Annotated in this window: 205 protein-coding genes and 9 pseudogenes (2 of these 214 running past the window's edge); 119 read left to right on the forward strand and 95 right to left on the reverse strand. The window is 71.0% G+C overall.

The window, feature by feature from the left end; translation table 11 throughout:
- Positions 1-29 carry the 5' end (the start) of a response regulator gene (locus LN251_RS37710; RefSeq protein WP_458248659.1) on the reverse strand. It extends 667 nt beyond the left edge of the window, so only the first 29 of its 696 coding nucleotides appear in the window; its start codon is at positions 27-29; the stop codon falls past the left edge of the window.
- The gene (locus LN251_RS37715; protein ID WP_458248660.1) at positions 26-1,348 is read right to left on the reverse strand and encodes a sensor histidine kinase; all 1,323 of its coding nucleotides are present in this window, start codon (positions 1,346-1,348) and stop codon (positions 26-28) included. Before LN251_RS37715 ends, LN251_RS37710 begins: the two co-directional genes overlap by 4 nt.
- A 203-nt stretch (positions 1,349-1,551) precedes the next feature.
- Here LN251_RS37715 and LN251_RS37720 point away from each other — a divergent pair, with 203 nt between their 5' ends.
- The 9 genes from LN251_RS37720 to ctaD all read left to right on the forward strand — a co-directional run bounded on the left by LN251_RS37720 (position 1,552) and on the right by ctaD (position 14,749).
- Positions 1,552-2,256, forward strand: a complete 705-nt coding sequence (locus tag LN251_RS37720; RefSeq protein ID WP_458248661.1) for an ABC transporter ATP-binding protein — start codon at positions 1,552-1,554, stop codon at positions 2,254-2,256.
- Complete coding sequence (locus LN251_RS37725) at positions 2,253-4,631, forward strand: ABC transporter permease (protein ID WP_458248662.1); 2,379 nt, start codon at positions 2,253-2,255, stop codon at positions 4,629-4,631. The genes LN251_RS37720 and LN251_RS37725 overlap by 4 nt, the downstream gene beginning before the upstream one ends.
- Before the next feature lie 397 nt (positions 4,632-5,028).
- Positions 5,029-6,258, forward strand: coding sequence for an ABC transporter substrate-binding protein (locus LN251_RS37730; protein ID WP_458248663.1), 1,230 nt, complete (start codon positions 5,029-5,031; stop codon positions 6,256-6,258).
- Between the two features lie 58 nt (positions 6,259-6,316).
- On the forward strand, positions 6,317-7,270 hold the full coding sequence (locus tag LN251_RS37735) for a carbohydrate ABC transporter permease (RefSeq protein WP_458248664.1): 954 nt from the start codon (positions 6,317-6,319) through the stop codon (positions 7,268-7,270).
- Positions 7,270-8,103, forward strand: a complete 834-nt coding sequence (locus LN251_RS37740) for a carbohydrate ABC transporter permease (RefSeq protein WP_458248665.1) — start codon at positions 7,270-7,272, stop codon at positions 8,101-8,103. Before LN251_RS37735 ends, LN251_RS37740 begins: the two co-directional genes overlap by 1 nt.
- A gap of 89 nt (positions 8,104-8,192) precedes the next feature.
- A complete protein-coding gene (locus LN251_RS37745; RefSeq protein WP_458248666.1) occupies positions 8,193-9,380 on the forward strand; it encodes an ABC transporter ATP-binding protein in 1,188 nt (395 codons plus the stop codon).
- Positions 9,381-10,224: 844 nt separating this feature from the next.
- Complete coding sequence (locus LN251_RS37750; RefSeq protein WP_458249510.1) at positions 10,225-11,619, forward strand: glycoside hydrolase family 76 protein; 1,395 nt, start codon at positions 10,225-10,227, stop codon at positions 11,617-11,619.
- 130 nt (positions 11,620-11,749) lie between these two features.
- A complete protein-coding gene (locus LN251_RS37755; protein ID WP_458248667.1) occupies positions 11,750-12,703 on the forward strand; it encodes a Rieske 2Fe-2S domain-containing protein in 954 nt (317 codons plus the stop codon).
- A gap of 327 nt (positions 12,704-13,030) precedes the next feature.
- Entirely contained in the window at positions 13,031-14,749 is a 1,719-nt protein-coding gene (gene ctaD, locus LN251_RS37760; RefSeq protein ID WP_458248668.1) for an aa3-type cytochrome oxidase subunit I, read from the forward strand.
- A 111-nt stretch (positions 14,750-14,860) separates the two neighbouring features.
- Here the strand turns inward: ctaD and LN251_RS37765 are convergent, their stop codons facing one another.
- Positions 14,861-15,445 carry a TerD family protein gene (locus LN251_RS37765; protein WP_458248669.1) on the reverse strand — a complete coding sequence of 195 codons (585 nt, stop codon included), beginning with the start codon at positions 15,443-15,445 and terminating at the stop codon, positions 14,861-14,863.
- A 201-nt stretch (positions 15,446-15,646) separates the two neighbouring features.
- Here LN251_RS37765 and LN251_RS37770 point away from each other — a divergent pair, with 201 nt between their 5' ends.
- On the forward strand, positions 15,647-16,096 hold the full coding sequence (locus LN251_RS37770; protein WP_249837214.1) for a spore-associated protein: 450 nt from the start codon (positions 15,647-15,649) through the stop codon (positions 16,094-16,096).
- Positions 16,097-16,216: 120 nt separating this feature from the next.
- On the opposite strand, the gene LN251_RS37775 is transcribed toward LN251_RS37770, so the two are convergent.
- Positions 16,217-16,924 (reverse strand): hypothetical protein, encoded by a 708-nt coding sequence (locus LN251_RS37775; RefSeq protein WP_458248670.1) that lies wholly within the window; start codon positions 16,922-16,924, stop codon positions 16,217-16,219.
- Between the two features lie 553 nt (positions 16,925-17,477).
- Here LN251_RS37775 and LN251_RS37780 point away from each other — a divergent pair.
- The 4 genes from LN251_RS37780 to ligA all read left to right on the forward strand — a co-directional run bounded on the left by LN251_RS37780 (position 17,478) and on the right by ligA (position 21,215).
- Entirely contained in the window at positions 17,478-18,410 is a 933-nt protein-coding gene (locus tag LN251_RS37780; RefSeq protein WP_458248671.1) for a YihY/virulence factor BrkB family protein, read from the forward strand.
- Positions 18,411-18,473: 63 nt separating this feature from the next.
- Positions 18,474-18,734, forward strand: coding sequence for a hypothetical protein (locus tag LN251_RS37785; protein WP_458248672.1), 261 nt, complete (start codon positions 18,474-18,476; stop codon positions 18,732-18,734).
- 93 nt (positions 18,735-18,827) lie between these two features.
- On the forward strand, positions 18,828-19,043 hold the full coding sequence (locus tag LN251_RS37790) for a hypothetical protein (RefSeq protein WP_058921009.1): 216 nt from the start codon (positions 18,828-18,830) through the stop codon (positions 19,041-19,043).
- Between the two features lie 78 nt (positions 19,044-19,121).
- Positions 19,122-21,215: an NAD-dependent DNA ligase LigA gene (gene ligA / locus LN251_RS37795; RefSeq protein WP_458248673.1), complete on the forward strand. Its 2,094-nt coding sequence runs from the start codon at positions 19,122-19,124 to the stop codon at positions 21,213-21,215.
- A gap of 336 nt (positions 21,216-21,551) precedes the next feature.
- Here the strand turns inward: ligA and LN251_RS37800 are convergent, their stop codons facing one another.
- On the reverse strand, positions 21,552-22,679 hold the full coding sequence (locus LN251_RS37800; RefSeq protein ID WP_458248674.1) for a CU044_5270 family protein: 1,128 nt from the start codon (positions 22,677-22,679) through the stop codon (positions 21,552-21,554).
- Complete coding sequence (locus LN251_RS37805) at positions 22,676-23,308, reverse strand: RNA polymerase sigma factor (RefSeq protein ID WP_458248675.1); 633 nt, start codon at positions 23,306-23,308, stop codon at positions 22,676-22,678. The genes LN251_RS37800 and LN251_RS37805 overlap by 4 nt, the downstream gene beginning before the upstream one ends.
- A 210-nt stretch (positions 23,309-23,518) precedes the next feature.
- Here LN251_RS37805 and LN251_RS37810 point away from each other — a divergent pair, with 210 nt between their 5' ends.
- On the forward strand, positions 23,519-25,867 hold the full coding sequence (locus LN251_RS37810) for an alpha-L-fucosidase (RefSeq protein WP_458248676.1): 2,349 nt from the start codon (positions 23,519-23,521) through the stop codon (positions 25,865-25,867).
- A gap of 165 nt (positions 25,868-26,032) precedes the next feature.
- Entirely contained in the window at positions 26,033-26,425 is a 393-nt protein-coding gene (locus LN251_RS37815) for a DUF6281 family protein (protein ID WP_458248677.1), read from the forward strand.
- Between the two features lie 151 nt (positions 26,426-26,576).
- Here the strand turns inward: LN251_RS37815 and LN251_RS37820 are convergent, their stop codons facing one another.
- Complete coding sequence (locus tag LN251_RS37820; RefSeq protein ID WP_162494007.1) at positions 26,577-26,732, reverse strand: DUF6131 family protein; 156 nt, start codon at positions 26,730-26,732, stop codon at positions 26,577-26,579.
- Between the two features lie 114 nt (positions 26,733-26,846).
- Entirely contained in the window at positions 26,847-27,323 is a 477-nt protein-coding gene (locus LN251_RS37825; protein WP_458248678.1) for an ATP-binding protein, read from the reverse strand.
- A 158-nt stretch (positions 27,324-27,481) separates the two neighbouring features.
- Between LN251_RS37825 and LN251_RS37830 the strand changes: the two genes are divergently transcribed.
- Positions 27,482-27,844, forward strand: coding sequence for an STAS domain-containing protein (locus LN251_RS37830; RefSeq protein WP_458248679.1), 363 nt, complete (start codon positions 27,482-27,484; stop codon positions 27,842-27,844).
- Between the two features lie 62 nt (positions 27,845-27,906).
- Here LN251_RS37830 and glgX read toward each other — a convergent pair whose 3' ends face one another.
- Together glgX and LN251_RS37840 are read right to left on the reverse strand one after the other, a co-directional pair.
- Positions 27,907-30,048 (reverse strand): glycogen debranching protein GlgX, encoded by a 2,142-nt coding sequence (gene glgX / locus LN251_RS37835; protein ID WP_458248680.1) that lies wholly within the window; start codon positions 30,046-30,048, stop codon positions 27,907-27,909.
- Between the two features lie 206 nt (positions 30,049-30,254).
- Positions 30,255-30,650 (reverse strand): hypothetical protein, encoded by a 396-nt coding sequence (locus tag LN251_RS37840; RefSeq protein WP_458248681.1) that lies wholly within the window; start codon positions 30,648-30,650, stop codon positions 30,255-30,257.
- A gap of 202 nt (positions 30,651-30,852) precedes the next feature.
- Between LN251_RS37840 and LN251_RS37845 the strand changes: the two genes are divergently transcribed.
- On the forward strand, positions 30,853-31,149 hold the full coding sequence (locus LN251_RS37845) for a hypothetical protein (protein ID WP_458248682.1): 297 nt from the start codon (positions 30,853-30,855) through the stop codon (positions 31,147-31,149).
- Positions 31,150-31,250: 101 nt separating this feature from the next.
- On the opposite strand, the gene LN251_RS37850 is transcribed toward LN251_RS37845, so the two are convergent.
- Entirely contained in the window at positions 31,251-31,904 is a 654-nt protein-coding gene (locus LN251_RS37850; RefSeq protein ID WP_458248683.1) for a TetR/AcrR family transcriptional regulator, read from the reverse strand.
- Positions 31,905-32,079: 175 nt separating this feature from the next.
- Here LN251_RS37850 and LN251_RS37855 point away from each other — a divergent pair, with 175 nt between their 5' ends.
- The 5 genes and pseudogenes from LN251_RS37855 to LN251_RS37875 all read left to right on the forward strand — a co-directional run bounded on the left by LN251_RS37855 (position 32,080) and on the right by LN251_RS37875 (position 38,999).
- Positions 32,080-33,111, forward strand: coding sequence for a medium chain dehydrogenase/reductase family protein (locus LN251_RS37855; protein WP_458248684.1), 1,032 nt, complete (start codon positions 32,080-32,082; stop codon positions 33,109-33,111).
- Positions 33,112-33,286: 175 nt separating this feature from the next.
- On the forward strand, positions 33,287-34,144 hold the full coding sequence (locus tag LN251_RS37860) for a universal stress protein (protein WP_458248685.1): 858 nt from the start codon (positions 33,287-33,289) through the stop codon (positions 34,142-34,144).
- Between the two features lie 137 nt (positions 34,145-34,281).
- A complete protein-coding gene (locus tag LN251_RS37865; protein WP_458248686.1) occupies positions 34,282-37,143 on the forward strand; it encodes an AfsR/SARP family transcriptional regulator in 2,862 nt (953 codons plus the stop codon).
- Positions 37,144-37,351: 208 nt separating this feature from the next.
- Positions 37,352-37,891: a hypothetical protein gene (locus LN251_RS37870; protein ID WP_458248687.1), complete on the forward strand. Its 540-nt coding sequence runs from the start codon at positions 37,352-37,354 to the stop codon at positions 37,889-37,891.
- Between the two features lie 275 nt (positions 37,892-38,166).
- Positions 38,167-38,999: pseudogene (locus tag LN251_RS37875) on the forward strand (IS5 family transposase).
- A gap of 16 nt (positions 39,000-39,015) precedes the next feature.
- Here the strand turns inward: LN251_RS37875 and LN251_RS37880 are convergent.
- Entirely contained in the window at positions 39,016-39,507 is a 492-nt protein-coding gene (locus LN251_RS37880) for a MarR family winged helix-turn-helix transcriptional regulator (RefSeq protein ID WP_458248688.1), read from the reverse strand.
- 88 nt (positions 39,508-39,595) lie between these two features.
- On the opposite strand from LN251_RS37880, the gene LN251_RS37885 reads away from it, so the two are divergent.
- A complete protein-coding gene (locus LN251_RS37885) occupies positions 39,596-40,183 on the forward strand; it encodes an NADPH-dependent FMN reductase (protein ID WP_458248689.1) in 588 nt (195 codons plus the stop codon).
- A 157-nt stretch (positions 40,184-40,340) separates the two neighbouring features.
- Here the strand turns inward: LN251_RS37885 and LN251_RS37890 are convergent, their stop codons facing one another.
- Complete coding sequence (locus LN251_RS37890) at positions 40,341-41,057, reverse strand: SDR family oxidoreductase (protein WP_458248690.1); 717 nt, start codon at positions 41,055-41,057, stop codon at positions 40,341-40,343.
- Between the two features lie 72 nt (positions 41,058-41,129).
- Here LN251_RS37890 and LN251_RS37895 point away from each other — a divergent pair, with 72 nt between their 5' ends.
- Positions 41,130-41,945, forward strand: coding sequence for a helix-turn-helix transcriptional regulator (locus LN251_RS37895; RefSeq protein ID WP_458248691.1), 816 nt, complete (start codon positions 41,130-41,132; stop codon positions 41,943-41,945).
- 67 nt (positions 41,946-42,012) lie between these two features.
- Here the strand turns inward: LN251_RS37895 and LN251_RS37900 are convergent, their stop codons facing one another.
- Positions 42,013-42,594: a CGNR zinc finger domain-containing protein gene (locus tag LN251_RS37900; RefSeq protein ID WP_458248692.1), complete on the reverse strand. Its 582-nt coding sequence runs from the start codon at positions 42,592-42,594 to the stop codon at positions 42,013-42,015.
- A gap of 85 nt (positions 42,595-42,679) precedes the next feature.
- On the opposite strand from LN251_RS37900, the gene LN251_RS37905 reads away from it, so the two are divergent.
- Together LN251_RS37905 and LN251_RS37910 are read left to right on the forward strand one after the other, a co-directional pair.
- Positions 42,680-43,552: an alpha/beta fold hydrolase gene (locus LN251_RS37905; protein ID WP_458248693.1), complete on the forward strand. Its 873-nt coding sequence runs from the start codon at positions 42,680-42,682 to the stop codon at positions 43,550-43,552.
- A 51-nt stretch (positions 43,553-43,603) separates the two neighbouring features.
- Positions 43,604-44,494 carry an endonuclease/exonuclease/phosphatase family protein gene (locus LN251_RS37910; protein ID WP_458248694.1) on the forward strand — a complete coding sequence of 297 codons (891 nt, stop codon included), beginning with the start codon at positions 43,604-43,606 and terminating at the stop codon, positions 44,492-44,494.
- A gap of 39 nt (positions 44,495-44,533) precedes the next feature.
- On the opposite strand, the gene LN251_RS37915 is transcribed toward LN251_RS37910, so the two are convergent.
- A complete protein-coding gene (locus LN251_RS37915) occupies positions 44,534-45,619 on the reverse strand; it encodes a DUF5937 family protein (RefSeq protein ID WP_458248695.1) in 1,086 nt (361 codons plus the stop codon).
- Positions 45,620-45,720: 101 nt separating this feature from the next.
- On the opposite strand from LN251_RS37915, the pseudogene LN251_RS37920 reads away from it, so the two are divergent.
- Positions 45,721-47,014 (forward strand): annotated as a pseudogene (locus LN251_RS37920) (MFS transporter).
- A gap of 135 nt (positions 47,015-47,149) precedes the next feature.
- On the opposite strand, the gene LN251_RS37925 reads toward LN251_RS37920, so the two are convergent.
- The 8 genes and pseudogenes from LN251_RS37925 to LN251_RS37960 all read right to left on the reverse strand — a co-directional run bounded on the left by LN251_RS37925 (position 47,150) and on the right by LN251_RS37960 (position 54,345).
- Positions 47,150-47,485, reverse strand: a complete 336-nt coding sequence (locus LN251_RS37925; protein ID WP_458248696.1) for a hypothetical protein — start codon at positions 47,483-47,485, stop codon at positions 47,150-47,152.
- A 332-nt stretch (positions 47,486-47,817) separates the two neighbouring features.
- Positions 47,818-47,994, reverse strand: coding sequence for a hypothetical protein (locus LN251_RS37930; protein WP_458248697.1), 177 nt, complete (start codon positions 47,992-47,994; stop codon positions 47,818-47,820).
- Positions 47,995-48,078: 84 nt separating this feature from the next.
- Positions 48,079-48,282 (reverse strand): annotated as a pseudogene (locus LN251_RS37935) (3-oxoacyl-ACP reductase); the annotation flags it as partial.
- A 115-nt stretch (positions 48,283-48,397) separates the two neighbouring features.
- Positions 48,398-48,619: a hypothetical protein gene (locus LN251_RS37940; protein WP_458248698.1), complete on the reverse strand. Its 222-nt coding sequence runs from the start codon at positions 48,617-48,619 to the stop codon at positions 48,398-48,400.
- Between the two features lie 69 nt (positions 48,620-48,688).
- A complete protein-coding gene (locus LN251_RS37945) occupies positions 48,689-50,650 on the reverse strand; it encodes an acetoacetate--CoA ligase (protein ID WP_458248699.1) in 1,962 nt (653 codons plus the stop codon).
- Positions 50,647-52,224 (reverse strand): bifunctional 3-(3-hydroxy-phenyl)propionate/3-hydroxycinnamic acid hydroxylase MhpA, encoded by a 1,578-nt coding sequence (gene mhpA, locus LN251_RS37950; RefSeq protein ID WP_458248700.1) that lies wholly within the window; start codon positions 52,222-52,224, stop codon positions 50,647-50,649. The genes LN251_RS37945 and mhpA overlap by 4 nt, the downstream gene beginning before the upstream one ends.
- 9 nt (positions 52,225-52,233) lie before the next feature.
- Complete coding sequence (locus tag LN251_RS37955) at positions 52,234-53,172, reverse strand: fumarylacetoacetate hydrolase family protein (protein WP_458248701.1); 939 nt, start codon at positions 53,170-53,172, stop codon at positions 52,234-52,236.
- 27 nt (positions 53,173-53,199) lie between these two features.
- Positions 53,200-54,345 (reverse strand): VOC family protein, encoded by a 1,146-nt coding sequence (locus LN251_RS37960; protein WP_458248702.1) that lies wholly within the window; start codon positions 54,343-54,345, stop codon positions 53,200-53,202.
- A gap of 135 nt (positions 54,346-54,480) precedes the next feature.
- Between LN251_RS37960 and LN251_RS37965 the strand changes: the two genes are divergently transcribed.
- The 8 genes from LN251_RS37965 to LN251_RS38000 all read left to right on the forward strand — a co-directional run bounded on the left by LN251_RS37965 (position 54,481) and on the right by LN251_RS38000 (position 61,023).
- Positions 54,481-55,119 (forward strand): TetR/AcrR family transcriptional regulator, encoded by a 639-nt coding sequence (locus LN251_RS37965; protein WP_458248703.1) that lies wholly within the window; start codon positions 54,481-54,483, stop codon positions 55,117-55,119.
- 125 nt (positions 55,120-55,244) lie between these two features.
- Positions 55,245-55,403 (forward strand): hypothetical protein, encoded by a 159-nt coding sequence (locus LN251_RS37970; RefSeq protein ID WP_458248704.1) that lies wholly within the window; start codon positions 55,245-55,247, stop codon positions 55,401-55,403.
- 144 nt (positions 55,404-55,547) lie between these two features.
- Positions 55,548-56,678: a tryptophan dimethylallyltransferase family protein gene (locus LN251_RS37975; RefSeq protein ID WP_458248705.1), complete on the forward strand. Its 1,131-nt coding sequence runs from the start codon at positions 55,548-55,550 to the stop codon at positions 56,676-56,678.
- A complete protein-coding gene (locus LN251_RS37980; RefSeq protein ID WP_458248706.1) occupies positions 56,675-57,313 on the forward strand; it encodes a hypothetical protein in 639 nt (212 codons plus the stop codon). The genes LN251_RS37975 and LN251_RS37980 overlap by 4 nt, the downstream gene beginning before the upstream one ends.
- Positions 57,310-58,137 (forward strand): hypothetical protein, encoded by an 828-nt coding sequence (locus tag LN251_RS37985; protein ID WP_458248707.1) that lies wholly within the window; start codon positions 57,310-57,312, stop codon positions 58,135-58,137. Before LN251_RS37980 ends, LN251_RS37985 begins: the two co-directional genes overlap by 4 nt.
- Positions 58,138-58,306: 169 nt before the next feature.
- Positions 58,307-58,570: a hypothetical protein gene (locus tag LN251_RS37990; RefSeq protein WP_458248708.1), complete on the forward strand. Its 264-nt coding sequence runs from the start codon at positions 58,307-58,309 to the stop codon at positions 58,568-58,570.
- Between the two features lie 131 nt (positions 58,571-58,701).
- The gene (locus LN251_RS37995) at positions 58,702-60,498 is read left to right on the forward strand and encodes a phosphatidylglycerol lysyltransferase domain-containing protein (RefSeq protein WP_458248709.1); all 1,797 of its coding nucleotides are present in this window, start codon (positions 58,702-58,704) and stop codon (positions 60,496-60,498) included.
- Between the two features lie 264 nt (positions 60,499-60,762).
- Positions 60,763-61,023 (forward strand): WhiB family transcriptional regulator, encoded by a 261-nt coding sequence (locus LN251_RS38000; protein WP_458248710.1) that lies wholly within the window; start codon positions 60,763-60,765, stop codon positions 61,021-61,023.
- Positions 61,024-61,173: 150 nt separating this feature from the next.
- Here LN251_RS38000 and LN251_RS38005 read toward each other — a convergent pair whose 3' ends face one another.
- Entirely contained in the window at positions 61,174-62,391 is a 1,218-nt protein-coding gene (locus tag LN251_RS38005) for a phospholipase D-like domain-containing protein (protein WP_458248711.1), read from the reverse strand.
- A gap of 379 nt (positions 62,392-62,770) precedes the next feature.
- Between LN251_RS38005 and LN251_RS38010 the strand changes: the two genes are divergently transcribed.
- From LN251_RS38010 to LN251_RS38020, 3 genes and pseudogenes are all read left to right on the forward strand, one after another.
- Positions 62,771-64,525: a diacylglycerol kinase family protein gene (locus tag LN251_RS38010; protein WP_458248712.1), complete on the forward strand. Its 1,755-nt coding sequence runs from the start codon at positions 62,771-62,773 to the stop codon at positions 64,523-64,525.
- Positions 64,525-65,479 (forward strand): annotated as a pseudogene (locus LN251_RS38015) (YihY/virulence factor BrkB family protein). The gene LN251_RS38010 and the pseudogene LN251_RS38015 overlap by 1 nt, the downstream one beginning before the upstream one ends.
- A gap of 1 nt (position 65,480) precedes the next feature.
- Positions 65,481-66,251: a phosphatase PAP2 family protein gene (locus LN251_RS38020; RefSeq protein WP_458248713.1), complete on the forward strand. Its 771-nt coding sequence runs from the start codon at positions 65,481-65,483 to the stop codon at positions 66,249-66,251.
- 20 nt (positions 66,252-66,271) lie between these two features.
- Here LN251_RS38020 and LN251_RS38025 read toward each other — a convergent pair whose 3' ends face one another.
- Both LN251_RS38025 and LN251_RS38030 read right to left on the reverse strand, forming a co-directional pair.
- Positions 66,272-67,510: an MFS transporter gene (locus tag LN251_RS38025; RefSeq protein WP_458248714.1), complete on the reverse strand. Its 1,239-nt coding sequence runs from the start codon at positions 67,508-67,510 to the stop codon at positions 66,272-66,274.
- Positions 67,511-67,741: 231 nt separating this feature from the next.
- Complete coding sequence (locus LN251_RS38030) at positions 67,742-68,653, reverse strand: LysR family transcriptional regulator (protein WP_058921062.1); 912 nt, start codon at positions 68,651-68,653, stop codon at positions 67,742-67,744.
- Positions 68,654-68,779: 126 nt separating this feature from the next.
- Between LN251_RS38030 and LN251_RS38035 the strand changes: the two genes are divergently transcribed.
- The 10 genes from LN251_RS38035 to LN251_RS38080 all read left to right on the forward strand — a co-directional run bounded on the left by LN251_RS38035 (position 68,780) and on the right by LN251_RS38080 (position 77,879).
- On the forward strand, positions 68,780-69,778 hold the full coding sequence (locus tag LN251_RS38035) for a fumarylacetoacetate hydrolase family protein (protein WP_458248715.1): 999 nt from the start codon (positions 68,780-68,782) through the stop codon (positions 69,776-69,778).
- Positions 69,775-70,731: a cyclase family protein gene (locus LN251_RS38040; RefSeq protein ID WP_458248716.1), complete on the forward strand. Its 957-nt coding sequence runs from the start codon at positions 69,775-69,777 to the stop codon at positions 70,729-70,731. Before LN251_RS38035 ends, LN251_RS38040 begins: the two co-directional genes overlap by 4 nt.
- Positions 70,732-70,755: 24 nt before the next feature.
- The gene (locus LN251_RS38045) at positions 70,756-71,898 is read left to right on the forward strand and encodes an FAD-dependent oxidoreductase (RefSeq protein WP_458248717.1); all 1,143 of its coding nucleotides are present in this window, start codon (positions 70,756-70,758) and stop codon (positions 71,896-71,898) included.
- Positions 71,895-72,920, forward strand: a complete 1,026-nt coding sequence (locus LN251_RS38050; RefSeq protein WP_458248718.1) for an amidohydrolase family protein — start codon at positions 71,895-71,897, stop codon at positions 72,918-72,920. Before LN251_RS38045 ends, LN251_RS38050 begins: the two co-directional genes overlap by 4 nt.
- Positions 72,917-73,855, forward strand: coding sequence for a VOC family protein (locus tag LN251_RS38055; protein WP_458248719.1), 939 nt, complete (start codon positions 72,917-72,919; stop codon positions 73,853-73,855). Before LN251_RS38050 ends, LN251_RS38055 begins: the two co-directional genes overlap by 4 nt.
- A 98-nt stretch (positions 73,856-73,953) precedes the next feature.
- Positions 73,954-74,925, forward strand: coding sequence for a fumarylacetoacetate hydrolase family protein (locus tag LN251_RS38060; RefSeq protein ID WP_458248720.1), 972 nt, complete (start codon positions 73,954-73,956; stop codon positions 74,923-74,925).
- Positions 74,922-75,677 (forward strand): SDR family NAD(P)-dependent oxidoreductase, encoded by a 756-nt coding sequence (locus tag LN251_RS38065; RefSeq protein ID WP_458248721.1) that lies wholly within the window; start codon positions 74,922-74,924, stop codon positions 75,675-75,677. The genes LN251_RS38060 and LN251_RS38065 overlap by 4 nt, the downstream gene beginning before the upstream one ends.
- Complete coding sequence (locus LN251_RS38070; RefSeq protein WP_458248722.1) at positions 75,674-76,453, forward strand: SDR family NAD(P)-dependent oxidoreductase; 780 nt, start codon at positions 75,674-75,676, stop codon at positions 76,451-76,453. Before LN251_RS38065 ends, LN251_RS38070 begins: the two co-directional genes overlap by 4 nt.
- Before the next feature lie 14 nt (positions 76,454-76,467).
- Complete coding sequence (locus LN251_RS38075; RefSeq protein WP_458248723.1) at positions 76,468-77,223, forward strand: CoA transferase subunit A; 756 nt, start codon at positions 76,468-76,470, stop codon at positions 77,221-77,223.
- A complete protein-coding gene (locus LN251_RS38080; protein ID WP_458248724.1) occupies positions 77,223-77,879 on the forward strand; it encodes a CoA transferase subunit B in 657 nt (218 codons plus the stop codon). Before LN251_RS38075 ends, LN251_RS38080 begins: the two co-directional genes overlap by 1 nt.
- Before the next feature lie 21 nt (positions 77,880-77,900).
- Here the strand turns inward: LN251_RS38080 and LN251_RS38085 are convergent, their stop codons facing one another.
- The 5 genes from LN251_RS38085 to LN251_RS38105 form a co-directional block, all read right to left on the reverse strand.
- A complete protein-coding gene (locus LN251_RS38085) occupies positions 77,901-78,320 on the reverse strand; it encodes a hypothetical protein (protein WP_458248725.1) in 420 nt (139 codons plus the stop codon).
- A gap of 129 nt (positions 78,321-78,449) precedes the next feature.
- Positions 78,450-79,307 (reverse strand): NlpC/P60 family protein, encoded by an 858-nt coding sequence (locus LN251_RS38090; protein ID WP_458248726.1) that lies wholly within the window; start codon positions 79,305-79,307, stop codon positions 78,450-78,452.
- Between the two features lie 156 nt (positions 79,308-79,463).
- Positions 79,464-83,327, reverse strand: coding sequence for an nSTAND1 domain-containing NTPase (locus LN251_RS38095; protein WP_458248727.1), 3,864 nt, complete (start codon positions 83,325-83,327; stop codon positions 79,464-79,466).
- A 174-nt stretch (positions 83,328-83,501) separates the two neighbouring features.
- Positions 83,502-83,879 (reverse strand): hypothetical protein, encoded by a 378-nt coding sequence (locus LN251_RS38100; RefSeq protein WP_458248728.1) that lies wholly within the window; start codon positions 83,877-83,879, stop codon positions 83,502-83,504.
- A 210-nt stretch (positions 83,880-84,089) separates the two neighbouring features.
- On the reverse strand, positions 84,090-85,088 hold the full coding sequence (locus LN251_RS38105) for a DNA polymerase Y family protein (protein ID WP_458248729.1): 999 nt from the start codon (positions 85,086-85,088) through the stop codon (positions 84,090-84,092).
- 89 nt (positions 85,089-85,177) lie between these two features.
- Here LN251_RS38105 and LN251_RS38110 point away from each other — a divergent pair, with 89 nt between their 5' ends.
- Complete coding sequence (locus LN251_RS38110; RefSeq protein ID WP_458248730.1) at positions 85,178-85,573, forward strand: DUF6233 domain-containing protein; 396 nt, start codon at positions 85,178-85,180, stop codon at positions 85,571-85,573.
- A 46-nt stretch (positions 85,574-85,619) separates the two neighbouring features.
- Positions 85,620-85,820, forward strand: coding sequence for a hypothetical protein (locus LN251_RS38115; protein WP_458248731.1), 201 nt, complete (start codon positions 85,620-85,622; stop codon positions 85,818-85,820).
- Between the two features lie 34 nt (positions 85,821-85,854).
- On the opposite strand, the gene LN251_RS38120 is transcribed toward LN251_RS38115, so the two are convergent.
- The 5 genes from LN251_RS38120 to LN251_RS38140 all read right to left on the reverse strand — a co-directional run bounded on the left by LN251_RS38120 (position 85,855) and on the right by LN251_RS38140 (position 92,212).
- Complete coding sequence (locus LN251_RS38120) at positions 85,855-86,991, reverse strand: AI-2E family transporter (RefSeq protein ID WP_458248732.1); 1,137 nt, start codon at positions 86,989-86,991, stop codon at positions 85,855-85,857.
- Positions 86,992-87,197: 206 nt separating this feature from the next.
- The gene (locus LN251_RS38125) at positions 87,198-88,961 is read right to left on the reverse strand and encodes a thiamine pyrophosphate-dependent enzyme (RefSeq protein WP_458248733.1); all 1,764 of its coding nucleotides are present in this window, start codon (positions 88,959-88,961) and stop codon (positions 87,198-87,200) included.
- A gap of 15 nt (positions 88,962-88,976) precedes the next feature.
- Positions 88,977-90,560, reverse strand: a complete 1,584-nt coding sequence (locus tag LN251_RS38130) for an FMN-binding glutamate synthase family protein (protein ID WP_458248734.1) — start codon at positions 90,558-90,560, stop codon at positions 88,977-88,979.
- A gap of 102 nt (positions 90,561-90,662) precedes the next feature.
- The gene (locus tag LN251_RS38135; RefSeq protein ID WP_458248735.1) at positions 90,663-91,685 is read right to left on the reverse strand and encodes an NAD-dependent epimerase/dehydratase family protein; all 1,023 of its coding nucleotides are present in this window, start codon (positions 91,683-91,685) and stop codon (positions 90,663-90,665) included.
- Positions 91,686-91,759: 74 nt separating this feature from the next.
- Positions 91,760-92,212 carry a MerR family transcriptional regulator gene (locus tag LN251_RS38140; RefSeq protein ID WP_458248736.1) on the reverse strand — a complete coding sequence of 151 codons (453 nt, stop codon included), beginning with the start codon at positions 92,210-92,212 and terminating at the stop codon, positions 91,760-91,762.
- Between the two features lie 152 nt (positions 92,213-92,364).
- Here LN251_RS38140 and LN251_RS38145 point away from each other — a divergent pair, with 152 nt between their 5' ends.
- The 3 genes from LN251_RS38145 to LN251_RS38155 all read left to right on the forward strand — a co-directional run bounded on the left by LN251_RS38145 (position 92,365) and on the right by LN251_RS38155 (position 94,590).
- Positions 92,365-93,144, forward strand: a complete 780-nt coding sequence (locus LN251_RS38145) for an MEDS domain-containing protein (RefSeq protein WP_458248737.1) — start codon at positions 92,365-92,367, stop codon at positions 93,142-93,144.
- Positions 93,141-94,100, forward strand: coding sequence for an anti-sigma factor RsbA family regulatory protein (locus tag LN251_RS38150; protein ID WP_458248738.1), 960 nt, complete (start codon positions 93,141-93,143; stop codon positions 94,098-94,100). Before LN251_RS38145 ends, LN251_RS38150 begins: the two co-directional genes overlap by 4 nt.
- 127 nt (positions 94,101-94,227) lie before the next feature.
- Positions 94,228-94,590, forward strand: a complete 363-nt coding sequence (locus LN251_RS38155; RefSeq protein WP_458249511.1) for an STAS domain-containing protein — start codon at positions 94,228-94,230, stop codon at positions 94,588-94,590.
- 3 nt (positions 94,591-94,593) lie between these two features.
- Here the strand turns inward: LN251_RS38155 and LN251_RS38160 are convergent, their stop codons facing one another.
- Positions 94,594-95,514 (reverse strand): NADP-dependent oxidoreductase, encoded by a 921-nt coding sequence (locus tag LN251_RS38160; protein ID WP_458248739.1) that lies wholly within the window; start codon positions 95,512-95,514, stop codon positions 94,594-94,596.
- A gap of 72 nt (positions 95,515-95,586) precedes the next feature.
- A complete protein-coding gene (locus LN251_RS38165; RefSeq protein ID WP_458248740.1) occupies positions 95,587-96,225 on the reverse strand; it encodes an HD domain-containing protein in 639 nt (212 codons plus the stop codon).
- Between the two features lie 134 nt (positions 96,226-96,359).
- Here LN251_RS38165 and LN251_RS38170 point away from each other — a divergent pair, with 134 nt between their 5' ends.
- The 6 genes from LN251_RS38170 to LN251_RS38195 all read left to right on the forward strand — a co-directional run bounded on the left by LN251_RS38170 (position 96,360) and on the right by LN251_RS38195 (position 102,819).
- Positions 96,360-97,328 carry a GlxA family transcriptional regulator gene (locus LN251_RS38170; RefSeq protein ID WP_458248741.1) on the forward strand — a complete coding sequence of 323 codons (969 nt, stop codon included), beginning with the start codon at positions 96,360-96,362 and terminating at the stop codon, positions 97,326-97,328.
- Between the two features lie 495 nt (positions 97,329-97,823).
- Positions 97,824-98,168 carry a MerR family transcriptional regulator gene (locus LN251_RS38175; protein ID WP_458248742.1) on the forward strand — a complete coding sequence of 115 codons (345 nt, stop codon included), beginning with the start codon at positions 97,824-97,826 and terminating at the stop codon, positions 98,166-98,168.
- A gap of 248 nt (positions 98,169-98,416) precedes the next feature.
- Positions 98,417-98,968 (forward strand): hypothetical protein, encoded by a 552-nt coding sequence (locus LN251_RS38180; RefSeq protein ID WP_458248743.1) that lies wholly within the window; start codon positions 98,417-98,419, stop codon positions 98,966-98,968.
- Positions 98,965-100,161 (forward strand): MAB_1171c family putative transporter, encoded by a 1,197-nt coding sequence (locus LN251_RS38185; RefSeq protein WP_458248744.1) that lies wholly within the window; start codon positions 98,965-98,967, stop codon positions 100,159-100,161. Before LN251_RS38180 ends, LN251_RS38185 begins: the two co-directional genes overlap by 4 nt.
- Before the next feature lie 49 nt (positions 100,162-100,210).
- Entirely contained in the window at positions 100,211-101,359 is a 1,149-nt protein-coding gene (locus tag LN251_RS38190) for a DUF6545 domain-containing protein (protein ID WP_458248745.1), read from the forward strand.
- 29 nt (positions 101,360-101,388) lie between these two features.
- Positions 101,389-102,819, forward strand: coding sequence for an FAD-dependent monooxygenase (locus tag LN251_RS38195; RefSeq protein ID WP_458248746.1), 1,431 nt, complete (start codon positions 101,389-101,391; stop codon positions 102,817-102,819).
- 45 nt (positions 102,820-102,864) lie between these two features.
- Here the strand turns inward: LN251_RS38195 and LN251_RS38200 are convergent, their stop codons facing one another.
- Complete coding sequence (locus LN251_RS38200) at positions 102,865-103,404, reverse strand: GNAT family N-acetyltransferase (RefSeq protein WP_458248747.1); 540 nt, start codon at positions 103,402-103,404, stop codon at positions 102,865-102,867.
- A 119-nt stretch (positions 103,405-103,523) separates the two neighbouring features.
- Between LN251_RS38200 and LN251_RS38205 the strand changes: the two genes are divergently transcribed.
- A complete protein-coding gene (locus tag LN251_RS38205; RefSeq protein WP_458248748.1) occupies positions 103,524-103,940 on the forward strand; it encodes a VOC family protein in 417 nt (138 codons plus the stop codon).
- 204 nt (positions 103,941-104,144) lie between these two features.
- Here the strand turns inward: LN251_RS38205 and LN251_RS38210 are convergent, their stop codons facing one another.
- The 4 genes from LN251_RS38210 to LN251_RS38225 form a co-directional block, all read right to left on the reverse strand.
- Positions 104,145-105,500: a beta-1,3-glucanase family protein gene (locus LN251_RS38210; RefSeq protein WP_458248749.1), complete on the reverse strand. Its 1,356-nt coding sequence runs from the start codon at positions 105,498-105,500 to the stop codon at positions 104,145-104,147.
- Between the two features lie 179 nt (positions 105,501-105,679).
- Positions 105,680-106,720 carry a LacI family DNA-binding transcriptional regulator gene (locus LN251_RS38215; RefSeq protein WP_458248750.1) on the reverse strand — a complete coding sequence of 347 codons (1,041 nt, stop codon included), beginning with the start codon at positions 106,718-106,720 and terminating at the stop codon, positions 105,680-105,682.
- Between the two features lie 72 nt (positions 106,721-106,792).
- Positions 106,793-108,553 carry a discoidin domain-containing protein gene (locus tag LN251_RS38220; protein WP_458248751.1) on the reverse strand — a complete coding sequence of 587 codons (1,761 nt, stop codon included), beginning with the start codon at positions 108,551-108,553 and terminating at the stop codon, positions 106,793-106,795.
- Between the two features lie 12 nt (positions 108,554-108,565).
- Complete coding sequence (locus LN251_RS38225) at positions 108,566-109,660, reverse strand: DUF1996 domain-containing protein (RefSeq protein WP_458248752.1); 1,095 nt, start codon at positions 109,658-109,660, stop codon at positions 108,566-108,568.
- A gap of 279 nt (positions 109,661-109,939) precedes the next feature.
- Here LN251_RS38225 and LN251_RS38230 point away from each other — a divergent pair, with 279 nt between their 5' ends.
- On the forward strand, positions 109,940-112,480 hold the full coding sequence (locus tag LN251_RS38230; RefSeq protein ID WP_458248753.1) for a discoidin domain-containing protein: 2,541 nt from the start codon (positions 109,940-109,942) through the stop codon (positions 112,478-112,480).
- 108 nt (positions 112,481-112,588) lie between these two features.
- On the forward strand, positions 112,589-112,978 hold the full coding sequence (locus tag LN251_RS38235; protein WP_458248754.1) for a hypothetical protein: 390 nt from the start codon (positions 112,589-112,591) through the stop codon (positions 112,976-112,978).
- 63 nt (positions 112,979-113,041) lie between these two features.
- Here LN251_RS38235 and LN251_RS38240 read toward each other — a convergent pair whose 3' ends face one another.
- Complete coding sequence (locus LN251_RS38240) at positions 113,042-114,172, reverse strand: RNA-guided endonuclease InsQ/TnpB family protein (protein WP_458249489.1); 1,131 nt, start codon at positions 114,170-114,172, stop codon at positions 113,042-113,044.
- A gap of 50 nt (positions 114,173-114,222) precedes the next feature.
- Here LN251_RS38240 and tnpA point away from each other — a divergent pair, with 50 nt between their 5' ends.
- On the forward strand, positions 114,223-114,651 hold the full coding sequence (gene tnpA / locus LN251_RS38245; RefSeq protein ID WP_458248388.1) for an IS200/IS605 family transposase: 429 nt from the start codon (positions 114,223-114,225) through the stop codon (positions 114,649-114,651).
- A gap of 366 nt (positions 114,652-115,017) precedes the next feature.
- On the opposite strand, the gene LN251_RS38250 is transcribed toward tnpA, so the two are convergent.
- Positions 115,018-115,422 (reverse strand): hypothetical protein, encoded by a 405-nt coding sequence (locus LN251_RS38250; RefSeq protein WP_458248755.1) that lies wholly within the window; start codon positions 115,420-115,422, stop codon positions 115,018-115,020.
- 206 nt (positions 115,423-115,628) lie between these two features.
- On the opposite strand from LN251_RS38250, the gene LN251_RS38255 reads away from it, so the two are divergent.
- Positions 115,629-118,052, forward strand: coding sequence for a SpoIIE family protein phosphatase (locus tag LN251_RS38255; RefSeq protein ID WP_458248756.1), 2,424 nt, complete (start codon positions 115,629-115,631; stop codon positions 118,050-118,052).
- 20 nt (positions 118,053-118,072) lie between these two features.
- Here the strand turns inward: LN251_RS38255 and LN251_RS38260 are convergent, their stop codons facing one another.
- Positions 118,073-119,095: an SDR family oxidoreductase gene (locus LN251_RS38260; RefSeq protein WP_458248757.1), complete on the reverse strand. Its 1,023-nt coding sequence runs from the start codon at positions 119,093-119,095 to the stop codon at positions 118,073-118,075.
- 142 nt (positions 119,096-119,237) lie between these two features.
- Positions 119,238-120,287, reverse strand: coding sequence for an aldo/keto reductase (locus LN251_RS38265; RefSeq protein WP_458248758.1), 1,050 nt, complete (start codon positions 120,285-120,287; stop codon positions 119,238-119,240).
- Positions 120,288-120,377: 90 nt separating this feature from the next.
- On the opposite strand from LN251_RS38265, the gene LN251_RS38270 reads away from it, so the two are divergent.
- Complete coding sequence (locus LN251_RS38270) at positions 120,378-120,911, forward strand: TetR/AcrR family transcriptional regulator (protein WP_458248759.1); 534 nt, start codon at positions 120,378-120,380, stop codon at positions 120,909-120,911.
- Between the two features lie 30 nt (positions 120,912-120,941).
- On the opposite strand, the gene LN251_RS38275 is transcribed toward LN251_RS38270, so the two are convergent.
- Positions 120,942-121,439, reverse strand: coding sequence for a pyridoxamine 5'-phosphate oxidase family protein (locus LN251_RS38275; RefSeq protein WP_458249512.1), 498 nt, complete (start codon positions 121,437-121,439; stop codon positions 120,942-120,944).
- 169 nt (positions 121,440-121,608) lie between these two features.
- Here LN251_RS38275 and LN251_RS38280 point away from each other — a divergent pair, with 169 nt between their 5' ends.
- The 4 genes from LN251_RS38280 (at position 121,609) to LN251_RS38295 (ending at position 126,844) form a co-directional block, all read left to right on the forward strand.
- Positions 121,609-122,412, forward strand: a complete 804-nt coding sequence (locus LN251_RS38280) for an alpha/beta fold hydrolase (protein ID WP_249839152.1) — start codon at positions 121,609-121,611, stop codon at positions 122,410-122,412.
- Entirely contained in the window at positions 122,412-123,728 is a 1,317-nt protein-coding gene (locus tag LN251_RS38285; RefSeq protein WP_458249513.1) for a PP2C family protein-serine/threonine phosphatase, read from the forward strand. The genes LN251_RS38280 and LN251_RS38285 overlap by 1 nt, the downstream gene beginning before the upstream one ends.
- Positions 123,725-124,063 carry an STAS domain-containing protein gene (locus LN251_RS38290; RefSeq protein ID WP_458248760.1) on the forward strand — a complete coding sequence of 113 codons (339 nt, stop codon included), beginning with the start codon at positions 123,725-123,727 and terminating at the stop codon, positions 124,061-124,063. The genes LN251_RS38285 and LN251_RS38290 overlap by 4 nt, the downstream gene beginning before the upstream one ends.
- Before the next feature lie 504 nt (positions 124,064-124,567).
- On the forward strand, positions 124,568-126,844 hold the full coding sequence (locus LN251_RS38295) for a catalase (RefSeq protein WP_458248761.1): 2,277 nt from the start codon (positions 124,568-124,570) through the stop codon (positions 126,842-126,844).
- Positions 126,845-126,922: 78 nt separating this feature from the next.
- Here LN251_RS38295 and LN251_RS38300 read toward each other — a convergent pair whose 3' ends face one another.
- The gene (locus tag LN251_RS38300; protein WP_458248762.1) at positions 126,923-127,996 is read right to left on the reverse strand and encodes an alkene reductase; all 1,074 of its coding nucleotides are present in this window, start codon (positions 127,994-127,996) and stop codon (positions 126,923-126,925) included.
- Between the two features lie 119 nt (positions 127,997-128,115).
- On the opposite strand from LN251_RS38300, the gene LN251_RS38305 reads away from it, so the two are divergent.
- A complete protein-coding gene (locus LN251_RS38305) occupies positions 128,116-128,493 on the forward strand; it encodes a MerR family transcriptional regulator (RefSeq protein WP_458248763.1) in 378 nt (125 codons plus the stop codon).
- 18 nt (positions 128,494-128,511) lie between these two features.
- Here the strand turns inward: LN251_RS38305 and LN251_RS38310 are convergent, their stop codons facing one another.
- Positions 128,512-129,711 carry a hypothetical protein gene (locus LN251_RS38310; protein WP_458248764.1) on the reverse strand — a complete coding sequence of 400 codons (1,200 nt, stop codon included), beginning with the start codon at positions 129,709-129,711 and terminating at the stop codon, positions 128,512-128,514.
- A 670-nt stretch (positions 129,712-130,381) separates the two neighbouring features.
- Positions 130,382-130,867: a MarR family transcriptional regulator gene (locus tag LN251_RS38315; protein WP_458248765.1), complete on the reverse strand. Its 486-nt coding sequence runs from the start codon at positions 130,865-130,867 to the stop codon at positions 130,382-130,384.
- Positions 130,868-130,959: 92 nt separating this feature from the next.
- On the opposite strand from LN251_RS38315, the gene LN251_RS38320 reads away from it, so the two are divergent.
- The 8 genes from LN251_RS38320 to LN251_RS38355 all read left to right on the forward strand — a co-directional run bounded on the left by LN251_RS38320 (position 130,960) and on the right by LN251_RS38355 (position 139,163).
- Positions 130,960-131,891, forward strand: a protein-coding gene (locus LN251_RS38320) for an IS5 family transposase (protein ID WP_458248283.1) whose coding sequence is annotated in 2 segments (ribosomal slippage) — positions 130,960-131,292 and positions 131,295-131,891 — 930 coding nt in all. Because the reading frame shifts where the segments join, the coding sequence is not laid out codon by codon here.
- A 116-nt stretch (positions 131,892-132,007) separates the two neighbouring features.
- A complete protein-coding gene (locus LN251_RS38325; RefSeq protein ID WP_458248766.1) occupies positions 132,008-133,180 on the forward strand; it encodes a PP2C family protein-serine/threonine phosphatase in 1,173 nt (390 codons plus the stop codon).
- Positions 133,181-133,313: 133 nt separating this feature from the next.
- On the forward strand, positions 133,314-134,213 hold the full coding sequence (locus LN251_RS38330; RefSeq protein ID WP_458248767.1) for an STAS domain-containing protein: 900 nt from the start codon (positions 133,314-133,316) through the stop codon (positions 134,211-134,213).
- The gene (locus LN251_RS38335; protein ID WP_458248768.1) at positions 134,210-134,629 is read left to right on the forward strand and encodes an STAS domain-containing protein; all 420 of its coding nucleotides are present in this window, start codon (positions 134,210-134,212) and stop codon (positions 134,627-134,629) included. Before LN251_RS38330 ends, LN251_RS38335 begins: the two co-directional genes overlap by 4 nt.
- Positions 134,629-135,072, forward strand: coding sequence for an anti-sigma regulatory factor (locus tag LN251_RS38340; RefSeq protein WP_458248769.1), 444 nt, complete (start codon positions 134,629-134,631; stop codon positions 135,070-135,072). The genes LN251_RS38335 and LN251_RS38340 overlap by 1 nt, the downstream gene beginning before the upstream one ends.
- A complete protein-coding gene (locus tag LN251_RS38345) occupies positions 135,069-136,142 on the forward strand; it encodes a SpoIIE family protein phosphatase (protein ID WP_458248770.1) in 1,074 nt (357 codons plus the stop codon). Before LN251_RS38340 ends, LN251_RS38345 begins: the two co-directional genes overlap by 4 nt.
- Positions 136,139-138,001: a PP2C family protein-serine/threonine phosphatase gene (locus LN251_RS38350; RefSeq protein WP_458248771.1), complete on the forward strand. Its 1,863-nt coding sequence runs from the start codon at positions 136,139-136,141 to the stop codon at positions 137,999-138,001. The genes LN251_RS38345 and LN251_RS38350 overlap by 4 nt, the downstream gene beginning before the upstream one ends.
- A complete protein-coding gene (locus tag LN251_RS38355) occupies positions 137,979-139,163 on the forward strand; it encodes a PP2C family protein-serine/threonine phosphatase (protein ID WP_458248772.1) in 1,185 nt (394 codons plus the stop codon). Before LN251_RS38350 ends, LN251_RS38355 begins: the two co-directional genes overlap by 23 nt.
- A gap of 10 nt (positions 139,164-139,173) precedes the next feature.
- Here LN251_RS38355 and LN251_RS38360 read toward each other — a convergent pair whose 3' ends face one another.
- Positions 139,174-139,677, reverse strand: coding sequence for a MarR family winged helix-turn-helix transcriptional regulator (locus LN251_RS38360; RefSeq protein ID WP_458248773.1), 504 nt, complete (start codon positions 139,675-139,677; stop codon positions 139,174-139,176).
- A gap of 292 nt (positions 139,678-139,969) precedes the next feature.
- On the opposite strand from LN251_RS38360, the pseudogene LN251_RS38365 reads away from it, so the two are divergent.
- Positions 139,970-140,524: pseudogene (locus tag LN251_RS38365) on the forward strand (asparagine synthase-related protein); the annotation flags it as partial.
- Positions 140,525-140,796: 272 nt separating this feature from the next.
- Here LN251_RS38365 and pntB read toward each other — a convergent pair.
- A complete protein-coding gene (gene pntB, locus LN251_RS38370) occupies positions 140,797-142,263 on the reverse strand; it encodes a Re/Si-specific NAD(P)(+) transhydrogenase subunit beta (RefSeq protein WP_458248774.1) in 1,467 nt (488 codons plus the stop codon).
- A gap of 6 nt (positions 142,264-142,269) precedes the next feature.
- Positions 142,270-143,826, reverse strand: a complete 1,557-nt coding sequence (locus LN251_RS38375) for a Re/Si-specific NAD(P)(+) transhydrogenase subunit alpha (protein WP_458248775.1) — start codon at positions 143,824-143,826, stop codon at positions 142,270-142,272.
- Positions 143,827-144,093: 267 nt separating this feature from the next.
- On the opposite strand from LN251_RS38375, the gene LN251_RS38380 reads away from it, so the two are divergent.
- Complete coding sequence (locus LN251_RS38380) at positions 144,094-145,101, forward strand: NADP-dependent oxidoreductase (protein ID WP_458248776.1); 1,008 nt, start codon at positions 144,094-144,096, stop codon at positions 145,099-145,101.
- Here the strand turns inward: LN251_RS38380 and LN251_RS38385 are convergent, their stop codons facing one another.
- The gene (locus LN251_RS38385) at positions 145,102-145,344 is read right to left on the reverse strand and encodes a family 1 glycosylhydrolase (RefSeq protein WP_458248777.1); all 243 of its coding nucleotides are present in this window, start codon (positions 145,342-145,344) and stop codon (positions 145,102-145,104) included.
- Positions 145,345-145,462: 118 nt separating this feature from the next.
- On the opposite strand from LN251_RS38385, the gene LN251_RS38390 reads away from it, so the two are divergent.
- Positions 145,463-146,644 carry a spore photoproduct lyase family protein gene (locus LN251_RS38390; RefSeq protein ID WP_458248778.1) on the forward strand — a complete coding sequence of 394 codons (1,182 nt, stop codon included), beginning with the start codon at positions 145,463-145,465 and terminating at the stop codon, positions 146,642-146,644.
- Between the two features lie 6 nt (positions 146,645-146,650).
- Here the strand turns inward: LN251_RS38390 and LN251_RS38395 are convergent, their stop codons facing one another.
- The 4 genes from LN251_RS38395 to LN251_RS38410 all read right to left on the reverse strand — a co-directional run bounded on the left by LN251_RS38395 (position 146,651) and on the right by LN251_RS38410 (position 150,132).
- A complete protein-coding gene (locus LN251_RS38395) occupies positions 146,651-147,541 on the reverse strand; it encodes a hypothetical protein (protein WP_458248779.1) in 891 nt (296 codons plus the stop codon).
- 76 nt (positions 147,542-147,617) lie between these two features.
- On the reverse strand, positions 147,618-148,031 hold the full coding sequence (locus tag LN251_RS38400) for a hypothetical protein (protein WP_058921121.1): 414 nt from the start codon (positions 148,029-148,031) through the stop codon (positions 147,618-147,620).
- Positions 148,032-148,197: 166 nt separating this feature from the next.
- On the reverse strand, positions 148,198-149,247 hold the full coding sequence (locus tag LN251_RS38405; protein WP_458248780.1) for a helix-turn-helix domain-containing protein: 1,050 nt from the start codon (positions 149,245-149,247) through the stop codon (positions 148,198-148,200).
- Positions 149,248-149,409: 162 nt separating this feature from the next.
- Positions 149,410-150,132: a FadR/GntR family transcriptional regulator gene (locus tag LN251_RS38410; RefSeq protein WP_458248781.1), complete on the reverse strand. Its 723-nt coding sequence runs from the start codon at positions 150,130-150,132 to the stop codon at positions 149,410-149,412.
- Between the two features lie 320 nt (positions 150,133-150,452).
- On the opposite strand from LN251_RS38410, the gene LN251_RS38415 reads away from it, so the two are divergent.
- The 3 genes and pseudogenes from LN251_RS38415 to LN251_RS38425 all read left to right on the forward strand — a co-directional run bounded on the left by LN251_RS38415 (position 150,453) and on the right by LN251_RS38425 (position 153,917).
- On the forward strand, positions 150,453-152,060 hold the full coding sequence (locus LN251_RS38415; RefSeq protein ID WP_458248782.1) for a glycoside hydrolase family 43 protein: 1,608 nt from the start codon (positions 150,453-150,455) through the stop codon (positions 152,058-152,060).
- Positions 152,061-152,115: 55 nt separating this feature from the next.
- Positions 152,116-153,165 (forward strand): annotated as a pseudogene (locus tag LN251_RS38420) (endo-1,4-beta-xylanase); the annotation flags it as partial.
- Between the two features lie 194 nt (positions 153,166-153,359).
- Positions 153,360-153,917 carry a hypothetical protein gene (locus LN251_RS38425; protein WP_458248783.1) on the forward strand — a complete coding sequence of 186 codons (558 nt, stop codon included), beginning with the start codon at positions 153,360-153,362 and terminating at the stop codon, positions 153,915-153,917.
- Positions 153,918-153,938: 21 nt separating this feature from the next.
- Here LN251_RS38425 and LN251_RS38430 read toward each other — a convergent pair whose 3' ends face one another.
- From LN251_RS38430 to LN251_RS38490, 13 genes and pseudogenes are all read right to left on the reverse strand, one after another.
- Positions 153,939-154,223 carry a hypothetical protein gene (locus LN251_RS38430; protein WP_458248784.1) on the reverse strand — a complete coding sequence of 95 codons (285 nt, stop codon included), beginning with the start codon at positions 154,221-154,223 and terminating at the stop codon, positions 153,939-153,941.
- 139 nt (positions 154,224-154,362) lie between these two features.
- Positions 154,363-155,700, reverse strand: a complete 1,338-nt coding sequence (locus tag LN251_RS38435) for a ricin-type beta-trefoil lectin domain protein (protein WP_458248785.1) — start codon at positions 155,698-155,700, stop codon at positions 154,363-154,365.
- 55 nt (positions 155,701-155,755) lie between these two features.
- The gene (locus LN251_RS38440; protein WP_458248786.1) at positions 155,756-157,738 is read right to left on the reverse strand and encodes an alpha-L-fucosidase; all 1,983 of its coding nucleotides are present in this window, start codon (positions 157,736-157,738) and stop codon (positions 155,756-155,758) included.
- A gap of 33 nt (positions 157,739-157,771) precedes the next feature.
- Complete coding sequence (locus LN251_RS38445; protein WP_458248787.1) at positions 157,772-160,180, reverse strand: ricin-type beta-trefoil lectin domain protein; 2,409 nt, start codon at positions 160,178-160,180, stop codon at positions 157,772-157,774.
- Positions 160,181-160,225: 45 nt separating this feature from the next.
- Positions 160,226-162,091 carry an RICIN domain-containing protein gene (locus LN251_RS38450; RefSeq protein WP_458248788.1) on the reverse strand — a complete coding sequence of 622 codons (1,866 nt, stop codon included), beginning with the start codon at positions 162,089-162,091 and terminating at the stop codon, positions 160,226-160,228.
- Positions 162,092-162,185: 94 nt separating this feature from the next.
- A complete protein-coding gene (locus tag LN251_RS38455; RefSeq protein WP_458248789.1) occupies positions 162,186-163,715 on the reverse strand; it encodes an arabinofuranosidase catalytic domain-containing protein in 1,530 nt (509 codons plus the stop codon).
- A gap of 40 nt (positions 163,716-163,755) precedes the next feature.
- Positions 163,756-165,402 (reverse strand): glycoside hydrolase family 27 protein, encoded by a 1,647-nt coding sequence (locus LN251_RS38460; protein WP_458248790.1) that lies wholly within the window; start codon positions 165,400-165,402, stop codon positions 163,756-163,758.
- A 39-nt stretch (positions 165,403-165,441) separates the two neighbouring features.
- Positions 165,442-166,869 (reverse strand): arabinofuranosidase catalytic domain-containing protein, encoded by a 1,428-nt coding sequence (locus LN251_RS38465; protein WP_458249514.1) that lies wholly within the window; start codon positions 166,867-166,869, stop codon positions 165,442-165,444.
- Between the two features lie 376 nt (positions 166,870-167,245).
- Complete coding sequence (locus tag LN251_RS38470) at positions 167,246-167,476, reverse strand: hypothetical protein (protein WP_458248791.1); 231 nt, start codon at positions 167,474-167,476, stop codon at positions 167,246-167,248.
- A gap of 71 nt (positions 167,477-167,547) precedes the next feature.
- Complete coding sequence (locus LN251_RS38475; protein WP_458248792.1) at positions 167,548-168,696, reverse strand: ricin-type beta-trefoil lectin domain protein; 1,149 nt, start codon at positions 168,694-168,696, stop codon at positions 167,548-167,550.
- Between the two features lie 108 nt (positions 168,697-168,804).
- Positions 168,805-170,391 (reverse strand): arabinofuranosidase catalytic domain-containing protein, encoded by a 1,587-nt coding sequence (locus tag LN251_RS38480; RefSeq protein ID WP_458248793.1) that lies wholly within the window; start codon positions 170,389-170,391, stop codon positions 168,805-168,807.
- A gap of 563 nt (positions 170,392-170,954) precedes the next feature.
- Positions 170,955-171,977, reverse strand: a complete 1,023-nt coding sequence (locus tag LN251_RS38485; RefSeq protein WP_458248794.1) for a LacI family DNA-binding transcriptional regulator — start codon at positions 171,975-171,977, stop codon at positions 170,955-170,957.
- A 187-nt stretch (positions 171,978-172,164) separates the two neighbouring features.
- Positions 172,165-173,290: pseudogene (locus LN251_RS38490) on the reverse strand (GH12 family glycosyl hydrolase domain-containing protein).
- A gap of 943 nt (positions 173,291-174,233) precedes the next feature.
- Between LN251_RS38490 and LN251_RS38495 the strand changes: the two are divergent.
- Positions 174,234-175,976 carry a glycoside hydrolase family 6 protein gene (locus tag LN251_RS38495; RefSeq protein WP_458248795.1) on the forward strand — a complete coding sequence of 581 codons (1,743 nt, stop codon included), beginning with the start codon at positions 174,234-174,236 and terminating at the stop codon, positions 175,974-175,976.
- 78 nt (positions 175,977-176,054) lie between these two features.
- Here the strand turns inward: LN251_RS38495 and LN251_RS38500 are convergent, their stop codons facing one another.
- Together LN251_RS38500 and LN251_RS38505 are read right to left on the reverse strand one after the other, a co-directional pair.
- Positions 176,055-176,855 (reverse strand): calcium-binding protein, encoded by an 801-nt coding sequence (locus tag LN251_RS38500; RefSeq protein WP_458248796.1) that lies wholly within the window; start codon positions 176,853-176,855, stop codon positions 176,055-176,057.
- A gap of 164 nt (positions 176,856-177,019) precedes the next feature.
- Positions 177,020-177,319: an SDR family NAD(P)-dependent oxidoreductase gene (locus tag LN251_RS38505; RefSeq protein WP_458248797.1), complete on the reverse strand. Its 300-nt coding sequence runs from the start codon at positions 177,317-177,319 to the stop codon at positions 177,020-177,022.
- 70 nt (positions 177,320-177,389) lie between these two features.
- Here LN251_RS38505 and LN251_RS38510 point away from each other — a divergent pair.
- Positions 177,390-177,503 (forward strand): annotated as a pseudogene (locus LN251_RS38510) (alpha/beta hydrolase); the annotation flags it as partial.
- A gap of 184 nt (positions 177,504-177,687) precedes the next feature.
- Positions 177,688-178,008, forward strand: coding sequence for a hypothetical protein (locus tag LN251_RS38515; protein ID WP_458248798.1), 321 nt, complete (start codon positions 177,688-177,690; stop codon positions 178,006-178,008).
- Between the two features lie 33 nt (positions 178,009-178,041).
- Here the strand turns inward: LN251_RS38515 and LN251_RS38520 are convergent, their stop codons facing one another.
- Positions 178,042-179,361 (reverse strand): PP2C family protein-serine/threonine phosphatase, encoded by a 1,320-nt coding sequence (locus tag LN251_RS38520; protein WP_458248799.1) that lies wholly within the window; start codon positions 179,359-179,361, stop codon positions 178,042-178,044.
- 58 nt (positions 179,362-179,419) lie between these two features.
- A complete protein-coding gene (locus tag LN251_RS38525) occupies positions 179,420-179,686 on the reverse strand; it encodes a hypothetical protein (protein ID WP_404147253.1) in 267 nt (88 codons plus the stop codon).
- 307 nt (positions 179,687-179,993) lie between these two features.
- On the opposite strand from LN251_RS38525, the gene LN251_RS38530 reads away from it, so the two are divergent.
- The 3 genes from LN251_RS38530 (at position 179,994) to LN251_RS38540 (ending at position 181,673) form a co-directional block, all read left to right on the forward strand.
- A complete protein-coding gene (locus LN251_RS38530; protein ID WP_458248800.1) occupies positions 179,994-180,353 on the forward strand; it encodes a DUF6204 family protein in 360 nt (119 codons plus the stop codon).
- A 107-nt stretch (positions 180,354-180,460) separates the two neighbouring features.
- The gene (locus LN251_RS38535; protein WP_458248801.1) at positions 180,461-181,279 is read left to right on the forward strand and encodes an SAM-dependent methyltransferase; all 819 of its coding nucleotides are present in this window, start codon (positions 180,461-180,463) and stop codon (positions 181,277-181,279) included.
- A gap of 73 nt (positions 181,280-181,352) precedes the next feature.
- On the forward strand, positions 181,353-181,673 hold the full coding sequence (locus LN251_RS38540; RefSeq protein ID WP_458249515.1) for a hypothetical protein: 321 nt from the start codon (positions 181,353-181,355) through the stop codon (positions 181,671-181,673).
- 18 nt (positions 181,674-181,691) lie between these two features.
- Here the strand turns inward: LN251_RS38540 and LN251_RS38545 are convergent, their stop codons facing one another.
- The gene (locus LN251_RS38545; protein ID WP_458248802.1) at positions 181,692-182,693 is read right to left on the reverse strand and encodes an ArsR/SmtB family transcription factor; all 1,002 of its coding nucleotides are present in this window, start codon (positions 182,691-182,693) and stop codon (positions 181,692-181,694) included.
- Between the two features lie 261 nt (positions 182,694-182,954).
- On the opposite strand from LN251_RS38545, the gene LN251_RS38550 reads away from it, so the two are divergent.
- The 3 genes from LN251_RS38550 (at position 182,955) to LN251_RS38560 (ending at position 189,709) form a co-directional block, all read left to right on the forward strand.
- On the forward strand, positions 182,955-184,073 hold the full coding sequence (locus tag LN251_RS38550) for a GNAT family N-acetyltransferase (protein ID WP_458248803.1): 1,119 nt from the start codon (positions 182,955-182,957) through the stop codon (positions 184,071-184,073).
- Between the two features lie 86 nt (positions 184,074-184,159).
- Positions 184,160-185,404: a DegT/DnrJ/EryC1/StrS family aminotransferase gene (locus tag LN251_RS38555; RefSeq protein ID WP_458248804.1), complete on the forward strand. Its 1,245-nt coding sequence runs from the start codon at positions 184,160-184,162 to the stop codon at positions 185,402-185,404.
- Between the two features lie 240 nt (positions 185,405-185,644).
- Positions 185,645-189,709, forward strand: coding sequence for a beta-galactosidase (locus LN251_RS38560; protein WP_458249516.1), 4,065 nt, complete (start codon positions 185,645-185,647; stop codon positions 189,707-189,709).
- Positions 189,710-189,801: 92 nt separating this feature from the next.
- Here the strand turns inward: LN251_RS38560 and LN251_RS38565 are convergent, their stop codons facing one another.
- Both LN251_RS38565 and LN251_RS38570 read right to left on the reverse strand, forming a co-directional pair.
- Complete coding sequence (locus tag LN251_RS38565) at positions 189,802-190,227, reverse strand: DUF6003 family protein (RefSeq protein WP_458248805.1); 426 nt, start codon at positions 190,225-190,227, stop codon at positions 189,802-189,804.
- A gap of 164 nt (positions 190,228-190,391) precedes the next feature.
- Positions 190,392-190,670: a GlsB/YeaQ/YmgE family stress response membrane protein gene (locus LN251_RS38570; RefSeq protein WP_058921150.1), complete on the reverse strand. Its 279-nt coding sequence runs from the start codon at positions 190,668-190,670 to the stop codon at positions 190,392-190,394.
- Positions 190,671-191,108: 438 nt separating this feature from the next.
- Here LN251_RS38570 and LN251_RS38575 point away from each other — a divergent pair, with 438 nt between their 5' ends.
- The 4 genes from LN251_RS38575 (at position 191,109) to LN251_RS38590 (ending at position 196,843) form a co-directional block, all read left to right on the forward strand.
- Positions 191,109-195,080: a SpoIIE family protein phosphatase gene (locus tag LN251_RS38575; protein ID WP_458249517.1), complete on the forward strand. Its 3,972-nt coding sequence runs from the start codon at positions 191,109-191,111 to the stop codon at positions 195,078-195,080.
- Positions 195,077-195,379 carry an STAS domain-containing protein gene (locus tag LN251_RS38580; RefSeq protein WP_362988540.1) on the forward strand — a complete coding sequence of 101 codons (303 nt, stop codon included), beginning with the start codon at positions 195,077-195,079 and terminating at the stop codon, positions 195,377-195,379. The genes LN251_RS38575 and LN251_RS38580 overlap by 4 nt, the downstream gene beginning before the upstream one ends.
- Positions 195,380-195,617: 238 nt before the next feature.
- Positions 195,618-196,433, forward strand: coding sequence for an MEDS domain-containing protein (locus tag LN251_RS38585; RefSeq protein WP_458248806.1), 816 nt, complete (start codon positions 195,618-195,620; stop codon positions 196,431-196,433).
- A complete protein-coding gene (locus LN251_RS38590) occupies positions 196,427-196,843 on the forward strand; it encodes an ATP-binding protein (protein ID WP_458248807.1) in 417 nt (138 codons plus the stop codon). Before LN251_RS38585 ends, LN251_RS38590 begins: the two co-directional genes overlap by 7 nt.
- A gap of 18 nt (positions 196,844-196,861) precedes the next feature.
- Here LN251_RS38590 and LN251_RS38595 read toward each other — a convergent pair whose 3' ends face one another.
- The 4 genes from LN251_RS38595 to LN251_RS38610 form a co-directional block, all read right to left on the reverse strand.
- On the reverse strand, positions 196,862-198,880 hold the full coding sequence (locus tag LN251_RS38595; protein ID WP_458248808.1) for a S9 family peptidase: 2,019 nt from the start codon (positions 198,878-198,880) through the stop codon (positions 196,862-196,864).
- Positions 198,853-200,637 (reverse strand): N-acetylglutaminylglutamine amidotransferase, encoded by a 1,785-nt coding sequence (locus tag LN251_RS38600; RefSeq protein ID WP_458248809.1) that lies wholly within the window; start codon positions 200,635-200,637, stop codon positions 198,853-198,855. The genes LN251_RS38595 and LN251_RS38600 overlap by 28 nt, the downstream gene beginning before the upstream one ends.
- A 158-nt stretch (positions 200,638-200,795) precedes the next feature.
- Positions 200,796-201,980: a carboxylate-amine ligase gene (locus LN251_RS38605; protein WP_458248810.1), complete on the reverse strand. Its 1,185-nt coding sequence runs from the start codon at positions 201,978-201,980 to the stop codon at positions 200,796-200,798.
- 210 nt (positions 201,981-202,190) lie between these two features.
- Positions 202,191-202,439, reverse strand: a complete 249-nt coding sequence (locus tag LN251_RS38610; protein WP_058921157.1) for a DUF5133 domain-containing protein — start codon at positions 202,437-202,439, stop codon at positions 202,191-202,193.
- Positions 202,440-202,862: 423 nt separating this feature from the next.
- Between LN251_RS38610 and LN251_RS38615 the strand changes: the two genes are divergently transcribed.
- Complete coding sequence (locus LN251_RS38615) at positions 202,863-203,714, forward strand: SigB/SigF/SigG family RNA polymerase sigma factor (protein WP_458248811.1); 852 nt, start codon at positions 202,863-202,865, stop codon at positions 203,712-203,714.
- A 21-nt stretch (positions 203,715-203,735) separates the two neighbouring features.
- Here the strand turns inward: LN251_RS38615 and LN251_RS38620 are convergent, their stop codons facing one another.
- The gene (locus LN251_RS38620) at positions 203,736-204,449 is read right to left on the reverse strand and encodes a VOC family protein (RefSeq protein WP_458248812.1); all 714 of its coding nucleotides are present in this window, start codon (positions 204,447-204,449) and stop codon (positions 203,736-203,738) included.
- 446 nt (positions 204,450-204,895) lie between these two features.
- Here LN251_RS38620 and LN251_RS38625 point away from each other — a divergent pair, with 446 nt between their 5' ends.
- Both LN251_RS38625 and LN251_RS38630 read left to right on the forward strand, forming a co-directional pair.
- A complete protein-coding gene (locus tag LN251_RS38625; protein ID WP_458248813.1) occupies positions 204,896-205,831 on the forward strand; it encodes a hypothetical protein in 936 nt (311 codons plus the stop codon).
- 116 nt (positions 205,832-205,947) lie between these two features.
- Complete coding sequence (locus LN251_RS38630; RefSeq protein WP_458248814.1) at positions 205,948-206,529, forward strand: DUF4383 domain-containing protein; 582 nt, start codon at positions 205,948-205,950, stop codon at positions 206,527-206,529.
- 74 nt (positions 206,530-206,603) lie between these two features.
- Here LN251_RS38630 and LN251_RS38635 read toward each other — a convergent pair whose 3' ends face one another.
- Together LN251_RS38635 and LN251_RS38640 are read right to left on the reverse strand one after the other, a co-directional pair.
- Positions 206,604-207,611 carry a MerR family transcriptional regulator gene (locus tag LN251_RS38635; protein WP_458248815.1) on the reverse strand — a complete coding sequence of 336 codons (1,008 nt, stop codon included), beginning with the start codon at positions 207,609-207,611 and terminating at the stop codon, positions 206,604-206,606.
- A gap of 46 nt (positions 207,612-207,657) precedes the next feature.
- On the reverse strand, positions 207,658-208,125 hold the full coding sequence (locus LN251_RS38640; RefSeq protein WP_458248816.1) for an SRPBCC family protein: 468 nt from the start codon (positions 208,123-208,125) through the stop codon (positions 207,658-207,660).
- A 230-nt stretch (positions 208,126-208,355) separates the two neighbouring features.
- Here LN251_RS38640 and LN251_RS38645 point away from each other — a divergent pair, with 230 nt between their 5' ends.
- Positions 208,356-208,949 carry a lytic transglycosylase domain-containing protein gene (locus LN251_RS38645; RefSeq protein WP_458248817.1) on the forward strand — a complete coding sequence of 198 codons (594 nt, stop codon included), beginning with the start codon at positions 208,356-208,358 and terminating at the stop codon, positions 208,947-208,949.
- Positions 208,950-208,998: 49 nt separating this feature from the next.
- Here LN251_RS38645 and LN251_RS38650 read toward each other — a convergent pair whose 3' ends face one another.
- The 7 genes from LN251_RS38650 to LN251_RS38680 all read right to left on the reverse strand — a co-directional run bounded on the left by LN251_RS38650 (position 208,999) and on the right by LN251_RS38680 (position 213,724).
- On the reverse strand, positions 208,999-209,535 hold the full coding sequence (locus LN251_RS38650; RefSeq protein ID WP_458248818.1) for an isochorismatase family cysteine hydrolase: 537 nt from the start codon (positions 209,533-209,535) through the stop codon (positions 208,999-209,001).
- Between the two features lie 76 nt (positions 209,536-209,611).
- Positions 209,612-210,232, reverse strand: a complete 621-nt coding sequence (locus tag LN251_RS38655; RefSeq protein WP_458248819.1) for a TetR/AcrR family transcriptional regulator — start codon at positions 210,230-210,232, stop codon at positions 209,612-209,614.
- Positions 210,233-210,261: 29 nt separating this feature from the next.
- The gene (locus tag LN251_RS38660) at positions 210,262-210,954 is read right to left on the reverse strand and encodes an ABC transporter ATP-binding protein (protein ID WP_458248820.1); all 693 of its coding nucleotides are present in this window, start codon (positions 210,952-210,954) and stop codon (positions 210,262-210,264) included.
- A complete protein-coding gene (locus tag LN251_RS38665) occupies positions 210,951-212,069 on the reverse strand; it encodes an ABC transporter permease (protein ID WP_458248821.1) in 1,119 nt (372 codons plus the stop codon). Before LN251_RS38665 ends, LN251_RS38660 begins: the two co-directional genes overlap by 4 nt.
- 15 nt (positions 212,070-212,084) lie before the next feature.
- Positions 212,085-212,381 carry an antibiotic biosynthesis monooxygenase family protein gene (locus tag LN251_RS38670; RefSeq protein ID WP_458248822.1) on the reverse strand — a complete coding sequence of 99 codons (297 nt, stop codon included), beginning with the start codon at positions 212,379-212,381 and terminating at the stop codon, positions 212,085-212,087.
- A 134-nt stretch (positions 212,382-212,515) separates the two neighbouring features.
- Positions 212,516-212,905 (reverse strand): VOC family protein, encoded by a 390-nt coding sequence (locus LN251_RS38675; RefSeq protein WP_458248823.1) that lies wholly within the window; start codon positions 212,903-212,905, stop codon positions 212,516-212,518.
- 69 nt (positions 212,906-212,974) lie between these two features.
- A complete protein-coding gene (locus LN251_RS38680) occupies positions 212,975-213,724 on the reverse strand; it encodes a helix-turn-helix domain-containing protein (protein WP_458249518.1) in 750 nt (249 codons plus the stop codon).
- A gap of 223 nt (positions 213,725-213,947) precedes the next feature.
- Between LN251_RS38680 and LN251_RS38685 the strand changes: the two genes are divergently transcribed.
- The 9 genes from LN251_RS38685 to LN251_RS38725 all read left to right on the forward strand — a co-directional run bounded on the left by LN251_RS38685 (position 213,948) and on the right by LN251_RS38725 (position 220,980).
- Positions 213,948-214,613, forward strand: a complete 666-nt coding sequence (locus LN251_RS38685; protein WP_458248824.1) for a DUF4097 family beta strand repeat-containing protein — start codon at positions 213,948-213,950, stop codon at positions 214,611-214,613.
- A 29-nt stretch (positions 214,614-214,642) separates the two neighbouring features.
- Positions 214,643-215,608 (forward strand): ATP-binding cassette domain-containing protein, encoded by a 966-nt coding sequence (locus LN251_RS38690; RefSeq protein WP_458248825.1) that lies wholly within the window; start codon positions 214,643-214,645, stop codon positions 215,606-215,608.
- A complete protein-coding gene (locus tag LN251_RS38695; protein WP_458248826.1) occupies positions 215,605-216,381 on the forward strand; it encodes an ABC transporter permease in 777 nt (258 codons plus the stop codon). The genes LN251_RS38690 and LN251_RS38695 overlap by 4 nt, the downstream gene beginning before the upstream one ends.
- An 82-nt stretch (positions 216,382-216,463) precedes the next feature.
- Positions 216,464-216,877 (forward strand): signal peptidase I, encoded by a 414-nt coding sequence (locus tag LN251_RS38700; protein WP_458248827.1) that lies wholly within the window; start codon positions 216,464-216,466, stop codon positions 216,875-216,877.
- A gap of 404 nt (positions 216,878-217,281) precedes the next feature.
- On the forward strand, positions 217,282-217,752 hold the full coding sequence (locus tag LN251_RS38705) for a hypothetical protein (RefSeq protein ID WP_458248828.1): 471 nt from the start codon (positions 217,282-217,284) through the stop codon (positions 217,750-217,752).
- A 229-nt stretch (positions 217,753-217,981) separates the two neighbouring features.
- Positions 217,982-219,328, forward strand: coding sequence for a GH25 family lysozyme (locus LN251_RS38710; RefSeq protein WP_458248829.1), 1,347 nt, complete (start codon positions 217,982-217,984; stop codon positions 219,326-219,328).
- 26 nt (positions 219,329-219,354) lie between these two features.
- Positions 219,355-219,750, forward strand: coding sequence for a hypothetical protein (locus tag LN251_RS38715; RefSeq protein WP_458248830.1), 396 nt, complete (start codon positions 219,355-219,357; stop codon positions 219,748-219,750).
- Positions 219,751-219,775: 25 nt separating this feature from the next.
- A complete protein-coding gene (locus LN251_RS38720) occupies positions 219,776-220,195 on the forward strand; it encodes a hypothetical protein (RefSeq protein ID WP_458248831.1) in 420 nt (139 codons plus the stop codon).
- A gap of 35 nt (positions 220,196-220,230) precedes the next feature.
- Complete coding sequence (locus LN251_RS38725) at positions 220,231-220,980, forward strand: D-Ala-D-Ala carboxypeptidase family metallohydrolase (RefSeq protein ID WP_458248832.1); 750 nt, start codon at positions 220,231-220,233, stop codon at positions 220,978-220,980.
- Positions 220,981-221,043: 63 nt separating this feature from the next.
- On the opposite strand, the gene LN251_RS38730 is transcribed toward LN251_RS38725, so the two are convergent.
- Both LN251_RS38730 and LN251_RS38735 read right to left on the reverse strand, forming a co-directional pair.
- On the reverse strand, positions 221,044-222,084 hold the full coding sequence (locus LN251_RS38730; RefSeq protein ID WP_458248833.1) for a helix-turn-helix domain-containing protein: 1,041 nt from the start codon (positions 222,082-222,084) through the stop codon (positions 221,044-221,046).
- Positions 222,085-222,901: 817 nt separating this feature from the next.
- A pseudogene (locus LN251_RS38735) lies at positions 222,902-223,087 on the reverse strand (transposase family protein); the annotation flags it as partial.
- Between the two features lie 572 nt (positions 223,088-223,659).
- Here LN251_RS38735 and LN251_RS38740 point away from each other — a divergent pair.
- The 8 genes from LN251_RS38740 to LN251_RS38775 form a co-directional block, all read left to right on the forward strand.
- Entirely contained in the window at positions 223,660-224,091 is a 432-nt protein-coding gene (locus LN251_RS38740; RefSeq protein WP_458248834.1) for a hypothetical protein, read from the forward strand.
- A gap of 158 nt (positions 224,092-224,249) precedes the next feature.
- Positions 224,250-224,999 (forward strand): transposase family protein, encoded by a 750-nt coding sequence (locus tag LN251_RS38745; protein WP_458248835.1) that lies wholly within the window; start codon positions 224,250-224,252, stop codon positions 224,997-224,999.
- A gap of 80 nt (positions 225,000-225,079) precedes the next feature.
- Complete coding sequence (locus LN251_RS38750) at positions 225,080-225,325, forward strand: hypothetical protein (RefSeq protein WP_458248836.1); 246 nt, start codon at positions 225,080-225,082, stop codon at positions 225,323-225,325.
- The gene (locus tag LN251_RS38755) at positions 225,283-226,167 is read left to right on the forward strand and encodes an ATP/GTP-binding protein (RefSeq protein ID WP_458248837.1); all 885 of its coding nucleotides are present in this window, start codon (positions 225,283-225,285) and stop codon (positions 226,165-226,167) included. The genes LN251_RS38750 and LN251_RS38755 overlap by 43 nt, the downstream gene beginning before the upstream one ends.
- 136 nt (positions 226,168-226,303) lie before the next feature.
- Entirely contained in the window at positions 226,304-226,894 is a 591-nt protein-coding gene (locus tag LN251_RS38760; protein WP_458248838.1) for an SAF domain-containing protein, read from the forward strand.
- Positions 226,894-227,724, forward strand: coding sequence for a hypothetical protein (locus LN251_RS38765; protein WP_458248839.1), 831 nt, complete (start codon positions 226,894-226,896; stop codon positions 227,722-227,724). The genes LN251_RS38760 and LN251_RS38765 overlap by 1 nt, the downstream gene beginning before the upstream one ends.
- Positions 227,714-229,198 carry a CpaF family protein gene (locus LN251_RS38770; protein WP_458248840.1) on the forward strand — a complete coding sequence of 495 codons (1,485 nt, stop codon included), beginning with the start codon at positions 227,714-227,716 and terminating at the stop codon, positions 229,196-229,198. Before LN251_RS38765 ends, LN251_RS38770 begins: the two co-directional genes overlap by 11 nt.
- A protein-coding gene (locus tag LN251_RS38775; protein WP_458248841.1) for a type II secretion system F family protein crosses the window boundary here: on the forward strand, positions 229,195-229,728 show its 5' portion. 420 nt of this gene lie beyond the right edge of the window; 534 of the gene's 954 nt are visible here — the first part of the coding sequence; its start codon is at positions 229,195-229,197; its stop codon lies beyond the right edge, outside the window. The genes LN251_RS38770 and LN251_RS38775 overlap by 4 nt, the downstream gene beginning before the upstream one ends.

A 229,728-nucleotide genomic window follows, 5' to 3' on the forward strand; every position in this document is an offset into this window, starting at 1 on the left:
ACGATGACCACGCGCGGCGCCCCGCTCACAAGGACTCCTCGACCGGGATGACGGCACTGACCTCGAAGCCGCCGGTGACACGCTCGGCGGCCCGCAGGGTGCCGCCGTGGACGGCCAGACGTTCACGCAGGCCGATCAGTCCGTGCCCGCCGCCGGGGCCGGCGGGCGCCGCCGAGGTGCCGCCGGTGTCGGACACCACGATGTGCACGGCGCCGGGAACGTGGTCGACGGCCACGCGCACCCGCGACCCGGTCGCGTGCTTGACGATGTTCGTGAGCGCCTCCTGCACGACGCGGTAGGCGGCCAGGTCCGCGCCCGGGGGCAGCGGGGTGGGGGCGCCGGTGACGGTCAGCTCGACCGGTACGCCGGTCTCACGCAAACGGTCGGTGAGGGAACGGAGTTGGCCCAGGCCCGGCTGCGGGGCCAGATCGCAGTCGGCGGCCGGGTCGGTGTCGTCACCGGACATCGCGAGCAGGCCCATGACGTGGCGCAGTTCGGTCATCGCGGTACGGCCGCCCGCCTCGACGGCCAGCAGCGCCTCGCGGGCCCGGTCGGGCGCGCTGGCCATCACCTTGCGGGCCGCACCGGCCTGGATCACCATGACACTCACGTTGTGGGTGACGACGTCGTGCAACTCGCGCGCGATACGGGCGCGTTCGCGGTCCACCGCCAGCCGGGTGGCGGCGTCGTGCTCCTCCTGCAGGGCGTACAGCCGTTGCTTCCAGGCGTGCACGGCGTTGGCCGCGAGGCCCACCCCGAGCAGCGCGAGGAAGGGCACCAGACCGGAGGTGAAGGCCGGCAGGTTCTCGTCGTGCCGCACGGCCAGCACGATGGCGCCGGCCGGCAGAGCGAGGAGAGTGCGCAGTCGGTAGGGGCTGTGGACGGCGGCGCTGTAGGCGGCTATCACACACGACAGGAACGTGTACACGGTGGCGTTGCCGCCGCCCGCGCGGTGGTTGAACAGCAGGCCGACGACGACCACGGCCCAGAACGCGGTCAGCGGATACCGTCGGCGCACCACGAGGGGCAGCGCGGTGAGGGCCGCCAGGACCAACAGCCCGGGCCCGACCTCGCCGAGGCCCCGCACCAGGCCCACCGGCGGGTAGGGAGCGGTCGGTGGCTGCGGTACCTGCAGTACGACCGGCGGCACCAGCACCGCCTGCCCCGGCGTCGGACCGTCGCTCTGCCGCTGCACCGCGACCACCGTGCAGGCCGCCAGGACGACGGCGATGATCGCGTCGGCCGTCCACATCCACCGGGACGGACGCGGCAGCGGCCCCGGGCGCAGCATCACCGCGACCGCAGTGCGCCACCGCTCCACGAACTCCGCCCCCACAACCCCTCGCATGCGCCCAGTGTGACAAGCGCCCGGTCGGGCCACATCCGTCGGGAAGACGAGCCGCCGTGCGTCTCGCGCATACATCGCAGGGATGACACGTCCCCGGGGTCATCCCGGTACGGCAGCCGGTCTCGCCCCCGCAGCCGACGCCTCCGGCGGCCTCCTGCCCCTAGCTTCGGGCCGACCGTCAACCAGCAGGCCAGGGAGACACCATGACAGCGCACCCACCCGTCATCGTCATCCGCGAGGTGACCAGGCGATACGGCGAAGGACCGCCCGCGCTCACCGATGTGAGCCTCACCGTGCACGCCGGGGAGGCCGTCGCCGTGCTCGGGCCCTCCGGCAGCGGCAAGTCGACGCTGCTGAACCTGATCGCCGGACTCGACCGGCCGAGCACCGGCAGCGTCACGGTCGACGGGCTGCGGGTCGACGAGCTCGGCGAGACGCGGTCGGCCCAGTACCGGCGGACCAGGATCGGCATGGTCTTCCAGTTCTTCAACCTGCTCGACGACCTGACCGTCCTCGACAACGTGCTGCTGCCCGCCCAGCTGGTCGGCCTGCCCCGCGCGGAGGCCCGTCGGCGCGCGGCGGGGCTGCTGGAGCACCTCGGCATCGACCGTCATGCCGCCACGCACCCGGGCAGGCTCTCCGGCGGCGAGCGCCAACGCGTCGCCGTGGCACGGGCCTTGATGAACCGGCCGGCGCTGCTGCTGGCCGACGAGCCCACCGGCGCCCTGGACAGCGCCTCCGGCGAGGACGTACGGGAGCTGCTGACCGAACTCAACGCCGCAGGACAGACGGTCGTGCTGGTCACTCACGATCTGAACCTGGCCCGTGCCTGCGCGACCCGGACGGTCGAACTGGTCGACGGCCGGATCGTCCGGGACACCCACCACGCCACGGCGGTGACCCGATGAGCGCCCTGAGCCGGGTGGTGCGCGCCGGCGTCACACGGCGCCGCGTGCAGACCCTGGTCATGGCCCTGACCTCGTTCATGGCCGTCACCGCGTCGGTCGTGGCGGCCGGACTGCTGGTCGCCTCCCGGGCGCCCTTCGACCACGCGATGGCCGCACATCGCGGCGCGCAGCTGACCGCGCAGTTCGACGGCACGAAGGCGAACGCCGCCCGACTCGCCGCCACCGCGCGAACCTCTGGCGTGACCGCCGTGGCCGGCCCCTTTCGCGCACTCACGCTGAACGTGCGTACCGCGTCGGCCTCCGGCGCCCTCCCGGCCGGCGTCACCCTGCCCCCGCTCACCGTCGTCGGACGCCCGGACGAAGGCGGCCCCGTCGACCGGCTCGGCCTCGTGACCGGCCGCTGGGCCACCCGGCCGGGCGAGATCGTGCTGGCGTACGGCGGGGTGCCCATGGAGCCGGGCGCCCGGCTGGAGGCCTCCGGTCTGCCGGGCCGCCCGACGCTGACCGTGGTCGGGCTGGCCAGGTCGGTGACCGGCTCGGCCGACGCCTGGACCACTCCGGCGCAGGCCAGGGCGCTGGGCGCGCGGGGCGTCGGCCCCACGTACCAGATGCTGTACCGCTTCCGTGACGCGTCCACGGAGGCGCAGATCTCCGCCCACCGCACCGCCATCGGCGCGGCCGTGCCGAAGGGCGCGCTGACCGGCACACTGTCCTTTCTCACCGTCCGCCAGCAGGCGACCGCGAACGCGATGGCGTTCGTTCCGTTCGTGGCGGCGTTCGGGGTTCTGGGGCTCGCCATGTCGGTCCTGGTCATCGGCATCGTCGTCAGCGGTGCGGTCGGTGCGGCCACCTGGCGGATCGGCGTGCTGAAGTCGCTCGGCTTCACCCCGGGACACATCGTCCGGGCGTACGTGGCACAGGCCTTGGTCCCGGCGGCGGCCGGCTGCGTACTGGGAGTCGCCCTGGGCAATCTGCTGGCGCATCCCGCGCTCGCCGAGACCGACAGCGTCTACGGCGGTGCCTCCTCGTCGATTCCCTGGTGGATCGACGTCGTGGTGCCCGCCACGGCGCTCGTCCTGGTCGCGGGCGCCGCTCTCGGGCCCGCTCTGCGCGCCGGGCGGCTGCGTACCGTGGAGGTGATCATGCCTGGGCGCACACCGGGCGCCGGGCGAGGGCAGCGGGTACGGCGGCTCGCGGGAGGACTGCCGCTGCCGCGCGCCGTCAGCCTCGGCCTGGCGCATCCCTTCGCCCGCCCGGCGCGGTCCCTGACCACGGCGGCGGCGGTCGGCCTCGCTGCCGTCACCGTGACGTTCGGAACCGGACTGGCGCTGACGCTGAGCTCCGTCCAGTCGAGCCGTGAACTGAACGGGGCCGCACCGGTGGTGGTCTCCGCGGCCGGCGGACACGCTCCGCCGGGAGCCCAGGTGGTGCACGTGGGCGCCGACGCGAAACGGGCCGACCCGGCCAAGGTCGCCGCGGTCCTCCGCGCACAGCAGGACACGCGGCGGTTCTACGGCACCGCGGCGGCCCAGGTCCATGCGTCGGGGATCACCGGACGCACGGAGGTGACGGCCTACCAGGGTGACGCCTCCTGGGCCGCGCCCCGGATGGTGTCGGGGACCTGGCTCACCGGTCCGGGGCAGGCCGTGGTCACCACCCGGTTCCTGCACGCCGCCCATCTGCGTGTCGGGGACACCCTGGCCCTGTCCACGGTCGGCCGGAGCACCTTCGTGCGCATCGTCGGCGAGGCGTTCTTCACCGAGAACCAGGGGATGGAGGTCCTCACCCCGGCTGCCACACTCACCGCACTGGGACTGGACGCCCACCCGAGCCAGTACTTCCCGCAGCCGACACCGGGCATCTCGCTGGGCACCTACCTGACGGCGCTGAACTCGGCGCTGGAGCCCACCGGTGCCGTCGCGAGCACCGCCGGCACCGGCAAGTCCGGCGTGATCGTGGCCATGGACGGGCTGATCGCCATCCTCACGGGCATGCTCCTCGCGGTCGCGGGCCTGGGTGTGCTCAACACCGTGGTTCTCGACACGCGTGAGCGCGTCCGCGACCTGGGGGTCCTGAAGGCAGTAGGGATGACACCGCGTCAGGTGCTCGTCATGGTGATCACCTCGGTGGCCGGCGTCGGCCTGCTCGCCGGAGTCGTCGGGGTGCCGCTCGGTGTGGCCCTGCACCACTTCGTCACCCCGCTGATGGGCCACGCCATCGGCATGAACCTGCCCGGATCGGTCATCGCCGTCTACCACTGGCCCGTTCTCTTCCCGCTCGCCCTCGGCGGCATCGTCGTCGCGACGGCGGGCGCCCTGCTTCCGGCGGGCTGGGCGGCCCGGGCGGGAACGGCGACGGCACTGCGGACCGAATGACGCACGGGGGCTTGGCCTGCGGCCGCACCCGACCGCCGGCCCGGTTCAGTCGGCTGGGGCGGCAACATCGACAGCGTGCGCGTGCGGGTGGATCACCTCGATTGCGGCTCTGGAATTCCTTGCCGGGCAGGGCGTGGACGGCGGCGAGGGCCACGACGAGCCGACTGCGCGGTGCCGCACTGACACCCGTTCATTGCGCCATTTGCCGCTATACGAACTTGTTGCTGCTCTATGTTGTCTTTAGCGTTCTTTGGGTAGGAACGGCCGCGGGATCCGACTCCCGTGACCACCGGCCCGGAAGCGAGGTGTGGAGCGCGTGGACGCGAGGTCCGGCTTTGGGCCCCTTCCGGTCAGGAGGCGCCCCAAGGGGAGTGCGCGACGGCTACGGGCGCTTGCCGTGCTGCCCCTGCTGGCGTCGCCGCTCGCCGCGTGCGGCAGCGGGGAAGGGTCCGGCCCACCCACCTTGAACTGGTACAACTTCCCCGACGACTCCGGCGCGCTCCAGAAGGCGGCCGACCGATGCAGCCAGGCGTCCCACGGCCGCTACAGGATCAGCTACAACAAGCTCCCGCGTGCTGCCGACGGCCAGCGCCAGCAGCTTGTTCGCAGGCTTGCGGCCCACGACAACTCGCTCGACATCGTGGGTCTGGACGTCACCTGGGGGGCGGAGTTCGCCGAGGCGGGCTGGATCCGCGAGTGGACCGGCGCGGCGAAGCGGCAGGCCACCGCGGGCACCCTGCGCGTACCGCTGCAGACCGCGACCTGGAAGCACAAGCTGTACGCCGTCCCGTACAACACCAACACCCAACTCCTGTGGTATCGCAAGGACCTGGTCCCCACTCCGCCCAAGACCTGGGCCGAGATGCTGGACATGGCCCGTAAGCTCTCCCGCCAGGGCAAGCCGCACTACGTGGAGATCCAGGGTGCTCAGTACGAGGGCCTGACCGTCTGGTTCAACACACTGATCAACAGCGCGGGCGGCTCCATCCTCAACCCGACGGCGACGAAGCCCTCCCTCGGTGCGCCCGCTGTGCGGGCCGCCGGGATCATGCGCGACCTGGCGCGCTCTGTGGCCGCGGACCCCTCCCTGTCCAACCAGATGGAGGACGAGAACCGTCTGGCCATGGAGGCCGGGGGTGCCGCGTTCGAACTCAACTATCCGTTCGTCTATCCGTCGATGAAGGCCAACAACCCGGCGCTGTTCAAGAACTTCCGCTGGGCGCCGTATCCCAGGGTCGACGCACAGCGTCCGGCACGGCCGACCATCGGCGGCATCGACTTGGCCGTGAGCGCCTACTCGCGCCACCCCCAACAGGCCTTCGAGGCTGCCCTGTGCCTGCGCAACCGGGAGAACCAGCTGACCGCCGCGCTCGTGGGCGGCCTGCCGCCCACCCTGCGTGAACTGTACGACGAGCGGCCGTTCATCAAGGCGTATCCGTTCGCCAAGGACGTGCTGACCTCCCTGGAGTCGGCGAGCGTGCGCCCGCTCACCCCCGCCTACCAGAACGTGTCGATCGCCGTGTCCCACACCCTGTCCCCGCCCTCCGGAATCAAGCCCGCAAGCTCGGTCAACACCATCAGCGGCCAGATCGACGATGCTCTGCAATCCAAGGGAGTGATCCCGTGAACCACCACCTCCTCGGCCGGTGCCCCCGGGTACTGGTCTCATCCTGCGGCGGTCCCCGATGAGTACGCAGGCAGAACCGGCCGGAGCCCCGCCACCTCCTGAGGCGAAACAGGCGAAGCAGGACCAGGCGGCGCTCTCGGCCGGCGCCAGGCAGGAGCGGCGGCTGGGCTGGCTGCTCTGCTCTCCGGCTGTAGCCGTCATGGTCGCCGTGACCGCGTACCCGATCGGATACGCCGTCTACCTGTCCCTGCAGCGCTACGACCTGCGCTTCCCAGGACAGGCGAAGTTCGTGGGCCTGAGCAACTACGGTGCTGTCCTGTCCTCCCCGTTCTGGTGGCAGGCCTTCTGGGTGACCCTGTTCATCACCGGCGTGTCCGTGGCCATCGAACTGGTCCTCGGCATGGGGCTCGCTCTGGTGATGCACCGCACCATCTTCGGCCGCGGCTCCGTACGCACCGCGGCCCTCATCCCCTACGGCATCGTCACCGTCGTAGCCGCCTTCTCCTGGCAGTACGCCTGGACACCGCAGCTCGGCTACCTCGCGGAGCTGCTGCCCAGCGGCTCGGCTCCGCTGACCCACCAGTGGTCCGCCCTGTGGCTGATCGTGCTCGCCGAGGTGTGGAAGACGACCCCGTTCATGGCCCTGCTCCTGCTCGCGGGCCTCGCGCTGGTCCCCGAGGAAACCCTCAAGGCGGCCATGGTGGACGGCGCCACCGCCCGGCAGCGGTTCTTCAAGGTCGTGCTGCCGCTGATGAAACCGGCCATCCTGGTGGCGCTGCTCTTCCGCACGCTGGACGCGTTCCGGATCTTCGACAACATCTACATCCTGACCTCGGGCGCCCACGAGACAGGCTCCGTGTCCATCCTCGGTTACGACAACCTTTTCACCGCGCTCAACCTGGGCATCGGTTCGACGATCTCGGTCCTGATCTTCATCTCCGTCGGGATCATCGCCTTCGCCTTCGTCAAGCTCTTCGGCGCGGCCGCACCAGGGGCGGAGGTGAAGCGCTGATGGCCACCGTGGGAAAGACGCACGCCGCCCGCTGGGGTGTCATCAACGTGGTGGTGGTGTTGTACGCCCTGTTCCCGGTGTGGTGGATCGCCGCGCTGTCGTTCAAGGCCCCCAGCACCCTCACCGACGGCAACTACATTCCCACTCAATGGACCTGGGAGAACTACCGGGGCATCTTCAAGACCTCCGAATTCACCCGAGCCCTGATCAACTCGATCGGAATCGCTCTGATCTCCACGGTGATCGCTGTGGTGTTGGGCACCATGGCGGCTTACGCCGTGGCCAGACTGCGGTTCCCCGGCAAGCGGGTCCTCATCGGCATGTCGCTGCTGATCGCCATGTTCCCCCCGATCTCCCTGGTGTCCCCGCTGTTCAACATCGAACGCATCCTGGGAATCTTCGACACATGGGTGGGACTGATCATCCCGTACATGACCTTCTCCCTACCGCTGGCGATCTACACCCTGTCGGCGTTCTTCCGGGAGATTCCGTGGGACCTGGAAAAGGCCGCCAAGGTGGACGGGGCCACACCCGCGCAGGCCTTCCGGCTGGTCATCGCGCCGCTGGCAGCCCCGGGCGTGTTCACCACGGCCATCCTCGTCTTCATCTTCTGCTGGAACGACTTCCTGTTCGCCATCTCGCTGACCTCCACCCGTGCCGCGCGCACGGTGCCCGCCGCGATCGCGTTCTTCACCGGAAGTTCGCAGTTCCAGCAGCCCACCGGGTCGATCGCCGCCGCAGCCGTGGTGATCACCATTCCGATCATCATCTTCGTTCTGCTCTTCCAGCGGCGGATCGTCGCCGGACTCACCTCCGGGGCGGTCAAGGGGTAACCGGGCCGGCCGCGGCAGGCAGGCCGCCGGTACGAGACCCCGAACGCGTCTCGCGGACTCGGAAGGCACGAAGGCAAGGAGGCACCAGCATGGCCGAGATCACCCTCGAGGGAGTCACCAAGCGTTTTCCGGACGGATCCCTTGCCGTGAAGGACGTGGACCTCGACATCGCCGATGGCGAGTTCGTGATCCTGGTCGGTCCTTCCGGTTGCGGCAAGTCCACCACCCTGAACATGATCGCCGGGCTCGAGGACATCACCGAGGGCACCCTGCGCATCGATGACCAGGTCGTCAACCAACTCGCTCCCAAGGAGCGCGACGTGGCCATGGTGTTCCAGAGCTACGCCCTGTACCCGCACATGAGCGTGCGCGAGAACATGGGCTTCCCGCTCCGGCTGGCGAAGGTGGACAAGACCACCATCAACTCCAAGGTCGAGGAGGCCGCCCGAATCCTCGACCTCACCGAGCACCTGGACCGCAAACCCGCGAACCTCTCCGGTGGCCAGCGCCAGCGGGTAGCCATGGGCCGGGCGATCGTCCGCGATCCCAAGGCCTTCCTGATGGACGAGCCACTGTCCAACCTGGACGCGAAACTCCGGGTGCAGATGCGCACCCAGATCTCCCGCCTTCAACGGCGGCTCGGCACCACCACCGTGTACGTCACCCACGACCAGACCGAGGCGATGACCCTCGGCGACCGCGTTGTCGTGATGCGGCAGGGCCTGGTCCAGCAGATCGGCACGCCCGCACAGCTCTACGACCTGCCGCGCAACCTCTTCGTCGCGGGCTTCATCGGCTCGCCGGCCATGAACTTCATCAACGCCACCCTGGAGGGCGGCATGCTGCGCTCGCCCCTGGGCGATCTGCCCCTCGAGGACCGTACGAGGCAGGCACTGGAACGGCAGAACGCGCCGCGCGATGTCATCGTCGGCCTGCGGCCCGAGGCCTTCGAGGACGCGGCCCTGTCAACTCAACAAGCCCGGCGCGGCCCGGCCTTCACCGCCACCGTGGACGTACTGGAGTCGCTGGGCTCTGATGCGTACGTCTACTTCACCGCGGAGGGCGGCTCCGCGACGACCCCCGAACTGGAGGAACTGGCTGCCGACTCGGGTATGCGTGACACCGGAGCGGAGGTGCAGCAGATCGTGGCCCGCCTGGACGCCGCCACGCGCGCCCGTGAGGGCGCACCGGTGGAACTGCTGGTCGACATGGCCAAAGCGCACGTATTCGACCCGGCGACCGGAGCGAACCTGACCCACCCGGACAGCGAAGCCTGACACCGCACGGCCTTCGCCTTCTACGACGGTGTGTGGCGGGACCTTGTCGGCCGCCACGCGGACGACAGCCTGCGCTTCGCCCAAGTGGCCCGGGCCCACGACGCCTTCATGCTGGGCGACTGGGATGGTGGCCTGCGGACGGGGCGACGAAGAGGTACTGCGCAGGCACTAGTGGTGATCACCGCCTGGGCCCAACCCCGCCGTATGAACGCGCTGTTGAGCACGGTGAACGAGACTCGCGCACGCGCGGCGGTCGGACGCGGGGACTTCGAGGAGGCCTTCGCGCTGAGCGAGCAGCAGGTGTATTCACGGCGGCGGCGCAGCCATTCGCCGTACAGCAGGCGGGTGCGGGCGTAGTCGTACGTCCACAGACCGGCGTCCGGCAGGGCGGGTGCGGCTTCGTAGAGCTCCTCCGCCTGCTCGGCGGGTGCGGTGATCGCCCTGCCGGCGGCGAGGATGAGAGCGTGGTGCGGCAAGACGGCGTCGATGCGCGCCTGCCGGCCGGCCCGCCGCGGGGGAAGTGCGGAAAGTGCGGGGTCAGCTCTCCCGGTGGCGTCAACGCGGCTTGTTGGACAGCCCGCACCTCTACCGGGTGTTCCCAAGCTGGGCATCACGTCGCGTGCCGCGCTGCGAGACGCGTTGAAGGCCTTCGACGAGTGACCGTGGCGACCTGAGTGGGGGGTCGTTCGCTCATTGACATGTCCTCTACCAAGCGGCACGCTGAGAGCGCTCCCGCACAGGTCCGTACCAGGCTTCCGCACCCCACCGGAGGTGGCCAGTGCCCCACTCACTCGGATCCCGTCGCGCTGCGGCGACCGCATCGGCGGCCGCCGTCCTCGGCGCGCTGCTGACGCTCGGCACGCCGTCGCCCGCGGACGCGGCCGCGACGGCCGGCATCTGCAACAAGTACTGCGACGCCCGCGACCCCGCCTCGGCCACCTCCGACCGCACTCCCGTCAGCAGCACCCTGTACGGCCGCACCGTGCGACTGCACCTCTCGGACAACGATGTCATGGGGTGGGCCTCCATCGACGACGGCAACCCCGGTGACGAGGTCTGGCTGGACCGGAGCTTCGACGGCGGCCGCACCTGGTCCGGCGGCAGCAAACTCGGCGACACCACGACACCTGCGGGCTCCCGCGGCTGGCGCACATTCATGTACAACGTCGACGACTGGAACACCAGCGGCGTCGGAGCGCTGCGCGCCTGCGGCAAGGCCGGGGACCGCCCGGAGATCACCTGCACGGCTTGGGCCCGGGTCGACTGGAACGCCTGGAGCCGGGGCACCGCCGCAGCGACCGCACTGATGATGTCGTACGACCGCACCACGGGTCTGTTCGGCGGCAACGGCTGGTGGACGGCCGCCAACGCCCTGACCGCCGTCCTCGACAACGCCCGCGTCAGCGGCATGCCCAGCTACCGGTACGCCATCGCCTCCACCTACGACAAGAACATCGGCGCCCAGGGCGGCAACTTCACCAACGACTATCTGGACGACACCGGTTGGTGGGGCCTGGCCTGGGTCGCCGCCTACGACGCCACCGGGGACAGCCGCTATCTGAACACCGCGCGCGCCGACGCCGACCACATGAACGCCTACTGGACCGCGACCTGCGGCGGCGGAGTGCTCTGGAACGAGACGAAGACCTACAAGAACGCCATCACCAACGAACTGTTCCTCCAGCTCAACGCCGCGCTGCACAACCGGATCAGCGGTGACTCCGTCTATCTGGCCCGGGCGAGGAACGAGTGGGCCTGGTTCCGGCAGAGCGGCATGATCAACGCCGATCACCTGATCAACGACGGTCTCACCGACGCCTGCGCCAACAACGGCCAGACCACCTGGACCTACAACCAGGGCGTCGTCCTCGGCGGGCTCACCGAGCTGTACCGGGCAACGGGAGACAGCTCTCTGCTCAGCACCGCCCGGCAGCTGGCCGACGCCTCCACGGTCCGCCTCCAGACCGACGGGGTCCTGCGCGAACCGGGCGAGTCCGACGCCTGCACAGGCGACGGGCCGTCCTTCAAGGGCGCCTACGTCCGGGGCCTGGGCAGGCTCGACGCCCAGTTGTCCGACCATCCCTACGCGGCCACCCTGGACCGCTGGGCGAACGCGGCCTACGCCCACGACCGCAACGCCCTCGACCAGTACGGCCCGCACTGGAACGGCGGAACGGGCAGCAGCGACTACGGCTGTCAGCAAAGCGCGCTGGACCTGCTCAACGCGGCAGGCCAGTGACCGGCGGCGTGACCGCCGTACGCCGTCGAGACCGTTTCATATCCCCAGACAGGCCGCCTCGGCCGGGTCACGCGCCCGCCCCGGCCGGGCGGGTCGTTTGTGCCCTGCGCTGAGGGGGACCCTGCGACCCATGAGGGACACACGACATCGCCGGACGGGGCAGAACAGGCTTCTGCGGCTGCTGGACGGCCTGGAGCGGCAGACTCGTACCGATACGGTGATTGACCTGGTCAGCCGTGGCGTGCGGGCCCTGCCGCTGAGTGGTGGTGGCCGAGACCTGCTGCACGGCAGGTGGCTGGGCCATCCGGTGCACCCGCTGATGGTGCAGGTCCCCATCGGCAGCTGGCTGTCCGCCGCCGTGCTGGATCTGCGGCCCGGGCGTTCACGCGAGGCGGGATTGCTGATCGGCGTCGGCCTGGCCGCCGCCGCCCCGGCCACGTTGGCGGGGGCTGTCGACTGGGCCGAGCTGCATCGCCCCCAGCAGCGCGTCGGCCTGGTGCACGCGCTGGCGAACACGGCGGCCGTCGGGCTGTACGCCGCCTCGCTCGCCTGCCGTGCCACGAACCGCACCGCAGCCGGCCGGGGGTTCGCCTTCCTGGGGCTGACGGCGGCCGGCGCCGGGGGGATGCTGGGCGGTCATCTCGCCTACCGGCAGGCGTCGGGCGCCAACCACGCCGAAGAGGTCCCGCACGTCGTCTCGCCGGGCTGGCACCGGATCGGTGCCGTGGCCGAGTTCCCGGCCGGCCAGGCGGTGCGGCGCACCGTGGACGACGTGCCCGTGCTGGTGGTCCGGGAGAGCGGCGGGGCCGTGCACGCGCTGGCCGACCGATGCAGCCATCTGGCGGGACCGCTGTCCGAGGGCACCCTCGCCGACGGATGCGTGCGCTGCCCGTGGCACGGGAGTGTCTTCCGGCTCTCGGACGGCTGGAACGTACGCGGCCCGGCCACCGCTCCGCAGCCGGCCTTCGACACCCGGATCGTCGACGGCCACGTCGAGGTGTGCCTGCACGAGCCGGAACACGTGGATGACGGCCGGCCGACGCGGCGAGCGGTGCACGGCGGGCGCGACCGAAGCGGCGGCTGACGGCGCCCGGACCTGACAGGCGGATGCCGGGGCGGCCCTCGCGCTCCGCACGCCCGACGCGTCGACGACATCGAGGACGGAACCCGGTGACCGGTTCGCCGTCCCGCCGGCCCCGCTGGGTCCGGCACGCTCCCGCCACCGCAGGCGCACCGTCCCCGGGGCGTGGCTCCCCGAAGGAATGGTCGAACCGGCCATGTGGCGCAAGGGCCGGTCCACGGCCGGGCTACCGCGGCCGACTGTGACTACGTTGCCCATGACTGGTCACCCAGCCGCCGCGGTGACCGCCTGCGGGCCATTGCCGGCCCTGGCCTCGAACGAGGGACTGTGATGGCGACCCATACGACCGAACCGATCTCTCCCCCTCCGGCGGCCGTGCAGCGCCGGAGCCGGGGCACAGTGATCGTCTCCTGGCTGACCACGACCGACCACAAGAGGATCGGGCACCTGTACCTGATCACGTCGTTCTGCTTCTTCCTGGTCGGCGGTGTGCTGGCGATGGCCATCAGGGCGGAACTGGCCCGGCCGGGTCTGCAGTTCCTGTCCACCGAGCAGTACAACCAGGCGTTCACCATGCACGGCACGATCATGCTGCTGCTGTTCGCCACCCCGACCTTCGCCGGCTTCGCCAACGCGATCATGCCGCTGCAGATCGGCTCGCCGGACGTGGCGTTCCCCCGGCTGAACATGTTCTCGTACTGGCTGTTCCTGCTGGGCGGACTGATCGTCCTGAGCAGCTTCCTCACCCCGCAGGGCGCCGCCGACTACGGCTGGACCGCCTACACCCCGCTCAGCGGCCCCATTCGCAGCGCCTACATCGGCGCAGACCTGTGGATCATGGGACTGGCGCTGGCGGGCTTCGGCACGATCCTCGGCGCGGTCAACTTCATCACCACGATCATCTGCCTGCGCGCGCCGGGCATGACCATGTTCCGGATGCCGATCTTCACCTGGAACGTGCTGCTGACCTCCGTCCTGGTGCTGTTCGCCTTCCCCGTCCTGGCAGCGGCGCTGTTCGCGCTGGAGGCGGACCGCAAGTTCGGCTCGCACGTCTTCGACGCCCAGTACGGCGGGGCGCTGCTGTGGCAGCACCTGTTCTGGTTCTTCGGCCACCCCGAGGTGTACATCCTCGCCCTGCCGTTCTTCGGCGTGATCACCGAGATCATCCCGGTCTTCGCCCGCAAGCCGATCTTCGGTTACGTGGGCCTGGTCGGCGCGACGATCGCCATCTCGGGTCTGTCCGTCACCGTATGGGCGCACCACATGTTCGCCACCGGCGCCGTCCTGCTGCCGTTCTTCTCCTTCATGACCTACCTGATCGCGGTGCCCACGGGGGTGAAGTTCTTCAACTGGATCGGCACCATGTTCAAGGGTTCGCTGTCCTTCGAACCACCCATGCTGTGGGCGGCCGGCTTCCTGGTCACATTCCTCTTCGGCGGCCTGACCGGCGTCATCCTCGGCTCCCCGCCGCTGGACTGGCACGTCACCGACACCTACTTCGTGGTGGCGCACTTCCACTACGTGCTCTTCGGCACCATCGTCTTCGCGATGTTCGGCGGATTCAGCTTCTGGTGGCCGAAGATGACCGGGAAGATGCTCGACCACCGCCTGGAGAAGATCCACTTCTGGACGCTGTTCGTCGGCTTCCACACCACCTTCCTCGTGCAGCACTGGCTGGGAGCGGAGGGCATGCCCCGCCGCTACGCCGACTACCTGGCCGCCGACGGCTTCACCACCCTCAACACCATCTCCTCCATCGGTGCCTTCCTGCTGGGCCTGTCCACCCTGCCCTTCCTCTACAACGTCTGGAAGACCGCCAAGTACGGCAGGCGGATCGAGGTCGACGACCCCTGGGGCTACGGCCGCTCGCTGGAGTGGGCGACCTCCTGCCCGGCGCCGCGCCACAACTTCGCCGCCCTGCCGCGCATCCGTTCCGAGTCCCCCGCCTTCGATCTGCACCATCCCGAGGTCGCGAAGCTCGACCAGCGCGAGCACGCCGGCAGGCGCGACGCCATCGACGCAGCGGGGCACGAGACCGACCGTTCGTGAGGCGCGGTGAGGCCGTGCGGGCCTCACGCCAGGCGGCACACCCCGTGCACCGCCGGCGCGAACCATCCTCAGAATGCGGGGAGTCGGCCGCTGCGATCACTCACCGTCGTCCTACTTGCTGGCGGCAAAACGCATCAGCGCATGCTCGTCGCCCTGCTTGATCTTCCCCGTCGTGTTGATCACTTCGAGCTTCCAACCGCCCCCGACGCGCACCGCCTTCGCCACGGCGCAGCCGTTGTCCTGGGTGAGCAGGCTCGGCCAGATGTCGGCGACCTGCTGAGCGCTGCCCCCTGTCGCGTCGTAGACCTTGAAACTCACGTTGCGCGCCTTCTGGAAGGAACTGCCCTTCTTGTAGGCGGCGGCCACGAACACGATCGACGTGATGTGGGGCGGGATCCGGGCGAACTCGACGGTCACCTTCTCGTCGTCGCCGTCGCCGTGCCCGGTCTGGTTGTCGCCGCTGTGCACCAACGAGCCGTTGCCCATCGGGTCGAGCGAGTCCAGCCCCGCGAGGCGCACCGGATCTGCGCCCTGCAGGGCGATGGCGATCAGGTCCAGATCGGTGCCGCTCTTGCGGCGCAGCTTGCCCAGCACTCCGCCGCTGCTGCCGGCCGTGGGATCCCAGGAGACGCCGATGGACAGGTGGGTCACTCCGTCCAGGTCGGCCGGACCGTCTTCCTTGGTGAGCGTGATCATGTGTGCGCATCCTCCGTCGATGGAACTACAACACGCAGAGTGTGCCTGGTGCCTGTTTGGTTCCCTGTGACGGGTAGGCCCCCAGTTCGAGCCTCGTCGAAAGCTTTGTGACGCCTTGTCCTCTCGGCGGAGACTGGCTGCCGCGCCGCACCCGACCGAGGTGAGCGCGAGCATCGCACGTGACCGTCACAAGGGGGAAACATGAGATTCCATCGGTCCGCCCTGATCTCCACGGCCATGGCCGCCGTCGCCCTGGGAGCCGCGACGGCCCTGGCGGCGCCGGCCTCCGCCGCGCCCAACACCACGCCGCAGAAGGTCTGCGGCAGCGCCTACAAGACCGTGAACTCCGCCGCCGTCGGCTCGCTGGGCACCGTCTACCTGACGTACAACGCCACGAACGGCAAGAACTGCGTCGCGACCATCCGCAGCAACCCGGGCACCGCCGTGGACATGTCCACCTGGATCTACGTGCCCGACACCGACCAGGGCGCCAATGACTTCGGGCAGTACACGTCGTACGCGGGACCGGCATACGTGTACGGCAAGGGCCACTGCATCGACTGGGGTGGCAGCATCTCCAACGTGACCGTCCAGGTGACGGGCTCCAACTGCGCCGCCCTGAAGGAGCACCGGGTCACCTCGACCCGCTGAGCCGCCCACCCATGTCCGGCGAGGGGCCGGGTGCGGGCACGTCGGCCCCGATACCGACGCGCCGAGACCGCACCCGGCCCCGACCGTGCCGACGTCCTGAGGCAGCCGCCGCTGCGCCCGTCAGCGGAGCACCAGCAGGCGGCGGGGAGCGAAACGGGAGGTCCCCCAGGTCCCGGCCGGCGAGGGGCGCCAGCCCCAGGCCAGCAGCGCCCGGTACGACTCCGTGTCGCCGCCGTCCACCAGGGTGACGGCGGGGGCGCCGGTGTGACCGCCGAGCAGCCGTTTCTGCAGGCGCCGGGCGAGGTTCCAGTCGCGGGTCTGGTCCTGGGTGCGCACGCGGCGCTCGACGAGGATGCCCGCGACCGCGAAGAGCCCGTCGACGGCGGCGAGGTCGAGCAGGTCCTTCGGAAGATATCCGTCGAGGTCCCGCCACCAGGACCCGGCGCGGTGCACGGGGAAACCGTAGGCACACGCCGTGAGCGCCTTCGCACCCGACGAACCGATGGCCTCCGCGACGAGCAGTTCGAACCCCGGCCGCCGCGCATGCTCCGCGAGCCGCCGCTGAAAGGCCGTGCCACGGTCCTGGCCCGAAGGCCCCCCGTACGCCGGCTCCCGCGGAGCGCACGTCGCGGTGCGTGCGTACAACGCGTCGAGTTCCTCCATCCGGTCGTCGACCTGGCGCCTGGTCAGCGCCCTGACGAATTCGCCCTCCTCGGGCGGCGCTCCCCGCCGCCGCGCATGCGGCATCGGCTCCTCGGGTGAGTTCCGGTGTGACCCCACCGGCCTGGGACGGCTGGTCGCCGGGTGGGCCGGCTTGTGCGCGGTCATGGGACGAACCTTGCTCCGCGACCGGACGGAGTCCGGCCCGGCGTCGTCGTTCACCGAGAACGGTGCAGCGTCTTGGCCCGCACACGAGGAACCCTCGGTCCGCTCGAGCCTACGCCCCCGCCTCCGGCACGTGTCCGGGAGCACGAGAACGCGCCGGTGGAAGACGGCCGGTAGGCGGCGCCGCTCGCGGGCGGATGAAATCGACCGGTACGGGGATGCTCTGGGCACCAACGCCGACGAGGGCGACCGCGGTGGCCTGGCGAGGTCTTTTCGGGGCATCCGCGTCACAGCAGCGGCCGGAGCGGGTCGAAGCAGGGAATGACGCCCTTACGACCGAGCGCGGCAGGAAAGGACACCACCACCGTGACCATGGATGTCTGCGGGCCTCCGGCCCCGGAGGCGGGCACGGCCCGGAAACCGCCCGCACCCGCCTGCGGCGGCACCGCTCCGCTCCCCGTCCTGAACGCGGTGACCTGGGGGGCCGGGCGCTCGGGGGTGCCGTCCTTCCCGCACCTCCACCTGCGCCTCGGCGCCGTATCGCATCGTGAGCCTCATGTCCGTTGACCCGTACCCCAGTGACACCCGCCCGGCCGTGCGCACCGCCCGCGCGACCCGGCCGCCGGCCACTTGGTGGACGGCGCTGCGGCGTACGCCGGTGTCCTTGTGGAACGACGACATCTCGGACTTCGCGGCGGCCCTGACCTACTACGCGATCCTCGCCGTGCTGCCCGCTCTGCTGGTGGCGGTCCTCGCGTTCGGGCTGATCAGTCCCGGCACGGCCCGCGAGTTCGTCACGCAGGTCACCGCCTACGCGCCCGCCGAGTCGGCGGTGGCCCTGCACGCCGCCCTGTCCCGGATGCTGGGCGTGGACGGGGGCGCGTGGCCACTGCTGGTGGTCGGCACCGTGAGCGCACTGTGGTCGGCCTCCAGTTATCTCGCCGTCTTCCGCCGGGCGCTGCACCGAATGCACCGGGTCGAGGACAGCCGTTCGCCGCTGCGCCGGGCCCACCGCATCGTGCTCACCGCGTTCGGACTGCTCGTCCTGCTGCTGACCGGTTCCCTGGCCCTGCTGCTCACGGGCCCCGTCGCCGAGAACGTGGGCCGGGTGTTCGGCCTGGGCGCCACGGCTGCCTGGGGCTGGAGCGTGCTGCGCTGGCCGCTGCTGCTGTGCCTGGTGGCGCTGCTGGTCATCGTGGTCTTCCACACCGGTCCGGTCACCGCACGCCGACGCGCGCACAGTCTGCCCGGCGGGGTCCTGGCCACCCTGCTGTGGCTGACCGTCTCCACCGGGTTCGCGCTGTACGCCTCCACGCTGAGCACGTACAGCAGGCTCTACGGCTCCCTGGCCGGCGCCGTCGTCTTCCTGATCTGGCTGTGGCTTTCCAACCTCGCACTGCTCAGCGGCGCGCAGTTCACGGCCGAACTGAGCAAGGACGCCGTCGGCCGCGGCGTCGAGACCGGCGCGCACGGCCGCCCGTCCGCCTGAGCGGTTCCACGGCATGGTGGCGGACGCACGGCCGCACGTCCGCCTGAGCGGTTCCACGGCATCGTGGCGGCCGCAGGCGGCCAGACCCTCTACGTCACCGACGGCACCGGACTGGTCGGCACCCGCGACGGCGATGTCGTGCATGTCAGCTCCGGCCACATCGTCAAGTGCCCCGCGGGCGAGGAGCACTCGCACGGCGCCACCGACACCACCCTCATGGCGCACATCGCCATGGTCGTCGGCAACGCCGACGGCGACGGCACCACATGGCTGGAACCCGTCACCGACGAGCAGTACGCCGACGCCGTGCGGACGGCCCGCTGACCCGTGCAGCCACGGCGGGACACCTCGATGCGGACCCTCCCGCGGGCCGGCGTCCCGCGTGCGAGCCGGCGCCTGAGACCGCACGCTGGTGCCATGACCAGCACGCAGCCCATCGTGATCTACCCGCCCGCCGAAGACGGCGGGCGGCGGGTGCGGGTGGCGGAGCGGTTCGTCGGGATGGCGTACGGGCTGCTGGACATCATCGAGTTCCTGCGCCTCGCGGGCTTGGAGAGCACCGACGAGGCCTGGGTGCGGCAGTCGGGGTCGATCGAGTGGCGGGGCGGCGGACCGGACATGTGGGAGCACTGAGCCCCGGCCGCCCGCGGCCGGGGCCTTCGCGGCCCGCGTCTCGGGGCATTGTCAGTGGTGGCAGGCAGGATGACGGACATGACGACACCTGCAGCAGTGATCACGGATGCCGCCGCCTACGCCCAGGCGGTCGAAGAGGCGGTGACGGCGGCCGCCGCCTACTACGCGGGCGGGACATCGGCACTCGACGACGACGCCTACGACCGTCTGGTACGCGGCATCGCCTCGTGGGAGGCGGACCATCCCGAGCAGGTGCTGCCCGACACGCCGACGGGAAAGGTCGCCGGCGGCGCGGTGGAGGGCGACGTCCCGCACACCGTGGCGATGCTGAGCCTGGACAACGTGTTCTCGCCGGACGAGTTCACCGCCTGGACGGCCTCGCTCGCCCGCCGCATCGGCCATGAGCCCGAGCGGTTCAGTGTCGAGCCGAAGCTGGACGGTCTCGCGGTCGCCGCCCGCTACACCAACGGCCGTCTGAGACAGCTGATCACCCGCGGGGACGGGACGGCCGGTGAGGACGTCTCGCACGCGATCGGCACCATCGAGGGCCTGCCGGACGAACTCGCCGAACCGGTCACCGTCGAGGTGCGCGGCGAAGTCCTCATGACGACGGCCCAGTTCGAGCACGCCAACGAGGTCCGCACGGCGCACGGCGGGCAGCCGTTCGCCAACCCGCGCGGCGCGTCCGCCGGCACCCTGCGCGCCAAGGAGCGCGCCTACACCGTACCGATGACGTTCTTCGGCTACGGCCTGCTGCCCCTGCCCGACACCGATGCGGCGCTCGCCGCACGGCTGGGCGAACTCGCGCACAGCGAGCTCATGACGCAGGCCGCCGCGTACGGCGTCAACACCACCGTCACGACCGCGGTACCCGGCATCACCGCCGACACCACCGAGCGGGTGCTGGCCCGGGTGCAGGAGATCGCCGCGCTGCGGGCCGACCTGCCGTTCGGGATCGACGGGATCGTCGTCAAGGCCGATCTGGCCGCCGACCAGCAGGCGGCGGGGTCGGGTTCGCGCGCCCCGCGCTGGGCCATCGCCTACAAGCTGCCGGCGGTCGAGAAGATCACCCGGCTGCTGGAGGTGGAGTGGAACGTCGGCCGCACCGGCATCATCGCCCCGCGTGCCGTCCTGGAACCGGTCGAGATCGACGGCGCCACCATCACCTACGCCACCCTGCACAACCCGGCCGACATCACCCGCCGCGACCTGCGGCTGGGCGACCAGGTCATGGTGCACCGGGCCGGCGACGTCATCCCCCGTGTCGAAGCCCCCGTCGCCCACCTGCGCACCGGCGACGAACAGCCCATCGCCTTCCCCGAGGTGTGCCCGCGCTGCGGATCCGGGATCGACACCAGCGAGCAGCGCTGGCGCTGCGAGAACGGACGCAACTGCCACCTGGTGGCCGCCCTGTCCTACGCCGCCGGCCGCGATCAGCTCGACATCGAGGGCCTCGGGCACACCCGGGTGGTCCAGCTCGTGGATGCCGGTCTGGTGGCCGATCTGGCCGACCTGTTCGCCCTCACCCGCGAGCAGCTGATGGGGCTGGAGCGGATGGGCGAGACCAGCACCGACAACCTCCTCACCGCGATCGGCGCGGCCAAGGAGCAGCCGCTGTCCCGGGTGCTGTGCGCGCTCGGCATCCGCGGCACCGGCCGCTCCATGTCCCGCCGTATCGCGAGGCACTTCGCGACCATGGACGAGATCCGCGCCGCGGACGCGGAGGCGATGCAGCAGGTCGAGGGCATCGGCACCGAGAAGGCCCCGTCGATCGTCGCCGAGCTCGCCGAACTCGCCACGCTCATCGACAAACTGGCCGCCGCCGGGGTGAACCTGACGGAACCCGGCGTCACTCCCCCGTCGGCCGCCGCCCCGAAGGGCGACGCGGATGCCGACGGTGAGGCCGCGGGCGGAGAGGGCGGACCGCTGGCCGGGATGACGGTCGTGGTCACCGGCGCGATGACCGGTGCACTGGAGAAGCTCAGCCGCAATGAGATGAACGAGCTGATCGAACGGGCCGGCGGCCGTTCCTCGTCCAGCGTCTCCAAGAAGACCAGCCTGGTCGTCGCCGGGGACGGCGCCGGCTCCAAGCGGGCCAAGGCCGAGACGCTCGGCATCCGCCTGGCCACCCCGGACGAATTCGCCGCTCTTGTAGCCGACTTCATCGGGTGATCCCTCCCCAGCGGGTGTGCCTCAGATCACCCCGGCAGCAGGGAGGGGCCGGGAACAGTCCGGGGTGGTTGACCGTTCATTCAGATGTGGCTGCGGAGGGGACAGTGTCCCCGGGCCTCACCTTCCGCCCATGGGGACGATCGTTCGGCTGAAGCCCCATGGAGCATCCCGCCGAGAGGCGACCGCCCTCCGCACGCCACCGCTAGCGGCCCCGGCTGGTCTCCCCCGTCCAGCCGGGGCCTTTTCTCACCACCAGGAGCGGATCGCGCGGGCCCGGTCAGCACCCCCAACCCCCGTGACTGCCGGCGCGGCACCGGCAGCCCTGCGCTCACGCGTTCAGCTCGCCTGCCCAGGCACCCGCTTGCTGGCGTCCACGATCGCGCGCTGGGTGATCGCGCTGGTGAACGTGACGGTGCCGACCTTGAACGGACTGTCCGCCACCGCCTTGACCACCACGGTGCGCTCGCCGAGGAATCGCAAGGTCTTCCTGTCGAAGATCCATTCGGTGCGCTCTCCGGCGGTGTCGTTCTGCCGGGCGATCGCGATCCCGTGCCGGCCCGTGGCGTCGACCGCGTCGTCCACCGCGACGACCCCGGGAATCCTGGCCGCGGCCTTGTAGAGGGCGGCGCTGACCCGCGCGGGCGGGTAGCTCTCGGTCAGCAGATCCCCGATGGCGACGAAGGCGGCCTGGTCGCGCGGGACTTCGGGGTCACGGTCGGCGTCCGACTCACGGTAGATCCGCCGCAGCAGCGCATCGGGCTCGGTGGGCAGCTTGGCCAGGGCGTCGTAGGCCCCGCTCAGCGGGACATCGCTCCGGAGGGTGATGCCCTCGTCGTCGGTCTGACCGGCCTCGATCAGCCAGCCGTCCTTGCCGTCGAGGGAGTTCCAGACCTGCCGGGAGTGCAGCCGCTGGCTGACCACCGTGGTCTTGTCGCCGACCGTACGGGGGTAGGTGCTGGAGACCTCGGAGGCAATGTAGACGTACTGGCCCTCGCGCGGCGCGGGCGTCGTGGTGTCGGCGGCGGCCAGGGAGATGCGATCGAGGAGCCGGGGGGCGCCCTTGGCGTCGGCGACACCGATCTGCGTGGTCAGTGCCGGGCCGGTGGCCAGGGCGGCCCTGCCGCCGTCCGACCCACTGCCGGTGAGGGCGAGACCCCCGACGACCGCGCCGGCCAGGGCGAGGGCCGCGGCGGGCAGGAGGATCGTACGGCGCAGGAACGGGTTGGAGTGCTTCACGGGCGCGACCGGAGAGGTGGCGGACGTACGGGAGGAGGTGGCGGACGTACGGGAGGAGGTGGCGGACGTACGGGAGGAGGTGCGGAGGTCTTCGTGGATCCGGGCCATCATCTGCTCCTTGTGGAACTGGTGGCGGCCCGCCGGCAGATCCCGCTCGGCGGAGGGCAGCAGACTCTGCGTCTCCGTCCACTCAGCCGGGTGAGGCTGGTGGGAGGGGCTGGCGTTCATCGGTTTCCTTCCTGTGCGGACCGGACCGCGTATCCGCGATCACCTGTTGTCTGCCGGTTCGTAGGGGTGGGTTCCGTTCTTTCTCCCACCAGTTGTGCGTCGGCGAGTCTGCGCAGCTTGGAGCGGGCGCGGGAGAGGCGGGAGCGGACGGTGCCGACCGCGATGCCCAGGGCGCGGGCCGCCTCGGCGTACTCCATCCCCTCCCACAGGCACAGCGTCAGGACTTCGCGCTCGGGGCGCTTGAGCAGGCTGAGGGCGGCGAGCGTGGCGTTGATACGGCGCCGGTCGTCCAGGCGTCCGGCGGTCTCCTCGGCGTGGTCCTCGACCCGTTCCTCGGCGGCGTTCGCGGCGGCTGCGGCACTCGCCGCGTTGCGGTAGCGGCGATTGCTGCGGTACTGGGAGCGAGCGACATTGGTGGCGATGCCCAGCAGCCACGGCCGCAGCGAACCGCCTTCGGCCTCGACCGAGTCCCGGCGCCGCCACGCCTCCATGAACGTGGCCGACATGACGTCCTCGGCCGCGGACCAGTCGGCGGTCAGGCGGAAGGCGTGGTTGTACACCGTGCGGGCGCACTCGTCGAAGAGTTCCGCGAAGGCATCCGGATCTCCGTTCCGTACCCGCGTTCGCATATCTGTGATCACGTTCTCAACTGACGCTCGGTGCGGGCGAGTTCCCGTGAGCTGCGTCACAGCCGCCACCCAGAGGGGGAGTCAGGCGCTGGAGCGATCGAGAAACCGACAACCCATCCGACCAATTCTTCAACTGACCGCCGTTCCGGACCCATTGACAGGCATCGACACCTCCTCAATCATCAGACATCCGATGAATTGGGAGCCGCCATGAGTACTCCTCCAAGACGTCAGGTTCTGGGTGCGGCCGCAGGCATCACCACCGCCGCAGCCCTCCCCCTCAGCCTCGCCACCCCCGCGCACGCGGCCCAGCCGACCGAACGGGACCCCGGGCCGTGGGCTTCCGTCCCGGACCCCGTACCCGTTCCGCTCGACGCCTTGTACGACAACGACGGCATCGACACCGCCGCCGCGCGCGGCGGCGACTTCGACGGTTCGGGCTACACCTTCCCCGGGGAGGAACTCGCCGCGGGAGCCGTGGAGGTGGACGGCATCACCTTCCGTTTCCCTTCCTCCGCGGCGGGCGCGAAGAACAACGTCGTCGCCCTCGGCCAGCGGATCGAGTTGCCCGAGGGCCGCTACCTGTCGGCACACTTCCTCACCGCTGGCAGCTACGGCAACGCCTCCGGCACGGCCACCGTGCACTACGCCGACGGATCGACCACGACGGCCGGTCTCGGCGGTGCCGACTGGTATGCGGCGGGCGGCTCACTGTCGGCGCCGTACCGCTACACCCCGGACGGCACCAAGGACGCGCACAGGGTCGGCATCGGCACGTCGGAGGTGTGGATCGACCCGCAGCGGGAGGCGATCGCCCTCACCCTGCCGGTCACCAACCCCGCGCAGCCGAACAAGGCGTCCCTGCACGTCTTCGCCCTCTCGCTCCAACCCGTCGCCCAGGGACGGGCGTTGACGCTGCGCAACGCCCGCTCCACGAACTCGCTGATGGAATTTACCGGTGCGCAGAGCGTCGAGGCGACCGTCGTGAACGCGGGCACCGTCCCGGTCCTGGCCGGGGACGGGGTGTCCGTGGCCGTCGAGGTGCCCGGGGCCCGCACCGTGGAGCCGGCCCGGATCCGGCGCCTCTCCCCCGGCGAGCAGGTCCGTGTCCGCGTAGGCGTCCGCAATCGCCGGGGAGTTGCTCCCGGAACCGTTCAGGACGGGTCGGTGGCCGTCAGCGGCCGGGGTGCCCGCGCCGCTTACCAGCGGAGCCGGCTGTCGCTCGGCGTGGCCGACTACCTGCCCACCGAGGCGTCCCTCTCCGGCCACCAGGCGCCGTACTGGTTCCAGGACGCCAAGTTCGGCATCTTCATCCACTGGGGCGTGTACTCGGTGCCCGCCTGGTCACCGGTGGGCAAGCAGTACGCCGAGTGGTACTGGAACCACATGCAGGACCCGGGCAACGCGGTCCATGCCTACCACCGGCAGACCTACGGGGAGGACTTCGCCTACGACGACTTCATCCCGCGGTTCACCGCGGCGAAGTTCGACCCCCGCGCCTGGGTGGAGTTGTTCCGAGACGCGGGGGCGCAGTACCACGTGCTGACCTCCAAGCACCACGAGGGCTTCGCGCTGTGGGACACCAAGGTCTCGGACCGCAACGCGGTGAGGATGGGCCCGCGACGGGACCTGGTCAAGGAACTGTTCGACGCCTCCCGCCGCTACGCGCCCGAGCTGCACCGGGGGCTCTACTTCTCGATGCCGGAGTGGTTCAACCCGGACAGTCCCTGGATGGGGCACGCCCCGCGCAACCCGTACACACTGCAGCCGGTGCCGTACACCGGATACACCGCCGGCAAGGACTTCGTCCGGGACTACCAGGCGCCGCAGATGCTGGAGCTGATCCACGGCTACGATCCCGAGCTCATCTGGTGCGACATCGGCGGCGCGAACGACAGCCTCCACGTGCTCGCCGAGTACTTCAACCACGCCAAGAACCGGGCCCGTCCGATCGACGTCACGGTCGACGACCGGTCGGGCATCGCCTTCCACGACTTCACCACGCCCGAGTACACGACGTACGAGAACACGGTCGTCGCCAAGTGGGAGTCGAGCCGCGGCCTGGATCCCTTCAGCTACGGCTACAACCAGGCGACCCCGGACGACGCCTACATGACGGCCGAGGAGGTCGTCCGCAGTCTCGTCGACATCGTCTCCAAGAACGGCAACTTCCTGCTCGACATCGGCCCGCGCGCCGACGGCACCATCCCGGAGATCATGCAGATCCGGCTGCGGGAGACGGGCCGTTGGCTGCACACCAACGGCGAAGCGATCTACGACACCACGTACTGGTCCCGCATGGCCCAGCTCGGCGACGATCTGCGGTTCACCGTCCGCCCGGACGAGGCCTTCTACATCCACTCCCTCACCGAGCCGGGTGCCAAGCTCCGCGTCGAGGCGCCGGTCCCCGTGCGCGCCGGCGACAAGATCACCCTGCTCGGCCACGACCGGCCACTGTCCTGGACCACGAGCAAGGGCGCGCTGGTGATCGACGTACCCGAAGCCGCACGCAGGGCGGGCCGGTACGTGTGGGTGTTCAAGGTGTCCTGGCGCCCCTGACGGTACGCCTTCGTCTCGCTCCGGGGCGAGTGATCGTCTTCTCACCCGGCACCCGCCGGAACCCTGCCGACCCCGCCCGCACGGCGAGCCGGCCTGCTCGACGAACGTGCTGCGCCTACGGAGCGTCAACGGAACGGAGTGCACGCTCGAAGAGGAGGAGAGCCGATGACATCGGTACCGTGGCCCGGCAGGACCGTATGGCGCAGGACGTTTCTGGCAGCGGCGCTGGCCACGCTGTCCACCGCCTGCACATCGGGGGGCGACGGCGAGTCGGCGTCGTCCTGCGCCTCCCGAGTCGAGTACCGCGAGCACACGTACATGGGGTCGGGTGCGAAGAACTTCACGATCGGGGACCGGCTCGGTGCCGCGATCCTTCCGCCCTGTGATGACACGCCGCGCGACGACTCCCCTGACGCCCCGACGGCACCGGCCTCGGTGACCGCCTTTGCGATCAAGGGAGTTGACCCCCGCATCGCCATCGCCCTGGTGACTCGCCCGACGACGTCATCTTCGTCGACGTCGACTCCGGCAAGAAGCTGCCGGAGATCAAGGAAATGATCCGCGGCTCCTGATGCCGAGCGAGTGGGACCGCTTCGGAAGCGGCGGGCCGCTCCGTTCCGCGGGTACGCGCGAGAGCCCCGGGAGGTTGTTTCGCCTCCCGGGGCTCTCGCGCTATGACGGGCTGTGGGCCCGGACTTCTCGGCTCTCGTCACCAATAGTGGCGTCGGCCGGCGACCGCGTGCCCCGTGGAACCCATGATCCAGAGGACGGCGCCGATCACGGTCAGGATGAGACCGAGGGTCCACAGGATCGAGACGCCGGTGAGGAAACCGATGACAAGCAGAATGATGCCGATGGCGAGCATTCCGTACCTCCCGAAGTTGCCTGACGTGTCTTCTCCCGGATGCCCCGAAGTGGCAACATCACCCCCGCCGGGGCGCCTTGGAGCTGTTGACGCGTTCTGCGGGCCGCGGTGCCGTCATCGGCCGGGGCGTGGAGGTTCGGCCTTTTCGGGATCGTCCGTCAGAGCGATCCGGACGGCGATGCACTTGCCGGCCGTCACCCGCCGCACCTCGAAGCCCGTCGCGAGGGCTTTCACGATCTCCAGGCCGTGCTGGCCGACCCGGTCGGGATCAGCGGGCCGGGCCTCCGGCAGCCCGGGATCGGAGTCCCACACCTCCGCCTCCACCGCCTCGCCGGTGATCCTCAGCACCATCATCACCGGGCCGGGTGCGTACTTGTAGGCGTTGGTGACCAGCTCGCTCACCACGAGCTGAACCACCTCGGCCACGCGCGCGGAGACCGCCGCGACGTGCCCGGCCCGGCGGGTGAGGAAGTCCGCGGCCAGGTGCCGGGCCTGGGCGATGCACGTGCCGTCACCGTCCAGCGCGATGCTGGTCTCCAGCCCCTGCTCCGACGCCGTGGTCTCCCCCTTCCTCACGGTCGAGAGGTCCATGACCGCTGTCTTCAGCGCCCGTTGCTCCCGCGCACGATCGCGAGTCGTCGCTCTGCTGCCGATGGCTGCGCCACACACATGAAGCACACGTATCCTTCACGCAGCAGCTCGGTCCCACGCTTCAGTGTGCCAGTTCCACCGTCTTGTTCGAGGGAGAAATGACCGACGTCGACCCCACTGGGCGCCCCGGCCGGCTGTCGGCCACCTCCACCGTCGTCGACGGCATCCACGTGATCAGCCTCGCCGGAGAGATCGACCGCGACTCCGCCGAGGTGCTGCGCGACGCCCTGCCGCGACCCGACGCCCCTCGCCTCCGGGTGGTGGTCGACCTCGAACAGGTCACGTTCCTGGACTCCACCGGGATCAACCTCTTCATCTCCACGCACAACACCCTCGCCCAGAGCGGCGGTTGGCTGCGGCTGGCCGCACCCACCGCCTCCGTACTGCGCGTGCTGCAGATCGTCGGCATCGACACCGTCATCGCCTGCTGCCCGACCCTGCGCCAGGCCCTCTCGACCTGAGCGCGGGCGCACCCCTGCGCGAATGTGCCGTGCCGTGGAGTTCGCTCGGAGGCCCAGGCGGTCTATGCGTCTTCATGGCCACGCAGGACGAGCAGTGACCGGGCTTCGACTTCCACCTCACTGCCCGCCTTGATCAGCGGCCGGAACTCGGTGTAGGGGATGGCGGTGTCCACCTCGACCGCCCACCACGGGCCGAGTTCGTCGGGCACCGTGAAGGCGAGGGCCTGGCTGTGGGCGTTGACGAGCAGCAGGAAGGAGTCGTCCTGCTGGGGCAGGCCCCGTAGGTCCGGTTCGGTGATGGCCTTGCCGTTGAGGTGGACCATGAGGGACCGGGCGAAGCCGGTGTCCCAGTCGTTGTCCGTCATCCCCTGCCCGCCGGGGGTGAACCACCCGATGTCCTTGTTCTCCGTCTCGCTTCCCCGGGGGACGCGCCCCTTGAAGAAGCGCCGGCGGCGGAAGACGGGGTGGTCGCGGCGCAGGGCGATCAATTTGCGGGTGAAGTCGAGCAGTTCGCTCCCCTCCGCGGCCTTCTCCCAGTCGATCCACGTCAACTCGTTGTCCTGGCAGTAGGCGTTGTTGTTGCCCTGCTGGGTACGGCCGAGTTCGTCGCCGTGCGAGATCATGGGGACGCCCTGGCTGAGCAGCAGAGTCGCCAACAGGTTGCGCTGCTGACGAGCGCGCAGCGCGAGGACGCTGCGGTCCTGGGTGGGACCCTCCACGCCGCAGTTCCACGAGCGGTTGTGGTCCTCGCCGTCGCGGTTGTCCTCGCCGTTGGCCTCGTTGTGCTTGCCGTCGTACGACACCAGGTCCCGCAGGGTGAAACCATCGTGCGCGGTGACGAAGTTGACCGAGGCGAAGGGCCGGCGGCCGTCGCTCTGGTACAGGTCGGCCGAGCCGGTCAGACGGGAGGCGAACTCACCGAGCGTGCCGCCCTCGCCCCGCCACAGGTCCCGTACGGTGTCGCGGTACTTGCCGTTCCACTCGGTCCACAGCGGCGGGAAGTTGCCGACCTGGTAGCCGCCGTCGCCGACGTCCCACGGTTCGGCGATGAGCTTCACCTGGGAGATGACCGGGTCCTGGTGGACGAGGTCGAAGAACGACGACAGCCGGTCCACCTCGTGGAACTGGCGGGCCAGCGTGGCGGCCAGGTCGAAACGGAAGCCGTCGACGTGCATCTCGGTGACCCAGTACCGCAGTGAGTCCATGATCAGCTGGAGGGTGTGGGGGTGGTTCATCCGCAGGCTGTTGCCCGTGCCGGTGGTGTCCCAGTAGTAGCGCGGGTCGTCCGGGGACAGACGGTAGTAGGCCGCGTTGTCCAGCCCGCGCAGCGACAGCATCGGTCCGAGGTGGTTGCCCTCGGCGGTGTGGTTGTAGACGACGTCCAGGATCACCTCGATGCCGGCCTCGTGCAGCGCCTTGACCATGGACCGGAACTCCTGCACCTGCTCGCCCCGCTGCCCCGAGGAGCCGTAGGCGTTGTGCGGGGCGAAGAAGCCGATGGTGTTGTATCCCCAGTAGTTCGACAGGCCCTTCTCCACCAGGGCGTGGTCCTGCACGAACTGGTGGACCGGCATCAGTTCCACCGCGGTGACGCCGAGCTTGACGAAGTAGTCGATCATCGCCGGGTGGGCCAGCGCGGCGTAGCTGCCGCGCATCGCCTCGGGTATCGCCGGGTGGGTGTTCGTCATGCCCTTCACATGGGCTTCGTAGATCACCGTCTCGTGGTACGGAGTCCGCAGCGGGTGGTCGCTGCCCCAGTCGAAGTACGGATTCACCACCACCGACTTCGGCATGTACGGGGCGGAGTCGAGGTCGTTGTAACGGTCGGCGTCCTCGAAGTGGTACGGGAACAGCGCCTCGTTCCACTCGATCTCGCCCTCGATCGCCTTGGCGTAGGGATCGAGCAGCAGTTTGCCGGGGTTGCAGCGCTCACCGGACTCGGGCCGGTACGGTCCGTGCACCCGGAACCCGTACCGTCGGCCCGGGCCCACGTCCGGCAGGTAGATGTGGTGGATGAAGCCGTCCACTTCCCTCAGGGGGACGCGTTCCTCGGAGCCGTCCTCGTCGAACAGGCACAGCTCCACGCGCTCGGCCACCTCGGAGAACACCGCGAAGTTCGTCCCCGCACCGTCGAAGGTGGCGCCGAGAGGGGCCGTCTGCCCCGGCCTCGCGCCGATTTCCGTGTTCTCCTGCCAGATGCGCATGCCTCACCCTCCCCCGCGCGGCCGAGGGACAGCCACGCTCGTCCGTTCCCGTGTGCCCCTCCCTTCACCGGGCATGCGGCGCAGGTCAGCAAAGGTTCGCGCGGTCCGCCGTCGGCGTACCTGCTCGCGCGGCCGACGGCGCCCCGGCACCGTAGATCCAGGCGACTGGCTCGAAAATGGCGCGAAGTCGCCACGGAGCGTGTACGTCAGGGTTCCGACGGGACGGCGCGGGCCAGCGGCTCCAGGTCGCCGTAAAGGGCCGCATGGAGTGCGGCGGCGAGTTCACGGGCCCGTCCTTCGTTGTGCACCCCGTGCATCATGAAGTAAACCGGCCCGGTGTAGGCGCCGAAATCGGCCTCGCGATTGCCGACCAGGCGGAGGATCGCGGCTCGAATGGCCTCGTTCACGGCGTCGGCCACCGCATGGTCCGAGCCGGCGGTGAGCGTGTCCGCCTTCACCGTCCACAGCCGGGGCGCCTCGGATTCGATGGCCACGAATACGGCACTGTGCGCCATGGCCTCGCGATACGCATCCCGGAAAGCCTCGGCGCCCGTGGCATCCGGGATGAGGGGAGCGGGGCAGGGAACGGGCAGCGGCTGCACCCGTGCATTCTTTCAACAGCTGACGTCCGTCGGCATCCGAGAGCCGGAAGCCGGTCACGTCGAGCAGGCATCTTCACTCCTTCGAACCAAAACGATCCCCAGCCCCCCGCCCCGGGAGCAGAAAAGGCGCGCACACCCAGCAGCGCAATAATCGTCAACAATTTCGTTGACGAACCTTGCCTGTGCCGGCCACGGGACTACGGTGTGCCCGGCACAGGCAGGCCCAACGGCTCATCGCACACGCCGTTCCACGTTCCTGCCGACCAAGACGGTCGACAGCAACGGCACGACCCTGTCCTCCCGCCCGGTCTACCCCTTCCCCTACGTCGCCGAGAACACCACCGGAGGTTCGGCCGACAGCCCCTCCGGCTACACGCCGGTCAGATCCACGGCCGAGGCCGGCCTGACGCTGAACTGGCTCGGCTCCTTCCGCCCCGGCTACGAGAAGGTCGGCCACCGGGTGCACGGCAAGTGGGTCGTCACCCCGGGCAAGGCATGACCTGACCGACGCCTGAAGACCGGACCCCGCGCACGCCGTCCATGGCCGCGCGGGGTCCGACTCGCACCGCGAGTGACCGCACCCGTCAGGGTCGGAGGCGGTCACCGGCTCAGGTGCCGCAGCTCACTCTCGTACAGCTCGTCCGGGTCGAACCCCATGCCGGTGAAGTGGCCCGCCAGCTCCAGCGAGAGGACGCCCTGCAGGCGGGTCCAGAAGAGCAGGGCGCGGCGCAGGGCGGGTGGGGATGCGGGGTGGCCGGCCGCCCACCGCCGGTGTTCGGCGAGGTGGGCTTCGAGCGGGGCGTCGGCCGGGATGTCCGCCGCGGCGCCGTCCGCCTGGGCGGCGTCCAGGAGGCATTCCATGATCTCGGAGGCGATCTCGGTGATGTCGTCGGGTGCGTGGTAGCCGGGGACCGGTGTGCCATAGATGAGGAAGTACCGCTGGGGGTCCTCCAGGGCCCAGGCCCGCAGTGCGCGTCCGAGTTGTGCGAGATCCGCGCCCGGTACGGCCGCGGCGCGGACGCTGTCGGCGAGACTGCGGTAGGCGTCCCGGATCAGTTCGGTGATCAGTTCGTCCCTGCCGGCGAAGTACCGGTAGAGCGCCGGGCCGCTCATCCCCATCTGCTTGGCGATGGCGTTGAGGGACAGTCCCGGAGCCCCGGCCGCGGCGATCTGCTCCCAGGCGCGTTCCTTCACCTCGGCCCGTAGCTGGGCGCGGTAGCGCTCGCGTGGTGTCTCCTTGCCCGCGACGGTCACGTGCGCATCCCTTCTGTCGTCCGGCTCTCCGGCCCCGGAGAGCAGTGCAAGGCCTTCGCCGCACCCTTCGAGTTAGACCCTATTACGAACGCTCTTGACTGTCACGCGAACGACCGGTTATAACTTCTAACGAACGCGCCAACCACTAACTGGCGCCAAGTCGACGGAGGTCGTCATGAACGCGGGCACACGGGTCGAGGTCGTACTGCCGGGCAAGGTGGAACCGGAGGGGCTCCAGGTCCACCGGGGCGTCGTTCCGGTCGCCGGACCGGGCCAGGTCGTCATCCGGATGGAGGCGACCGGCGTCTCCTTCGCCGAGCAGCAGATGCGCCGGGGCCGCTACTACGACCAGCCGCCCTTCCCCTTCGTCCCCGGCTACGACCTGGTCGGCACCGTCGCGCAGACCGGCGACGGCGTCCCCTCCGGCCTGGCCGGCACCCGGGTGGCCGCACTGCTGAAGGTCGGCGGCTGGGCCAGCCACGTCGTCGTCGACGCCGCGGACGTGGTGCCGGTGCCGGACGGCATCAGCGCGGCTCAGGCCGAGACCGTGGTGATCAACGGCATCACCGCCTGGCAGATGCTGCACCGCAAGGCCCGCGTCCGCGCCGGGCAGACCGTCCTCGTGCACGGCGCCAACGGCGGCGTCGGCTCCGTCCTGGTCCAACTCGCCCACGCCGCCGGAGCGAAGGTGATCGGCACCGCCTCCGCACGCCATCACGCCGCCCTCAAGGAACAAGGGGTGACGCCGATCGACTACCGCACCGAAAACATCCCCGACAGCGTCCGCCGACTCGCTCCGGCCGGTGTGGACGCCGTCTTCGACCACGTCGGCGGCCGCGGCATCATCGACTCCTGGCGCCTGCTCGCACCCGGCGGAACGCTCGTCGCCTACGGCAGCGCCTCCACCCGCGACGACCAGGGCTCCAAGCAGTGGCCCGTCCTCAAGCTGCTCGGCCGCGTATGGCTGTGGAACGCCCTGCCCAACCGCCGCCACGCCTGCTTCTTCAACGTCTGGGCCGGCCGCGCCCTCAGCACCGGCCGCTTCCGCGCCCGCCTGCGCGCCGACCTCACCGAGGTGTTCAACGCCCTGCAGCGCGGCGAGATCACCGCACAGATCGCCGCCGAACTCCCCCTCACCCAGGTCGCCGAAGCGATGCGGCTGGCCGAGTCCGGCACCGTCGCGGGAAAGGTCGTCCTGCACCCCTGACCTGCGGAGGCCGTTGTTGTCCGCTGCCCAGCCTTCGCGCGCTCCCTCCTCCAGGGCCATACGGCCTCAGAACAAGTCCCAAGAGTCCTCGTGTGCCGTCCGAACCGGAAGACAGAGTGGAGTTCCGGGCCCTGCCCGGGACTCGGACCGCTCCCACGACAAGAGGTGCGTGATCATGCCCCGCCCCGTCACCGCCGGAATCGATGGCAGCGTCGCCAGTCTCGCCGCCGCTTCCTGGGCCGCCTGGGAAGCCGAACTCCATGGCACCGCACTGCACTTGGTCGCCGCCTGGCCCCCGGCGAACGGCAGCCGCGTCAGCGCCTCGCAGTCGGCCGCGCGCCGCCGCCGGGCCCTGCGCTGCCTCGACCTGGCCGCCGAGCGCCTGCGCACCCGTCACCCCTGGCTGACCATACGTACGCACGTGCTCAACGCCCCACCGACGCAGGCGCTGCTCAGCACAGGCGAGGACGCGGAACTCCTCGTCCTCGGCGCGCGCGGCCTGGGCACCACCTCCTCGTCCCCGCTCGGTTCCACCAGCGCCGGCATCGCCGCGCGGGCCGGCTTTCCCGTCACCCTCGTACGGTCCCCGTCCCGTCGGAGCGAGCGGCGCGTGCACGGCGCCCCGGTCGTCCTCGCACTGGATGCCGAACACAGCCACGACGACCTGAGCACGGCCATCGCCTTCGAGGAAGCGGCGCTGCGCCACACACCGCTGCGGGCTCTGTACGTGTGGATTCCCCCTTCCCCCGTCCACTCCCATCCGGTCATGCCCCGGCCGTACGGCCCCTCGGCCCGCACTCGCCACGCCGAACGTCTGCTCACGGAGGCCCTGGTGCCCTGGCGACGGAAATTCCCGGACGTACGGGTGGAGGAGGTCTGCCTGGAGGACGTCCCCGCCTGCGCCGTGACCGCAGCCACCCGGCACGCTGCTCTCACCGTCCTCGGTCACCGCGTCACCTCCTCGCTCGGCGCGGTGGCCCACGCCGCCGTGTGCCAGGCGGAGAGCCCCGTGCTGCTCGTCCCTCACCCCTGACACAGCGCGTCGCACTCCCTGCCCGGCGTGCCGGCGGCCGCTTCGCGCCAAGCAGCTGATGTGGCCCGATCAAGCTGTCGCGGCACCGCGGTTGTGAGCAGAATCTGCGGGAACGGTGTGCGTTCTGAGGGGATGCGATGGTGCGTCTGCGATTACTCGGCCCGGTCGAACTGACCGTGGGGGACGTGGCGGTGGACGTCGGCCCGCCCCAACGGCGCACCGTCCTGGCCGCGTTGGCCGTGGACACCGGCCGACCGGTCGGAGTGGACGTCCTGGTCGGCCGGGTCTGGGGCACCGACCCTCCCGAAGGCGCCCGGCGTTCGCTCTACGCCCACATCACCCGGATCCGGCACACCTGCGACCGCGTGGCCGACGTCTCCCGTGAAGCGGTGCGGCTGACCCGCCGGTCGGACGGATACGTGCTGCAGGCCGACCGGCGACAGGTCGACGTGCACCGCTTCCGGCACCTGGTCGACCGGGCCCGCGAGGCCCGGGTGCCGGACAGCGAGCGGGCGGCGCTGCTCGGCGAGGCGCTGGGACTGTGGCGGGGGCAACCGCTCAGCGGTCTGGACGGCCCGTGGGCCGGGCAGATGCGGCAGGCATGGCGGCGTGAGCAGGTGGACGCGACCATCGAATGGGCCCGCGCCCAGGCACGGCTCGGCGCCCCCGCGGCGACGATCGGACCGCTGTCCACCCTCCTCGACGACTTCCCCCTCGTCGAACCCTTGGCGGACGCGCTGATGCGGGCCCTGCACGACAGCGGGCGGGACGCCGAAGCCCTGCAGTGCTACGCCTCCATGCAGCGCCGGCTGGCGGACGAACTGGGCACGGATCCCGGGGCGACACTGCGCGAGACCCACCAGGCCATCCTGCGAGGGAACCTCCCCCCTTCCGCCCCGCCGCAGCACGCCGTGCCGGTGCCTCCACCGGCGCGCGGACCGCAGCGGGGCACCGTACCGGCTCAACTTCCCGTCGCCGTACGCGGCTTCACCGGCCGCCACGCGGAACTCTCCCAACTCGACGCGCTCCTGGACACCGCCCGGCACCCGGCCCCGGTGGTCATCTCGGCCGTGTCGGGCACGGCCGGAGTGGGCAAGACCGCGCTGGCCGTGCACTGGGCGCACCGGGTGCGGGAGTCGTTCCCCGACGGACAGCTCTACGTCAACCTCCGGGGCTTCGACGCCGGCGGGACCGTCGTGGACCCGTGGGAGGCGGTGCGCGGGTTCCTGGACGCCTTCGCCGTGCCCGCCGCCCGTATCCCTCCGAGCCCGGAGGCGCAGGCGGCCCTCTACCGAAGTCTGCTGGCAGACCGGCGGGTGCTGATCGTGCTCGACAACGCGCGGGACGCCGAGCAGGTCAGGCCGCTGCTGCCCGGCACACCCGGCTGTCTGGCGCTGGTCACCAGCCGCAACCGGCTCACCAGTCTGGCCGCCGTCGAAGGCGCGCGCCTGCTCTCCGTGGACGTCCTGACGCCGGAGGAATCCCGGTCCCTGCTGGCCGACCGACTCGACGCCCCACGGATCGCCGCCGAGCCCGACGCCGTCGCGGAGATCGTCGCGCGCTGCGCCGGTCTGCCGCTGGCTCTCGCCGTCCTCGCCGCCCGTGCCGCCGCCGAGCCCCGCATCCCGCTCGCCGTCCTCGCCGACGAACTGCGCGAGAGCGGAAGCCGCCTGGACGCCCTCGACGGCGGCGATTCCGCGACGCGGGTGCGGGCCGTGTTCTCCTGGTCCTACGCAGCCCTCAGCCCCGCCGCCCAACGGCTGTTCCGGCTGCTCGGCCTGCATCCCGGACCGGACATCTCGGCCGCGGCCGCCGCGAGCCTGGCCGGTGTGCCGCCCCCGCAGATCCGAGCCCCACTGGCCGAACTCACCCGAACCCATCTGCTCACCGAACACCTGTCACGTCGCTACGCCTCGCACGATCTGCTCCGCGCCTACGCCGCCGAACTCGCCCGCGCCGAGGAGGGCGACGCCGACCGCCGCCGGGCGGCACACCGCGTCCTCGACCACTACCTGTTCACCGCACTGCACGCCCAGCGCCTCCTCGGTCCGCCCGCGGATCTCGTCCACCCCTCCCCCGCCCAGCCCGGGGTGACCTCCGAGGAGCCGGCCGACCGGGAGGGTGCCATGGCCTGGTTCACTGCCGAGCATTCGGTGCTCCTCGCCGCCGTCGACCGGGCGGCCCGGGACGGATTCGAGCGTCACGTCTGGCAGCTGGCGGCGGCGCTGACGCCGTATCACCAGCGGAAGGTGCTGTGGTCCGACTGGGCGGGCACCCATATGGCCGGCCTGGCCGCAGCCCGAAGGGCGAGCGACGAGGCGGGCGAGGCATGCGCCCACCGCAACATAGGCAACGCCGAAGCGGCCCTCGGACGTCCCGACGAAGCCCGCACCCACCTCGAGCGCGCCGCGAACCTCTACCAGCGCATCGGCGACCGGTTGGGCGCGGCCCACACCCACCTCGCCCTGGGCAGGGTCTTCACCCAGCAGGGCCGGGCCGCCGAGGGGATGGCGTGCTCGCAGCAGGCCGTACGGGGTTTCCGCGCCGCCGGGGACCGCGCCTGGCAGGCCCTGGCACTCAACAACGTCGGCTGGGACCACGTGCAGATGGGCGAGTACCGGCAGGCGATCGACCACTGCGAACAGGCGCTGACCCTCATCGGCGACACCGGCCACGTCTCCGGTGAGGCCCACACCTGGGACACCCTCGGCTTCGCCCACCACCACCTGGGCGAGCACGGCGAGGCCGCCGCCTGCTACGAGAAGGCCGCGGCCCTTTTCCACCAGGTCGGCGACCTCTACTACGAGGCGGACATCCTCGCCCACCTCGGCGACACCCACTACGCCGCACGCAACCCCCGCGAGGCCCGCGACGCCTGGACCCGGTCTCTGGCCCTCTTCGAGCAACTCGACCACCAAGACACCGAGGCACTGCGGACAAGGCTCGAACACCACCTGCATCTGGACCCGTCGGACACGGTGCTGCCACCTCGCGACTGACCCGACAGGGCACCTGCGCTGTCCCCCGTGACCTGGTGAGCCGAGGCCGGGCCCGGCCGCCCCGGGGCACCGTGTCCACGAGTGATCGTCTACGCTGCCGTTGCCGCAGCGCAGACCATGTTCACGCCGTGCCTCTGGTGCGGGGCCGAGCGATCCGCAGCGCTCGCCCGGCACGCCGCGGCGGTGTCCGGCGACCTCCCAAGGAGACATGGTGAACAAGCGACGCATGATGGCCGTCGGGGCAACGGCGATGCTCGTCCTCGGACTCGCCGCATGCGGCAGCGGACGGTCCGACGCCGAGCCGCCGAGTCGCTCCGTCACCCACAGCAGTGACGTTTCCCCTGAGCAGAACACCCCCCGGAGCGACACGGTCTCCGGTCTCCGGGACATCGTCCGCCACCTCCCGGTGAAGACGTCGAGGGCGACCAGGCCCCACATGGTCAAGAAGTGCGCGTCCACCACCACACGGGTCAGGCACACGTCCACGTCGGGCACGGGCAGCAGGCGGAAGACGCGCACCTGGTACACCACCGAGCGGACGCGGACCTGCAAGAACGTCCGCAGCGGCACGGAGACGTACCGGCGGGTCGTCCGGCCGGAACGCTGGTGCGTGCGCCTCGACGACGTCGGTGGCGACAAGGCCAGGGACGACGTCTGGTTCCGGGTCGACAGTGCGACCTACCACCAGGCCCAGGCGGCAACGGACCACACCCGCGTGACGTTCGTCCCGAGGGGCACGGCCTGCTGACAACGCGACCCCTCCGGCCTGCGCCGCCACCTCGTCCGCGGGTTCGGTTCCCTGGACGCCGTCCACACCCTCGACACCAGCCTCGTGCTGCAGAACCCGAAGGCGGCGAGCCCCCTCATCGATGATGCGGCCCGCGCCGGAAGGCTCCCCGCTCCCCCTCGCATTCGCAGGTGAGGGACGGCGGCCCACCCAGCCCGTGATGCGCCGAGGCGACAGCCCGAAGGCCGCCGCTAGGTCGTGTCTTCAATTGATCTTGCTTGGTGGATCATGGTCGGGTGATTCGTCGCCATGAACTGTCCGATGCGGAGTGGGAGTTCGTCCGACCGCTGTTGCCCGCGTCCCTACGTGGCCGGAAGCGGTTGGACGACCGAAGGGTCCTCAACGGGATCGTGTGGAAGTTCCGCACCGGTACGGCCTGGCGGGATGTGCCCGAGCGGTACGGGCCGTGGCAGACACTGCACACCCGCTTCCGTCGGTGGGCTCTGGATGGAACCTTTGAGCGGATGCTGCGGACCGCGCAGGCCAGGGCGGACGCCGCTGGGGACATCGATTGGCTGGTGTCGGTCGACTCCACCGTCGTGCGAGCCCACCAGCATGCGGCGGGGGCCCGAAAAGGGGGCCGCGCAGCCCGGGGCTCGGACGCTCCCGGGGCGGCCTGACCAGCAAAATACACCTGGCCTGCGATGCCTTCGGGCGCCCGCTGGCCTTCGTGGTCACGGGCGGGAACACCAACGACTGCACGCAGTTCACCGCCGTGATGGAGGCGATCCGCGTGCCCCGCATGGGGGTGGGGCGGCCCCGGGTGCGGCCCGCGCACGTTCTGGGCGACAAGGGCTACAGCTCCCGCGCCATACGGTTTTGGCTGCGGCACCGGGGCATCCCACACACCATTCCCGAGCGGGCCGACCAGGTCCGCAACCGGCTCCGCCGCGGCAGCCGCGGCGGGCGTCCGCCGGCCTTCGACAAGCAGCTCTACAAGCGGCGCAACGTCGTGGAACGGTGCTTCAACCGCCTCAAGCAGTGGCGCGGCATCGCGACCCGCTACGAGAAGACCGCCGAGTCCTACCAGGCAGCCGTCACCCTCGCCTCGCTCCTGATGTGGGCGTGACAATTGAAGACAACTCCTAGGCCGCGTCGTCACTGGGAGCCTCGCCGCGGTGCCGCTCGAGGCGATCGACTGCTCGCTCGCTCCATGCCCGGATGACCGATGTCTGCTCGGGGGTCAGTGGGTCGAGGAAGTGGCGGCGGATGTTGCCGCCGTGCACGAGGAGGGCACCCTCGGCGGCGCGGCGCCCCTCGGCGGTCAGCCCCACCCCCGCGCGGCGGCCATCGGCCCCGTACTGGGTGCGTTTGACGAAGCCGCGTTTTTCCATACGCGTCAGCTGATGCGAGACGCGGCTCTTGTCCCAGTCGAGCGACTCGGAGAGCTCACCGACACGCATCTCGCGGCCGCCGCCGGCCCGCCACAGCGTCACCAGCACGCTGAACTCGGCTTTCGAGACATCGCAGTCACGCTGCAGACCGCGCTCCAGCTCCCTGATGAGCAGACGTTGCGCGCGCATCCAGGTGTCCCAGAACTCCCAATCCTCGGGTTCCAGCGATCGAGTCTCCGTCATGTCGCCGAGGATACCGCGACCAGCGGAGTTGTCACTTCAACTCACGTCGACCTAGAGTTGACGCATCAACTCTCCGGGAAGGGACACCATGACACTCCGCATCGCACTCATCCTCGGAAGCACCCGCCCCGGACGCCGCGGCGACCAGATCGCCGCCTGGGCACTGGAAGCCGCCCGCGCCCACGGTCGAGCCGACTACGAACTCGTCGACCTCGCCGGCCACGACCTCGGCAACCTCGACGAGCCCGGCAACCCGAACCTTCAGCAGTACCGGCACGACCACACCCGCGCCTGGGGCGCACTCATCGACAGCTTCGACGGCTACGTCTTCCTCGTCCCCGAGTACAACCACTCCTACCCCGGAGCCCTGAAGAACGCCCTGGACTACGTCTACCGGGAGTGGAACGACAAGGCCGCCGGGATCATCAGCTACGGCGGCTGGGTCGCCGGGGCCCGGGCCGCCGAAGCGCTGCGGCTCGTCCTCGCGGAACTCCAGGTGGCCACGGTCCGCGCCCAGCCCACCATCTCGACACACCCCTCCTTCCACACCGGCACGTTCGTTCCCCAAGAGGGCCTCGACACCGCCGTGGACACCATGCTCGATCAGGTGATCGCCTGGTCCGACGCACTGCGCGGGGTACGCCAGGCCAAGACGCGGGCGGCCACAGCCGCGTGAGGCCCCGTCAGAGGTCGCGCGGACAGGCGCGGTGCCGGGGCCAACCGGGGTGGCACGTGGAATGCACCCACACCTGGCAGAACGCCGTCCACCGCCTCGCCCGCTGATACGAGCGCTGGGGCACCTGTACCCGACGCCGCCCATGACTGGTCACCCCTCACCAGGGCACGGGAGTTCCGTCCCAGGAGAAGAAGCCACCGGTGGGGCCGTCGTCCGGCAGCAGGGCCAGGCGGAGGGCACCGTGGGCGGCCTCGGCCGGGTCGCCGCCGGCAGCGGCGGCCCGGGGGTTGAGATCGGTGGCCCGCAGGCCGGGGGCGAGCGCGTTGACCTTGAAGCCGTCCTCGGCCAGCGTCTGGGCGTAGAAGACGGTGAGGGCGTTGAGGGCGGCCTTCGACGACCGGTAGGCGGCACCGTTGCCGCTTCCCGGGGTGAATTGGGGGTTGGGGTTCGTGCTCCAGGTGAGCGACGCGGTGCCACTGGAGACGTTGACGATGCGGGGGTGCGGGGACCGGCGCAGGGCGGGCAGGAAGGCATTGGTCACCGCCACCACCCCGAACACGTTGGTTTCGTAGGTGCGCCGGTATTCCTCGATGCGGGTGTCGGCCGGCGAGGCGAGCGACGGTGAGATGCCGGCGTTGTTGACCAGCACGTCCAGGCGTTCCACCTGAGCCGCGGCTTGTGCGATGCCGTCGGGATCCGTCACGTCGAGGACCAGCAGCCGGGCGCCGGCACCGATCTCCTCAACGGCCCGCTGTCCGTGCCCGGGGTCGCGGGAGCCCACGTACACGGTGAGGCCCTCGGCCGCGAGCAGCCGGGCGATGTGCCGGCCGATGCCCTTGTTGGCACCGGTGACCAGAGCTGTGCGATCGTTCATGGGAACAACGGTCCCCTGGTCGTGGGCGCCCTGCCAGGGACAACCTGTACCAGGCAAGCGGCCGGAGGTGGCATGGCGCGACAGGAACTGGCCCGCTTTCTGCGGGACCGCCGAGCGGGCCTGCGCCCGCACGAGATCGGCCTGACGACGACGGGCACCGCCCGCCGTACGCCGGGCCTGCGCCGCGAGGAGGTCGCGGAGCTCGCCCACATGTCGGTCGACTACTACACGCGGCTGGAGCAGGCCCGGGGACCGCGGCCATCGCCCCGGATCCTGGACGCGCTGGCCCAGGCCCTGCGGCTCACGCCGGCCGAGCGCAGCCACCTGTTCCGCCTGGCGGGATCGAACGCGCCGCCCGCCAGCAACGCCGTGCGGCGGGTACGCCCGCACGTGGCCCGGATGCTGGAGCGGCTGCCGGAGACCGCTGCCATCGTCACCGACGCGGCGTACGGCGTCGTCGCCTGGAACCCGCTGGCCCAGGCACTGCTCGGCGGCGACCTCGCAGGCGGGACGACAAACCTGGCCCTGCGCCGCTTCCTGGGCCAGGGACGGATGTACGAGAGCTCCAGCGCCGAGGAGTTCGGGCACATCGTGGTGGCGCGGCTTCGCCGGGCCGCCGACCGCTACCCGCACGACCCGCAGGTGACCGCCCTGCTGGCCGAACTGCACGCCGGCAGCGAGGAGTTCCGGCAGATCTGGCAGACACGTCCGGTCCATGCACCCGGGCACCGCACCAAGACCCTGGACCACCCCGAAGCCGGCACCCTGCGGTTGAACTGCGACGTCCTGCTCGTGCCCGAGGATGACCAGGAAGTCGTCCTGATCACGGCCGACCCCGGATCACCTGCCGTGCGGGCCCTGCACAGGCTGGCCACGCAGGCGACCTGAAACGAAAGACGCGGACAGGTCTCTCCAGCGGTCACAGACCCGTCGCAAGGAAGGTGACAGAGCCCTGTTACCGGGTGCCGGGACGGCGCGGCTCCGCGGCCTTGTGGCGCTGATAGTGACGGGCGACCCGCACGCGGTTGCCGCAGCGGGCGGCCGAACACCAGCGGCGGCGTGGGTGGGTGGGCAGGAACAGCATCACGCAGTCGTCGGCCTCGCACTCGCGAATCGTCGCCACCGCCGGGTCGACGAACAGGGCGGCGGCGGCTTCCGCGAGGCAGGCCGCGAGCCGCAGGCCCGGTGCGCCCTCGCGTCGGCGGACCACACCCACGGCCGATCCGGTCCAGCCGAGCTCACTGATCGCCGGTGCGGCACGCTGGGCGTCGTTGAGTGCCCGCAGGTCCGCGGCCGGGGGCTCGTCGCCTCGGCGGATGTGGTCCAGGACGCGGGCGGTGTGCTCGCGTACGGCGCGTACGGCGGCCAGGTCTTCGGCACGGATCTCCTGCGGCACCTCGTCCGGGAGGCGGGCGGCCTGCAAGGTCCACCATTCCCGCAGGTCGTCCGGAGAGGCGAGCAGATCGCCCGTGGACGGGCGCGTGTTGACCAGGTCCAGGGCCAGCGGCTCTCCGGTCAGCGGCACGAGATCACTCATGCCGCTAATGCTACATCCAACTCTTGACACATTAGATCGCCCTCCACTAAACCTAATGCATAACAGGGCGAACAAAGGATTAGCCATGCTTGGTGCCATCGCTCGCACGGTCCACCGCCACGTGGAGATCGACGACGTCCGCGTCTTCTACCGGGAGTCCGTCCCCGACCGGGCCGACGCACCCGTACTCCTTCTCCTGCACGGATTCCCGTCCGGCTCCCACCAGTTCCGGCGCCTCATCGACGCGCTCGGCTCGCGCTACCGGCTCATCGCCCCCGACTACCCCGGCTTCGGCCACACCCAGGCGCCGAACGGCTTCGCGTACACCTTCGACCGGCTCGCCGACATCACCGAAGGGTTCGTACGAAGCCTCGGCCTCGACCGGTTCGTCATGTACGTCTTCGACTTCGGCGCCCCCGTCGGCTTCCGGATCGCAGAACGGCACCCGGAGTGGATCGCGGGCCTGGTCGTGCAGAACGGCAACGCCTACGAGGAAGGTCTCTCGGACACGGCGCGCGGCCTGGTCGGGCTGACTCCCCACACGCCCGGCGCCCAGGACACGATTCGCGACGTCCTCAGCCTCGCCGGCACCCGCGGCCAGTACGAGACCGGCGTCCCCGACACCGATCTCATCGCCCCGGACGGCTGGACCCTCGACCAGCAATTCCTCGATCTGCCGGGCCGCAAGGACGCCCAGCAGTCATTGATCTTCGACTACCGCACCAACGTCGAGCGCTACGACGACTGGCAGGCCTGGCTGCGCCGGCACACCCCGCCCGCGCTCGTCCTCTGGGGCACCGGCGATCCCTTCTTCACCGAACCCGGCGCCCACGCTTACCTCCGCGACCTCCCCGACGCCGAACTCCACCTCTTCGACACCGGCCACTTCGCCCTCGAGACACACCTGCCGGACATCGCACCGCTGATCGCCGACTTCCTCGACCGCGCGTGGAAGTGAGCGACCTATTTGGTGTGCAGGCGTGCGGTGCGCCACGTACCGTGCTCCTCGATGCGGTTCGCGACCTTCAATGTGCTGCACGGCCGGACACTCGAGGACGGCCGTCCCGTTTCCGTCCCGCCCGCGCAGGCCGGGCGTCCCCTGGCCGACGCCGTCACGGGCCTCGGCGCGGACGTCCTGGCACTGCAGGAGGTCGACCGCTTCCAGGAGCGGTCGGGGGACGTGGATCAGGCCCGCGTCGCCGCCGAAGCGGCCGGCGCACCGGAGTGGCGGTACGCGTCGGCGGTCCATGGGCGGGCCGTTCCGGGCAAAGGGTGGGTGATCGATCCGTCCCAGCCGGCACTGCGGGTCCACGGTCCGCACGATGCGCCGGCGCGAGGCGATGTGCCGTCGCACGGCATCGCGCTGCTGTCCAGGCTGCCCGTGCGGGAATGGCGGGCCATGCGGTTCGCGCCGGCCCCCTTGGCCATGCCGCTGCGGGTGCCCGGCAGGCCCGGCCTCACGGTCGCCCGCGACCAGCCACGTGCCGCCCTGGCCGCCGTCATCGAGGCGGAGCGCGGGGAGTTGACGGTGGTGGCGGTGCACCTCTCGTTCGTCCCCGGGTGGAACATCCGGCAACTGCTCGCCGTACGGGACCGGATCGCCGATCTGCCCCGGCCGCACGTCCTGCTGGGGGACTTCAACCTGATCGGACCGATTCCCCGACTCGTGCTCAACACCGCCGAGTTGGTCGCCCCCGTGGCCGGTCGCGATCGTCGGGCGTCGGGGCCGGACGGCTGGCGGGACCTGGCCCGCGTACGGACGTATCCCTCGCACCGTCCCATGATCCAGTTCGACCATGTGCTCGTCTCCGGGACCCCTCGGTGCGCCCCGGTCGCTGCGGGTGCCCCGCGCGTACCGGTGTCGGACCACCGGCCCGTCGTGGTCGACGTGCCCTGGTGATGCCGCCGCGCCCCGCCGGACCGTGCGCGGCCGGTCTGTTCAGCGCAGGACGGCCGCCAGCAGGTCGGCACCCAGCGACGTGACGTCGGACAGGTTCAGGGTGTAGCGGACGTACCGGCCCTGCCGCCGCGACGTCAGAAGACCCGCGCGGCGCAGGACGGCGAGATGGCGGGACACCTCCGGGGGCGTGAGTTCCCAGAAGTGGGCCAGTTCGGCGGTGGTGTGCGGGCCGCGGGCCAAGGTGCGCAGCAGCCGCATCCGTACCGGATGCGCGAGCGCCTCCAGCCGTGCGGTGACCGTCTCCAAGGCGACGGGCTCCGCCGGACGCGGCTCGGCCACGGGATACTGCACCACCGGATGCCATCCAGGCGCGTGCACGGCCACCAGGTGCGGGCGGCCGAAGACGCTGGGGATGAACGTGACCCCGCCGCCACGCGCCGCGGTCGACTTGTCCTGCACCTTGTCCACGATGATGCAGTCACCGTCCGGTGCCAGGGTGACCGCGCCGGAGACCGAGGCGAGAGCCACCCCCAGGCCCCGCCTCCTGAGGAGTTCGTTCTTCAGGCGCAGATCGTTGGCGAGTTGTACCGCCACGTCCGCCCAGGCGGCGTCGAAGAACGCCTCGGCGCACTCTTCGAGGGTGCGGCGCACCCGCACCCGTACCGCGGGCGGATCGGCGAGCAGCCGTTCCGCGAAGGCCTCCTGTTGCGCGCCGCGTGCCTGGGCCACGTCCAGGGCCCGTTCGCGCGCGGTCGCGTCGCTGAGCGGCGACCTGCCGCGGAAGTGGACGCGGTTGCTGCCGCACGTGGTGACGAGCGCGGCGGTCACATAGCTCTCGTCGTCGATGCGGTCGACGTCGTCCAGTTCCTCGGCCAGCGTGGACCGCGGCCGCCCGGGGATCAGGAAGTCGGCCTGAGAGGAGCGCCAGAGGAACTCCGCCTCCCGCAGCCGCTCGGCGAGCTCGGGCCGCAGCCCGGCCCAGACGTCCGCGGCCCAGCCGGCGCACTGCGGATGGTGACCCGGCTCGGCCAGCACGTGCAGCATCGCCGTCAGCTCGGCCAGCGGGGAGGCAGCGAACCGTACGCGCTCGGACGGCAGACCGCCGATGTCGATCCTCAGCGTCATCCCCACATCATCACCGTCCGGACGGCCGACGACGACGCCGATTGACGATGTACGTCAACCCGCGTGCCGCACCCCCGCGGCCGCCCGCACCGTCTGACGCCATGGCACCCCTCACACGAGTCCGGCCCAGCGCCCTCGTCCACGCCTCCGGCGGCCCCCGCTACGTCGTCGCCCTGGCCGTGGACGCGCTCGGCACCGGTCTGCTGCGGCCCTTCCTGCTGCTCTACGGCGTCACGGTGCTCGAACTGCCCGCGCCGGTCACCGGCACCGCCATGACGGCCGGCATCGTCGCGGGCCTGGTCGCCACGCCCGCGGTGGGCCGATGGCTGGACCGCGGCGCACGCAGCACCGTCGTGGCCGCCTCGATGCTGGTACGCGTGCTGGGGGTGACTCTGTTGCTGGCCGCCCCGGCCGGGCGGGTCTGGCCGTTCGCGACGGCGGCCCTCTTCCTCGGCATCGGCAACCAGGCCCTGGCCCGCCGCTCACGCGGCCCTCGTGGCGACGGTGGCCGACGGCCGGGAACGCGACACCGCCCTCGCGGGAAGCCGGGCGGTGCGCAACGCCGGCCTGGGTCTCGGAGCGCTCCTCACCACCGTCTGCCTGGCGGGCGGGAGCGGCGCGCTGCGAGCCCTGGCGACCGTCACCGGGCTCGCCTACCTCGCCGCGGCCGCCTTGGCGTGGTCGGTCCATGTCCACGCCCGTCCGGCGCGGTCCACCCCTGGCGGGGAACAGGGCGAGGAGTCCGCGCCTCGGATGCTCACACTCCTCGCCGCCAACGTGGTCTACGTCTTCTGCCTCAACGTCCCCGAGATCGCGCTGCCTCTGGTCCTGGTGACGCAGTTGCACGCCTCCCCGGTCTGGCCGGCGGCCGTCTTCGTCGCCAACACGGTGCTGGTCGTCACCCTGCAAGTGCCCGTCACCGTCGCCATGTCCCGCTTCTCCCGGCGCACGGTCCTGGCCCTGTCCGGCGTGCTGCTGGCAGCCTCCTACCTGGGCTTCCTCGCCGCCACCCCGCTCGGTCACGGCTGGGCCGTCCCGGCCGTCGCCGCCGTTTCCGTGGTCTGCACGATCGGCGAGATCCTCTACGCGGGCAGCGCCACGGCGCTCGTCACCGCACTGGCCCCGACCCATGTCCTGGGGCGCGCACTGGCGCGCTTCCAGCTCTCCACCGGCCTGGGCCTCGCCGTCTCCCCGGCGATCATCACCGCACTGGCCCCGCTCGGCCCGGCCGCCCTCTGGGGCAGCCTCACGACCGCCACCCTGCTGTCCGCCCTGGCCGTCGGCACCGAGGGATCGCCGTCGGACGAGCAGACCCGTAGGGCGCGCAGCACGTCATGTTCGGCGAAGCCGGCACGAAGGGCCGGGAAAGGGCCGTACAACCTCCCCAGGCCATGAGCCCTTTCCCGGCCGACCGCACGCCCGTACCCCGCCCGGCCGGGTTCATGCCGGGTGGCCGGTCCCAGGGGCGTGACGTCCCCGGGACCGGCCACCGGGTACCGGTCCGGCCGGGCCGACTCCCGCGGGGCGGGGTCAGAACTCGATCGGGTCCATGTGGTCCCTGTTGTCCTCGCTCATCGACACGCGGTTCACGATCGTCTGGGACACGTCCCCGTCGTCGAAGGTCAGGTCGAGCCGGTAGCCGAACTTCCAGGTGTCGTCGCCGTTCGGCTGGATGTGCAGCCGGACGGTGCCGCCCTGGAGCGCGTCCCAGGTGATGTTCTTCCGCACGAGCAGACCGACGGGTACGACGGAGCCGTCGCCGAACCTGCCGAAGGTGTCGAACGCAGAGGCCGCGGTCTTGCCGGCAGCGGTCACCACCTTGATGCTCACGGTGGTGTCGCCGTCCTTGTCCTCACCCGAGGTCAAGAACGTGATCTTGGCACTCGTCAGGGTCGCGCCGACATCAGCCGGGCGGACGCTGTGCGACGGAGCGTCCCGATGGCCGGGCGCGGCGCCGGCGATGCCCGCGCATCCCAACAGCAGGGCGATGCTCGCAAAAACCGCGGCCAATGTGCGTCCGAGTCGTTTTCCTCGCATGGGATTCCTTTGTCCAGGCCCCAGAGGACTGGGCCGTGAGTGGGACGAGTGGGGGAGAAGGCCGGCGCCCTTCTCCGTCGATGGTGTGCCGAAGGAGGTCGGCGGTCACACGAAGTGCCGTTCAGCGGAACAGCCGTGACGGCGTGCCGGTGCGTGCGGAATCACTCGTCGATCACGGACCCGAAGTGGGCGCCGTGCTCGTTGCCGCCGAGGGCGGCGGCGCCGTAGGAACGGGAGCCGTCGGCGAGCAGGCCGTTGCCGCCCGCGGGCAGCAGCCCGGGTTCGCATCGGGATTCCTCGGGGGCTCGTTCCGGTTCTCGGCAGGTTCGCCGGTGCACGTGTCCGTCGCGGTCGCGGCTGCGCGCACCAAGCACCGCCTATGACTGCGGATGCCGGAAGAACTCATCGGCGGCGCGGAGGATTCACCAGGGAACGGTCTTGCCGAAGCGGTCCAAGTAGGCGAGGCCGGGCGTGCCCAGCCGGGAGAGCAGGACGTCCACCAGCACCGGGACGCTCTCCTCAATGGTGAACGGCGCGTCCGGACCGCCCAGGGCGGTGCGGATCCAGCCCGGCGCCAGGAGGAGGAAGGCGCGCCGTGTCCCGCCCTGTCGGGCGGCGAAGCTCCGGCAGGCCGGAACCCGGCTCTCCGGCGATCGCCTCGTCGAGCCGCCCACCGCCCGCGCACGACGCTGAGGGAAGGGCCGGGTCAGGCGGGGACGAGTGGGTGGTCGACCACGTCCTTCATCGTGCGCAGCGCCCTGGGAGTGAGGCCGCGCGCGAGGAGGGAACGGCGTCCGGCAGCACCTGCCTGCATTCGGCGCAACGGGGCAGGGCGTGGACCTTGTGCTTGCGCAGCCGGACCACGGGGCCGAGTGCGCGCAGCGCGGCGTAAGGCCGATAGGGGTCGCGGATCGCCGACGCCGAGTACGGGTCGGGCCGGTAGACGGGAGTCTCGGTACGCACAGGCTTGAGACGCCTTTCTCAGGGCGCGGTGACACGCGGAACGGGACTGTGGCTCGGTCCTCGTGGTCGTCAGGCCGGCCGCTTCCGGCGTTCGGCGCCCAGCCGGGCGTAGTGGTCGATGAGGTCCGGCGCGTCCACGGCGCCGCGGTTGACGACCTGTTCGACGGGGGCGCCCTGAAGGAGGCGTTTGACGGGGACTTCGAGCTTCTTGCCGGTGCGCGTGTGCGGGATGCCGGGCACTTCGAGGATCTCGTCGGGGACGTGGCGGGGTGAGGCTCCCTCGCGGACGGCGTCGCGGATCTTCCCGCGGAGGGCGTCGTCCAGGACCACCCCGGCGGCCAGGACGACGAACAGGGGCATCCAGTAGCCGCCGTCGGGTTCCTCCGCGCCGATGACCAGCGCTTCCGTGATCTCCGGAAGGCGTTCGACGACGTCGTGGATGTCGGCGCTGCCCAGCCGTACGCCGTTGCGGTTCAGCGTGGAGTCGGAACGGCCGTGGACGATCACCGAGCCGCGCGAGGTGAGCGTGATCCAGTCGCCGTGGCGCCACACACCGGGGTAGGAGGAGAAGTAGGCGTCACGGTAGCGGCTGCCGTCGGGGTCGTTCCAGAAGTACAGCGGCATCGACGGCATGGGACGGGTGACGACGAGCTCGCCGACCTGGTCCACCACGCCTCCCCCTTCGGCGTCGTACGCGGCCAGCGCCACGCCGAGGTGGGGTGCGGACAACTCCCCCGCCCACACCGGGGTGTTGGGGGCGCTGCCGGCGAAGCCGGAGACGACGTCCGTGCCGCCGCTGATGGACGCCAGCAGCACGTGCTCGCCGACGTGGTCGCGGACCCAGGGGTAGGCGGAGGCCGGCAGGGCGGAGCCGGTGCAGCCGATCACGCGGATCGACGACAGGTCGTGGACCGAGGGGTCGATGCCGAACTTGGCCATGCCCAGCAGGTATTGGGGGCTGGTGCCGAAGACGGTCACCTGGTGGCGTGCGGCCAGCTTCCACAGGACGTCGGGCTCGGCGAGGGGCGCCGGGCTGCCGTCGTACGTGCACGTCGTGGCGCCCGTCAGAAGGGTGGAGGCGACGAGGTTCCACATCATCCAGTGGGTGGTGGTGTACCACAGGAGACGGTCGGCGGGGCCGAGATCGGAGTGCAGTCCCAGGGTCTTGAGGTGCTCCAGCAGGACGCCGCCGTGGCCGTGGACGATGCCTTTGGGCAGGCCGGTGGTGCCGGAGGAGAACACGACCCACAGAGGGTGGTCGAACTCCACGGGCGTGCAGGCGAGTTGTTCCGTGCGGGTGGCCGCGTCCTCCCACGGCACCACCAGGGACGGATACGGCTGCGCGGTCCACGGCAGGCCGACGTGGTCCACCAGCAGCGTCGCCTTCAACGTCGGCAGCGTCAGGGCGAGTTCGGCCGTGGCGTCGCGACGGTCGTGAGCGGTGCCGTTGAAGAGGTAGCCGTCGGAGGCGATCAGGACCGTGGGTTCGAGCTGGGCGAACCGGTCGGCGGCGGCTCTGGGGGCGTAGTCCTGCCCACACACCGACCACACGGCACCCAGGCTCGCGGTGGCGAGGAAGGCGACGATCGCGTGCGGGGTGTTGGGCAGGTAGCCCACCACCCGGTCCCCCTTGCCGACGCCGAGGTCGCGCAGGGTCGCGGCGACGGAGGCGACCTGGGCGCGCAGTTGGCCGGCGGTCACCTCGTAGCCGGAGCCGGTCTCGTCGAGGGCGACGACCGCCACGGCGTCGTCGGCGTGGCTGCGCAGGGCGTGGTGGGCGTAGTTGAGGGTGGCGCCGGTGAACCAGCGGGCGCCGGGCATGGTCTCCTCGGCGAGCACCTGCTCGTACGGGGTGTCCGCGTCGATGTCGAAGTACTTCCACACCGCGCCCCAGAAGCCTTCCAGGTCGGTGACCGACCACTGGTGCAGGGCGGTGTAGTCGGCGCCGTCCATCCCGGCGTGGCGGGCGAAGTCCCGGATGTTGCTGTCGGCGACGACCTGCGGATCCGGCGTCGTGAAAGGCACGGTCATCGTGCGGTGCTCCTCAGCGGGCTTGGGTGGAGGGTCTGTTCGGGAGGGAGAGGGCTGCGCGTGGTGTGCACGAGGGACGCCCACGCTCCGATGCCGGTGAAGTCCCGGGCTCCGGCCGGCACGACGTCCATGACGACGCGGTCGGGGCGCAGCAGGACGGCGTCCGCCCGGCCGGCGCGCAGCCAGGCGGCGAGTGTGCCGTCGTCGCCGAGGTCGCCGACGGGGATCGCGCGGCCGCCGAGTCCGTGGGCGAGGGCGTTCAGCGAGGGCCATGGCGAGGCGGCGGTGAGCACGGCGAACGAGTCACCGAGCACGTCGTCGAGGCGCGTACGTCGTCCGTCGGCGGTGACCCACGGTTGCGGGCAGTGGGTGCCCGCCAGACCTCCGCGCAGGCCGCGGCGCACAAGCGGACCAGAGGTCAGGGGCGGAGTGAGGTCACGGCCTGCCTTGGCGGCCAGGCCGGGTATGCGGCAGACCGTTCCGAGCAGTCCCCGGCGCAGGGCCGCGGCGCCGTCCTGTCCGCCGGTCATGGCCCAGCCCATGGCGACGGCGAGGCGGATCATGTGCCGTGCGTGTGGCCTGCGTTCGCTTTCGTAGGTGTCCAACAGCTTTTCGTCGGCGCCTTGTTGAAGGACGTGGGCGAGTTTCCAGGTGAGGTTGTAGGCGTCGCGCAGGCCCGCGCACAGGCCCTGTCCGATGAACGGCGGGGTGAGGTGGGCGGCGTCGCCGAGGAGGAAGACGCGGCCGCTTCGCCATCGGTCGGCTATGCGGGCCCGGAAGGTGTACTGCGTCTGGCGAACGACTTCGACGTCCCCGTCGTAGGAGGGCGGCAGCCAGGGGGAGACCAGTTCGCGGAGCGGTTCGTCGGTGTCGCCGAGCCGGAACTCCCAGCGGTAGCGGTCCTCGCCGACGCGCATGAACGTCGCCGGGCGGCGCGGGTCGCAGACCTGGTCGACGCCCTCCCAGCAGCGGACGTCGGCCTTGGTCCGGACGTCGATGACGTTCCAGCGTTCCTCGAAGCGCAGGTCCTCCCAGGCTGCGCCGATGGCGTCGCGGGTGAGGCTGTTCGCCCCGTCGCAGCCGAGAACCGCCTCGGCCCACATCTGGTGCTCGCCGTCGTCGTCGCGGTAGGTCACGCGCACCCGGCCCGCGGGGTCCGGTCCGACGCCTGTGACCTCCACGCCACCGCGCAGTTCGCATTCGGGGTGCCGCAGGAGAGTCTCGCGCAGCAGTCGTTCCAGTTCCGGCTGGTCGAACATGCTGGTCTGCGGGTAGCCGTGCGGGCCGTGCCCGGTGCGGCGGAACTCCGCCATCACCCGGTGGCGGGCGTCCAGCAGACGCAGTCCGTTCGCGGGGCGGGCGATCGCGGCGAACTCCTCCCCCACGCCGGCGGCCTGGAGGATCCTGCGGACCTCGTCGTCGGTGGCGACGGCACGGGGCAGGGGGTAGAGGTCCTGGTGGCGTTCCAGGACCACGGTGCGGACTCCGCGCCGGGCGAGGAGGAGGGCTGCGGTCACGCCCACCGGTCCGGCGCCGACGATGACGACGGGTACGTGCTGTGCGGTGCGGCTCACTTCGGACCCCTACTCCGCGTCCGTGACGGGCGAGCGCTGCTCGCCGAGGTCGATCCGGCCGTCGGGGGTCGTGATCGTCGCCGTGATCATGTCGCCGGTGCGCAGGTAATGCGGATTCCTGGCCTGCGACTTGAAGAACGCCTTCCATTTCACGGCGGCCGGCAGCAGGGCGCCGATCTTCTCGACCGGCTTGGGCGGGGCCTTGAGCGCGGTGCCGCCGGGGGTGCCGGTGAGCAGCAGGTCGCCGGGGTCGAGGGTCTGGAAGCGGGCCAGCAGGGTCAGGGCCCGCGCCGGGCGGACGATCATGTCGGCGAGGGTGCGGTCCTGGCGCAGCTCGCCGTTGACGGACAACCGCAGCCGCAGATCGAGGAGACGGGCGAAGTCCTCGGGCTCCAGAAGGGCCAGGTAGGGGCCGGCCGGTGTGAAGGTGGGGTAGGACTTGCTCTCGTAGAACTGGGTCTTGGTCAGCTGGACGTCGCGGGCGCTGACGTCGTTGGTGATCACCAGTCCGGCGACGTACGACGGCAGGTCCCGCTCCTCGACCACGGTGCCGACGGGCAGGGGTGCGCCCATGACGAGGCCCAGTTCGATCTCGTAGTCGAGGAACTGCACGTGGGAGGGCCGGACGACGGCGTCGTGGGGTCCGCTGACCGAGCCGGAGGCCTTGCGGAAGAAGGCGGGCGGAATGTCGCCGGTGAAGCCCGAATCGCGGGCGTGACTGCGGTAGTTGACCATTTGGGCGACCACCCGGCAGGGGGTGGTGACCGGCGAGAGGGCGGCAAGGTCGGCGACGGGCGTGCCCGTCTCGTCCGAGGTGGCCGCCTCCCGTACGGCGTCACGTTCGGCGATCAGCTCGGCGGTGGTGACGGCCTTGGTGGGGACTGGGACGGCCCGGTCGCCGCGGACCACCCACCAGCCGTCGGCGGTGCGCAGGACATTCGTGCTCATGTCAGTACTTTCGTCAGGGGGCGGGTGTCAGGACTTGATGGCCTTGAGCAGACCGAGCAGGCGGGCGGGGTCCATCTCGTTGTCACCGCGCAGGGCTTCGATGACGTCGCGGATGCGCTGCGGGGAGGGGCTCGCGCCGAGGAAGTCACGGGTGGCGGGCGGTCCCCACTGGGCCAGGCCGCTCGTCGACATGGGCGCCCAGCCGGGCTCGACGTCGCAGGAGAACAGGTCGCCGTCGGCGAAGTGCTCCAGCATGAAACGGTCCGGGTCGCGCCAGTAGTCGAAGAGCTGGCTGCCCTGGATGTGCCGACCGATGCCCCAACTGCGCTGGTAGCCGCGCTCCTTGAGGTATTCGCCTCCGGCGGCGATCGAGTCGAGGTCGGTGACCTGGTAGGCGGAGTGGACGTACCCGGTGCCGGGTCCCAGGTGCATGGCGAGGGTGTGGTGGTCGGCCGGGACGCTGCCGCGGTCGCAGCGGATGAACGCCATGGTCGGGCCGCGGTCGCGCTGCCCGTCGAGGAACAGGAAGTCGGAGACGATCATCCCCAGGGTGTCCAGGTACCAGTCGAGCGCCTTGCCGAACACCCGTGTCTCCAGGACCACATGCCCCAGGCGCTGGATGCGCGACGGTTCGCGGGGCGGACGTTGCGTGGCGTTCGTACGAGGGTGAGCGGTACCGAAGTTGAGCAGCAGCGGCTGCTGTTCGGGGAGCGCCGGCAGCTGCTCGCCGCAGTGCACCACACGCACCGGGACGCCCGAGGGGTCGAGCAGGTCGACGGCCCGGCCGCCGCCGGGCACGTCCGCCTCGCGCACGTGGGACCCGGTGGCGCGGGCCAGCCGGTCCAGGTCCGCACGGTCCGCGGCGCGGAACACGGGGCCGATGAAGCGGGAGGTCCGCCCGCGCCGGATCACCATGCAGGGGGAGCCGGCGAAGGTGCCCCGCAGCCACAGTCCCCGCTCCGTGCGGGCCGCCACACCGAAACCGAAGTCGCGGGCGAAGACCTCGGCCCGGTCCAGGTCGGGCTTCTCGAACTCCAGCCAGGCCAGATCGGCGACCTTGATCACCGGGTTCCGGGAGCGACCGGGGTGTTCGCCCCGCAGGGCTCCTTCCTCGCTGTGCAGGTCTTGGTGGGCCGTCCTGGCATCGGGCCCGTGGACGCGGGTTTCAGACATGGTGCCCTCCGAGCAACATCGCCGTAATGAGGAAATCATCAAGTTTGACAGTCCCCTCGTCAAGACGTCGGGCGAGACAAATGATGAATTCATCAGAGTTGCTGCCACCATCGTTCGCGCGGCTAGACTCGGCGCATGCCTACGTCAGCCCCGCCCGGCAACCGCTTCGAGCGGCGCCGCGCCGAGACCCGTCGCGCGCTCATCCGCGCGGCCCGGCAGATCCTCGCCGAGACCGGGGACACCGGCGTCAGCATCCAGGCGATCGCCGAGCGCGCCGACGTCGGCTTCGGCTCCTTCTACAACCACTTCGAGTCGAAGACCGAACTGTTCGAAGCAGCGGTGATCGATGCCCTGGAGGAGTTCGGCCAGAGCTTCGACGAACGCCTGACGGGGCTCGACGACCCGGCCGAACTCGTCGCGGCCGGCTTCCGGCTCAGCGCCCGCATGGCCGACACCCGACCGGAGCTGATGCAGGTCCTGCGCCGCCGCGGCCTCGGCTACATCCACTCCGACAACGGTCTGGCCCGCCGGGCGGTGCGTGACCTGGCAGTCGGCATGGCCTCCGGCCGCTTCACCGCCGTCGACCCGGCGGTCGCCCTGTCCGCACTGGGCGGCACCCTGCTGTCCCTGGTGGAGCTCAGATTCGCCCGCCCCGACCTGGACGGCGACGAAGCCGCGGTGAACCTGGCCGAGATGGTCCTGCTCATGCTCGGCGTACCGGCGGACGACGCCCACGAGGTCGCCCGGCGCCCCCTGCCCGGCGACCCTGCCTGACCGGCGTCCTCGCGCGTCGACGCGCCCGCCCCACGGCAGGCGGGCCATCGCGGCGATCCGCTCGGCCCGATAGCCCCTCGGTGACGGCGGGCCGAGCGTGCCCGGCATCTCGCCGTCATGCCCGGATGGTGACCGCAGTCGCTCCGGCGAGGGCCCTCGACGCCCTGCGCTGCCACGCCGAGGCCCACCTTTCGAAGCTCGTCGAAAGGATGGCCGACGCGCTGGGCCGCCTGGACAGTGGTGATCGCCTCGGACGCGGCGAGGTCTGCCGACACCGGCGGTGAAACGGTTCGCGTGCGCTCGTTCCACCGGAACGTCGGCGGCGGCCGCTGGGGGCCTCGCGCAGCCCTCCTCCGCGGCGTCACCCCAGCCACGCTCGGAGAAGGGACGGGTGAATGGACAGCATCTTCTCGGGTGAAGGGCGATCCATGGGCGCGTTCCTTCGCGAACGGTGGACCGAGATGTGCGACGGGCTCGACCTGCCGCGGTCCCTCAGCGGGCCCGTGACGAACCAGGTCCAGGGGCTTCTGCGGCCGTGGGCCGACCTGCCCGTCGGGCAGACGCCCCCGTTCCCCTCCTACGTCGCCGGCGACGGCTTCCCCGCCGAGATGTCGGTCAAGTGGTCCCGGGGGCGACCGGAACTGCGCGTGCTGTTCGAGGCCCTCGGCACCTCGCGGCCCGTCACCGCGGCCTCCAACCGGGCCGCCGCGGCGGCGCTGACGGACCGGTTGGCCGGGGAGCCGCTGGTCTGCCTGGACCGCTACGGGAAGGTGGCCGACATGTTCGCGCCGGGCGCGAGCCAGGAGACAGCCCCCGTCCCCGTCTGGCACTCCTTGGCCTGGAAACCGGGACACCCGCCCGCCTTCAAGATCTACTTCGGTCTGTACGGCAGGGAGGTGACGGATCGTCATGCGTTGGTGAGCGAGGCGATGGCCCGTCTCGCGATGGACGCCGCGTGGGCCGACACCTCGGCCCGGGTGACCCGAGCGGCACAGGAGGACGGGGTCGAGCGCGAACTGGAGTTCTTCGCCCTGGACTTGGACGTCAGCACACGGGCCCGGGCCAAGGTCTACTACCGCAACCACACCGGCAGCGTCGCCGTCCTGGAGCAGATGGCCTCCCTCGCCCGCGCCCATGACCCGGGCAGGGCCCGCTCGGCCTTCCGCGCCCTGCTCGGCACAGCTCCAAAGGCCGCCGGCGAGGCCCCGCTGACCTGCTTGGCGTACCGGCCGGACGCCGACCGCGCCGACGAGTCGACCACCTACTTCCGGGTGTCCAGCTTCACCACGTCCGACGAGGAAGCCGCGGACAGGATCGCCGCGCTGATGGCACACGAGGGCCTCGACCCACGACGTCACCACGCCTTGCTCCGCACCCTGGCACCGCGGCCCCTGGACCGGACCCGGGGCCTGCAGGAGCTGGTCAGCTACCGGTCGCTGGGTCACCACGGCGACGTATCCGTCTACTTCAGGTTTCCGGTCTACCCCTCACCCACCGTCGAGCCCGGCCCACCGACTCAGCCGGCCCGGCAGACCCTCCAGGAGGACGCCGCCCTATGACCACCATGCCCGCGCCCCTACGGGAAGTCGCCGACAGGAACGAGGAGCACGTCCGCGCCTACCGGTCCAGCGACCTGATCGTCCTGCTGGAGGACCCCACGACACCGACGGCCACCAGGGATGCCGTACTGACCCACGTGGCACCCTGGTCGGACGCGTTCCAGCGGATGATCAGTGTGCGGTCCGCGTTCGAGACCGACCCCCGGCTCAAGGAACTCGCCCTCCAGCACCGGCAGGAGGAGCTCGGCCACAACGACATCCTGGCGGACAGCCACCGCACCGGCCGGGCACCCGGCTGGGACCCCGTCGTCGAAGCCGGAGCCGCCTGGTTCGTCGACCAGTTCCGCACCCTGCCCGGACTGCACCGTGTCGTCCTGGCCCACCTCGTGCTGGAGGCTGGCAGTCTCACCTTCAGCACCGCCGGCTCCCTGGCATTCCCCGGCAACGCCTACTTCGCCCTGCACGACGAAGCGGACGAGGAACACATCGAGATGGGCTACCGGCTGCTCGCCGAGCGCCCGGAGTGGCAGCTCGGCGACGTCACCGAACTCCTCGACCGCGCCTGGCAGATCATCACCATGGTCTCCGACCGGATCGCCGAACTCGCCCGCCGCGACGGTGCCGTACCGGCATGAGCACCCTGCCCCGACAGAGCCTCGACGCCGACTCCGCCACCCGGATCGCCGAGGACTGCGCGCGGCTGTTCCAACAGGCCCTCACCGACCGGCTGATCGCGGCCTACGCCCTGGGGAGCCTCGCGCACGGAGGGTTCGCGCCCGCCGTCAGTGACATCGACCTCGCGCTGACCCTCACGGACCGCCGGCACGACGACGACCTGACCATCGAGCGTGCGACCCGCGAACTCCAGGAGCGGGACGGCTCCTACGGACGCCTGTCGGTGTTCTGGAGCTCCTTGCCCGCTCTGCGTACGAACCGCGACGACGGCAGGTTCCCGGCCGTGGACCGGCTCGACCTCAAGAACAGCGGCAAGCTGCTCCTGGGCGAGGAGATACGCCAGGACGTCGAACAGCCGGGCGCCGACACGCTGGTGACCGACAGCGTCCGGTTCGCGCTGCGGATGCTCGCCTCGGACGCCGTCCTGGCCGAGTTCCACCGTCCCGCCCGCCTGGCGCGCGACCTCAGACGGTTCACCAAGGCGGTCCTGCTCCCCCTCAGGTTCCTCTACACCGCCGCGACCGTGGACTGCGGATCCACCGACGACGCCATCCGCCACCACCTCGCCCACCCCTCGCCGGTGGCCGGGGAACTCGTCCGGGCCGCGACGCACGCCCGCCAGGGACATCCGGCCCCGGCCGAGCGGCTCACCGAACTCCTCCACGCCCAACTCGTACCGCTGTACCTGTACTACATCGACAGCACCCTGCTCAGGCTTACTCCCGGCGACGCCGAGCTGTCCCACGGCCTCGCCCACTGGCGGACACGCCTCCTGGACCGGTGAACCGCCCGGTACGCAGGGCACGGCACCTCGGAATACGGTGCCGCTCGGCCGCGGCGGCGGGGTGCTTCCGGCGCCCTTCATGGACCCCGTGGCAACCTGACCGGCCGAGCCCTACGTATTGTAGGGCCCCCATCGGCCGCGTCGGCCCGTCAACTCTTCGGGGGTACTCATGCAGGGCACGGACACTCAGGAGGCCCGCCGCAGTGTCGCGCCCACGGTGGCGGTGCTGGTCGTGAGCCTGCTGATCACGATGGAGGGCGTCTACGAGCTGTCCGGCTTCGGCCTGCACAGCCTCGACCGGCGTCCGCACCTGTTCAGCGACGGACTGGCAACGGGCGGGGTGATAATCGCGGCGGTGGTGGCGGGAGCCGCGATCGGCAACCTGGCGTGGATCCTGGCGGCACGGTGGCGAGTGGAACGGGCGCAGCGGTGACGTCACGCTCCCCGTATTCACACCGTTTCCCGCACTCGGGCCGGACTTCCTCCTTACCTGCGCCGATATCCTACGGAGTGTAGGGTCTGCTCCGCCGTCCCCCCCAGCCGCCTTCAAGGTAGTCGCTCACCATGGCCTCACAACAGTCCGCTCTGATATCCCCCCGCCAGGCCGCCGCACAGCGTCCCCACGGCACCGAGCCGAGCCGCCTGCGCCGGCGGGCCGCGGACGCCACCGTCTGGTACCTGCGGCTGATCGCCGTACTGAACATCGTGGCGGTGATGTCGCTCCCGTTCCGGCAAGAGGTCTACGAGCACAACAACGGCCGGATCACGCTCCACCTGCACCGGCAACACGCCCACCACTCCGGCCAGTTCTTCACGCCGTACCTGGCCACCGCGGGTCTGATCTCGGCGGCCCTGGCGATCTTCTTCGTGCTGGTGATGCGCCGCCGCAAGCGGGCGGCCTGGGTGGTCAACCTCGCCCTGTCCGCTCCCCTGTTCGTCCTGTACGTCCTCGCGCTCACCCAGCACGAGTACCGCGCCCACGCCTTCAACTGGCTCTCCGCCGCCCTCACCGGTCTGTTCGTCGCCGCGCTGCTGATCAGCCGCCGTGAGTTCAACGCCGTGGGCGACCCGTCCAACCCGAAGCTGGCGCTGGGCGTCGGCGCGGGCGGCCTGGTGGTGACCGGCGTCCTGGGCACCCTCCTCGTACACGCGACGAACACGATCCCCGGCGCCACCCTCGCCGACGAGATCGGCTACACCCTGCTGCGCGGCGTCAGCGTCGGCCCGCTCGCCGACCGCGTCTCCACCGTCCACGCCCCCCGCTGGACGGACATCATCATCAACATCCTCCTCGCGGCGGCCTTCTGCCTGGTCCTGTACGCGCTCTTCCGTTCCCCGCGTGGCCGCCGCCTGCTCGGCCACGAGGACGAGGAACGGCTGCGCGCGCTGCTGGACAAGCACGGCGCCCGCGACTCGCTGGGCTACTTCGCCCTGCGCCGCGACAAGGCGGCGATCTTCTCCCCGACCGGCAAGGCGGCGGTCACCTACCGCGTCGTGGGCGGCGTCAGCCTGGCCTCCGGCGATCCGATCGGTGACCCGGAGGCCTGGCCCGGAGCGATCGACGCCTGGCTGACGGAGGCGCGCCGGCATGCCTGGACGCCCGCGGTGATGGGCGCGAGCGAGGAGGCGGGCACCATCTACGGCCGCCACGGTCTGGACGCCCTGGAACTCGGCGACGAGGCCATCGTCGACATCGCCGACTTCACCCTGGAAGGGCGCGCGATGCGGGTCGTGCGCCAGGCCCACAACCGGGTCCGCCGGGCCGGTTACACGGTCCGCATCCGCCGCCACGAGGACATTCCGCCCGAGGAGATGGCGCTGCTCATCGACCGCGCCGACCACTGGCGCGACGGCTCCACCGAACGCGGATTCTCCATGGCCCTCGGCCGCCTCGGCGACCCCTCCGACGGCCGGTGCGTGATGCTGGAGTGCCGCGACGCCGACGACGTCCCCCGGGCCCTGCTGAGCTTCGTCCCCTGGGGCGAGCACGGCCTGTCCCTGGACCTGATGCGCCGCGACCGCGACTGCGAGAACGGGCTGATGGAGTTCATGGTCGTCGAACTCCTGCTGCGCGCGGCCGAACTGGACATCCGCCGCGTCTCCCTGAACTTCGCGATGTTCCGCTCGGTCTTCGAACGCGGCTCCCGACTCGGCGCGGGTCCGGTCCTGCGTCTGTGGCACGCCACCCTGACGTTCTTCTCCCGCTGGTGGCAGATCGAGTCCCTGTACCGCGCGAACGCCAAGTACCGCCCGATATGGGAACCCCGTTACCTGCTCTTCGCCAGGAGCAGTGACATCCCCCGCATCGGACTGGCGAGCGCCCGCGCGGAGGGGTTCCTGACCCTTCCCGGCAAGAACTGACCCGAGGGCCGGACTGACGGAGAGCGCGGGGGTTCCGCCCAGCGGACCCCCCGCGGTCACCCGGGAGGCCGGGAGGCCGGGACGAGATCGTGCCGGGAACGAGCGACGCGTCCCTCCGGCTCGGATCACCTGTGCCGCAATGTCCCGAAAGTCGGCTATGGCCTTTGGGCGACGTGTGACATAGGATTCCGAACACCTCTGCCGGGATCGCGACTTTCAGGCCGCGATCTTACGTATGCCCTGGTGAGACCGCGGAGGTGCGGTATGAGGCGTTCACCCTTGCTGGACAACTTCAACTCCGCCTGGCGCCTGCGGGCGCTGTGCGTCGGTGAGGACCCGGAGCTGTTCTTCCCGCTGGCGGAGACGGAGCGCGCGACAGCGCGTGCTCGCGCGGTGTGCCGACGATGCCCGGTCCTGCTCGACTGCCGTGACTGGGCCATCAGCCACGGCGAGACGGACGGCGTCTGGGGCGACACCACCGCGAGCCAGCGCAGAGCGATCCGCAGCGCCGCCCTCGGCAGGTGACCACCGGCGATCGTCACGCTCGGCCCTGGCGCGCCCGCTTCGTGGCGACAGGCGCAGGCGCGCCCGGCCCACTGGGCGAGCGGCGTGGCATATGAGTGAGCCCGAGCAAGCGCGGCCCGGCCGACTACCCGCCCTCGCGGCGCTCGCCGATCACAGGAAGCGTCGGATCGGAGTGACCGCCGCCTCCTTGGCGCGCTGCAGCACGGCCCGTCGTCTCCAGCGACGGAGGTCGATGTCCACGCTGTTCTTCAGGTCCGCCTCGTAGTCGCGGTCGAGGCTCGCGGTGAAGTCCTCGTCGAGGACGGCGAGCATGACCTCCTCGTCGTGGTCCATGGAGCGGCGATTGAAGTTGGTGGAACCGATCAGGGCCGCCACCGAGTCCACGGTGATGATCTTGGCGTGCATCATGGTCGGCTGATACTGCCGGATGCGGACGCCGGCCTCCAGCAGGCGCTCGTAGTGGTGCTGGCCCGCGAGCTGGCAGGCACGCTGATCGGTGTGCGGCCCGGGGAGGAGGATCTCCACCTCCACACCGCGCCGGGCGGTCTGGCACAGCAGGTCGATGAAGTACGTGTCGGGGGCGAAGTAGGCGGTCGTCAGCCGGAAGCGTTCCTCGGCGGAGGTCAGCATGACGCGGATGAGGGTCTGCATGTCCTGCCAGCCGATGCTGGCCGATCCGCGCACGACCTGGACCACGGACGAGCCGGGCTGCTGGTGTTCGGTGAAGCGGTCGCGGTCGTCGAAGAGTTCGTCGTGGCACTCGGCCCAGTTCTGCGCGAACGCGGCCGCCACGCCGTCGACCGCCGGACCGCGCACCTGCACATGGGTGTCCCGCCATTCGCCAGGACCCCGTGCATCGCCGCACCACTCCTCCGCGATACCGACGCCGCCGGTGAACGCGGTGGTCTCGTCCACGATGAGAGCCTTGCGGTGGCAGCGATGGTTCTGTTTAAAGGGTGACAGCCACACGGGTCTGCGGAACCAGGCCACCTGCACGCCCGCGTCGTCCATCTCCTCCAGCAACCGCTGCTCGATCTTCTGGGCCCCGAAGCCGTCCAGCAGCAACCGGACCCGCACTCCCGCGCGTGCCCGGTCGGCGAGGGCGCGCGCGAAGTCATGGGCGATCTGCCCGCGCCAGTACACGAACGTCATCATGTCGATCGTGTGGCGGGCCGAACGGATCGCCCCGAGCATGGCGGGGAAGATCTGGTCGCCGTTGCGCAGCGGGACGAGTTCGTTGCCTTCGGTCGCGGCCACGCCGATGAGCCGCTCCAGGCGACGGCGCAGGCGGCGCTTGCGCGCATCGAGTACACCGCCAGTAGTGGGGGCAGGGGCAGAAGAAGCTGCCGGTATGCCGTCGAGAATCACGTCTGTCTCCCGTTGACCTTCAGGGGCGGTTCGGTGCGGGCTGACGAGCCAGCCCGAAAAGCCACGTGCCCGGCGAATACGGCGGCACTCCCGAAGCCCGCCGCATTCGTGTCCGCCCCGCCCGGCCTCCCGGGCACTCCCATGAGGAATCGCCTTCTCCTGCCATACCGCCTTTGTCCGGGGCCGGCGCCGTCAACTCACGTCTCACCGGGACGACTTGCCTGCGCCGTCCGTGCACTCCCCCGCCGCCTGCACCGACCCCCCGCCGACCGACTCCATCGCGGCGCGTCTGTACCGAGGTTCTGCGGGCATACGGCGGTGAGCCGGAGGACACGCCTCGGGCCGGCCATGGCCGCGACACGTCGATCAGGGAGTACGGATGCCGACCGCCGTATCGGGAAGACCAGCCGAGTTGCCCGGTGAGAGACCCGCGGGAGGTCGCACCGCCGCCGGCGACGGCCGCACCGCACCGCGCGGAGTCGGCTGGTCCGTTCGCTGGATCGCGGCGCTGACCATCTGCCAGGCGGCGTTGATGGTGGGCATCGGTCTGCTGATCACCGGCCCAGCCCGGCACCTGTGGCCCCTGACGGTCGAGGACAGGGTCAACACCGGCTTCGAGGGGATACGGACGCACTCCCTGACCACCCTGTCGTGGTTCGCCTCCGAAGCCGGCAACACCGGGACGGTGATCGCCGTCACGCTGGTCGGTTGCCTGGGTCTGCTCTGGATACCGAGGCTGCCGATGTGGCGGCAGGCCGCCTTCCTCGCGCTCGCGGTGTCGTTGCAGTCACTGGTCTTCCTGGTCATCACCGTGGCCGTGGACCGGCACCGGCCCGAGGTGCACCGACTCGACGGCTCGCTGCCCACCTCCAGCTACACCTCCGGCCACACCGGCGCGGCCACGGCCGTCTACGGCGGCCTCGCGGTGCTCGCGCTGTCCCGGATGCGCAGCCCGTGGCGGCGCGTCGTGGCCGGCGTACTGTTCCTCATCCCCGTCGTGGTGGGCCTCGCCCGGCTCTACCGGGGCATGCACCACCCCACCGACGTCATGGGCGGGCTCGTCAACGGCGGTCTGGCGCTGTGGATCGTGGGGCGCGCCGTGCTCACGGACGGTTTCGTGACCGCTCCGCCGGCTTCCCGGTCCACAAGGACGGCCGGGGTCGCGACGGAAGGCGGTGTCCAACAGCGCACCGGACACGCCGCGGTGGTCCTCAACCCCACGGTCACCGATCAGGCCGACCGCGACGCTCTTCGGCAGGTCCTCGAGGAACACGGTTACAGCGCAACGAGGTTCATCGAGACGACCGCCGACGACCCGGGCGGCGGCCAGAGCACCGCGGCGGTGCGCGACGGCGCGAGCCTCGTGGTGGTCTGCGGCGGGGACGGCACCCTGCGGGCCGCGGCCAGCGCCCTCGCGGGCAGCACGGTCCCGCTCGCCCTCGTGCCCTGCGGGACCGGCAACCTCCTGGCCCGCAATCTGGGCCTGCCGCTGTCGCCCGTGGACGCCCTCGACGCCGCCCTGCGCGGCAGCGTGCACCGCGTCGACCTCGGCCGCGTCGAGGGCGACGGCCTGCCCACCACCCACTTCGCCGCCATGTGCGGCGCCGGACTGGACGCGGCGATGCTGCAACGCGCCAACGCCGACGACCGGACGAAGGCCAGCCTGGGCTGGCTCGCCTACGTCCTGGCACTCCCCCGGGTCTGGTCGCGCACCCCGCGGATGAGCGTGAACGTGAGCCTCGACGGAGCCCCGGCTCATCGACGCACCGCCCGCATGGTGCTGATCGGCAACGTCGGCGCGGTGCAGGGCGGCATGAGGCTGCTGCCGGACGCCCGTCCCGACGACGGGCGGCTTGATCTGCTCATCCTCGATCCGCGCGGTCTCGGAGGGTGGATCAGCGCCCTGTGGACGCTGCTGCGCGGCACGGCCACGCCCGGGTCGGCCGCCGACGCACCCGCTGTCCAGGCCGACGGCGCCCCGGTGGCGTTCTTCACCTTCCGGCACGCCGAGTTCACCTTCGAGCGCGACCAGCCCCGCGAACTGGACGGCGATCCCACCGCCCCCGGCCGCCGCCTGACGGTGGAGGCGAGCCCCGGTGCGTTGAAGATGCTGCTGCCCGCACGGGGGAAGTGATGGGTACTGCCACACGGGTCCCCGAGACACGGGACATGAGCGGAGAGGAGCTGTCCGCCGACGAGGCCCTGGGCCACGCTGCGTCGCTACGGCGGCTGGTCGCTGCTGCGCGACGCCTTCGTCCGCTTCCGCTACGCCGACGGCTTCAGCCACGCCCGGGCCCTCGCCCTGCAGACGGTCCTGGCGGTCATCCCGCTGGCCATCGCCTTCGTCGGCCTGTCCGCCAGCCTGCACACCGAGAACGTCGGCAGGCTGGCGGAACTGACGATCCACCGGATCGCCCAGGGCCCCAGCGCGCAGGTCGTCGACGACGCACTCGACCGCAGCCGCCACAAGTCCGGTTCCGGCGCCGAGGTCGCCCTCTGGTTCGGCGCCGTGTTCTCCCTGATGAACGTCACCACGGCCATGTGCCAGATCGAGCGGGGCGCGAACCGCATCTACGGCAACGAACGCGACCGCCCCTTCCACCTCAAGTACCTGCGCGGCCTGGTGATGTCCCTCAGCGCCGGGCTGCCCCTGGGCCTCGGGTTCATCGCCATGATCGCCGGCGGCGACATCGCCTCGGCGGCCGTGACCGTCTACCACCTGGAGGACAGCACGCTGCGCGCCTGGACCATCCTGCGCTGGCCCTTCGGACTGCTGCTCGCCCTCATCTCGGCGAGCGCCGTCTTCCGCCGTTCGCCGCGGCGCAAGCAACCCGGGTACACCTGGCTGGCCTTCGGAGCCGCCGTGTACCTCGTCCTGTGGATGACCCTGACCTGGCTGCTGAGCCTCTACCTGAACATCAGCGGCTCCTTCGACACCATCTACGGTCCCCTCAGCGCCTTCATGTCGCTGCTGCTGTGGGCCTACCTCACGTCCATCGCGCTGCTGCTCGGCCTGTCCTTCGCAGCACAACTGGAAGCGGTACGCGGCCTCCGTCCCGGGCCGATCCAGGAAGATCCGGGAGTCTGACATGGGCACCAACTCCACCCTGCGTCCATCAACTCGACAGCCTCGCCAGGCCGACCGCAGGTTCGGTGCGCGACTGCTCGTCTCCGCGGGCATCGCCGCCGTCAGCGCGGTCCTGTTCGGACTGCTGCTGATCCTGGTCGAGGACCGGTGGCTGCCGCTGCAACGGCTGGACACCGGCGCAGCGCGACGGCTGCACGCGCAGGTGATCGGCCATCCGGCATGGAGGAGCGTGCTGCACCTGCTGTCCGACTGGGTCTGGGACCCGGTGACGCTGCGCCTGGCCGTCGCCGTACTGACCGTGTGGCTGCTGTACCGCCGGGCCTGGCGCCTGGCGGCCTGGGCGGCGGTGACCGCCGTCGCGGGCGGCCTGATCGGCCTGCTGGTCAAGACGGTGGTGGAGCGGGCGCGGCCCGCACTGCAGGACCCGGTGGCCCATGCGCCCGGGTACTCCTTTCCCTCCGGCCACGCCATGACCGCCACCACGTCCTTCGGCATCTTCCTGCTGGTGCTGCTGCCGCTGATACCGCGGGCCTGGCGGGTCGTGTGCTGGTGCGTCGCGGTGTTCTCGGTGGTCGGCGTCGGTTTCACCAGGGTCGCCCTCGGTGTGCACTGGTGCAGCGACGTTCTGGGCGGCTGGCTCCTCGGCCTCGCCGTGGTCGCGGTGACCGCCTGGGCGTTCGAGGCTTGGCGTTCGGACGTGGGCCGGGACCGCACAGCGGTCACCGAGGGCCTGGAACCGGAGATCACCCGGGAAGAACCCGAGCCCCGGTAGGCGCCCGCCGACCGGGACCGTCAGACGCTCTCGGGAGCGGCCTGCGGCAGCGCCTCGGGCGCCCGGCGGGTCAGGGGCAGCAATGCCGCCGAGACCAGCAGGGTCAGGATGCCGAGGAGCAGGACGGCCGAGGCCAGGGTGCCCAGGGTGCTCCTGGCGGCGAGCAGGGCCAGCGGGCAGGCGAACTCGCCGAGGAAGAAGGCCGACGTCCACAGGCCGGTGCCCCGCCCGCGGTCGGCGTACGCGAGCCGGGACAGCGCCACGGTCAGCAGGGACGGCAGCAGCATCCCGGTGCCGACGCAGTTGACGACGGCCCCGGCGATGAGCAGGGGAAGACGGTCGGTGGCGCCCATCAGGACGAAGCCCGCGGCGCACACGGCGAGCACGGCGGGAAGGCGGCGGCGCGCCCGGTCGGCGAGCCGGGTGAACAGCACCGAGCCGAGGACGGTGGCCGCGCTGGCGAGCGCCGTGGCGGCGCCCACCACGCCGGTGGAGTGCACGCCGAGGTCGTCCATGAGGTAGGACATCTCCACGGGCACGGTGTAGAAGACGGCCGCGCCGAAGACGGTCAGCAGGCAGATGCCGGCCATGCGCCGCAGCGGGAAGGGACGCCGGTCCGCCGCCGTCGGCTCACCGGCCGGGAGCGCGGCCGGCTCCGGGGTGGGCAGCGCGCGGGCCATGGCCGGGGCGAGCAGCAGTCCTACGAGGTAGAGCCAGAAGGGTGCCCGCCAGCCCGCCGAGCCCAGCGCGCCGCCGAGCACGAAGAAGAGGGTCGCGGACGCCGACGCGCACATGGTCTGCAGCGCGAGGTACCGGTCACGGGTGCGTCCCGTGTAGTAGTCGCCGATCAGCGTGGTGCAGCAGGTCATGATGGCCGCTTCGGCGATGCCGACGAGGACGCGGCTGGCGACGATGCCGTACAGCGACGACAGCCACAGCGGCGCGGTGCCGAACAGGGTGTACAGGACGGTGGCGGTGACCAGCAGGCGCTTGCGTCCGAGCCGGTCGACGAGGGCGCCGGCGAACGGCGCGAGGACGGCCAGCGAGAGGGCCGGGACGGTGAGGACGAGCGGGACGAGGGCGGCGTTGCCGGGGACGTCCCCGAAGTGGTCCTGCATGCGCGGAAGCACCGGGGCGATCAGGACGGCACCCAGGATCGGCAGGCAGCTGCCGGCCATCAGCAGCACGGCCGGCAGCTTGCCCCCGACGGCCGGGGCCTCCGTGTGTTCGTGAGCGGGCAGGGCGGCGGAAGCGGGCATGGCGGCACTCCGGAACGTGGGCGGGGAGGTTCACCGCGCGGCGGACGAGCGGACGTGTGGACGGCGCCCGGTGCCGGCCTGCGGGCGGCACGGCGGTGTGCCACGACTATGCGTTCCGGGCCCCGGCCTGCCCAGTCCCCCGGTCATCCAAGTTCGCGATGCGGCTGATCCGTCCCGTGGATGGCGACGTCACGCCATCACCCGACCACGCCCGCGAGCGACCCTTCCGGCTCAGCTCTCGGACTGCACCCGCGCCCCCACCCGCGCGGCCGTCTCGCGCAGCCAGATGTGGGCGGCGTCGTGCGTGTGCACCGGATGCCACCACAGCGCCTCCCGCAGCGGTACGGCCTCGTACGGCGGCTCCACCACGCGCACGTCGGCGATGGGTTCCAGCAGCCGGGCCAGGCGCGACTGCACGAGGGCGACCCGCCGGGTGCCGGCCACCAGCAGCGGCAGCAGCTGGAAGCTGTCGACGGAGACCTCGACGCGTGGTTCGACGCCCAGCATGCCGAGCTGGCGCACCGCGGGGGCGTCGTAGGTCCTCTGGTACGTCACCCAGGGCAGCCGTTCCAGGTCCTTGCGGGTGAGGCGGTCGTCGACGCTCGGGTGGTCGCGCGCCACCAGGAAGACCCAGCGGTCGTCGAAGAGATCGGTGGCGGGGAAGTCGCTGATGACGCCGTGCGGCATGAGCAGCCCGTCGCTCGCGCTCAGCAGGGTGGCGGTGTCGTCCACGACGGTCGTCGGCGTGTGGGTGAAGCGCAGCCGGATGCCGGGAGCCTCCTCGTGCACCACGCGGGCCAGTTCGGTGCCGAACACGGCCACGGCGTAGTCCGACGCCAGCAGCTTGAACTCGCGGTTCTCCTTTGCGGGATCGAAGTCGGCCTGGCTGGCGAAGAGCCGTTCCAGCACGTCGTAGGCAGTGGCGGTGCGGTCCAGGAGCATCTGGCCCAGTGCGGTGAGCTCGTAGTGGCCGCCGACGCGGGCGAGCAGGTCGTCGTCGAAGTGCCTGCGCAGCCGGGCGAGGGCGGCGCTCATCGCGGGCTGGCTGAGGCCGACGCGCTGTCCCGCACGGGTGACGTTGCGCTCCTCCAGCAGGGCCCGCAGGGCGACGACGAGGTTGAGATCGAGTCGGGCCAGGTTCATGCGCTTCCCTCGGCAGTGCGGCGCCGATCGGGGACTATCCACGTGACGGATCGGGGTGATCCACACAATCTATTTCCCTGATCGCGGGTGCGGGGTCCAGATTAGTCGCACCGCAATCAGGAGGACATGTCCGTGAAACCCGAATCCGCGTCCGCGCTCTTCGCCGGACCCTTCGCTCTCGCGACGCTCTCGGCCCCGGACGGGCCTCGCTTCCCCGCCCTCGTCACCCCGGACGGCCTGGTTCTCGACCTGCGGTCCGCGTTCGGCGACGAACGGCTGACCGTCCTGCACCTGCTGGAGGACTGGCCGACGACGCTGCCGAGGCTGCATGCCCTGGCCGCCGAGACCGGCCTCGCCCGGACTCCGCTCGCGGACCTCCACGTGCACGCGCCGGTCGAACCGCGGCAGGTATTCCAGTCGGGCGCGAACTACCGGCAGCACGTGATCGACCTGCATGTGGCGCACCGCGCGCCCGGTGACGACCGGCCCGAGGCCGAGCGGCGCGCCGAAGCGGCGGAGATCATGGACCGGCGGGCGGCCGAGGACCTGCCGTACGTCTTCATCGGCCTGCCCAGCGCGATCACCGGCCCCTACGACGACGTCGTCCTGCCCGCCTGGGCCGAACAGCCCGACTGGGAGCTGGAGTTGGCGGTCGTGATCGGCCGGCCGGCACACCGGGTGTCCGTCGAGGAGGCATCGGCGTGCATCGCGGGCTACACGATCGCCAACGACCTCACCGATCGTGCGACCGTCTTCCGCCGCGACATGCCGCAGATCGGCACCGACTGGCTGCGCAGCAAGAACGCACCCGGCTTCACCCCGCTCGGGCCGTGGATCGTGCCCGCCGAGTCGATCGCCCACCCGGACGATCTGCGCGTCACGCTGAAGCTCAACGGCGAGACCATGCAGGACGAGTCGACCAAGGACATGATCTTCAAGGTCGCGCGGATGGTGTCGTACGCCTCGCAGACCGCCCGCCTGCTGCCCGGTGACCTGGTGCTGACCGGCAGCCCGGCCGGCAACGGCATGCACTGGGGGCGGCTGCTGCGCGACGGCGACGTGATGGACGGGTCCATCACCGGTCTCGGCGCTCAGCGCACCCGCTGTGCCGCGGAGGCGTCGTGAACCGGCTCGATCCCGAGGGCGCGATCGCCGAGGCCGCCAAGGCGTACTCCAACTGGGGACGCTGGGGCGAGGACGACCGGCTCGGCACCCTGAACTTCCTCGACGAGGCCAAGCGCCGCGAGGGCGCCGCGCTCGTCCGGCGCGGCGCCAGCTTCTCTCTGTCGCAGTCCTTCGACATGAACGGCCCGCAGAAGGGCTGGCGGCGGCGCACCAACCCCGTCCACACCATGCTCGACACGGGCACCGACGCCGCCCTGGGCAACCAGGGCTTCCCGCACGGTATCGGCGGCGCCGACGACGTGATCGCCATGCCGCTGCAGTGCTCCACGCAGTGGGACGGCCTCGGCCACATCTTCGACCACGGCAAGGCATGGAACGGACGCCCGGCCGAGAAGGTCGTCACCTCCGACGGCGACCTCGTCACCGGCATCGAGCACATGGCCCCGCACGTCGCCGGGCGCGGCGTGCTGCTGGACGTCGGACGCGTGGTCGGCGCGGCGGGAGAACTGCCCGACGGCTTCGCGATCACCCCCGAGCACCTGACGGCGACCGCCGAGGCGCACGGGGTGAGCGTGGGACGCGGTGACATCGTGCTGGTACGCACCGGCCAGCTCGCACGGGTGCGCCGCGAGGGCTGGGGCGACTACGCGGGCGGTCCGGCGCCCGGCCTGTCATTCACCACCGCCGGCTGGCTGCACGGCGGCGAGATCGCCGCGATCGCCACCGACACCTGGGGCTTCGAGGTTCGCCCGAACGAGTTCGAGCACGCCTTCCAGCCCCTGCACCAGGTCGCGATCCCCAACATCGGCCTGCTGATCGGCGAGATGTGGGACCTGGAGGCCCTGGCCGAGGACTGCGCGGCCGACGGCGTGCACGAGTTCTGGCTGACCGCCGCTCCCCTGCCCATCACCGGTGCCGTCGGCTCGCCCGTCAGTCCCGTCGCCGTCAAGTAACCAGCGGAACGAAGGAGTTCCCCTATGAGCACACCCCGCAGCGCACCCCGTTCGGTCCTCGTCATCGGCGGCGGCGCGGCCGGCAACGCCGCGACGATCCTGCTGCGGCGCGCGGGTCTGGCCGTGGACCTGATCGAGGCCAAGGACGACTGGAACGCCACCGCCGGCTCCGGCATCACCCTCCAGGGCAACGCGCTGCGCGTGCTGCGCGAACTGGGGGTGTGGGAGCAGGTCAAGGCCTCCGGTTTCGGGTTCGGGTCCGTCGGCATCACCACCCCCGACGGCACGGTCCTGCACGTCGCCCGGGACATCCGTACCGGCGGCGACGACCTGCCCGCCACGGTCGGCATGCAGCGCCCCCGGCTGCAGCGCGTCCTGATCGATGCCGTCCGAGCGAGCGGCGCCTCGGTGCGCCTGGGCACCCGCGCCGAGTCCCTGGAACAGGACGGCGACGGCGTGACCGTCGCCTTCACCGACGGCACCCAGGGCCGCTACGACCTGGTGATCGCCGCCGACGGCCTCGGTTCCAGCACCCGCGCCGCCCTCGGCATCACCGCCAAGCCCGAACCCACCGGCATGGCCATCTGGCGCGTCGCCACCCCCCGCCCGGCCGGCGTCACCCGCACCGACCTCGCCTACGGAGGCCCCGCCTACATCGCCGGCTACTGCCCGACGAGCGACACGACGATCTACGCCTACCTCGTCGAGGCCAACCGCGACCGCGCCTCCATCCCCCTGGAGACGTACGCCGACGAGATGCGGCGCCTCGCGTCCGCGTACGGCGGCTTCTGGCCGGAGATCACCCAGCACATCACCGACCCCGCGAAGGTCAACTACACATGGTTCGACCGGCTGTTGGTGGAGGGGTCCTGGCATCGCGGCCGGGTCGTGCTGGTCGGCGACGCCGCGCACTGCTGCCCGCCCACCCTCGCCCAGGGTGCGGCCATGTCCCTGGAGGACGCGTGGGTGCTCGCGCAGCTGCTGACCGCGTCCGACGACTGGGACGACGCGCTGTTCCAGGCGTACTACGAGCGGCGCATCGCGCGCGTCCGCCCGGTCGTCGAGGCGTCCGTACAGATCGGGCAGTGGCAACTGGACGGCGTACGCGACGCGGACCTGCCCGGTCTGATGGGCCGCACCATGACCCTGCTCAGGGAGCTGCCGTGACCACTCGCCCCGCACCCGCCTCCCCCACCGTCGACGTGCACGCCCACCTGCTGCTGCCCGACGTCGAGGCCCTGGTGGAGGGCCTGCCCGGACTGGCCGGGGCCAAGGCGCTGGACGCCCGGCGCAACGGCCCCGCCGCCCTCGCCGTCAACGGCCCCATGGTGCGCGCACGCATCCCGCTGCTGCTCGACGTCACCGCACGGCTCGCCTCGATGGACGCCCAGGGCGTGGACGTCCAGCTCGTCAGCCCCTCCCCCTCGCACTACCACTACTGGACGGACGAGGAGACCGCCGAGAAACTGTGCCGCCTCGCCAACGAGGCGACCGCCGCCCACTGTTCGGCCGCTCCCGGCCGGCTGCGCGGCCTCGGACTGGTGCCGCTGCAGCACCCGGACCTGATGGTGGGCGCCCTGGACCACGCCCTGGAACAGGGGCTGGCCGGGGTGGAGATCTCCAGCCACGCGCCGGGCCGGGAACTGTCCGACCCGGCGTACGAACCCTTCTGGACGCGGGCCGAGGAGACAGGCGCGCTCGTCTTCCTGCACCCCTTCGGCTGCACCCTCGACGAGCGCCTGGACCGGTGGTACCTGTCCAACACCGTGGGCCAGCCCACCGAGAACGCCGTCGCTCTGTCGCACCTGATCTTCTCCGGCGTAATGGACCGCCATCCCGGGCTGAAGGTGATCGCCGCCCACGGCGGCGGCTACCTGCCCACCCACATCGGCCGCTCCGACCACGCCTGGACCACCCGCTCCGACGCCGGCGCCGGCTGCGCGCACCTGCCCAGCAGCTACCTGAAGCGCCTGTACTTCGACTCACTCGTCCACGACCCGTCGGTGCTGCGGGAGTTGATCCGCGTCGCCGGTCCCGACCGGGTCCTGCTCGGCTCCGACTTCCCCTTCGACATGGGCACCGAAGACCCCGTCGGCGCCCTGCGCGCGGCACGCCTGCCCGAGGCCGACTTCGACGCCGTACGCGGGGGCAACGCCGCCGCCCTCCTCTCCCTGGGAGCGACATCATGAGCGCACGCCTTCTCACCCACCTCAGGCACGTCGACCTCGCCGTGCCCGACTACGACAAGCAACTCGACTTCTACGCCGGCGTCTGGGGCCTGACCAAGGTCGAAGAGGACTCCGGCATCTCCTTCCTCGCCGCCGAGGGCTCCCCCGAGCAGTACGTCGTCCGGCTGCGCAAGGCCGACGGGAAACGCCTCGACCTCGTCTCCTACGGCGCCGCGAGCGCGGCCGACGTCGACACGCTCGCCGAGCAACTCCTGGCCGGTGGCGTCCAGTTGATCACGCAGCCGGGCAAGGTGGACACCCCCGGCGGCGGTTACGGCTTCCGCTTCTTCGACGTCGACGGCCGCACCCTCGAGGTCTCCACCGACGTCGAGGTCCGCCGGCATCGCAAGATCGAGGAGAAGGAGTCGATCCCGGTCAAGCTGTCCCACGTCGTGCTCAACTCCCCCGACCTGGACCGCACGAGGAGCTGGTACGAGCGGCACCTCGGCTTCCGGCTCTCCGACACCCTGAGCTCGCCGCACATGGGCGAGGTCATGCACTTCATGCGGATCTCCAACCAGCACCACTCGATGGCCCTGGCCAAGGGCCCGCACACCTCCCTGCACCACGTCTCCTTCGAGATGCGCGGCCTCGACGAGTACATGCGCGGCTCCGGCCGCGTCATCCGCGCCGGGTTCCAGAAGATCTGGGGCCCCGGCCGGCACATGGCGGGCGACAACACCTTCACCTACTTCCTCGACCCGCACGGCAACACCGTCGAGTACACGACGGAGTTGGAGCTGCTGGACGAGGACACCTGGCATCCGCACGTCTACGACTTCTCCCGGCCCGAGGTCACCGACCAGTGGGGCACCGCGAACCCCATGAACGAACTCATCGCCAAGGAGTCCTTCAACGACCCCGACCGCGGCTGCTTCGTCGCACCGCCGGTCTGACCCCGACCCCGACTCCCGGGAGCACGGCAGCCCTGTCAACTGCCCTGACGCACCGCCCGCCGTGCCCCCGGGCCCAGCCCACAGCCAGGAGCCCGCTCATGCGCTTCGCCGCCTACGCACACCACGACCAGCGCCGCCTCGCGGTCGTCGACGACGACGGAGTGCTGTACCCGGTGCCCGGCGTCCGCTCCCTCACCGAGGCCCTCGCCGCCGGAGACGGCCTGCCCGCACTGCTCGACCTCGGCGCCGCCACCCTCGACGTACCACCCGGCCCGCACATCTCCCGGGTACGCCTGCTGCCACCGCTCCAGCCCACCTCTGTAAGGGACTTCGTCACCTTCGAGGAACACGTCGAAGGCGTACGGCGGTCCGTCGACCGGGCCGCCGGAGTGCCCGAGCAGTGGTACGCGGCCCCCACCTTCTACTTCACCAACCCGCACGCCGTCCACGCGACCGGCGACGCCATCCCGATGCCGCCCGGCTGCACCGTCCTGGACTTCGAGCTCGAAGTCGCCGCCGTCATCGGCCGCGAGGGCCGCGACCTCACCCCTGAGGAGGCTCGCGACCACATCGTCGGCTACACCGTCTTCAACGACTGGTCCGCCCGCGACCTGCAGTCCGCCGAGATGCAGGTGGGCCTCGGCCCCTGCAAGGGCAAGGACACCGCCACCACCCTCGGCCCCTGGCTCGTCACCGCCGACGAACTGGACGAGCACCGCGACGAAGACGGCTTCCTGCGGCTCGCGCTCACCGCCGAGGTCAACGGCGAGATCGTCGGCCGTGACCTGCTGTCCAACATGAGCTGGACCTTCGAAGAGATGGTCGCCTACGCCTCCCGCGGCACCCGGGTGCTGCCCGGCGACGTCCTGGGCTCCGGCACCTGCGGCAACGGCGGCTGCCTCGCCGAACTGTGGGGCCGGCGCGGCGAACAGAGCCCGCCGCCGCTCAAGCCCGGCGACACCGTCACCCTCACGGTCGACGGCATCGGCACCCTCACCAACACCGTCGTCCCCGGCGCCGCCCCCGTCCCCCTGCCCGCCGGCCGGCGCCGTTCCCGGGAGCGGCCGTGAGCGACCTGCATCCCAAGAGGCTCCTCGGCAAGGTCGTCGTGGTCACCGGCGCCGCCCGCGGCCAGGGCGCCGCCGAGGCCGAAGCCCTGGTCCGGGAGGGCGCCCGCGTCATCGCCACCGACGTCGAACCCGCCGACGGCTGCCGTCGTCTCGACGTCACCAGCGACAAGGACTGGACGGATCTCGCCGCCGAGCTGGAGGTGGCGTACGGGCAGGTCCACGGCCTGGTCAACAACGCCGGCATCACTTGGCGGGCCCGGCTCGGCGACGTACGGCCCGAGGACCTCGACCGCGTGCACGCCGTCAACGTCACCGGACCGCTGCTCGGCATCCAGCGCCTCGCCCCGCTCATGCCGCCCGGCTCCTGCATCGTCAACGTCGGCTCCTCGGCCGCCCTCACCGCCCACTACCCGGTCGCCTACACCACCAGCAAGTGGGCCCTCAGAGGCCTGTCGAAGACGGCGGCCCTGGAACTCGGCCCGCGCGGCATCCGCGTCAACACCGTCCACCCCGGCTACATCGACACCGAGATGACCGCCTCCGCCGCCCCCGCCTTCCGCGAGGCGAACATCCGCGAGACCCCGCTGGGCCGCACCGGCACCGTGGACGAGATCACCCCGCTGGTCGTCTTCCTGCTGTCGGACGAGTCCTCCTTCATCACCGGCGCCGAGATCCCCGTCGACGGCGGCCTGACGGCGCACGGCGGCGTGAAGTCCATCTCGGACGCGCTGCTGAGGGAGGGCGGTCGGTGAAGCGGCTCGACGGCAAGGTGGCCCTGATCTCCGGGACGGCGCGGGGCCAGGGCCGGGCCGCGGCGCTGCGCTTCGCGGCCGAGGGCGCGCTCGTCGTGGGCGGCGACCTGCTGCACGAACAGGCCCTGGAGACCCAGCGGCTCATCGCCCGAGAGGGCGGCACCGCTCTCACCCCCGGCCCGCTCGACGTCACCGACGAGCACTCCGTGCGCGCCTGGACCGAGGCGGCCGTGGACGCGTTCGGCGGCATCGACATCGTTTACGCCAACGCCGGTGCCGTCCGCTTCGGGGCCATCGCCCACCAGCCCTACGAGGACTTCGCGTTCACGATGCGCGCCGAGCTCGACTCGGTGTGGCTGACCGTGCGGGCCGCCTGGCCGCACCTGGTCCGCAGCCGCGGCTGCGTCCTCACCGTCGGCTCCACCGCGGGCCTCACCGGCTCCCTCACCAACCGGCGCACGGCACACTCCGCTTCCAAGGGCGCGGTCATCGCCCTGACCCGCCAACTCGCCGCCGAAGGGGCCCCGCACGGCATCCGCGCGAACTGCGTCAGCCCCGGAATGATCGACACCGACGGCACCCGCGGCGACCTCCTCGCCGACGACCACCCGATGCGTGACATCGCCCGGCACATCCCGCTCGGCCGCGTCGGACTCCCCGACGAGGTCGTGAGCGCCGCCGTGTTCCTCGCCTCCGGCGAAGCCGCGTACATCACGGGCGCCAACCTCGTCGTCGACGGCGGCTGGTCCGCCGTCCTGCCCGGCGCGACCCCCTGAAAGGACTCCCTCGCATGAACAAGGTCCGCGCGAGCGCCGCCGAGGCGGTCGCCGACATCCCCGACGGCGCCTCGCTGGCCGTCGGCGGCTTCGGCCTCAGCGGCGTGCCCGAGACCCTCGTCCGCGCCCTGCACGACCAGGGCGCGAGCGGTCTGCGGGTCGTCTCCAACAACTGCGGCGTCGACGGCCGGGGGCTCGGCGTGCTGCTCGCCGCGGGCCGCATCGCCCGCGTCACCGGCTCCTACGTCGGCGAGAACAAGGAGTTCGCCCGCCAGTACCTCTCCGGCGAGCTGGAGGTCGAACTGGTGCCGCAGGGCACCCTCGCCGAACGCCTGCGCGCGGGGGGCGCCGGCATCCCCGCCTTCTACACCCCGGCCGGCGTCGGCACTCAGGTCGCGCGGGGCGGCCTGCCCTGGCGCCACGCCCCGGACGGCTCCGTCGCCGTGGCCTCCCCGCCCAAGGAGACCCGCGACTTCGCGGGCCGCCCGCACGTGATGGAACACGGCATCACCACCGACTTCGCCCTCGTACGGGCCTGGCGCGGCGACCGCCACGGCAACCTCCGCTTCCGCAAGGCCGCCGCGAACTTCAACCCGCTCGCCGCCATGGCCGGCCGCATCACCATCGCCGAGGTCGAGGAACTGGTCGAACCGGGCGACCTGCGCCCCGACGACGTCCACCTGCCCGGCGTGTTCGTGCAGCGCGTGGTGGAACTGACGGCCGCTCAGGCCACCGACAAGCAGATCGAGAAGAGGACGGTACGTTCCTGATGGCCTGGACCCGCGACCAGACGGCCGCCCGCGCCGCCGCCGAACTCACCGACGGCTCCTACGTCAATCTCGGCATCGGCCTGCCCACCCTGATCCCCGGCCACCTCCCGTCCGGCGTGCACGTCACCCTGCACTCCGAGAACGGCGTCCTCGGCACCGGCCCCTACCCCACCGAAAACGACGTCGACCCCGACCTCATCAACGCGGGCAAGGAGACCGTCACCGTGCGGCCCGGCGCCGCCTTCTTCGACTCCGCCCTGTCCTTCGCCATGATCCGCGGCGGCCACATCGACACCGCCGTGCTGGGCGCCATGCAGGTCTCGGCCGGCGGAGACCTCGCCAACTGGATGATCCCCGGCAAGACGGTCAAGGGCATGGGCGGCGCCATGGACCTCGTCCACGGCGCCCGCCGCGTCATCGTCCTCATGGACCACATCGCCAAGGACGGCAGCCCCAAGATCCTCCAGGAGTGCACCCTGCCCCTCACCGGAGAACGGTGCGTGCACCGGATCATCACCGACCTCGCCGTCCTCGACGTCACCCCCGACGGCCTGAGCCTGGCCGAGACCGCTCCGGGCGTCACGGTGGAGGACGTCATCGCGCACACCGACGCGCCTCTGCGAGCGTCCAACATCCGTGCAACGGCTGCCTGTTGATTGACCTCTGGCGATGTCGCCTCAGCAGCCGCCGCACCCGGGCGGTCGGTGGTGCTCCGTGCGCGGTTCGGAAGCGCGTGGCAGCGGCTGGTGCCAGTCGCCCAGCGTCGCGAGGAGGAACTGGCGGGCGTGCGTGCGTATCTCGGACCACGCGGGGTCGGTGAGCAGAGCCTCGCTCCAGAGGCCGGCGCGCCGGGTGGTGCCGATCTCGGCGAGGCTGCGGCCGAGGGCCTGGAGATGGCGCTGATGTCCGGGTTCGAAGAATCCGCGCTCCGTGAGCCCCTCGGAGACGCGGCAGAGGAGTTCCACCTCTTCCACCACGGATCCCGTGTCCCATTCCCGTTTCCCCAGCCAGGCGAGCTGGTCCTGAACGCCCGCCGCGAGGAGGGCCGTGATGCGCAGGGTCCACACGCGCAGGTGCGCGTCGCCGAAGTGGTTCATCCGGGCAGGATCGCACCTCAGGCCCCTATGAGGGCGGCGGGCTCCTGCCCCTATGAGGGAGGGCTCCTCCAATGCGCCGACGGATGCAGCGCGTGGGAGGAGCCCCTGTGCGGTGGGGCCGAAGTCGGGTCAGGCGCAGGTGGGCACGCCGTCCAGCCAGGCCGGGCCCTGGATGTAGATGTTCGTCATCCATGCCTTGTAGTCGGGCAGGTAGGCCCAGGCGTCGTTGGTGTAGCCGTCGGAGGTGACGACCTCCGCGTGCTTCTGGCACTCCACGCGGATGGTGGTGGGGCCGGGGAAGGCGTAGACGCGGCCGGCGCCGACGGAGGGCGCCTTCTTCGTCCAGACGCCGGTGCCCCAGGTCTTGAAGACATGCCCGGTGACCGCGCCGGTGTCGACGCGGACGGCACCGAAGTAGTCGCCGCCCAGGCGGACGTCACTGACCATCAGATGCGTACCGGACTGCTTCGCCTCGACCATCTTTCCCGCGCCCAGGTAGATCGCGATGTGATGCAGGTCCGCCGTCGTCCCGTAGGCCAGCAGATCGCCGGGAAGCAACGGGGCCGTGCCCTGGTCGGCGGTGAAGCGGGTGGCGGCGCGCACCGTGTAGTACTGCTGACTCGCGTCGCCGTTGAGGATGTCGGAGCCGGCGGCCTGCGCGTAGGCGTACCGGACCAGGCCCGAGCAGTCGAAGCCGAGTCGCTCGGGGTCGTGTGCGCTGGCCGGGTCGGTGGGGTCGACCTGGCCGTAGGTGGCGCCGGGCTGGGCGCCGTGGCCGCCGCCCCAGGTGTACCAGGTGCCCGCGTCGACCTGGGCGCAGGCGGCGGCGATGGCGCGCTCGGCGGCCGCGGAGCCGCCGGAGGCGAGGACGCCGCAGCCGCTCGCCGCCGCGGCGGGCGCGGCGGGCGCGGCGACTGCCGCGGGCGCCCAGAGGAGAAGAGTAAGTAACCCGATGAGTGTGCCGATGATTCCGGTCCGCCGGAGCATGCCGGGACCCCCGTTTTCCGTGATGCGTGAATGGTCGTGGATCAGCCTGCCGACCGGGCACCGGCCGGTCGAGGACCCGGCGTCACCCCACCCCGAAAGGCAACGGGAAACCCTTGGGAAACCCTCTGCGACCAGCGGTGTCCGGCCCCGCCGCGGTCAGGGTCGCGCGCACGCGGGGTCGAGGGGGACGGGCAGTCCCGGCATCAGCGCCTTGCGTTCCTCCGGTCCGATCGCCAGGCGCAGCCGGCAGATCCGCGCGAGCCGGGCGCCGAGGTCCAGGTCCCACAGTCGTACGGTCCCGTCGGTGCTGCTGCTGGCCACCGTCCGCCCGTCCGGGGCGAACGCGACGCCCCACACCGCGTTCGTGTGCCCGGTGAGCGTGGCCCAGGGCCGTCGTCCGGGCACGTCCCAGAGCCGAACCGTACGGTCGCTGCCGCTGCTTGCGAGGAGTCGGCCGTCCGGTGAGAAGGCGATACCGCGGACCGAGCCCGCGTGACCGGTCAGGGAGGCCTCGAGACGGCGGTGGCGGACGTCCCACAGGCGGACCGTGCCGTCGTTGCCGCTGCTCGCGAGGGTCGTCCCGTCGGGGCTGAAGGCGACGCCCCGGACGGCGCCGGTGTGGCCGGCGAGGGTGGCGAGCAGGCGGTGGCCGGCCGTGTCCCACAGCCGTACCGTCAGATCGTCGCCCGCGCTGGCCAGAGTGCGGCCGTCCGGGCTGAACGCGACATCGTTGGCGAAGTCCGTGTGCCCGTGCAGAACGGCGAGTCGACGGTGGGTCCCGACGTCCCACAGGCGGACCGTGCGGTCGGCGCCCGCGGACGCGAGGGTGCGGCCGTCCGGCGCGAACGCCACCGAGAAGACGTTCCCGGTGTGGCCGGTGAGGGTGGCGAGCGCGCGGTGCGAGGGGATGTCCCACAGCCGGACCGTGCCGTCCGAGCCCGCCGACGCCAGGGTGCGGCCGTCCGGCGCGAACGCCACCGAGAACACGCTCTCGCGGTGGCCCGTGAAGGTCTTCACGATCCGGTGCCGGGCCACGTCCCACAGCCGTACGGTGTGGTCCGCGTCGGCGGTGGCCAGGAGTCTTCCGTCGGGGCTGTACGCGGCCTGCGAGACCTCGGTGAAGGGACGCGCCGTCAGCACCGGGCCGCGCAGGTCCCACAGCACCACGGACTGGTCGAACCCTCCGGTGGCGAGCGTCGTCCCGCTGGAGTTCACGGCGACGGACATCACGTAGTCGGTGTGCCCGGCGAGGATCGCCGCCGGGCGGCCGGTGCGCACGTCCCACAGGCGGGTGGTGCCGTCGCCGCCCGCGCTGACGACCGTGGTGCCGTCCGGTGTGTAGGCGACCGCGTTGACGTCGTCGCTGTGTCCGGTGAGCGTCGCCGTGGTCCGGTGCGTGGCCACGTCCCACAGCCGCACGGTCCGGTCACCGCCTCCGGAGGCCACGCTCCGCCCGTCCGGGGCGAACGCCACCCCGAGCACTTCGTCGGTGTGCCCCTTGAGTACGGCCAGGGGGCGGGCGCGGTCGGTGCCCCAGAGCCGTACGGTCCCGTCGGAGCCGCCTGAGGCCAGCGTCCGCCCGTTCGGGGCGTAGGCGAGCGAGTTGACGCGTCCGGTGTGGCCGACGAGGCGTCTGACGGTGGGGTGGTCGCCGCCGGTGGCCCACAACTGCACCGATCCGTCGCGGGCCGCGACGGCGAGGGTACGGCCCCGGGGGTCGAAGGCGAGCGACCGGGCCCCGCCGGTGGCCGCGGACAGCAGGGTCCGCAGCCGGTGGCGGGCGGTGTCCCAGATCCGTACCGGCCCGTCCGTCGATGTCGCCGCGAGCGTGCGCCCGTCGGGGCTGAAGGCGACCGAGCGGACCCGTCCGGGGACGGTGAAGGTGGCGACGGTCCGGTGGTCGGCGCTACGGCGCAGTTGTACGGTGCCGTACGCCCCGGCCGTGGCGAGCAGTTCGCCGTCCGGGGCGAAGGCGAGCGCGTTGACGGGTCCGTGGTGGCCGAGGAGGCGGGCCGAGAACGCCTGGGCCTGGGTGCTCAGCAGCGCCCCGCGTGCCTCTGGGGTGCGGTCGGCGCGGTAGGCCTCCTCGGCGAGCAGCATGGACGCCTCGGGCTGGCCGCCGGCCAGGGAGGTCGACTGCACGGCGAGGGCCTGGGAGCGGGCGACGCGCTCCTGGCCGAGGGCGGCGGAGCGCTGCTGGTAGGCGAGGCCGCCCGCGGTCACGGCGAGCCCGAGCAGTACGGCCAGAACGACCGACAGGGCTTGTTTCAGGCGTGTCTGACGCCTGGCCAGCAGCCTGCGGGTGTCCTCCTCTGCCTGGCTGGCCAGCAGGAAGGCCTCTTCGCCCGGGCCGAGACGGCTGCGGGTGTCGAGTTCGTCCGCCCAGGAGCGGACGGTGTCGAGGCGGGTGCCGCGGTAGAGGGCGGAGGGGTCGCGGTGCTCCCGCTCCCATTCGGCGGCGGCGTGGGCGAGTTGCTGGTGGACGAGCAGGCCGGCCCGGTCGGCGTGGATCCAGTCGCGCAGCCGGGGCCAGGCGTGCAGCAGGGCCTCGTGGGTGATCTCGACGGTGTCCCGGTCCACGGTGATCAACCGGGCCCGGACGAAGGCGTCGAGGGCGGCCGTGGCGGCGTCCGCGTCGCCGAGTTGTTCCATGAGGACGTGGCGGCCGGCGCGGCGCCGGGTCGCGACGGTTCCGTCGTCGGACACGTGGACGAGGCGGGACAGGATGCGCCGGATGGACTTCTGTTCGGCCGGGTACAGGCGGGCGAACACGGTCTCGGCGGTGCGGGCGACGGCGCCCTGGATGCCGCCGGTGCGTTCGTAGCCGGCCACCGTGAGGCTGGTGCCCTCGCGCTGCTGCCAGGTGGCGAGAAGGGCGTGCGAGATGAGGGGCAGCGCACCGGACGGGGTGCCTTGGGGGGCGGCGGCGGCGCTCGCGCCGGCCGGTTCGTCGCGCAGGCCAGCGTCGCGCAGGAGGAGCGGGACGAGGCCGGGTTCCAGGGTGATCCCGGCGAGTTCGGCGGGGCGGGTGATGGACTCGCGCAGCTCCGCGACGGACATGGGGAGCAGTACGAACAATCCGTCGGTGAACAGCGGTGCCAGCTCGGGGAGTTCGAGGCAGTGCCCGGAGAAGTCGGCGCGGACACCGAGCACGACCACCGCCGGGTCGGGGCAGGTGGACACCGCGCGCAGAACCCGGACGAAGGTCCGTCTCTCGTCCTCGTCGGAGCAGAGGGTGAACAGTTCCTCGAACTGGTCGACGAGCAGCACGGGCCGCACCGGTGGCGGTCGGCGGCCGTCAGAGTCGGGCGCAGGGTCGTGGGAGCGGGCGCGGACGGCTTCCAGAAGGGCCTCGGGGTGGTCGGCCACCCGCGCCGAGGTGAGGTCGAGATCGCTGCCGAGGACCTTCGTGGCCCGTTCTAGGAGCTCGTCGACAGGGTGGGCGGTGGGGGTGAGGGCGATGACGGGCCAGCGGTCGGCACCGGGCATGGGGAAGCCGCCGGGGCGCCGCAGTGCCGGGACGAGACCGGCGTTCAGCAGGGAGGACTTGCCGGCGCCGGACGGGGCGACGAGCAACAGCGGCCCACTGCCGACGCGTTGGAAGACCCGTTCGACGAGTGCGGCCGTGGCACGCTCCCGGCCGAAGAAGCGGGCCGCGTCCTGCGGGGTGAACGCCGCCAGGCCCCGGTACGGGCAGTCGGGCGCACCGGTGTCGGCGGCCGGCCCGCCGCCGCGCTCCACCGGGACGCCGTCCCGCACCAGCCGGAGCAACTCGCCCTCGGCGCGCAGGATGTGGTCGCACTGGCGGGCGACGTCGCGGGTCGCCCGCTTGACGCCGGTCTCGATCTTGCTGAGATAGCCCTTGCTGTAATGGGTCTGGCGCGCGAGGTCCGCCAGCGACAGACCGCGCTCCCTGCGCAACCGTCTCAGCTGCGCGGGAAACGACGGCGTGGCCTGTGCGGGGTTCTCCGGCTGGTCGGTCCGGTCGACGCCCGCGTGTACGTGTTCCTGGTCCCCCAAGGCGTCCCCCTAGGCACTGGCCTGCCCGGTCGTGAGACGGCGGATGCCCAGGTTACTGCGGGGGTCGGACACGGAACCAAGCCTTTCACCCGGAGTGGCGAAAACGGCACCGCCGGGACCGGTGTGGGGCCGGTCCCGGCGGTCGCTCCCCCGTGGCGAAGGACGCTGGGTGCGCTACGGCCGGTTGAGGGTGATGGAGTTGACCGGCGTGAGGTTCTCGTAAGCCCAGTCGTCCTGGAAGAGGGTCTCGTAGCAGTTGGTGCCGCCGTAGTTGTGGCAGAGGCTGGCGGTGGCGCCTCCGTACTGGTTGTTGAGGACCGCGTGCTCCCCGTACTGGTTGCTCAGGTTGTGGTAGCCGTAGCTGCTGAACTGGACCGTCGGGTGCGGGTCGTCGAAGGGTTCGACGCCCTCGGCCCAGATACACACGTTGCCGGACCTGCACCCGTACACCGTGGAGTCGCCGGCGGGCGCGGCCTGGGCGGCACCGCCCATCGCCACTACCGCCGTGGCCACGGTCGCGAACGCGGCGGCGGCACTCAACATCTTGCGCATGTTTCCCCCTGGTGGGTCTCCTGCGTCGTCGCAGGCCGTGCATCGAGCTGACGGGGATCAGCCTGTCCCGGGGCGCCGGCGCGGTCGACGGGTTTCCTGTTGCCCGTCCCGGGAGCCGCCGGGAAACCGAGCCTGAGCTGGGGTTCCCCGGATCGGCGGTCAACCGGCGAGCCCGGACCGGGCCACCGCACCACCGGCGCGACGGAGCGGTCAGGAGGCGTGGCGGAAGACCGCGGCCGGGCCGATGACGTCGGGCCCGTACTTCTCCCGCACCCGGTCGACGACCTCCTCGGCCACCAGGCGGGCTTCACGGGCGTCGTCGAGGGTGATCTGCCGGGCGACCTCGCCGGCGTCGACGAGGTCCTCGCCCCTGAGCGCGAGCCCGGTCAGCCGTCCGCGCTGCAGACCGGCGGCGTCCATCAGCCGGTAGGCGAGCACGCGCAGGTCGTCGTCGTGGGCGGACGGCTCCGCGAGGCGGCGGGTCTTCTCCCAGCGGCTGCCGCCGGCGAAGCGCAGGGTGAGGGTCACGGCGCGGGCGGCCTGGTCGCGGCGGCGCAGCAGCAGGCCGAGGCGCACCACCAGTTCCAGCAGGGCGGCGCGGACGTCGGCGCCGTCCAGGACATGGCGGTCGAAGGCGCGGCTCACGGCCGCCGTGGTGGGCAGCTCGCGCGGGACGACGGGCCGGGGGTCGATGCCGCGGGCCCGGTCGGACGCCGTGCGGCCGGCCTTCCCGCCCAGCAGACGCTGCACGGTGGCGGGCTCGACGGCGGCGAGCAGGCCCACGCTGTGGATGCCGTAGTCGTGCAGCACGTCGGCCTGGCGGGGGCCGATGCCGTGCAGGGCCTCGACGGGCAGCGGGTCCAGCCAGGAGGCGACCTGGTCGGGGTCGACGGCGAGGACGCCGCCAGGCCGGGGCGTCCGGGCGGAGGCGGTGGCGGCGACGGTGATCGTGGGCCCGATGCCGACCCTGATGTCGACGCCGAGGCGGGAGAGGGTGCGCACGCGCAGCACTTCCCCCAGGCGGCGCGCGTCCGCGCCGTGGTAGCGCAGGGCACCTTTCAGCTCCACCAGCGCCGCGCCGGGCGGGAGCGCCCGCACCACCGGTGAGAGCTCGGCCAGCTGCTCAAGGACCTGCCGGTAGCCCTCCTCCCCCAGCCCGTCCGGGCAACGCACGTGCATCACCGTCGACACCTCATGTGCCCTCGTCATGACCCTCACCTCCCGCACCCCACGTTATCGAACATTAAATCGAACACGCGAGGGCGCGCGACGGGGATCATGAGCATAGAATCAAAAACGTGTTCGATGACCTGCCGCCCGACCTGGACCGCCTGCACACCCTGCGCGTCTGGCACGCCCTGTGGCTGGCCAGGATCGACGCGAAGATCGAGGCGCTGCGAGTGCGGCAGGCCGAGGCCGAACACGGCCGGCGCACCCGGCCGCGGCCGCCGGAGTGGATCGTCGAACTCGGCATCGGCACCGGCCGCCGCCCCGTCCAGGTCCACGCCGGCGACTGCCACATGGCCGGCTCGCGGCGCCGGCCCGTCGGCCGCGACGAGGCCCGCCGCCTACTCGCCACGGGCCTCACGGCCTGCATCCACTGCCGGCCCGACGTCCAGCTCGACGTCGTGGACTTATCCCGGCGGAGGACCGGCCAGCGTTCGATCGATGCACGATATCGCCCGATATCCTGACTCTTGGGCGATATGAAACCAATCGCCCAGAACAGGACTTCTCCCCATGACGACTCCCCCGCCTCCGGTCAGTGAGCCCGATCCGTCCGCGCTCATCTGCCCCGGCGACAAGGTCGGCCCGTGCGCCGCCTGCCAGCGCAAGACCCACAAGTACGGCTCCGGCGGCAGCCCGCTGTGCCAGTGGTGCATGGCGTCGGCCCAGGAGAAGTGGGGTCCCGGCGTGCGCTACACCAGCACCAGACCCTGACCGGCGCGCGGTGCGGCGACGGCGCAGCTCTCCCTCATGGAACCGGCCGGCCGCGTAGTTCGCCGAGCACCGCCCAGGCCACCGAGACCATCGGCACCGCCACCACCGCTCCGACCACGCCGGCCAGGACGCCGCCGGCGATGACCGAGAGGGCCACGACCACCGGGTGCAGCCGGACCGCCCAGCTCATCACCAGCGGATGCAGGACATGGCCTTCGATCTGGCCGACGATGACGATCAGCGCGAGGACCACGATCGCGATGACCGGACCGCGCGAGGCGAGGGCGACCACCGTGGCCACGCCCAACGCGATGGGCGACCCCACCAGCGGGATGAACGCGGCGAAGAACTCCAGCAGCGTCAGCGGCAGCGCCAGCGGCACCCGCAGCACGAACAGGGCGACGCCGACCAGTACCGCGTTGGTCGCCGCCACGATGAAGATGCCCCGCGTGTACCCGGCGAAGGTCCGCCACGCCACACGGCCCGCACGGCTCCACGGGTCCCGGGCCGGATGCGGCAGCCACTCCTGGAAAAAGCTCCAGAAGCGGTCGCCGGAATGGATGAAGAACAGCGAGCAGAACAGCGCGAGCACGCCTGCGGTCAGCACCTCCACGAGCCGTCCGGCGCCGCTCACGGCGCTGCTGATCAGTGCGGAGCGGTGCTCGGAGACGAAGGTGTTCACCTTGCCCTGAAGGTCCGACATCACCGTGGGGCTCACGTGGAAGGGCGGCCCCTGCAGCCACCGTTCGATGCGCCCGATACCCCCGCTGAACTCCCGGCCGAGCCGGTTCCACTCGCTCGCCACGAGCTCACCGATCAGCGCCAGCAGGCCGAGGACCGCCATCAGGCTGCCCACGACGCTGATCACGACCGCCAGGGCTCGGGGCAGCCGGCGCGCCAGAAGGTCGGCGAGCGGGCGCAGGACGGAGGTCACCACGAGCGCGAGGAACAGCGCCACGGCGACCAGTTGCAGACGCCCGAGGATCACGAAGCCCGCGTACACGGCCGCCCCGCACACCAGCAACCGCCACGCGTACGCGGCGCCCACCTTCAGCCCGTGATGCACGGCAACGCCGCCGCCGGGGCGCCGCTCTTCCGTCGCGGCCCTGCGGGCCCGGTCCACCGTCCCGACGCCACGCGCGGGCCGGCTGCCGAGCACGACGTAGCGCATCCGCCGCGGGCCACGACTCGCCCCGCGGCCGGCTCCTGGGCCCGCACCCGGACGTCGGGGCGGCCGACGCGGCACGTCGCTCACCGGCAGGTCACCGCCTCACGTCATCGAGACCACCCAGCTACGTGTCCCCACAGACGCCAATTTCTAAATCGGACCACCCCCGGACAGCCCCGGACAGCCTCGAACGCACCATCGAGCCCGGTTCAGCGCGCGTCGTCGTCCCCGTGGCTGCGGACGATCTCCTTCACCTTGGCCACCGCGAATCCCCAGCCCTGTTCGACGGTCGGCTTGGCCGGTACGGCGATCTCGTCGGGGTTGGTGAGGACGTCCAGCAGCACCGGACCGGGGGTGTCGAAGGCCCGACGCACCGCCTTGTCCAGGTCGCCCGGGTCGGTGACCCGGATGCCGGTGATGCCCAGGGCCGTGGCCACGGCGGCGAAGTCGGGGTTGTCCAGGACGGTGCCGAACTCCGGGAGCCCGGCCTGCTCCTGCTCCAGCTTGACCATGCCCAGACGGCGGTTGTCGAAGACGACGAGCTTCACGGGGAGCCGCTGCGTCTTCAGCGTCATGAGGTCGCCCAGGAGCATGCTCAGGCCGCCGTCCCCGCAGAAGGCCACGACCTGCCGCTCCCGGTCGAGACACTGTGCGCCGAGCGCCTGCGGCATGGCGTTGGCCATGGAGCCGAGGTTGTAGGAGCCGATGAGGCGCCGCTCTCCGCGCATCTCCACGAAGCGCGAGAGCCACACCGTGGCCATGCCCGTGTCGGAGGTGAAGACGGCGTCGTCGGCGGCGAGCCGGTCCACCGCGGCCGCCAGCGCCTCGGGGCGGATGTCGTGGGCGCGGTTGTCGAGCGACGAGCGCACACGGCCGAGCAGCCCCTTGTCGTGTGCGGGGTCGGCCAGCCGGGCCTGCCCCTCGCGCCACTGCTCGAACCGCTCCCGGGCCTTGTCCAGGTGCGTGCGGTCCCGCGCGCCGTCCGACCCGGCGGGGGCGGCCGTGAGGTGGGTGAGGAGGTCGCGGACGGTGGCGCCGGTGTCGCCGACGAGCCCGGCCTCGACGGGCACCCGCCGCCCGATGTGGGCGGCCTCCGTGTCCACCTGGATGACGGTCTTGCCCTCCGGATACCAGTCCCGGTAGGGGAAGTCGGTGCCCAGGAGCAGCAGCGTGTCCGCCTCCTGCAGGGCGGACGCGGCGGCCGGGTTGCCGATGAGACCCGTCTGGCCGACCTGGAACGGATTGGCGTCGCCTTCGAAGCCCTCCTTGGCCTTGAGGGTGAGGACCATGGGCGCCGCCAGCCGGTCGGCCAGGGCGAGGACGTCCTCGCGGGCGCCGTGGGCGCCCCGTCCGACGAGCAGGGTGACCCGTTCGGAGCGGTCCAGGAGCTCGGCGGCGCGCCGCACCGCGGGCTCCTCCGGGCGGCTGAGCGGCGCGTCGAGCGCGAACCGGGCGGGGCGGTCGGTGCTCAGTTCGCGTTCGCCGAGGTCGCCGGGGACGGTCAGGACGGCGACGCCCTTGCGGCCCAGGGCATGGCGGACGGCCGTCTCCAGCATCTGCGGCATCTGGTCGGCCGAGGTGATGGTGGCGCGGAAGACGGCGACGTCGCTGAAGAGGGCGTCGTTGTCGACTTCCTGGAAGTAGTCGGTGCCGAGTTCGGCCAGCGGCACCTGTCCGGCGATCGCCAGGACGGGGGTGTGGCTCTTGGCCGCGTCGTAGAGCCCGTTGAGCAGGTGGACGGAGCCGGGTCCGACGGTGCCCATGCAGACTCCGAGGGTGCCCGAGAGCTGCGACTGGGCGCTCGCGGCGAACGCGGCGGCCTCCTCGTGCCGGCAGCCCACCCACTCCAGGCCCTCGGTGGTGCGCACGGCGTCCGTCAGGGGGTTGAGCGCGTCTCCCACGACGCCGAACACCTGGCGCACGCCGAGTTCGCTCAGTGCGTCCACGATCACGCGGGCGACGGTACGGGCCACGATGGTTCCTCCAGGTCAGACGGTGAAGTGGTCAGGGTCGGCGGCCTTCCAGTCGGCCGCCCAGGACTGCGGGGACCCGGCGAGCAACTGCCCCGGCTCCAGCCACTCGTACAGCTCCTCGTAGGAGCGTTCGGTGTAGGGGTCGATGCGCCGGCGCAGCATGTGCGGGCGCAGGTCGGCGGGATCGGTCACGCCCATGGACGCCATGATCTGCAGGGCGCTCGCCACGGTTGCTTCCTGGAACCGCTGGACGCGCGGCGTCTTGTCGCGCACGTCGAGGGCGCGGGCCCGCCGGGGGTCCTGTGTCGTCACGCCGGTGGGACAGGTGTTGGTGTGGCAGCGCTGGGCCTGGATGCAGCCGACGGCGAACATCATCGCCCGTGCCGCGTTGCCGTAGTCGGCGCCCTGCACCAGACGTTTGACCAGATCCGTACCGGTGGCGATCTTGCCGCTCGCGCCGATCCGGATGCGGTCGCGCAGCCCGGTGCCGACAAGGGCGTTGTGCACCGTGAGCAGCCCCTCGGTCAGGGGCGTGCCCACATGGTCGGCGAACTCCAGGGGCGCGGCTCCGGTACCGCCCTCGCCGCCGTCCACGATGATGAAGTCGGGCGTGGTCCCCTCGGCCAGCATGGCCTTGCACACGGCGAGGAACTGACGGCGCGAGCCGACGCACAGCTTGAACCCGGTCGGCTTGCCGCCGGACAGCTCCCGCATCCGGGCGATGAACCGGACGAGTTCGCGCGGGGTGGAGAACACCCGGTGGTACGGCGGTGAGATCACCGTCTTCCCCTCGGGCACGTCCCGCACCTTCGCTATCTCGGCGTTGACCTTCGCGCCCGGCAGCACCCCGCCGATGCCCGGCTTGGCCCCCTGCGACAGCTTCAGGGACACGCACTTGACCTGGTCGTGGGCCGCCTTGTCGGCGAACTCGGCGGGATCGAAGCCGCCGTCGGGAGTACGGCAGCCGAAGTAGCCGGTGCCGATCTCCCACACCAGGTCCCCGCCCGGCCGCAGGTGGTACTCCGACAGCCCGCCCTCTCCGGTGTCGTGGGCGAAACCCCCTGCTGCGGCACCGCCGTTGAGGGCGAGGACGGCGTTGGCCGAGAGCGAGCCGAAGCTCATCGCCGACACGTTCAGCAGCGCCATGTCGTACGGGCGCGCGCAGTCCGGGCCGCCGATCCGCACCCGCGGCGGTGTCTCGGGCACCGGGCAGGGGGCCATCGACGGCACCAGGAACTCGTAACCGGGCTGGTAGACGTCGCGTTCGGTGCCGTAGGGCTGTTCGGCCTCGGTGCCCTTCGCCCGCTCGTAGACGATGCTGCGCACGTCCCGGTCGAAGGGCCGCCCGTCGTAGTTGCGCTCGATGAAGTACTGCTGGAGCTCGGGGCGGATGCGCTCCATGAGGAAGCGGGCATGCCCGAGGACCGGGTAGTTGCGCAGCACGGAGTGCTCCCGCTGCAGCAGGTCGGCCGCGCCGACGAGCCCCAGCAGACACAGGGGTACGGCGGCCAGGCACCACCAGGGCGAGAGGACGGCCGCGGCGACGGCGGCCCCGATGCCGCCCACCAGGAACAGAACGACGATTGCCTTGCGTATCACCCCTCGCTCATTGCCCTGGATCGGCCCGCCAGTCCCGCGAGTTCGTCAAGAAACCGGCAAGTCCGCGGCACGGGGCAGGGCACGCACGTCCCGCCCGGGGGCTCAGCCGGCGTCCGGCAGCTCCAGTCCCCGTCGGATCTGGCTGTCGGCACTCGCCACGATCGTCTCGACGACGTCCCGGGGTTGCCAGCCCAGCACCGCACGCGCCTTGTCGTTGCTGATGACTGGAATCCGGCCGCCCAGAGCAGCGGCGTCCCGCAGGGCCGGTTCGGTCTCGGCGGCCTCCCGTACCTGCTCGACGGTCATTTCCGCGGAGGGCAGCAGTCCGGCCGCGGCAGGGAAGTGCTCGCGCAGGATCCGCGCCATGCCGAGGAGGCTGACAGCCGGCCCGCCGACGGCGATGAAGCGTTCGCCCGCCGCCTTCGGGTGCAGCATGGCGCGCAGGTGCAGGTCCACGACGTCCCGCACGTCGACGACGCCGAAGTACATGACCGGCACCACCGGCATCCGCCCGGTCAGCATGTCTCTGATCAGTCCGAGGGAGCCCGACGGCCGGTCGCCGAGTTGCGGGCCGAAGATACCGGTGGGGTTGACGACCGTCAGCTCGATGCCGCCCTGGGCGCGCACGTGGTCCCAGGCGGCTTGCTCGGCCAGCACCTTGGACTTGTGATACGCGGGCAGACCCGGGGTGTCCGGGTCGGTCCAGTCGGTCTCGGAGTAGTGGTCGCCGGGTTTCGGCGTGTATCCGACGGCGGCGTAGGACGACGTCATCACCACCCGCGGGATGCCGGCGGCCCGGGCCGCGGCGAGGACGCGCAGCGTGCCGTCGCGGGCCGGACGGACGAGTTCGTCCTCCGTCTCGGGCGGAGTGACGGGGAAGGGGGACGCGTGGTGCAGCACGTGGCCGACCCCGTCCATGGCCTGCGCCCAGCCGCGGTCGGCGCCCAGTTCGGCGACGGCGAACTCCAGCCGGCCGGCCGGGTCGACCTCGGCCCGCCGCAGCGCGGCCAGGACCTGGGCCTGCTGTCCGGGCTCGCGGACCGTCACCCGGACCCGGTGTCCCTCGGCGAGCAGCCTGGCGACGGAATGACCGCCGACGAAACCGGTGCCTCCCGTGACGAGCACCGTCCCAACGGCTGCGGGGGATGCGGAGGATGCGGAGGATGCGGTGACATTGTCTGTGCTCAAGGTGCGGTCCTTCAGTCGGTGAATCGGTCCATGACGTCGGTGACGTCGTCGACGGCCCGCTTCTCGGCGTCCGCGTCCCCGCGGGCCCGGGCGTCCCACAGGTCCGCCTTGCCGCGCAGATAGGCGAGGCGGAGGCGCAGCCGGTCGATCTCGGCGGCCAGCCTGTCGGCGTGCGCAGCGAACAGTTCGTGCTGCTCGGCCGCGGCGGTGTCTCCACGGGCGCGCAGGTCCAGGTAGTGGCGCATCCCGGTGACGGTCATGCCCGACGACCGCAGACAGGACAGCGCCAGGACGCGCTCCACGGTCGCCGGCCCGTACCGGCGGTGACCGCTGGAGTCCTCGCGGGCGACCACTCCGAGCAGGCCGATCCTCTCGTAGTAGCGGAGCGTGGGTTCGCTGAAGCCCGACCGGCGTGCCATCTCCTGGATGGTCAGCCCCGCGGCGTGCTCTTCGATCGCTGCCATGCGGCAAGCCTCCGACACTTCAAGCGCTTGAGGTCAAGCCGCACCGCGTCCCGAACGCAACCATCGAGGTCAGCCGGTCACGCGCCGCCACGCCGACGGCCGCGGCCACGTGCCGGTCCTCTAAGGTTGACGGGCAAGCGAGGGGAGAAGCTTTGAGAGCGTCGCGCACCCTGGCGACCCTGGACGAGGTCGACGCCGGTGACCACGTCTGCCAGATGCTCCAGCGCACCGACGACGTCGTCGACCGCAGCCGGGCCTTCGTGGCGGACGGGGCACTCCACGGCGACAAAGTGGTGATCGTGGGACCGGCCCTCCACCGTGACAGCGAGTTCGGCTCTCTGGTCCTCGATCCGGCCCGGCTGGACGGCTCCCTCCTCGCCGCGGTGCGTCGCGAGGCCGCCAACGCCGACCGCGAGGGCTTTCGCTCACTGCGCGTGCTGCACCATGTCACGCTCGGTTGCCGCACCGGACGTACGAAGGAGCTGTTGCGCAGCGAACTCGATCTCGAGGAGTTCGCCGCGGACACCGGGGCCATGGTGGTGTGCGCCTACAGCGGCGACGTCGACCTCCTCACCCTGCAGCAGATCCGGTGCGTACACCCCCATCGACTGGGCAGCAGTCCCGGGCCACCGGCGTTCCAGGTGTACCGGACGGGGAAGGAGGGGTGGACGGTGAGCGGAATCATCGACAGCGAAGGCGCCACCGCCTTCAGCACCGTCCTGTGCACTCTCCTCGCCCAGACGGCGACGGTCCGTCTGCTGTGCCACGCGGTGGAGTTCTTCGACGCCGCCGGGATGAGCGCGCTCGCCGACGCCGCCAGGCACCTTCCGCAACGCAAGGTCATCCTGGAAGGCACCAACGAGACCGTACGGCTCGCCTGGGAGCTGTCCGGATTCGCGGTACCCGACATCCCGGTGGTGATCGCGTCGTGACGTCCTCCCCTCCCCTTCCCACCGCACCCGGTGCGGGCTACCGGCACGAGCTGTATCCGTACTCCGGCCGGGAGGAGTTCGTCGAGGGCACCGCGAGCTTCATCCAGGACGCCCTGGACGGCGGCGAGGCCGTCGTCGTGGCCGTTCCGCACGACAAGGCGTCCTTGCTGCGTGCCGAGATCCGCGAGGACGAGGCCGTGCGCTACGTCGACACCAGCAAGGTGGCGCATCATCCGGGCAGGCTCATCGCGGCCTGGCAGGAGTGGCTCCAAGGACACGCGTCGGACGGGCGACCCGTCCGCGGCATCGGTGAATCCCCCTGGGAGGCCGTGCGCAGCCCGGCCGAGGCCGCGGAACTGCGCTACCACGAGTGGCTGCTCAACAAGGCCTTCGCCCAGGGCCCGGCCTGGTGGCTGCTGTGCCCCTACGACGTCGCCGACAGCAGGGCCACCCTGCGGGAGATGGCCCGCTGCCACCCCGAGATGCGCAGGGACGGCCGGACGTCGCCGTGCGAGGACTACGATCCGCAGGCACCGTACGCCTTCGCCGCTCTCACCCATCCCTGCGATCCGTACGACGAATTCGTCTACAGCAACGGTGACCTGCCCGCGCTCCGGGAGAAGATCGCAGCCTGCGCCGAACGGCACGGCCTGGCCGACCGGCGGCTGCGCGAGCTGCATCTGGCCGCCACGGAGGTGGCCGCGAACAGCATCCGCCACGGCGGCGGGCGTGGCGTGCTGCGCCTGTGGAGTGAGGACGGCCGGCTCGTGTGCGAGTTCCGTGACGCCGGCTACATCGCCGATCCGCTGGCCGGACGCATCAGGCCGACCGCCACACAGGTCGGCGGACGCGGCTTGTGGCTCATCCACCAGCTCTGCGACCTCGTGGAGATCCGCTCCACGCCCGCCGAGGGCACGACGATACGCCTTCACACGGAGCTGCCCGAGCGGCCGTGAACGAGGGCCGGGGCAAAGAAAAATGCGACAGAACCCAAAATCCGGGTAAGGGCTCAAGGACGCGGAAGAACGACGGCACGGCGTGAACGGTCTAGACAGGAGCAGGCAATCCATGCTCACAGTGCGGATGCGGCAAGGGAAAACGACAGTCGCACGACTGCCCGAGGCAGTCGACTACGACACCGCTTCCCACATCGGTGAAGAGTGCAGGTCCTTGATCGAGCTGGGCTGCCGCACTCTCGTCCTGGACGCCTCACAGGTGCAGTACCTCGACTCCTCGGGCATCAGCATGCTGCTGAGGGTGACCCGGGCCCTCGAGGAGCGCGACGGAGCCCTGCGCATCGCCGAGCTCAGCGACCACTACCAGCAGGTGTGGCACGTCCTCGGTCTCGACACGATGTTCCCCGTCGCCGCGACGGTGAGCGCCGCTCTCGGATCACCCATGACCGAGCCCTCCGTGGACGCCCGGCTGGACACCAGCTCGATGTGACCCTCATTCCTCCGCGACCCGGATGATCGTCCGGCCGGAGACGCGCTTCTCGGGAGCGAAGGCGGCAGCCGCCTCGGTCAGCGTGCGGGCCGCGCCGATCCGCACGTCCAGCCGTCCGTCCCTGACCCGCTGCACCAGGTCCGTGAGGCGGGCGCGGTCGGGTTCCACGACGAAGAACAGCGCCCGCCCGTCCTTGGGGCGGACGGTCGGCGGCTGCGCGATCGTGACGAGCGTGCCCCCGGAGCGTACGAGGGCGGCCGAGCGGTCGAGAACGTCACCGCCGATCACGTCGAACACGACGTCGACCTGCCCGGCGTCCTCCAGTCGGTCGGTCTCCAGGTCGAGGAATGTCTGCGCGCCCAGAGCGCGGACGGTGTCCCGGTCGGCGGAGCGGCCGCTGCCGATGACGTGGGCGCCGGCCTCCAGAGCCAGTTGCACCGCGATCGAACCGACGGCGCCCGCGGCTCCGTGGATCAGGACGGTCTGGCCGCTCGTGAGGCGCGCGTGGTCGAACAGGCCCTGCCAGGCGGTCAGTCCGGAGATGGGCAGCGCGGCCGCCACCGTGTGGTCGACGTCCGCGGGCAGCGGGGCGAGATTGCGGGCCTCCACGGCGACGTACTCGGCAAGCGAGCCGTCACGGGCCCAGTCGGTCAGGCCGAAGACCCGCTGGCCGACGGTGAGGCCCGTCGTCCCGAAGCCCAGCTGTGCGACCACACCGGAGACCTCGTGCCCGGGCACGCTCGGGGTGCGGTCCCGGCCGGCACGGTCGGACCAGGTGGCGGGCCAGTCGAGCTCGCCCCGGGTGAATCCCGCGGCGTGCACCCGAACGATGACGTCGTTCTCGGCGGCATGGGGGTACGGCAGGTCGGTGAGAGTCAGCCCGGCGACGCCGGCGTCGCGGTTCGGTGCGGTGATCGCTCGCATGATTTCTCCTTTGTCCGGTGGCGAAATGCAGGTGAGGGTGCCGCCCGAAGACGGACTTCGTCTCTCCCGACATCAACTCGGCCAGGGCGCGTCGACGACACGCTCGACCATGCTCGTACGCCGAAATCCCGGAACGAAATGTTCCAGCACATCGGAATTCACGGTCCCGTAGGTGGTGTCCGGACGGTACCGCAGCCCTCGCACGAATTCCTGCAGGAATTCCTCCTTGAAATTCCCGCGCGGATGGGCGGCGACGATCTCCTCCACCTGACCGGCGTCCAGCCGGTCCAGACTCCAGCCGACCGCGTCGGTCAGGACGCCGTAGTTCGTGGCGGCCGTCTCCGGACCCATACGTCCGGGGACTCCCGGCGTCGTGTGCAGGGCGATCGCCGTCCACACCGCCTCGGCGGCGCTCTCCGGGAAACCGCGGTCGAGAAGGAACCTGCGGGCGTGGTCGGCGCCGTCGAGCTCAAAGCGCTGCTGCACATCGGAGAACGGAGCCGAAAGGCCGACGTCGTGGAACATCGCCGAGATGTAGAGCAGCTCCGGGTCGGGGCGGAGGCCGAGCTCGCACGCATGGAGCGATCCGAAGAGGAAAACCCGCCGGGAGTGATGGAAGACCAGTGGCCCGGTCGTTTCACGCAGGAATGCGGTGGCCTCCGCCACTGCCTCGGTATCTGGTATTTCCACGGCTGCGATAATCTCGGTCATAAGGTTCACGCTCTCCGGACGACGAACAGGAGCAGGTGCTGCGCCCGCTCTCCACGGTGCCTACCGGGCGGCCTTCACCGCCACCTCGCCCCGGACATGAACCCCTCGAATCCAGACACCCTAGGAACACGCCTGTGAGTGCGGACCCGCATCGGATCGCGATCCTCGTCTACGACGGAGTCAAACTGCTGGACGTCGCCGGCCCCGCGGACGTGTTCGGGGAGGCGAACCGGCTGGGCGCCGACTACCGGATCAGCTTGCTGTCGACCACCGGTACGGAGGTGGTCTCCTCGATCGGTGTACGGACAGCCGTCGACGGCAGCCCCTCCACCGAACCGGACCCCGACACCTTCCTGGTGCCGGGCGGGAACATCTATCCCACAACTCCCGTCCCCCGCAGGCTGATCGAGGCGGCGAGAGGGCTGGCGGTCCGATCCGGCCGCGTGGCGTCCATCTGTTCCGGGGCGTTCGTCCTGGCCGCCACCGGCCTCCTGGACGGCAAGCGTGCGACGACACACTGGAAGATCGCGGGCCGGCTCGCCGCCCGGCACCCCGAGATCCGCGTGGAGCCGGACGCCATCTACGTGCGAGACGGCACCACGTACACCTCGGCGGGCGTCACCGCCGGCATCGACCTGGCGCTGGCACTCGTCGAGGAGGACCACGGCCCCGACCTGAGCCGGGAGGTCGCCCGCGCCCTGGTGGTCTATCTTCAACGCGCCGGTGGCCAGTCGCAGTTCTCCGCGCCCCTGCAGACCCCGCCGCCCCGCTCCCCCGCCCTGCGCACCGTCGTGGACCTGGTGACCGCCGATCCGACCGCCGGCCACTCCGTCGCTGAGCTCGCCGCGCACCTCAACGTCAGCCCCCGCCACCTCACACGGCTCTTCCGTGAGGAGCTGTCCACCACGCCGGCCCGCTACGTCGAGTCCATCCGGTTCGACATCGCCAAGTCCCTGCTGGACCAGGGGCATTCCGCTACGCAGGCGGCGCTGCTTGCCGGGTTTCCCGGCTACGAGAGCCTGCGTCGGGTCTTCGCACGCGAGTTGTCCATCAGTCCCGCCGCCTACCAGCGCCGCTTCAGCACCGCACGCCGCGGAGGATAGCGGCGCCGGGCCGACGAGCCCTCGCCGGCCCCTCTGCCCGCGGACGCAGAAGATCACGAATCAGCAGCCGACAAAATCTATCGCGACGACTGTAGACATTGATCCGTCACGGGGCTACCGTATGTGGTGTACGCAGGAAGTCGAAGAAGACGCGGCAGGCACGGAGTGCCGCAAGCAGGACAAGCAGGACTCGGACCTTCGGGTCCGTGAGCAGTACCGCAGTATCGAGCAGTACAGCCGAGTAATCGAAGGTAAAGGAGCGACACGCCATCAGGATCGCCCGGGCGAAGACAGTGTCCGTCCGGGTATCGCAGGCCCCGGATTGGAAGGTGATCCCCGGTCACGCATCAACGATCCCCGCAGCCCCGCCGCACCGGCGGCAGCCGCGGACGAAGAAGGCCGGCGCAGTAAGCCGGTAGATGGTGTTGAAAGCTCGGGGCCCGGGTGCCAGGACGGCACCCGGGCCCCCCGACGCGTCCCCGGAAGAAGAGGTCTATGCCCCCTCGCAGTACCCACCCCGTCACCCCGTTGGATGACGACGACTACCCCGCCTACACCATGGGACGGGCCGCCGAGATGCTCGGCACCACCCCCGCCTTCCTGCGCGCCCTCGGCGAGCACCGCCTGATCAGCCCGCTGCGCTCCGAGGGCGGCCACCGCCGCTACTCCCGCTACCAGTTGCGCATCGCCGCCCGCGCCCGCGAACTCGTCGACCAGGGCACCCCCATAGAGGCCGCATGCCGCATAGTCGTCCTCGAGGACCAGCTCGAGGAAGCCCAGCGCATCAACGAACAGCTGCGCGCCCGGAGCGGGGAACCGCAGCCGGAGATCACGAACTGACCCGCAGGCGAACGCCGACCCCTGTGCCCCTCCCTTTCCACGCGGCCTCACCCGTGACGTCCGGGTCCTGGCAGACTCACAAGCTCTCTCCTTCCGGGCCGACTTACCGAGCCCTTCTCCGGTAATGTCAGGTCAACGTCAACGACGTTGCGCGCGAAGAGGGGCGGGGAGACATCGTGGTCGGTGAGGCGGTGAATCCTCTCGCCGGTTTCCGGCAGTGGAGGCGCCTGCGGCGTCGCGACAGGGACATGCACCAGTTCGCCGAAGAACTCATCGCTCCCATCCGGGAGAAGCTCTTCGCCGAGCAGGACGCCGCATCGGGACAGCAGCATCCGGTGGATCCCGAGGCGCTGTTCGCGGCCTTGGTGGAGTCCGCCCGACGGTGGCGCGGCGACCGCACGCTGGAGGTCCACCGCGTGCGCATCCCCCGCACGTTCCACGCCACGGGGATGTGGGTCGAGCGAAAGCAGCGGGACGACGTGATCGTCGAGCAGGACGCCGAGGTCTGGCACCAGGCCCAGATCCTCGGCCACGAGTTGTGGCACATGCGGCAGAAGGACAGCCTGCCGCCCGAGGAGTCGGCGGTGGACGGCTGTTCCGCCCTGGCCTCGGGGCACCCGCACGAGGTCCGGCCCGCCGCCGCGCGTTCCCGCTTCGACGAGGACCCCGAGAAGGAAGCGGAACTGTTCGGCCTTCTTATCGGCCAGCAGATGCGCTCGCTGATGGACCGCGACGTGATCGTCGGCGACACGGCCCGTCGCATCGCCGACTCCCTCGGCTATCAGAGGCACCGCAGATGAGCGGGGCGATCAACTACCTGAGTTGCGGTCTGCTCTGGATCGCGCTGCTGTTCCGGCTGCCCGACCTCAGGCGCCACTGGTCCGAGCCCTCCCTGCGGGCCATCATCGCCGTCCTGGGGTTCGCCTCGATGTGCTTCCTGCTCGGAGCACCCCCCACGGTCGCTCTGATCAACAGCGTCACCGGGACACCCAACCTCGCCGCCCCGCTGACCTACGGCGCGATCACCGCCTACAGCGCGTCCTCACTGGTCCTGATCGCCTGCTGGCGCGGCGGCCCGTCCATCCGCCGGACGGCCCGCAACTGGATCTACAGCTACGCGGGCGTCCTCATAGGGATCGCCGCCCTCTTCGCGGTGGGCGATCCCGCCGAGGAGCGGCGGACCGACTTCGACGTCTACTACGCGACCACACCCTGGGTCGCCGAGATGATCGTCCTGTACCTGCTCGCGCATCTCACGGCCGCGACCGTCAGCGCCGTCTGGTCGCTGCGCTGGGCTCGCGAGCCGGAGGTGCGCCGGCGGCCCTGGCTGCGAGCCAGCCTGCTGACGATCGGCAGCGGCACCGCGCTCAGCACCGGATACAGCATCAGCAAACTGGCCGCCATCGCCGCACGGTGGTCCGGCCAGGACTGGGTGACCGTGGGAACGTCGGTGTCCTCGCTGTGCGCCGGCCTCGGCGCGCTGCTGACGGTCGCGGGATTCCTCCTGCCCATGGCGGGCCACCACCTGTCGGCGTGGGCCGACTTCATGCGGCTCGCGCCCTTGGACGCCCTGCTCGACCCCGTCCTCGAGGACCGCGCCCTGCGCGTCGAACGGCCCCGCTCGCCACTGCTGTGGGGCACCTGGCGGCGCAGCACCATCCTCAACGGCCTCCACGAGATCGAGGTGTTCTTCGACAAGGCGCTCTACGAACAGGTCCACGACGCCGAGTTGAAGCGACTGCGGAAGACGCCCGGGACGGGCGGCCCGGAGGACGGGGCACAGGGGCGGGCCGTGGCGTCCGCGTGGGCGGTCACGATCAGGGCGGCCGCACGGCGAAGCGCTCAGCCGTCCGCCGGTCCCTTCGGCGACACGGCCCCGCTGCCGCTGCCGCGGGACCCCAAGGCGCTCGTCCAGATCGCCGACGCCGTGAAGCGCTCGGAACGCCGGGCACGCTCCCTCGCGGCGGGCCCGGTCAGGGCCGGGTCGCTGTGACCCGCCCGCACGAAGACACCCCCACAGCGGGTGGAACGGAGCCGCCGACATGAGTCTGGTCGTCTACGCGGCGGCCGTGCTGTTAGTCGTGGCCGCGATGATGATCCGCCGATCCCGCACGACTCCGCGGACACCGCTGACGGTACCCACGCGGGCGACCGCGTTCCTCGGCGCCGTGTGCTTCATCTGTGCGGCGCCGGCGACACTGGCCGCGGTCAACAGCGCCACGGGGATTCCCAACTTCGGCGCGCCATTGACGTACAGCGTCATCTCCGCGTTCAGCTGCTCCCTGATCATCCTGCTGATCTACTGGCGGGGCGGTCCGCCCGACCGGGTCCGCCGGATGGTCCGCCTCAGCATCGCGGTCTACTCGTCCCTGATCGTCGCCATCATCGTGCTGTTCTTCCTCGCGGACGCGGACACCGAGCGGCTCAGGGACCTGGACACCTACTACGCCAACACCCCGTACATGCGCGAGATGATCGCTCTCTATCTGCTGGGCCACCTGGCCAGCACCATCGTGCTGAGCGTGGTCTGCCTGAAGTGGATACGGGGCGAGGTGACGGGTCTGCTCCGCGTCGGTCTGCGTCTGATCCTCGCCGGACTGCTGCTGGACGTCCTCGGCTTCGAACTCACCAAGGCCACCGCGGTCATCGCGCGCTGGTACGGATACGACCTCGACTTCCTGTCGACCACGGTGGCGCCGCCCGCCGTGTCCCTCGGCGCCCTCATCTACTCCGCGGGCTTCGTCCTGCCACGCCTGGTCTCGGCCGCGTCGGAGAAACAGAGCCTGGCGAACTACCGGGCGCTGATGCCTCTTTGGGCCGCCCTCAAAGACATCACCAGTACGCCCCGGGCCGAGCCGCGGCGCCGACTGTGGCGGCAACTGCCCAGCATCCGCCTGTACTTGCTCGAAGCACAGATCCATGACGCCCTGCTGGACCTGACGGCCCACTTCGACCAAGGGGTCGGTGAGGCCGCCCGAGGTGCCGCGCTGGAGGCCGGCAAGAGCCAGGACGAGGCCCGCGTGGCCGCGGAGAAGGCGATGATCGTCGACGCGATACTGCGGGCCTCGGGCCGGACCACCGGCGCCGCCGATCCCCCCGACGAGTTCCGCCTCACCGTCGATCTCGTCGAGCTGGCACTCGCCGTGAGCCCGCTGCGTGACCTGACGCCCAACCAGGTACGCGCCCACTGAAGACGTTTCACCTGCACCAAGGAGAACGAGTGTCGCAGAAAGCTGTCGTGATCGGAGCGGGCATAGGCGGTCTGCTCGCCGCAGCGGCGCTGTCCCGGGCCGCGCCCGAGACGGAGATCCTCCTGCTCGACCGGGACGCACTCCCCGACGGACCCGAGAACCGCCGGGGCGTTCCCCAGGGCCGGCATGCCCACCTGCTCATGGCCGGAGGGTGGTCCGCCATGGAGACCCTCTTCGAGGGCGGCATGCGCGAGCGCCTCCTCGATGCGGGCGCCCGCGAGATCTCCCTGGGCAGCGGCATGCTCGCCCTCACCGGGGACGCCGGCTGGTTCCACCGCTACCGGTGGAACGGCTCCCGCATGATCACCTGTACCCGTGCCCTGCTGGACTGGGTCGTCCGCGACGGCCTGTCGGAACAGGCACCCAACCTCTCGATCCACCGGGCCACCGTGGAGGGGCTGATCGGCGACGCGCGGCGCGTCCGCGGGGTGCGCGTCAGCGGCGCCGGCTCCGACCTCGGCAGCCGGATCGAAGCCGACTTCGTGGTGGACACGAGCGGACGGGGTTCGCAGAACCTGCGCTGGCTCCGTGACATCGGTGTCGACGGCGTCGAGGAGCGGCAGGTCGACTGCGGACTGACCAACGCCACCCGCATCTACCGCACTCCCGCGGGTGCCGAGTCCTTCCCGCTGACCATGCTCCAGGCGAACCCCTACAGCGGCCGCCCCGGCAGAAGCGCCATGGTGCTGCCGATCGAGGGCAACCGGTGGATGGTCAGTGCGGGCGGCACCCGGGGCGGCGAGCCGCCCAGCGACCCGCAGGGCTTCCTGAAGTACATCTTCAGCCTGCCGCACCCGATCGTCGGTCAGCTCGTCTCCGCCGCCGAACCCCTCACGGACGTCGCGGTCAGTCGCAGCACCAGCAACGTCCGCCGGTACTTCGAGAAGTCGCCGGTGTGGCCCGAGCGGTTCCTCGTGCTGGGCGACGCGCTGGCGACCTTCAACCCGGCCTACGGGCAGGGCATGTCGGTGGCCGCCCTCGGCGCGCAGGACCTCCTGCGGGCACTGCGCCGGCAAGGCCTCTCCCAGCCGGGCCTCGCCCGTCGCGTACTCCACGACGCGGCCCGTCACGTCGACACGGCCTGGTCCACCGCGGTCGCGATGGACGTCCTCTACCCGGACGCGAAGGGCGGCACGCCGACGCTCGCCGACCGGCTGACCACGGCGTTCGCCCGCCGGCTGACGCGAGCGGCAACCGGCTCCCTCCAAGCGGCGGCAGCCCTCTACGACATCACCGGCCTGACGGCGGGTCCGGCGCGGGCCTTGCGCCCAGGAGCCCTGCTGGCCACGGTGAACGGCTCTCCCCTGCCCCGGCTGGCCGAGCCCCCGCTGACCCCTTCCGAACGGCGGGTCCTTCAGCGCCTCGCGGAAGCCGCCGTACAGCCGCACGCCACGCCCTGACAGCCTCCGCCGCGTGAGTACGGTGGCCAGGGCCCGCCACCGTACTCAGCCGGACGGCTTGCGGGGCCACCGTGTGCCGAGCCACTGCTCGGCGCCCCAGTCCTCGAACTTCTCCACCTCGGTGAACCCCAGCTTCGCCGCCAGACGTAGGGAGCGGCGATTGGCGGTCTGGGTGGTGAGCACGACCGGCTCACCGGGAAGCACGCCCTCCAGCCAGTCCAGTGCCGCCGCACATGCCTCGGTCGCGTATCCGTGCCCCCACGCCTGCGGCAGGAACAGATAGCCGAGGTCGGCCTTCCCCGCGGCGGCCGGGCGGGCGGTCCCGGGGTTCCTCCTGAGCAGGATCTGGCCGATCATCGCCCCGTCGAGAGCGACGACGAAGCTCCCGGGCCGATGCTGAGGCACCTCAGGCGTGTCGCGCTCGAGCTCGGCACGCGGGCGGGGACCGCCGAGGTACGCGTGCGCCTCCGGCGAGGCGAGCAGGTCGATGAACGCCGCGCGGTCCCGTGCCTCGGGCTCACGAAGCACCAGCCGCTCGGTCCGTATCGGGTCCGGCGGCCACGGCACACTTCCCAGTTCCTCCATCCGCGCACGGTAGCAACGGCGTCCGGATCAAGCCCCATTGACGTCTGTGGTCGGCAAGTCCCCGGATCTGTCGGGCGGGCGACCTACGCTGAGCCCCGTCCGCACTATCGGGGAGAAGCATGACAAGCAGGTTCACCGAGTTGACCGTCGACTGCCACGATCCGGAGAGACTCGCCGCCTTTTGGTGCGAGGTCCTGGACTTCGAGGTGATCGACCGGAGCGAGGGCAAGGTCGAGATCGGCTCGTGGATGCCCACCGTCGAGGAGGTCCGGGCCCGCCAGATGCCGCCCACCCTGGTGTTCATCCATGTGCCCGAGGGCAAGACCGTCAAGAATCGGCTCCACCTCGACGTCAGCCCGATCGACGGCAGCACCGAGGACGAGGTGACCAGATTGCTCGGTCTCGGCGCCGTCAAGGTGGACGTGGGCCAGGGCCCGGACCGGAGCTGGGTGGTCATGGCCGACCCCGAGGGCAACGAGTTCGACGTCCTGCGCACCTTGGCACCGCAGGACCAGGAAGCGCCCTGCACATCCTGATCTGATCGCCCCGGTGGACGACCGGGAGGGCGACCGGCGCACCACCCGCTCGGTCTGCCCGGTCCGCCCGGCGCTGACGGCGCAGGCGTACGACGGCCCGGTCACCGTGCTGCGCTCATGAACCCCGGCTCCCAGGTTCCGGCCTCCCGCGCCGGGACCTGGGAGCGGCTCAGGGTGCGTCCGGCGTCCGTGGCGCCGGACCGGCTACCAGCCGACGGCGACCAGGAGCCACTGCGGGTCGGCGTGGGAGACGAACGAGGACTGGCCGGCCACGTCGTCGTAGGGGAAGCCGTAGGCGAGGTGGTTGATGGCGTTGTCGTGCCAGAACTTGGCGTAGTAGTTGGCCGGTGCCGCCTTGTAGAACTGGGCCGGGTCGGACTGCTGGGAGGCCGGCAGCGTGGCGACATGACGGTTGAGCGCGGCGCACATGTCGGGGTTGCCCGCCAGGGCGGCGGCGCAGCCGAAGATGTCGGAGGTGGCCGCGTTCACGCCCACCGACTGGGCGTACGAGGTGAAGTAGTTGGCGTTGGCGCCGCCCGCGCGGAAGCTCGGGTCGCTGCCGGGCGCGATGATCCGGTAGGGGGCCTGGGTCTGAGCGAGCACCTTGAACTCGTTCGGCACGGCGTCGGTGAAGCGCTGGAAGGTGGTGGCGCGGTCCTCGGCGAAGGTCTGCCGGTTCTCGCCGACCTCCACGTCGTAACCGTCCTTGCTGTGCAGGCGCATGGCCAGCTTCAGGCCGAAGGCGTCGACGCGGGTGGTGTTGCCGTTGAAGACGTTGCTGCCGACCGTGAACTCGATGAAGTCGTAGTAGGGGCTGGTGGGCGAGCCGAGGTAGAAGTACATGCGGCCGGCGGAGTTGGCGGGCATGTCGAGGTAGGGCTGCTCGGCGATGGAGTGCGTCTGGCCGTTGAAGCTCCAATACACCTGGCTGTCGGGGTACTTGCCGTTGGTGCGGTTGAGGATCTTCACCTCGACGGCGTTGCTCGCCGGGGGGATGTCGCTTGTGCTGCCCCAGAAGTCGTCCGGCGGGGTGGTGCCGCCGGGGCCGTAGACCTGGAACTCCCACAGGGAGTAGCCGTACGGGGTGCCGCGCGCGGTGCCGTACATGCGGACGTAGCGGCCGCTGCCGGAGACGGTGATGTCCTGGGTGCCGCCGGTGGCGGTCGTGGTGGAGTAGACGGTGGTCCAGGTGGTGGCGTCGGTGGAGGTCTGGATCTGGAAGGCGGTCGCGTACGCGGCCTCCCAGGTGAGGCTGACGCGACTGAGCTGCTGGACGGATCCGAGGTCGACCCGTATCCATTGCGGGTCGGAGAACGCCGAGGACCAGCGGGTGCCGGTGTTGCCGTCGACGGCGGCGCTCGCGGGGAAGGTGCCGTTCTCGGTCGAGGAGGCGGTGGCGGGCCTGCCCTGGGACAGCAGCTGGTCGGCGGCGTGGGCGGGTGAGGGGGCCAGCACCGCGCAGAGGGCGGCGATCAGGGCGATGACCAGACCGAGGGCCGCGCGGGAGCGTGCGGTGTCGCTCGGGGGTCTGTGGGTGGGTGCGCTGACGGAACTCTGCATGCGGGATCTCCTCAGACCGGTACGGCGTGCGTGGGGGTGGAGCAACAGCAGATGTGAGAGCGCTCTCTCCGGGTTGTAGTCCCAGTGGTGCCCGCCGTCAACAACTGAAGCCGAAATACCGTGGGTTGGACCCTGCCCCTACATCCCTTGACGCCTCCGGTACGGACCTTTCCGCGCCCTCACGCCGACTCGCGCACCACGAGTTCGGGATCGAAGACGACCGAGGTCGCCTCGGTGCGGGCGCCGTGGATGTGCTCGTCGAGCAGCCGGGCCATCTGGGCCGCCATCTCCTCCACCGGCTGGCGCACGGTGGTCAGCTGGGGGCGGCAGGTGACGGCGACGGTGGAGTCGTCGAAGCCGACGACCGCCACGTCCTCCGGAATCCGGCGGCCGCGCTCGCGCAGGACCTGGCACACGCCCTGCGCCATCAGGTCGTTGGCCGCGAACACGCCGTCCGTCTCGGGGTGGCGCTCCAGCAGGTCGGACATGGCCGCGACGCCGCTGTCGAGGGTGAACCCGCCCTCGGCCACCGGGACGTACGGGTGGCCGTGCCGGGCAAGCGTGTCACGGAAGCCCGCCAGGCGTTCCTGACTCGCGGGCACGTCCAGGGGGCCGCAGATGGTGGCGAGCCGGCGGCAGCCGCGCCCGAGCAGGTGCTCGGCGGCGAGGCGGCCTCCGTCCCGGTGCGCGAGGTCGACGTAGCTGAGCGGTACCGGACGCGAGGGGCGGGCGAAGAGCACCGCGGGCAGGCGGGCGTCGGCGAGGAGGGCGGGCAACGGGTCCTCGGCATGGGTGGAGACCACGAGGGCACCGTCGGCGCGCCCCTGCCGCAGATACGTCAGCACCTCGTGACGCGCGTCGTCGGACTCGGCGAACATCAGCACGGGATGCAGGGAACGGGGGCGCAGGAAGGCGACGACGCCCCCGACCACCCGGCCGAAGAAGGGGTCGGCGAACACCCGCGCGGCGAAGGCGTTCTGGCCGGCGTCCGTGGTGTCCCCCGCGCCGGACACCACCAGGGCGACGGTCTCGGCCCGCCGGGTCACCAGGGAGCGGGCGGCCCGGTTGGGCGCGTACCCCGTCCGTTCGATGGCCCGGCGGACCATGTCCTGTATCTCCGGATCGACGTTGCGGATGCCGTTGACCACCCGCGACACGGTCGCCCGGGAGACTCCGGCCTCCCGGGCGACGTCCTCCAGCGTCGGGGCCCGTCTGCGCATGCAGGCACCTTAACGGACGCGCCGATCACACTGTAGAGCGCTCTCCGAGGGCGGGGTCGAACCCGGCCGAGGTCAGCCGTAGACGCCGAACTCGTACAGCGAGTAGCCCCAACCGGTCCCCCGCGCGGTGCCGTTGACGCGCACGTAGCGGCCCGCCCCGGTGACGTCGAAGTCGTCGATGCCGCCGTTGCCGTCGGACACGGTGCGCACCGTCTGCCAGTTCTGTCCGTCGTCGGAGGTCTGGATGGTGTACGCCTTCGCGTACGACGCCTCCCAGTACAGCTGGACGTGCCGGAAGGTGGTGCGGGCGCCCAGGTCGACCTGGAGCCACTGCGGGTCGCTCCAGTCACTGGCCCAGCGGGTGGCGGGATTGCCGTCGACCGCGTTGGCGGCGGTGCAGGGACAGTCGCCGTAACTCGCCTGGTAGGACGAGGCGGTGGCCGGTCTCCCCTGCGCCAGATTGGTACCGGACGGCACCGGTGGGACGACGCGGACCGAGCGGGTCTCGACGCCGACGTTGCCCCGGCCGTCGGTGACCTTGACGTACATCTTCCAGACGCCGGGGCGGTCGGGTGCGGTCACCCTCAGCCGGCCGCCACCGAGGTCGGTGAAGGGCAGCGAGACCAGGTTCTTGCTCTGGTCGATGTACATGCTGTTGTCGAGGACCTCGTAGGAGAGTGGGTCTCCGTCGGGGTCGGTGGCCCTGACGTCCAGGACGAGGTCGTGTCCGGCCTGCACCTTGCCCGCGTCGCGCTCCACCGTCAGGTCGGAGATGGCGGGCGGGGTGTTGTCGTGCGTGGTGTCGCCGCCGTAGGCCTTCTTCACCGCGTAGTACGACAGGCGTTTCTGGCCCGCCGGCAGCAGGTTGAACCAGATGCCGCCGACGTCGTACTCGGTGCCGTAGTGGAACATCGTGGCGCCGAGCGCGACGCCCTTGTGTCCGGTGACGCAACTCCAGGCGTGGGTGTAGCCGTCGGCCTTGGCCCGGTCGGTGGGTTCGAGCGGGACGCCGTTGGCGTCGTCGGGGACCTCCCACTCGCCTGCCGGGCCGGTCTCGGTGACGATGTAGGGCTTGGTGTAACCCCCCTGCTCCCAGGCGGACTTGATGTCGCAGACCGCGTTGTAGGAGTTCACGGCGTACAGATCGAGGTCCGGCGCGTTCCTCTTGTAGTACGGCCATGCCCCCACCCAGGCGTCGGTGGACGTGACAGGGTGGTCGGGGTCGACGGCGTGAATCCTCTTGGTGATGTCGTTGACGAGTGTGGTGTAGGCGTCGCGCTGTCTCTCCAACTCATCGCCGCTGTAGCAGTTCTGCATGCCGAGGACGGACTCGTTGCCGACGTCCCACATGAGCACGCCGGGGTTGTCCTTGTAGGTCTGGACCCACTGGGGGAACTCGTCGAGCATCTGGTTCTTGTACGCCGTGTCGGTCACATAGTTCACGCAACCGCCACTGCCCGGGCCGCCGCCGGGTTGCAGCCAGAAGCCGGCGACGACCTTGATGCCGTGGGCGGCGGCGGAGTCGAACAGCGGCTTGCTGGTGGCGTCGGTGCCCCAGGTGCGGATGGTGTTGACGCCCATGGACTGCAGATCCGGCATGTACTTCTCGGCGTCGGCGACGCTCGGGCCCCAGGTCAGGCCCTTGATCTGGTACGGCCGTCCGTCCACCGTCAGCTGCCAGGCACCCTGGCCGCCGGTGACCTTGACGACGCTGCCGGCGGCCTGCGCCTGGGCGGCGGGCAGCGCGACGAGGAAGCCGGCGGCCAGGGCTCCGGCGGTGAGGGGTGCCGCGGCGCGGCGGGTTCTGGAGCGTGTGCGGGGTCGTGGGGTCATCGCTGCTGCTCCTCAGGGCAGTTCGTAGTGCTCGTCGAGTGCCGCGCCCGCCTCCGGCTGGGTCTCGTCGTAGCCGCGCGCGTCGCACTGCAGCCCACCGACGACGCAGTGGTCGACCAGCGCCTTGAGCGTGGGGGCGTCCCAGACGTTGAAGAAGTCGTAGTGGAAGGTGTGGCCCGCGCCGCTGGCCAGGCGCACCTTGGACATGTCGCCGTTGACGGGGAAGGCCATCTTGAACTCGATCATCGGCAGGGCCACCGGGTGGTCGGCCGGGCAGATGTTGTCGTTGGTGCCGGGCTTGACCACGGGGTAGGCCATGTGGCTCTTGTGGTCGGGTGTGTCGAGATACCGGCCGTCCCAGCAACTGGGCGCCTGGAAGCGGATGTTGAGCTGCACGTCGGCCCGGTTCGGGCAGGTCGCGGGGAACTCGGTGTTGAAGTAGCTGTCACCGCACTCCCAGCCCTCGACGAAGCCGGGGTGGTGGCGGAACTCGTCGGCGCTCTGCATCGGGCTGCCGACGACGAACCGCAGGCCCTTGGGGAAGGGCCGGACGCTGGTGTAGTCGGTGACGCCCGCTTTGTAGTAGATGACCTGCGGCCCCACCGGGAGGATCCGCTGGTCGCCGTTGTAGAGGGTGGGCATCCAGTACCCGGACCGGTCGCCGGGAGCCTTGCAGGTGGTGCCGCCGGCCTCGAGTGAGGCCGTCGTGCTGTAGGCGTCGGTGGTGGTGTTGCCCATGAAGGTGTGGTCGTGGGACGTGCCGGGCTGCTGCGGGTAGACGATCGGGTCGTCGGACCTGGTGTGGGTGACCGAGCAGTTGGCCTGGAACTCGTGGAAGTAGCGGTGCGGCGGGTCCTGTGTGGACGGTGTCACTCCGGTGACCGGCGGATCGGCGGGGATGTAGCCGTCGCCGTCCGGGTCCTCCGGTGAGGTGGCGACGGACGCCGCCATCGCGTGCCCGGAGTGGGTGGCCGCGAACGCCCGGGTGGCGGAGCTGTGCTGCGCGGGCGGGCCGGCGCTGACGGCCACGCCTCCTAATCCGAGCGAGGTCAGCAGGAACGCGCCGGTGATCAGCGTGACGGACAGGCCTTTCGATCTCCGTGACATGGAGACCTCCTCCTGTGCGGTGGGGGTCGGGAGCGCCGGATCGGATATGGGAGAGCGCTCTCCCGCCGAGGAGTGTTGAGGGCATGTCATCAAGATGTCAAGGGAGTCGACCGAAGTGGATCCGGAAAGATTTCAACTTCCGAAGGCTTGCCGAGAGTTGTGACTCATCAGTTAAATCAAGACGTGAACTAAGCGTCGGAGCGCAGCCCTCGGCGTGTCGATCCGCCTGCCGTCGGCGGCCTCACCTGTTCCTTCCCCACCACACCCGCAGGGACCTCCATGAGACTCAGATCCATGGGCGTCGTGCTCGCCGCCATGGCGGCGCTGCTCGCCCTCCCCGTGCCCCACCCGGCCGCAGCGGCCGAACTCCCCCTGTCCCAGGGCAGAACGGCGACCTCCTCCTCCGACGAGAACGCCGGCACACCGGCCGCCGACGCCGTCGACGGCGACACGGGCACCCGCTGGTCGTCGGCCGCGAGCGACACCCAGTGGCTGCAGGTCGACCTGGGCGCCACGGCAACCCTCTCGAAGGTCGTCCTCACCTGGGAGGCGGCCTACGGCAAGGACTACAAGATCCAGGCGTCCGCCGACGGCAGCACCTGGACCGACCTGACCTCCGTCACCGGCGGCGACGGAGGCACCGACAGCCTCGACGTCTCCGGACAGGGCCGCTACGTCCGGATGTACGGCCTCCACAGGGCCACCCAATGGGGCTACTCCCTCTGGGAGTTCCAGGTCTTCGGCACGTCCGGCACCGGCACGTCCTCGTGCGACACCGCGAACGCCGCGAAGGGCAGGCCGGCCACGGCGTCCTCCACCGAGAACGCCGGGACCCCCGCGTCCGCCGCCTTCGACGGCGACGCCGGCACCCGCTGGTCCAGCCAGGCCGCCGACCCGCAGTGGGTGCAGGTCGACCTGGGCTCGGTCACGTCCCTGTGCAAGGTCGACCTGACCTGGGAGGCCGCCTACGCCAAGGAGTTCCAGATCCAGGCCTCCACGGACGGCCAGAACTGGACCACCCTCAAGAGCGTCACCGGCGCGAGCGGGGGCACGGCCTCCTACGACGTCAGCGGGTCAGGACGGTATGTCCGCATCAACGGCACCGTCCGCGCCACGGGCTACGGCTACTCGCTGTGGGAGGTGGCCCTCCACACCGGAACCGGCGGCACCACTCCCCCGGTCCAGGGCGGCGGCGACCTCGGACCGAACGTCATCGTCGTCGATCCCAACACCCCGAATCTGCAGCAGAAGTTCGACGACGTCTTCGCCAAGCAGGAGTCGGCCCAGTTCGGCACCGGCCGCTATCAGTTCCTGCTCAAGCCCGGAACCTACAACGGCATCAGCGCGCAACTCGGCTTCTACACCTCGATCTCGGGACTGGGCCTCAACCCCGACGACACCCAGATCAACGGTGACATCACCGTCGACGCCGGCTGGTTCAACGGCAACGCCACGCAGAACTTCTGGCGTTCGGCGGAGAACCTCGCCATCACGCCGTCCAACGGCACCGACCGCTGGGCCGTCGCGCAGGCGGCCCCCTTCCGCCGCATCCACGTCAAGGGCGGCCTCAACCTGGCCCCGAACGGCTACGGTTGGGCCTCCGGCGGCTACATCGCCGACTCCAAGATCGACGGCACCGTCGGGCCGTACTCCCAGCAGCAGTGGTACACCCGCGACAGCTCCGTCGGCGGCTGGACCAACGGCGTGTGGAACATGACGTTCACCGGAGTACAGGGCGCCCCGGCGACCAACTTCGACTCGGGCCCGTACACCACCCTGGACACGACACCCGTCTCCCGCGAGAAGCCCTTCCTCTACCTCGACGGCAGCACCTACAAGGTGTTCGTGCCCGCCAAGCGCACCAACGCGCGCGGGGTGTCGTGGCCGGCGAACGCGGGCGCTTCCATCCCGCTGGACCAGTTCTACGTCGTCAAGCCGGGGGCCACCGCCGCCACCATCAACCAGGCGCTGGCTCAAGGCCTCAACCTGCTGTTCACGCCGGGTGTCTACCACCTCGACCAGACCATCGACGTCACCCGCGCCGACACCGTCGTCCTCGGACTGGGCCTGGCGACGCTCGTGCCGGACAACGGCATCGACGCCCTTCACGTGGCCGACGTCGACGGCGTGCGCCTCGCCGGCTTTCTCATCGACGCCGGCTCCGTCAACTCCGACACCTTGCTGCGGATCGGGCAGCCCGGCGCGAGTGCCGACCACTCGGCCGACCCGACCACCATGCAGGACGTGTTCGTCCGCATCGGCGGCGCCGGACCCGGCCTCGCCACCAACTCCGTCGTCGTCAACAGCGACGACGTCGTCATCGACCACACCTGGCTGTGGCGCGCCGACCACGGCACCGGCGTCGGCTGGGACACCAACCGCGCCGACTACGGCCTGCGCGTCAACGGCGACGACGTCCTGGCGACCGGGCTGTTCGTGGAGCACTTCAACAAGTACGACGTGCTGTGGAGCGGCGAACGCGGCCGCACGATCTTCTTCCAGAACGAGAAGGCCTACGACGCCCCGAACGCCGCCGCCATCACCCATGACGGCATCGTCGGCTACGCGGCCTACAAGGTCGCCGACACCGTGACCCAGCACGAGGCGTGGGGCGTGGGCAGCTACTGCAACTACACCGCCGATCCGTCGATCGTCCAGGCGCACGGCTTCCAGGTCCCGGTCACCGCCGGGGTGAAGCTGCACGACGTGCTGGTGATCTCCCTCGGCGGCAAGGGCCAGTACGCCCACGTCGTCAACAACGCCGGCGCCCCGACCTCGGGGACGAACACCGTGCCGTCGAAGCTGACGTCGTTCCCGTGACCGGCGGCGCGAGCGGCGCCTCGCACCGCTGACCGACTCCGGCCCCCGACTTGCCGTCGGGGGCCGGGAGTTGCCACCGGGGCCGCTGCAAGGGCAGAGTCACCAGCCGTGGCGATCTGTTTCGAGCTCGTGGTGAACTTCGGCGACGACGCCGAGGCGGCACAGGCCGCCGCCCGCGTCGACCCCCACCCCTGGGCGCTTCGCGCCGGCACCCACCGCATCCCCCTCCACCGGCCGCTGCTGACCAAGGCAGGCTCCTACTTCGAGCTCTCGATCCTGCCCGTGGCCGTCAGCTTGGGGTGCGGTCTGGACGGCAGCCTGCCCAGATTCCAGCTCACCGCGGCGGAGCTGACCGAACTGGGGCACCAACTCTACGAACTCCTCGCGCAGTTCCGCGGATACGTCGCCGCCAAGGTCGGCTGGGACCCGGAACCACTCGTGGACACCGCCGAGCTCAGAAGCGAGTGGTCGGACGAAGTCAACTTGACCCGGCCCTGAAGGACCGGGCTTGGAGGTAGTGCCCAGCTGGCTGCTGGGGTGGACTCCTCCGTCCAGACACCCCTATGGGGTGGCAGGGACGCGTGACTCACGTCCCGCATTCCACACACTCTCGCCACGGGTGGCGATGTTGTGGGAAGCATTCCGGTCGGCGTGGGCAACGACCCCGCACCCCCGGCAGATGAAACGCCCCTGGTCGACACGGTTGCGCTTGTCGACGTGGCCGCACTCGGCGCACGTCTGCGACGTGTACGCAGGATCAACGAAGACCACGGGCACACCGGCCCGCTTGGCCTTGTAGACGATGAAGTCTCCGAGCTGGGCGAAGGCCCAGGAGTGGAGTGCGACCCGTTGGGGCTTGCGGAGCCGTACCCGGTTGCGGATGCCCTTGAGTTCTTCGAGGGACAAGCCGCGCCCGGTGCGTTCAGCCTCGGTCACGATCGTCTTGGAGATGATGTGGTTCTGATTGGCGGCGTGCCGCGCCTCTTTGCGAGCACGGGCCTTGAGCCGCCGCTTGGCGCTCTTGGTGCGCTTCTTCTGGAGCTTGGCCCGCAGGGCAAGCTGCCGCTTGCGGTACCGGTTGAGCCCCCGCCCGGCCGCGAGGTAGCCGGTGGAGGCGGTGGCGATGTTCTCGATCCCGAGGTCCACGCCGATGAAGCCGTCCGGCTCGTAACTCTCGGCCTCGGGCACGTCGCAGGTGGCGACGAGGTAGAACACGCCGTCGCGCTCGATCAGGTCGGATTCGCCCTGCCGGTGCGCCTGGAGCACCTTGAGGGCGTCGATGCAGCAGGCGAAGCGGATGTTCTTGACCCGGCCGTCCAGGGTCCAGATGGACACGGTCCGCTGGTCGTACTGCCAGCTCAGGCATCGGTCGTCGTACGGCTGGGCGGCCTCGGGGCGAAAGGTGATGGGCTTGGACTCGGCCTTGCGCCGACGCCTGGAGCCTTCCTTGCCGAGGTTGCCGGCCCGGATGCTGGCCTTGAGCGTGGTGTACGAGTCGCGCACCTTCTTGATGACGTGCTGCGCGGCCTGCGCTCCCAGCCCACGGGCTTTGAGTTCGGCGTAGGTGTGCTTGCGCAGCGCGTACTCACGCGGCACGCCGTGCTCGAACGCCACCTCCGACACCCAGTTCGCGGCGTCATTGACCGTGCGCAGGGTGCGCTCAAGCGCGGATGCCTGCGCGGCATCCGGCATGAGCTTGACCTGCGTCACGATCTTCACAGGCGTGATCGTAGCATTGATCTATGTCACCACGCTGGGAGCCAAACCCCGATATCCGCAGGGGCCGTAGCGTTGTCTACACCCTGCACGCTCACTTGGTCTTTACCCCCAAGTACCGGCGCGGACCGTTCACCGACGAGATCCTTCGGCGGTGCGAAGAGGTCATGCGCGACGTGTGCACCGACTTCGGCGCGGAGTTGCGGGAGTTCAACGGCGAACGCGATCACGTCCATCTGCTCGTGCACTACCCGCCCAAGGTCGCCATTTCCCGGCTCGTAGGCTCCCTCAAGGGTGTCTCCGCCCGGCGCCTGCGGCAGGAGTTCCCCGGCCACATCCGCAAGTACCTGTGGGGTGAGCACTTCTGGTCGCCGTCCTACTTCGCCGCCTCGTGCGGAGGCGCCCCGCTCGCCGTCATCAAGGAGTACATCGAAAACCAGAAACGTCCCAGCTGAGGTCAATAATGCAGACCCGTGCGCCCGCGCCGGTCAGAGCAGCGTTAGGAAGCACTTCCTCCCGGGCGTGAACGCCCGGGGTTCCGCGCTAGATCATACTGAACGACGGCAGCCTCCACGGGCTCGTGCTCTGCGAGAAGCTGCACGCCGAACTCACCCCGAGCGCAGGCTACGAGACCTTCCGGCCCGGATACCGGTGGATTCCGTACCGCGGGGAGGAACCGAGCGACCTCACGGCCGACTGACGGCCGGTGGTCAACGTGCCGTCGACCGGCCCGTGCACCCGATCAGTTGGTGCTTCGCGGACCGGCGGCCGGCGTCGAAAGCGGACATCCCCTCGGTCACCGGCGTCCCGACGGCACCGACTCAGCCCCCGGCTGCACTGCTCCTTCGGCTGAGCACCACGAAGAGCACAAGACCCGCGACGGCCAGCACCAGTCCGGCGGCCAGGAAAGGGGCGGGGGCGTACTCGTCCGTGCAGGACTGCCCGCCGGCCACGGCACGGCAGACGTTCCCCGGACCGTCTCGGTTGAGATAGGCGAGGAGGAAGAGCGGCGCGGCCAGACCGGCCAACAGGCCGGCCACCGCGTTCCTCGGCCCCTTCCACAGCAGGAATCCCGCTGCCGCCACGGCCAGCAGCACCAGCGGCACACCCACCGTCAGAAGGGCGGCCAGCCCGACACCCGCGCACGCGCCCGACGCCAGCCAGCCCGCGAACCAGCACCAGCCGGCCACGCCTCCCCGGCCCCGCGCGACGTCCTGACGCACCATGCTGCCCGTCCCCCCTGAGACCGCGACATCGGACACCGACCGGTCCACGTCGTCTCCCAGCATCGCAGGTCCTCGGCCACGGCCTCCGGCTGCGGCGACGGTCGAGGAGGTGACGGTGCTCGACCGACGGACCGGCGCCTGTCCGGCCATGACGGACGGAGAGGGACCGTGCTGACCGAAGACGCTCACTGTGCGATGCTCGACACGTGACGTCACGGGAACAGCCGCCCGGGCGGGGGGCGTCGTCCGACTCCTCGGCCTTGGCGAAGGTGGTCGCGCGGCAGCGGGCCGAGATCGTCGACCTGCAGCGGGTCGCCGCGCTGATGCCGGTGCTGGAACGCGCCAAGGGCGCGGTGATGGTGCAGGACGGGTGTTCCGCGCAGGAGGCGTACGAAACGCTCCTCGAGCGCAGTGCCGCGGAGGGCCGGACCCTCGTCGAGGAGTGCTGGCTGACGCTGGGGGCCATCCGCCCGGCCCGCCGACGTCGCCGGCGCCGCCGGGAGACGGGCCGCGGCGGCTCGGTGTTCTCCTCCGATCAGTACCTGGTGCCGGCGGAGCCGCCCCCGCCGACGGCCGCCCCGGGCACCGACCGCGAGGCGACGCTGCTGCTGGGCAGGCTAGGACTGGGCCTGGCGAGCGTGGAGGACCGCCATGATCTCGCCCGCTGCCTGCTGGAGCACCTCTCCCACGGCGTCGAGGTGGGCGCCGTACTGATCTACGTCGGAACCGATGACGGCGTACGGCTGACGGGGCACGCGGGCATCGACGGCGTGGAGGCCGTCCGATGGCACCGGCTCACCGTCGGCGGCCGGTCCCCCGCCCGCGACCCGCTGCGCAGCCACCGGCCGCTGTGGTCGGAGGGGCCCGAGGCGTCCGAGGCGTACGCGGTGCCCGAGGACACCCTCTCCCGCTGGCCTTCCCGCGCCTGGCTGCCCGTGGACACGGGCGGCCAGGTCGACGAGGTCGTCACCGTGCTGCGCAGCACCGACCGGGCCTTCACACCCGCCGAGCGGGAACTGCTGGTGAGCGCGGTGCAACTGTGCGCCGGGCGGATGGCGACCCTGGATTCGGGGGTGCCCCGGCGAAAGCCGGCCGTGGAGAGCGTGCAGCAGATCTTCGACACCCTGCCGGGATCGGTGATCCTGCTCGCCCCGCTGTCCGCGCCCGACGGCACCGTGGAGGACTTCCGCATCGAGGCCGCGGCGCCCGACTCGGTGGACGTCGCCGGTCGCGCCGGCCGCCAGTTGATCGGACTGCGGGTGCTGGAGTGCTACCCGACGTTCGCCGGCACGCAGATGTGGAAGGGTTACCTGGACGTTCTGGCCACGGGCCGGCCGTTCGCCGGCGAGCCGTTCACCTACGAGGAGGTGGTGGCCGGCATCCCGCAGCACTCCGTCTTCTCCCTGCGGGTGGCCCGGCTCGGAGAGCACCTCGTCGTCTCCTGGATCCGGCACGACGTCGCGGCCCGGCAGGAGCAACGCCTCGCCGCCCTGCAGCGCTTGGGCAACCTCGGCTGGGCCGACTGGAACCTCGTCACCGACACCGTCAACTGGTCACCGCATGTGTTCACGATCTTCGACCGGGACCAGAGCCTCGGCCCCATGCGGCTGGAGCAACTGCCCGAATGCGTCCTGCCGGAGGATCTCCCCGAACTCACCTCGGCCGCCCAGCGGCTGCTGAGTGACGGCACCGCCATCGACCAGCCCTTCCGCATCACGACCCGCGCCGGAGTACGGCACCTGCGCATCGTCGCCGAAGCGATCGTCGACGCCGACGGCACACCGCTGGAGGTCCACGGCTTCTTCCAGGACCTCTCCGGCCAGCGCGACGCCGAACTCGCCCTGCTCAGCAGCGAGCGCGCGGTGTCCACCCAGCGCGGCCTGCTCCAGGCCGAGCGCAAGGTGGCCGCCCGCCTGCAGCAGGCCCTGCTTCCCCTGCCCACCGGTCCCGTCACGCTCGCCGGGCTGTGGACCAACGCCTTCTACCACCCCGCGGAACGGGGTATCAGCGTCGGCGGCGACTGGTACAGCGCCATCGAACTCCCCGACGGCGACGCGCTCTTCGTGATCGGCGACGTCATGGGGCACGGCATCAACGCCGTGGCGACCATGGCGCAACTGCGCTTCACGGCCAAGGGCATGATCATCACCGGGTCCAGTCTGACCGACGCACTCACGCGGCTGAACGCCCTGCTGATGCACATCCACTCACCCGGCGAGCGCCACACCACCGCGACCATGATCGTGGCGCGCTACCACCCCGCCGACCGCACACTCACCTGGGCCCAGGCGGGACACCTGCCTCCCGTCCTGGTCCGCGACGGCGAGGCCCACACCGTCGAACGCCCCACCGGCATCCTGCTGGGCGCCACCGCGACCCCGCGGTTCACCGAAGCCACCCTGCGGCTGCGGGAGGGCGATCATCTGCTGCTGTTCACCGACGGCCTGATCGAGCACCCCGGCCAGGACCTGTTGGCGGGCCTGGACGCCCTGGCCACCGCATCGACGACCGCACTGACCACCCGCCCGGACAGCCTGAGCCGCCTGCACGCCGCCTTGGCCCGCCCCGACCACCGGGACGACGTCTGCGCCCTCCACATCAGCCTGCCGCCGGTCTCACCGGAGGGGTGAGGGCACCGCCCGCACGGCCGTCATGCACCGACGCCGTGGGCGAGGAGGCTCTCGGCGGTCTCCGCCACGGTGTCCTCGATGGGACGCGCCCGCCATCCCAGCAGTCGCTCGGCCTTGGCACTCGTGGCGCCGAGATCCCGGCCGAGCTGGTGCCTGAGCAGTCGCAACTCCGGGTTCAGAACGCCCAGACCTCGAGCGAGCCACACGGGCAGCTCGCGGGTGGGGGCCTTCGCGGCGCGGTCCCCCAGGCGGGCACGGAGGATGCGCGCGATCTCGACGACGCTGAGACTGGGCCCGGCGACGGCGAGGAAGCGTTCACCGGCTGCCAGCGGATCGGTCATCGCCCGCAGGTGCAGATCAGCGACGTCTCGTACGTCGACGTAGCCCATGGCGAAGGGAGGGCACGCGGGCACCCGGCCTTCGAGCATCCTGCGCACCAGGCGCAGCGAGGGCGGATCGTCCGGGCCGAGCAACGGTCCGAGGACACCCACGGGATGAACCGCGGCCAGTTCCAGGCCGCCGCCCTCGTCCTCGACGAACTGCCAGGCGGCTCGCTCCGAGAGCGTCTTGGACCGCTGGTAGGGCGGGATGTCGGCGTCGACGTCGGTCCAGTCCTCCTCCGTGAACGGCGTCGACCGTCGAGGATGGCCGATCCCGACGGCGCCGAAGGCACTCGTCAGGACGACCCGGCGCACCCCGGCGTCACGGGCAGCCCGCAGAACCCGTACGACGCCTTCCCGTGCCGGGACGATCAACGCGTCGTCGTCCGCCGGTGTGCGACGCAGCGTCGGCGAGGCGACGTGCAGGACGAAATCGGAGCCGGCGACGGCATCGTCCCAGCCGTCAGGGTGTTCGAGATCGGCGCGTACGACGGTCAGCCGGTCGTCGTCGAACGGCGCAGCCGTGTGCAGCCACGAGCGCAGTGCCGGTTCCCGGCGCAGGTCGCGGACGGTGGTGCGGACGGTGTGGCCGGCGTCCAGAAGCGACAGGATGCACCGACTGCCGATGAATCCGGTGCCTCCGGTGACCAGTACCTGTGTCATGCGTGTCTCCTGTCTCGCGACACGTGGGGTGATCCGGCGGGCAACGGCAGCGGCGAGTGACGCCCTTTGCGGCGGCCGGGCCGATGACGAGGAGGGCAGGGCTGATCAGCGCCATGGAGCGGTGACGACCCGGCAAGGGGGCTCATGCGAGGGCCATTCCGGGGACGCGGCGGCGGATGGCCTCCAACTCGGCTTCGTCCGAGATGCCCTGCCAGTCGTGACGCGGCGTGTACGGGGCCTCCAGGGCACGTATCTCGTCATCGGAGAGGTCGACGTGAAGGGAGGCCACCGCCTCGTCGATCTGCCGGATCGAGCCGGCGCCGACCAGTGGCGCGGTGACGACCTCCTGACGTCGTAGCCAGGCGAGTGCGACCTGGGCACGGCTGACGCCGTGAGCGTCGGCGACGCGTCCGACGGCGTCGATGACCGCACGGTTGGACGCCTCCTGGTCGGGTGTGTAGAGCAGGTCCGCGTACGGGCCGTCCGTCTCGGAGCGCGCCGTCGAGCGGGCGTCGTCCCACGCGCGGGCCAGGCGGCCGCGCGCCAGGGGCGACCAGATGACTGTGCCGACGCCCTCGTCCAGGCACAGCGGGATCATCTCGCGCTCCTCCTCTCGGGCCAGGAGGTTGTAGTGGTCCTGCATGGACACGAATCGCGCCCAGCCGTTCTGCTTCTGCAGGTGCAGGGCCTTCGCGAACTCCCAGGCGTGCATGGAGGAGGCGCCGAGGTAGCGGACCTTTCCGGCCCTGACGAGGTCGCTGAGTGCTTCGAGCGTCTCCTCCCAAGGGGTGGAGTGGTCGTTGCGGTGGATCTGGTAGAGGTCGATGTAGTCGGTCCCGAGGCGGCGCAGCGAATGATCGACCTCGGTCATGATCGCCTTGCGTGACAGACCCCGCCCGTTCGGACCCAGCCGCATCGGATGGCGCAGCTTCGTGGCGATGACCACGGCGTCGCGGTCGGCGAAGTCCTTCAGTGCGCGACCGAGGATCTCCTCGCTGGAACCGTTCGAGTACATGTTCGCGGTGTCGAAGAAGTTGATGCCCGCCTCCAGCGCGTGCCGGATGAGCGGCCGCGCCTCCTGCTCGCCCTTGGACCACACGGGGTGTCCCCGGTCGGGCTCGCCGTAGGTCATCGCGCCGATCGCGATCGGTGACACGTCCATGCCTGTCGTGCCCAGCTTGATGTAGTGCATGACGTCCGCCTAAAGTAAGTGGAGAACTCTCCGAATAACCGTAGTGGAGAGCTCTCCACTTAGCAACTCCGCTTGGCAAGGTGAGGTCCTGTGGTTCGTTCGGACGCCCGCGAGAACCGGGCACGCATCCTCGCGGCCGCCCGCGAGGCACTCACGGAGGACGCCGGCGTCTCGATGAACCAGATCGCCCAGCGCGCCGGCGTCGGCGCGGGCACGCTGTACCGCAACTTCCCCACCCGAGAGGCGCTGCTCCTGGCCGTCTACCAGGACGAAGTGGAGCGCATCACCGCCACCGTGCCCGACCTGCTGTTCCACATGCCGCCACTGGAAGCGCTCCGCCACTGGACCACCGACCTCGTCGAGGCGATGCGGAAGAAGCACGGCCTCGGCGACGCCCTCAGCGCCGGTGCCCACCAGGCCATGGCCGAGCAGAGCTACGGCCCCGTCATCGCCGCTCTCACCCAGCTCCTCGACGCGGGGAAGGAGAACGGCACCATCCGCCGCGACGCCGACCCCGCCGACTTCCTTCAGCTCACCGGCGCCCTCTGGCGCGCCTCCTCCACCCCCGAGGACCGCGCTCCCCACATGCTGACGCTCATCCTGGACGGCCTTCGCGCGCGCTAGCCGCCGTACCGGCTGTCGGGGCACCGGAGGCTAGGACGACTGTCGCTCGGCTCGCTGCCGGACCAGTTCCTCCACCGCTGTGGGCAGCGTGGTCTCGAAGTCGATCAGCTTCGCCCAGGTCGGTGTGATGACGATGCGGACCATGCCGTCGTAGAGCGAGCGCACCTCCGCCTCCCACTCCACCCGCTGCTCGGGAGTCATCCGGTAGCTGCCGTTCATCTGCAGATACTCCTCCGGGATGCCGTCGACGACGTCCAGTTCGGCACGGCCGCGGAGGAGCAGGATCTCGGGCGGGTGCACCTCGGTGTCGATCGTCAGCGCGACCTGCGGATTGCGGCGCAACGAGGGCAGCTTCGGCGCGTTCTTCGTGGTGCACAGAACGATCTGTGCACCGTTCCAGGTGAACGCGATCGGGATGTTGCGGGGCGTGCCGTCCTTGGCGACGTAGGCCAGGCGGGTCACGTCGCGAGCGAGCAGTTCCTGACTGGCCGGACGGCTCAGGATCTCGGTGATCTCCCGCTGCTCCATGGTCCACACTCCCGTGGTCGGTTCCTTCGAGCCGCCGTCCGGCCGCTCGCACCCCTGGGACGCAGCAGGCGGGACGTTCTCGACATCCACGGCGCACACAAAAAGGGGGACCGTGCGCAGATTCGGTGTGGTGCACAAGCATCGGTCAGGAGTTGAGAGACTGGCCGGCATGGACATCGCTCGCAGGAACAACGTCACCGTCACGGGCAACCCGCACGGGCGGACGGTCGTACTGGCCCACGGATTCGGGTGCGACCAGAACATGTGGCGGTCGACCGTTCCCGCGCTGGCCCCGGAGTACCGGGTCGTTCTGTTCGACTACGTCGGATCGGGCCGTTCGGAGCTGTCCGCCTTCTCCCCGGACCGGTACGCCTCCTTGCAGGGCTACGCCCAGGACGTCATGGAGGTGTGTGATGCGCTCGACCTGCGTGATGCCGTGTTCGTCGGGCACTCGGTCAGTGCGATGATCGGTGTACTGGCCGCCGACATGGCTCCCGAGCGGATCGGCGCACTCGTGATGGTCGCCCCGTCCCCGCGCTACATCGATGACGACGGCTACCGAGGCGGGTTCAGTGCGCAGGACATCGAGGAATTGCTGGGATCGCTGGAGTCGAACTATCTCGGCTGGTCGGCGGCGATGGCTCCGGTGATCATGGGGAATCCGGAGCGCCCCGAACTCGGCGCGGAACTGGAGAACAGCTTCTGCGCCACGGACCCGGACATCGCGCGTGTCTTCGCCCGCACCACGTTCCTGTCCGACTCCCGCGACGATCTGAAGACGGTGCGGGTGCCCACGCTCGTGCTGGAGAGCGCCCAGGACGCCATCGCCCCCCGTGAGGTCGGCGCCTTCGTCCATGCGGCGATCCCCGGCTCGACGCTGGTCACGCTCGACGCCATCGGGCACTGCCCGCACCTCTCGGCGCCCGAGGCCACCAACCAAGCCCTCCTGGAGTTTCTGGCGGCCCTGCGATGATGTGCCGCTCCGGACAGCACCCGGACCAGCCCGACCCCTGCGACCCCCGGCACTCCGACGGCGAGGCGACGGCGAACGCGGCGTTCGCGGCACTGCTGGAGGACAGCGCCGAGGAACTGTACGAGTCCGCGCCCTGCGGCTATCTGTCCACACTCATGGACGGCACCATCGCGAAGATCAACGCGACGCTGCTGGACTGGCTCGGCCTGGCGCGTGAGGCGGTGGTGGGCAGGATGCGGTTCAGCGACCTGCTGACCGTGGGCGGCAGGCTCTACCACGAGACGCACTTCGCGCCGCTGCTGCAGATGCAGGGCTCGATCAACGGCATCGCCCTGGACCTCCGACACGCCGACGGCGACCGCATACCGGTCCTCGCCTCCTCGGTGGTCAAGTACGGCAGCATGGGCAAACCCCTGCTGATCCGCACCACCCTCTTCGACGCCCGGGACCGCCGCGCCTACGAGGAGGAGTTGCTGCGGCGCCGTGCGGTGGCCGAGGAGGCCCGCCGGCAGGCGGAGGCCGACCGCGCCCGGCTCCAGGACGCCCTCGCCGTGCTCCAGCGGTCGCTGCTGCCCGACACCCTCCCGCTCATCCCGGGACTGGACACGGCCGCGTACTACCACACCGCCTCGCCCGACGAACTCGGCGGCGACTTCTACGACATCTTCCCCGTGGACGGCAAACGCTTCGCCTTCTTCCTGGGCGACGTGTGCGGCAAGGGCCCGCAGGCCGCCGCGCTCACCTCGCTGACCCGCTACACCCTGCGGGCAGCCGCCCTGCACGAGCCCGACCCCCGGTCCACCCTGACCACGCTCAACAAGGTGCTGCACGAGCGCTACGCCGCCGGCGGCGACCCGCGCTACTGCACCGCGATCTTCGGCATCCTCGAGATCGACGAGTCCACGGGCCAGGTCTTCGTGCAGCTGGCCTCCGGCGGCCATCCACCCGTGATGATCCTGCGCGCCGACGGCACCGCCGAGTACCTTCCGACCCCGGGAGGTCTCCTCATCGGCGTCCTTCCCGAGGCCCCCTTCACCGCGACCGCCACCACGCTCTGCCCCGGCGACACCCTCCTGCTCTACACAGACGGCCTGACCGAAGCCCGTACCGGCACGGACCGCTCCAGCCTGTACGGCGAGGACGCCCTGCTCGACTTCGGCACCCGGCACGCCGGTGCCCCCGCTCACGACCTCGTCCAGGCCCTGACCGCGTTGCTCGACGGTTTCGGCGACGGGCTGGACGACGACACCGCCCTGCTCGCCCTCGGCGTACCCGCGCGCCCCGCCGCCCGCCCGACGACAAGAAGCCGCCCATGACCCCGCTGAAGATCACCGTCCGAGACGCCTCCACCGGTCCCGTCTGGGAGATCAGCGGCGCGCTCGACTACATCACCGCCCCGGAGCTGCGCGAACAGCTCACCACTCTCACGATCCGGCCGGGCCAGCGTCTGGTCCTGGACCTGGCCGGCATGGACTTCTGCGACTCCAGCGGCATCACGGCCCTCATCACCGCGCACAACCACACCCAGGCCGCCGAGGCCGACCTCGCACTCGCCGCGGTCCCCCCGAACACGGTCCGCGTCCTGCGGATGGTCGGCCTCGACCAGGTCATCCCCCTCTATCCCGACACCGACGCCGCCACCCGCCCGTGACCGGCGGATGACCGTTGACGCCCTGTGCCGCCGCGGGTTTCCCCGGCGGCGCTCCGGCAGTGCCTGAACAGCCTCCGGTCCCGCCGGTGACCGCTCCCGGCGCCGCGGCGCTCTGATGCGTGAGCCGCCCTCCCGGATTTCCGGTCGCCGCGCTGTCCGGTATTCGCCGTCCTCCGCTCCTTGATCGCATCGGGCACCTTTTCGCATGCCTTGAGTTCCGCGTCATGGGTACGCAGTCGTGGCGCAGCCCCATCGGGCGCGCGGAGAAGGGAGCGACATCGTGCCGGACCGCGTTCGACCTTCGCTGTCCGGGCGGTTCACTCCGCTGACACGCGCCCGGTGTGCGAGTGATCGAGCCGTGAGACGTTGGCAGCCGTAGGCCCGATGTCGGCGGATTCGGGCATGTTTCGCCCGTCGAGGCGCACCCGCCAGTCCTGAGTGATCCCCCCACGCGCTAGGCCACGGTGACCGTGGCCGGTGAAGAGCAGAGGAATCGATACATCGATGAATCAGCCCAACCCCCTCAAGCGGGCAGCAGAGAAAGTAACCGAAGCCGTCCAGGGCGGCGACTCCGGACCGGAGGACGGGATCCCGGGGAAGCCGGGTGCCGAGTCCCCGTCGGTCGCCGAGCCGACCGAGCCCCGCGAGCCGCTGCCGCCGAAGCCGGACCAGAGCGGCCCGGAGACCATGTCCCCGACGGGGCAGCCGACCGGTGACGCCCAGGCGCGCATGGCCCAGTCCGGCGCCTATCTGACCGACGCCCAGGGCACGCGGCTGTACGACACCGACCACTCCCTCAAGGCGGGTCCGCGCGGGCCCGTCCTGCTGCAGGACCACCACCTGCGCGAGAAGGTCATGCACTTCGACCACGAGCGCATCCCGGAGCGCGTGGTCCACGCCCGTGGCGCGGCGGCGCACGGCATCTTCCGCGGCTACGGCACCGCGGCCTCCGTGACGAAGGCGGCGTTCCTCGCCAAGGACGTGGAGACACCGGTCTTCGTACGGTTCTCCACGGTCCTGGGCTCGCGGGGTTCGGCCGACACCGTGCGGGACACGCGGGGTTTCGCGACCAAGTTCTACACCGACGAGGGCGTCTTCGACCTGGTCGGCAACAACATGCCCGTCTTCTTCATCCAGGACGCGATCAAGTTCCCGGACGTCATCCACGCGGGCAAGCCGCATCCGGACCGGGAGATCCCGCAGGCCCAGAGCGCGCACGACACCTTCTGGGACTTCGTCACCCTGCACACCGAGGCCACCCATCACACGCTGTGGAACATGTCCGACCGGGGCATCCCGCGGTCGTACCGGATGATGGAGGGCTTCGGCGTCCACACCTTCCGGCTGGTCGCGGCCGACGGCTCGACGACGCTGGTGAAGTTCCACTGGAAGCCGAAGCTGGGCGTGCACTCCCTGGTCTGGGAGGAGGCGCAGATCGCGGGCGGCGTCGATCCGGACTTCCACCGCCGCGACCTCGCCGACGCCATCGAGGCGGGCGCCTACCCGGAGTGGGAACTGGGCATCCAGACCTTCCCCGACACCCCGGAGCAGACCTTCGAGGGCATCGACCTGCTGGACCCGACGAACCTCGTGCCGGAGGAACTCGCCCCCGTGCAGCCGATCGGGCTGCTGACGCTCAACCGCAATCCGTCGAACTACTTCGCCGAGACCGAGCAGGTCGCCTTCCACGTCGGCCATCTCGTCCCGGGCATCGACATCACCGACGACCCGCTGCTCGCCGGGCGCCTGTTCTCCTACCTGGACACGCAGATCACCCGGCTGGGCGGCCCCAACTTCCCGCAGCTGCCCATCAACCGTCCGCACTCCCCTGTCAACGACATGCTGCGCGACGGCATGCACCAGACGGCGGTGCACCGGGGCGTGGCGCCGTACCGGCCCAACTCCCTCGACGGGGGCTGCCCGTTCATGGCGGGAGCGGACGCGGGCGCGTACATCGAGACCCCGGTGCGCGTACCGGAGGCGACGAAGGTGCGCGAGGCCCCCGAGTCGTTCGCCGACCACTTCAGCCAGCCCCGCCGGTTCTGGCTGAGCATGAGCCCGGTGGAACGCGAGCACATCATCGCCGCGTACACCTTCGAACTCGGCAAGTGCTACGAGCAGGCCGTCAAGGAGCGTGCGCTCCAGGTCCTGGCGAACATCGACCCCGAGCTGTGCGAAGGCGTCGCGGAGGGCCTCGGCCTGCCGGCGCCGAAGGCGAGCCTGCCGCTGGTGGAGGTCGAGCCGAGCCCGGCGCTCTCCCAGGTGGGTCACACCTGGCCGGGGGACGGCCGCATCGTCGGCATCGTGACCGGTCCGGACGGGGATCTGGACGCCGTACAGGCGCTGCGCGAGGCCATCCTGGAGGCCGGCATGGTCCCGCTGGTCGTCGCGCCCAAGGGCGGCGTCCTGGGCTCGGGCGACGCGGCGGTGACGGTGCAGCGGACGTACGCCACCGCGCGCTCCGTCGAGTTCGACGCCCTGCTGGTGGCCGGGCTGCCCGGGGTCGGCGGCGACGCGTTCGGCGCTCGCGACGTGAAGGCCCGGCCTTCGGGCGCGGCGGTCGCCGCGGCCGATCCCCGGGTCGGTGTGCTGCTGTCGGAGGCGTTCCGGCACGGCAAGGCGATCGGTGTCTGGGCCGGCGGCGAGAGCGCCCTCGGCGCGGCCGGCGTCCCCGGTGACGCGCCGGGTGTCGTGGTCGCCGACAGCGGGACGGCCGCGCTGGAGCAGGTGCGGGAGCTCATGGGCGCCCACCGGGTGTGGGAACGCTTCGTGGCCGCCTGACCGGTGCCCACCGGGGCCGGGCGGGAATGCGTTCCCGCGCCCGCCTCGCCCCGGTGGCCGCCGCGGCTCTGGGCCGGTTCAGGCCGTGTGCTGGTACGACGGGTAGGTGAGGTATCCCGCGTCGCCCCCCTGGTAGTAGGTGCTCTCGTCGACCGGCGCGATGGGGACGCCGGTGCGCAGACGCTCCACGAGGTCGGGGTTGGCGATGAACGCGCGGCCGAAGCTGATGAGTTCGGCCCCCAGCTCAAGCCAGCGGTCGGCGTCGGTGCGCCCGGTCTGCTTCGGGCCCATGGGAAGCACCGGGTTGACGACGAGGGTGCCCGGCCAGACGCGGCGCAGGGCGAGCAGTACGTCGTCGTCCGCGGTGGCCTCCAAGTGAACGTAGGCCAAGTTCAGTTGAGCGAGTTCGGTCAGCAGCGCGGTGTAGAGCCCGGGCACGTCGCTCTCCTCGACCCCCCAGAACGTGCCGCCCGGCGAGAGGCGGATGCCGGTCCGGGCGCCGCCGATGGCGTCGACGGTGGCGGACACGGCCTCGACGGCGAACCGGATCCGGTTGGTGATCGAACCTCCGTAGCGGTCCGTGCGCAGGTTGGCGTTGGAGGAGAGGAACTGCGAGATCAAGTAGCCGTTGGCGCCGTGCAGTTCCACGCCGTCGAAGCCCGCGTCGACGGCGCGCACGGCCGCCTCGGCGTACGACCGGGCCTGCTCGGGCACCTCGGCGCTCTCCAGCGCACGGGGTACCGGGGCGGGCTGCGGGCCGGTCGGGGTGAACACCTCACCGACGGCGGCGACGGCCGACGGTGCGACGGGCCGCGATCCGGTGGTGTCCGGGTGGGAGACGCGGCCGCTGTGCATGAGCTGGGCGAAGATCCGCCCGCCGTTGGCGTGTACGGCGGCGGTCACCGGGCGCCAGGCGGCGACCTGTTCATCGGTGTGCAGTCCCGGGGTGCCCGGACTCGACTGCCCGAGGATGCTGGGCTGCACGCCCTCGGACACGATCAGCCCGGCCGTCGCCCGCTGGGCGTAGTAGGTCGCCATCGACGCCGTGGCCAGCCCGCCGGCGGCGGCACGGACGCGTGTCATCGGGGCCATCACCACGCGGTTGGGCAGCGTCAGGTCCCCGAGCCGGTAGCTGTCGAAAAGGGTCGTCACGTCATGACTCCATCTGGGTCCGCCGTGCCCGGATCTCGGGCACGGCGGTTACGCTAAAACCTCACATGGATGTCAGGGGCAAGGCCGTGTGGCTCAGGTCACAGCCGGGGAGGTCGACAGTGCGCATCGGCGAACTCGCGTCACGGACGGGAGTCAGCATCCGCTCCCTTCGCTACTACGAGGAACAGGGCCTGCTGAGCAGCTCGCGCAGTGCGAGCGGTCAACGGCACTACACCGAGGAGGAGGTCGACAGGGTCGCGTTCATCCAGCGGCTGTACGCGGCCGGCCTGTCCAGCCGCACCATCGCCGAACTGCTGCCGTGCGTCGACACACCGAGCGAAGAGCACTCCGACGCCGCACTGGAGCGGATGGCCGAGGAGCGCGACCGGCTCTGCGCACACATCACCGACCTCGTCCGCACCCGGGACGCGCTCGACGAGTTGATGACCAGGGCCCGCCGGCACCGCGAGACGCTGCATACGGTCATGGCCGAGTGACCGCCTCCTCCCGCCGCGCTATGCCGCCGGGCGGGGTACCCAGACGGCGGCGTGGAACGGGCCGTTGGCCGTGACCGGGTCGGCGGGCGGAAGGGCGGCGCTGCCCGCGACGACGCCTCGCGCGTTGATCTGTGCCGCCGAGGAGTTGAGGCCGCCGAGGGAGTCCAGGTAGGTGAAGTCGCCGTTGTCGACGCGGGCGACGAAGGCGAACGAGTTGGGCGCGAAGTTGTCGCCGACGACGACGTTCCGGGCGATCTGCCGGACCTCGGTGACACCGCGCCCGGACCCGATCATCGTGATCTCGTGCGTCGTGAGGTCGTAGGCGCTGGAGAGCAGGCCGTCGCCGCCGACCACCGTGGTTCCGCTGACCAACTGGGCGGTGAGGAGCCGTGGCCCCAGGTCCGTGCGAATGCCGGTGCGGAGGTCGTAGGCGTATCCGGCCAGGGAGCCGGTGGCCGTTCGGGACCGGCCCACCACTATCGAGCCGCTGATGTCGTTGGCGGTGCTGGTACTTCCGCCGAGGGTGCCGAGATCGGTCGTCGTCCCGGTGCGCAGGTCGTAGGCGAAGCCGTGCGTGGTGGACGCGGGCGTGTCCGGCAGGGTGGAAGTGCTCACGACGAGCGGGCCGTCGACGGCCGCCGCGCTGCTGCGGCCCGACGGTCCTGCGAGGCTGCCGAGGTCGGTCATGGTGCGGGTGCGCACGCTGTACGCGAACGCGTGGCTGACCGTGTCGCCGGGCAGCGACGACGTCCCCACCACGATGTCGCCGTCGAGTCCGGTGATGTCGGTGCGGCTTCCGCCGAGGGTTCCGATGTCCACCATCCGGCGGGTGCGGAGGTCGTAGACGAATCCGTGAGCGGGTCCGTTCGGCGAGAGGTCCGACCGGCCGACGACGAGATTCCCCTCCACGCCGGTCGCTCGGCTGGAGCCCCCCAAGGTGCCCAGGTCGGTCATGGCGTGCCTGCGCAGGTCGTACGCGAAGGCGTGTTCAGCGGCATCGCCGCCGGTCAGTGAGGTCCCGACGACGGTCCTGCCGTCGATCGCGGTCGCCTGGCTGCGGGTGCCGCCCAGCGTGCCGAGATCGTGCACGGCGTACCGCACGGACCCCGCCGCGGGCCCGGCCGGCGACGAACCGGCCCCGTACGCCGGACCGGCTCCGACGGCGAGCAGCCCCGCAGCCGCCAGAGCCCCCACACGTACACGTACACGTCTGCGCATGATTCCCCCCCTGAGACGATCCGTCGCCCGGCACGGCCTTCACTTCTACAGGAGTTCCGAACACCCAAACAGCGCCCGATCGGCCACGGTCGGGCACCGCCCTGCTCCCTCGGGTAGGCAGGCTCAACAATCCCTGAAATTGGTTGGGTTAAGACCGCCGATGCGGGGCAACAGCGTGATGAGTGAACCGGTCACCGCCCTGCAAGGGCCGACGGAGCCGGATCACCACCTGCGAGGTTGCGGCACCCCCCCCCCGCCGCAGAACCTCGCAGCGGCGGTCCTTGCGGCACACGGTACGAGAGGCTCCCCCACCTCGACTCCTCCGCAAGGGCCGCCGCTCTCATGACAGCCGGACCCGACGCCTCCGTTCGGTGCGTCGCGCCTTCTTCCCCGGTGACTGTCGGTCATGCGTGACGACGCATTCGAGAGACAAACCGCACATCCCCCACAGAAATCCGCCGCCGCGGGGTAACCGATAGCGAAGAGAGGCAGCAAGGCCGATTGTTGCCGTTTGACAATAATGGTGGTGAGGCAACAAAGTGACGGTGGCGGAAGTACGCGGGGAAGGACCTGGAATGCTCCGGTGGACGGAGACCACTCCGTGTGCTGGTCACCCTCGTCGCACGGTGGCGAAGACACCTGGGGCGCGAGGAGTGGCTCAGGCGATCGCTCAGGCGGTCTGGCTGCGCGGATCAGACGTGCCCTCGTGTATCTGTGCCGCCGCGGCATCGCAGAACGCCTCCAGCCCCTCCAACAGGGCGATCCGCTTCGCGACGGGCATATCCGCGAGGACGGACCGCAGCTCCCGCTCCCTGCGGGTACGCAGGTCGGCGAGGTACGCGCGCCCCCGGCCGCTCAGGTGCAAGCGCACCTCCCGCCGGTCCTCCGCGCTCACCACACGCTCGACGAACCCGGCGGCCACGAGCCGGTCGCACAGCCGGCTGGTGGACGGCGGGGTCGAGGCGAGGGACTCGGCGAGCGAGCGCAGGTTGATGCCGTCATGGTGCTCAAGGATGTGCAGCACGCGCAGCTGGGACGCGGAGGTGGGCGCGGTCGAGGCCCGACCCCACACCACTTCCAGCAACTCGGCGGCCGTGGTGGTCACGCGGGCCACCTCGTCGGGCTCGGTGCGGCGGCGGAAGGCAGTCACGATCACACTCTCGCAGGCACTGGGGTGCCTGCCAGCGTACTAGGCGCTGTTTCTCGGATCTCCCTCCCTGGGTGGGGTGTTGAGGGCAGGCTGACTCCATGGGACGCGGAGATCTGACGAATGCGGAGTGGGATCGGCTGGAGTCGTTCTTACCTCGCGGTGGTGCACGTGGGGGCCGGTGGAGCGATCACCGACGGGTGATCAACGGTGTGCTCTACCGGGTCCGCACGGGGGTCCAGTGGCGGGATCTGCCGGAGCGATTCGGGCCGTGGGAGACCGTCTACAAACGCCATCGCCGCTGGTCAGCGGACGGGACCTGGCAGATGCTGCTGTCGAAAGTGCAGACAGCCGAGGACGCCGCGGGCCACATCGACTGGGAGGTGTCCGTGGACTCCACGGCGGTGCGGGCTCACCAGCACGCCGCCGGCGCGAGGAAGGCACCGCCCCCCGCGGACCCTCAAAGGGGGGCCCTTCCGCGGACGAACCAGGTCGATTCGGTTCTTCGGAAACTGGCCGTCCGGCTGGAGGAGGTGGTCCAATCGGCGAGTGTCTGGGACGCTCCCGCGGCGGCTTCACCACCAAGATCCACCTCGCAGCCGACGGACGATGCCGGCCCCTCGCCCTCCTCCTGACACCCGGACACTACGGTGACGGCCCCCAACTGCAGCCCGTCCTGGAGCAGGTGTCGGTGCCCCGCAACGGCGTCGGCCGACCGCGCAGCCGACCCGACCACGTCCTGGCCGACAAGGCCTACACATCCCGCGACAACCGCCGCTACCTGCGACGACGCGGCATCTCGCACACCATCCCCGAACGACTCGACCAACGCAGACACCGACGCAGCCGCGGTTCCCAAGGCGGCCGTCCCACCGGATTCGACCGCGAACGCTACAAGAAGCGCAACACCGTTGAGCGTGCCATCAACCGCCTCAAAGGCTTCCGCGCCGTCGCCACACGCTACGACAAACGGGCCTACACCTACCTCGGCACAGTCACCCTCGCAGCACTCACCATCTGGCTCCGCACATGATCCGAGAAACAGCGCCTAGGCCCGACCGCGGGCCACAGCTCACCAGGGCGATCGACGCGGCTCCACGGGGAGTTCGGTGCAGCGACGCCCGGGGAAAGGCAGGTGCATTTTCCATCATGAAGAGATTCGTGGCCGTTGAGCGCGCCCTGCGCACAGCGGCTCCCCACGCGCTCCTGGACGCCGTCCGCTCCGTACTGGTCGAGCAGTACGGCGCCCACGACGTCGAGTTGTTCATGGCCGACTACAGCCTGACCGTGCTGCAGCCGGTGTCGGTGCTGCCGCACACCCTGGAACCGGTGTCCGTGCACAGCAGCCCGGCCGGCCGGGCCTTCGGCTCGCAGACGCCCTACCGCGAGCAGCTGCGCAACGGGCTGGTGCGTCTGCACCTGCCGGTCAGCGTCCGCGGCGACCGCCTCGGCGTGCTGTCGGTCACGTTGCCCGAACGCGATGCCACGCCCGAGTGGGAGGCCGAGCTGGCCGAGGTCGCCAACGTGCTGGGCTACCAGGTGATCGTCGCCGAACGCGACACCGACGTGTACCTCCAGGCCCGGCGCAAGGACCGGCTGACCCTGGCCGCCGAGATGCAGTGGCAGCTCCTGCCCGGCCGCTCCTGCTCGCGGCCCGAGTACGACCTCGGCGCCCAGCTGGAGCCCGCCTACGCGATCTTCGGTGACAACTTCGACTGGTCCAGCACCGTCGACCACCTGATGCTGTACGTCACCAACGGGATGGGCGAGGGCATAGAGGCGTCCCTGCTGACGAACCTGGCCATCAACGCCCTGCGCAACGCGCGGCGGGCCGGTCTGTCCCTCGCCGACCAGGCGGCCCTGGCCGACCAGGCGGTCTACGCCCACTACCAGGGGCGCTGCTACCTGTCCGTCCTGATGTTCGACTTCGATCTGGCCAGCGGCCGCGCACGCGTAGTGGACGCCGGCTCTCCCCAGCTGCTGAGGCTACGCGCCGGCACGGTGGAGCCTGTGAACTTCGACGCACAGCTGCCGCTGGGCATGTTCGAGGAGACCGACTACGTGGCCCAGGACTTCGACGTCGAGCCCGGGGACCGCCTCGTGTTCGTCAGCGACGGGGTCCACGCCGTCGCCGACCCCAAGGGCGAGCCCTATGGAGAGGCCGCCCTGGCGCGGGCCATCCAGGCCACCCGGCTGCTGTCCGCGGCCGAGGTGCCGCGCGCCATCCTGCGGGAGCTGACGGGTCACCGCGGGGCTGCGATGGCGAAGGACGACGCACTGGTCGTGTGCCTGGACTGGCGCGGCCGGGCACCGGAGCGGTGACCGCGGAGCCTGTCGACGGGCGGCGAGCGGTGGTTGGTCCACGGCACCCCCTCGCGCTAATGTTTGCCATGCGGCAATAATTGCCTGATGGCCTGCCGATCGGCGGGCCGCAGCGCCCGGCAGCAGGGAGACGATGCAGGTGGCGGAGCACGACACGGCCCCCGAGGCGGCCAAGGAACTGGGCGCCTTCCTGGAACGGCGCCGTGAACAGATCGCCCAGCGCTGGGCCGACGCCACCCTGTTCCGCACGGTCTTCACCGTCTCCCGGGACGAGGCGGTCGAAGCGTGCAAGGCCGTGGTGGACGCCCTCGCCGACGTGGCCCGCTCCGGACGGCTGGAGGACGTCGCGGCCCCCGGCTTCGACACCGTACGGGACCAGCTCGGCCGGATGGCCGGCTCCCGCGCCCAGGCCGGCTTCGACCCGGCACACGTCGACGGCGAGGTCGTCGGCCTGCGCGAGCCGGTGGCCGCCCTGCTGCGAGCCGAGTTCGGGCAGGTGGCGGACCCGGACGCCCATGCCCCCACCCTCGCCCTGGCGGTCCTCATGGGAACGCTCCGCCTGGTGGTGATGAACACGACCGTGCACGCGGGCCAGGAGCTGATCTCCCGCCAGCGCCTGCAGATGCTGGAGGTGGCGACACCCGTCATCAGCCTGTGGCGGGGCATCGTCGCCGTTCCGCTGATCGGCACCCTGGACAGCGCCCGCAGCCAGGTCGTGATGGAGACCCTGCTGGACGCGATCGTCGACCAGCGGGCCGCCCATGTCATCCTCGACATCACCGGCGTGCCGACGGTCGACTCGCTCGTTGCCCAGCACCTGATGAAGACGGTCGCCGCGGCACGGCTGATGGGCGCCGAGTGCATCATCTCCGGGATCCGCCCCGCCATCGCGCAGACCATCGTCCAGCTCGGCATCGACCTCGGGTCGATCCTCACGCGGGCCACGCTCGCCGACGCCCTGGCGCACGCCCTCGGCCGGCAGGACGTCCCCGTCCCGCCCCGACCGGTCGCCGTGGGAGCGAGCCCGCGGTGACCGGCTTCTCCGCCGCCCGGCCCGCGCCGGTGCCCGTACTGACGCTGGGGGACATCCTGCTGGTGACCCTGCAGGGGGACCTGCACGACGGGGCGGCCGAGCAACTCCAGCACGACATCCCGCACCGCATCGCCTCCAGCCCCGGGCCGGTGGGCGGCGTCGTGATCGACGTCTCCGGAGTGGACATCGTCGACTCCTTCCTCGGCCGCGTCCTGGCCGAGATCGCCGCGAACGCACGGCTGCTGGCCGCACGGACCGTCCTGGCCGGCTTGCGCCCCGCCGTGGCCATCACCCTGGTCGAGCTGGGCCTGACCCTTCCCGGTCTGGTCACCGCCCTGAACGTCGACGACGCCCTGGCCCGGCTGGGTCGCACGCCCGGCGCCGCCCCGCCCTCTCACCCGGAAGAGGGTGCGTGATGCATGCCCGAACCGCTTCGACCTCCCGCCTGCCCATCACCTCGGACTCCGACCTGGCCTGGGTCCGCCAGCACGTGCGCCAGGCCGCTGCCGAAGTCGGCTTCGACCTCGTCCAGCAGACGAAGCTGGTGACCGCCACCAGCGAACTCGCCCGCAACACCCTCGTCCACGGGGGCGGCGGCCACATGGAGGCCACGGTGCTCAGGGAAGGGGTGACCCGCGGAATCCGCCTGTCGTTCATCGACGGCGGCCCCGGCATCGCGGACCCCGAACTCGCCATGACCGACGGATACAGCACCGGCGGCGGGCTGGGCATGGGCCTCAGCGGCGCCAAGCGGCTGGTGGCCGAGTTCACCCTCGAAAGCCGTCCCGGGCAGGGCACCACCGTCACCGTCACCGACTGGGTCTCCGGCGTGCCCTCCCCCCGGACGGGTGCGCCATGAGCAGGGTGTGGGACATCCCGGTCGAGGACAGCACCAGGATCCGGGACGTACGCGTCGCCGCCGAAGCCGCCTGCGCCCACGCGGGACTGGACCCGCACGCCACCGCGGTGACCGCGCTGGTGGCCACCGAGCTGGCGAGCAACCTGGTCAAACACGCCGCCGGCGGCCGCATCATCGTCAACCTGACCGATCCCTCGGACACCCTCGCACCCGACGGCACCGGTGTGCAGATCACCTCGCTCGATCACGGGCCGGGCATCGAGAACGTCGAGGCCGCGCTGCGTGACGGCCACACCACCGCCGCCTCCTCCCTCGGCGCGGGCCTGGGCACCTGTCTGCGCATCGCCCACACCTTCGACCTGCACAGCCGCCCGGGGCAGGGCACCGTCGCGGTGGCGCGGATCGGCCGGGCGGGGGCGCCGCGCAGCGCTCACGCCGAGCCGCTCCGACCTCGTACGGGCGTCCGCGCCGGCGGGATCACCACCGCCCTGGCCCATGCCGAGCACTCCGGCGACGCCTTCAGCCGGGTGCGCTCCGGCTCGCGCCTCACCCTGCTGCTCTCCGACGGACTCGGCCACGGGCCCAAGGCCGCCGAGGCGTCCACCGCCGCGGTCGAGGGCCTTCGCCGGTGCGCGGACCGGCCGCCCGCCGAGATCCTGCGGCATCTGCACACCGCGCTGCGTGCCACCCGGGGCGCGGCGGTCGGCGTCGCCCAACTGGACGAGGACACGGGCCGGTTGTCGTTCGCGGGCGTCGGCAACATCGGCGCCGGGCTGCGCACCGAGACCACCTGGCAGTCCCTGCTCTCCCACCCCGGCATCGTCGGCGCGCACTTCCCCGCCACCGTGCCCGTGCACGAGAGCGACTGGGGGCCGGACAGCCTGCTCGTCCTGCACAGCGACGGACTGCCCAGCCGCTGGGTGCCCCCGGCGGACCCCCGCCTGGGCGACCACGACCCGGCCGCGGTGGCCGCGGTCGTCCTCCGGGACGCGGGGAGCGCCGCCCGGCCCCTGCGCGACGACACCAGCGTGGCCGTACTGGCTCCACGGCCGCGCGAGAGACGTCCATGACCGAGACCACGGACGTCCGGGAGATCGCGTCGGCCGCCGACGCGGCCCGGGCCCGCGCGGACGCCGACCGCATCGCCACCGACGGCGGAGCACCCGCACTGGAGCGTGCCCGCTTCCTCACCGCGCTGACGGCACGGTTGCGCCGCAGCCCAGGCCAGGGCGGGCAGTGGCGACTGCTGCTCCACGTCGAGCGGGAATCCGGTGGGGAAGGCGCACTCCTGTACGCGTCGCTGACCTCAGCCGGCTCGTGCGCACCGAATCCCGCCGAGACGCACACCCTCACCTGCCCGCTTCCTCGTCCACCCGCCCGTACCGGTCGCCGTGCCGCCCTGCCGTTGCCGGAGGCGCTGCTGCGCGCGGACGAGGACACCGCGGCCGTACTGAGCCTCCTGGACGCCCAGCAGATCCTCGTTCAGCTGCACGGCGAGGAACTGCACCAGACCAACCAGGGCGTTCTGGCGCTGCACTCCGACCTGGAGGCCGCGGCCCGCACCCAGCGCGAACTGCTCGAAGCCGAGCAGCGCGCACGCGCCGAGGCGGAACGGGCCCGGCGCCTGCTGACCTTCCTCGGTGACGCCAGCGCCGCCATCGCCTCCTCCCTCAGCCACACGGCCATCCTGCGCCGCCTGTCCGACCTGCTCGTGCCGGACTACGCCGACCATCTGGACGTCTGGCTCTTCGACGAGGAGAAGGACGCGTACGAGGGGTACGACGAGCACGCGCGCCCGGTTCGGGAGCACTCCGCGGCCGCGGTGGCCGCCGCTCGCACCGGCCGTCCCCAGCACGCGGCGGACCGCCCCGCGGCGCTGCCCGGCGTGGACGACCTCCCGCCGTCCGCCCTGTCCCCGCGGCGTCCGCTGCTGGCCGTCCCCCTCATGGCACACCGCCTGCTGGGCGTCCTCACCCTCACCGCGCCGGCATCCGGATTCGACGCGGACACCTGCGTGATGCTGCTCGAACTCGCCCGCCGCGTCGGCGTCGCCCTCGACCACGCCCACCACTACGAGCGCTACCGCGACACCGCCGAGGCACTCCAGCGCGCCCAGCTCACCGACCTGCCCGCCCCGCCCGGACTGGTGGCGGCCGCCCGCTACCTGCCGGCCACCTGGGGCATGAACATCGGCGGCGACTGGTACGACGCCTTCCTCCAGCCCGACGGCAGTCTGCTGGCCGCCATAGGAGACGTGACCGGCCACGGCCTGCGCGCCGCCGTCGTCATGGGCCAGCTGCGCACCGCCCTGCGCGCCTACGCCGTCGAGAACGCCACTCCCGGCGAGATCCTCACGCGCCTGCACCACATGCTCCGCCACCTGCAGCCGGAGCTCTACGCCACCGCGATGATCGCCCGCTTCCGGCCGGGCGATCCGCAGGTGCTCTGGGCGTCGGCCGGCCACCCGCCCGCCGTCGTGCGCGACGTCGACGGCGCCGTGCGCGTCCTGGACCACAAACCCGGCGTGATGCTCGGCATCCCCCTGCCCTGCGTGTACCCGGACCATCGCGTCGACCTGCCCCCCGGTTCCTCCCTGGTGCTGTACACCGACGGTCTGGTCGAACGGCGGGGCGAGGGCATCGATGCCGGTATCGACCGACTGTGCCGCGCGCTGGAGGCGGTGAGCACCTCCGAGCTGGAGCAGGACCCGGACGCCGCGGCAGACGCCCTGCTCAAGCCCCTCCTGCACGACTCCGAACGCGCCGACGACGTCTGCCTGCTGCTGTGCCACACCCTGCGGCCCACCGCGCCGACCCAGTACGCCGAGGCGGACCGGTCCCCCGTCCATCACGAACCCCCTGGGAACCGGTCCTGTCGCGGTAGCGTGGAGGACACCAGGCGAGAGGGTGAATGCCGTGACCGCACCTGAACAGCTGCCCTCGGCAGAGGCCCTGCTGCGGGCCGCCCCGCCCCACGCGCTGGTCGCCACCGCCCGCCGGCTGCTCGCCGAGCGGGTGGGCGCCCAGGAGGTCACCCTGCTGCTGGCCGACTACGGACTGACCGTCCTTCAGCCGGTCACCCACCTGCCGCACACCGACGCGCCCGTACCGGCCGACGAGGGGCCCGCGGGCAGCGCCTTCGTCAACCAGAAACCGGTCGTCGAAGTGCTGGACGAGCCGTCCGGCCAGGTGGTGCATCTGCCCATCACCGTGCGCGGCGACCGCATGGGCGTCCTCTCCGTACGGCTGCCCGCGCGCACCGTCGCCCCGGAAACCGTGCTCCAGCTCGGCGACTTCGCCACGGCACTGGGTCACGAGGTCACCACCGCCGGCCGCGACACCGACCTCTACCTCCAGGCCCGTCGCACCCGGCGCCTCACCCTCGCCGCCGAGATGCAGTGGCAGCTCCTGCCCGGCCGGGGCTGCTCCCGGCCGGAGTACGTCATCGGCGCGCACCTCGAACCCGCCTACGCGATCGGCGGCGACAACTTCGACTGGTCCACCAGCGCCGATCACCTCACCCTCACCGTCACCGACGGCATGGGCCAGGGCATAGACGCCTCCCTGCTCACCAATCTCACGGTCAGCGCCCTGCGCAACGCCCGCCGCGCGGGCATCGGCCTGTCCGACCAGGCGGCTCTGGCCGACCAGGCCGTCTTCGCCCAGTACGGCGGCAAGGCCTACGCCTCCACGCTGTTGCTGCACTTCGATCTGGACACCGGCACCGTGCACGCCGTGGACGCCGGCTCGCCGCAGCTGTTCCGCCAGCGCGGCGGGCACACCGAGCGCGTCGAACTCGACGCCCAGCTGCCGCTCGGCATGTTCGAGGAGACCCTCTACGAGGAGCAGACCTTCCACGTCGAGCCCGGCGACCGTCTCATCGCCGTCAGCAGCGGCGTGCACGGCACCCGCTCCGCGGCCGGCGACCTCTTCGGCGAACGGGTGCTGCGCCAGGTCCTGGGCGCCACCCGCAGCGCTGAGCCGCACGAAGCGGCACGCGCGGTCGTCGCCGGACTGATCGAGCACTACGGCAGCCGGGAACTGCTCTCGGACGCCGCCGTGGTCTGTCTCGACTGGCACGGCCGCCGCTGAGCCCCGCGCGTCACAGGCCGGGGCCGCCGGCCTCCTTCTCGGCACCTTCCTGAGCACTCCGGAACGCGCGCAGCCCCGCGCTCAGCGCGGTCCGCTCGCCGGGCGTCATGGCCGCGAGGGCCGCGGTGAGCGCCTGGGCCCTGCGCTCGGCCACCTCGCTCAGCACCTGCCTGCCGCGCGCCGTGAGGACCAGCTGCACCTCGCGCCGTTTGAGTGGGTGCAGCAGGCGCTCCAGCAGGCCGGCCGCCTCCAGCCGGTCGCACAGCCGGCTGGCGGTCGGCAGTCCTATGTCCATGCCCTCGGCCAACGTCGTGAGATTGAGCCCCGGCTCCGCCTCCAGGATCCGCAGGGCCCGCAACTGGTGCGGAGAGAGCCTCAGGCTGGCTCCCTGCGCGGCCACCGACCACAGATGCGCCAGACCGTCCACGGCATCGGCGATCTCCAGAGCAACCGACAGGGGCTCAGTCCCCCGTCCGCTCGTCTGGTCGTCCCCCGAGCCACTGAGACGAGTCACTCGCACATCACTTTCAGTAATTTCCTGGTTATACGGATACCATCCTCATTCAAACGCGGTACCCGAAGAACCGTCGAACAAGCACATCCCGGGCGGTGCCACTCCACCGGACCATCCCATTCGCACACGGTCTTCATACCGCCTCCCTGATCGCCCGGTGTCGAGCCTTGCCAACCGACCCGGATTCAAGCGGAACGAATGCATCCGCAAATAGGGCGAGCGCCGGGCGCCGCCCGCACGCGACGGATGGCGGGCGCATATGACGGGCGCGGCGGGCAGCCCTCGGACGGCATGGCTCGCGGACGCCGCCCACCGGCTGCGTGATCCCTCGCCCGCGCCCGTCGCGACGGCTCTCGGCTGGGGCACGGCCCCGCGCCTGTTCGAGTGGGTGCCTCCGTGGGCCGAACACCTGGCCCGCCGGGCGATGCTCGACGCCGCGAGCACGGCCTCGCCCTTTGCACCCGGACCGAGGAGTGCACGCGGACCTCGAACAGATCCGCTCGTACACCCGCGTCATCCGCCAGTGGGACCGGATGGCAACCCGCGCCGGTCTGCCGATGGCCTCACCTTCCTCGACGACCGCGTCATCGAGGCATGTCTCGCCGTACGTCCGGGCGAACGCGTCTCGCCCGGGCGCTACAAGCCCGTCCTGGGCGCCGCCATGTGCGGGATCGTGCCCGAGGAGTGCCTGCGGCGCAGCAACAAGGCGACGGCCTCCATGGACGTACGGACGCTGCTGGACGGGGGCGAGGAGACGGACGCGGACGCGGCCCTGCCCGGGGAGTTCGCCATCGACCGGGCCCAGGCCGTGGGGGACGTCGAAGCGCTCGTACAGGAGCTGCGCCGTTCCGGGCCGGCGTCATGACGACGCCCAGCGCGCTCGAACGGCCCGGTGCCGTCCCGCTTTCCCGGCGCCTGGCCGCTCGCCTCGTCCTGCTGCCCGCCGTCGTCCTCGCCCTGCTGCCTCCTCGCCCTATCCGCGCCGTCCTCGGCATCCTGTGTCGCGGCGCCGCACCCGCCACCACCGCCCGGGCCCAGGAGGCGCGCGACGCCATGTGCGCCGCCGGCCTGCGCTGCGCGGGCCCGAAGGGACGGGCGGCGCGGAGGGAACCGGGCCCGTCAGTGGCTCGGCACCGTCGCCTGGCGGGTGGACGGGGCGGCCTCGGGCCGGCCGTCGGTGCCGAGCGCCTGCAGGATCTCCTCGACGCTGTGCTTGGCATCGCCGAAGAGCATGCTGCTGTTCTCGCGGAAGAACAGCGGGTTCTGCACGCCCGCGTAGCCGGATGCCATGGAGCGCTTGAAGACGACGACCTGCTCCGCCTCCCAGACCCGCAGCACCGGCATACCGGCGATCGGGCTGCTGGGGTCGTCGGTCGCGGCCGGGTTGACGGTGTCGTTGGCACCGATGACCAGGACGACCGAGGTGTCGGCGAAGTCGTCGTTGATCTCGTCCATCTCCAGGACGATGTCGTAGGGCACCTTCGCCTCGGCGAGCAGCACGTTCATGTGCCCGGGCAGCCGCCCGGCGACCGGATGGACGCCGAAGCGGACCTCGACGCCCCGCTCGCGCAGACGCCGCGTCAACTCGGCGACCGGGTGCTGGGCCTGGGCGACGGCCATGCCGTAGCCGGGGGTGATGATCACCGAGCGGGCCTGGGCCAACATCTCGGCCGCCTCCGCGGCCCGCACCTCGCGGTGCTCGCCGTGCTCCTCCTCGCCGCCGGACGGGGCCTCGATACCGAAGCCGCCCGCGATGACGGAGAGGAAGGACCGGTTCATCGCCTTGCACATGATGTAGGACAGGTAGGCGCCGGAGGAGCCCACCAGCGCGCCGGTGACGATGAGCAGGTTGTTGTCGAGCAGGAAGCCGGCCGCGGCCGCCGCCCAGCCGGAGTAGCTGTTCAGCATGGAGACGACGACCGGCATGTCACCGCCGCCGATCGAGGCGACCAGGTGCCAGCCGAGAGCCAGCGCCAACGCGGTCACCGCGATCATCAGGGGCAGGTTCGGGCTGACGGTGAACCAGGCGGTCAGCGCGACGAACGCCACGAGTGCGCCGATGTTGAGCGCGTTCTTGCCCGGCAGCAGCAGGGGACGGGACTTGATGCGCGCCGAGAGCTTCAGGAAGGCGACGATCGAGCCGGTGAAGGTGACCGCGCCGATGAAGATGCCGATGAACACCTCGGCGTGGTGGATGCCCAGCAGGTCGGCGCCGATCTCGGTCTGCGCCGATCCGTGGGACTCCACCTCCAGATAGCTGTTCCAGCCCACCAGCACCGCGGCGAGGCCGACGAAGCTGTGCAGGACGGCGATCAGTTCGGGCATCTGCGTCATCTCGACGCGGCGGGCCCGCCACAGGCCCATGGCCGCGCCGAGCGCCATCGCCAGCACGATGAGCGCGACCGCTCCCGCGGTGATGCTCTGCGCCGCGACGACCACGGTGGCGACCAGGGCGAGGGCCATGCCGGCGATGCCGTAGACGACGCCGGCGCGGGAGGTGCGGTGCTGGGAGAGGCCGGCCAGGCTCAGGATGAACAGCAGGGCGGCGACCAGGTCGGCCGCGTGGGAGGCCGTCAGGGAGGTCATCTCGGCTCAGCCTTTCGAGAACATGGACAGCATGCGGCGGGTGACGGCGAAGCCTCCGAAAATGTTGACGCTCGTCAGCAGGATCGCCACGAAGGACAGCGTGGTGACGATCCGGCTCTCGTGGCCGATCTGCAGCAGGGCGCCGATCACGACGATCCCGGAGATCGCGTTGGTCACCGACATCAGCGGAGTGTGCAGCGCGTGGTGCACCTTGCCGATGACGTAGTAGCCGATCACCACCGCCAGTGCGAACACCGTGAAGTTCCCGGCGAGTTGGGCGGGCGCGAAAGCCACGAGCAGGAACATCGCGAGCATGCCGAGCCCGATCAGGCCGAAGCGCCACGCGGGCGTCATCCTGGACTGCTTGGGTTCGGGCGCCGCTGGGGCGGGTGCGGGCTGCGCGGCGGGCGCGGCCGAGACCGCGACGGGCGGAGGCGGCCAGGTGACGTCACCGTCGCGTACGACGGTCACGGCCCGCTGCACGACGTCGTCGAAGTCGATCGTCAGCTGCCCGTCCTTGTCGGGGGTGAGCAGCTTCAGCAGGTTCACCAGGTTGGTGCCGAACAACTGGGAGGCCTGGGCGGGGAGTCGGGAGGCGAGGTCGGTGTAACCGATGATGGTGACGCCGTTGTCGGTGACCACCGTCCGCCCCGCCACGGTGCCTTCGACGTTTCCGCCCATCGCGGCGGCCATGTCGACGACGACGCTGCCCGGCTTCATCACGGCCACGTCCTCGGCCGTCAGCAGGCGGGGCGCCGGACGGCCCGGGATCAGGGCCGTGGTGATGACGATGTCCACGTCCCCGGCCTGCTCGTGGTAGAGCGCGGCGGCGGCGCGGTCGTAGTCGGCGGAGGTCGCCTTGGCGTAGCCGTCGGTGCTCGCCTCCTGGGCGACCTCCACCGGCAGGTATTCGCCGCCCAGCGACTTCACCTGGTCGGCGACCTCCGGGCGCGGGTCGGTGGCGCGGACGACGGCGCCGAGGCTGGACGCGGCGCCGATCGCCGCGAGACCGGCCACGCCCGCGCCGGCCACCAGCACCTTGGCGGGCGGCACTTTGCCCGCCGCGGTGACCTGGCCGGTGAAGAACCGTCCGAATACGTGCGCCGCCTCGATGACCGCGCGGTACCCGGCGATGTTCGCCATCGACGACAGCACGTCCATCGACTGGGCCCGCGAGATGCGCGGCACCGCGTCCAGCGCCAGGGCGGTCACGCCGGCGTCCGCGAGTGCCTGGAGGAGTTCGGGTCTCTGCGCCGGGCTCAACAGGGCGACCACGGTCGCGCCCCTCCGCAACCGGTGGGTCTCCGCGTCCGAGGGGGCGTTCACCTTCAGGACGACGTCCGCGTCCCAGGCCTCGCCGATGCCCGCGCCGGCGTCGGCGTAGGCCTGGTCGTCGAAGCCGGAGGCCTCGCCGGCCCCGGACTCGACGACGACCTCGTAGCCGAGGCCCAGCAGCAGTCGTACCGTCGCCGGGGTCGCCGCGACCCGCGTCTCCCCGGAGACGGACTCGGCCACGACGCCGACGCGGCGCGGGGGATGGTGTGAGCGTTCTTGAGCAGACATGTCCTGTATCTCTCGTCAAAGGAGGGTGCGAAAGGGAGATCTGCGCTCGGGGGGTTACGTCGTCCTGCCCCGTGATCGCTGGAACCTAACCCGTCCGGCGAGCACCGGCCAACGTCAACAGACGGTGACTTGCTTCACCTTGCGCTCTCGGGAGAAAGAGATAGGACAACCGGAGAGCCGTCGTCCGACACCCTGTGACTACCGACACACCCCCCTCATACCTACTGGTCGGTATGCTGCCTCGAGCCGCACACGACAGGAGGCGCGATGCCCGCGACCAACCGCCAGATCCGCTTGGCCGCCCGTCCGACGGGCGATGTGAAAGCCGAGGACTGGGAGCACTGTTCCGCGCCCGTCGAAGAGCCCGGCCCCGGCCGCTTCGCGGGCCGCACGCGCTTCATCTCCCTCGACCCGGCGATGCGGGGCTGGCTGGACGACCGCCCCTCCTACCTGCCGCCCGTCGGCATCGGCGAGGTGATGCGCGCCGGGTCGGTCATCGAGGTCACCGCCTCGAACCACCCCGACTTCCAACCGGGCGACCACGTCGTGGGCACCTTCGGCGTGCAGGAGTACGTCGTCTCCGACGGCAAGGGCGCCCTGCGGATCGACACCTCCCTCGCGCCGCCCTCCACCTACCTCGGCGCCCTGGGCATGCCCGGTATGACCGCCTACTTCGGCCTGCTGGACGTCGGGGCCCTGAAGGACGGCGAGACCGTCGTGGTGTCCGGAGCGGCCGGAGCCGTCGGCACCATGGCCGGCCAGATCGCCAAGGCCAAGGGCTGCCGGGTCATCGGCATCGCCGGCGGCCCGCAGAAGTGCGCCCTGCTCGTCGACGAGCTCGGATTCGACGCGGCGATCGACTACCGCACCGAAGACGTCAGGAAGGCGCTGCGGCAGCACGCTCCCGACGGCATCGACGTCTACTTCGACAACGTGGGCGGAGACATCCTCGACGCGGCCCTGGCGCGGCTGGCGATGCACGGGCGCGTCGTGATCTGCGGAGCGATCAGCCAGTACAACAACAGCACCCCGGTGAAGGGACCCTCCAACTACCTCTCGCTGCTGGTGCGCAGGGCCCGCATGGAGGGCTTCGTCGTCTTCGACTACGCCAAGCGCTTCCCGCAGGCGGCGCAGGACATCTCCGCCTGGATCGGCACCGGCCGCGTCAAGGTCAAGGAACACGTGGTCAAGGGGACCGTGGACGACTTCCCCGAGGTCCTGCAAATGCTGTTCCGAGGGGAGAACGTCGGCAAGCTCGTCCTGGAGCTGGCCTGACTACAAGGCGGTCCAGCGAGGACCGCTGAGGGCACTCCGGTGGCTGCGCACCACGTCGGCGTACACCGTCGCGCTCGGCTTCGGGCGGCTCCGGAACGTCGTACGGTCCACCTCGTACAGGCCCAGCTGGGCGCCGTAGCCGAAGATCCACTCAAAGTTGTCCAGAAGCGTCCAGTGGCAGTAGCCGAGGACCGGCGTGCCCGCGCGCCGGCCTCGGCGACCAGCTCCCCAACGGCTGAGCACCGCCGGGCGCCCGCCCTGCCGTGCTGTGACGGGGCCGGGGCCCGGCCCCGTCACACCGGACGGTACGAATACGTACCATAGGTACGGAATGCCGATTCCGAGGCGAGGGAAAGCACGTATGACGTTCCCCTCCGACGCCGACGCCCTGTTCGGCCTCGACGCCCTCGGTGGTCCGGCGGCACCGGACAGGCCCGCCACGAGCACGCCCGCGAACGGCGCACTTTTTCACGCGTCCTCCGCCGCCCGGCATCTGCTGCCGGTGCGCACCGTCTACGCCGAGCCCGCGGCCGCCGCGTCACCCCGCGGCCGCGAGATCCTCGCGCGTTTCCCCGCCGCGGAGGTCGTCGAGGTCGCTTCGCACTGGCGCATCCCGGGACTGCACGGCAACGAGGACAACGTCGAGCGGTGGGTCCGCGTCAAGGGCGAGACGCTGGTCCTGGGCGAGCGCAAGACCCTGACGACCCGGCCCAACGGGCGCTCCGCCGACTTCATCGCTCCCGGCCCCTCCAACGGTTGCGCCATGGCCTGCGCCTACTGCTACGTGCCACGCCGCAAGGGGTACGCCAACCCGATCACCGTCTTCACCAACATCGACGGGATCATCACCCATCTGGGACGGCACATCGCGCGCCAGGGCCGCAAGAGGGAACCCAACCAGTGCGACGAGACGGCCTGGGTCTACGACATCGGCGAGAACGGCGACTGCTCGGTGGACGCGCTGATCTGCGACAACACCGCGGACCTGGTCACCGCCTTCCGTTCGTGGCCGACGGCCAAGGCGTCCTTCGCCACCAAGTTCGTCAACCCCGACCTGCTGGCGCTCGACCCGCGCGGACGCACCCGGATCCGCTTCTCGCTCATGCCCGCCGCCGAATCCCGGCTGCTGGATCTGCGCACCTCGCCGATGGCCGACCGCATCGGAGCCGCTGCCGCCTTCCTGGACGCCGGCTACGAGGTGCACTTCAACCTCTCCCCCGTCGTCCTGCGGCCCGGGTGGCGGAGCGACTGGAGCGAGCTCCTCCGTCACCTCGACGACGTCCTGCCCCACCGGGTCAAGCAGCAGGCCGCGGCCGAGGTGATCATGCTGACCCACAACCAGGAACTGCACCAGGTCAACCTCGGCTGGCACCCCCGCGCCGAGGACGTCCTGTGGCAGCCCGACCTGCAGCAGGGGAAACGCTCGCAGAACGGCGCCCACAACGTCCGCTACCGCAATCACGTCAAAGCGGACGCCCTTGAGGCCCTGCGGGAACTCATCACCGCCCACGCCCCCTGGTTGCGCGTGCGCTACGCCTTCTGACGTCCGTCAGGGTGCCGGGAAGGCGAGGCGTAGGTCGTAGCGGGCCTCGGCGCGGCGGAGGGCCGGCACCAGGCTGCGGCGCAGGGTGCGGATCTCGCGGGTGTGCGCTGGGAGGAACCGCGCCCGGAGTCGTTCCCGCGCGGGTTCCCGCACGGCTTCGACGGGACGCATGCAGGTGGCGTACGCACGGCCGAGCGTGCGGCTCTCGCGGGGCAGGTCGGCGGGGGCGGCGGTCTGCATGCGGGCGTCGGCGAGGGCGAAGAAGCCGTTCTCGTCGCGGACCCGGATGCCGTGTCCGGCGAGACAGCGCGGCAGCGTACGCAGCGCCTCGACGGTGGCGGAGTCGTGGCGCAGGGAGACGAGTTCGGCGAACCAGCGTTGCTGGAGCGGGGCGTACAGGTCGCGCAGGGCGTCGGCCGCGGCCTTCCCCTCGGCACCGCACGCACGCAGTACGGCGGGGCCGGCGGGCCGGGTCGCGGACGCGTCCGGCGTCGGGGCGGGCACGGCGGCGCTCTCGCTGGTGCCGTGGCGGGCGATGAAGTCCAGGTCGGGGATCTCGAAGAACCGTATGAACGCGAGCTGCACCCGCTGGGGCACGACGGCACCGTGTCGGGCGGCGCACGAGGCCGTGGCGGCCCGCGACACCTGCTGCACGAAGACGTCCAGCCCCTGGGTCCAGCGTGTCTCGGCGCCGGTCACCGGCAGGGCCATGCGGACGGGGTCGGCGGGCAGGGTGCGGCTGAGGCGGGCCGGGGTGACGGACGGCGCCGGACCATCGGCACCGGCCACGTCGGCCGAGTGCGGCGTGCGGCCGGTCGAGCAGGCGGTGAGCAGGACCGCGGCGACAGCGACCGCCGCGCGGATCGGGAGTCGCAGCCGGTGCGTCGGGCGGGCCATCCGGAACTGTCCTCTCCTTCGGCGGGCGGGGGTGCCTCGGCGCGTGCCCCGGCACCCCCGCGTGGCGACGGCGTGCTCAGTGGGTGATGTGGACCGTGTCGCCGCCGTCGTAGTAACTGGCCACCGTGAACGGGGTGTTGTCACGGACGTCGGTGCACAGCCAGTACGTGGAGTCGTTGACGCTGTGGCTGCCGTCGGAAGCCCAGACGTAGCCCTTGTTGCACGTGTTCCAGGCACCGCTGGAGTTGCGGAGCCGGCCGGCGTAACGGTCGCCGAGAGTGGACGTCGAATCGTCGGAGTAGGTGAGGTTGAGGTCGCCGCAGCTGCTGGTGGACGACTTGTAGCGGATCGTGCCGACGCCTTCGTAGGCACCCGTGGTCAGCGTCGAGGTCACGCAGGCCTGCGGTGCGGCCGACGCGGCGGGCGCGAAGGCCACGTAGGTCCCCGCGGAGGCGAGGGCGAGCGCGGCCGCGACGATGGCTCGTTTCATGGATCCCCCATCTGTGGTTGCCCGGGCGGAAAGGTCGGTCCGCCCGGCGGAAAGCCGTTCCTTGGCGGTACGCCGCACACGCTCGCAGAGGCGTGCCGAGCCCGGCCATCACCTTCGAAGGGGGTCGAAAGTCCTTGGCAGGACCTTGGAAGCCGCTACTCCGCCGCTACCGGTGGGGCTGCTGTGGTGACCGGGAAGGGGCAGGGCGGCCGGGTACGGGCGCCGCGTCACGGGCCTCTGGCTGGTATCCGGGACGGAGCAGCGCGGCGCCGAGGGGGGTGAGCGTGTGCAGCACAGTGTTGCGGTAGCGCCGGCTGGTCGTCAGACCCGCGTCGCGCAGCACGGACGTGTGGTGGGTGACGGTGGCGGGCGAGACGCCCAGGGACCGGGCCAGTTCGGAGGTCGTCGCGCCCAGCGCGAGCGCGCGCAGGGCGGCGGCGCGGGTCTTGCCCAGCAGCGCGACCAGGGAGGTGTCGGGCGGCCCTTCGGACACCGGTGACCGGGAGCGGAGCAGGGGGTAGACCAGCACCGGGGGCAGGCTGTCGTCGGCCAGGGCGATGGGCATCTGCCAGCAGAAGTAGGACGGGATCAGGCGCAGGCCGCGGCCACGGAGGTGGACGTCGCGGTCTTCGACGTAGTCGATGCGCAGCACCGGCGGGTCCCAGCGCACGGCGGGCGTCAGCCCGGCCAGCAGTCCGTCGATACCGGCGTCGAGGGTCTGGCGGGCCCGCAGGGCGTGCTCACCGGCTAGTCGGGCGCAGATGCGGTCGTGGTGCGGTGCGATGACGGCGTCGTGGTACGCGCCGAGCAGTTTCACGAACTCCTCGCGGGTATGGCGTTCGGGCAGCCTTTCGGCCCAGCCGGGGGCGCCGTTGACCTCGTCGAGCCGCCGCACCTCCTGTGCGATGCGGGCGGGCGGGGCGCCACGGATCGCCTCGAGACCTCGCTCCAGTCCGTCCGAGGACTCCAGCGGGGTCAGGAAGTCGGGAAAGTAACGGGCTCTGGGCACCACGGGGATGAGCAGTCTGCGGACGGCGGCGTCGAGTCCTCTGCCGACGAGGGCCTCGCGTGCGCTGCGGTACCAGTCCGCGTACGCCCATCGTCCGCGCGTCGTCTGGAAGCGGTGCAGGCTGCCGACGATCTCCCAGAGGGGGTCGGGGGCCCTCGTCAACCGGATGCGCGCGAAGTCCTCGGGGGCGAAGTGAATGCGCAGCATGAGCCTGTCCCTCTCACCCGTCGGCTGTCACCCTCCTCACCGAAGCAGCCTCGCGACGCCGGCCACAGAAGGCAACGCGCCTATTCGGACGCCGCCCGCCGTCACAGCCGGTGTCGGCGCCGGGTCCCCTCGTGCACGGCGCCGACCGCGCCGCTGCGCCTGTCACTGCTGTGCCGACGTCCCGAGGGGCGGGGTGTCGCCCGCGTGCAGGTGCTGTCTCAGCCACTGCTCGGTGGCGCTCACGTGCAGCAGGGCCGCGGCCTGGCTGAGGGCGGGGTCGCGGGAGGACAGGGCGTTGAAGATCGCCTCGTGTTCGGCGAGGGTGCGTCCCGCGGCCCGGGAGTCGACCAGGCCCCGCCAGATGCGGGCGCGCAGGGTCCGGCCGGATATGCCTTCCAGCAGGGTGAGAAGGGTTTCGTTGCCCGTGGCCGAGATGACGGCGCGATGGAACGCGGCGTCATGGGCGTTGAGCTGCTCCACGTCGTCGCGGGCCTCGCGCATGGCGTTCAAGTGCCGCTCGATGTCGGCGAGTTGATCGTCGGAGATCCGGGTGGCGGCCAGCGCTGTGGCGATCGGTTCGAGGAGCCGCCGCACCTCCATCAGGTCCCGCAGCGCGACCGAGTCGCCCTGCAGCAGCTCCACCGCACCGCCGAGCCCTTCCAGGAGCAGACTCGGCTGCAGACTGGTCACATACGTGCCGTCGCCCCGCCGAACCTCCAGGACTCGGGCCACGGCGAGCGCCTTGACCGCTTCACGGGCCAGGTTGCGGGACAGCCCCAGTTGAGCGGCGAGGTCCGGTTCCGGCGGGAGCTTCGACCCCGGGGGCAGGGCACCGGTCCGGATCAATTCACGTATCTGCTCGATGGCCTTGTCCGTCAGAGACACCGCGCTCCCCTCCCGCCCTGCAGGCACATCCTGATCACGGAGTTCAGCGTCGCACCTGTTCGATCACCCCGGGGGCGGTATCCGCCTCGTCAGCGCTCGATTTACCACCTACCCCTCCGAATGTTTCGGTGATCAAGCCGAATCATGCGAGAGGTATTGACGCGGTCGAGCAGGCTTCTATCATCCAGTTTGCTCGATGAGTCGATCCACGTTCGATATTGCGAACAGAATACCTCGCGCCGACCGCCTCACCTCCGGCACCGACAAGGGATCACACAGGGAGTGCTGCGTCCATGGATCTGTCATGTCCTCATCAGTCGATGCCGCGTCGTCGGGCACTGGCCCTCACCACCGGCCTGGTCACCGGCATGGCCCTTCCGCTCTCCGGCGCCTCCCGCGCGTCCGCCTCCACCTCGGCGAGCGCTGCCGCGTCGTACACGAACCCGGTGATATGGCAGGACTTCGCGGACATCGACGTCATCCGCGTCGGCGGCACCTACTACGCCTCGGCCTCGACGATGCACTACTCGCCGGGCGCACCCGTCCTGCGCTCGTACGACCTGATGAACTGGGAGATCGCAGGTCACTCTGTGCCCAGACTGGACTTCGGCGCCAAGTACGACCTGAACGGCGCCCGGGGCTACGTGCGGGGCGTCTGGGCGTCGTCACTGGCCTACCGCCCGAGCAACAGGACGTTCTACTGGCTCGGCCAGATCGACTTCGCCAAGACCTACCTCTACACCGCCACCGCCGTCGAGGGTCCCTGGAACCGCCTGACCACGATCAGCACCCCGTACTACGACGCGGGTCTGCTCGTCGACACCGACGACTCCCTGTACGTGGCGTACGGCAACACCACCATCAGCGTGGCCCAGTTGTCGCCCGACGGCCGCAATCAGGTCCGCACGCAGCAGGTGTTCACCACGCCGTCCAGCGTCGGCACCCTCGAGGGCTCCCGCTTCTACAAGATCGACGGGCAGTACTACATCTTCGTGACCCGCCCCGCCAACGGCCAGTACATCCTGAAGTCGTCGAGCGGCCCCTTCGGTCCGTACACGATGCGGCAGGTCCTCCTGGACCTGCGAGGGCCGATCCCCGGCGGCGGCGTGCCGCACCAGGGCGGGCTCGTGCGGACACAGGGCGGCGCCTGGTACTACATGGCCTTCGTGGACGCCTACCCCGGCGGCCGGATGCCCGTCCTCGCGCCGATCACCTGGACCGCCGACGGCTGGCCACAGGTCCAACTCGTCGACGGCGCCTGGGGAACCTCCTACCCCGGGCCGGCCGTGCCCGCCCCACCCCGCCGGCTCACCCCCATGACCGGCGTGGACACCTTCGACGGCACGACCCTGGGGCCGGCCTGGGAATGGAACCACAACCCGGACGACACCAAGTGGTCCGTGGGCAACGGCCTGACCCTGCGCACCGCGACCGTCACCAATGACCTGTACTGGGCGCGCAACACGCTCACGCACCGCATCCAGGGTCCCACCTCCACGGCCACGGTCCAGATCGACCACTCGGCGATGCGGGACGGCGACCGGGCCGGGCTCGCGCTGCTGCGCGACTCCTCCGCGTGGATCGGCCTCAAGCGCGACGGCGGGGTGACCCGGCTGGCGATGACCGGCGGACTGACCATGGACGGCAACTGGAACACCACCGGCACCGGCACCGAACTCGCGAGCACCGCCGTCTCAGGAGACCGCGTCTGGCTGCGCGCGACCGCCGACATCCGCCCCGGCTCGGCCCGCCCCGGAACCTTCTCCTACAGCACCGACGGCAGCACCTTCATCCGGCTCGGGCCCGCGTTCTCGATGGGCAACGACTGGCGCTTCTTCATGGGATACCGATTCGCCCTGTTCAACCACGCCACGCAGACGCTCGGCGGCGCGGTCCGCGTCCTGCGGTTCGAGCTGTCGACGCCCTGATCCCGTCCGATCCGACGCACCACGCAACCCCCCACCCGACCGTACGAGGAGAAACATGAACCCGCTGAAACGGCTCGGCCGTCGCCACGCCTCGGTGTTGTCCTTGCTGGCCCTGGCCGCCGTGGTCACCCCGGGCGCCGCGAGCGCCACCCCCGACGCCCCCGACGCCCTTCGGGCCTCCACTCTCGGCGCCCAAGCCGCCCAGTCCGGCCGCTACTTCGGCACCGCCGTGGCCGCCGGAAGGCTGGGCGACTCCACGTACTCCGGCATCCTGGACCGCGAGTTCAACATGATCACGCCCGAGAACGAGATGAAGTGGGACACCACCGAACGCTCCCGCGGCAGCTTCAACTTCGGACCGGCCGACCAGATCGTCAGCCACGCCGCCGCGCACGGCCAGCGCATGCGCGGCCACACCCTGGTCTGGCACTCCCAACTGCCCAGCTGGGTCAGCTCCATCACCGACGCGAACACCCTGCGCAGCGTGATGAACAACCACATCACCACCGAGATGAACCACTTCAAGGGCAGGATCTACGCCTGGGACGTGGTCAACGAGGCCTTCGCCGACGGCGGCAGCGGCCAGCACCGCTCCTCGGTCTTCCAGAACGTGCTCGGCAACGGCTTCATCGAGGAAGCCTTCCGCGCCGCACGGAACGCCGACCCCGCCGCCAAGCTCTGCTACAACGACTACAACATCGAGAACTGGTCCGACGCCAAGACCCAGGGCGTCTACCGCATGGTCCGCGACTTCAAGTCCCGCGGCGTGCCCATCGACTGCGTCGGCTTCCAGTCCCACTTCGGCACCGGCGGACCGCCCGCCTCCTTCCAGACCACCCTGTCCAACTTCGCCGCCCTCGGCGTCGACGTCCAGATCACCGAACTCGACATCGCCCAGGCCTCACCCTCCGCCTACACCAACACCGTCAAGGCCTGCATGAACACGGCCCGCTGCACCGGCATCACCGTCTGGGGCATCCGCGACAGCGACTCCTGGCGCAGCGGCGACAACCCCCTCCTGTTCGCCTCCAACGGCAGCAAGAAACCCGCCTACAACGCCGCGCTGACCGCGCTGGGCGGCACTCCGGCGGCCGCCGCCCGCACCTCCGGCTGAGGCTGAAAGGGGAGCACGACATCCGCTCGATCGGGGAGCGAACATTCGGGAACAATTCGCCATGGTCCGCCACCCCTTCCGCCTGGTGCATATCTCTACCAGCATGAATGTGCCGGGCCTGGCCGCCCCGGCTGCGTGGAGGACGTCCGCCCGCGTGCGCGGGCAGAGAAACCCGGAGGACAACCATGCGGACCGCCATGCGGCAGGCCACGGAGTGGCTCGCGGCCGCTGCCACAGACCCACGCGAGTGCAAGCGCCAGTGGCACGACGAGTTGGGCATCGCGGTTCTGGCCTGCGGCCGGTTCTGGGACGTACTGAGCGTGCCGGAGGAACTGGCCATGCCGGCGCTGGACGCTCTGCTGAGCATCCCGCAGCCACCCGGCCCGGCACTGGAGGACGCCTGCGCCCGCCGGGTGGCCTTCTTCCTGCCGCCCGACCCGGCGGGCCGCTGGATCGGTTCGGGCATCCGCTATTCGGGCAAGGGCGCCTGGATCGCGGTGCCCGCGCCGAACCGCACCGTCGGGCGTCTGCGCTGGCTGGTCCCGCCCAACGGCACCGGCGCGCTCTTCGTGCCGGCCGCGGTGGAACTGGCCCTGCAACTGGCCCTCGGACGGCTCTCCGCGCAAGCCCGCACGAGACGCAGATGCCCCACGTGCGGAGCGCCGGCGGCCGAAGGCCGTCTCCCCTCCGACCCGGCCGTCGCACGCAGCCAGGCCGCGACGCGGGCCGGGGCAGCGCCCTGACCTCGTGGCCGTCCGGCGGTGTCAGCCTGCCGGCAGCTTGTCGGTACGATGCCTGGCCGGCAGCTCGGCGGCGCGTTCCCAGCGGCCCGCGCGCGGCGGCCCGGGGAACTGCGCCGTGACCGTGGGACTGATGGCCGTGAGCAGCATCCACCGGGGGTCCCGGACCCCCGGGACCGTGCGGTCGCGTGCCCGCCACTCCCTGAGCAGCGCGGCGTAGACCGGCGGATCCTCCTGCGGCGCCGCGGTCTGTGTGCCGTAGGACGTCTGCTCTTCCTCGGCCTCTGGGGCGAGGGCTCCGGTGGTCACGGTGCGGTCCATGTTGAGGCAACGCGCCTGCGCGCAAAGTGGTGCGTCTTCGTTCGGGTATGGCCCCATCGGATGAGTGTGCGTCCCTCGTCAGGGGCCATGTGCTTGTCGGACGAGATCCTTGTCGCGGTGGCCGGACCTACCCGGACGTGTGCCACCGCTGGTTCGTGCCGCCCGTGCAGCTCCACACCTGGATCTTCGTCCCGTTCGCGGTCGCCTGGCCACTGGCGTCCAGGCACAGGCCCGACCCGGCGGCCGTGATCGTGCCGTCGGGATTGACGTTCCACTGCTGGTCCGCCTGACCGCTGCAGTCCCAGATCGCGGCGGGGGTGCCGCTGCCCGGGGACTGGCCGACGCCCAGGCACTTGTTGCCGTAGACGACGAGCTGTTTCCCGGTCGTGTAGGTCCAGCGTTGGTTGGAGCCTCCGTTGCAGTCCCACAGCTGGGCCTGCGTGCCGTTGGCCGTCGTGGAGTTGTTGATGTCGAGGCAGCGTCCCGACTGGTCGCCGACGATCTCCTGGTTGCCGGCGGGCGGCGGCGGCTGGTTGGAGCCGAACTGGGTGAAGAACTGCCACACCGCCGCCGAAGTCCAGGTGCGCCAGCCGTCACCGGTGGAGCCGTCGATGGGGCCCGGGTCGTGGCCCGCTCCGTCGAACGCGGCCCAGACGACGGGGTATCCCGACTTGCATCCCGAGTAGGCGGTGATGATGTGGGTCAGGCTCCCGTTGGCCGGCTCGGGCGGGTTCTGCGGGGTGCAGCCGTTCGCCCGGACGAAGGTGTCGCGCAGTTGCCGCCCCGAGGAGATGGGCAGCACGTTGTCCCGGATGCCGTGCAGGCCCATGTAGGCGATGGGCTGGTTGCCGCCGTTGCAGCCGCTGAGGTTCGCGCCGGAGTAGACGGCGACCGCGCGGAAGACCGTCGCCCGGGAGCAGGCAAGGGCGTAGGACATGGCACCGCCGTAACTGAAGCCGGCGGCGAACAACTGGGTGGTGTCCACGCACAGTCCGGCCTCGATCTGGCTGACCATGGCGTCGACGAAGGCGATGTCCTGGCCGCCGGAGTTGGCCCAGCCGTTGCCGATGCCCTGCGGGCCAACGAAGATCGTGCCGTTGCCGGCGCTGTCGGCCAGGCGGCGCAGGCCGTAGTAGGACCAGTTGTATCCGTCGGTGCCGCCCGAGTCGACGTCGCCCGCCGTGCCGCCCCGCCAGTGGAAGCCGAAGATCAGACGGTAGGGGTGGTTGCTGTCGTAGCCGGCCGGGACGCGCAGGATGTAACTGCGTGTCTGGCCGCCGCTCTGCAGGGTGTGGGTACCGCTCGTCAGGGCCGGGGCCTTGCCGCAGCCGGCGGTCGCCGAGACGGAGGCGGTGCTCCTGGCCGGCGCGGCCGCCCCGAGGCCGCTGCCGAACGAGGTACCTGGGGCCGAGAAGATCAGCAGTATCGCGGCCACGACGGCCGTGAACAGTGGTTTGCGTTTCATGCACTCCTACTTCCGTGGTCGGAGGATGAGCAGGGCGCGTCCGTCGGCGGCCGGTTCACACGCCGGTGATGGTCCATGCGTTGTTGGTGCTGGAGTTCGGCGTCCACAGCACCGCCGTCGAGCCCACGGTGGTGGTGCCGCCGCCGTCGAGGGCGGTGCCGGTGCCGCGGTTGATGATCTGGTAGCGGTTGTCGCCGAGGCTGCTGAGCGACCACTGCTGGTTGTTGCCGCCGTTCCACGCCTCCTGCCGTGCGGGAGCGCCGTTGGCGGAGTTGCCCCAGCTGTCGGCCGCCATGCCGTTGGTGCGGTTCATGATCCGGTAGTAGCCGTTGCCGAGGTCGATCAGCTGCCACTGCAGGTTGGCGCTGCCGTCGTAGTTCCACTGCTTGAGGTTGGAGCCGGAGGCGACGCTGCCGCCGCTGTCGAGGGCCAGCCCGCTGGTGACGTTGGCGATCTTCACCCAGGTCGTGGAGCCGCCGGGTGCGCCGAGGACGGGGATCTCGCCGGAGAAGGTGAGCTTGACGGTGTACGCCAGCGCGCTGAACGGCGGATTCGACGAGGGCATCGCGAGGTGCAGTCCGGCGGCGTCCTGGGTGGGGGCGGGCAGGTCGACGTAGGTGCCGGCGGTTTTGCCCAGCAGCTGGGCGCGGGTCAGGCTGCTGAGGTTGATCTGGTTGCTGTTCAGCGTGGTGATGGTCATGGTCCCGCCCTGCCAGCCCAGCGCGGTGGCGTAGAGGACCTTGTTGTCCTGGCTGCGGGTGAACCGGACGTCCTGTGGTTTGCCGGCCACCGGCCCGCTGAAGGAGCCTCCGCCCATCTTCGTGGGGCCCTCGCCGTAACTGGACCAGGAGCGGGTGCCGTAGACCGCCTCTCCGAAGCGGCCGAGCCAGTCCCCCATGCCCAGCAGGATCGACTGCTGTCCGGAGGGGATGGTGCCGTCGGCCATGGGGGCGATGTTCAGCAGCATGGTGCCGCCCTTGCTCACCCGGTCGATCAGGGAGTGCAGCAGGGCCTGCGTCGTGTAGTAGCCGATGCCGACGGTGTAGCACCAACTGGAGGAGGAGATGCTGTCGTCGGTCAGCCAGTAGGGGGTGAGCAGTCCCGCCGGGCCGCCGCGCTCGAAGTCGTAGACCTCGCCCTTGTTGTCGAGTCCGTCCTTGTAGGTCGCGACCACGTCCTTGTTCCAGGCGACCGCCTGGTTGTAGTAGTGGGCGAGGAACTGCAGCCGGTAGGACTCCTGCACCAGGTTCAGGTCGAAGTCCTGCCAGAGCAGGTCGGGTTGGTAGCCGTCGATGACCTCGACGAGCTTGTCGTACCAGAGCTTGTTCTCCGCCGCCGAGCCCTGCTGTCCGTAGAGGATGCGCAAGGTGGGGTCGGACTGGGCCGGCACGTGGTCGTAGAAGCCGTTGAAGTGGTAGGCGTGGTGCAGGGAGGCCATGAACTTCAGGCCCTGCCCGCGGATGGCCTGCGCGTGCAGGGCGACGAGGTCGAGTCGGGGGCCGTGCTGGACGGAGTTCCACGGGTTGGCGCGGCTGTTCCACATGGAGAATCCGTCGTGGTGCTCGGCGACCGGCCCGGCGAATCTGGCGCCCGCCGCCCGGAACAGCCGGGCCCAGGCGTCCGGGTCCCAACTGCCGCCCTGGGACGCCAGCTTGGGGGCGAACTGCACGAAGTTGCCGGCCTTGTCGCGGGCGCCGTCGATGAAGTTGCGGTACGGCCACACCGAGGGATCGCCGTAGGTGGCGATGTGGTGCTTGTTCTCGTTCGAGCCGCCGATGTACATGTTGCGCGGATACCACTCGTTGCCGAAGGCCGGGACGCTGAAGACGCCCCAGTGGTAGTAGATGCCGAACTTGGCGTCCTTGAACCACGTGGCGGCCGGGGGGTGTTGGTCCACGGAGGACCAGCTCGGCGTGTAGCTCGCGGGGCCGTCGGTCGCGGCGGCCTGCGGGGCGAACCGCAGCAGGCCGAAGGCGGTGGCGGCGCCGGTGACCGCCAGCAGCCGGCGCCGGCTGATCGGGTGGGGGGTGGAAGTCATGCGGAGCCTCTCGACGTCGGGGACAGGTGGGGGTCAGTCGCGCGTCCACTTCTGGTTGCCGGCGCCGTTGCAGGTCCACAGCTCCAGCAAGGTGCCGTTGGCCGTTCCCGCGCCGGTGGCGTCCAGGCACAGGCCGGACTGGGCGCCGGTGATCGTGCCGTCGGCGCCGAGCGTCCACTTCTGCTGGGCGCCGCCGGTGCAGGGGGCGATGTCGACCTTGGTGCCGGGGCTGGTGCCGCTGCCCGCGGCGTCCAGGCAGGCGCTGCCGTAGACCCGCAGCTCACCGGCCGAGGTGCTGGTCCATTGCTGGTTGGCGCCGCCGTTGCAGTCCCACAGCTCCACCTGGGTGCCGGGCGTCTGCGACTGGTTGGGCACGTCAACGCACCGGCCGGAGGCGGCCCCGACGATGGCCGCGGTCGTACCGCCGCCGCTTCCGCCGCTTCCGGGGGTCAGGGACAGGTTGTCGAACTGCGCGGTCTCGCCCTGACCGGTCGCGTAGCCGACCTGTCCGGCGGCCCAGGTGCGGTCGGTGGCGGAGCCGACGGTGGAACCGTCGATCACGGCGGTGACGCTGGTGCCGGAGAAGGTCAGGGCGAGGGTGTGCCATCGGCCGGTGCCCAGCGCGGTGGTCGTGCCGTGGGCGAGAGTGGAGACGCTGCCGTCGGTGCGGGAGGTCAGGATCGACCAGGCGCCGGTGTCGCTGACCCGCAGGTGATAGGCGTTCAGTCCGCCCGTGCTGCTGTAGTCCTGTCCGCCCGCGCGGCCCAGCAGCTCGGCGTATCCCGGTTGTTCGAGCAGTACGTCGGAGGAGACGGTGTAGTTGCTCCAGCCGACGTCGCCGAGGAGGGCGTGCGGGTCGGACAGCGCGTCCCAGGTGATCGGTTTCTGGGGGCTCATCTGGCGCACGCACTTGCCGGCGCGGCCGCCGCCGCAGCCCGCCACCTCGAAGGCGCCCTGCCAGTCCATGAGGTACTTCGCCTCACCGCCGGTGGTGTAGCCGTCGAAGGAGTCGCTGTACGGCAGGCTCATCGCGCCCTGCGCGGGAGCGGTGGCGGTGCCCTTGCCCTGGCCGATCGTGGTGGTGAGGGTGTAGACGTGGTGGGGCTGTACGGTCAGGCTGAAGCCGCTGCCGGACGGGGTGAGGTCCGCGGTGTGCACGAAGTAGTCGGCGGAGTTGCCGGAGTTGACGTCGGTCGACCACACGTGGACGGTGCCGGTGGACAGCCCTCCGGTGACGTCGAAGTTGAGCGTCTGGGCGCTGCCCGCGTCCATCGTCTCGATGACCGTGGAGTAGTCGGAGTTGTTCGTGGACTTCAGCGAGACGTAGCTGCCGTTGTTGCGGTTGCCGCCGATGTAGCCGCTCGCGGAGTCGAGGTAGTGCCAGCCCGGGGCGGTGAACTGGCTGGTGTGCGCCATGACCCAGGTGTTCTTGCCGATCGCGTAGTGCCCGGACCACGGCTGCGAGGCCAGGGCGAGGCCCATGGTGGGATACGGCAGGTTCGGGGTGATCGCCGCGACGACCGGCCAGTTGAGATAGGCGGTCATCCGGCCGTCGATGTATCCGCGGTTGATGCCGCGGGCCATGGCCGTCGCTCCGCCGTTGTAGTCGTCCGAGCCGTTCTCGCTCGCCCACAGTTGCTTTCCGGAGGACGTGGCGGCGGCGGGCACCGAGCAGTTGGACTGCGAGGAGCGGTAGCCGCAGGGGTAGTGGGTGCCGATGACGCTCACCGCGGAGGCGAACGCGCGGTTGGAGTTCACGTCGTTGGCCACGGCCCAGTCCGAGTCGGCGGCGACGATCTTGACGCCGCCGTAGCCGTTGGAGTCGAGGGCGCTGCGCAGCTGCTCGTACCAGGAGACGTTGTAGCCGCGCTCGTTCCAGCCGCCGAGGTAGTCGATGCCCAGCCCGTGCCGCTTGGCACAACCCAGCCACGAGATGAGGTAGTTGACCATGTCGGTGGACCAGAAGTTCCCGCCGCCGATCCATCCCGGCGCGCCCCAGGCGAGTCCGTAGAGCTTGATGTTCGGGTTGCGGGCCTTGGCCTGCTCCATCAGCCACCATTCGTAGCCCCGGTCGCAGTTCAGGTCCGAGCGCGTGTGCTGGTGGCTCGGCTCGGCCCCGGAGGTGGAGTTGGTGTCGCCGCCGATCTCGGCCTTGAGGAGCTGCAGAGAGGCGCCGTAGCCGGGCTTGAAGAGGTAGTCGAGGATCTGCCCGCGCTGCGGCTCGGGATAGTCGATCAGGAGCCTGCTGTTGCCGCCTCCGCCGCTGATCGCGCCGACACCGTCGAAGGTCCGGCCCGAGGAGGTGCCGTCGATGGTGAGGGAGGTGGCGGCCTGCGCCGGGGCCGCGGTCGTGCCCACGAGGCCGCCTGCGGCCAGTACGAGGCCGGTGAGCAGGACCGTCGAGGCGCGCAGGCGCCGCAGCAGCCGTCTGAGTGCTGACACGGTGGGGGGTCCTTTCGCAGGTGGGGTCCGCGTTCGGATGCGCTGTCAGCGGACGGTGAAGTCCTGGTTGGTGCCAGGGGCGTTCTTGCACGGCCACTGGTCCAGTTGCTGTCCCGCGTTGCCGCCGGCGCCGTAGACGTCCAGGCACAGGCCGCTGTTGCGGTTCTGGAAGGCGTACGAGCCGTCCGACTGCCGTACGGGCAGCCAGAGGGCGTTCGCCGCGGTGCCGGGGGTCTGCTGGACGATGTCCGGGACGCCGGCCGCCGTGGAGCTCGCGGCGACCGCCACGTCCTGCCCGGAGTTCTGGGCGCGCAGTTCGCCGTAGCCGCCCGAGGCCGGCACGAACCGGAAGCGCTGGTTGCCCTGCCCGTTGCAGGTCCACTGGTCGATCACGGCGCCCGGGCTGCCGGAGTCGCCGTAGACGTCCAGGCACAACCCGTTCCCGCTCACGACGAGTTGGCGGTTGCCGTCCGGGAAGGTTCCGCCGCTGGAGGACGCCGGTGTCACGTACACCGCGAACGCGTCGTGCGCGGCCTGGAAGGTCAGCGGCACGGTGACCGAGCCGCCGGTGGCGCTCACGTCCTGGTCGTACACGGTCTGCGGCGCGCCGAGCGGTGCCTGGTCCGGGATGCGGTGCACGGTGACGTGCACGCTGCCCGCGTTCGAGAGCCAGGGGACGGACGACAGGCCGTCGAAGGTCACGGACGCGGCGCCGGTGTATCCGTCGGAGTCGCCGACGACGGCGACCGCGCGCCGGGCCGCGGAGTCCTCGGCGGCCGAGACGGCCGTGGAGCCGACCTGGCCGGAGGTGTCGGCGAGGGTGCCGGTCATGTCGGCGTAGTCGCGCAGCGCCCACCAGTTGCCGGTCGGCTGCCAGCTGCCCCCGCTCTGGGTGAGGACACCCGTCAGGTTCGGGGTCACGCAGCACACCCAGTTGCCGCGCATCGCGTTGGTGTAGCGGGACTGCGCGAACCGCGCCAGGTACCAGGCCGTCACCCCGGCGCTCTGCCGGTCGGCCGGCTGGTACTCGTTCGAGGACAACGGCAGCCGGCCGATCCCCGCCGAGGTCAGCGCGTCGTCGAGGCTCTGCGCGACGGTGACGGGGTCGTCGACGTCGCCCTCGTTGTGGTTGGTGATCATGTCGGGCACGGTTCCGGCGGCCTTCACGTGCGCGAGCCAGGTCCGCCACTCCCCCGGGTTGCGCTGCGGGGTGAAGGCGAGGGAGGGTCCCACGATCTGCGCGCCGGGGGCGATCCGCCGGATCTCCCGGTAGGCGCTGTCCCACATCTGGAAGTACTGGGCGCTGTTCACCCCCCGGGTCCAGAAGACGGAGATGTCCGGCTCGTTCCAGATGTCGTAGGCGAACGTCAGCCCTGAGGCCTGCAGCGCGCCCACCGTGGAGTCGATGAAGGAGATCCAGTTGGAGCAGTCGCCGTTGTCGCACGGGTATCCGGTGTTCGACGGCTGGCCGCCGTTGGCGCCGTAGATGTCGCTGACCAGCACCTGGTACTGCGCGTGGTAGGGCGGGCGGGTGAGTCGTTTCGCCTGCGCGACGATGGAGTCGACGTCGGCCCGGGTGGCCGGGCCGTTCTGGTAGCCGTCCTTGATCCAGCCGCCGGAGAACCAGCCGCCGCCGCGGAAGGCGTTGACTCCCAGCGGCTGCAGGAACCGGTCCTCGGGCCGGCTGCCGTCCTCGCTGATGCCGTAGAGGAATCCCTCCCCGACGCCCGTCGACGGTCCACGCGTCGACGCCAGGTGCACGCTCAGCGACTTGGCGGCGGCGGCCTGGCTCGGCGCCGTCGACAGCAGGGCCCACACCAGCGCCAGGACGACGCCGGCCACCAGTGCCGGACGCCGGGAATGCCGGTGCCGGGATTCACGGCCGAGGCCGGGTCGCGCTCGCGTCCTCATGTGATCCTCCTATGATCGGCGCCGTACGGCGCGGCGACTGACCGGGGCGGCGTCGGGATGCCGCCCCGGAGTCGAGCGGGGGTGTCTCACGGGGTCAGTTCAGCGACCACCGCTGGTTGGACTGGCCGTTGCAGGTCCACAGCTGTACGGGGGTGCCGTTGGCGGTGGCGGCGCCGGTGACGTCCAGGCACAGTCCGGACGGGTCGCTGGTGAGGGTGCCGTCGGCGTGGAGCGTCCACTGCTGGTTGGACTGGCCGTTGCAGGTCCAGGTGATGACCTTGGTGCCGGGGCTGGTGCCCTGTCCCGAGGCGTCCAGGCACAGGCGACTGCCGCCGACCGTGACCGTCAGCTCGTGGGAGGAGCCCTGGGACCAGGTCTGGTTCGCCGCGCCGGTGCAGTCACGGATCTGCGTCTGCGTACCCGGTGTGGTGGAACCGCCCGGCACCTCCAGGCACTTGCCCGCGCCCACCGCACGCAGCGGACCCGTCGTGCCGCCCCCACCGCTTCCCGTTCCGTAGCCGGCCGCGGTGATACTGGCCTGGACGGCGTTCTCGGTGGCGTCGGAGGGGTAGCCCGCCGTCATCGCCCCCTCGAAGAACTCGCCCTGCCCTGAAGGGCTGTTGTCGCCCCCGGTGCCGAGCAGGACCGAACTGTCGACCTTCATCGGCGAGTAGCCGTTGGGCAGGGGACCGGAGAAAGTGGTGGTCAGGCCGCCGCTCGCGCCGTTGCCGTATTTGAGGGTGAAGTTGGTGGTGCCGTTGTTCTTCAGCCACGCGCTGACGAACGGATGGTGCACGCCCTGGTTGTTCGGGTCCTTGTTGGAGCCGGTGTTGGTGTGGAACATGCCGTTCTCCAGGTCGGCCTCGACCCACGGCCCACTGCCCGTGCAGCCACCGAACCAGCAGGCGTTGCCCCAGTAGATGGCGTTCATGGTGGCGTTGCCGGTGTCGGTGTGGGAGTTCTCGCCGCTCCCGTAGTCGAAGCAGCACCACTGGTTGGTGTAGTTCGACGAGGTCACCATGTAGATGCCTTCCGGCTGGGAGCCGGTGGCCACGCCGCTCGCGTGGTCGAGGCGGTAGCCGACACCGGGGGTGACCTTGACGCCGAACACCTGGTGGCCGGCCGCGGTCACCGGCAGGGCCATGGCGTCCGCGCCCACGTCGGAGCCGTTGGGGCCGGGCCCCTTCCAGTAGCCGCCCCAGGAGATCGGCAGGTCGTTGTGCCGGGCGGTCTGGTCGTAGATCTTCGTGATCGTGCAGGACGTGCCCGCGCAGAACGACACCTGGGAGGCGGCGTCGGCGTACCCGCCCGCGGCGAGGACCCCGATGTCGCGGTAGGCGTGGTCGGAGGACCGCTGGATCTGGTAAAGCGGCCCGTTGTACGCCGTGAACAGCGCCCTGGTCGTGGAGTGGGCGGTCACGCACGGCGTGCCGCCCGCGGCGTAGAGGTCGCACGGCAGCGACGCGTCCGCGGCGGACGCCGACGTGTGGACGGCGGTGCTGGTGCCGGGCCCCGGTGACCTGGCGAACGCCGGTGTTCCCAGCGCTGCCAGGGCCATCGCCAGGGCGATCAGGAACACGGCCGGGAATCGCCCGCGTCGGCGGTCGAGTGCCGATCCGGACATGGGAACCTCCTCTGTGGCGGTGGTGAGGAGCAGGGGGAAGTCAGCCGAGCGTCCAGCGCTGGCTGCCGCTGCCGTCGCACGTCTGCAGCTCGGCGAGGGCCCCGTCGGCCGTGGCCCCTCCCGCGACGCCCAGGCACAGGCCGGACTGACGGCCGGTGACCGTGCCGTCGGAGTTCAGCGACCACTGCTGGTTGCTCTGGCCGTTGCACTGCCAGATCTCCACCTTCGTCCCGGGCGCGGTCCGGTTGTCGTAGGCGTCCAGGCACATCTGGCCGCTGCCGGAGTAGACGGTGAGCTGGTCGGAGGCGGTGTGTGTCCAGGTCTGGTTCGCACCGCCGTTGCAGCTCCAGATCTCCACCTGGGTGCCCGCGGTCGTGGTCGCGTTCGGTACGTCCAGGCACTTGCCCGACCCGACGGCGTGCAGCGGGCCGGTCACCCCGGTGGAGCCTCCGCTGGTGCCGCCCGCGACCCGGTACATGACCGTGCCGTGGGCGGGCACCGAGGCGCTGATGGTGCCGGAGGTCGTCGAGGTCGCGCCCGACCACAGGTCGGTCAGGGTGTAGGCGGACGCCCCGGTCTTGCCGATCGCGGACGCGGTGGTGGTGATGGTCGCCGTGGAGCCGGTCTCGTTGAACAGCGCCACCGACACGTCACCGTTGGCCAGCGGCTTGGCCAGCACGTCCAGACCGCCCGAGGAGGAGACCATGGTGCCCTGCTTGCCGAGGGGGTCCTGGTCGACCGCGATCACCCGGGAGTTGGTCAGCACGGACAGGGTGGCCGAACTGGCCTGGGGGATGTTGGTGCCCGCGATGAGCGGCGCGGCCATCTCCGCCCAGAGACTGAACTCGCTGCGGTTCTCGGCCGCCGTCATCGAGCCGTTGCCGATCTCCAGCATGTCCGGGTCGTTCCAGTGGCCGGGACCGGCGTAGGAGGCGAGTCCGACGTTGCTGTGGAAGATCGACAGCATGCTGGAGTAGGTGGGACTGATGTCCCCGGTCGTGCGCCAGCTGTTGCCCACGCTCGCGCCCCAGGTCCACACGTTCTCCTGGCCCCAGTTGCACAGGCTGTACAGGATCGGCCGGCCGGTCGCGGCGAGGGCGTCCCGCATCGTGGTGTACCGGGTCCGCGCGGAGACGCCGGTGTTGTTGCAGTTGTCGTACTTCAGGTAGTCCACGCCCCACGACGCGAACGACTGGGCGTCCGTGGTCTCGTGCCCCAGGCTGCCCGGGTATCCCGCGCAGGTCGCGGTGCCCGCGTCCTCGTAGATGCCGAGCTTCAGCCCCAGTGAGTGGACGTAGTCGGCGGTGCCCTTGATGCCGTCGGGGAACTTCGCCGGGTCCGGCACCAGGTGCCCGCCGGAGTCCCGGTTGTGGGTCATCCAGCAGTCGTCGATGTTGACGTACGTGTAGCCCGCCGCCTGCATGCCGTTGGTGTGCATCGCCTGGGCGGTGGACTTGATCAGCGACTCGGAGACGTTGCAGCCGTAGGCGTTCCAGTCGTTGAAGCCCATCTGCGGGGTCGGCGCGAGCCCGTTGCCGAGCGCGGCGGCGGGCTGCGCCGTGCCGAGGGAGAGGAGCGGTACGGCGAAGGCGAGCAGCGCCGTCGAGAACATCAGCGCCAGGGTTCTGCGCAGGGACGGCAGCGGGGGCAGGGGCCGTGGGCGCCCGGGTCCTGTCGTGCTGGGCATAAGTCATCCACTCCTGGGCCGATTCGGAAGCTGCATGGATCAGCGGTAGCCGGCGGCGGTGATGTTCGCCTGCACCGCGCTGTCGGTCGCGTCGGAGGGGTAGCCGGCGACCACGGCCCCCTCGTAGAAGGTGCCGGCGCTCAGGTTCGCGCCGCCGCCCGGCTTGCAGCAGTCGCCGCCGCTGCCAAGGACGATGGCTCCCTGTTTCTTCATGGGGCTGTATCCGGCGGGCAGTCCGCCGTCCCACAAGGTGGTCAGGCTCCCCGACTGGGCGTTGCCGCCCTTGAGGGCGAACCTGGAGGTGCCGTTGTTCTTCAGCATCGCGGTGACGAACTTGCTCGTGAACGCACGCTGGTTGGGGTTCCAGGACTGGCTGCCACCTGGGTACAGCCCCCATTCGAGGTCGGCCTGCACCCAGGGGCCGCTGCCGGAGCAGCCGCCGAACCAGCACTCGGTGCCGAAGTTGATCGCGTCCATCGCCCCGGCGGCGTCGGCCTTCCTGGTCGTCTCGCTGTTGCCGTAGTCGAAGCAGCAGCCGCCGTTGACGTGGGTGCCGCTGGTCACCATGTACGCCCCCTCGGGGGCGGCACCGGTCGGCACGCCCGTCAGATGACCGTCCCGCCAGTAGCTGTTGCCGGGGTTGATGTACAGCGAGTACGCCTTGGTGCCTCCCGCGGTCAGCGACTCCGAGGTCGCCTTCGCGGGACTGCTCTGGCTGGACCCCGGGACCTGTGCGGAGCCCTGGTACCAGAGGTCGTTGCCGTGTCCGGACTGGTCGCGGACGGCGGTGATCACGCACGAGGTGCCCGCGCAGAACGCGTCCTGTGCCGCCGCGTCGGCGAACCCGCCGGGCGCCAGTACCCCGATGTCCTTGACCGCGTTGTCCGAGGCGCGCCGGACCTGGTACAGGGAGCCGTTGTAGGAACCGTAGAGCGCCCGCACGGTGCTGTGCGCGGCCACGCACGGCGTGCCGCCGGCGGCGTAGCGGTCGCACGGTCCGGAACCGGACTGCGGGGGCGGCGTCGTCGCCGTGGACCACTTCTGGTTGCTCTGGTTGTTGCAGGTCCACAGGATGACCGCGGTGCCGTCGGCCGTGGCCGCCCCGTTGACGTCCAGGCAGAACCCGGACGAGACGGCGGTGACGGAGCCGTCGCCGTTCTCCCGCCACACCTGGCCGGCCCGTCCGTCGCAGGGACGGATGACCGCCAGGGCCCCGGGCGCCGTCCGGTTGTCGGAGGCGTCCACGCACCGGGTGCCGTTCATGGTCCTCAGCTCACCCGCCGCCGTCAGCTCGAACGCCTGGTTGGCCTGGCCGTTGCAGGTCCAGATCTGCAGCGCGGTGCCCGACGTGTCGATGTTGCCCTTGACGTCCAGGCAGCGGCCCGACGCGGAACTCACCAGGGGCGTCGCGGACGCGGGCGCCGACCACGTCGGTGCCGCCGCCAGCAACATGGCCAGCAGTGCCAGTGCGTAGACGGCCGCGGCCGCCGGTAAGCGTGCGGCACGGGCCGCGGGGAGGCAGGGTGGAGCGGATGACGGCTGCATTCCGTGTCCTCGAGAGGCGGGGGAAAGGGACGGAGAGTGCTGTGCCTGTCCGGGGGTGCGGATGGGGCGTCTGCAGCTGGCGTCAGCGGGCCCGAGAGCGCCCACAGGAGACCCTCAGACATCCCATGACGCATAGTGATCCCACAGGCGCGTGGCCATGTCAATAGGCTTCCCACAGCAAGGGAGAGCTCGATTCATCCCATGTCTAGCGCCGAGTTGAGCCGGTTCGAGGGCATGCCGAAACCGCGTCCGACGACGGCCGCCGTGCCGGACGCGGGTGCTCGTGGGCCCGGTCACCTCACATGGGGTTGCCGTAATGGTGGGCACCGCCGCCGACGTCTCGGACCGGCATCCGCGTGCCGCTGCCCGCCGGGCTGCCGCTGTCGGCCGTCGCCGCGCCGCGCGGGCCGGAGGACGCGTGTGCGACCGGGTTCGCGGGGCCGGCCAGCGCCAGTAACGCACCGGCCGTCAGACCGGCGACCAGGGCCAGGACCTTGCGCAGCCGGGCCTCTTCGTCGAGCCAGGACATGAGGGAGCGGTCTCCTTGTGCATGTGGGGGGTACGGCACCGGCGACGCGTCGGTGCCGCCGTCGAGCGGGGTCACGCGGCCGAGGTGACCGGCAGCGCCGTCCACTGCTGGTTGGCACCGCCGTTGCAGTCCCACAGGACCAGTTGCGTGCCGTCGGCGGCGGACGACCCGGGATCGTCGAGGCAGCGGCCGGAGGCGGGATTGCGGTAACCGCCGCCGTAGGACTGCCACTGCTGGTTGCCGCCCGCGTTGCAGTCCCAGATCTCGATCTTCGTGCCGTTGGCGGTGCCGCGGCCGGTGGCGTCGAGGCATTTGCCGAGCGCCCGCAGGGTGCCGTCGGAGCGTGCGGACCACTGCTGCGCGGTGGAGCCGTTGCACGTCGCGATGTCGACGGCCGTTCCGTTGGCGCTGTTGCCGCCGCTCACGTCCAGGCACTTCCCCGCGATCCCGGAGCGCACCTGTCCGTCCGTCGAAGCCGGCGGTCCGATCCAGCCCGCCGCGTCCGCGGCCTGCACCCCCGCGTTGAAGGCGTCCGCCATCTTGCGGAAGCCGTTGTCGTTGGGGTGCAGGGAGTCCGACAGGTCCGCGCTGGTCAAGGCGCTCATGTCCACCAGCCGCACATGCTTGCCGGCGGCCTGCTCGGCCTGGACGATCCCGGGCAGCTTGGCGTTGAAAGCCGGCCGGTTGGCCTCCTCGGTGCCGCTCGTGGAGACGATCACGGTGCCGACGAGGACGGTCGCGTCGGGGGCGTCGCGCGTGATCTGGTCGATGAGCGCACGCAGCCGGTCGGGAGCGGTCGGGATCTGATAGTTGCCGTTCAGATCGTTGGTGCCGATCTCCAGGGTGATGACGTTGGGGCGGTACCGGGCCAGCACGGAGTCCGCGATGCCGGCGATCTGGTCGATCCGCCAGCCGGAGTGGCCTTCGTTGTCCGGGTCGGACATGGTGCCGTTGCGGCCCGAGCCGACGAAGTCCACGGCATGCCCCTCGGCCACCAGTCGGCTCCCCAGGAAGCTCCGGTAGCTGTTGCCCGACGGGCTGCCGACGCCCCAGGTGATCGAGTCGCCCAACGGCATCAGCCGCAGAGCGGCGGGCGCGGCCGCGGAAGGCGGGGCGGGGGCCGGCGGCCCGGAGCCCGCGCCGGCCGCCGCGGGTGACGCGGCGCCGAAACCCAGGACGGTCGTCAACGCGACGGCCAGGGGGACCGAGTACTTCTTCATGAGCGTTCCTCACTGGTGCGGGCAGTGGGTGGGGGTGAACGAACGCATGGTCCGGCGCGGTCCTGTCCGTGGCCGGCTACGCCCGGTCCCGGACAGGAACCGCTCAGGTCAGCCGAGGCTCCATCGCTGGTTCGAGCCGCCGTTGCACGGCCAGAGCTCGGCCAGGGCGCCGTTGGCCGTGGAAGCACCGGTCACGTCGAGGCAGAGCCCGGACTGGGTGCCGGTGACGGTGCCGTCGGAGTTGACCTGCCACTGCTGGTTGGCGCCGCCGTTGCACGGCCAGGTCACCACCTTGGTTCCCGCTGACGTCTGGTTGTCGTACGCGTCCAGACACAGCTGACTGCTGCCGCTGTAGACGGTCAGCTGGTTGGCGGACGTGCGGGTCCAGGTCTGGTTGGTGCCGCCGCTGCAGTCCCAGATCTGCAGCTGCGTACCGGCCGTGGTGGACGAGTTCGGCACGTCCAGGCACTTGCCCGCGCCCACCGCATGCAGCGGGCCGGTGCTCGCACCACCGGACGAGGAGGTGCCGTACCCGGCCGCGGTGATGTTGGCCTGTACGGCGTTCTCGGTGGCGTCCGAGGGATAGCCGGAGGTCATCGCGCCCTCGTAGAAGGTGCCTTGGGCGCCCTTGCTGTTGTCGCCGCCGATGCCCAGGATGATGGCGCCCTGCTTGCGCATCGGGTTGTAGCCCGCGACGTTGGGGCGCACACCGTCGTAGAAGGTGGACAGGGAACCGGACTGGGCGTTGCCGCCGCGGATCGCCCAGTGGTTCGGACCGCCCTTGATGACGGCGGTCGTGTACCGGTGATTGATGCTCGGGTCGCCCGCGTTGTAGTGCTGGTTCACTCCGGAGAAGAGGCCGTTCTCCAGGTCGGCCATGATCCAGGGGCCGTTGCCGCTGCCGTAGCCCCAGACCTTGATGTTGCCGAAGTAGATGGCCTCCATGGTGCCGTTGCCGTCGTCGTTGCTGTCCGTCTCGGCGTTGCCGTAGTCGAAGCAGCAACCCCCGTTGTAGTGCGTGCCGTCGAGGATCGCGTACATGCCCTCGGGGTTGTCGCCGGTGGCGATGCCGTTGGTGTGGTTGTTGCGGTAGCCGGTGCCGGGGGCCACGTAGACGCCGTAGGCCTTGTGGCCGCCGACCGTGGTGGGCGCGGCGGTGGCGTTGGCGAGGTTGTCGGGGCCGCCCGCGGCGCCGCCGCCGGGCGCCTGGGTGAGGTTGTTGCCGCGGCCCGACTGGTCGTAGATCACCGTGATCAGGCAGGTCGTCCCGGAGCAGAACGAGTCCTGGGCGGCGGCGTCGGCATACCCGCCCGCGCTCAGGACGCCGATGTTCCGGGTCGTGTTGTCCGAGGAACGCCGGACCTGGTACAGCGGCCCGTTGTACGAGGCGTACAGCGCGCGTGTGGTGCTGTGCGCCGCGACGCAGGGCGTACCGCCCGACGCGTAGAGGTCGCAGGGGCCGGACGTGGCCGCGCGCGCCGACCCGGCGGTGGCCGCCGCCCCGGCCAGGGTTCCGGCGACGAGCGCCGCCGCGGCGATCGTCCGGGCCGGCGTCCGCCACCGGGAACGGACCGAGCGCACCGGTGTCCCGGGCGACGCGCCTGCCGGACCGCCCCGGTGCCGTAACGCCGCGAGCAGCCGCTCGACGCCGCCGCGCCCGGGCAGCCGGCGGCGTCTCTCACGTGTGCTTCCCATCTGAGCTCCCTACCGTGCCGGCGCAACCCGCTCGGGGTGTGGTGGTGGCGCTGACGAATGTCGAAGCGCTCGAACGTGCCGTTGTGCAGTGGGATCGCGGAGAGGTTCCGGGGAAGACGGTGCTCCCTGTCTCGCGGGGCACTCGAGCGTGCAAAGGCCCCTGCCGTGAACCTCGTTGCGAATCGATTCGACTGCTGATTCGCGCGCTTCGCAAGTCGTCTGCACCGTCGAAAAGTTGCGGTGTGTCGGCGAACGGACTGCGGCACGGTCACCTGCGGCGCGGGCGCCCGCCGGCCGTGCGCGGAAGGACGCAGCCACCCCCGGGTCCTCCGGATGGCCCGCCATCATGGCGATGAGCAGGGCGAGTTCGTGTCCTACGGGCCCTGGGGCGCCGGTACGCCGGAAGGCGCTCCCGCCGGACGGGCCCCTGCCGGCGCGCCGGCGCCGCACTCGCCCCGCGGCAGGCCGTCGAGCGCCGTCTCCCGCCGGTCACGGCTTCCCGTCGAAGCGCTTGCGTCGAACCGATTCGCCTTGCAAGGGAGGGCACTTGGTGGAACGCGGGCTCAGGCCGATTCGCGGACGACGAGTTCCGTACGCAGGATGACGTGGCGCCAGGCGACGAAGGGCTCCTCCATCTCCTCCAGCAACAGGCGGATCATGGCCCGCCCCATCTCCTCCACGGGCTGACGCACGGTCGTCAGACGGGGCTCGGTGCGCTGGGCCAGCGAGAAGTCGTCGAACCCGATCACGGCGACGTCCTCCGGCACCCGCCGCCCCGCGGCTCGCAGCGCCTGCAGTGCCCCCGCCGCCGAGGTGTCCGACGCCGCGACGACACCGTCGATCTCCGGGTGCCGGCGCAGGAGTTCGGCCATGGCGCGGCGCCCGCTGTCCTCCGTGAAGTCGCCCTCGGCCACCAGGGACCGCGAGCCCTTCAGGCCGGCCATGTCCAAAGCGTCCTGGTAGCCGCGCAGCCGGCACTGGGCGACGTACATGTCCAGCGGGCCGGTGATCGTGGCGATGGTCCGGCGGCCCTGCTTCAGCAGACGGGACACGGCGTCGCGGGCACCGCCAACGTTGTCCGCGTCCACATAGCTGACGTACTCGTCGCCCGAGCGGCGTCCCAGCAGCACGGTCGGCAACCGCGCCTCGGCCAGCATGTCGGGGAGTCGATCACCGGCGTGCACGGACATCATCAGCACGCCGTCGACCCGTCCGCCGCGTGCGTACTCCAGGAACCGCCGGCGCTCGTCCTGCGAACGCACCAGGGTCAGCAGCAGTTGCATCCCGGTGTCCGCCAGCGCGTCGCCGAGCGAGCCGACGATCTCCGAGAAGAACGGTTCGGCGAACATCCTCCAGTCCGGCTCCGTGAGCACCAGCGCCACGGCGTCGGCTCCTCGCCCGGCCAGCGATCGGGCGGCCAGGTTGGGCACGTACCCCAGTTCCTCGATGGCGCGTTGCACGGCCAGCCGCGTCGACTCCTTCACTCCGGCAGCGTTGTTGACGACTCGGGAGACCGTGCCCCGTCCCACCCCGGCGTGAGCGGCCACCTCTTCCAGCGTCGGCGCCCCAGGGCGTCGCTTGCCCATCACCACCTCCCCCACGAGATCACCGATCCTACGGCCCGAGGTGCGGGGCGCACGACGTTCAGCGCATCATCAACTGGGCGCCGATGAGCGGAAGTCGGGATCGGGGACGGTCGCGAGGGAGGTGGCGGAGGGTTCGGTCCCGGCCGCATGCGGCCGGACGACCGTCAGGCGATGCGCTGCGGCGTCCCTACGCCGTGGTGCAGGCCGTTCCGTTCAGGCTGAAGCCGGCCGGTTTGGCGAAGGTGCCGTCGTAGGTGCCCTGGAAGCCGAAGGAGACCTGCGCCCCGGCGGCGATGCTCCCGTTGTACTGCGTACCGCCGGCCGTCACCGCCCCCGAGGAGCCGGAGAGGGAGGCGTTCCACGCGCTGGTGACCTTCTGTCCGGCGGGCAGGGTGAACGCGAGATTCCATCCGTTCACCGGGGAGGAACCGGTGTTGGCCACCGTGACGTCGGCGGTGAAGCCGCCCTGCCACACATTCGTGCCGTAGGTCACCTTGCAGGCCGACGAGCCGCCCGGGCCGCCGGGCGTGCCGCCGCCGAGGTTCACCGCCGAGGAGAACGACGTCACGGCCAGTCCGGCGCCGTTCTGCCAGGGCTCGAAGCCGGCCTGAACGCTCGTCAGGTACCAGTTGTCCTGCGCGAGTCCGCGGGAGACGGCCTGCCGGAGGAAGTCCATCACATCGAAGCTCCAGCTGTCGATCGCCGACGGCGCGACGAAGGACAGCACGTCGTTGGAGCCGTTGTTGCCCGACCAGACCTGCCACGAACGCCCGGCGACGGTGGCGGTGCCGGTCTGCGACCCGACCGGCTGCACAGGCCCGGTGTGGTTGAGCCAGACCATGATCTCGGTGCGATTGACGCCGTCGGTGCGGGGCGTGGGGTCCAGCCAGATGTCGTACGCGGCGTCGTAGACCGCGTTGCTCACGTAGCTGTAGGAGATGCTCGTGGGCGCGCTCGAGATCGAGCTCAGCCTGGCGGGGAGGTTGGTGCCGGGTGAGCAGTTGGTGTAGTGGCAGCCGTTGAACACCGACGGGTAGGACTTCGGGCCGCCGTTGGTCGGGACCGAGCCGTCGGCCCTGGGAGATCCGGAAGCCGGAGTTCGTCACGGTGACGCACTGGGTGGCGCTGGTTCCCCAACGGTTGTTCTGGACGACGTAGCGGCCCTGGATCGTCGTCGAGCCGTACTGCTCGCAGATGGTCGTGTCGGCGTGTGACGGCGAGGTGGCGGTGAAAAGAGCCGTCAGCGCGAGGAGTGAGGTGAGCAGCGCACCGAGCAGGGCGCGCGCCCCGGCTCGGGGTTTCGACTGTTGCATGCGGTTCCTCCGCGGGGGTGTGAGGGGACAGTGGGAGCGCCGTTCCGGCTTGGGAGCGCTCCCACTTCGTTCTGGGCGGGCACGATGCACGAATTGATCATGCTCCTGACAAGAGAAGGAGCCGAGCGGCCCTCGGGGGATTGAGGACCGCCCGGCGCGGTGACCCCGTCGGTCTACGACGGAGTCACGCACGCGGAGCTCGGAGAGGGGCGATTCGGAGGGCTCCGCGTACGAGCCCGGGACCGCCGGCCGGATGCCCGCGCGGCGGATCATGACATGAGGACCGCGGGCCGCGCCGGCCGGCGTTCGACGCGGACCATGGCCCGACTCCGTGCACGCGAGCGAGATCCATGTTTCTGGTTCCCTCCTTGCGAGTGCGGCTCGAGGGGGGTCAAGGCTTGAACCAGTGGGAGCGCTCCCAATAGTGGGGACGGTCACGGCTGCGGTCAAGCCTTCAAGAAGTTGAATCGTTCGAACCGAACCAGTCCGGAAAAGTAGAGCAACACCCCTGTGCAATCAGTTGTGTTGACGCTACCGTCCGTTGCACCAGTGGGAGCGATTCCATCAGTCGACGCGTCCGTCACGGCGCGCCAAGCTGCAAGGAGTCGCTCATGCGACACCCCCCGCATTCAGTGCTTTTACCCATCGCCGACGAGGCCCCGCCCGACCGGAGCCCGGGCCTTCCGGTCTCCTCGGCGCAGGCGGCACGCACGCGCCGCGGCCGGAGCACCTGAGGCCGCCCGGCGGACGGCACGGCGATCAGCCCTTCCTCCGGCCGGGAAGCCGGCCACGTCCCGCACCAGGCATTCCCGGCCACTTCCCGACCAGGCGTCCCTGGTCCGCGCCGACTCCGGCGTGCCCATCGCGCGCCCTCGTGCGCTGCGCGAACACCCGCACTCCTTGAACCCGTGATCAGCACTCAAGGGAGAAGGAACCCGTACTCATGAGTCGTACAAGACTGCCCCTCGTCGCCGCGCTGGCACTGGTCGCCGGGACCTCGGGGACAGCGTTCCTCGCGGCACCGGCCGGTGCCGCCGTCGCCTCCGTTCCCTGCACAGTGGACTACAAGATCCAGAGCCAGTGGGACACCGGCTTCACCGCCGCCGTCACCGTCACCAACAACGCCGCCGCCAAGTCGAGTTGGTCGCTGAAGTGGTCGTACACCGGCAGCCAGCGCATCACCAACGGCTGGAGCGCGAAGGTCACTCAGAGCGGTACCGCGGTCACCGCCGCCAACGAGACGTACAACGGCACGCTGGCGGCCGGTGGTTCGGTCAGCTTCGGCTTCAACGGCTCCTACAGCGGGACCAACTCGGTGCCCGCGACCTTCACCCTCGACGGTGTCACCTGCAACGTCGACGACGGCAGCGGCTCGGGCGGCGGAGGCGGCACCGGCGGCGGGGGCGGCGGCACCGGCGGCGGAGGCACCGGGAACCGGGTCGCCAACCCCTATGCCGGGGCCAAGGGGTATGTGAACCCCGAGTGGGCGGCCCATGCCGCCGCCGAACCGGGCGGCAGCCGGATCGCCGACCAGCCCACCGCCGTATGGCTCGACCGGATCGCCGCGATCAACGGTGTCAACGGCGGCATGGGCCTGCGCGCCCACCTCGACGAGGCGCTGAAGCAGAAGGGCTCCGGCGAGCTGGTCGTCCAGCTGGTCATCTACGACCTGCCCGGCCGGGACTGCGCCGCGCTCGCCTCCAACGGCGAACTCGGACCGGACGACATCGACAAGTACAAGTCCCAGTACATCGACCCCATCGCCGCGATCCTCGCCGACCCAAAGTACGCGGGCCTGCGGATCGCCACCGTCATCGAACCCGACTCGCTGCCCAACCTGGTCACCAACGCCGGTGGCACCAACAGCACCACCGCCGCCTGCGTGACCATGAAGAGCAACGGCAACTACGAGAAGGGCGTGTCGTACGCACTGTCCAAGCTCGGCGCCGTCCCGAACGTCTACAACTACATCGACGCCGGTCACCACGGGTGGCTCGGCTGGGACAGCAACCTCGGCCCGGCCGTGCAGGAGTTCGCCAAGGTCGCCACGACCAACGGCGCGAGCGTGAACGACGTGGCCGGTTTCATCGTCAACACCGCCAACTACAGCCCCACCAAGGAACCGAACTTCAAGGTCACCGACACGGTGAACGGACAGACCGTGCGCCAGTCGAAGTGGGTCGACTGGAACCAGTACGTCGACGAGCAGTCGTACGCCGTAGCGCTGCGGGACAAGCTGGTCGCGGCCGGGTTCGACTCCGGTCTCGGCATGCTGATCGACACCTCCCGCAACGGCTGGGGCGGCTCCGCCCGGCCCACCGGCCCGGGACCGCTGACCTCCGTCGACGACTACGTCAACGGCGGCCGCATTGACCGGCGCATCCACGCCGGCAACTGGTGCAACCAGAGCGGTGCCGGCCTCGGCGAGCGGCCCACCGCGTCCCCGGCCGCCGGGATCGACGCCTACGTCTGGGTCAAGCCCCCGGGCGAGTCCGACGGTGCCAGCTCCGCCGTCGCCAACGACGAGGGCAAGGGCTTCGACCGCATGTGTGACCCCACCTACGGCGGCAACGTCCTCAACGGCAACAACCCCACCGGCGCCCTGGCGAACGCGCCGCTGGCCGGGCACTGGTTCTCCGCCCAGTTCCGGCAGCTCATGCAGAACGCCTACCCGCCTCTGCCGTGACGCCGTGAAGTGCCTCCGGAGCCGGTCCTCGTCGAGGGCCCGCTCCGGGGGATCGCGATCGGAGGCCGGGCTCGCGGGTCAGGGGCGTACGTCGACGTAGTCGCCGGCGGCCTTGGCGGGCCCGGTGGTCGTGCTGCCCGCGAAGTTCCAGCGCCAGTAGCCGTCCCGGACCGCCTTGACCTTGGTGGAGAGGGTGCCGGTGGTGCTGGTGGTCGCCGTGGCCACCGTGGTGTAGGTGCTGCTGCCCTTGGGACGGAACTGGAGCTGGACAGCTCGGCCCGCGTAGCCCGCGTACCGGTAGGTGTCCCAGTTGGCGCGGACGAGCTTGCCGGTGACGGTGATCCAGCGGCCCTTGGCGACCGGCTCCGGTGCGGCGTTCACGGTCAGCCGTGCCGCCCTCTTGAGGCTGAACGACCCCACGTTCGGGGCGTACACGGAATCGCCGTCCTGGGCGTCGACCAGGGCATCGACCGACCAGGTGCCCGCCTGGGCGTTCGCCAGGTCCACGGGATCGTCGCCCCCCGGGGCCGGATGGGCGTTGACGGTGAACACCATCGTGCACGCCGTCGCGCTCTCGCACTGGGTGTCAGTGGTGTAGAAGCCGCCGTGCGGCCCCTTCAGGTCCACGTCGGCGTACAGCAGCCCGGAGTCGTCCGACCCGGTGACCGTGACCGGGAACGACACGTCGTGCGTGATGCCCACGATCACGTCGTGCCCGGAGTTGACGGTGGCGCCGCTGACCACGGGATCGCCGAGTGCGGTGCGGGACGCGCTGCCGGACGTGGCGTCGGCCGAGGCGGCGGCCCCCACCACCAGGCCGACGACGACCCCGGCCACCGCGCCGCGCCGCAGCACGCCGGCAACAGGTCTGTGGATCATGATTCCTCCCAGGAACAAAGGCCCTGTTGCCAACCACCCCACGAGCGACGGCGCTTGACGGTGAGAGCTGTGAACGGACGTGTGTCATCCCGTACGACTGCCGAACCCGGCCGACCGTTGCACCGAGTGAGCCGGCAGTTGTGCCAACTCCTGCCGCAGGCTTGTCACTTCGCCTGGTCCAGCCGGACCGCGTCGGGGCCCGCGGGGAACCGGAGCTGTCCGGTGGTGGGGACGCCCGCGTTGTTGGCCAGGACGTCGACGGGACCTGCCGCCTCGACGGCCACCGCGATGCTCTCGGGGGCGGTCACGTCGAGCGCGACGACGCGGAACCCGTCCGACTCAGGAAGCAGGCCCGGGCGCGGGGTGCGCATGGTGGCGACGACGTTCCACCCCTGCGCGGGGAAGTGACGGGCGGTCTGCTGCCCGTAGCCGGACGACGTGCCGGTGATCAGAACGGCGTTCATCGCGGAATCCTCATGGCGGAAGGGGATCCGCGGGCAGGAATCCTGCCGCGCGGCGAAGGGTGGGGCCCGGGCAGGCGGTTTCCACGGGTGCGACGCCCTGTTCCCGCAGGCACGGATCTCGGCGACGGCCCGCCGCATCCGCGCGGACTGGCCGGCCCGGCACCTGTCGGCACGCCAGGAGGCGGGACGGTTCACTGCGCCGCGAGGCAACCCGTACGGCCATGGGCGCATCCGGGGCGGTGCTTCACGGGGAAGAGGCCGATGGGACCCGTACGCGTGGGCGTCGTGCGACACTGCTTCCGCCCTCGAGGTCGGTCCGCGCAAGCCGGGTAAGACAGATGTTCTCTGCTTCACGACAAGGCGGTCACATGCAGTCGCCAGCACCACGGTCCCGTTTCACGGAACTGTCGACGGCCACCGTCCACCCAGGGCTGGCCGAGGCCGAGCACAGCCGGCTGAGCCACGTGCTGGCGGCCCGATCCACCCTGCGCATGGCGGAGGGCGCCTTGATGGTGCTCGGCCCCATGCCGCTCGACGACGCGGCCCGGAGCCTGGTGGACCTCTCCCGCATGCTCACCATGCACACGCATGTCGTCGCCGAGCACGTACTGGACCTCGTGCAGGGCAAGCCCGTGCCCGCCCACGTCGGCGACGCTCTGCAGGCCGTCCTGTCGCAGTACCGCACCTGACACGGACCATGGGCGGACACGGCTTCGACGTAATCAGGCGTCGGTCGCCGCACGCCGGGAAGGCCCGGGCAGACGGGCGACGAGGACGGCGACGTCGTCGGCGTGATCGGTGGCCAGCCCGGTGAGGAGCTCGTCGCAGAAGGTGTCCAGGGGCTCCCGGGCGAGAGCGGCGGCGTGCTGACGCAGCCGGGTCATCCCCGCGTCCAGGCCCTCGCCGCGTCGCTCGATCAGTCCGTCGGTGTACAGCAGCACGGTGCAGCGGGCGGGCAGCACCTCGACGGCGTGCGGGCGCGGCTCATCGGGGTCGACGCCGAGCAGGAGGCCCTGGCCTCCGGTCAGATAGCGGGTGTCGCCGTCGTGGGTGATCAGCAGGGGCGGCGGGTGTCCCGCGCTGGAGAAGTCCAGCGTCCAGGCCCCGTCGTCGCGCTCGCCCAGCAGACCGTACAGGCACGTGGCGGTCGCGTGCGGGTACAGCGTGTGGTGGGCCAGGTCCAGTCGGCGCAGGATGCCGCCGGGAGGCTCCTGGCGGTCGCAGCCGATGCCGCGCAGCATGTTGCGCAGCTGGCTCATCGTGATCGCCGCCCGCAGGTCGTGGCCGGTGACGTCGCCGATGATCATGGTGGTGTGGCCGCTGGGGAGCGTGAAGCTGTCGTACCAGTCACCGCCGACCTCGGCGGTGGTGGCGGCCGGCATATAGCGGGCGGCCAGCCGCAGCGGGCCGGTCTCGGGCAGGGTCGGCAGCAGTGAACGCTGGAGGCGTTCGGCGATGTGCTGCGTCTCCCGGTGCAGCCGCGCGTTGTCCACCCCCAGCGCCATGCGGTGGGCCAGGTCCTCCACCATCGCCAGGTCGCTGCCGGTCAACGGCGGCCGCCCGGCACCGCGGCCCACGGTGACCGCGCCCAGCACCTGACGCCGGGCCCGCAGCGGAGCGACGACCGCGGTGTCCGTGCCCAGCTGGGCGAACAGTTCCAGCTGCCGCGCGTGCAGCGGGTCCGTTGCCTGTGTGACGGGGAGCATGTCCGCCGACGTCAGCAGCAGCGGGCCGGCCCCGGCCAGAACCCTGGTCAGCGGCCCCGAGGGCACCTCGGGGACGGGCGGCAGGGCACCGGTCAGGCCGCCGACCGGCAGGACGTCGGGGTCGTGGTGCACGACGCTGACCCGGCGCGGCCGGCCGTCGTCCTCGATCAGGTCGACCGCGGCCCAGTCCGCCAGCTGCGGGACCAGGATCCGGCACACCCGGCTCAGGCCCTTGTGCGAGTCGAGCGTGCTGGACAGCGCGGTCGTCGCCTCCGCCAGCAGGGTCAGCCGGTCCAGCGCCCGCTGCACCACGTCATCGACCTCGAAGTCGTCCACCGTCTCCGACTTCCCCGTCCGGCGCCTCTTCCACCCCGGCAAGCCGGGACAGGAGCGGTCAGGCCAGCGCCCGGTATCCGTGCGCCTCCAGCCAGCCGATCAGCACGTCCCTCTCCTTCAGGGCCGCGGCTCGCGCCGCACCGGCGCCGGTGGGCCATGCAGGCGCGTCCAGGACGCGGTTGGCGGCCCACAGACGCAGCTGGCTGACCGTGAGCCGGTCCAGTTCGCCGGCGTCCGTCCAGCGCTTCGCCTGCGCGGTGGCCGACTGGCCTTGGGCGAAGAACTGATCGACAAGACCTTCGGCCACGGAGTCGAGGTTCGTCATGGCGGCCTCCCGTGGGGTACGACACCAAGGTGCGCTCTCCGGCCGGTCCAGGCGTAGGGTCCACCGGTACCCCGTGCGCAGCCGGCCAGCCCACTCCGTGTGGCACCGGCGGCCCCCCGAGGTCGGCCACTGTGCCCTCCGGCCGCCGGGGTGCGCGGCACAGCGTGCCGGCGGCGGACCTGGTCGCGCCCTCGACAGGGCGCTCGCGCCGGCCCTCGTACTCGGCGAGGTCGCGCAGGAAACGGCCTGGGTTCGGCGACACCTGAATTCGGTGGAGGCCGTCGATCTCGCTGGCTAGGGTCGCGGCATGAGTACGCGTACTTTCCGGATCACGGTCCGCGGTGTCTTCGACGGGCTCGACGCGGACCAGCGAGCCGAACTCCTTTCCCGCGCCGCGGAGCACGACGTGCTGCGCGCGGCCTTCACACCCGAGGGTCACCTCAGTTACGACGTGGCGGCGCGTGACGCCTTCACCTTCCGGTTCCTGGATTCCGGGGAGGAAGAGGAGGACATCCTGGAGGCGTCCGCGCGCGCCGAGGAGGCGGCCGGGGCCTGGCTGACCGAGCGCGGTTACGGCTACAAGAACCTCCGGTCCCAGGCGGAGGACCTCTCGCAGGCGCCCCTGGGCAAACGGCAGCGCCGCGCCGCCGCCCGGAAGAGCGTCTGAGCTGCGCTCCTCGGACGGCCTCCGAGGAGTGAGCCGCTCGTTCCGTGATCCTTGGAGGATTGCAAAAACGCGGTCGTCAGGGCGCATTGCGGGGAAGAATGTGCGCCATGACGTACGAAGGCTCCGCCATCGACCCGAACAAGCCCAGCATCGCGCGCGTGTACGACTACTTGCTCGGCGGCAAGGACAACTATGCCGTGGACCGCGAGATCGGCGATGTGTTCAAACGTGACCTGCCCGGGTCGGTGGCCATCGCCTTCGCCAACCGCGCGGCCCTGACCCGGGCGGTCAGGGAGATCGCGAAGAGCACCGAGGTGCGTCAGTTCATCGACCTGGGCAGCGGTCTGCCGACCGCGGACAACGTCCACCAGGTCGCGCAACGCCACGCCCCCGAGTCCCGCGTCGTCTACGTCGACATCGATCCCCAGGTGCTGGTCCACGGCCGTGCGCTCCTGGAGAACAACGAGTTCACGCGTGTCGTCGCGGCCGACGTACGCGACCCGGAGGCCATCCGCAACCACCCGGACACCGTCGAGATGATCGACTTCGACCGTCCTGTCGCCGTCATGTTCAGCGCCATCCTCCACCACGTCAACGACGAGGAGGACCCGGCCGGCATCGTCCGCTTCTGGCGCGACCAGGTGCCCTCCGGAAGCTACTTCTTCGTCAGCCACTTCCGCTCCGGCAACAACGCGGAGACGGAGGAGGCCGAGAAGGTCCTCCAGCAGACCTTCGGCCGCGGCCGGTGGCGCACCGACGCCGAGATCGCCTCCCTGCTCGACGGCCTGGAGATCCTCGAACCCGGCATCGTGCCCGCCTCCTTGTGGCGCCCGGAGAAGAACGACAACCCGTGGTCCTCCGACGGCGACCGGGAACTGACCGTCTGGGAACGCCTCATAGCCGCCGGACTGGCCCGCAAGCCGTAGGAACAGGAACGCGGCCTCTAAGATCACGGGCATGTCCCTCCGACTTCGTATGCGTCAGGCCCTGCCCGAGGCGATGCGCGCCCGCGACAAGGCGGCGGTGAGCGCCCTGCGCACGACCCTTGCCGCCCTGGACAACGCCGAGGCGGTGCCCGTGAACGAGGCCGAGCCGCGCGGCTCGGCCCTCGAGGAGTCTCCGGTCGGCGTCGGTGTCACCGAAGCGGCGCGGCGCGAACTGAGCGAGCACCGGGTGGTGGACGTCGTACGCGCCGAGGCCACCGAACGACTGCAGGCGGCGGCGCAGTTGACCGCTCCCGCGCACGCCGACCGGGCCGCACGGCTGCGCGCGGAGGCCGATGTGCTGCTTCGTCTGCTGGACGAGGCCGGCACCGCGTAAGCCCTGGGTGCCGGTCGCTCAGGGGAGCGGCCGGCCGTGCTCCAGCAGGGCGAGGCCCAGTGACGTGACGGTGTGCAGGACAGCCCTGCCCTCGCGCCGGGTGGTGATCAGGCGGGCGTTGCGCAGAACCGTCGCGTGATGGCTGGCGGTCGCCGGCGAGATGTCCAGACGGCGGGCGAGCTCGGTGGTGCCGCATCCGCCGACGCTCGCCCGCAGCACCGCGGCCCTGGTGCGGCCCAGGAGGTCGTCGAGTGGCCGTTCGCCGCTCTCGCCGGCGGCTTCCCACAGGGTGGTGTCGAGGCCGGCGCCGTCGACGGTGGGCACGGCCAGCACCGGTGGCCGGCCCGGGTCGAGCGGTGCCTGCAGAAGTTCGACCTGATGGGTGGAGAACATCGTCGGCGCGATGACCAGTCCACGCCCGTTCAGACGGACGTCCGCCTCGCGCGGGTGGACGACTTCGAGCACGGGCGGCCGCCAGCGCACCAGGGGACCGGCGAGCGTGGCGAGGAGCCGCTCGACCCCGCCGTCGGCCATCGCGCCGGCATAGGCGGCCCGTGCCTCGTTCAGACGGGAGTGCACGCGTCCCCAGTAGGGCGCGACGGTCACCCTGTGGCAGGCACGGAGCGCCGCGGCCACCTGGGGGCGGGTCTCCCGGTCGCCGTCGACGAGGTTGCGCGCCCAGGACCGGTGGGCGGGGTGGAAGTCGATGTTCTCCAGCTCCAGTTGAAGCAGGGGCCGGGGGGCGGCCAGCAGGTTGTCCACCGCCTCGTCGATGGACGCCGTGTGCCCCGTCAGGCTCGCGATGTCGAGCAGCGGTCCGTGCGAGGGCATCAACGCGGCCAGCGGGCCCGCCTGTTCGCCCAGCCGTCCGCGCACCGAGACCTGCCAGCGGCGGAAGGCCAGGGTGGCGTCGCGGTCCTTGAGCAGTTTCACGGTGTCGAACGTCTCCGCCGCCACGCCGATCGTCGTGGCGACGCGGGTCCGCGCCAGGTCCTCCGCCGTGAAGTGGATGCGTTTCACCGAGCGTCCCGTCCTCCGCCGTGCCAGTGGCTCACAGCAGTCTCGCTTCCGGACGGGAGTCACACAATGATCAATCAGGCCACGGTCGTGAGCCGCGGCAGGGGCTCGGCCAGTGCCCGACGAGGCCCGGTGGAGGGGCTGTGCGGCCTTCTTCGGGGTCCGTCCAGCCCAAGCGCGCGGCAGTGAGCGGCCACCATTCTGGTAGGTGGCACACCCGGTTGCACGTCCCTTCCGCCATCAGGCAGGACGGCAGGTCGAGATATGGACGTCACGACGCACGCGGCCGATGAGCTGAGCCCTGTGCTCGTGCGGGCCTGGCACCGTGCGATGGAGGAGTCCCCGCAGTACGCCAACCCGTTCCTGGCACCGGAGTTCGCGGCGGCGATGGCCCGCCACCGGCATGGGGGCGTGGTGGCGGTCCTGCGGGAGGAGCAGGAGCCGGTCGGGTTCTTCCCCCACCAGCGCAGCGCCTTCGGCGTGGGGCGGGCCATCGGTCTCGGCCTGTCCGACTGCCAGGCCCTCGTGCACCGGCCCGGCGTCACCTGGGACCCGCCGGAGCTGTTGCGGGCCTGCGGTCTCTCGGTGTTCGAGTTCGACCATCTCGTCGAGGAACAGAAGCCGTTCGAACGGTATCTCACGGGCACGTTCGCCTCACCGGTGATCGACCTTCCGGAGGAGGGGAACGGCTATGTGGAGATGCTGCGCCGCACGTCCCCGCGGCACACCAAGACGACGCTGGCCAAGGAGCGCCGTCTGAGGAGCGACGAGGGCGAAGTGCGCTTCGTGTTCGACGAGCGCGACCGGCGGGTGCTGCGCACGCTCATGCAGTGGAAGTCCGCCCAGTACCGCCGGACCGGGAGGATGGACCGTTTCGCCCGGCCGTGGATCGTCGACCTGGTGGACGACCTCTTCACGGTCCGCGAGCAGCACCTCACCGGCGTGCTGTCCGTGCTGTACGCGGGCGACCGTCCGGTGGCCGCCCACTTCGGGCCGAGGTCGCACACGGTTCTCGCGGGCTGGTTCACCGCCTACGATCCCGCGTTCGGCCGCTACTCCCCCGGGTTGGTCATGCATATGCGGATGATCGAGGCGGCGGGCCGGCACGGGGTGCGGCTCGTGGATCTGGGGCGCGGCGACATGGAGTACAAGAACTGGCTCAAGACCCGCGAACTGCGCGTCGGTGAAGGTCTCGCGTACCGCCCGAGCCCGGTGGCGGCGGCCCACCGGCTGTGGCGCAGGCCGGTGCGTGGCCTGCGCAACACCGTCCTGGCCCACGCCGCGCTGCGCGGGCCCGCCGACCGGCTCCTGAGGACGGTCGGCCGGCTGCGCACCTCGGGCCCGCTCGGCACGGGCTGGGCGCCGGGCACCGACACGCGCTGAGCCGTTCCCCCGTCGGACTCGATCACCGGTCACCTCAGGAAGGCGCCCAGGCCGTCTCGATCACCGGTCACCCCAGGAAGGCACCCATGCCGTACGGATCCCGACTCGCCGCGATGATGGCCCGGCGGCTGGGACGCGCATGCGTCTACACGCCCTCGGCACGGCTGGCTGTCTACCTGGCCCTGAGGCGCTGGTGCCGGCCGGGCGCACGGGTGCTCATGTCCCCGGTGACCGACGACGTGATGCTCTTCGTGGTCCTCGCGGCCGGGCTGCGTCCGGTCCTGGCTCCGGTGTCGGTCCGCGACGGCAACATCGACCCGGGGGCCGTACCCGAGTCCGTGTGGCGCGGCGTGGACGCCGTGTTGACCACGAATCTCTACGGGATGCCGGACCGGATGGAGGAACTGACCCGGCGCTGCGAGGACTTGGGCATCCCGCTGTTCGAGGACGCGGCGCACGCGATGGGTACGCATGTGGCGGGCCGTCCGATCGGCACCTTCGGGACGGCGGCCGCCTTCAGCCTGTCCAAGCACGTGGGAGGAAAGGCCGGCGGCTTCCTCGCCGTCGAAAGTACCCGCACACGACGCGAGTTGGAGGCGCTGCGCGACGACCTCCTGGTGCCGGGCCGACTCGGTGACGACCTGGCCACGACGCTGCGGCCGCTGGCCCGCTCCGCCGTGCGCGGCTCCCATCTGGTGAGCCCCGTGTGGCGGACGATGCAGCGCCTGGGGCTGCTGGAACGCGACGGCTACCGCATGGACCTGCAGGCGCCGCTGCCGGCCGCCCGCGCCCTGCAGGCACCCAGCCTGACCGCGTACGAGCCGTGGATGCGCGTCGACCTGCACGGTTTCCGGAACCGTCACGGACTGCTCGTCCAGGCGCCGTTGGCGCTGCGGATGGCCCGGCTCGACGACAACCTCGCCCGGCGCCGGGCCGGTGTCCGTCTGCTGGCCGCGACCCCCTGGGCCGCGCCCGCACTGCGTGACCGGACGGCGCACGAGGGCGCTCTGCCCCTGTTCCGGGTGCCGCTTCTCGTCGACGACCGCGACGCCCTCGTCGACCGCCTGGTGCGGCACGGCGTCGTGACGGGATACGTCTTCGATCCTCCGCTCGACGACTATGCGGGCGGCGAGTTCGTCGACCCCTCCCCCGATCCGTCGGCCGCACGCTGGTTCGCCTCCCACGTGCTGCCCGCCGATCCCCTGCAGGCCCACAGCGTGGTCGCCGCGCTGACCCGGGCGCGTGCGGCCGATGCCGCCGCGCCCGACCTGCCGGCGGCCGCCTCGCACGATGCCTCCTCCCCGCCGTACCCGTCACCGAACAGCCGTTAGCCGACGGGAGGTTGGTGCGCACCTCCGCCGTCCCGGCCGTGTCCTCCCGCCCCATTGTGTTGCGCCGTGCGCCCCCTTACTGTTCGACTTTGCCTGAGTCTGTTGGATGTTGATTGCTCAGGCGGTATGGAGGCCGCAGTGCTGAGTGATCGGATCGGTTCGACAGCTGCGAGACCCGGCCACGGCCGGTGGTGGAAGGCGGTCCTCTCCGCCGCCGCCACCATCGCCCTGGCCGCGGGCATGACCGCGCCCGCCACGGCGCAGGAGGGCGGCGGGCGGCCACCCGGCGCCGTGTCCGCCGCCGCTCCCCAGGCGCACACGGTGAGCCTCGACGGCTACTCGTTCCTCGTCGACGGCAAGCGGACCTACCTGTGGTCCGGGGAGTTCCACTACTTCCGGCTCCCGAGCCCGGACCTGTGGCGCGACATCTTCCAGAAGATGAAGGCCGCCGGCTTCAACTCCACGTCGCTGTACTTCGACTGGGGGTACCACTCGCCCAAGCCGGGCGTGTACGACTTCAGCGGCGTCCGTGACGTCGACAGGCTGCTCGACATGGCCCAGGAGGCCGGGCTGTACGTCATCGCGCGCCCCGCCCCGTACATCAACGCGGAGGTCGACAGCGGCGGCCTGCCGGGCTGGCTGACCACCAAGGCCGAGAACAACCGCAGTGACGACCCGCGCTTCCTGAAGTACGCGGACGAGTGGCTGACGCAGATCGACCGGATCATCGCCCGCCACCAGCTGACCAACGGCACCGGTTCGGTGATCGCCTACCAGGTGGAGAACGAGTACTACAACGGCTCCGCCGCCGGCCACTCCTACATGAAGCACCTGGAGGACAAGGCCCGTGCCGACGGCATCACCGTCCCGCTGACCGGCAACAACAACGGCACCTTCAACTCCGGCACCGGCGCCCTGGACGTCGACGGCCCCGACTCCTACCCGCAGGGCTTCGACTGCTCCAACCCCACGAAGTGGAACGGCGTCCCCGACATCAGCTACGACCACCCGGCTGGCAAGCCGCTGTACTCGCCGGAGTTCCAGGGCGGCGCCTTCGACCCCTGGGGCGGTCCGGGCTACGACAAGTGCGCCCAGCTGATCAACGACAGGTTCGCCAACGTCTTCTACAAACAGAACATAGCCGTCGGCGCGACCGCGCAGAGCTTCTACATGACCTACGGCGGCACCAACTGGGGCTGGCTGGGCATGCCGCAGAACTACACGTCGTACGACTACGGGGCGGCGATCCGCGAGACCCGCCAGCTGGACCCCAAGTACGACGAGGACAAGCTGATCGGCTACTTCACCCAGTCGGTCGCCCCGCTGACCAAGACCGAGGCCATCAGGACCACGCCGCCGGACAACTCGGCGATCGTCGACACCGCCCGGATGAACCCCGACACCAGGACGCAGTTCCATGTGCTGCGGCACGGCAACTCCACGTCCACCGCGGTCGACAGAACGCACATCGCGCTGGACCTCGACGCCCAGCCCGCGAACGACACCTCCTACACCTGGGACGACCCCGACTCCGCGCTGCAGTACACCGGTTCGTGGTCGCACGTCGCCGACACCAGCTACACCGGCGGCGACTACAAGCACACCGAGTCGTTCTCCAACAGGGCCGACGACTCGCTCACCGTCCCCTTCGACGGCACCGCGATCCGCTGGATCGGGTCGAAGACGAACAACCACGGCTATGCCGACGTCTACCTCGACGGCACCAAGGTCGCCACGGTCGACGATTCCGGCGGCGAGAACCAGGCGGTGGTCTTCCAGAAGACCGGCCTGCCGTCCGGCGCGCACACCCTGAAGATCGTCGTCGCCGGCAAGCACAGCTCGGGATCCACGGACGACTACGTGTCCATCGACGCCATCGACGTGCCGACGGCCGCCGCCGCGGAACCCACCTACCCGGTCGTGCCCCAGCAGCCCGGCACCGCGATCACCCTCGACGGCCGCGACTCCCACGTGATCACGGCCGACTACCGGCTGGGCGACGCCCACTTGCAGTACTCGACCTCCGAGATCATGACCAGCGCGGCCATCGGCGACCGGGACGTCGCCGTGCTCTACGGCGACGCGGGCAGCGACGGCGAGACCGTGCTGCGCTACCCCTCCCGGCCCACCGTGACCACCACCGGCGGCACGGCCACCTGGGACGAGGCCAGCGGTGACCTGCGGCTGAACTACACCCACAAGGGCCTGATCCGCATCGGCATCACCGGCGGCGGAAAGCCCCCGCTGATGCTGCTCGTCGGCGACAAGGACACCGCCAAGACCTTCTGGCGCCAGGACACGGCGACCGGACCGGTGCTCGTGCGCGGCACCCACCTGCTGCGGACCGCCACCAGCCTGGACGGCGGCCACACGGTGGCACTCACCGGCGACAACGCCGACGACAAGAACATCGAGGTGTTCACCTCCGCCGTCCACGTCACCTGGAACGGCAGGACGGTGAAGACCCGGGTGACGGACACGGAAAGCCTCGCCGGGAAGATCCCGGTGGCCGCCGCGGTACACCTGCCGGCCCTGACGAACTGGAAGCACGCCGAGGAGTCACCCGAGGCGGCACCCGGCTTCGACGACTCCACCTGGCAGGTGGCCGACAGAACCACCACCAACAACGTCTCCAGCGCCACCTCACTGCCCGTCCTGTACGCCGACGACTACGGCTTCCACACCGGCAACACCTGGTACCGCGGCCGCTTCCGCGCCACCGGAAAGGAGAAGGGCGTCCACCTGGTATCCGACTCCGGTGGAGGGGCGCAGGCGTTCTCCGCATGGCTCAACGGCACCTTCCTGGGCAGCTCCACCACGGGCAGTGCCGACTTCTCCTTCCCGGCCGGTTCGGTGAAGGCGAAGGGCGACAACGTCCTCTCCGTCCTCACCGTCAACATGGGCCATGAGGAGGACTACAACTCCACCAACGGCAACAAGACGCCACGCGGCCTGACCGGCGCCTCCCTCGTCGGCGCGCCCCTGACCTCGGTCACCTGGCGGGTGCAGGGCGTACGCGGCGGCGAGGACCTCCAGGACCCCGTGCGCGGCCCGCTCTCCACCGGTGGCCTGTACGGCGAACGGGCCGGCTGGTCCCTGCCGGGCTACCCCGACGGCAAGTGGAACCGGGTGTCCCTGCCCACGGCCGACACCCGTCCCGGGGTCTCCTGGTACCGCACCGACGTGACCCTCGACCTGCCGCGCGGCCAGGACACCTCGCTCGGGCTGACGTTCACCGACGAACCGTCACGCAAGTACCGGGCGACGATCTTCGTCAACGGCTGGCAGGTCGGCAACTACGTCAACTACCTCGGCCCGCAGCACACCTTCCCGGTGCCCGACGGAATCCTGGATCCGAACGGCCGCAACAGCGTCGCCATCGCCGTGTGGAACCTCGACGGCAGCACCGGCGGCCTGGGCAGGGTCTCCCTCACCGACTACGGCAGTTACGCCTCGTCGCTGCGGGTCGCGCAGAACGACAGCCCCCGCTACGACCACCGCAGGTACGCGATGCCGAAGCGCCCGGGAGCCGACGTCTCCCTGGACGTGCCCGACACCGCTCAGTCCGGGCAGGCGTTCACGGCCCGGGCCACGCTGCGGGTGCCGAAGGAGGGGCCGTCCGCGTCCCGGCCGACGGCCGCGCTCTCCGCGCCCGACGGCTGGACCGTCAGCGCCACGAGTCCCACCTCGGCCGAACGCGTCCCCGCCGGCGGGTCGGCCACCTTCACCTGGAAGGTCCAACCGCCGAGCGGGACCCTGCCGTCCGCCTCCGCGCTCACCGCGACCGTGCGCTACCGGCAGCACGGGCGGCAGGCCGTGGGCGAGGACGAGCGCATCATCGGCGGCATCCCGCCCGCCCCGCCGACCGGCCAGAACGCGGTGAGCGACCTGCCGTTCCTGGCCGCCACCAACGGATGGGGCCCGGTGGAGCGCGACAGCAGCGTCGGCGAGCAGGCGGCCGGGGACGGCCGCCCGATCCGCATCGCCGGAACGGGCTACACCAAGGGCCTGGGCACCAACGCGGTCAGCGACGTCGAGCTCTATCTCGCCGGACACTGCTCGCGGCTGACGGCGGACGTCGGCGTCGACGACGAGACGGGCGGCGCCGGGACGGTGACGTTCTCCGTGATCGCCGACGGCAAGACCTTGGTCACCACGCCGACGCTCCGGGGCGGACAGGCCGCGGTACCGATCGACGTCGATGTCAGCGGGGCCCAGGTGATCGAACTGAAGGTCGGCGATGCCGGCGACGGAAACGGCAACGACCACGGCGACTGGGCGAAGCCCACGCTGACGTGCGGCTAGCGAAGGGGTGACACACGCGGGGCGTGGGGACGCAACTCGTTGCTCCCCACGCCCCGCACGTCGTCGGCTCCCTCGCCCCGCGCTTGTCTCGGTCAGCCGTTCGCGGCCGCCGTGACCGTCGCCGGATCCACCCCGGTCAGCTCGACGATGCGGTGCGGCGCCACGCCGGCGGCCAGAGCGCGTCCGATCAGCGCGTCCCGGCCGTCGGCGCAGTCACGGTACGCGAGCAGTTCCTCCTCCAGCCGGGCGTGCGGCTCGGGCGACATCGCCCGGCGGACCCGGCTCAACTCCTCGTCGTTCAACGGGACCGGAAGCCGTTCGGCCCCCTCGGGGATCGCCGCGGTCTCCTCCGGCGGAAGCAGACGCAGCTGCGGCGACGTCGCCGTACTGCCCTGTGCGTCCAGCCACGCGCGGACCGCGGGAGTGTCCATGCAGGCGAGGTCACCGACGGCTGCGGGGCTCACCCCGAGTTGCGCGGACGCGTCTCCCAGCAGGAACAGATAGGCGTCATCGGTCATCCTCGGCTCCTTCTCAACACAGGCTGAACGCAATCCCCTTACCCCGCCCGGTCCGGATTACCGGACCGTCCCGTGACAAGGGCGCGAAATGGGGACGGCTCCCCTCCCCCGTTCAGGGGTGGGAGCCGTCCCAAGAAGCCCGAGGGCCCAGGTCACCGACGCGGTCAGGCGTGGCGGTGCGAGTGTCGGTTGCCCACGAAGACGCGGTAGAGGGCCAGCAGAATCAGGGAGCCGACAATGGCTGCGATCCAGGTGGAAAGGTCGAAGAATCCGTCGATGGAGTCCACACCGAAGATCACCTTGCCGAGCCAGCCGCCCAGCAGGCCGCCCGCGATACCGATGAGCATGGTGATGATGATGCCGCCCGGGTCCTTGCCCGGCATCAGGGCCTTGGCGATGGCGCCGGCCAGCAGGCCGATGAGGATCCACGCGATGATGCCCATTGTCCGTCTCCACTTCGTCGCATAAAGGTTGTGTTAGCTCTTCGTGTGCACCGTCAACGCTCGAACAAACATCTCTTTTGCGATGCGAGGCTTCGAACACCCGTGGCTGCATCCGTAACGGAGCCCGCGGCGGAATATCACTCGACATCGCGGAAAGCCGGGACTGTGCACGTCCGGCCTTCCGCCGGCTCTCGCGACAGAAGCAGGGATCGGGTGGGGCACGCGGACAGAAGCACCGACCGAAGCGACGACGACCGGAGCAGGGCGACCTGGGACGACCGGAGCAGCGCGACCTGGACGGAGGCGTTCGCCGCCGATCCGGAGATCGGCGGCGACCTCGCGGCCGTCGACTGGGCGGCCACCCCCCTGGGCCCACCCAAGGACTGGCCGCAGAGTCTGCTGACGGCGGTGCGCATCCTGCTGTCGTCGCGGTTCTCCATGTGGATGGCGTGGGGTCCCGACCTCACCTTCTTCTGCAACGCCGCCTACCGCCGCGACACGCTGGGGCGCAAATACCCTTGGGCACTGGGACGGCCGGCGAGCGAGGTGTGGTCGGAGATCTGGTCCGACGTACGCCCGCGCGTCGACCGCGTCCTCGCCTCGGGCGATGCCACCTGGGACGAGGCCCTGCTGCTGTTCCTGGAACGCTCCGGTTACCGGGAGGAGACCTACCACACGTTCTCGTACAGCCCCCTGCACGACGACGACGGCGCTGTGGTGGGCATGCTCTGCGTGGTCAGTGAGGACACCGAGCGCGTCATCGGGGCGCGCAGGATGGCCACGCTGCGTGACCTGGGCTCCGATCCCACCGTCGTGCGCACGGAGAGCGAGACGCTGGCCTTCTTCGGCCGTCAGCTCGAACGGAACCTCGCGGACCTGCCCTTCACCCTCACCTACCTCCTCGAGGACGACGGCGCGCGGCTGAGCCGCACCACCGGCATCCCGCCGGGACACCCGGCGGCGCCTCCCCTGCTGTCGCCCGAGCAGGCCGAGCGCCCCTGGCCGTGGGCCGATCTCACCGACGGCACACCGGTGCTGGTCCAGCTCGACGCCGGCGTCGTCGCCGGCCTGCCGACCGGCGACTGGCCCGAAGCGCCCCAGCAGGCCCTGCTGCTGCCACTGCTGCAACCGGGCGGCTCTCCGCACGGCTTCCTCATCGCCGCGCTCAACCGCTATCGCGCCCTCGACGAGGGCTACCAAGGGTTCCTGGAACTGGTCGCCGGACATCTCGCCGCGGGCATCGGCTCCGCCCGCGGCTACCGCGACCAGCAGCGGCGGGCCGAGGAACTGACCGAACTCGACCGGGCCAAGACGACGTTCTTCTCCAACATCAGCCACGAGTTCCGCACCCCCCTCGCGCTGATCTCCGGACCGGTGCAGGAGCTGAAGGAACAACTCCCCGACGCGCCCGCGCGGGTCAGGGAGGAGCTGGAGGCGATCCACCGCAACGCGCTGCGGCTGGGGAAGCTCGTCAACACCCTCCTGGACTTCTCCCGCATCGAGGCCGGCCGCATGCAGGCCTCCTACGAGCCGGTCGAACTGGCCGCCGTGACCGCGGAGCTCGCCAGCGTCTTCCGCTCCGCCATCGACCGGGCCGGACTCACCCTCACCGTCGACTGCCCGCCGCTGGACCGCACCGTCCACATCGACCGCGACATGTGGGAGAAGGTGATCCTGAACCTGCTGAGCAACGCGCTGAAGTTCACCTTCGACGGGTCGATCCGCGTCACCGTCCGCGACGAGGGCGACAGGGCCGTGGTGACCGTGCAGGACACCGGCGTCGGCATCCCCGCCCACGAACTGCCCCAGCTGTTCGAACGCTTCCACCGCATCGGCGGTGTCCGCGCGCGCTCGCACGAGGGCAGCGGCATCGGCCTGGCCCTCGTACGCGAACTCGTCGCCCTGCACGGCGGCACCATCACGGCGGACAGCAGCCCGGAACGCGGTACGTGCTTCACGGTGCGGTTGCCCTTCGGCTCCGCGCACCTGCCCGCCGACGCCGTCCGCACCTCGTCCCAGGCCCGGGCCGCGTCGACCGTGGCCGTCCCGTTCGTGCAGGAGGCGCTGCGCTGGCTGCCCGCCGACACCGGGACCAGCGTGCACGACAAGGCCGGCACCGGCACCGCCTCCCCACGATCCGACTCCGGGACACCGGTGCGGGCCCGGGTCCTGGTCGCCGACGACAACACCGACATGCGGGAGTACCTGGTCCGCATCCTCGACGGCGCCGGCTACGAGTCCGAAGCGGTCAGCGACGGCCGGGCGGCGCTCTGCGCCGCCCGATCCCACCCGCCCGACCTGATCGTCAGCGACGTGATGATGCCGATGATGGACGGGCTGAGCCTGGTGCGCGCGCTGCGCTCGGACACCCGGACCGCCTCGGTGCCCGTCCTGCTGCTGTCCGCGCGCGCCGGGCAGGAGGCAGCCATCGAAGGACTGACCGCGGGCGCGGACGACTACCTCGTCAAACCGTTCGCCGCGGCCGAGTTGCTGGCCCGGGTGCGGGCCAACGTGGAACTCGCCCACCTGCGCACCCACCACGTGCGCTGGCGTACCGCTCTGGTGGACTCCCTGCAGGAAGCGCTGCTCGTCATGGACGAGGACGGTGTGGTGCTGGAGACCAACACCGCGTTCACCACCCTGCTCGGCCACGGCTCCGCGATCCTGCCGTGCGCGCCGCCGCATCCCTGGTGGCCGGACGCCGCGGCCGACCCGGAGGCCCGCCGCGCCGCGGCCGACGCCTTCGCCGAGCTGCTGCGCCAGGGGCGCGGCAACCACACCCTTCCGCTCAGCCACCGCGACGGGCGCCGGCTGTGGGTCAGGGCGGCCTTCAACGACGCCCACGACCCGGACACAGGCCGGCGGATGATCGTCGGCACGTTCCGCGACATCACCGCGGAACGGTATGCCGCCCAGCGCGAGAGCGCCCTGGCCGCCCTCAGCACGGCCCTGGCCGAGACCGCGAGCGTGGACGAGGCGCTCACCACGGCACTTGGCCAGTTCCAGCACCTCTGGCAGGCCGAGTACGTCCTCACGGCGCTCTTCCCCGCGGACGAACCCCCCGCGCTGACCGTCACCGGCCCGCTGTCCTGGAAGGACCTTCCCGCACCACGGCAGCAGGCCATCGAGAAACTGCAGCACCATCCCCCGCTCAGCCCCGTGTGCGAAGGCACCGGCGCGGGCGTCCTGCTGGAGCACCCCGACGGCCCCCTGGCCCTGTGGATCGAACTGGGTGCCGCCCGCCGCTTCAGCGGCCAGGACGAACTGCTGCTCGCGCTGCTGGCCGGCCACCTCGCCCAGGCACTGGCCCGCACCCACCAGATCGACCAGCAGCGCGACACCGCGCTCACCCTGCAACGCGCCATCCTCGGGCCCTCCCAGCTGCCCGCCGGCTTCGCCGCGCGCTACGAACCGGCCACTCCCCCGCTGGAGATCGGCGGTGACTGGTACGACGTCATCTCCCTTCCGGACGACCGCACCGGGATCGTGGTCGGCGACTGCGTCGGGCGCGGTCTGGAGGCGGCCACCGTCATGGGCCAACTGCGCAGTGCCTGCCGTGCGTTGTTCCTGCAGGACCCCAGCCCCGCCCGCACGCTGATGGCACTCGACCACTTCGCCGGCGGCATCCCGGGCGCCTTCTGCACCACCGTCTTCTGCGGAGTGCTCGACGCGCACACCGGAACCCTCACCTACTCCAGTGCCGGGCACCCGCCGAGCGTGCTCGCCCTTCCCGACGGCACCACGCGGCTACTCGAAGGCGGCCGCGGTCTGCCGCTGGCCGTCCGTCCCGACCGCGAACGCTCCGACAGCGTCTGCCGACTGCCCGCCCGGTCCACCCTGCTGCTGTACACGGACGGCCTCGTCGAACGCCGGCACCAGGTGCTCGACCAGGGCATCCAGGTGGCGGGCGAGGCCCTGCGGACCGGCCGTGACCTGCCCCCCTCGGAACTGGCGGACCACGTCATGGCCGCACTGGCTCCCGCGGGCGGGTACGAGGACGACGTGGCCCTGCTGCTCTACCGCCACCCGGCACCCCTGCAGATCGCCTTTCCCGCGGAGTCCGGACAGCTCGCCACCGCGCGTGGCGCGCTGCGCGACTGGCTCACCCGCTGCGAACTGCCCGTGCGCACCGCCCTGGACATCCTCATCGCCACCGGCGAAGCCTGCGCCAACGCCGTCGAGCACGCCCATCGCGACAGTCCGGGCGGGACCATCCGGCTGAACGCCGAGATCCTCACCGACCGCGTGCACGTGACCGTCGCCGACAGCGGGACGTGGAAGACCGGCGAACCCGACCCCTCCTCCCTGCGCGGCCGGGGTATCGGCATCATGCACGCCCTGTCCAGCCATGTGACCGTCACGCCCGGCCCGTCGGGCACCAGCGTCGAGATGCATACGAGGATCCCGTGACGTCTGCACCGCTGACCCTCGCCCCCGGACGGACCGCCGACGGCACCGCGCTGTTGACGGCCACGGGCGAGATCGACATGAGCAACAGCCGCCGTCTCGCCGACGCGCTCGATCACCTGCCCGGGCACGTCGTCGTCGATCTGACCGGCGTGGAGTACCTCGACAGCGCCGGTCTCAACGTGCTGTTCGCACGCGCCGAACGCATCGAGCTGATCGCCGACGCGCTCCTGCGGCCCCTGCTCACCGTCTCCGGCCTCGCCGACCTGGTGCCGGTGCGGCCCGCTCCCGACGGCCGATAGGGCCCGCCCGAGGCGGTCGGAAACGATCACCAAGTGGGCGGCTGTGCGCAGACGATGCCCTTCGGGACGCAGATGTGTTCGCGGCGGGGGTGGGAGCAGCGCGGACGGCTACGGTGTGATGCCACGCAGCTCCGGAGAGCGGGCCGCCACCAGAGGAGACGCTGCGATGCACGACAGGCAGACTGGCTGCGCCGGCCTCGTTCCGGTGCAACGGCTCAGGCCCGGTGACCATGCCTTCGTGGGGTACGGCGTCGGAGAGTCGCGCTGGCAGGTGCTCACCGCGTACGTCTGGCTGGGCCTCGCCCGCCACGAGAAGGTGATGGTGCTCGCCGACCCGGACGTGCCGCAGCGGGAGGTCCTGACCCGCCTGGACGCGTACGGTCCGCAGGCGTCCGCCGCCAGGGCGCGCGGGCAGCTGGTGCTCAGCAGCATGCGGGAGGTGATCCGCCCCGACCGCGCTTTCACCGTCGACCGGCAGACGGCACGGCTGCAGGAGGAGATCGCGCGGGCCCGGCGCGAGGGGTACACGGGACTGCGCACGTTCATCGACATGCGCTGGGTGCCGGACATGGACGCCGACGTGGCGGGGGTCGTGCACCGCGAGACCCATGTGGAGCACCTGTTCCACGGCCGGGCCTACACGGAGGTCTGCGCCTACGACCGCGGCTGGTTCGCCCCCGAGGTGGTGGAGGCCATGCATGACGCCCACCCCCGCCGCCTCCACGACTGCCTGGGGGTCCTGCTGTCGATCCCCGACGAGGACGCGGTGCGGTTCGCCGGCGACGCCGATCTGACCACCCTGGACCAGTTCCGGACCGCCCTCACCGAGGGGCTGGCGCACACCGCCGACCGGGGCCACATGCTGCTGGACCTCACGCACCTGCACTTCCTCGGCGTCCACTGCGCCTTCGACCTGCTGCGCCAGGTCCAACTGGCCACCGATCACAAGCGGATCGAGATCCGCTGCTCGGTCCTGCACGCCGGAATCCTCCGCAAACTCGGCGCGGCCTCCGTGCCCCGGCTCACGCTGAACGAGGTGCGGGTCGAATGCTGAACTTTTCCGAGGAATCGGTCGAGCGCGCGGACGAGACCCTGCTGGAGCAGTCGTTCACGGCGGACTGCCTGGCCTTGCTGCGGGCCCTCGTCGAGAGCGCGGCGGCCAAGGAGGGCCTCGACGACAGCCGGCTGGGCGAATTCGTCCTGGCGGTCGACGAGATCGCCTGCAACGCCGTCGAGCACGCCGGTGGCGGCGGCCATCTGGTGCTCCGACGCCTCGACGGCGCACTGGAGTGCCTGATCACCGACACGGGTCCCGGCTTCACGCCCGAGCTTCCCCGCACACCGCCGGAGCTGGACAGCACGGGGGGTCGGGGACTGTGGCTGGCCCACCTGCTCACCGATCGGTTCACGATCACCACGGGGACCACGGGAGCCGCCGTGACCCTGCTCATGTACCTGCCCTGAGCCGGCGGGCACCCCCGGTCACCTCAGGTGCCGCTGCATCCAGTCCGCGGCGGTCCGCCGGAACAGGCGCCGATTGTCCGCGCGCAGGAACTCATGGCCCTCGTCCCGCAGCGTGAGCAGTTCGGCCGCGATCCCGCGTTCGCGCGCCGCCCGGACGAACTGCTCCGACTCCCCCGGCGGCACGTTGGTGTCGTGCTCGCCGTGGACCGCGAGCAGGGGGACGCGCAGCGCGTCGATGCGGCTCATCGGGGACAGGGAGCGCAGCAACGGGCGGTCGCGGACCGGGTGGCCGTACTTGTGTGCCGCCGACTCCGCGATCCACGGATCGGTGCCCGCGAAGAAGGTCAGCAGGTCGGACATACCGCAGACGGCCACCCCGCTACGGAAGAGGTCCGGGTGCCACACGAGCGAGGCGAAGGTCAGATAGCCGCCGTAGGAGCGTCCCATGACCGCCAGCCGGGTCGGATCGGCGAGGCCGGCCGTGACGACGTGCGCGGCGCAGTCCGCGACGTCGTTCAGGGCGGCGAACCGGCCGGTGCCCAGGTCCGCGTCGACGAACGACCTGCCGTGGCCCGAGGAGCCGCGGACGTCGGGGGCGAACACGTCCAGTCCACGGCCGAGCAGTTCGTGGTACAGCGGGTTGAAGACCGGGCGTTCCTGCTCCTCGGGGCCGCCGTGGAGGTGGATCACACAGGGTGCCGGTTCGCCCGGGGCGCGTCCCGGCGCCCTGTAGTGCCAGCCGCTCAGGGGCAGGCCGTCCCTCGCCGTCAGCTGCAGGGGGACGGGCCGCACGGGCGGACGGCCGGGCGCGACGGCGTCCTCGTCGCGGGAGGACCACGCGGTGCGCAGCAGGGCCACCCCCTCGTAGGCCCACCACACCCCCGGTCGGCGCCGTGAGCCGGACAGCGCGAGCAGCAGCCGGCCCGCCCCGGCCGCCACGGCCCGGGTGACGACCTCGTGCGGCAGGGGCACCGGCCGCGTCGGCCCGGAGGCGTCCGGGGCCGGTCGCGCCGCGGCCGTCTCCAGCAGTTCGAGTTCGCTCGCGCCCCGCACGTTCCAGACGAGCACGGCCGTACGGCCGTCCTGGGCCATCGACAGCAACTCCAGCCCGCTGTCCGGGCGGTGCGCCACGGGCGTGGCGGCGCGCGGCGTGCCGTCCGCGTCGAGTTCGAGGGCGTACAGCGCCGCGAACTCGCGGTCCGCGTCGGTGCGCAGCCACAGGGTCCGCCCGTCGTGCGAGAAGCGGCCGATCCACGGATCGCCGTCGGCCACCGGCATGGTGCAGGTGGTGGCCGAGTCGGCCGTGCGCCGGACGACCGCCTCGCGTCGCCCGCGCGGCCCGCGGCGCAGCAGGGCGAGGGACCCGTCGAAGCTCAGGTCGCACACCCGCAGGGTGGCGGCGTCGGCCTCGGTGGCCAGCAGCACGGGGGACGCCAGACCGTCGGGGTCGAGCAGATAGGCCGACAGCCCGTCACCGGCCCGGTGCGTGGGCGCCGCGAGGGAGGCCGCTGTCCCGTCGGGCGAACCGTCCTCGGACGTGCGTACCGCGGGCACGGCGACCGTGACCGCCACGGCCGATCCGTCGCGCGCCCAGCAGCCGAGGTAGGCGGAGGTGTCCGGGTCGGCCCCGGCGAGGATGCGGCGGCCGGTGCCGTCGGGCCGTACGCACAGCACCCGTGTGTGCTCGCCGCCGCCGGGTGCGGCGGTGTAGGCGATCCAGCGGCCGTCCGGTGACCAGGAGACCTCCGTGACGGGATCGGGGGATGCGTCGAGCAGCCGGACCTCGTCCTGCTGGACCGGGCCGGCCCACAGCTGGGGGACGCCTCCGCGGTCGCAGATGAAGGCCGCCTCGGTGCCGTCGGGGTCGGCGGAGGGATACCAGCAGCCGTGGGCGCGCAGCCGGGTGACGGCCTCTCGCGGACCCGCCGCCTCGGGCAGGGGCACCGCCACGGGGGCGGTTCCGTTGCCGAGGGGCACCGCCCGCGCGGTGCTCGTGGCCGGCCGGCCTGTCACGTGATGCCGTGCGTCTGCAGCCATATCTCCAGCAAAGCTACCTGCCACAGGGCGTTGGCTCCGCGTTTGGTGCGGTGCTCGTCGGGCGCGGCGAGCAGCTCGCTCACGTACGACTCCTGGAACAGTCCGCGCGTCTTCGCCTCGGGTGCCTCGAGCGCCTCGCGCACCCGCTTCAGGACCGGACCCGCCATGTGCCGGATGGCCGGCACGGGGAAGTACCCCTTGGGGCGGTCCACGACCTCCCGGGGCAGCAGTTTGCGGCCGACCTCCTTGAGGACGCCCTTGCCGCCGTCGGCGAGTTTGAGTTCGGGCGGGCAGGCCGCGGCCAGTTCCACGAGTCCGTGGTCGAGGAAGGGCACCCGGGCCTCCAGCCCCCACGCCATGGTCATGTTGTCGACGCGCTTGACGGGGTCGTCGACGAGCATGACGTGCGTGTCGAGCCGCAGTGCCGCGTCCAGGGCGGTCTCGGCCCCCGGGTGGGCCATGTGCTCCGTCACGAAGCGGCCCGAGACGTCCTGCGACGGCAGCATGTGCGGCTGCAGGACGCGGGCGAGGTCGGCGTGCGGGCGGTCGAAGTAGGTGTCCGCGTACCGCTCCGGCTCGTCCTCGCGCGCGACCGCGGCCAGTTGCGGGTACCAGTGGTATCCGGCGAACACCTCGTCGGCGCCCTGCCCGCTCTGTACGACCTTCACCTCGCGGGAGACCTGCTCGGACAGCAGGTGGAAGGCGACCACGTCGTGGCTGATCATCGGTTCGCTCATCGAGGCGACGGTGTCGTCCAGCGCCGCCGACACGCGGGCGGAGGGAACCGTCGTCCGGCGGTGGTCGGTGCCGAACTCGCGGGCGACCAGGTCCGAGTACCGGAACTCGTCGCCCTCCTCCCCGCCCTCGGCCTCGAAGCCGACGCTGAACGTCATCAGATCGCGCTGGCCCTCCTCGGCGAGCAGGGCGACGATCAAGCTGGAGTCCAGGCCGCCGGAGAGCAGTACGCCGACGGGTACGTCGGCGACCATCCGGCGGCGCACGGCCGTGCGCAGCGCCTCCAGCACCGCGTCACGCCATTCGTCGGCGCTCATGCCCGCGTACTCGGGCCGGCGGGTGTACGACGGCTGCCAGTAGCGGTGGTCCCGATGGCTGCCGTCCGGCTCGACGGTCCGGACGGTGGCCGGGGGCAGCTTGCGCACGCCGTTGAGGACGGTGCGGGGCGCCGCGACGGTGGCGTGCCAGGTCAGGTACTGGTGGACGGCCACCGGGTCGAGTGAGGTGTCGACGTCGCCGGCCGCGAGAAGCGCGGGCAGGGACGAGGCGAACCGCAGCCTGTCCGGTGTCGGCGCCAGATACAGCGGCTTGATGCCCAGCCGGTCGCGGGCGAGCACGAGCCGGCCGGTGCGGTGCTCGTACAGGGCGAAGGCGAACATGCCGTGGAAGTGCTCGACGCAGGCGGTTCCCCACTCCCGGTACGCCTTCAGCACCACCTCGGTGTCGGACGTCGACACGAAGTGGTGTCCCAGGCCGCGCAGTTCCTCCCGCAGTGCCTGGTAGTTGTAGACGCAGCCGTTGAAGACGCCGGTGATCTCCCCGTCGGCGTCGGTCATCGGCTGGGCTCCGAGGTCGGACAGGTCGATGATCTTCAGCCGCCGGTGGGCGAACGCCACCGCGCCCCGCGTCCAGGTGCCGTGTCCGTCGGGCCCGCGGTCGGCGAGCCGGTCGCTCATGCGCTCGACGGCGGCGAGGTCGGGCCGCCGGCCGTCGAAGCGTATCTCCCCACTCAGACCGCACACGGCGCGTCACCACCCTTCCGCGCGATGACGGCCGCGGGTTGTGACGGACGGGCCGGGCCGCGACCGCACCTGCCGGTCGCGGCCCGGGCGGTATGGCTGGGCATGACGAAACCTCCCTGGGGTGTGGGAAAGGACAGCCCTGTGCGCCGGGGCGCGCATCAGCGGCCGACGGCCTCCGGCGCTCCGGAGGCGGAGCCGGAGGGGCCCGGGACGGAGAAGGGGATCCTGCGGCGTCCGGCGGGTGTCCTTCTGCGGTCCCGGCGCTCGCCGCGGGTCTCGGCGATCAGCATGTCGGTGCAGGCCAGCAGGTCCTCTTCCTGGGCAGTTCGGCGTATGCGCCGTGCGGCGTCGCCGTCGGCGAGCGCCGACTCGGCCAGCCGGCTGACGGCCTGCCAGTCCCCGTGGGCCTCCAGTGCCGGACGCAGATGTGCCAGCAGCTTGCGTACGACCTCACCGGCGGGGGCCTCCCCTCGCGTCCCGGGGTCCACCAGGGTGCCTCCCAGGCCGGAGCGGGCGGCACGCCAGGTCGCGCCGCGCACCCACTCGTGCCGGCCGTCGCACACCGGCGCGCCGGCCTCCCGGCGCTCCAGGGCGTCGGTGACCAGGGCACGGAAGAGCCCGGCGATGAGGACGGCGGTCTCCACGCGGGGACAGGCGTCGCAGATACGCAGCTCCAGCGTCTGCAGGTGCGCGGAGGGCCGGAGGTCGTAGTAGATCATCCCCGCGTCGCTGATGACTCCGCTGCGGACGAGTCCTTCGACGGCGGCGTCGTACTCGGCGGCGCTGGAGAAGCAGCCCACCGGGCCCGCGGTCGGCCACCGCTGCCACAGCAGCGTGCGCCAGCTCGCGTAGCCGGTGTCGGACCCCTGCCAGAACGGCGAGCTGGCGGACAGCGCCAGCAGGACGGGCAGCCAGGGCGAGATCAGGCACATGATGCCGACCGCCGTGTCGCGGTCGGGCACGTCCACGTGGACCTGGGCGCCGCAGATGAGCTGCTCGTCGGCGACCTGGCGGTACTCCTCGACCATGTGGTGGTAGCGGGGATCGGCGGTGGGATGGCCGGAGGCGGCCGGTGCCAGAGGGGCCGTGCCAGCCGCCACCACCGCGAGCCCCAGTGAGGAGGCGGCGCGGTCGAGGCGCCGTCTCATTCCCGCCAGATCGGTGTACAGGTCGTCCAGGGATCCGTGTACCTCGCTGTTGGACTCCACGGTGGACTGGTGCATCTCCGCGGTGAAATTCCGCCGGGGAAGCCGTCGCAGTACCTGGTCGGCGCGCGGCACGAGAAGCCCGCTCTCCACCTCCAGGATGTGGAACTCCTCCTCGACTCCCATGCGAATGTTCACGGCACTCCTTGAGGTGTTGCGAGAACGTCGGCGCGTCCGGGACGTGCGTCCCGGGCTGAGGGCGCGGGGGCCTTCAGGTCCCCCAAGTGCCCAAAGCCCGGACAAATAGGCACAACGTCGCCCGTCTGGAACTTCTTCTTCTCAGATGAGCAAGGTCCGGGCCGCGCCGACGTCGCCCAGCGGTGAAGTCGGTGAAGACGCGCCGTCGCCCTACGCGGCCAGCGTCTTGTCCTGCTGGGCCGGCGCCTGCCGCTCGACGGCGGCGTAGCGGTCGAGGAGGGCATGGGCGGCCGGGACGGCCTGTTCGGCGGTGCGGGAGCCGGTCATCACGCACAGCGTGTAGGTGGCGTCCTCCAGCGCCCGGCTCGTACGCCCGGACGGATGCACGTCGTGCGCGACACGCGCCTGCTCGAAACGGTCCAGTACGGCGCGCAGATCCTTCTCGGCCGGAAGCAGCATGACTCTTTTCCCTCTCCCCACAGGACACGACTCACAGCGCGGCCGACGGCCGCGGGTCAGGCCGCGTGAGGCAGGAGGTTCACCCCGTGCACCGCGCTCAGCGGCCCTGAGCGATCTTCTGGTGCCCCGCGCCGATGGATCCACACCTGCCCGATGCCCCTGCCGCGAGGGGCTCTGCCGCCGACCGCGGTGGCGGGGACGAACCGGCACACCTTCCGCGATCGAGGTGTTTGCTACCGCGACCGGGGGGCAACCGGACCGAACACGCTTCGGACCGGAGGCGCGCGCCGGGTGAACCTGCCCCCTACGAGCCCCCCACGGCTCGGCAGCTCACCGCGGCGAACCCTGACTGCTGCCATACCGTCGGGCGGCCTGGTCCACGACTTCCAGGTCCGCCCCAGATCGTTCGGGGAGCCATTCCGCATGCTCATCGACATGTCGACAAGCCGTCCTGGCACGCCCACGCCCACCCCCACCACCCCCACGACGCAGCGCGCCCACGACGACGCCCCCGACACCGCGGCGCTCTTCGCCCGGCTCGCGGAGGTCGACGAAGGCCCCGAACGCAACGCCCTGCGAGACGAACTCGTCGAGGCCTGGCTGCCCATGGCCCGCCGGATCGCCGGCCGCTTCCGCGACCGCGGAGAGAACATCGAAGATCTGCGCCAGGTGGCCGCGCTCGGCCTGGTCAAGGCCGTCGACCGCTACGACCCCTCGCGCGGAGCCTTCGAGAGCTACGCCGTGCCGACCATCACCGGTGAGATCAAGCGGCACTTCCGCGACCGGATGTGGGCCCTGCGGGTGCCGCGCCGGGTGCAGGAGCTGCGCAACAAGGTCCGGGTGGCGCGCCGCGAACTCACCCAGGCACCGGGCAGCCACGAACCCACCGTCGCCGACCTCGCCGCCCGCACCGGCCTCACCGAGGAGGAGGTCTCGGCGGGCATGGAGGCGATGGACAGCTTCAAGACCCTCTCCCTGGACGTCGAGATGTCCTCCGACGGCGACGGCTACAGCTTCGCCGACACCTTCGGCACGACAGAGGCGTCCTACGACGTCGTCCTCGACCGGGAGGCCGTCAAGGAGGGCCTGCGCCGGCTGCCCGAACGGGAACGGGCGATCCTGTACATGCGCTTCTTCGAGGACATGACCCAGAGCAGCATCGCCAGTCGGCTGGGCATCTCCCAGATGCACGTGTCGCGGCTGATCAGCCGTAGCTGCGCCCTCGTCCGCGAGCAGGCCCTGGGCCGGCGCTCGGGCGGCGGCACGGCGAGGTGACCCCGCCGCAGGACGACGGTCTCACCCTTCGGTCAACAGCCTGAACTCGTTGCCGTCGGGATCGACCAGCACCACCGCGCCACTCCCGCGGTGCGCGGAGTCCGGACGCTTCGCTCCCAGGGAGACCAGCCGCTCGACCTCCGCCTCCGGATCGCCGTCCGGCGCCAGCTCGAGGTGCAGGTCCTTGCCGGGGTCCGGCATCAGGGGCGGACCGCCCCAGGTGAGCTTCGTACCGCCCCTCGGCGACTGGACGGCCGTCTCCTCGTCCTGGTCCCAGACCAGCGGCCAGCCCAGCGCCCGGCTCCAGAAGTACCCCACGGCCCGGGAGCCGTCGCAGGCGAGCGCTCCGAGGGTGCCGCAGCCGGCGAGGAAACGGTTGCCCGGTTCCAGGACACAGAACTCGTTGCCCTCCGGGTCGGCGAGCACCACATGGCTCGCGTCCGGCCCCTGGCCCACGTCGGCGTGGAGCGCGCCGAGGTCGAGCGCCCTGGCCACGATCTCCCGCTGGTCTTCCGGGGATGAGCTGGTCAGGTCGAAGTGCAGCCGGTTCTGGGCGACTTTCCCCGCCCGCGCGGGCCGGAAGCCGAGGCGGTAGCCGGCGTCGTTGCCGGAGTGCAGCGCGACCCCGTCGTCGCCGGCGCCGGCTCCCTCCAGGCCCAGAAGGCCGGACCAGAAGTGCGCCAGGCGCTCGGGCCGATGCGCGTCGAAGGAGATCGCGAAGAGGCGGCTGCTCATTGCGCCACAGGCTCCCAGTGTCGAGTACCGGCCGGCGTTCGGGGCGCCGGTCCGGCACCCCGAACGGCGATCCTATGGACGCGCCGGTCCCGGCCGCAGCCGAATTTTCCGGCATGGCTCGGTTCGCATCGAGGTCTCTCCCCACCCGGCTATGTCAGGTGACCTGACGCTTCTCCCCCGGCGAAGCCGGAGGTCTCCTATGACCATCCAGTACGCCACCAGGTACCGGACCCGCTCGTTCATCCCGCCCGAGCCCGGCAAGCCGTACCTCATCGAGAAGGGCCAGGGCGTCACCGACCCCCTGAAGGAGCCATGAGCCACCGCACGGCCAATCTGCCCCAGCTGTTCGCCGAGTCCCGGCGCGGCGCATCCGGCGGCGAGGCCCAGCGCGAAAGTCCCGGTATCAACGGGTTCGCAGAGGGCCCCTCCGCGCATCAGGAGGCTTCATGCTGGACAGTGCAGTGCACCAGGTGGCCTTGGTCGAGGAGCCTGTCGCCGCGGGTCGCCGGATGCCACGGGAGCAGGACGCCGGGGGCCCGGGCGACCCGCTGACATGGCACGGTCTGCGGCTCGAGACGATGGCGTGCATGCTGGTGGTGACCTTGCGCCGGCTGGGTGACCGTTTCTTCGAGGCGCAGTGCCAATGGCCGCGGTTGCACCCTCTCAACGAGCGCGCCACCACCGTCTCCCACCACCCGCTGATCGTCGTCGAGTCCACCCGCCAGCTCGCCATGGCCGTGCAGAGCCGGCACCTGCGTCCCGGCCAGGCCACGCCGCTCGAAGCGGTGTCGGTGAACCTCGGGCTGTACCCGGGCGCGCAGCCCGTCGAGAGCGGCAGTGCCACGCGGGTTTCGACGCGGGTGATGTTGAGCGACGTCGTGCTGCGAAGGGGCGCCCTCGCGTCCTTCCGCCTGACCGCCGAATACCTGTACGCGGGGCAACGCTTCGCCACCTGCGCCATCGGATTCGCCGCGGCGGCGCCGGCGGAGACCGGAGCGCTCCCCGTCGCGCCGGGCTCCGCGCTGCTGCACCCCGCGGCGGCGGCGGTGGGCGCGGTCTCCGACCCCGACGTGCTGCTCGCCCGCGGGCCGCAGGGCCGGCTGATGATCGTCCCGCGCGACCCGGCCCACCCCGTCCTCCTGCCGGGCCGCCCGGCAGACCTGCCCGCTCTCGCCGTGCTGGAAGCGGGCCGGCAGGCCGTCCTGCTGTCCTCCGGCATGACGGCCCGCGCGGTGGCGGGACTGTGCGTCGACCTCCGGTCGCCGGTGCCCGTGCGGGGGGCGGCCGTGGACGTCGCGTCGGATCACAGGGGAGCCCGCTTCGTCGTGACGGCCGCGGGCCGGGTCGCGGCGACCGGTGCCGTGACCCTGCCGCGATCTTGACGCACGAGCATGCAACCGTATGGCCGATTTGTCACGAATAGTGCACGAGCAGCCGACGTAGAACGCTGCTCCGCGGAACGCGACGGCGCGTTCGCGGACCGGGAAAGGAAATCGCCATGAAACTGAGCGACGAGCTCCCCGTGGACCACAAGCTGGCCACGGTCTACCGGTACGGCGCCGCCTTCTGCGGGCTGACCCTGCTGGTCTTCGGCGTCCTCGGGTTCGCCGACGAGCTGAGCCCGTTCAGCACCGACGGGCAGAGCATCGCCGGCATGTCGACCAACGGTGTGCTCAGCCTGATCTCCGTCGTCGTGGGCCTGGCCCTGATCGGTGGCGGCATCGTCGGCGGGAACTTCGCGTCGACGCTCAACATGGTGGTCGGGACGCTGTTCCTGCTGAGCGGCTTCGTCCACATCTTCATCCTCGACCGGTCGGCCAACTTCCTCGACTTCGGCATGACCAACGTCCTGTTCAGCTTCGTCATGGGGCTGATCATCCTGACGTTCGGCATGTACGGGCGGGTGTCGAGCAAGCTGCCGCACGACAACCCATACTGGCGTCGCCGGCACGCCCGCCAGGCGGCCCGTGAGGCGCTGGCGGCCCGCCGCCGCGAGCGGGGCGAGGGCCCGGCACTGCCGTCGGGGAAGGCGGCGGACCAGCCCGCGCTCGCCGCCACGAGCGCGCGGCCCGAGGAGTAACGGACACGCGGGATGCGAGTGGCCCTCGCGCCCGGCGACAGCCGGCGAGGGCCACTTCCGTGTGCGGGCGCGGGTCAGAGCGCTTCGAGCATGACCAGCGCGTCCTGCAGGCCGCGCGGACGCAGCAGGCCAGAGCGCTGGCCGCGGCCCCAGCCGGGGCCCGCGAGCAGGACACGGCTCTGCGTGCGAGCGCCGCGGATGCCCCAGCGGGTCGAGGCGACATGGTGGGCCAGCGGCAGGCTGGCCGTCGAGCCGGACTGCGACCAGAGGACCACGGCACTCGGGCCGACGCGTTCCACGGCGGTCGTCAGCGCCTCCGCCGGTACGGCGCTGCCCAGCATGAGGGTCGCCACGCCGCGCTCGGCCAGCGCGGCGTTGAGCGCCTCCAGCGGCAGTGTGTGCAGCTCCCCCGGCAGACAGGCCAGGATCACGGGAGCGGACTTCCACTCCCGCTGCGCGGGCGCGGCGGTCACGCAGACGTGCCGGATCGTGGCCGAGATGTGCCAGGACAGGAGGTGTTCGACCTCCACGTACCGCTCGCCGGCCGACTGCCATTTGCGCCCGACGGCCTGCAGCGCCGGGGACAGGATCTCCTCCCAGGTCACCACCAGTCCGTAGGCGCGGATCACCGAGGTGAGCTGCTCCTGTACGGCGACGGCGTCCAGGCGGACGGCGGCGCGCGCGAGTCCTTTGCACTCGTGCCGCACATTGCCCAGCGGCAGGCCGCTGCCGGACCGCGAGGCGTGAACGGCGTCCATGACGTCGGCCGGGGCGGCGGCCGGACGGCCCGGCGGGCGGGACGGCGCCACGGGAACGGGCTGTGGGTGGTGCTGGGCCTTCGCGGCCCTCGCCGCCTCCCCCGGCGGAATGCCGGCGGCCGTCAGACGGCACATCTCCACGACCATGGCGACGTCTTCGGGCGTCCAGCGCCGGTGGTGTCCCTGTGTCCTGGTGGCGGGGCCCAGTCCGTACCTGCGGTCCCAGGAGCGCAGCGTCGTGGGCGACACGCCCAGACGTCTGGCGAGGGAACCCGTCGTCACCCCGGCCGACGACAGGTCCGTTTCGGTGTCGCTCAAGTCCATCGGCTGTTCCCCACGGCGCGGGCGGTCCGGACGGCCCGGTCGCCGCTCACCGGGGATACCTTCCTTCGGTCTCAGGGGCCCGCAGAGCGCGGTCGACGGCTCGGGGCAGCGACTCGGACACCTCGTCCGCAAGGCGTCGGAACTCCCGCTTGAGCAGGGGTTCGGCCAGGCGGGCCAGTCCGTTGAAGTCCAGGCGCGCCCGGTAGGTCAGCCGCGTACGGCCCCCGTTCTCCTCGAAGCGCATGTCGTCGGTGGACGTGACCGTCTTGTTGCGGCCCACGAAGATGAGGTGTCGGGCGTCGTGGCGGACCATCCGGTAGCGCAGCTCGGTGCGCCGGCCCCGGAACTCCGACACGTTGTGCCATTCCGCGCCGACGGCCGGCTCTCCGTCGCCGATACGACGGCAGGTGACCGTTCCCGGGTCCCACGACTCGGTGTGCGAGAAGTCGGCCAGGTACCGCACGACGTCGGCCAAAGGGTGATCCAACGTCACAACACGCTCGACTTCGATCACAAGGGCCTCCGCTTCGGTGTCTGCACGCCGATCTCCGTTCTGGTCTCGGCAGCTTCTGTTCCGGAGCAGCGGGCTCGACGGATGCAGGGGAAGCCGTGTCGTTTGTACGGCGCGGCGGTCCGGGAGACGGGCGGCCCCGGCATGAGTGGGGGCCGCGGGGGCACGTGCACTGCGGAAACCGTTCACCGGTCCGCCGTCCCGCCGGGGCGAGCGAGGAAACGAGGGTGGGGATGGCTGAACCGTCGACGGCGGTGCCGGGACCGGACGGACAAGAGGGCGGTGACGTCCGGACGCCGCCGCTGCGGCCCGGTGAATACGACCCGGCGGACTACGCGGACTGCGTGGTGCGCAGCGCCGAGGCGGCCGGGGTCTCCCCCCTGCTGGTGCTGACGGTCCTCTACAACGAGGCGTACAAGCCGCACCACCCGCTGCTGGAACGGCTGTGGCAGTGGTGGAAGCCGGAGGCGTCCTTCGGGGTGGCCAACATGCACCGCGCGACGTTCGAGCGGGTCCGGCGCGCGCACGGCCTGTCCGAGCGGTGGCAGGACCTCCGTGACGATCCGGCGTTCGCCGTGCACGCCGCGGCGCTGCATCTCGCGGATCTCGACCGGTGCCTTCCCGCGCGGCACGCACGCCGCTGCACCCGCGAGGAGCTGCTGGCGCTGGGTTACAACGCCGGAGAACGCAACATGCGGGCGTTCGCCCGTGGAGTGCCGCCGGGCCCCATGGCGCGGTCCTACCTGCGCCGTTTCCGTTCCTACCGGCACCGGGCGGCGGCGGTACTGGCGGAGGGCGGCGGGCGGAGCGACTCCACGGGTGCCTGAACCGCCGGGGTGACACCCGGTTCCGGCGCGCCCGGATCGTGGCGTGTGCCTAGCGCCACAGGTCGTCGCCGTCGCACACCGTCGCGCCCATGTTGCGTTCCATCATGCGCAGAGCGGCCTCGGCGAGGTCGGCGTGGATGTGGGCCACCGCGTCCCGGGGGACGGTGACCTCCAGGTGGCGGATGTGCGCGTCCAGCGCGGAGTAGAGGATGCACTGCTCGGTGACCTGTCCGCACAGCACCACCCGGTCGATGCCCTGCTGGGAGAGCAGGTAGTTCAGGGGGGTCTCGAAGAAGATCGAGTGGCGTGCCTTGACCACGAAGAGCGAGTCGTCGTCGGGCACGAGAGGCTCGACCAGTTTCGCGTGCGGGCCGGCCAGGGCCTGCTCCAGCAGTTCGCCGTGGTGCGAGCGCCATTCGCCGAAGTTGTCGTTGACGTAGATGACGGTCGCCTCCTTCTCGCGCGCCCGCTCCAGGAGCGAGGTCACCCTCGGGACGACGTCGGTCACCGAGGGCAGCAGCAGGTCGGCGTCATCGTGGTCGTAGGTGTTGATCATGTCGACGACGATCAGCGCAGTCTGGCCCATACCTTGCAGGGTGCCCCACGGGAGCGGGCCATGCAGGTTCGGGCCGTGCGAGTGCGCGCCGGGGTCGTCGGCACGGTCATTCGCGGGCGGCGGCCCCGGGCTCGTCGGACCGCTGCGCGGCGGGCGGGGTCAGGCCGTGGCGTACGAGGGCCAGGGCGCGGTCGGCGACGCGGTCCGGGTCGGCGCCGTGCTCGACGGCCGTCATGGCGGCCTGCACGATGCCGCCGACGAGCCGGCCGGTCAGCTCGGGGGCGTCGGCGCCGACGAGGGCGATCGCGTCCTGGAGGGGGGCGTAGTGGTGGCGGTGGAGCTCGTGGACGCGGTCGAGGCACTCGCGGGGCAGGTCGGCCTGCAGGAGCGCGGTGGCGGGGCGGTGCAGGCCCCGGGCGGCGAGGTGGAGTTCGGTGCGGACGAAGGCGTCGATGCGTGCGGCGGGGTCGTGCACCTCGACGAGGGCCTGGGTGGTGGCGGCGTCGGCGGCGGTGAAGGACTCCTCGACGATGGCCGCGAGCAGCGCGGCCGAGGAGGGGAAGTACTGGTAGAAGCTGGAGCGGGCGAGTCCGGCGCGGGCGCCGACCGCGGCCGGGGTGACCGCGGTGGCGCCCTGCTCGACGAGGACGTCGACGGCGGCCTGGATCAGTGCGGCGCGTTGCTGTGCACGGTGCTCGGCGACGGTGGCCGCGTTGATCTTCGGCATGGGGCGGGGAGGGCCTTTCGGTGGCTCGGTCAGCTCAGGCGGCCGTCCCGCAAGGTCAGGACGCGGTCGGCCGCGTCCAGTATCTCGTGGTCGTGGGTGACCATGACGGTGGCGGTGCGGTGGAGGCGGGTCTGCTCGGCGAGCAGGTCGACGATGTCGCGGGCCCGGGCGCGGTCCAGGGCGGAGGTCGGCTCGTCCACGAGCAGCACCTCGGGGGCGAGGACGAGGGCCCGGGCGATGCCGACGCGCTGACGCTCGCCGCCGGAGAGCCGGTCGGGACGGTGGCCCGCGCGGGCGGTCATGCCGACGGCTTCGAGCAGCTCGTCCGCACGGCGGCGGATCGTGCCGTCGAGGCGGCCCGCGACGTGGGCGGTGAGCAGCAGCTGCTCTCGCGCGGTGAGGGAGCTGAAGAGGTTGGCTTGCTGGAAGACGTAGCCGATGTGGCGGCGGCGGTGGGCGGTGCGCTGGTGTTCCTTGAGGGTGGTCAGGTCGACTCCGGCCACGTGGACGGCTCCCCTGGTCGGGCTCTGGAGGCCGCCGCCGACGGCGAGGAGGCTGGACTTGCCCGATCCGGAGGGGCCGGTGACGGCGACGAACTCGCCGGAGGCGACGGTCAGGTCGACCTCGTCGAGGGCGGTGACCTGCTGCTGGTCTCGCCCCAGGTGCAGGGTGACGCCGGTCAGGCGCAGCACCTGGGTCTTCGTCGGTGCGGGGTGGTTCATCGGTCGCCTCCGAGGGCGCTGAGGGCCTGGACCTTGGTGATGCGGCGGATGGCGACGGCGGCTCCGGCCAGTCCCAGGACGATCAGCAGGACCGCGGCCAGGGTGACCTGGTCCGCCTGGAGGGAGAAGGGGGCCGATCCGTTCATCGCGCCGCCCAGGGCCAGACCCACGGCGGTTCCGGCCGCGGTGGCGGCGAGCAGGACGACAGCGGCCTGGGTGAGGGCGTCGCGCAGGATGTAGCCGGTGGCGGCGCCGATCGCCTTCAGGAGGGCGATCTCGTGGCGGCGCTGAATGGTCCACACCGTGAAGAAGGAGCCGACGACGAGCGCGGAGATGGCGTAGAGGAAGCCGCGGATGAGGGTCATGGTGCTGGATTCCGCGGTGTAGCCGGGGGACGCGGCGTAGGTGCCGGCCTTGTCGACGGTCCGGGTGCCGAGGCGGTGGTCGATGGCCCCGGTGTCGGTGCCGGGGGCGAGTTGCAGGGCGACGGCGGTGGCCTGGTGGGCGGCGGCGTCGGGAAGGGCGCCGGGAAGGCCGTAGTGGAGCCGCTGCCACAGCGGCAGCGGTGCGTAGACCATGCCGACGTGGCCGAAGGAGGCGCGGCCGATCGTGCCGACCACGGTCAGGCGGGTTCCGGCCTGGCCGGCGGTCAGGTGGTCGCCGATCCTGACGCCCTCCTTGACGATCTCCTCGCTGACGAGGACGCCGTTCGGATCGCCGGACAGTGGCTTGCCGGACAGGGGCGGCGGGGCCAGGAAGCCGCCCGGCCGCACGCCGAGCACGGCGAGGTCGAGCTGTTTGCCGCCCGCGCCGCCGAGTTGGGCGTGCACCAGTTGCTGGCCGAGCGGTTCGGCCTTGCGGACGCCCGGCTCTGCGGCCCACTGCCGGGCGGTGTCGGTGGTGACGGTGGAGCGGGAGAACAGCTCTCCGGTGGCGGACCCGTCGAAGGCGAGGTGGGTGACCGGAAGGGCGCGCAGGGCGGAGATGCCGGAGTCCGCGAGGCCGCTGGCGAGCCCGGAGAGGATGACGCCGAGGACGGCGATCATGCCGACCACGGCACCGATGAGGGCGAACCGCCCGCGGGCGACGCGCAGATCGCGCAGAGCGAGGAACACGGGATGCCTTCCGCTTCAGGCGCCGACGGAGGCGACGGTCTCGAAGCTCTCCACGTCGCTCTTCATTCCGCTGGTGGACGACCCGTGAGCGGCGTGGAAGGCGGGCGACCGCATCCAGGCCAGGAACGCGTCGCGGGAGGTGAAGTCCATGACCGCCGCGTACGTCCCGCCCTCGTCCTGCGGGCGCAGCAGACGCGCCCCGACCAGACCGATCACGCCGGGCAGCGTCTCGCGCATGCTCGCCGCGAACCGCTCCTCGAACGCCGCCGCGCCGGCCGCGGGGACCGGTATCCGGTTCATCACCGTGTACATCCGAAAACCACCTGTTCCAAGGCAGAGCGAAGCACCGGCAGCTTTTGCCGACGCATATGTCAGCATCCTAGACCAGGTTCCCGACACACCTGTCGGGAAGGTGGTGAGCCGGAGGCGACGAACCGGAGCGGGGGTTAGTTCGGGACGGGGCGCACGAAGAGGCAGAAGGGGTGGCCGGCCGGGTCCAGCAGGACGCGCACGTCGTCCTGCGGCTGATGGTCCGCCACCGTCGCCCCCAGGGCGACGGCCCGCTCGACGGCCGACGGCAGGTCGTCGACCCCGATGTCCAGATGCATCATCATCTGCTGCCCGGTGCGCTCCGAGGGCCACCGCGGGCGCGTGAAGAGCGGTTCGGTCTGGAAGGAGAGTCCGCCGCCCCCGTCGGGCGGTGCGATCTCCAGCCAGCCCGCCTCCTCCCTGCGCACGGGCCAGCCCAGCAGCCCTTGGTAGAACTGCGCGAGCTCACGGGCGTCCGGGGCGTCGAGGGTGGTCGCGGCGAGAGTGAAACGCGGTGATGATCCCATGCGGTACGACTGCCCGCCCGGGTCCCGTACGAGCACGTCCCGGGCTTCGACGTCGGCCCGGCGACCGCCTCACGCCTCGCCGGCCCCGGCGATCTCGGGCTCCGGCGCTCCGGGCTTGGCGTGGAGGATCTCGCGGGCCTGCTCGGCGGCGCGGGCGAGGCTCTCGGATACGAAGTCGAGGAAGCGGGCGGTGTTTTCCAAACGCGCGCCCGCCGGGGTGCCGGGGCCGAGCACACCGACACCCTGGCGTGCCGTCTCGGCGACCTGGGCGGTGGCCCGGGCGCTGGACATCATCGCCTGGTACATGACCTCGTCGTCGACGACGTAGCGCTCGCGGCGGCGGTCGTCACGCTCGCGGCGCACCAGGTCCTGGCTCTCCAGGAACGCGATGGCCTTGGAGACGGACGCCGGGCTGACCTGGAGGCGCTGGACGAGTTCGGCCGCGGTGTGGCTGCCCGTGTCGCTGACGGTGAGGCAGGCCATCACCCGCGCCATCATCTGGGGCGTACCGGACTGCATGAAGACGGTGGTGAGCGTCTCCTCGTACGCGCGCACGGCCTCGGGGTCGCGTCCGTAGGGCTGCGGGGTCTCCTGCGTCCCGCGGGGCACGGCCTGCCTGCGGCGGTGGGACCGGCGCTCGGTGGCGCGGTGGGCGAGGTCGGCGCGGTAGGCGGTGGGGCCGCCGTTGCGCATCACCTCGCGGGTGACGGTCGAGGTCGGCCGGTCGAGACGTCTGGCGATCTCCGCGTAGGCGAGCCCGTCGGCCAGTCCCAGCGCGATCTGCTGGCGTTCCTGCTGCGTGAGCCTGCCGCCCGGCATCGTGGCCTCCTTCATGGTGCGTGGTGGTCCGACTATAGCGTTCACCGGCATTCCATTGCAACGCAGGACCAGGGCTATTGCATTAGCCGACACGACGGTTGCAACGATATTGCCGCTCTGAACTGCACTTACATGTTTCTGTCGCAACAAGTACATTGCTCGAATCGAGAACGCAACGTAGCGTTTCCAATGTCAGAAACGAACGCCGAACCAGGAGCACACCATGCAGAAGTTCGACACCACCGCCCCCGTCCACGCCGTTCTCGCCATCCCCGCCGGACGGGTCCAGCTCATCGCCGCCGACCGCGCCGACACCACGGTCGAGGTCCGGCCGGCGGACGCCTCCAAGAGCCGTGACGTGAAGGCGGCGCAGCAGGTCGAGGTCACTTGCGGCGACGGGGTCCTGCGGGTCATGGCCCCGGAGGCGAAGAACCAGCTCTTCGGCCCCTCCGGCGCCGTCGAGGTGACCGTCCAGCTGCCCGCCGGCTCCCGCGTGGAGGCCACGGCCGGCGGCACCGAACTCCGGGTGGTCGGACGCCTCGGCGACCTCTCCTTCGAGGGCGCCTACCGCCAGATCAAGATCGACGAGGCCGCGAGCGTCCGCCTGGCCGCCGTGGACGGCGACGTCGAGATCGGCCGGCTGGGCGGCTCCGCCCACATCAGCACCGCGCGGGGCGACATCCGGATCGCGGAGGCCGGACGCGGCACCCTCGACCTGCGCACCGAGTCCGGCGACATCACGGTCGCGGCCGCCGCCGACGTCTCCGCCTCGCTGGACGCCGGCACCTCCCACGGCCGGATCCACAACGCGCTCAAGAACGACGGCACCGCCGAACTCACCATCCGCGCCACCACCTCGAAGGGCGACATCACCGCCCGCAGCCTGTGACCCATCGTCCTCACCCGGGGGAACCTCTCATGACCGACCTGGCCATCACCGCGAACGGCCTGCGCAAGGCGTACGGCGACAAGACCGTCCTCGACGGCATCGACCTGAGCATCCCGGCCGGCACGGTCTTCGCCCTGCTCGGGCCGAACGGCGCCGGCAAGACCACCACCGTGCGGATCCTGTCCACCCTCATCGCCGCCGACGGCGGCGGCGCTCAGGTAGCCGGCCACGACATCGCCACGGCCCCCGACGGCGTCCGCACCGCCATCGGCGTCACCGGGCAGTTCTCCGCCGTCGACCAGCTCATCACCGGCGAGGAGAACATGCTCCTCATGGCCGACCTGCACCACCTGCCCAAGCACGAGGGACGCCGGACTGCCACCGAACTCCTGGAGCGCTTCGACCTCACCGACGCCGCGAAGAAACCCGCCGCCACCTACTCCGGCGGCATGAAACGCCGCCTCGACATCGCCATGACCCTGGTCGGCGCCCCCCGTGTCATCTTCCTCGACGAACCCACCACCGGCCTCGACCCGCGCGCCCGCCACACCATGTGGCAGATCATCCGCACCCTCGTCGCCGACGGCGTCACCGTCTTCCTCACCACCCAGTACCTGCAGGAGGCCGACGAACTCGCCGACCGCATCGCCGTCCTGCACGACGGCCGCATCGCCGCCCAGGGCACCCCCGAACAACTCAAACGACTCGTCCCCGGCGGCCACATCCGCCTCCGCTTCACCGACCCCACCGCCTACCGGACGGCCGCCGGCCTCCTGCGCGAGGTCAGCCGCGACGACGACGCCCTCGCCCTGCGCATCCCCAGCGACGGCACCCAGCGCGCCCTGCGCACCCTCCTCGACCAGCTGGACGAGGCCGGCATCGAGGCCGACGAACTCACCGTCCACACCCCCGACCTCGACGACGTCTTCTTCGCCCTCACCGCGGACACCGACCCAACCGGCGACACCGGCCAGCCCAAGGAGAACGCCCGATGAGCACCCTCACCCTCGCCGTGCGCGACTCCACCACGATGCTGCGCCGCAACCTCCTGCACGCCCGCCGCTATCCGTCCATGACACTCAACCTGCTGCTCACCCCCGTGATGTTGCTGCTGCTGTTCGTCTACGTCTTCGGCGGCGCGATGAGCGCCGGGACGGGACGCTCCGCCTACATCGCCTACCTCGTGCCCGGCATCCTGCTGATGACCATCGGCTCCACCACGATCGGCAGCGCGGTCGCGGTCGCCACGGACATGAACGAGGGCATCATCGACCGCTTCCGGACCATGGCCATCCACCGCGGGTCCGTGCTCTTCGGGCACGTCGCCGGCAGCGTCCTGCAGTGCCTGATGAGCGTGATCCTGGTCGGCGCGGTCGGCGTGGCCATCGGCTTCCGGTCCACCGACGCCACCCTCCTGGAGTGGCTGGCCGCGTTCGGGCTGCTCGCGCTGTTCTCGCTGGCGCTCACCTGGATCGCGGTCGGCATGGGGATGAGCAGCCCCAACGCCGAGGCCGCCGGCAACAACGCCATGCCGCTGATCCTCCTGCCGCTCATCTCCAGCGCCTTCGTCCCGCTGCACTCCATGCCGGGCTGGTTCCAGCCGATCGCCGAGTACCAGCCCTTCACCCCGGCCATCGAGACCCTGCGCGGACTGCTCCTCGGCACCGAGATCGGGAACAACTGGTGGATCGCCCTCGCCTGGTGCCTGGGCCTGACCGTCCTCGGTCACCGCTGGTCGAAGGCGCTGTTCGACCGCGAGTCCAAGTGAGCGACCGTCGACGCGAGTCCGAGTGAGCGACCGGTAGGTGCCCCTGCGAGAGCAGGGGCATTCTGCTGCTACCTTCCGAGCCATGACCGACAGCGTGCATGTGGGCAATGCGGGCAAGGACGCGGCGCTGGACCGGGGATGGCTCCTGGGGCACTTCAAGGACGCCTCCGATCCCCGGCACAGCGAGCACGTGGAGATCAAGTGGGGCGTCCACCCGCGGGGCGACGAACGGGCCCGGTGGGTGACCGGCGAGGAGCGAACCGCCCTGCTGATCCTCATCAGCGGACGCTTCCGGGTGGAACTCCCCGGACGTGACGTCGTCCTGACCGAGCAGGGCGACTACGTCGTGTGGGGACGGGGGGTCGACCACTCCTGGTTCGCGGAGGAGGAGTCCGTGGTGCTGACGGTCCGCTGGCCCTCCCTCCCGGGCTACAAGGTCGACGAGGACGAATCCGCCGCCGGTCACGGCCGTTCGCTGAGCACCGCCGCCTCGTAACGACTCGGTGTACGACCCGGATCCGCCTGTCGCCGACCGAAAGAGAGCAAAGACGGGCGGGACTACTGCAAGTCCTTTCAATGTGCGGCATTCGCTCAAGGAACGAGGACGGAAACCTGGCGTGTGCCGCGTGGGCAGCCTCTCGGTGCCGCGCACGCGACTGGTCGGGCGCGCGGACGAACTGGCAAGCGTGGAACACCTCTTGTTCCGGAGTCGCGTCTGGTGACGCTCACCGGGGTCGGAGGGGTGGGCAAGACCGGCTGGCGCTGGCGGCGGCCGAGGCCCTGCGGACACGGTTCCGCGACGGCGTATGGCTGGTCGAGCTCTCGCCGCTCACCGACGGCGCGCTGCTCGCCCACGTCATCGCCGAGGCGCTGCCGCTCACCGACCAGACGACCCGGCCCGTGATCGACGTGGTCGCCGAGTACCTGGCCGAGCGGGAGGCGCTGCTGGTGCTGGACACCTGCGAGCACCTCACCGACGCGTGCGCCCTGGCCGCCGAGGCACTGCTGCGGGCGGCACCCGGCCCGCGCATCCTCGCCACGAGCCGGTGCCGACTGGGCATGACGGCCGAGGAGGCGCTCACCGTCGAGCCGCTGCCGGTACCCGAGAACGACACGGCGACCGGCCCGGCCGACGCGCTGACGCTGCTGACCGAACGGGCCGCGGAGGCGGTACCGGCGCTCGGCCTGGCCCAGCAGCAGTGGAACACCCTGGGGCAGCCGCAACTCGGGCTCCCGGCACGGGTCGCCGAGCGGGAGAAGTGCGAACGCGAGGCCCGCGGGGCCATCGGCCCCGCCGCCTACGAGACCGCCTACGACGAGGGCCGCACACTCGCCTGGGACATGGGCGTCGCCTACGCCCTCGGCCACTGAGCCAGGCCGCGAGCGCACCGGCCCTCCCTCCCCCGGGATCACGCCGCGCCTCCCGCTCCGCCGTCCCCGTCCCACCGCCGTCCCAGCGGTGACCCGTTCGCGCAGGTCACGCGGGCGGGACCGTCCCCCTGTCCCAATCCGCCGGTGTGCGGGGCCAGTTGGGGACGACCGCTGCCAGCATGATCGGGCGCCGGGAACTCCCGGCCATCGATACGAGGGGGAACACCGGATGGGACGAAGGACGCTTCTGCGGGGTCTGACCCTCGCCGTGGCAGCGGCCCTGCCCCTGTGCGGGCCGACGGTGGTGCAGGCGGCACAGTCCGCCGCCACGGCGGTCGCCGTCTGCGGGCACACCAGCGCACAGCCCACCTTGCAGCGAGGAGCGACGGGGGACCCGGCACTCGAGGCGCAGTGCGAGCTCAACCTGGCGACGAAGCCGAGCCGCTACACGCCGATCGCGGCGGACGGCACGTTCGGGCCGGCGACGGAGACGCGGGTCAAGGACTTCCAGCGGTGCGCGGGGCTGACCGTGGACGGTGTCCTCGGTCCGCAGACGTGGGCGGCGCTCAACACCTGGGCCGCGCAACCGCACACCTGCGGCGTGCAGGGCACGTCGAGCGCGGCGGAGCCCGCGGTGTGCGGCCACATCGACACACGCCCCACGCTGAAGAAGGGCGCCAACGGCATCGAGGTCAAGGAGCTGCAGTGCCGGCTCAACCTGGCCATGGAGCCCTTCCACTACCCGCCGCTGACGATCGACGGTGACTTCGGCGGCGGCACCGAGTCCCGGGTGATCGAACTCCAGCACTGCGCGAACCTCAGCGCCGACGGCGTCGTGGGCCCCAACACCTGGTCCAAGCTGGTGGACTGGTCCGGCCGCAACACCTACTGCGCGCCGCCGCGGCCGGCCGGCTACCCGATCGACGGCCTGGACACGGCCAAGTACCAGCACCCCGGCGGCGCGGCGATCGACTGGAAGGCCGTACGCGCCTCGGGCGTCGAGTTCGCCACGGTCAAGGCGACCCGGGGCACGAACGTCACCGATGAATACCTCGCCACCGATCTCCCGGCGGCCAGGGCGGCGGGCCTGGCCGTGGCGCCGTACCACTTCTACACGGGCTCCTCCCCCGACACGGGTGCCGCGCAGGCCGACCGTTTCATCGCCGCCGTGCGGGCCACCGGCTACACCGGGCAGCGGGCGGGCGACCTGCCGCCGATCTTCGACCTGGAACGCATGGACGACGGCAGCGGGCGCTGCCCGACCTACGGCACGGTCGCCGACACCAAGGCATGGCTGGACCGCGTGGAGGCCGCCTTCGGCCGCACTCCGATCATCTACACGCAGAAGTCCTTCCTGGACGACTGCATGGGCTCCACCACCGCCTTCGCCCGGTATCCGCTGCAACTCGCGGACTACCGCCAGTCGATCACCCAGCCGCCCGTGCCCAACGGCTCGTCCACCTGGACGATGTGGCAGTACACCGACGCCGCCGTCTTCCCGGGCATCAAGGCACCGGCGACCGCGGACGTGTTCAACGGCACCCAGGCCGATCTGGACCGGCTGGCCAACCGCTGATCCGGCCCGACCACAGGAGAACCCGTATGACCACCCGGTTCACCCGCGCGTTCCCCCTCGCGCTGCTCCTCTGCCTCGGCTTCACCGTCCCGGCGACCGGCTCCGCCTCCGCCGCCCCCGCCGCCGTGGCGACGAGCTGCTACGGCGGGGCGGTCACCGTGCGCTACGGCGACGCCGTCGAGTTCGGCCCCTACTGGAGCTCGAGTCGCTGCACCGACATCAACATGCGCGTCATCGGCGGCACCGCCGACTACGTCAACGCCTGTGTGAAGTTCGCGAAGTACGGCACCTGCAACCGCTGGACCAAGGTCGGCCGGAGCTGGACGACCATCGCCACCGACGTCCTGAACGACAGCAAGTTCACGGTGCCCGCCGGCGTGCCCCTGGAGGGCGACGACGCCGTCATGCAGATCGCCTTCTGACCCTCCTCCCCCGACGGAGACCGACATGACCCGCACACGAGCGTTCGCCTCGGCCCTGCTCACCGCGGCCGCACTGCTGGGAGCGGGCGTCGCGCCCGCCTCGGCGCAGACCTCGGCCGCCGCGACCAGCTGCTACGGCGGCGCCAAGACCCTGACGTACCACTACCAGTCCGCCGCCAAGGAGTACGGCACCTACACCACGTCCTCGCGGTGCAACGACATCAACCTCAGGCTCCTCACGGACGGCCCTCAGGGCATCTACCTGGACGCCTGCGTGGTGTTCGTCGACCACACCACCAAGTGCAACAACGACGACGCGTACACCACGCACGGCACCGAGTGGGGAACCATCGCCACCGACGTCAAGGACGGCACCCACTTCGTCGTGCGCATCCACGCCTACGACATCGACGCCCAGAACGTCACCTTCCAGATCGCCTACTGACCTTCTCCGCACCGCCGCTCACCGAAAGGACGACCATGACCTCCTTCTTCCGCCCCATGGACCGCCGCACCATGCTGCGTGGCACCCTCGCCGCCGGCGCCGGCGTCGCGTTCGGCCAGCTGCTGTTCTCCGGTACCGCGCAGGCGTACGGGTGGTCGCGCACCCTCAACCAGGGCGACAGCGGCGCCGACGTCACCGAGCTGCAGATCCGCGTCGCGGGCTGGGCCGCGGACAGTGCCTCCCACAGCCGGGTCGGCATCGACGGCGACTTCGGCCCGGGCACGGCGGCGGCCGTGCGCCGGTTCCAGGCCGCCTACGGTCTCTCCGTGGACGGCAGCGCCGGGCCCAACACCCAGGCCAAGCTCAACTCCCTGGAGCAGTCGGACGGTTCCACGCTCCACTTCAACTGGAGCGAGTTCGTCAACCAGACGGACGGCACCTTCAACGGCGGCAAGCTGAGCGCCTCGCAGGTCAAGGAGAACGTCCGCCGCTGCATGTACAAGCTGGAGGCGCTGCGCAAGAAGCTGGGCGACAAGCCGATCACCGTCAACTCCGGCTTCCGCAGCATCGCGCACAACGCCGAGATCGGCGGCGCCAGCGACAGCATGCACCTGTACGGCACCGCGGCCGACCTCGACGTGTCCGGCGTGTCCAACAAGACCGTCTACCAGAAGGCGGAGACCTGCGGGTTCTCCGGACTGGAGACGTACAACACCGACCACCAGCACGTCGACAGCAGGGCCGACCTGGGTCGTGACTGGTGGTGGGAGAACGGCACCGTCTGACACCGGCGGTGGGGCGTCCGGTGTCCTCGGGTACCACTGGGGAGTACCCGAGGACACCGGGCCTCAGCTCTTCGGCGTGTTCTTCAACGCCGCCTGGCAGGACGGCCAGTCGTGGAAGTCGTGCCGAACGGCCCACAGGCGGTGGGCCGCCTTGATGTTCCAGTCAGGGTCGAACGCCCGCAGCGGTGTGCCGTCGAGCTGCCGCAGGCGGGCGTCGGAGATCTGGAACACCCCCCAGTTGCGGCTGCCGTTGGTGTTGGGCAGCACGTACAGCGGGTCGAGGAAGGACGCGCAGCGGGCGATGGCCACGGCGGTGTCGGGGTCCTCGACGAACACCTCACGGATCCGCTGCGCCACCCGGTCCGTGGACCAGGTCGCCATGCTCACCTTCCGCGAGTACAGCGCCTTCTTGGTGTCCTCGTCGACCACGCCCCTGGCGGTGACCCCCGCCAGCACCTGGAACGCGGTCACTCTGCGCAGGGTCTCGGGACCGAAGTCCCCGTCGACGGCGAGCCTGCCCTTGGCGCGCACCAGCAGCAGTTGCACCTCGCGCACGCACCCGTCGTGCTCCCCCATGCTGACCGTCCCGCAGGCCGGGGAGTCGAGCACCTTGTCGCCCGCGGTCCGGGAGCCACCGGTGGTGCGCCCGGAGGGCAGCCACACGAAGCCGGCCACCAGCAGCACCGCGAGCACGGCGGCCAGGACCGCCCAGCGCGAGGAGAGCTGGTCGGGCAGCCGGTACCGTCGCGCCGGGCCGTCCTGGACGGGGGCGGGCTGCGGCGGGGTGACGTCCTCCTCCGGCACCGGAGTCGGCCGCGCGGCCTCGGCGGGTAAGACGGGTGCCTCGTGGGCGCCGGACTCCGGTTCCCGGCTCTCCTCGCCGGAGCCGGCCGGGGCGTCGCGGTCGCTGTCCGCCAGCGCCCACAGCCGGTGCACTTCGCGCAGTTCCTCCGCGCTGGCGCCGCACACCCTGGCGAAGGCGTGCACCACCCGGTAGTCCGCCGGGACTCCGAGGCCCGAGCAGTAGCGATGCAGACTGGAGCCGCTGACCCCCGCTTCCTTGCCGAGACGGTCGTAACCCCGGCCGCTGCGGTCCTTCAGCATGCGAAGGTGAGCGGCGAATTTCTCTCTGTGCGAGGAGGCAGCCACGAAAGCACCCTTGCTCAAGCCCTTACCGACGGGTAGAAGCTACACCGGGCAGGAGCCGCGGCAAGGCCCTTTCACACAGGAATACGGACACAGATTCGAAGGTGAACGGGACCGGTGAACGGGACCGCCCGAGGGTCGTTCGGCACTGTCCCTGGCTATGTCCAACTCACGGTCTGCCCACGTCAGCGCCATCCACAACAGGGTGGGCGCCTCCAGGGTTGGGGGGCATTGGCGTTCCACGAGCGGTAGAGCGGCATGCAGATGGGCCAGGGTGTCCAGCCGGTCTGCCGTCTCCAGCAGGCCGGCGGCGTGCGCGGCTGTGGAAGCCGTTGGCCCAGTTCCTTGACCCACTGCAGCTCCTCTCCGCGGACCCCGCATAGCGTGAAAGGAGCCAATGAAACGATTCACAAGGGGGCTCCGAGCCATGTCGGCCCGGCCAGACGCTCATCGCCCGGCAAGTCGTCGACCTGGGCCGCAGCACTCGACCCGCATCACCTCGTCCTGCCGGACGACAACCCTGCAGTAGAAGTGGCCGACCACGCCCTCACCGCAGCCATCGAAGCCGACCGGGCGAGCTACCGATAGGGCTGCGCTCCTCACCCGCTTCGCTTCAGAGCTCAGTACGCGCTACGTAGCAAGTGCCATCGATCTGTCCAGCACCATCGTCACTTGACGTCACCGACTGATGTCAGCAGCCGCCGCCACGAGCATCCACTCAACCGCAGGTCGGAGAGCCTATCTCCGATACCTGACGCTGGCACAGTGAGCTCCTTCAGCGTTGCAACTCAAGGGTGAGGACGGCCTTGGCGATTGACGTCATGCGGTTGGGGCTGCAACGGGACCTGCGGAAGATCCGCCAGGACTTCAGGCGGGCGACGCCGCGTTCGACAGGTGCGCGTGCTGCGGCCATGGCACGGTTGCGGGTCTTGTCGGTGGCGGTCAGTTCCTGCAGAGGCTTACTGTACGAACGACCTGGACGCCATGGGCCGCGGCTGCTCGGCTCTGCCTGGGTCGATGGTGTGCGGGATGGGAGCCCTCAGCATCCGCCACGATGGACCCGCGGTCGGCGACGGCGCCCCCTCCATCCCGGTGCCGGCCGATCCCCCGCCGGAGGCATCGTCTTGACCGTGGGCCGCGTTATGCGGTGATCGACTCGTGGCGTCCGGCCCTATCCACACTTGGGCACGCGTCGGCGCAGCGGAGCGCAGCCGGGGCTTGATCCGGAGGAAGCGAGAACACCGCCGATGGCGATGAAGGACTGATCGGACGAGTTCAAGGCCGATGCCGTGGCCCTGTACGAGTCCACGCCCGGGGCGACCTACAAGAGCATCGCCGCTGACGATGCGCCGGGCCACGTTTACCGGCACGGCGTCCCCGCCCTGGAAAGGGCGCTCGGGTCGACAACGGGCTGAACGTGCAGGCACCCCGCCGATGTCACAGAACACGGGGCCGTTTAGTCTCGGGTCCGAAGGTCAACTTCGCGGAGGCTGACGAGAGTCGGTTCGCGGACATGTCGAGAAGGGGATCAAGATGCGCCAAAAGCTCGCAGCCCTGGCCGTGACCACCGTTATCGTCGCCGGCGGGTCACTCGCCAGCGCGACGTCGGCGTCCGCGACGGTCGACCCGCCTGCGGGCGGTTGGGACCACACGTGGACCACCACAGACGCCAAGCAGGGTGGCACGGTCTACGTCGAGGAGCACGGCGATATCGTCCAGGTCTGTGACACGGCAGCTGACGGGGTAAGCCCCCTCGTGGACGTCTCCTACTTCAACAGCACAACCAACGAATGGATCCACCGCTACCAACTCAAGGCGGGGGGCGGGGTCGGATCGTGCGCCAGTGCCAGCGCTTCGCAGGGGGGCGCATACGACCTCCCCGAGGGTGCTGAAATCGAGGTCGACGTGTGGCTGAATGAAGTCCCCGACCACGCGTCCGGGCACTTTTACCTCAACGACCACTAGAAGACTGAGTCCAAGGGTTCGTCAGTGGTCATAGGCGGTCAGTGAGCTTCTTCGATGTGGCCACCGATCGGGTGACGGTCCGTGAAGCGCAACGAGCGAGGCCCCCGGGTTGTTGATCGAGATGTCTGACGTCTCAATCACGTTGCTCGGGGGCCTCGTTGGTCATCCATCCTGCCGCACTCGACCTGCCGCATGCACTCGTGGAGTGGGTCACCATGTTGATCGTCACCCGTGAGGGCGACCGGCGTTGCAAGCTCCGCCCGTCACAGCGCGCGATGGTGGCACTGGTGTACCTGCGCGAACACACCACCCTGGCGAAGATTGCCGCCGGGTTCGGGATCAGCGAGTCCACCGCGCATGCCTACACCAGCGCGGTCGTCGACCTTCTCGCTGCCCGTGCCCCGGGTCTGCTGAAGACGCTGCGCGACCACGATCCCGACTTCGTCCTGCTTGACGGCACTCTCGCCGAATGCGACCGGGTCGGCGACGGCCGGGCCGACTACTCCCACAAGCACCGGCGCCACGGCGTGAACGTGCAGGTCGTCACCGATCCCGGCGGCCGGCTGCTGTGGCTCTCGCCCGCCCTGCCGGGCCGCACCCACGACCTGACCGCCGCCCGCACCCACCGGATCATCCGGATCTGTGAGCGCCAGGGTGTCCCCATCGTGGCCGATCTCGCCTACCAGGGCGCCGGTCCGTGGCTGACCACGGGCATCAAACGCAAGCCTCTGCAGGAACTGACCGCCACCGACAAGACCCGCAACCGTGCCATGGCCGCAGCACGCGCACCTGTCGAACGCGGCGTCGCCCGCCTGAAGTCCTGGCGGATCTTCCGCAGGTCCCGTTGCAGCCCCAACCGCATGACGTCAATCGCCAAGGCCGTCCTCACCCTTGAGTTGCAACGCTGAAGGAGCTCAGTCAGTACGCCGCAGCGGAGGCGCTGTCGAGCGCGGAAGCAGATCTCAAGGACCTGCGGTCCAAGGGGATCGTGACAACCGGCGCACCGACCCACAAGATCGCGGTCGACAGCCTTGACGCGGCCAAGAAGGTTCCCAGTGCGAAGCTGACGGATTGCTTGGACAGCAGCCATTGGAAATTCATCTACCGCAGCTCCGGCAAGCCTGTGGAGATGCCGAAGAAGCGGCTCATCCGTTACCAGACGAAGATCGATGCCGAGAAGTGGGGAAAGCAGTGGAAGATCATAGACATCACTCCACAGCAAAGCGCCTGCTGATCCACCTGGGCTTCGTGCTGGCCGCAGCCTTAGCACTGTCGTTAGCGCTACCCTCGCACGCTTTCGCTGACCCACCGACCGGCGGTAACTGCAGCGGGGCAGGCAAGTGGGTGGTGTGCGAGGCTGACGACGACTCGACTACGCCGGGCTCCAATGCAAAACCCGTCGGCACAGGGAACGGCAAAGCCAGCAGCAAGTCAACGTGCAGCATTCGGAAACTGGATCCGCAGCCGCCCGAAGGCAGCATGTACTGGAAAGGCAAGTCGTCCAAGGACGGTGCAGTCTACGAGCGCCAGTGCAAGAACGGCCCAGACGGCGCCCCCGTGTTCACGTACTTCGTTGCCGACACTGCTGCGAACGTGCCTGCCATTGATCCAGTGGTAGTGGCCCAGCAGGCCGTCAGCAAGATGCTGCTGGCAGGCCCGGACATCGCCAGCCCGCGTACGGCCGGCAAGTACACGGTGGGTGTCCCGATGTGGATGTGGGTCAATCAGAGCGCCACGACCTATGGTCCAAACACCGCGACGGCCACGGCGGGTGAGGTCACCGTCACCGCTACCGCCAAGGTGTCGAAGATCGTGTGGTCGATGGGCGACGGCACCTCCGTCACCTGCAACGGCCCCGGGACCCCCTACACGTCCTCCGCGGGCATGGCCCAGTCTCCGACCTGCGGCCACGTGTACGCAAAGACCTCAGCAAGTGCCCAGAACGGCAAGTTTCCCCTGACCGCGACCTCGACGTGGGCGATCAACTGGCAGGGCGGCGGACAGGCCGGCCAGCTCACCGAGGTCCGACAGACCAACGTGCAGGTGGCGATCGGCGAAGTGCAGGTCGTCAGGTAACGCCACCGGAAGGACGGAAACGGTGAACAGGACCCAAGAACGTGCAGGCACAGCCCCGGACACACTCCCCCACCACGCACGCGTGGCCGGACCGGTGGCGCCGCCCCGGGTTGCAGCCCGCCGGCGACGACCGGGGGTGATCGCCCTGTCGCTGGCGCTGATCGCGGCTGGAGGAGCGGGAGTTGCGGTCCTGCTGATGCAGGTCGGCCACCGCACGGGCGTGGTGACGGTGACGCGCAACGTCCAGGTCGGCCAGGTCCTCACCGACGATGACCTCGGCAAGGCCTCCGTTGCCCTGGACCCGGCCGTCAAGGCGGTGCGCGCAGACGACCTGCAGTCGGTGGTGGGCAAGCGGGCCGCCGTGGAGCTCAAGCCCGGTTCCCTGCTGGCTCCCTCACAGGTGACCAAGGACAGCCTAGTGAAGGCCGGCGAGCAGTTGGTGCCGATCGGTCTGGAGCCCAAGCAGATCCCGGCCACCGCTTTGGTGCCAGGCCAGAAGGTCCAGCTTGTGCACGTCCCGGCTCAGGCGTCGACCGATACCGGCACGACGTCCGGCGCCGCGCCGCGGACCATTGGCGGCCGGGTGGTGAAGGCGTCGGACGCGGCCCCGGGTACGGGTGTCGTGGTCGTCGACGTGGCAACGTCCGCGAGCGACGGTCCCACGGCGGCCGCGTGGGAGGCGGCCGGCACCCTGCGGCTGGTTCTCGCTGCTCCGGGCGGCAGCTGATGGCCGTCATCGCGTTAGCCGGCTGCAGTGGCGCGCCCGGTGTGACCACGAGCGCGTTGGCTTTGCTGTTGTCGTGGCCGCTGGCGCCGGGTCGGCGGATGATCCTGGCCGAGTGTGACCCGGACGGTGGTGCGGTGCTGCACGGGCTGCTGCAGGGCACGCTGGGTGACCGGTACGGGCTGCGTAACCTGTCCGTCGCCGCCCGCAAGGGTGAGTTCAGTGAGGCTTTCTGGCGGCAGTTGATCGACTTGAGCGGCGGCGATGGCAAGGGGCGGGAGTCGGCGCGCAACCGGCTTCTGCTGCCTGGCCTCACCGACCCCGGACAGTCGGCCAGCCTGACGCAGGTGTGGAAGATCCTGGCGCAGATGTTCCGCGGCATCGAGGCCGAGAGTAGCCACGACGTGATCATCGACCTTGGCCGTCGTGGCGCCTACGGACCGTCGGGAGTCTTGGCTGAGCGGGCCGACGCACTGTTCGTAGTGGTCCGCAACACCTTGCGTTGCCTGCAGGCGGCCGAGTCTCGGGTGCGTGCGCTGGAGGAACGGGTCGGTGACGTCAGCGTCGTGATGATCAATGAGGGCAGCTATCCCGCGGGCGAGGTGCAGCGCGTGCTGCAGGTGCCGGTGATCGCCACCCTGCCGTACGTGTCGAAGGACGCCCGCGTGCTGTCCGACGGCGCCGAGCAGCCGCGGCACTTCACCCGCTCGCCGCTGATGAAGGCCGCTCATGCGGGCAGTATGTTGCTGCTGCAGCGGGCTGCCATGCGCCGGGCTCGCCTCGACCCACGCCTTTCGCGCACGGCGGGCGGGGAGGTGCCGCATGCACGCTAGGCCCCTTCACCCCGACCCCACCGTGGCCCCGCCGCCCCATCACCGGACCCCCACCCACGCTGCACCGGGGTCTGCCGGCGCTGCCGCGGACCCGCGGGTGCTCGGTACGGCCGCGCCGCAGGTCACGGTCGACTACCGGGTGGCCCGTGACATTGCCTCTCAGGTGGCCCGGCAGCGCGAAGAGCTGATCAAGACCAGGCCCGGCATGGATAGGGCCAGCGAGGAACAGCGCTGCCTTCAGTGGATCGCTGAGGCGGTCGCGGTGTGGTCGGATGCCCGGGCGATGACGCCGCAGGAGGATGAGGCGCTGCGGCGCGGCGTGTATGACCTGCTGTTTCGTGCCGGGCGGCTCCAGCCGTACCTGGACGACGAGCGGGTCGAGGACATCATCATCCAGGGCCCGGGTGAGGTGTGGCTGGACTACGGTGACGGCCGGCGCCGCCGGGTCGGCCCGATCGCCGACTCCGAAGAGGAACTGCTGGAGCTGCTCCGGGAGTTGGCGCGCGGCTCCGGGCACGGCGAGCGGACCATTTCCACTGCGAACCCCACGCTCGCCCTGTCCTTGGCCGACGGCTCCCGTCTGCAGGCCATCACCGGGCTGGGGCCGATGACGTATGCGGTCATCCGCCGCCATCGTGTCTCCCACGCCGACCTCGACGACCTGGTCCGGTTGGGGACCCTGGACCCGATCCTGCGCGAGTTCCTCGGCGCATGCGTGCGAGCGGAGAAGAACATCATGATCGCGGGGAAGCAGAAGGCCGGGAAGACCACGCTGCTGCGGGCGATGCTGAGGGAGTTCGATCCGGAGTGCCGGTTTGCGACTATCCAGAGTGAGGACGAGCTGTTCGCCCACACCAGCGGCCATCACCGTCAGGTGGTCTCCCTGATCGGGCGGGAGTCCAATGGCGAGAGGGACGCAACCGGGCGTAGCGCTGGTGAGGTCACGCTGCTGGATTTGATGTATCCGGCGTTGCGGATGTCGCTGGAGCGGATCGTGGTCGGTGAGGTCCGTGGACCGGAAGTCGTCGCGATGATGCAGGCGTTGACCAACGGTTCCGGCGGCAACCTGTGCACCATCCACGCTCGCCGGCCGGACATCGTTTTCGACCGAATCGCCGAGCTGTATGCGCTGGCGCAGGAGAATCTCTCCGAGCAGCTCGCCTACCGGCAGACGGCCAACGGCTTGGACTTCATCGTGTACGTCGATATGACGGACGAGACGCAGATCGGCGGCCGCCGCCACCGCTACGTCTCCCACGTGCTGGAGCTGACCGGGATCGGCGAGAGCGGCCGTCCCGCCACCAATGAGGTGTTCTCGCCTGGCCTTGAGTGGGGGGAGCTGCGGGCGGTGCCGCGGATGGATCCGGCCTGTATCGACGATCTGCGCCGCGTCGGCTTCGACTCGGGCCTGCTGCAGCAGCCCTACGGTGCCTGGCGGGCGCCGCTGCCGCTGAAGGTGGGGGCGAGCCGATGATCTGGCTGCTGGGCTTGTTGTGCGGCATGGCCGTGGTCGGCGGCTTGATCGGTGTCGTGGCCGGTGTCGTGGGCGCCACCACGCCGCGCCGTGCCCCGCTTCTCAAGCGCTGGCGGGCGAGCCTGCGGAGCGGGAGGGGCCGTAGCGAAGGGGTGCGGCTGCGGCGCCGGAGCCTCATGGTCGCGGCCGTCGTGGTGTTCGCGGGCCTCTGGCTGGTTTCCGGGAACTTCGTCGGCGCCGTTCTGCTGGGTGCGTCTGTGATTGGGGTTCCCTGGCTGATCACCCCGGCGCAGATGGCGGAGAAGCGCATCGGGCAGCTGGAGGCACTGTCGGAGTGGACGCAGCGGTTGGCCGGCCTGCTGCGGCTGGGCATGGGCCTGGAACAGGCGATGATCACCAGCCGTCAGGGGGCGCCGGACGAACTCGCCGAGCAGATCATCACTCTGTCCGACCGGCTGCGTCTGGGTTGGCGGCCGGAGGGTGCACTGCGTGCGTTCGCCGAGGAACTCGATGACGTCACTGCGGACAAG

The sequence above is a fragment of the Streptomyces sp. MAI_2237 genome (genome assembly GCF_054189285.1).

Coding starts and splice junctions, on each gene's coding strand:
- LN251_RS37830 (WP_458248679.1), top strand. CDS start 27,482: ATGACCGACGTCGACCCCACTGGGCGCCCCGGCCGGCTGTCGGCCACC.
- LN251_RS37975 (WP_458248705.1), top strand. CDS start 55,548: ATGGGCGCGTTCCTTCGCGAACGGTGGACCGAGATGTGCGACGGGCTC.
- LN251_RS37755 (WP_458248667.1), top strand. CDS start 11,750: ATGAGGGACACACGACATCGCCGGACGGGGCAGAACAGGCTTCTGCGG.
- LN251_RS38160 (WP_458248739.1), bottom strand. CDS start 95,514: ATGCGAGCGATCACCGCACCGAACCGCGACGCCGGCGTCGCCGGGCTG.
- LN251_RS37740 (WP_458248665.1), top strand. CDS start 7,270: ATGGCCACCGTGGGAAAGACGCACGCCGCCCGCTGGGGTGTCATCAAC.
- LN251_RS38185 (WP_458248744.1), top strand. CDS start 98,965: ATGAGCGGGGCGATCAACTACCTGAGTTGCGGTCTGCTCTGGATCGCG.
- LN251_RS38505 (WP_458248797.1), bottom strand. CDS start 177,319: ATGAACGCCGTTCTGATCACCGGCACGTCGTCCGGCTACGGGCAGCAG.
- LN251_RS37865 (WP_458248686.1), top strand. CDS start 34,282: ATGGTGCGTCTGCGATTACTCGGCCCGGTCGAACTGACCGTGGGGGAC.
- LN251_RS38215 (WP_458248750.1), bottom strand. CDS start 106,720: ATGCGCAGACGGGCCCCGACGCTGGAGGACGTCGCCCGGGAGGCCGGA.
- LN251_RS37805 (WP_458248675.1), bottom strand. CDS start 23,308: ATGCGAACGCGGGTACGGAACGGAGATCCGGATGCCTTCGCGGAACTC.
- LN251_RS37725 (WP_458248662.1), top strand. CDS start 2,253: ATGAGCGCCCTGAGCCGGGTGGTGCGCGCCGGCGTCACACGGCGCCGC.
- LN251_RS37955 (WP_458248701.1), bottom strand. CDS start 53,172: ATGAGCACGAATGTCCTGCGCACCGCCGACGGCTGGTGGGTGGTCCGC.
- LN251_RS38460 (WP_458248790.1), bottom strand. CDS start 165,402: ATGCCCAGCACGACAGGACCCGGGCGCCCACGGCCCCTGCCCCCGCTG.
- LN251_RS38575 (WP_458249517.1), top strand. CDS start 191,109: ATGTGGATGGCGTGGGGTCCCGACCTCACCTTCTTCTGCAACGCCGCC.
- LN251_RS38635 (WP_458248815.1), bottom strand. CDS start 207,611: ATGGACTTGAGCGACACCGAAACGGACCTGTCGTCGGCCGGGGTGACG.
- LN251_RS37810 (WP_458248676.1), top strand. CDS start 23,519: ATGAGTACTCCTCCAAGACGTCAGGTTCTGGGTGCGGCCGCAGGCATC.
- LN251_RS37870 (WP_458248687.1), top strand. CDS start 37,352: ATGGTGAACAAGCGACGCATGATGGCCGTCGGGGCAACGGCGATGCTC.
- LN251_RS38375 (WP_458248775.1), bottom strand. CDS start 143,826: ATGTCTGCTCAAGAACGCTCACACCATCCCCCGCGCCGCGTCGGCGTC.
- LN251_RS37915 (WP_458248695.1), bottom strand. CDS start 45,619: ATGACGCTGAGGATCGACATCGGCGGTCTGCCGTCCGAGCGCGTACGG.
- LN251_RS38100 (WP_458248728.1), bottom strand. CDS start 83,879: ATGCGCAAGATGTTGAGTGCCGCCGCCGCGTTCGCGACCGTGGCCACG.
- LN251_RS38230 (WP_458248753.1), top strand. CDS start 109,940: ATGAGACTCAGATCCATGGGCGTCGTGCTCGCCGCCATGGCGGCGCTG.
- LN251_RS38240 (WP_458249489.1), bottom strand. CDS start 114,172: ATGCCGGATGCCGCGCAGGCATCCGCGCTTGAGCGCACCCTGCGCACG.
- LN251_RS38570 (WP_058921150.1), bottom strand. CDS start 190,670: ATGGGCATCATCGCGTGGATCCTCATCGGCCTGCTGGCCGGCGCCATC.
- pntB (WP_458248774.1), bottom strand. CDS start 142,263: ATGACCTCCCTGACGGCCTCCCACGCGGCCGACCTGGTCGCCGCCCTG.
- LN251_RS38285 (WP_458249513.1), top strand. CDS start 122,412: ATGTGCCGCTCCGGACAGCACCCGGACCAGCCCGACCCCTGCGACCCC.
- LN251_RS37765 (WP_458248669.1), bottom strand. CDS start 15,445: ATGATCACGCTCACCAAGGAAGACGGTCCGGCCGACCTGGACGGAGTG.
- LN251_RS38390 (WP_458248778.1), top strand. CDS start 145,463: ATGACGTTCCCCTCCGACGCCGACGCCCTGTTCGGCCTCGACGCCCTC.
- LN251_RS37880 (WP_458248688.1), bottom strand. CDS start 39,507: ATGACGGAGACTCGATCGCTGGAACCCGAGGATTGGGAGTTCTGGGAC.
- LN251_RS38765 (WP_458248839.1), top strand. CDS start 226,894: ATGGCCGTCATCGCGTTAGCCGGCTGCAGTGGCGCGCCCGGTGTGACC.
- LN251_RS38725 (WP_458248832.1), top strand. CDS start 220,231: ATGACCTCCTTCTTCCGCCCCATGGACCGCCGCACCATGCTGCGTGGC.
- LN251_RS38525 (WP_404147253.1), bottom strand. CDS start 179,686: ATGACGAACCTCGACTCCGTGGCCGAAGGTCTTGTCGATCAGTTCTTC.
- LN251_RS38700 (WP_458248827.1), top strand. CDS start 216,464: ATGACCGACAGCGTGCATGTGGGCAATGCGGGCAAGGACGCGGCGCTG.
- LN251_RS38415 (WP_458248782.1), top strand. CDS start 150,453: ATGCCGCGTCGTCGGGCACTGGCCCTCACCACCGGCCTGGTCACCGGC.
- ligA (WP_458248673.1), top strand. CDS start 19,122: ATGACGACACCTGCAGCAGTGATCACGGATGCCGCCGCCTACGCCCAG.
- LN251_RS37885 (WP_458248689.1), top strand. CDS start 39,596: ATGACACTCCGCATCGCACTCATCCTCGGAAGCACCCGCCCCGGACGC.
- LN251_RS38205 (WP_458248748.1), top strand. CDS start 103,524: ATGACAAGCAGGTTCACCGAGTTGACCGTCGACTGCCACGATCCGGAG.
- LN251_RS38650 (WP_458248818.1), bottom strand. CDS start 209,535: ATGGGCCAGACTGCGCTGATCGTCGTCGACATGATCAACACCTACGAC.
- LN251_RS38175 (WP_458248742.1), top strand. CDS start 97,824: ATGCCCCCTCGCAGTACCCACCCCGTCACCCCGTTGGATGACGACGAC.
- LN251_RS38450 (WP_458248788.1), bottom strand. CDS start 162,091: ATGAGGACGCGAGCGCGACCCGGCCTCGGCCGTGAATCCCGGCACCGG.
- LN251_RS37995 (WP_458248709.1), top strand. CDS start 58,702: ATGGCCTCACAACAGTCCGCTCTGATATCCCCCCGCCAGGCCGCCGCA.
- LN251_RS38340 (WP_458248769.1), top strand. CDS start 134,629: ATGCATGCCCGAACCGCTTCGACCTCCCGCCTGCCCATCACCTCGGAC.
- LN251_RS38595 (WP_458248808.1), bottom strand. CDS start 198,880: ATGGCTGCAGACGCACGGCATCACGTGACAGGCCGGCCGGCCACGAGC.
- LN251_RS37775 (WP_458248670.1), bottom strand. CDS start 16,924: ATGACCGCGCACAAGCCGGCCCACCCGGCGACCAGCCGTCCCAGGCCG.
- LN251_RS38530 (WP_458248800.1), top strand. CDS start 179,994: ATGAGTACGCGTACTTTCCGGATCACGGTCCGCGGTGTCTTCGACGGG.
- LN251_RS38495 (WP_458248795.1), top strand. CDS start 174,234: ATGAGTCGTACAAGACTGCCCCTCGTCGCCGCGCTGGCACTGGTCGCC.
- LN251_RS38105 (WP_458248729.1), bottom strand. CDS start 85,088: ATGACGAGGGCACATGAGGTGTCGACGGTGATGCACGTGCGTTGCCCG.
- LN251_RS37745 (WP_458248666.1), top strand. CDS start 8,193: ATGGCCGAGATCACCCTCGAGGGAGTCACCAAGCGTTTTCCGGACGGA.
- LN251_RS38770 (WP_458248840.1), top strand. CDS start 227,714: ATGCACGCTAGGCCCCTTCACCCCGACCCCACCGTGGCCCCGCCGCCC.
- LN251_RS38265 (WP_458248758.1), bottom strand. CDS start 120,287: ATGCACTACATCAAGCTGGGCACGACAGGCATGGACGTGTCACCGATC.
- LN251_RS38565 (WP_458248805.1), bottom strand. CDS start 190,227: ATGACCGATGACGCCTATCTGTTCCTGCTGGGAGACGCGTCCGCGCAA.
- LN251_RS38080 (WP_458248724.1), top strand. CDS start 77,223: ATGGCCTGGACCCGCGACCAGACGGCCGCCCGCGCCGCCGCCGAACTC.
- LN251_RS38400 (WP_058921121.1), bottom strand. CDS start 148,031: ATGAAACGAGCCATCGTCGCGGCCGCGCTCGCCCTCGCCTCCGCGGGG.
- LN251_RS37820 (WP_162494007.1), bottom strand. CDS start 26,732: ATGCTCGCCATCGGCATCATTCTGCTTGTCATCGGTTTCCTCACCGGC.
- LN251_RS38155 (WP_458249511.1), top strand. CDS start 94,228: ATGCGGCAAGGGAAAACGACAGTCGCACGACTGCCCGAGGCAGTCGAC.
- LN251_RS38710 (WP_458248829.1), top strand. CDS start 217,982: ATGGGACGAAGGACGCTTCTGCGGGGTCTGACCCTCGCCGTGGCAGCG.
- LN251_RS38625 (WP_458248813.1), top strand. CDS start 204,896: ATGCTGGACAGTGCAGTGCACCAGGTGGCCTTGGTCGAGGAGCCTGTC.
- LN251_RS38180 (WP_458248743.1), top strand. CDS start 98,417: ATGCACCAGTTCGCCGAAGAACTCATCGCTCCCATCCGGGAGAAGCTC.
- LN251_RS38020 (WP_458248713.1), top strand. CDS start 65,481: ATGGGCACCAACTCCACCCTGCGTCCATCAACTCGACAGCCTCGCCAG.
- LN251_RS38280 (WP_249839152.1), top strand. CDS start 121,609: ATGGACATCGCTCGCAGGAACAACGTCACCGTCACGGGCAACCCGCAC.
- LN251_RS38210 (WP_458248749.1), bottom strand. CDS start 105,500: ATGCAGAGTTCCGTCAGCGCACCCACCCACAGACCCCCGAGCGACACC.
- LN251_RS38295 (WP_458248761.1), top strand. CDS start 124,568: ATGAATCAGCCCAACCCCCTCAAGCGGGCAGCAGAGAAAGTAACCGAA.
- ctaD (WP_458248668.1), top strand. CDS start 13,031: ATGGCGACCCATACGACCGAACCGATCTCTCCCCCTCCGGCGGCCGTG.
- LN251_RS37965 (WP_458248703.1), top strand. CDS start 54,481: ATGCCTACGTCAGCCCCGCCCGGCAACCGCTTCGAGCGGCGCCGCGCC.
- LN251_RS38030 (WP_058921062.1), bottom strand. CDS start 68,653: ATGAACCTGGCCCGACTCGATCTCAACCTCGTCGTCGCCCTGCGGGCC.
- LN251_RS38685 (WP_458248824.1), top strand. CDS start 213,948: ATGCAGAAGTTCGACACCACCGCCCCCGTCCACGCCGTTCTCGCCATC.
- LN251_RS38345 (WP_458248770.1), top strand. CDS start 135,069: ATGAGCAGGGTGTGGGACATCCCGGTCGAGGACAGCACCAGGATCCGG.
- LN251_RS38720 (WP_458248831.1), top strand. CDS start 219,776: ATGACCCGCACACGAGCGTTCGCCTCGGCCCTGCTCACCGCGGCCGCA.
- LN251_RS38325 (WP_458248766.1), top strand. CDS start 132,008: ATGAAGAGATTCGTGGCCGTTGAGCGCGCCCTGCGCACAGCGGCTCCC.
- LN251_RS38250 (WP_458248755.1), bottom strand. CDS start 115,422: ATGGTGCGTCAGGACGTCGCGCGGGGCCGGGGAGGCGTGGCCGGCTGG.
- LN251_RS37890 (WP_458248690.1), bottom strand. CDS start 41,057: ATGAACGATCGCACAGCTCTGGTCACCGGTGCCAACAAGGGCATCGGC.
- LN251_RS38000 (WP_458248710.1), top strand. CDS start 60,763: ATGAGGCGTTCACCCTTGCTGGACAACTTCAACTCCGCCTGGCGCCTG.
- LN251_RS38540 (WP_458249515.1), top strand. CDS start 181,353: ATGCGCGCCCGCGACAAGGCGGCGGTGAGCGCCCTGCGCACGACCCTT.
- LN251_RS38695 (WP_458248826.1), top strand. CDS start 215,605: ATGAGCACCCTCACCCTCGCCGTGCGCGACTCCACCACGATGCTGCGC.
- LN251_RS37980 (WP_458248706.1), top strand. CDS start 56,675: ATGACCACCATGCCCGCGCCCCTACGGGAAGTCGCCGACAGGAACGAG.
- LN251_RS38440 (WP_458248786.1), bottom strand. CDS start 157,738: ATGACTTCCACCCCCCACCCGATCAGCCGGCGCCGGCTGCTGGCGGTC.
- LN251_RS38120 (WP_458248732.1), bottom strand. CDS start 86,991: ATGCGCTACGTCGTGCTCGGCAGCCGGCCCGCGCGTGGCGTCGGGACG.
- LN251_RS37800 (WP_458248674.1), bottom strand. CDS start 22,679: ATGAACGCCAGCCCCTCCCACCAGCCTCACCCGGCTGAGTGGACGGAG.
- LN251_RS38630 (WP_458248814.1), top strand. CDS start 205,948: ATGAAACTGAGCGACGAGCTCCCCGTGGACCACAAGCTGGCCACGGTC.
- LN251_RS38715 (WP_458248830.1), top strand. CDS start 219,355: ATGACCACCCGGTTCACCCGCGCGTTCCCCCTCGCGCTGCTCCTCTGC.
- LN251_RS38090 (WP_458248726.1), bottom strand. CDS start 79,307: ATGCTCCGGCGGACCGGAATCATCGGCACACTCATCGGGTTACTTACT.
- LN251_RS38675 (WP_458248823.1), bottom strand. CDS start 212,905: ATGGGATCATCACCGCGTTTCACTCTCGCCGCGACCACCCTCGACGCC.
- LN251_RS38220 (WP_458248751.1), bottom strand. CDS start 108,553: ATGACCCCACGACCCCGCACACGCTCCAGAACCCGCCGCGCCGCGGCA.
- LN251_RS38395 (WP_458248779.1), bottom strand. CDS start 147,541: ATGGCCCGCCCGACGCACCGGCTGCGACTCCCGATCCGCGCGGCGGTC.
- LN251_RS37945 (WP_458248699.1), bottom strand. CDS start 50,650: ATGACCGTGCCTTTCACGACGCCGGATCCGCAGGTCGTCGCCGACAGC.
- LN251_RS38590 (WP_458248807.1), top strand. CDS start 196,427: ATGCTGAACTTTTCCGAGGAATCGGTCGAGCGCGCGGACGAGACCCTG.
- LN251_RS38010 (WP_458248712.1), top strand. CDS start 62,771: ATGCCGACCGCCGTATCGGGAAGACCAGCCGAGTTGCCCGGTGAGAGA.
- LN251_RS38405 (WP_458248780.1), bottom strand. CDS start 149,247: ATGCTGCGCATTCACTTCGCCCCCGAGGACTTCGCGCGCATCCGGTTG.
- LN251_RS37990 (WP_458248708.1), top strand. CDS start 58,307: ATGCAGGGCACGGACACTCAGGAGGCCCGCCGCAGTGTCGCGCCCACG.
- LN251_RS38670 (WP_458248822.1), bottom strand. CDS start 212,381: ATGTACACGGTGATGAACCGGATACCGGTCCCCGCGGCCGGCGCGGCG.
- LN251_RS38655 (WP_458248819.1), bottom strand. CDS start 210,232: ATGCCGAAGATCAACGCGGCCACCGTCGCCGAGCACCGTGCACAGCAA.
- LN251_RS38260 (WP_458248757.1), bottom strand. CDS start 119,095: ATGACACAGGTACTGGTCACCGGAGGCACCGGATTCATCGGCAGTCGG.
- LN251_RS38690 (WP_458248825.1), top strand. CDS start 214,643: ATGACCGACCTGGCCATCACCGCGAACGGCCTGCGCAAGGCGTACGGC.
- LN251_RS37900 (WP_458248692.1), bottom strand. CDS start 42,594: ATGAGTGATCTCGTGCCGCTGACCGGAGAGCCGCTGGCCCTGGACCTG.
- LN251_RS38200 (WP_458248747.1), bottom strand. CDS start 103,404: ATGGAGGAACTGGGAAGTGTGCCGTGGCCGCCGGACCCGATACGGACC.
- LN251_RS37860 (WP_458248685.1), top strand. CDS start 33,287: ATGCCCCGCCCCGTCACCGCCGGAATCGATGGCAGCGTCGCCAGTCTC.
- LN251_RS38620 (WP_458248812.1), bottom strand. CDS start 204,449: ATGAGCAGCCGCCTCTTCGCGATCTCCTTCGACGCGCATCGGCCCGAG.
- LN251_RS38555 (WP_458248804.1), top strand. CDS start 184,160: ATGCCGTACGGATCCCGACTCGCCGCGATGATGGCCCGGCGGCTGGGA.
- LN251_RS37790 (WP_058921009.1), top strand. CDS start 18,828: ATGACCAGCACGCAGCCCATCGTGATCTACCCGCCCGCCGAAGACGGC.
- LN251_RS37825 (WP_458248678.1), bottom strand. CDS start 27,323: ATGGACCTCTCGACCGTGAGGAAGGGGGAGACCACGGCGTCGGAGCAG.
- LN251_RS37815 (WP_458248677.1), top strand. CDS start 26,033: ATGACATCGGTACCGTGGCCCGGCAGGACCGTATGGCGCAGGACGTTT.
- LN251_RS38730 (WP_458248833.1), bottom strand. CDS start 222,084: ATGCTGAAGGACCGCAGCGGCCGGGGTTACGACCGTCTCGGCAAGGAA.
- LN251_RS38610 (WP_058921157.1), bottom strand. CDS start 202,439: ATGCTGCTTCCGGCCGAGAAGGATCTGCGCGCCGTACTGGACCGTTTC.
- LN251_RS37770 (WP_249837214.1), top strand. CDS start 15,647: ATGAGATTCCATCGGTCCGCCCTGATCTCCACGGCCATGGCCGCCGTC.
- LN251_RS38475 (WP_458248792.1), bottom strand. CDS start 168,696: ATGAAGAAGTACTCGGTCCCCCTGGCCGTCGCGTTGACGACCGTCCTG.
- LN251_RS38140 (WP_458248736.1), bottom strand. CDS start 92,212: ATGGCAGCGATCGAAGAGCACGCCGCGGGGCTGACCATCCAGGAGATG.
- LN251_RS38425 (WP_458248783.1), top strand. CDS start 153,360: ATGCGGACCGCCATGCGGCAGGCCACGGAGTGGCTCGCGGCCGCTGCC.
- LN251_RS37715 (WP_458248660.1), bottom strand. CDS start 1,348: ATGCGAGGGGTTGTGGGGGCGGAGTTCGTGGAGCGGTGGCGCACTGCG.
- LN251_RS38035 (WP_458248715.1), top strand. CDS start 68,780: ATGTCCGTGAAACCCGAATCCGCGTCCGCGCTCTTCGCCGGACCCTTC.
- LN251_RS38615 (WP_458248811.1), top strand. CDS start 202,863: ATGCTCATCGACATGTCGACAAGCCGTCCTGGCACGCCCACGCCCACC.
- LN251_RS38485 (WP_458248794.1), bottom strand. CDS start 171,977: ATGGGCAAGCGACGCCCTGGGGCGCCGACGCTGGAAGAGGTGGCCGCT.
- LN251_RS37985 (WP_458248707.1), top strand. CDS start 57,310: ATGAGCACCCTGCCCCGACAGAGCCTCGACGCCGACTCCGCCACCCGG.
- LN251_RS38470 (WP_458248791.1), bottom strand. CDS start 167,476: ATGTCCTGGCTCGACGAAGAGGCCCGGCTGCGCAAGGTCCTGGCCCTG.
- LN251_RS38275 (WP_458249512.1), bottom strand. CDS start 121,439: ATGGAGCAGCGGGAGATCACCGAGATCCTGAGCCGTCCGGCCAGTCAG.
- LN251_RS37905 (WP_458248693.1), top strand. CDS start 42,680: ATGCTTGGTGCCATCGCTCGCACGGTCCACCGCCACGTGGAGATCGAC.
- LN251_RS38535 (WP_458248801.1), top strand. CDS start 180,461: ATGACGTACGAAGGCTCCGCCATCGACCCGAACAAGCCCAGCATCGCG.
- LN251_RS38480 (WP_458248793.1), bottom strand. CDS start 170,391: ATGGGAAGCACACGTGAGAGACGCCGCCGGCTGCCCGGGCGCGGCGGC.
- LN251_RS38085 (WP_458248725.1), bottom strand. CDS start 78,320: ATGAACCACTTCGGCGACGCGCACCTGCGCGTGTGGACCCTGCGCATC.
- LN251_RS38350 (WP_458248771.1), top strand. CDS start 136,139: ATGACCGAGACCACGGACGTCCGGGAGATCGCGTCGGCCGCCGACGCG.
- LN251_RS38560 (WP_458249516.1), top strand. CDS start 185,645: ATGACCGCGCCCGCCACGGCGCAGGAGGGCGGCGGGCGGCCACCCGGC.
- LN251_RS38290 (WP_458248760.1), top strand. CDS start 123,725: ATGACCCCGCTGAAGATCACCGTCCGAGACGCCTCCACCGGTCCCGTC.
- LN251_RS38165 (WP_458248740.1), bottom strand. CDS start 96,225: ATGACCGAGATTATCGCAGCCGTGGAAATACCAGATACCGAGGCAGTG.
- LN251_RS38500 (WP_458248796.1), bottom strand. CDS start 176,855: ATGATCCACAGACCTGTTGCCGGCGTGCTGCGGCGCGGCGCGGTGGCC.
- LN251_RS37895 (WP_458248691.1), top strand. CDS start 41,130: ATGGCGCGACAGGAACTGGCCCGCTTTCTGCGGGACCGCCGAGCGGGC.
- LN251_RS38225 (WP_458248752.1), bottom strand. CDS start 109,660: ATGTCACGGAGATCGAAAGGCCTGTCCGTCACGCTGATCACCGGCGCG.
- LN251_RS38045 (WP_458248717.1), top strand. CDS start 70,756: ATGAGCACACCCCGCAGCGCACCCCGTTCGGTCCTCGTCATCGGCGGC.
- LN251_RS38330 (WP_458248767.1), top strand. CDS start 133,314: ATGCAGGTGGCGGAGCACGACACGGCCCCCGAGGCGGCCAAGGAACTG.
- LN251_RS37910 (WP_458248694.1), top strand. CDS start 43,604: ATGCGGTTCGCGACCTTCAATGTGCTGCACGGCCGGACACTCGAGGAC.
- LN251_RS38455 (WP_458248789.1), bottom strand. CDS start 163,715: ATGTCCGGATCGGCACTCGACCGCCGACGCGGGCGATTCCCGGCCGTG.
- LN251_RS37855 (WP_458248684.1), top strand. CDS start 32,080: ATGAACGCGGGCACACGGGTCGAGGTCGTACTGCCGGGCAAGGTGGAA.
- LN251_RS38740 (WP_458248834.1), top strand. CDS start 223,660: ATGCGCCAAAAGCTCGCAGCCCTGGCCGTGACCACCGTTATCGTCGCC.
- LN251_RS38645 (WP_458248817.1), top strand. CDS start 208,356: ATGGCTGAACCGTCGACGGCGGTGCCGGGACCGGACGGACAAGAGGGC.
- LN251_RS38075 (WP_458248723.1), top strand. CDS start 76,468: ATGAACAAGGTCCGCGCGAGCGCCGCCGAGGCGGTCGCCGACATCCCC.
- LN251_RS38660 (WP_458248820.1), bottom strand. CDS start 210,954: ATGAACCACCCCGCACCGACGAAGACCCAGGTGCTGCGCCTGACCGGC.
- LN251_RS37970 (WP_458248704.1), top strand. CDS start 55,245: ATGGTGACCGCAGTCGCTCCGGCGAGGGCCCTCGACGCCCTGCGCTGC.
- LN251_RS37780 (WP_458248671.1), top strand. CDS start 17,478: ATGTCCGTTGACCCGTACCCCAGTGACACCCGCCCGGCCGTGCGCACC.
- LN251_RS38115 (WP_458248731.1), top strand. CDS start 85,620: ATGACGACTCCCCCGCCTCCGGTCAGTGAGCCCGATCCGTCCGCGCTC.
- LN251_RS38515 (WP_458248798.1), top strand. CDS start 177,688: ATGCAGTCGCCAGCACCACGGTCCCGTTTCACGGAACTGTCGACGGCC.
- LN251_RS38025 (WP_458248714.1), bottom strand. CDS start 67,510: ATGCCCGCTTCCGCCGCCCTGCCCGCTCACGAACACACGGAGGCCCCG.
- LN251_RS38060 (WP_458248720.1), top strand. CDS start 73,954: ATGCGCTTCGCCGCCTACGCACACCACGACCAGCGCCGCCTCGCGGTC.
- LN251_RS37735 (WP_458248664.1), top strand. CDS start 6,317: ATGAGTACGCAGGCAGAACCGGCCGGAGCCCCGCCACCTCCTGAGGCG.
- LN251_RS38190 (WP_458248745.1), top strand. CDS start 100,211: ATGAGTCTGGTCGTCTACGCGGCGGCCGTGCTGTTAGTCGTGGCCGCG.
- LN251_RS38550 (WP_458248803.1), top strand. CDS start 182,955: ATGGACGTCACGACGCACGCGGCCGATGAGCTGAGCCCTGTGCTCGTG.
- LN251_RS38055 (WP_458248719.1), top strand. CDS start 72,917: ATGAGCGCACGCCTTCTCACCCACCTCAGGCACGTCGACCTCGCCGTG.
- LN251_RS38435 (WP_458248785.1), bottom strand. CDS start 155,700: ATGAAACGCAAACCACTGTTCACGGCCGTCGTGGCCGCGATACTGCTG.
- glgX (WP_458248680.1), bottom strand. CDS start 30,048: ATGCGCATCTGGCAGGAGAACACGGAAATCGGCGCGAGGCCGGGGCAG.
- LN251_RS38380 (WP_458248776.1), top strand. CDS start 144,094: ATGCCCGCGACCAACCGCCAGATCCGCTTGGCCGCCCGTCCGACGGGC.
- LN251_RS37960 (WP_458248702.1), bottom strand. CDS start 54,345: ATGTCTGAAACCCGCGTCCACGGGCCCGATGCCAGGACGGCCCACCAA.
- LN251_RS37720 (WP_458248661.1), top strand. CDS start 1,552: ATGACAGCGCACCCACCCGTCATCGTCATCCGCGAGGTGACCAGGCGA.
- LN251_RS38310 (WP_458248764.1), bottom strand. CDS start 129,711: ATGCGCAGACGTGTACGTGTACGTGTGGGGGCTCTGGCGGCTGCGGGG.
- tnpA (WP_458248388.1), top strand. CDS start 114,223: ATGTCACCACGCTGGGAGCCAAACCCCGATATCCGCAGGGGCCGTAGC.
- LN251_RS38680 (WP_458249518.1), bottom strand. CDS start 213,724: ATGCCGGGCGGCAGGCTCACGCAGCAGGAACGCCAGCAGATCGCGCTG.